Origin of the sequence: Pseudomonas sp. FP215 (genome assembly GCF_030687795.1) — a bacterium.
GTDB classification, from domain to species: Bacteria; Pseudomonadota; Gammaproteobacteria; order Pseudomonadales; family Pseudomonadaceae; genus Aquipseudomonas; species Aquipseudomonas salmasensis.
This window is the reverse complement of the sequence record NZ_CP117447.1, coordinates 2,121,927-2,352,612: the sequence shown is the minus strand read 5'-3', so window position 1 is coordinate 2,352,612 and position 230,686 is coordinate 2,121,927. Positions and strand designations below refer to the sequence as shown.

The 230,686-nt window shown below is 61.3% G+C and carries 194 protein-coding genes, 4 tRNA genes and 2 pseudogenes (2 of these 200 only partly in view); 113 read left to right on the top strand and 87 right to left on the bottom strand.

What is annotated here, in order from left to right:
- A protein-coding gene (locus PSH76_RS10840) for a hypothetical protein (protein WP_305494070.1) crosses the window boundary here: on the bottom strand, positions 1–1,246 show its beginning. The gene continues 2,657 nt to the left of window position 1, outside the view; the window shows 1,246 of its 3,903 coding nt (coding positions 1–1,246); its start codon is at positions 1,244–1,246; its stop codon lies off the left edge, out of view.
- A gap of 400 nt (positions 1,247–1,646) precedes the next feature.
- Positions 1,647–2,378 (bottom strand): TetR/AcrR family transcriptional regulator, encoded by a 732-nt coding sequence (locus tag PSH76_RS10835; RefSeq protein WP_032880606.1) that lies wholly within the window; start codon positions 2,376–2,378, stop codon positions 1,647–1,649.
- 355 nt (positions 2,379–2,733) lie between these two features.
- On the opposite strand from PSH76_RS10835, the gene PSH76_RS10830 reads away from it, so the two are divergent.
- Genes PSH76_RS10830 through PSH76_RS10815 form a run of 4 tightly spaced genes read left to right on the top strand, consistent with a single transcriptional unit; the run spans position 2,734 to position 7,351 of the window.
- Entirely contained in the window at positions 2,734–3,441 is a 708-nt protein-coding gene (locus PSH76_RS10830) for an ABC transporter ATP-binding protein (protein WP_305494069.1), read from the top strand.
- Positions 3,438–4,637 (top strand): ABC transporter permease, encoded by a 1,200-nt coding sequence (locus tag PSH76_RS10825; protein ID WP_032896635.1) that lies wholly within the window; start codon positions 3,438–3,440, stop codon positions 4,635–4,637. The genes PSH76_RS10830 and PSH76_RS10825 overlap by 4 nt, the downstream gene beginning before the upstream one ends.
- A complete protein-coding gene (locus PSH76_RS10820; protein WP_305494068.1) occupies positions 4,630–6,108 on the top strand; it encodes a TolC family protein in 1,479 nt (492 codons plus the stop codon). Before PSH76_RS10825 ends, PSH76_RS10820 begins: the two co-directional genes overlap by 8 nt.
- Positions 6,098–7,351: an efflux RND transporter periplasmic adaptor subunit gene (locus PSH76_RS10815; RefSeq protein WP_305494067.1), complete on the top strand. Its 1,254-nt coding sequence runs from the start codon at positions 6,098–6,100 to the stop codon at positions 7,349–7,351. Before PSH76_RS10820 ends, PSH76_RS10815 begins: the two co-directional genes overlap by 11 nt.
- 103 nt (positions 7,352–7,454) lie before the next feature.
- Here PSH76_RS10815 and PSH76_RS10810 read toward each other — a convergent pair whose 3' ends face one another.
- The gene (locus PSH76_RS10810; protein ID WP_305494066.1) at positions 7,455–8,849 is read right to left on the bottom strand and encodes an FAD/NAD(P)-binding protein; all 1,395 of its coding nucleotides are present in this window, start codon (positions 8,847–8,849) and stop codon (positions 7,455–7,457) included.
- 23 nt (positions 8,850–8,872) lie between these two features.
- Positions 8,873–9,436 (bottom strand): helix-turn-helix domain-containing protein, encoded by a 564-nt coding sequence (locus PSH76_RS10805; protein WP_032896627.1) that lies wholly within the window; start codon positions 9,434–9,436, stop codon positions 8,873–8,875.
- Positions 9,437–9,528: 92 nt separating this feature from the next.
- Between PSH76_RS10805 and PSH76_RS10800 the strand changes: the two genes are divergently transcribed.
- The 8 genes from PSH76_RS10800 (at position 9,529) to PSH76_RS10765 (ending at position 18,603) form a co-directional block, all read left to right on the top strand.
- Positions 9,529–10,458 (top strand): DMT family transporter, encoded by a 930-nt coding sequence (locus PSH76_RS10800; protein WP_305494065.1) that lies wholly within the window; start codon positions 9,529–9,531, stop codon positions 10,456–10,458.
- 709 nt (positions 10,459–11,167) lie between these two features.
- The gene (locus PSH76_RS10795; protein WP_032896622.1) at positions 11,168–14,089 is read left to right on the top strand and encodes a monovalent cation/H+ antiporter subunit A; all 2,922 of its coding nucleotides are present in this window, start codon (positions 11,168–11,170) and stop codon (positions 14,087–14,089) included.
- Positions 14,089–14,433 (top strand): Na+/H+ antiporter subunit C, encoded by a 345-nt coding sequence (locus tag PSH76_RS10790; protein ID WP_003192163.1) that lies wholly within the window; start codon positions 14,089–14,091, stop codon positions 14,431–14,433. Before PSH76_RS10795 ends, PSH76_RS10790 begins: the two co-directional genes overlap by 1 nt.
- Positions 14,430–16,112: a monovalent cation/H+ antiporter subunit D gene (locus PSH76_RS10785; protein WP_032896621.1), complete on the top strand. Its 1,683-nt coding sequence runs from the start codon at positions 14,430–14,432 to the stop codon at positions 16,110–16,112. Before PSH76_RS10790 ends, PSH76_RS10785 begins: the two co-directional genes overlap by 4 nt.
- Positions 16,109–16,597: a Na+/H+ antiporter subunit E gene (locus PSH76_RS10780; protein WP_014718934.1), complete on the top strand. Its 489-nt coding sequence runs from the start codon at positions 16,109–16,111 to the stop codon at positions 16,595–16,597. The genes PSH76_RS10785 and PSH76_RS10780 overlap by 4 nt, the downstream gene beginning before the upstream one ends.
- Complete coding sequence (locus PSH76_RS10775; protein WP_003192168.1) at positions 16,594–16,872, top strand: K+/H+ antiporter subunit F; 279 nt, start codon at positions 16,594–16,596, stop codon at positions 16,870–16,872. Before PSH76_RS10780 ends, PSH76_RS10775 begins: the two co-directional genes overlap by 4 nt.
- Complete coding sequence (locus PSH76_RS10770) at positions 16,869–17,207, top strand: Na+/H+ antiporter subunit G (protein WP_014718935.1); 339 nt, start codon at positions 16,869–16,871, stop codon at positions 17,205–17,207. The genes PSH76_RS10775 and PSH76_RS10770 overlap by 4 nt, the downstream gene beginning before the upstream one ends.
- 1,060 nt (positions 17,208–18,267) lie before the next feature.
- A complete protein-coding gene (locus tag PSH76_RS10765; protein WP_098950966.1) occupies positions 18,268–18,603 on the top strand; it encodes a DUF6124 family protein in 336 nt (111 codons plus the stop codon).
- 218 nt (positions 18,604–18,821) lie between these two features.
- Here PSH76_RS10765 and cysS read toward each other — a convergent pair whose 3' ends face one another.
- Positions 18,822–20,204: a cysteine--tRNA ligase gene (gene cysS, locus PSH76_RS10760; protein ID WP_032896617.1), complete on the bottom strand. Its 1,383-nt coding sequence runs from the start codon at positions 20,202–20,204 to the stop codon at positions 18,822–18,824.
- Between the two features lie 15 nt (positions 20,205–20,219).
- A complete protein-coding gene (locus tag PSH76_RS10755; RefSeq protein ID WP_003192174.1) occupies positions 20,220–21,920 on the bottom strand; it encodes a glutamine--tRNA ligase/YqeY domain fusion protein in 1,701 nt (566 codons plus the stop codon).
- 237 nt (positions 21,921–22,157) lie between these two features.
- On the opposite strand from PSH76_RS10755, the gene PSH76_RS10750 reads away from it, so the two are divergent.
- Both PSH76_RS10750 and lpxH read left to right on the top strand, forming a co-directional pair.
- Entirely contained in the window at positions 22,158–22,664 is a 507-nt protein-coding gene (locus PSH76_RS10750) for a peptidylprolyl isomerase (RefSeq protein ID WP_065877469.1), read from the top strand.
- Positions 22,661–23,410: a UDP-2,3-diacylglucosamine diphosphatase gene (gene lpxH, locus PSH76_RS10745; protein ID WP_034133801.1), complete on the top strand. Its 750-nt coding sequence runs from the start codon at positions 22,661–22,663 to the stop codon at positions 23,408–23,410. The genes PSH76_RS10750 and lpxH overlap by 4 nt, the downstream gene beginning before the upstream one ends.
- A gap of 151 nt (positions 23,411–23,561) precedes the next feature.
- Here the strand turns inward: lpxH and PSH76_RS10740 are convergent, their stop codons facing one another.
- The 7 genes from PSH76_RS10740 to PSH76_RS10710 all read right to left on the bottom strand — a co-directional run bounded on the left by PSH76_RS10740 (position 23,562) and on the right by PSH76_RS10710 (position 34,626).
- Positions 23,562–25,091 (bottom strand): DHA2 family efflux MFS transporter permease subunit, encoded by a 1,530-nt coding sequence (locus PSH76_RS10740; protein WP_003192178.1) that lies wholly within the window; start codon positions 25,089–25,091, stop codon positions 23,562–23,564.
- Positions 25,091–26,290 (bottom strand): HlyD family efflux transporter periplasmic adaptor subunit, encoded by a 1,200-nt coding sequence (locus tag PSH76_RS10735; RefSeq protein ID WP_003192180.1) that lies wholly within the window; start codon positions 26,288–26,290, stop codon positions 25,091–25,093. Before PSH76_RS10735 ends, PSH76_RS10740 begins: the two co-directional genes overlap by 1 nt.
- A 15-nt stretch (positions 26,291–26,305) precedes the next feature.
- On the bottom strand, positions 26,306–27,757 hold the full coding sequence (locus PSH76_RS10730) for an efflux transporter outer membrane subunit (protein WP_305494064.1): 1,452 nt from the start codon (positions 27,755–27,757) through the stop codon (positions 26,306–26,308).
- Positions 27,754–28,227 carry a MarR family winged helix-turn-helix transcriptional regulator gene (locus PSH76_RS10725; RefSeq protein ID WP_014718945.1) on the bottom strand — a complete coding sequence of 158 codons (474 nt, stop codon included), beginning with the start codon at positions 28,225–28,227 and terminating at the stop codon, positions 27,754–27,756. The genes PSH76_RS10730 and PSH76_RS10725 overlap by 4 nt, the downstream gene beginning before the upstream one ends.
- A 276-nt stretch (positions 28,228–28,503) precedes the next feature.
- Complete coding sequence (locus tag PSH76_RS10720; protein WP_305494063.1) at positions 28,504–32,190, bottom strand: translocation/assembly module TamB domain-containing protein; 3,687 nt, start codon at positions 32,188–32,190, stop codon at positions 28,504–28,506.
- Positions 32,190–33,917, bottom strand: a complete 1,728-nt coding sequence (locus PSH76_RS10715; RefSeq protein WP_305494062.1) for an autotransporter assembly complex family protein — start codon at positions 33,915–33,917, stop codon at positions 32,190–32,192. The genes PSH76_RS10720 and PSH76_RS10715 overlap by 1 nt, the downstream gene beginning before the upstream one ends.
- Positions 33,918–33,981: 64 nt before the next feature.
- Positions 33,982–34,626, bottom strand: a complete 645-nt coding sequence (locus PSH76_RS10710) for an N-acetyltransferase (RefSeq protein WP_305494061.1) — start codon at positions 34,624–34,626, stop codon at positions 33,982–33,984.
- 167 nt (positions 34,627–34,793) lie between these two features.
- Between PSH76_RS10710 and xthA the strand changes: the two genes are divergently transcribed.
- Together xthA and PSH76_RS10700 are read left to right on the top strand one after the other, a co-directional pair.
- On the top strand, positions 34,794–35,606 hold the full coding sequence (gene xthA / locus PSH76_RS10705; protein WP_032896590.1) for an exodeoxyribonuclease III: 813 nt from the start codon (positions 34,794–34,796) through the stop codon (positions 35,604–35,606).
- Between the two features lie 532 nt (positions 35,607–36,138).
- Positions 36,139–37,470: a phosphate ABC transporter substrate-binding/OmpA family protein gene (locus tag PSH76_RS10700; protein WP_305494060.1), complete on the top strand. Its 1,332-nt coding sequence runs from the start codon at positions 36,139–36,141 to the stop codon at positions 37,468–37,470.
- Between the two features lie 132 nt (positions 37,471–37,602).
- Here the strand turns inward: PSH76_RS10700 and PSH76_RS10695 are convergent, their stop codons facing one another.
- The gene (locus tag PSH76_RS10695) at positions 37,603–38,832 is read right to left on the bottom strand and encodes an acyl-CoA dehydrogenase (RefSeq protein WP_032896588.1); all 1,230 of its coding nucleotides are present in this window, start codon (positions 38,830–38,832) and stop codon (positions 37,603–37,605) included.
- Between the two features lie 151 nt (positions 38,833–38,983).
- Between PSH76_RS10695 and PSH76_RS10690 the strand changes: the two genes are divergently transcribed.
- Positions 38,984–39,919, top strand: coding sequence for a LysR family transcriptional regulator (locus PSH76_RS10690; protein WP_032896586.1), 936 nt, complete (start codon positions 38,984–38,986; stop codon positions 39,917–39,919).
- 702 nt (positions 39,920–40,621) lie between these two features.
- Here PSH76_RS10690 and PSH76_RS10685 read toward each other — a convergent pair.
- A protein-coding gene (locus PSH76_RS10685; RefSeq protein WP_193791350.1) for an IS3 family transposase occupies positions 40,622–42,174 on the bottom strand; the annotation gives its coding sequence in 2 pieces (ribosomal slippage) (positions 40,622–41,712 and positions 41,712–42,174; 1,554 coding nt in all).
- 277 nt (positions 42,175–42,451) lie between these two features.
- Between PSH76_RS10685 and PSH76_RS10680 the strand changes: the two genes are divergently transcribed.
- The gene (locus tag PSH76_RS10680; RefSeq protein ID WP_032896584.1) at positions 42,452–42,844 is read left to right on the top strand and encodes a MerR family DNA-binding transcriptional regulator; all 393 of its coding nucleotides are present in this window, start codon (positions 42,452–42,454) and stop codon (positions 42,842–42,844) included.
- A gap of 16 nt (positions 42,845–42,860) precedes the next feature.
- Positions 42,861–43,760, top strand: coding sequence for a hydroxymethylglutaryl-CoA lyase (locus tag PSH76_RS10675; protein ID WP_044274655.1), 900 nt, complete (start codon positions 42,861–42,863; stop codon positions 43,758–43,760).
- A 1,034-nt stretch (positions 43,761–44,794) separates the two neighbouring features.
- On the opposite strand, the gene PSH76_RS10670 is transcribed toward PSH76_RS10675, so the two are convergent.
- Positions 44,795–46,426, bottom strand: coding sequence for an AMP-binding protein (locus PSH76_RS10670; RefSeq protein WP_305494059.1), 1,632 nt, complete (start codon positions 46,424–46,426; stop codon positions 44,795–44,797).
- 150 nt (positions 46,427–46,576) lie between these two features.
- Between PSH76_RS10670 and PSH76_RS10665 the strand changes: the two genes are divergently transcribed.
- The 4 genes from PSH76_RS10665 to PSH76_RS10650 all read left to right on the top strand — a co-directional run bounded on the left by PSH76_RS10665 (position 46,577) and on the right by PSH76_RS10650 (position 52,221).
- Positions 46,577–47,740, top strand: coding sequence for an isovaleryl-CoA dehydrogenase (locus PSH76_RS10665; protein ID WP_032896578.1), 1,164 nt, complete (start codon positions 46,577–46,579; stop codon positions 47,738–47,740).
- Between the two features lie 11 nt (positions 47,741–47,751).
- Positions 47,752–49,359 (top strand): carboxyl transferase domain-containing protein, encoded by a 1,608-nt coding sequence (locus PSH76_RS10660; RefSeq protein ID WP_305494058.1) that lies wholly within the window; start codon positions 47,752–47,754, stop codon positions 49,357–49,359.
- 133 nt (positions 49,360–49,492) lie between these two features.
- Positions 49,493–50,299: a gamma-carboxygeranoyl-CoA hydratase gene (locus PSH76_RS10655; protein ID WP_032896576.1), complete on the top strand. Its 807-nt coding sequence runs from the start codon at positions 49,493–49,495 to the stop codon at positions 50,297–50,299.
- Complete coding sequence (locus tag PSH76_RS10650; RefSeq protein WP_305494057.1) at positions 50,296–52,221, top strand: acetyl/propionyl/methylcrotonyl-CoA carboxylase subunit alpha; 1,926 nt, start codon at positions 50,296–50,298, stop codon at positions 52,219–52,221. Before PSH76_RS10655 ends, PSH76_RS10650 begins: the two co-directional genes overlap by 4 nt.
- Here PSH76_RS10650 and PSH76_RS10645 read toward each other — a convergent pair.
- Positions 52,218–52,853: a LexA family transcriptional regulator gene (locus PSH76_RS10645; protein ID WP_278917668.1), complete on the bottom strand. Its 636-nt coding sequence runs from the start codon at positions 52,851–52,853 to the stop codon at positions 52,218–52,220. The genes PSH76_RS10650 and PSH76_RS10645 overlap by 4 nt on opposite strands.
- Before the next feature lie 187 nt (positions 52,854–53,040).
- Between PSH76_RS10645 and PSH76_RS10640 the strand changes: the two genes are divergently transcribed.
- Both PSH76_RS10640 and PSH76_RS10635 read left to right on the top strand, forming a co-directional pair.
- Positions 53,041–53,334, top strand: a complete 294-nt coding sequence (locus PSH76_RS10640; RefSeq protein WP_098950955.1) for a DUF3077 domain-containing protein — start codon at positions 53,041–53,043, stop codon at positions 53,332–53,334.
- Positions 53,335–53,799: 465 nt separating this feature from the next.
- A complete protein-coding gene (locus PSH76_RS10635; protein WP_305494056.1) occupies positions 53,800–54,951 on the top strand; it encodes a M14-type cytosolic carboxypeptidase in 1,152 nt (383 codons plus the stop codon).
- A gap of 56 nt (positions 54,952–55,007) precedes the next feature.
- Here the strand turns inward: PSH76_RS10635 and PSH76_RS10630 are convergent, their stop codons facing one another.
- The 5 genes from PSH76_RS10630 to PSH76_RS10610 form a co-directional block, all read right to left on the bottom strand.
- Entirely contained in the window at positions 55,008–55,547 is a 540-nt protein-coding gene (locus tag PSH76_RS10630) for a cytochrome b (protein WP_278917666.1), read from the bottom strand.
- The gene (locus tag PSH76_RS10625; protein WP_305494055.1) at positions 55,544–56,626 is read right to left on the bottom strand and encodes a catalase family peroxidase; all 1,083 of its coding nucleotides are present in this window, start codon (positions 56,624–56,626) and stop codon (positions 55,544–55,546) included. The genes PSH76_RS10630 and PSH76_RS10625 overlap by 4 nt, the downstream gene beginning before the upstream one ends.
- Before the next feature lie 119 nt (positions 56,627–56,745).
- Positions 56,746–57,510 (bottom strand): enoyl-CoA hydratase-related protein, encoded by a 765-nt coding sequence (locus PSH76_RS10620; RefSeq protein WP_032896566.1) that lies wholly within the window; start codon positions 57,508–57,510, stop codon positions 56,746–56,748.
- 47 nt (positions 57,511–57,557) lie between these two features.
- The gene (locus tag PSH76_RS10615) at positions 57,558–58,844 is read right to left on the bottom strand and encodes a hypothetical protein (RefSeq protein WP_305494054.1); all 1,287 of its coding nucleotides are present in this window, start codon (positions 58,842–58,844) and stop codon (positions 57,558–57,560) included.
- Complete coding sequence (locus tag PSH76_RS10610; RefSeq protein ID WP_305494053.1) at positions 58,837–60,444, bottom strand: amino acid adenylation domain-containing protein; 1,608 nt, start codon at positions 60,442–60,444, stop codon at positions 58,837–58,839. The genes PSH76_RS10615 and PSH76_RS10610 overlap by 8 nt, the downstream gene beginning before the upstream one ends.
- A 196-nt stretch (positions 60,445–60,640) precedes the next feature.
- Here PSH76_RS10610 and PSH76_RS10605 point away from each other — a divergent pair, with 196 nt between their 5' ends.
- Complete coding sequence (locus PSH76_RS10605; protein ID WP_305494052.1) at positions 60,641–61,147, top strand: sigma-70 family RNA polymerase sigma factor; 507 nt, start codon at positions 60,641–60,643, stop codon at positions 61,145–61,147.
- Positions 61,144–61,881: an anti-sigma factor gene (locus tag PSH76_RS10600; RefSeq protein WP_098950951.1), complete on the top strand. Its 738-nt coding sequence runs from the start codon at positions 61,144–61,146 to the stop codon at positions 61,879–61,881. Before PSH76_RS10605 ends, PSH76_RS10600 begins: the two co-directional genes overlap by 4 nt.
- On the opposite strand, the gene PSH76_RS10595 is transcribed toward PSH76_RS10600, so the two are convergent.
- The 7 genes from PSH76_RS10595 to PSH76_RS10565 form a co-directional block, all read right to left on the bottom strand.
- Positions 61,878–62,798, bottom strand: coding sequence for a spore coat U domain-containing protein (locus PSH76_RS10595; protein WP_050499493.1), 921 nt, complete (start codon positions 62,796–62,798; stop codon positions 61,878–61,880). The genes PSH76_RS10600 and PSH76_RS10595 overlap by 4 nt on opposite strands.
- A gap of 77 nt (positions 62,799–62,875) precedes the next feature.
- Positions 62,876–65,224, bottom strand: a complete 2,349-nt coding sequence (locus PSH76_RS10590; RefSeq protein WP_305494452.1) for a fimbria/pilus outer membrane usher protein — start codon at positions 65,222–65,224, stop codon at positions 62,876–62,878.
- A 72-nt stretch (positions 65,225–65,296) separates the two neighbouring features.
- Entirely contained in the window at positions 65,297–66,085 is a 789-nt protein-coding gene (locus tag PSH76_RS10585) for a molecular chaperone (protein ID WP_032896553.1), read from the bottom strand.
- Between the two features lie 26 nt (positions 66,086–66,111).
- Positions 66,112–66,600, bottom strand: a complete 489-nt coding sequence (locus PSH76_RS10580; protein ID WP_032896551.1) for a spore coat U domain-containing protein — start codon at positions 66,598–66,600, stop codon at positions 66,112–66,114.
- A gap of 2 nt (positions 66,601–66,602) precedes the next feature.
- Complete coding sequence (locus PSH76_RS10575) at positions 66,603–67,145, bottom strand: spore coat protein U domain-containing protein (RefSeq protein WP_003192220.1); 543 nt, start codon at positions 67,143–67,145, stop codon at positions 66,603–66,605.
- Between the two features lie 18 nt (positions 67,146–67,163).
- Positions 67,164–67,709 (bottom strand): spore coat protein U domain-containing protein, encoded by a 546-nt coding sequence (locus PSH76_RS10570; RefSeq protein WP_305494051.1) that lies wholly within the window; start codon positions 67,707–67,709, stop codon positions 67,164–67,166.
- The gene (locus PSH76_RS10565) at positions 67,703–68,194 is read right to left on the bottom strand and encodes a spore coat U domain-containing protein (protein WP_305494451.1); all 492 of its coding nucleotides are present in this window, start codon (positions 68,192–68,194) and stop codon (positions 67,703–67,705) included. The genes PSH76_RS10570 and PSH76_RS10565 overlap by 7 nt, the downstream gene beginning before the upstream one ends.
- A 190-nt stretch (positions 68,195–68,384) precedes the next feature.
- On the opposite strand from PSH76_RS10565, the gene zapE reads away from it, so the two are divergent.
- Positions 68,385–69,479, top strand: coding sequence for a cell division protein ZapE (gene zapE, locus PSH76_RS10560; RefSeq protein ID WP_305494050.1), 1,095 nt, complete (start codon positions 68,385–68,387; stop codon positions 69,477–69,479).
- A 37-nt stretch (positions 69,480–69,516) separates the two neighbouring features.
- Positions 69,517–70,806 (top strand): protein kinase, encoded by a 1,290-nt coding sequence (locus tag PSH76_RS10555; RefSeq protein WP_305494049.1) that lies wholly within the window; start codon positions 69,517–69,519, stop codon positions 70,804–70,806.
- Between the two features lie 133 nt (positions 70,807–70,939).
- Here the strand turns inward: PSH76_RS10555 and PSH76_RS10550 are convergent, their stop codons facing one another.
- Both PSH76_RS10550 and PSH76_RS10545 read right to left on the bottom strand, forming a co-directional pair.
- Complete coding sequence (locus tag PSH76_RS10550; RefSeq protein WP_003192227.1) at positions 70,940–71,644, bottom strand: YebC/PmpR family DNA-binding transcriptional regulator; 705 nt, start codon at positions 71,642–71,644, stop codon at positions 70,940–70,942.
- A 109-nt stretch (positions 71,645–71,753) separates the two neighbouring features.
- Positions 71,754–73,079, bottom strand: coding sequence for an MFS transporter (locus PSH76_RS10545; protein WP_032896542.1), 1,326 nt, complete (start codon positions 73,077–73,079; stop codon positions 71,754–71,756).
- A 258-nt stretch (positions 73,080–73,337) separates the two neighbouring features.
- On the opposite strand from PSH76_RS10545, the gene PSH76_RS10540 reads away from it, so the two are divergent.
- Positions 73,338–74,228: a LysR substrate-binding domain-containing protein gene (locus PSH76_RS10540; RefSeq protein ID WP_032896540.1), complete on the top strand. Its 891-nt coding sequence runs from the start codon at positions 73,338–73,340 to the stop codon at positions 74,226–74,228.
- On the opposite strand, the gene PSH76_RS10535 is transcribed toward PSH76_RS10540, so the two are convergent.
- Entirely contained in the window at positions 74,204–75,058 is an 855-nt protein-coding gene (locus PSH76_RS10535) for a LysR substrate-binding domain-containing protein (RefSeq protein ID WP_192002755.1), read from the bottom strand. The genes PSH76_RS10540 and PSH76_RS10535 overlap by 25 nt on opposite strands.
- Positions 75,059–75,170: 112 nt before the next feature.
- Between PSH76_RS10535 and PSH76_RS10530 the strand changes: the two genes are divergently transcribed.
- From PSH76_RS10530 to PSH76_RS10520, 3 genes are all read left to right on the top strand, one after another.
- Positions 75,171–76,295 carry a 2-aminoethylphosphonate--pyruvate transaminase gene (locus PSH76_RS10530; RefSeq protein ID WP_305494048.1) on the top strand — a complete coding sequence of 375 codons (1,125 nt, stop codon included), beginning with the start codon at positions 75,171–75,173 and terminating at the stop codon, positions 76,293–76,295.
- Between the two features lie 101 nt (positions 76,296–76,396).
- Positions 76,397–77,224, top strand: coding sequence for a phosphonoacetaldehyde hydrolase (phnX, locus tag PSH76_RS10525; protein ID WP_032896534.1), 828 nt, complete (start codon positions 76,397–76,399; stop codon positions 77,222–77,224).
- Positions 77,225–77,338: 114 nt separating this feature from the next.
- On the top strand, positions 77,339–77,899 hold the full coding sequence (locus tag PSH76_RS10520) for a cytochrome b (protein WP_032896532.1): 561 nt from the start codon (positions 77,339–77,341) through the stop codon (positions 77,897–77,899).
- 107 nt (positions 77,900–78,006) lie between these two features.
- Here the strand turns inward: PSH76_RS10520 and PSH76_RS10515 are convergent, their stop codons facing one another.
- Both PSH76_RS10515 and PSH76_RS10510 read right to left on the bottom strand, forming a co-directional pair.
- Positions 78,007–78,894: a 1-aminocyclopropane-1-carboxylate deaminase/D-cysteine desulfhydrase gene (locus PSH76_RS10515; protein WP_098950945.1), complete on the bottom strand. Its 888-nt coding sequence runs from the start codon at positions 78,892–78,894 to the stop codon at positions 78,007–78,009.
- Positions 78,895–78,950: 56 nt separating this feature from the next.
- Positions 78,951–80,990 carry an NADPH-dependent 2,4-dienoyl-CoA reductase gene (locus PSH76_RS10510; RefSeq protein ID WP_305494047.1) on the bottom strand — a complete coding sequence of 680 codons (2,040 nt, stop codon included), beginning with the start codon at positions 80,988–80,990 and terminating at the stop codon, positions 78,951–78,953.
- Between the two features lie 211 nt (positions 80,991–81,201).
- Here PSH76_RS10510 and PSH76_RS10505 point away from each other — a divergent pair, with 211 nt between their 5' ends.
- Positions 81,202–82,332 carry a carbon-nitrogen hydrolase family protein gene (locus PSH76_RS10505; RefSeq protein ID WP_278918342.1) on the top strand — a complete coding sequence of 377 codons (1,131 nt, stop codon included), beginning with the start codon at positions 81,202–81,204 and terminating at the stop codon, positions 82,330–82,332.
- Positions 82,333–82,336: 4 nt separating this feature from the next.
- Positions 82,337–83,371, top strand: coding sequence for an AraC family transcriptional regulator (locus tag PSH76_RS10500; RefSeq protein WP_019819480.1), 1,035 nt, complete (start codon positions 82,337–82,339; stop codon positions 83,369–83,371).
- 859 nt (positions 83,372–84,230) lie between these two features.
- On the opposite strand, the gene PSH76_RS10495 is transcribed toward PSH76_RS10500, so the two are convergent.
- Complete coding sequence (locus PSH76_RS10495; protein ID WP_056787966.1) at positions 84,231–85,022, bottom strand: DUF2242 domain-containing protein; 792 nt, start codon at positions 85,020–85,022, stop codon at positions 84,231–84,233.
- Between the two features lie 283 nt (positions 85,023–85,305).
- On the opposite strand from PSH76_RS10495, the gene nhaA reads away from it, so the two are divergent.
- A complete protein-coding gene (nhaA, locus tag PSH76_RS10490) occupies positions 85,306–86,649 on the top strand; it encodes a Na+/H+ antiporter NhaA (RefSeq protein ID WP_305494046.1) in 1,344 nt (447 codons plus the stop codon).
- 81 nt (positions 86,650–86,730) lie between these two features.
- Here the strand turns inward: nhaA and PSH76_RS10485 are convergent, their stop codons facing one another.
- From PSH76_RS10485 to PSH76_RS10435, 11 genes are all read right to left on the bottom strand, one after another.
- Positions 86,731–88,605 carry a SurA N-terminal domain-containing protein gene (locus PSH76_RS10485; protein ID WP_305494045.1) on the bottom strand — a complete coding sequence of 625 codons (1,875 nt, stop codon included), beginning with the start codon at positions 88,603–88,605 and terminating at the stop codon, positions 86,731–86,733.
- 228 nt (positions 88,606–88,833) lie between these two features.
- Positions 88,834–89,106: an HU family DNA-binding protein gene (locus PSH76_RS10480; protein ID WP_003174819.1), complete on the bottom strand. Its 273-nt coding sequence runs from the start codon at positions 89,104–89,106 to the stop codon at positions 88,834–88,836.
- Between the two features lie 148 nt (positions 89,107–89,254).
- The gene (gene lon, locus PSH76_RS10475; RefSeq protein ID WP_305494044.1) at positions 89,255–91,651 is read right to left on the bottom strand and encodes an endopeptidase La; all 2,397 of its coding nucleotides are present in this window, start codon (positions 91,649–91,651) and stop codon (positions 89,255–89,257) included.
- A gap of 188 nt (positions 91,652–91,839) precedes the next feature.
- The gene (clpX, locus tag PSH76_RS10470) at positions 91,840–93,123 is read right to left on the bottom strand and encodes an ATP-dependent Clp protease ATP-binding subunit ClpX (protein WP_003192254.1); all 1,284 of its coding nucleotides are present in this window, start codon (positions 93,121–93,123) and stop codon (positions 91,840–91,842) included.
- Between the two features lie 112 nt (positions 93,124–93,235).
- Positions 93,236–93,871 (bottom strand): ATP-dependent Clp endopeptidase proteolytic subunit ClpP, encoded by a 636-nt coding sequence (gene clpP / locus PSH76_RS10465; RefSeq protein ID WP_003192255.1) that lies wholly within the window; start codon positions 93,869–93,871, stop codon positions 93,236–93,238.
- A gap of 91 nt (positions 93,872–93,962) precedes the next feature.
- Complete coding sequence (gene tig, locus PSH76_RS10460) at positions 93,963–95,273, bottom strand: trigger factor (protein WP_014718988.1); 1,311 nt, start codon at positions 95,271–95,273, stop codon at positions 93,963–93,965.
- Between the two features lie 127 nt (positions 95,274–95,400).
- Entirely contained in the window at positions 95,401–97,104 is a 1,704-nt protein-coding gene (gene ltrA / locus PSH76_RS10455; RefSeq protein ID WP_023093520.1) for a group II intron reverse transcriptase/maturase, read from the bottom strand.
- A gap of 1,425 nt (positions 97,105–98,529) precedes the next feature.
- Positions 98,530–98,605 (bottom strand) — tRNA-His (locus PSH76_RS10450).
- Between the two features lie 77 nt (positions 98,606–98,682).
- Positions 98,683–98,767, bottom strand: a tRNA-Leu gene (locus PSH76_RS10445).
- A gap of 57 nt (positions 98,768–98,824) precedes the next feature.
- Positions 98,825–98,900 (bottom strand) — tRNA-His (locus PSH76_RS10440).
- A 32-nt stretch (positions 98,901–98,932) separates the two neighbouring features.
- A tRNA-Arg gene (locus PSH76_RS10435) sits at positions 98,933–99,009 on the bottom strand.
- A 275-nt stretch (positions 99,010–99,284) separates the two neighbouring features.
- Between PSH76_RS10435 and folD the strand changes: the two genes are divergently transcribed.
- Positions 99,285–100,139, top strand: a complete 855-nt coding sequence (gene folD / locus PSH76_RS10430; protein ID WP_003192259.1) for a bifunctional methylenetetrahydrofolate dehydrogenase/methenyltetrahydrofolate cyclohydrolase FolD — start codon at positions 99,285–99,287, stop codon at positions 100,137–100,139.
- A gap of 207 nt (positions 100,140–100,346) precedes the next feature.
- Positions 100,347–101,270, top strand: a complete 924-nt coding sequence (pbpG, locus tag PSH76_RS10425; protein ID WP_072434112.1) for a D-alanyl-D-alanine endopeptidase — start codon at positions 100,347–100,349, stop codon at positions 101,268–101,270.
- Between the two features lie 112 nt (positions 101,271–101,382).
- Here pbpG and PSH76_RS10420 read toward each other — a convergent pair whose 3' ends face one another.
- Positions 101,383–102,048 (bottom strand): peptidase C39 family protein, encoded by a 666-nt coding sequence (locus tag PSH76_RS10420; RefSeq protein WP_069558224.1) that lies wholly within the window; start codon positions 102,046–102,048, stop codon positions 101,383–101,385.
- Positions 102,049–102,382: 334 nt separating this feature from the next.
- Here PSH76_RS10420 and PSH76_RS10415 point away from each other — a divergent pair, with 334 nt between their 5' ends.
- Complete coding sequence (locus PSH76_RS10415) at positions 102,383–102,544, top strand: hypothetical protein (RefSeq protein ID WP_164692270.1); 162 nt, start codon at positions 102,383–102,385, stop codon at positions 102,542–102,544.
- On the opposite strand, the gene PSH76_RS10410 is transcribed toward PSH76_RS10415, so the two are convergent.
- Positions 102,541–102,951 (bottom strand): hypothetical protein, encoded by a 411-nt coding sequence (locus tag PSH76_RS10410; RefSeq protein WP_003192269.1) that lies wholly within the window; start codon positions 102,949–102,951, stop codon positions 102,541–102,543. The two genes, PSH76_RS10415 and PSH76_RS10410, sit on opposite strands and share 4 nt — an antisense overlap.
- Before the next feature lie 206 nt (positions 102,952–103,157).
- Here PSH76_RS10410 and PSH76_RS10405 point away from each other — a divergent pair, with 206 nt between their 5' ends.
- Genes PSH76_RS10405 through PSH76_RS10395 form a run of 3 tightly spaced genes read left to right on the top strand, consistent with a single transcriptional unit; the run spans position 103,158 to position 108,937 of the window.
- On the top strand, positions 103,158–106,379 hold the full coding sequence (locus PSH76_RS10405; RefSeq protein WP_305494043.1) for an efflux RND transporter permease subunit: 3,222 nt from the start codon (positions 103,158–103,160) through the stop codon (positions 106,377–106,379).
- Entirely contained in the window at positions 106,369–107,538 is a 1,170-nt protein-coding gene (locus PSH76_RS10400; protein ID WP_305494042.1) for an efflux RND transporter periplasmic adaptor subunit, read from the top strand. The genes PSH76_RS10405 and PSH76_RS10400 overlap by 11 nt, the downstream gene beginning before the upstream one ends.
- Complete coding sequence (locus tag PSH76_RS10395) at positions 107,522–108,937, top strand: efflux transporter outer membrane subunit (RefSeq protein WP_305494041.1); 1,416 nt, start codon at positions 107,522–107,524, stop codon at positions 108,935–108,937. Before PSH76_RS10400 ends, PSH76_RS10395 begins: the two co-directional genes overlap by 17 nt.
- Positions 108,938–109,056: 119 nt before the next feature.
- Here the strand turns inward: PSH76_RS10395 and PSH76_RS10390 are convergent, their stop codons facing one another.
- A complete protein-coding gene (locus tag PSH76_RS10390) occupies positions 109,057–110,340 on the bottom strand; it encodes a Zn-dependent hydrolase (RefSeq protein WP_305494040.1) in 1,284 nt (427 codons plus the stop codon).
- Positions 110,341–110,484: 144 nt separating this feature from the next.
- Complete coding sequence (locus PSH76_RS10385; RefSeq protein WP_305494039.1) at positions 110,485–111,972, bottom strand: NCS1 family nucleobase:cation symporter-1; 1,488 nt, start codon at positions 111,970–111,972, stop codon at positions 110,485–110,487.
- A 593-nt stretch (positions 111,973–112,565) separates the two neighbouring features.
- On the opposite strand from PSH76_RS10385, the gene hydA reads away from it, so the two are divergent.
- The 3 genes from hydA (at position 112,566) to preA (ending at position 116,741) form a co-directional block, all read left to right on the top strand.
- Entirely contained in the window at positions 112,566–114,005 is a 1,440-nt protein-coding gene (hydA, locus tag PSH76_RS10380) for a dihydropyrimidinase (protein ID WP_305494038.1), read from the top strand.
- A gap of 94 nt (positions 114,006–114,099) precedes the next feature.
- Positions 114,100–115,467 carry an NAD(P)-dependent oxidoreductase gene (locus tag PSH76_RS10375; RefSeq protein WP_305494450.1) on the top strand — a complete coding sequence of 456 codons (1,368 nt, stop codon included), beginning with the start codon at positions 114,100–114,102 and terminating at the stop codon, positions 115,465–115,467.
- Complete coding sequence (gene preA / locus PSH76_RS10370; protein WP_138763089.1) at positions 115,467–116,741, top strand: NAD-dependent dihydropyrimidine dehydrogenase subunit PreA; 1,275 nt, start codon at positions 115,467–115,469, stop codon at positions 116,739–116,741. Before PSH76_RS10375 ends, preA begins: the two co-directional genes overlap by 1 nt.
- A 145-nt stretch (positions 116,742–116,886) precedes the next feature.
- Here the strand turns inward: preA and PSH76_RS10365 are convergent, their stop codons facing one another.
- Complete coding sequence (locus PSH76_RS10365) at positions 116,887–117,507, bottom strand: TetR/AcrR family transcriptional regulator (RefSeq protein ID WP_014719000.1); 621 nt, start codon at positions 117,505–117,507, stop codon at positions 116,887–116,889.
- A gap of 116 nt (positions 117,508–117,623) precedes the next feature.
- Between PSH76_RS10365 and copC the strand changes: the two genes are divergently transcribed.
- The 9 genes from copC to PSH76_RS10320 all read left to right on the top strand — a co-directional run bounded on the left by copC (position 117,624) and on the right by PSH76_RS10320 (position 126,185).
- The gene (gene copC / locus PSH76_RS10360) at positions 117,624–117,989 is read left to right on the top strand and encodes a copper homeostasis periplasmic binding protein CopC (protein WP_098950933.1); all 366 of its coding nucleotides are present in this window, start codon (positions 117,624–117,626) and stop codon (positions 117,987–117,989) included.
- A gap of 3 nt (positions 117,990–117,992) precedes the next feature.
- Positions 117,993–118,850, top strand: coding sequence for a copper homeostasis membrane protein CopD (gene copD, locus PSH76_RS10355; protein ID WP_305494037.1), 858 nt, complete (start codon positions 117,993–117,995; stop codon positions 118,848–118,850).
- Between the two features lie 275 nt (positions 118,851–119,125).
- Entirely contained in the window at positions 119,126–120,388 is a 1,263-nt protein-coding gene (locus PSH76_RS10350) for an OprD family porin (protein WP_032896494.1), read from the top strand.
- Positions 120,389–120,618: 230 nt separating this feature from the next.
- Complete coding sequence (locus tag PSH76_RS10345; protein WP_032896493.1) at positions 120,619–121,437, top strand: NAD(P)-dependent oxidoreductase; 819 nt, start codon at positions 120,619–120,621, stop codon at positions 121,435–121,437.
- A 26-nt stretch (positions 121,438–121,463) separates the two neighbouring features.
- A complete protein-coding gene (locus tag PSH76_RS10340) occupies positions 121,464–122,339 on the top strand; it encodes an SMP-30/gluconolactonase/LRE family protein (RefSeq protein WP_305494036.1) in 876 nt (291 codons plus the stop codon).
- Between the two features lie 45 nt (positions 122,340–122,384).
- The gene (locus PSH76_RS10335; protein WP_305494035.1) at positions 122,385–123,347 is read left to right on the top strand and encodes a TRAP transporter substrate-binding protein; all 963 of its coding nucleotides are present in this window, start codon (positions 122,385–122,387) and stop codon (positions 123,345–123,347) included.
- A gap of 65 nt (positions 123,348–123,412) precedes the next feature.
- Entirely contained in the window at positions 123,413–123,940 is a 528-nt protein-coding gene (locus tag PSH76_RS10330) for a TRAP transporter small permease (protein ID WP_032896486.1), read from the top strand.
- 1 nt (position 123,941) lies between these two features.
- On the top strand, positions 123,942–125,222 hold the full coding sequence (locus PSH76_RS10325; protein WP_032896484.1) for a TRAP transporter large permease: 1,281 nt from the start codon (positions 123,942–123,944) through the stop codon (positions 125,220–125,222).
- 102 nt (positions 125,223–125,324) lie between these two features.
- Positions 125,325–126,185: an aldose 1-epimerase gene (locus PSH76_RS10320; RefSeq protein ID WP_305494034.1), complete on the top strand. Its 861-nt coding sequence runs from the start codon at positions 125,325–125,327 to the stop codon at positions 126,183–126,185.
- Positions 126,186–126,306: 121 nt separating this feature from the next.
- Here the strand turns inward: PSH76_RS10320 and PSH76_RS10315 are convergent, their stop codons facing one another.
- The 5 genes from PSH76_RS10315 to PSH76_RS10295 all read right to left on the bottom strand — a co-directional run bounded on the left by PSH76_RS10315 (position 126,307) and on the right by PSH76_RS10295 (position 131,755).
- Positions 126,307–127,452, bottom strand: a complete 1,146-nt coding sequence (locus PSH76_RS10315) for an HlyD family secretion protein (protein WP_003192298.1) — start codon at positions 127,450–127,452, stop codon at positions 126,307–126,309.
- The gene (locus PSH76_RS10310; RefSeq protein ID WP_305494033.1) at positions 127,449–129,092 is read right to left on the bottom strand and encodes an MFS transporter; all 1,644 of its coding nucleotides are present in this window, start codon (positions 129,090–129,092) and stop codon (positions 127,449–127,451) included. The genes PSH76_RS10315 and PSH76_RS10310 overlap by 4 nt, the downstream gene beginning before the upstream one ends.
- Positions 129,093–129,316: 224 nt before the next feature.
- On the bottom strand, positions 129,317–130,123 hold the full coding sequence (locus PSH76_RS10305; protein WP_305494032.1) for a sulfite exporter TauE/SafE family protein: 807 nt from the start codon (positions 130,121–130,123) through the stop codon (positions 129,317–129,319).
- Positions 130,124–131,368: an FAD/NAD(P)-binding oxidoreductase gene (locus tag PSH76_RS10300; protein WP_305494031.1), complete on the bottom strand. Its 1,245-nt coding sequence runs from the start codon at positions 131,366–131,368 to the stop codon at positions 130,124–130,126.
- Positions 131,369–131,419: 51 nt separating this feature from the next.
- Positions 131,420–131,755 carry a helix-turn-helix transcriptional regulator gene (locus PSH76_RS10295; protein ID WP_003174875.1) on the bottom strand — a complete coding sequence of 112 codons (336 nt, stop codon included), beginning with the start codon at positions 131,753–131,755 and terminating at the stop codon, positions 131,420–131,422.
- Between the two features lie 107 nt (positions 131,756–131,862).
- Between PSH76_RS10295 and PSH76_RS10290 the strand changes: the two genes are divergently transcribed.
- Positions 131,863–132,726 (top strand): MBL fold metallo-hydrolase, encoded by an 864-nt coding sequence (locus tag PSH76_RS10290; protein ID WP_034134289.1) that lies wholly within the window; start codon positions 131,863–131,865, stop codon positions 132,724–132,726.
- 615 nt (positions 132,727–133,341) lie between these two features.
- On the opposite strand, the gene bkdR is transcribed toward PSH76_RS10290, so the two are convergent.
- Entirely contained in the window at positions 133,342–133,830 is a 489-nt protein-coding gene (gene bkdR, locus PSH76_RS10285; RefSeq protein WP_003174877.1) for a Bkd operon transcriptional regulator BkdR, read from the bottom strand.
- A gap of 195 nt (positions 133,831–134,025) precedes the next feature.
- Here bkdR and PSH76_RS10280 point away from each other — a divergent pair, with 195 nt between their 5' ends.
- The 5 genes from PSH76_RS10280 (at position 134,026) to PSH76_RS10260 (ending at position 140,195) form a co-directional block, all read left to right on the top strand.
- Positions 134,026–135,261, top strand: coding sequence for a 3-methyl-2-oxobutanoate dehydrogenase (2-methylpropanoyl-transferring) subunit alpha (locus PSH76_RS10280; RefSeq protein WP_014719015.1), 1,236 nt, complete (start codon positions 134,026–134,028; stop codon positions 135,259–135,261).
- Between the two features lies 1 nt (position 135,262).
- Entirely contained in the window at positions 135,263–136,321 is a 1,059-nt protein-coding gene (locus PSH76_RS10275) for an alpha-ketoacid dehydrogenase subunit beta (RefSeq protein ID WP_005789444.1), read from the top strand.
- Complete coding sequence (locus PSH76_RS10270; RefSeq protein ID WP_305494030.1) at positions 136,322–137,587, top strand: dihydrolipoamide acetyltransferase family protein; 1,266 nt, start codon at positions 136,322–136,324, stop codon at positions 137,585–137,587.
- A gap of 4 nt (positions 137,588–137,591) precedes the next feature.
- Complete coding sequence (gene lpdA, locus PSH76_RS10265; RefSeq protein ID WP_305494029.1) at positions 137,592–138,971, top strand: dihydrolipoyl dehydrogenase; 1,380 nt, start codon at positions 137,592–137,594, stop codon at positions 138,969–138,971.
- A 204-nt stretch (positions 138,972–139,175) separates the two neighbouring features.
- Complete coding sequence (locus PSH76_RS10260; protein ID WP_003192309.1) at positions 139,176–140,195, top strand: branched-chain amino acid aminotransferase; 1,020 nt, start codon at positions 139,176–139,178, stop codon at positions 140,193–140,195.
- 136 nt (positions 140,196–140,331) lie between these two features.
- Here PSH76_RS10260 and PSH76_RS10255 read toward each other — a convergent pair whose 3' ends face one another.
- Positions 140,332–141,225 carry a GNAT family acetyltransferase gene (locus tag PSH76_RS10255; RefSeq protein WP_305494028.1) on the bottom strand — a complete coding sequence of 298 codons (894 nt, stop codon included), beginning with the start codon at positions 141,223–141,225 and terminating at the stop codon, positions 140,332–140,334.
- Positions 141,226–141,506: 281 nt separating this feature from the next.
- Between PSH76_RS10255 and ctlX the strand changes: the two genes are divergently transcribed.
- From ctlX to PSH76_RS10220, 7 genes are all read left to right on the top strand, one after another.
- Positions 141,507–142,433 (top strand): citrulline utilization hydrolase CtlX, encoded by a 927-nt coding sequence (gene ctlX, locus PSH76_RS10250; protein WP_305494027.1) that lies wholly within the window; start codon positions 141,507–141,509, stop codon positions 142,431–142,433.
- Positions 142,434–142,444: 11 nt separating this feature from the next.
- Positions 142,445–143,491 (top strand): ornithine cyclodeaminase, encoded by a 1,047-nt coding sequence (locus PSH76_RS10245; RefSeq protein ID WP_098950920.1) that lies wholly within the window; start codon positions 142,445–142,447, stop codon positions 143,489–143,491.
- Positions 143,492–143,718: 227 nt separating this feature from the next.
- On the top strand, positions 143,719–144,498 hold the full coding sequence (locus PSH76_RS10240) for an ABC transporter substrate-binding protein (RefSeq protein ID WP_305494026.1): 780 nt from the start codon (positions 143,719–143,721) through the stop codon (positions 144,496–144,498).
- A 142-nt stretch (positions 144,499–144,640) separates the two neighbouring features.
- Positions 144,641–145,342, top strand: a complete 702-nt coding sequence (locus tag PSH76_RS10235) for an ABC transporter permease (RefSeq protein ID WP_305494025.1) — start codon at positions 144,641–144,643, stop codon at positions 145,340–145,342.
- Entirely contained in the window at positions 145,339–146,052 is a 714-nt protein-coding gene (locus tag PSH76_RS10230) for an ABC transporter permease (protein ID WP_153474908.1), read from the top strand. Before PSH76_RS10235 ends, PSH76_RS10230 begins: the two co-directional genes overlap by 4 nt.
- Before the next feature lie 3 nt (positions 146,053–146,055).
- Positions 146,056–146,886, top strand: a complete 831-nt coding sequence (locus PSH76_RS10225) for an ABC transporter ATP-binding protein (protein ID WP_228391100.1) — start codon at positions 146,056–146,058, stop codon at positions 146,884–146,886.
- Between the two features lie 4 nt (positions 146,887–146,890).
- Entirely contained in the window at positions 146,891–147,388 is a 498-nt protein-coding gene (locus PSH76_RS10220) for an Lrp/AsnC family transcriptional regulator (protein ID WP_003192319.1), read from the top strand.
- Between the two features lie 522 nt (positions 147,389–147,910).
- Here the strand turns inward: PSH76_RS10220 and PSH76_RS10215 are convergent.
- From PSH76_RS10215 to PSH76_RS10195, 4 genes are all read right to left on the bottom strand, one after another.
- Positions 147,911–148,792, bottom strand: coding sequence for a TIGR03915 family putative DNA repair protein (locus PSH76_RS10215; RefSeq protein ID WP_305494024.1), 882 nt, complete (start codon positions 148,790–148,792; stop codon positions 147,911–147,913).
- Positions 148,789–150,009 carry a putative DNA modification/repair radical SAM protein gene (locus PSH76_RS10210; protein ID WP_003192321.1) on the bottom strand — a complete coding sequence of 407 codons (1,221 nt, stop codon included), beginning with the start codon at positions 150,007–150,009 and terminating at the stop codon, positions 148,789–148,791. Before PSH76_RS10210 ends, PSH76_RS10215 begins: the two co-directional genes overlap by 4 nt.
- Before the next feature lie 173 nt (positions 150,010–150,182).
- Positions 150,183–151,520, bottom strand: a complete 1,338-nt coding sequence (locus PSH76_RS10200; protein WP_278917557.1) for a lysine N(6)-hydroxylase/L-ornithine N(5)-oxygenase family protein — start codon at positions 151,518–151,520, stop codon at positions 150,183–150,185.
- Between the two features lie 119 nt (positions 151,521–151,639).
- Positions 151,640–152,122, bottom strand: coding sequence for a sigma-70 family RNA polymerase sigma factor (locus PSH76_RS10195; RefSeq protein WP_305494023.1), 483 nt, complete (start codon positions 152,120–152,122; stop codon positions 151,640–151,642).
- 324 nt (positions 152,123–152,446) lie between these two features.
- Between PSH76_RS10195 and PSH76_RS10190 the strand changes: the two genes are divergently transcribed.
- The 15 genes from PSH76_RS10190 (at position 152,447) to PSH76_RS10120 (ending at position 170,321) form a co-directional block, all read left to right on the top strand.
- Complete coding sequence (locus PSH76_RS10190) at positions 152,447–153,616, top strand: efflux RND transporter periplasmic adaptor subunit (RefSeq protein ID WP_047711220.1); 1,170 nt, start codon at positions 152,447–152,449, stop codon at positions 153,614–153,616.
- Positions 153,606–155,588 carry a MacB family efflux pump subunit gene (locus PSH76_RS10185; RefSeq protein WP_192901666.1) on the top strand — a complete coding sequence of 661 codons (1,983 nt, stop codon included), beginning with the start codon at positions 153,606–153,608 and terminating at the stop codon, positions 155,586–155,588. The genes PSH76_RS10190 and PSH76_RS10185 overlap by 11 nt, the downstream gene beginning before the upstream one ends.
- The gene (locus PSH76_RS10180) at positions 155,581–156,993 is read left to right on the top strand and encodes an efflux transporter outer membrane subunit (RefSeq protein WP_305494022.1); all 1,413 of its coding nucleotides are present in this window, start codon (positions 155,581–155,583) and stop codon (positions 156,991–156,993) included. The genes PSH76_RS10185 and PSH76_RS10180 overlap by 8 nt, the downstream gene beginning before the upstream one ends.
- Positions 156,994–157,100: 107 nt before the next feature.
- Positions 157,101–157,856, top strand: coding sequence for an alpha/beta hydrolase (locus tag PSH76_RS10175; protein ID WP_278918082.1), 756 nt, complete (start codon positions 157,101–157,103; stop codon positions 157,854–157,856).
- 108 nt (positions 157,857–157,964) lie between these two features.
- On the top strand, positions 157,965–158,732 hold the full coding sequence (locus PSH76_RS10170) for a FadR/GntR family transcriptional regulator (RefSeq protein ID WP_056787297.1): 768 nt from the start codon (positions 157,965–157,967) through the stop codon (positions 158,730–158,732).
- Between the two features lie 238 nt (positions 158,733–158,970).
- A complete protein-coding gene (locus PSH76_RS10165) occupies positions 158,971–160,173 on the top strand; it encodes an ABC transporter substrate-binding protein (RefSeq protein WP_056787294.1) in 1,203 nt (400 codons plus the stop codon).
- 56 nt (positions 160,174–160,229) lie between these two features.
- Positions 160,230–161,090: a branched-chain amino acid ABC transporter permease gene (locus tag PSH76_RS10160; RefSeq protein ID WP_020301305.1), complete on the top strand. Its 861-nt coding sequence runs from the start codon at positions 160,230–160,232 to the stop codon at positions 161,088–161,090.
- Position 161,091: 1 nt separating this feature from the next.
- Complete coding sequence (locus tag PSH76_RS10155) at positions 161,092–162,102, top strand: branched-chain amino acid ABC transporter permease (RefSeq protein WP_305494021.1); 1,011 nt, start codon at positions 161,092–161,094, stop codon at positions 162,100–162,102.
- Entirely contained in the window at positions 162,099–162,848 is a 750-nt protein-coding gene (locus PSH76_RS10150) for an ABC transporter ATP-binding protein (RefSeq protein WP_305494020.1), read from the top strand. Before PSH76_RS10155 ends, PSH76_RS10150 begins: the two co-directional genes overlap by 4 nt.
- The gene (locus PSH76_RS10145; RefSeq protein WP_003192343.1) at positions 162,848–163,543 is read left to right on the top strand and encodes an ABC transporter ATP-binding protein; all 696 of its coding nucleotides are present in this window, start codon (positions 162,848–162,850) and stop codon (positions 163,541–163,543) included. The genes PSH76_RS10150 and PSH76_RS10145 overlap by 1 nt, the downstream gene beginning before the upstream one ends.
- Positions 163,544–163,556: 13 nt before the next feature.
- Complete coding sequence (locus PSH76_RS10140; RefSeq protein ID WP_305494019.1) at positions 163,557–164,825, top strand: Zn-dependent hydrolase; 1,269 nt, start codon at positions 163,557–163,559, stop codon at positions 164,823–164,825.
- On the top strand, positions 164,822–166,225 hold the full coding sequence (locus PSH76_RS10135) for an amidase (RefSeq protein ID WP_305494018.1): 1,404 nt from the start codon (positions 164,822–164,824) through the stop codon (positions 166,223–166,225). Before PSH76_RS10140 ends, PSH76_RS10135 begins: the two co-directional genes overlap by 4 nt.
- A 662-nt stretch (positions 166,226–166,887) precedes the next feature.
- Positions 166,888–168,333, top strand: a complete 1,446-nt coding sequence (locus PSH76_RS10130; RefSeq protein ID WP_192901665.1) for a Vps62-related protein — start codon at positions 166,888–166,890, stop codon at positions 168,331–168,333.
- 61 nt (positions 168,334–168,394) lie between these two features.
- The gene (locus tag PSH76_RS10125) at positions 168,395–169,258 is read left to right on the top strand and encodes a LysR family transcriptional regulator (RefSeq protein ID WP_305494017.1); all 864 of its coding nucleotides are present in this window, start codon (positions 168,395–168,397) and stop codon (positions 169,256–169,258) included.
- Positions 169,259–169,316: 58 nt separating this feature from the next.
- Entirely contained in the window at positions 169,317–170,321 is a 1,005-nt protein-coding gene (locus PSH76_RS10120) for a LacI family DNA-binding transcriptional regulator (RefSeq protein ID WP_032896428.1), read from the top strand.
- Here PSH76_RS10120 and PSH76_RS10115 read toward each other — a convergent pair.
- From PSH76_RS10115 to PSH76_RS10090, 6 genes are all read right to left on the bottom strand, one after another.
- On the bottom strand, positions 170,318–171,043 hold the full coding sequence (locus PSH76_RS10115) for an SDR family oxidoreductase (RefSeq protein ID WP_305494016.1): 726 nt from the start codon (positions 171,041–171,043) through the stop codon (positions 170,318–170,320). The genes PSH76_RS10120 and PSH76_RS10115 overlap by 4 nt on opposite strands.
- A 139-nt stretch (positions 171,044–171,182) precedes the next feature.
- Positions 171,183–172,715 (bottom strand): FGGY-family carbohydrate kinase, encoded by a 1,533-nt coding sequence (locus PSH76_RS10110; RefSeq protein WP_305494015.1) that lies wholly within the window; start codon positions 172,713–172,715, stop codon positions 171,183–171,185.
- Position 172,716: 1 nt separating this feature from the next.
- On the bottom strand, positions 172,717–173,796 hold the full coding sequence (locus PSH76_RS10105) for an erythritol/L-threitol dehydrogenase (protein WP_003192355.1): 1,080 nt from the start codon (positions 173,794–173,796) through the stop codon (positions 172,717–172,719).
- A 26-nt stretch (positions 173,797–173,822) separates the two neighbouring features.
- Positions 173,823–174,815, bottom strand: a complete 993-nt coding sequence (locus PSH76_RS10100) for an ABC transporter permease (RefSeq protein WP_305494014.1) — start codon at positions 174,813–174,815, stop codon at positions 173,823–173,825.
- Complete coding sequence (locus tag PSH76_RS10095) at positions 174,781–176,289, bottom strand: sugar ABC transporter ATP-binding protein (RefSeq protein WP_305494013.1); 1,509 nt, start codon at positions 176,287–176,289, stop codon at positions 174,781–174,783. Before PSH76_RS10095 ends, PSH76_RS10100 begins: the two co-directional genes overlap by 35 nt.
- 63 nt (positions 176,290–176,352) lie before the next feature.
- A complete protein-coding gene (locus PSH76_RS10090; protein ID WP_305494012.1) occupies positions 176,353–177,276 on the bottom strand; it encodes a substrate-binding domain-containing protein in 924 nt (307 codons plus the stop codon).
- On the opposite strand from PSH76_RS10090, the gene PSH76_RS10085 reads away from it, so the two are divergent.
- Together PSH76_RS10085 and PSH76_RS10080 are read left to right on the top strand one after the other, a co-directional pair.
- Entirely contained in the window at positions 177,275–177,544 is a 270-nt protein-coding gene (locus PSH76_RS10085) for a hypothetical protein (protein WP_305494011.1), read from the top strand. The genes PSH76_RS10090 and PSH76_RS10085 overlap by 2 nt on opposite strands.
- Before the next feature lie 37 nt (positions 177,545–177,581).
- Positions 177,582–178,253, top strand: coding sequence for a sterol desaturase family protein (locus tag PSH76_RS10080; RefSeq protein ID WP_305494010.1), 672 nt, complete (start codon positions 177,582–177,584; stop codon positions 178,251–178,253).
- Between the two features lie 65 nt (positions 178,254–178,318).
- Here the strand turns inward: PSH76_RS10080 and PSH76_RS10075 are convergent, their stop codons facing one another.
- From PSH76_RS10075 to PSH76_RS10060, 4 genes are all read right to left on the bottom strand, one after another.
- Entirely contained in the window at positions 178,319–179,755 is a 1,437-nt protein-coding gene (locus PSH76_RS10075) for a hypothetical protein (RefSeq protein WP_305494009.1), read from the bottom strand.
- A gap of 169 nt (positions 179,756–179,924) precedes the next feature.
- Positions 179,925–180,989: a lipocalin-like domain-containing protein gene (locus PSH76_RS10070; protein ID WP_305494008.1), complete on the bottom strand. Its 1,065-nt coding sequence runs from the start codon at positions 180,987–180,989 to the stop codon at positions 179,925–179,927.
- Positions 180,979–183,441, bottom strand: a complete 2,463-nt coding sequence (locus PSH76_RS10065; protein WP_305494007.1) for an ABC transporter permease — start codon at positions 183,439–183,441, stop codon at positions 180,979–180,981. The genes PSH76_RS10070 and PSH76_RS10065 overlap by 11 nt, the downstream gene beginning before the upstream one ends.
- 1 nt (position 183,442) lies before the next feature.
- The gene (locus PSH76_RS10060) at positions 183,443–184,111 is read right to left on the bottom strand and encodes an ABC transporter ATP-binding protein (protein WP_032896402.1); all 669 of its coding nucleotides are present in this window, start codon (positions 184,109–184,111) and stop codon (positions 183,443–183,445) included.
- A 273-nt stretch (positions 184,112–184,384) separates the two neighbouring features.
- Here PSH76_RS10060 and PSH76_RS10055 point away from each other — a divergent pair, with 273 nt between their 5' ends.
- The 6 genes and pseudogenes from PSH76_RS10055 to PSH76_RS10030 all read left to right on the top strand — a co-directional run.
- A complete protein-coding gene (locus tag PSH76_RS10055; protein WP_305494449.1) occupies positions 184,385–185,065 on the top strand; it encodes a histidine phosphatase family protein in 681 nt (226 codons plus the stop codon).
- Between the two features lie 181 nt (positions 185,066–185,246).
- On the top strand, positions 185,247–186,902 hold the full coding sequence (gene arnT, locus PSH76_RS10050; RefSeq protein WP_305494006.1) for a lipid IV(A) 4-amino-4-deoxy-L-arabinosyltransferase: 1,656 nt from the start codon (positions 185,247–185,249) through the stop codon (positions 186,900–186,902).
- Positions 186,903–186,930: 28 nt separating this feature from the next.
- Positions 186,931–188,448, top strand: a complete 1,518-nt coding sequence (locus tag PSH76_RS10045) for a glycosyltransferase family 39 protein (RefSeq protein ID WP_032896397.1) — start codon at positions 186,931–186,933, stop codon at positions 188,446–188,448.
- 336 nt (positions 188,449–188,784) lie between these two features.
- Entirely contained in the window at positions 188,785–189,063 is a 279-nt protein-coding gene (locus PSH76_RS10040; protein WP_032896395.1) for a hypothetical protein, read from the top strand.
- A gap of 726 nt (positions 189,064–189,789) precedes the next feature.
- Positions 189,790–190,584: a helix-turn-helix transcriptional regulator gene (locus tag PSH76_RS10035; protein WP_032896393.1), complete on the top strand. Its 795-nt coding sequence runs from the start codon at positions 189,790–189,792 to the stop codon at positions 190,582–190,584.
- Positions 190,584–191,054 (top strand): annotated as a pseudogene (locus tag PSH76_RS10030) (TolC family protein); the annotation flags it as partial. The gene PSH76_RS10035 and the pseudogene PSH76_RS10030, both read left to right, overlap by 1 nt.
- Before the next feature lie 20 nt (positions 191,055–191,074).
- Here PSH76_RS10030 and PSH76_RS10020 read toward each other — a convergent pair.
- The 3 genes from PSH76_RS10020 to hpaA all read right to left on the bottom strand — a co-directional run bounded on the left by PSH76_RS10020 (position 191,075) and on the right by hpaA (position 194,167).
- Entirely contained in the window at positions 191,075–191,929 is an 855-nt protein-coding gene (locus PSH76_RS10020; protein WP_305494005.1) for a hypothetical protein, read from the bottom strand.
- Between the two features lie 36 nt (positions 191,930–191,965).
- Entirely contained in the window at positions 191,966–193,096 is a 1,131-nt protein-coding gene (locus PSH76_RS10015; protein WP_305494004.1) for a type III secretion protein, read from the bottom strand.
- Between the two features lie 210 nt (positions 193,097–193,306).
- On the bottom strand, positions 193,307–194,167 hold the full coding sequence (hpaA, locus tag PSH76_RS10010; protein WP_098950896.1) for a 4-hydroxyphenylacetate catabolism regulatory protein HpaA: 861 nt from the start codon (positions 194,165–194,167) through the stop codon (positions 193,307–193,309).
- A 128-nt stretch (positions 194,168–194,295) separates the two neighbouring features.
- Between hpaA and PSH76_RS10005 the strand changes: the two genes are divergently transcribed.
- The 8 genes from PSH76_RS10005 to hpaI all read left to right on the top strand — a co-directional run bounded on the left by PSH76_RS10005 (position 194,296) and on the right by hpaI (position 201,673).
- Positions 194,296–194,961, top strand: a complete 666-nt coding sequence (locus PSH76_RS10005; RefSeq protein ID WP_305494003.1) for a fumarylacetoacetate hydrolase family protein — start codon at positions 194,296–194,298, stop codon at positions 194,959–194,961.
- Complete coding sequence (locus PSH76_RS10000) at positions 194,958–195,728, top strand: fumarylacetoacetate hydrolase family protein (RefSeq protein ID WP_019821191.1); 771 nt, start codon at positions 194,958–194,960, stop codon at positions 195,726–195,728. Before PSH76_RS10005 ends, PSH76_RS10000 begins: the two co-directional genes overlap by 4 nt.
- A 5-nt stretch (positions 195,729–195,733) precedes the next feature.
- Positions 195,734–197,194 (top strand): 5-carboxymethyl-2-hydroxymuconate semialdehyde dehydrogenase, encoded by a 1,461-nt coding sequence (hpaE, locus tag PSH76_RS09995; protein WP_305494002.1) that lies wholly within the window; start codon positions 195,734–195,736, stop codon positions 197,192–197,194.
- A gap of 139 nt (positions 197,195–197,333) precedes the next feature.
- On the top strand, positions 197,334–198,191 hold the full coding sequence (hpaD, locus tag PSH76_RS09990) for a 3,4-dihydroxyphenylacetate 2,3-dioxygenase (RefSeq protein WP_003192392.1): 858 nt from the start codon (positions 197,334–197,336) through the stop codon (positions 198,189–198,191).
- A gap of 15 nt (positions 198,192–198,206) precedes the next feature.
- A complete protein-coding gene (locus PSH76_RS09985) occupies positions 198,207–198,599 on the top strand; it encodes a 5-carboxymethyl-2-hydroxymuconate isomerase (RefSeq protein ID WP_305494001.1) in 393 nt (130 codons plus the stop codon).
- Between the two features lie 137 nt (positions 198,600–198,736).
- A complete protein-coding gene (locus PSH76_RS09980) occupies positions 198,737–200,041 on the top strand; it encodes an MFS transporter (RefSeq protein ID WP_003192395.1) in 1,305 nt (434 codons plus the stop codon).
- An 11-nt stretch (positions 200,042–200,052) separates the two neighbouring features.
- On the top strand, positions 200,053–200,856 hold the full coding sequence (hpaH, locus tag PSH76_RS09975; protein WP_305494000.1) for a 2-oxo-hept-4-ene-1,7-dioate hydratase: 804 nt from the start codon (positions 200,053–200,055) through the stop codon (positions 200,854–200,856).
- A 16-nt stretch (positions 200,857–200,872) separates the two neighbouring features.
- Positions 200,873–201,673, top strand: a complete 801-nt coding sequence (hpaI, locus tag PSH76_RS09970) for a 4-hydroxy-2-oxoheptanedioate aldolase (protein ID WP_305493999.1) — start codon at positions 200,873–200,875, stop codon at positions 201,671–201,673.
- Positions 201,674–201,799: 126 nt separating this feature from the next.
- Here hpaI and hpaR read toward each other — a convergent pair whose 3' ends face one another.
- Positions 201,800–202,222, bottom strand: coding sequence for a homoprotocatechuate degradation operon regulator HpaR (gene hpaR / locus PSH76_RS09965; RefSeq protein WP_032896376.1), 423 nt, complete (start codon positions 202,220–202,222; stop codon positions 201,800–201,802).
- A 207-nt stretch (positions 202,223–202,429) separates the two neighbouring features.
- Here hpaR and PSH76_RS09960 point away from each other — a divergent pair, with 207 nt between their 5' ends.
- The 5 genes from PSH76_RS09960 (at position 202,430) to PSH76_RS09940 (ending at position 206,604) form a co-directional block, all read left to right on the top strand.
- Positions 202,430–203,728: an FAD-binding oxidoreductase gene (locus tag PSH76_RS09960; RefSeq protein ID WP_305493998.1), complete on the top strand. Its 1,299-nt coding sequence runs from the start codon at positions 202,430–202,432 to the stop codon at positions 203,726–203,728.
- 134 nt (positions 203,729–203,862) lie between these two features.
- The gene (locus PSH76_RS09955; RefSeq protein ID WP_056787204.1) at positions 203,863–204,228 is read left to right on the top strand and encodes a cupin domain-containing protein; all 366 of its coding nucleotides are present in this window, start codon (positions 203,863–203,865) and stop codon (positions 204,226–204,228) included.
- A gap of 13 nt (positions 204,229–204,241) precedes the next feature.
- A complete protein-coding gene (locus PSH76_RS09950; RefSeq protein WP_098950892.1) occupies positions 204,242–205,063 on the top strand; it encodes a molybdenum cofactor biosynthesis F family protein in 822 nt (273 codons plus the stop codon).
- Complete coding sequence (locus PSH76_RS09945; RefSeq protein WP_138763300.1) at positions 205,056–205,859, top strand: SDR family NAD(P)-dependent oxidoreductase; 804 nt, start codon at positions 205,056–205,058, stop codon at positions 205,857–205,859. The genes PSH76_RS09950 and PSH76_RS09945 overlap by 8 nt, the downstream gene beginning before the upstream one ends.
- Positions 205,849–206,604, top strand: a complete 756-nt coding sequence (locus PSH76_RS09940) for an SDR family oxidoreductase (RefSeq protein WP_305493997.1) — start codon at positions 205,849–205,851, stop codon at positions 206,602–206,604. The genes PSH76_RS09945 and PSH76_RS09940 overlap by 11 nt, the downstream gene beginning before the upstream one ends.
- Positions 206,605–207,247: 643 nt before the next feature.
- On the opposite strand, the gene feaR is transcribed toward PSH76_RS09940, so the two are convergent.
- The 3 genes from feaR to PSH76_RS09925 all read right to left on the bottom strand — a co-directional run bounded on the left by feaR (position 207,248) and on the right by PSH76_RS09925 (position 210,333).
- On the bottom strand, positions 207,248–208,189 hold the full coding sequence (gene feaR / locus PSH76_RS09935) for a transcriptional regulator FeaR (RefSeq protein ID WP_305493996.1): 942 nt from the start codon (positions 208,187–208,189) through the stop codon (positions 207,248–207,250).
- A 115-nt stretch (positions 208,190–208,304) separates the two neighbouring features.
- The gene (locus PSH76_RS09930) at positions 208,305–208,871 is read right to left on the bottom strand and encodes a DUF3156 family protein (RefSeq protein WP_138763303.1); all 567 of its coding nucleotides are present in this window, start codon (positions 208,869–208,871) and stop codon (positions 208,305–208,307) included.
- Positions 208,834–210,333: an APC family permease gene (locus PSH76_RS09925; RefSeq protein WP_138763304.1), complete on the bottom strand. Its 1,500-nt coding sequence runs from the start codon at positions 210,331–210,333 to the stop codon at positions 208,834–208,836. The genes PSH76_RS09930 and PSH76_RS09925 overlap by 38 nt, the downstream gene beginning before the upstream one ends.
- Positions 210,334–210,550: 217 nt before the next feature.
- On the opposite strand from PSH76_RS09925, the gene PSH76_RS09920 reads away from it, so the two are divergent.
- Positions 210,551–211,873, top strand: a complete 1,323-nt coding sequence (locus PSH76_RS09920) for a hypothetical protein (protein WP_138763305.1) — start codon at positions 210,551–210,553, stop codon at positions 211,871–211,873.
- A 32-nt stretch (positions 211,874–211,905) separates the two neighbouring features.
- Here the strand turns inward: PSH76_RS09920 and PSH76_RS09915 are convergent.
- Positions 211,906–212,379: pseudogene (locus PSH76_RS09915) on the bottom strand (flavin reductase family protein); the annotation flags it as partial.
- Positions 212,380–212,435: 56 nt separating this feature from the next.
- Positions 212,436–213,605: a p-hydroxyphenylacetate 3-hydroxylase oxygenase component gene (locus PSH76_RS09910; protein WP_032901980.1), complete on the bottom strand. Its 1,170-nt coding sequence runs from the start codon at positions 213,603–213,605 to the stop codon at positions 212,436–212,438.
- Positions 213,606–213,841: 236 nt separating this feature from the next.
- Here PSH76_RS09910 and PSH76_RS09905 point away from each other — a divergent pair, with 236 nt between their 5' ends.
- Positions 213,842–215,329, top strand: coding sequence for an aldehyde dehydrogenase family protein (locus tag PSH76_RS09905; RefSeq protein WP_305493995.1), 1,488 nt, complete (start codon positions 213,842–213,844; stop codon positions 215,327–215,329).
- A 111-nt stretch (positions 215,330–215,440) separates the two neighbouring features.
- On the opposite strand, the gene PSH76_RS09900 is transcribed toward PSH76_RS09905, so the two are convergent.
- The gene (locus PSH76_RS09900) at positions 215,441–215,845 is read right to left on the bottom strand and encodes a RidA family protein (protein ID WP_032896352.1); all 405 of its coding nucleotides are present in this window, start codon (positions 215,843–215,845) and stop codon (positions 215,441–215,443) included.
- Positions 215,846–216,419: 574 nt separating this feature from the next.
- Here PSH76_RS09900 and PSH76_RS09895 point away from each other — a divergent pair.
- Positions 216,420–216,695 (top strand): DUF6124 family protein, encoded by a 276-nt coding sequence (locus PSH76_RS09895; RefSeq protein WP_032896349.1) that lies wholly within the window; start codon positions 216,420–216,422, stop codon positions 216,693–216,695.
- A 154-nt stretch (positions 216,696–216,849) separates the two neighbouring features.
- Here the strand turns inward: PSH76_RS09895 and PSH76_RS09885 are convergent, their stop codons facing one another.
- The 4 genes from PSH76_RS09885 to PSH76_RS09870 all read right to left on the bottom strand — a co-directional run bounded on the left by PSH76_RS09885 (position 216,850) and on the right by PSH76_RS09870 (position 220,316).
- On the bottom strand, positions 216,850–217,782 hold the full coding sequence (locus tag PSH76_RS09885) for a pyridoxamine 5'-phosphate oxidase family protein (RefSeq protein WP_098950884.1): 933 nt from the start codon (positions 217,780–217,782) through the stop codon (positions 216,850–216,852).
- An 80-nt stretch (positions 217,783–217,862) separates the two neighbouring features.
- Entirely contained in the window at positions 217,863–218,747 is an 885-nt protein-coding gene (locus PSH76_RS09880; RefSeq protein WP_305493994.1) for a LysR family transcriptional regulator, read from the bottom strand.
- On the bottom strand, positions 218,747–219,667 hold the full coding sequence (locus PSH76_RS09875) for a LysR family transcriptional regulator (RefSeq protein ID WP_305493993.1): 921 nt from the start codon (positions 219,665–219,667) through the stop codon (positions 218,747–218,749). Before PSH76_RS09875 ends, PSH76_RS09880 begins: the two co-directional genes overlap by 1 nt.
- A 16-nt stretch (positions 219,668–219,683) precedes the next feature.
- Entirely contained in the window at positions 219,684–220,316 is a 633-nt protein-coding gene (locus PSH76_RS09870; protein ID WP_098950883.1) for a glutathione S-transferase family protein, read from the bottom strand.
- A 216-nt stretch (positions 220,317–220,532) separates the two neighbouring features.
- Between PSH76_RS09870 and PSH76_RS09865 the strand changes: the two genes are divergently transcribed.
- Positions 220,533–221,609, top strand: coding sequence for an aldo/keto reductase (locus tag PSH76_RS09865; protein ID WP_003192433.1), 1,077 nt, complete (start codon positions 220,533–220,535; stop codon positions 221,607–221,609).
- A gap of 282 nt (positions 221,610–221,891) precedes the next feature.
- On the top strand, positions 221,892–223,097 hold the full coding sequence (locus tag PSH76_RS09860; RefSeq protein ID WP_305493992.1) for a DUF1835 domain-containing protein: 1,206 nt from the start codon (positions 221,892–221,894) through the stop codon (positions 223,095–223,097).
- A gap of 15 nt (positions 223,098–223,112) precedes the next feature.
- Here the strand turns inward: PSH76_RS09860 and PSH76_RS09855 are convergent, their stop codons facing one another.
- Positions 223,113–223,634 (bottom strand): chemotaxis protein CheY, encoded by a 522-nt coding sequence (locus tag PSH76_RS09855; RefSeq protein WP_305493991.1) that lies wholly within the window; start codon positions 223,632–223,634, stop codon positions 223,113–223,115.
- Positions 223,635–223,832: 198 nt separating this feature from the next.
- Here PSH76_RS09855 and PSH76_RS09850 point away from each other — a divergent pair, with 198 nt between their 5' ends.
- The 5 genes from PSH76_RS09850 to PSH76_RS09830 form a co-directional block, all read left to right on the top strand.
- Positions 223,833–224,522, top strand: a complete 690-nt coding sequence (locus PSH76_RS09850) for a molecular chaperone (protein WP_370874650.1) — start codon at positions 223,833–223,835, stop codon at positions 224,520–224,522.
- A gap of 23 nt (positions 224,523–224,545) precedes the next feature.
- Positions 224,546–225,529: a fimbrial protein gene (locus tag PSH76_RS09845; RefSeq protein ID WP_003192439.1), complete on the top strand. Its 984-nt coding sequence runs from the start codon at positions 224,546–224,548 to the stop codon at positions 225,527–225,529.
- Positions 225,530–225,586: 57 nt separating this feature from the next.
- A complete protein-coding gene (locus PSH76_RS09840; RefSeq protein WP_305493989.1) occupies positions 225,587–228,385 on the top strand; it encodes an ATP-binding protein in 2,799 nt (932 codons plus the stop codon).
- Positions 228,372–229,565, top strand: coding sequence for an EAL domain-containing protein (locus PSH76_RS09835; RefSeq protein ID WP_305493988.1), 1,194 nt, complete (start codon positions 228,372–228,374; stop codon positions 229,563–229,565). The genes PSH76_RS09840 and PSH76_RS09835 overlap by 14 nt, the downstream gene beginning before the upstream one ends.
- Before the next feature lie 70 nt (positions 229,566–229,635).
- Positions 229,636–230,686, top strand: partial view of a hybrid sensor histidine kinase/response regulator gene (locus tag PSH76_RS09830; RefSeq protein ID WP_305493987.1) — the start only. It continues 2,123 nt past the right edge of the window; the window shows 1,051 of its 3,174 coding nt (coding positions 1–1,051); it begins with the start codon at positions 229,636–229,638; its stop codon lies off the right edge, out of view.

The following is a 230,686-nucleotide window of genomic DNA, read 5'->3' as shown; positions in this document are numbered from 1 at the left end:
CTCCAGCGACCGCATAGATGGTTGATCTGGATGCCAGCATGCCTCGTTCACGAACATAGGAGATCTTCAAGGTGCTTTGGATCAGAGAACGGATAAACGCGTTGGGAATTGCAATGTCGTTGTAATTCGCCAGTTCAACTTCCAAGCGAAACCCATAGGAAACATTCTCGCCATCCACCGTGTTGCCTTCCACCTTCCAAATAAGGAAATCCCCCCTGATAAAGTTCGGATCATTTCTGCGAATCAGTACTGAACCTGTGGCAGGTTGACCATGTAACTCATCAGCTTCCAAGAGCAGTGTTGCCGCATCCGCCTCGACAATCTCAGGCTCATCCAGCAACGTCAGGTTAAGGTCAACGTCGACAGGAATCGGCTTGCTCCATCGGTGGCAAGGTCCAGACACATCCAAGACCTCGTCGTACAAATAGAACTGCACGACAAAATGGCCGCTGCCCGCTTCATTTAAAAAAGTAGGATCGATAGCGAACGTAAGGTCGGAACCGACTTGATCATTACGCAAAGGGGGTAACTCATAGCGGTGCTCTCCCCAGTAGAACATAACCAGGTCATTGACCCGCATGTTCACCCACTTGTGGATGGTGCATGTCACACCTAGAGCCGCAACCACGGAGTCGACATAGACATCGGAGAGCGTAAACGTCAATCCACGGTGGTAGGAACCGTCGCAATTGCCATCCCCACCGGGCAACGTGTGCAGTATCAGAATACGTTGCGGTACTGAAGTACTTGGTGTTCCCGGGCCGCCCCGGATGACTTCTCCATATACATTATTGACAAAATAGTGCAGCAGGGTCGTTCTGGGAATTACCAGAAAAAAACGTGGATCATCTTTATTGACGGAATTAACTTTACCCTCTTGCATGTGTATCCCGTTCATCCATATATGATATGTATCGCCCTCTTTACAGTTGGACCAACGCTCAAAGACATAGGTCAAACCATCTTTGATATGACGATAACCAATCCCGTAGGCCGCTCCCAGAACCGGAATGACTTGGTTGGGCACAGGGTAGGGGGAGTCGAGATCTTGAACGACTGTGGGTTGTGCCGGGCCTTTAGGCAGCGATGCTTTTTTTTTCGGCGGGGTCTTTTTTTTATTCGCTACAGGAAGGACGGAAACCGACGGCTGTTCTGCGGCCGTCGTTTTATGCGTGCCGGCAGATTTTTTCTTGGGGCTGGGGCTGGCTGCAATGCTATTTTTTTTACTCGCAGGCTTGGTCGGCATCTTTTTTCTCCTGAGCGGGGATCGCTGTGGGAATAAAAGCCCCCTCAACTACAACCCGTCACCTGTGAGAATTGACAGTTCTGACCAGCGGTAATAACCCTGCTCGTTCACATGCATGTAAGCCGTAAAGCAAATTCACACGTCTTCTTACATATTTTTCACGTTTTATTCACAAGCCAAGCCGTAGTGTGAAGCCTCATCCGTTACAAACGTTGCATATCAAGCCCGCCGCCCCAGCGGGCTTTTTTTTGCCTGGGTTTTGGTCAGGAAACGGCCTCACCCTGTAGGAGCGAGCTTGCTCGCGAAGAACATCAACGATAACGCGGGCATTCTGGTTAACCGCGGCGTCATTGCGTTTTTCGCGAGCAAGCTCGCTCCTACAGGGGGTTGGGGATGGGTTTCAGCGTGTGGCCTGTTCGCGAATGGCGCGCTGGGTTTCCAGCACCTTCGCCAACGCCGTTTCAGCCTCGGCACTCTGCTGCGGCACCCGAATCGCTGCCGACACCAGCGTGATCAGCTTGGCCATCACCTCGGCATCCGTGGCCGGGCGGCCCAGGCTCATGGAGTTCATCAGCAGGCGCAGTTCGGTGCCGGCCATGACCCCGGAAATGGCCTTGAGGGCAAATTGCAGGCGCACCCCCAGTTCATTGCGCGGCAAATCCGGCAAGGCCAGGGCGAAGGCTTCAAAGAAACGCTGGAACACCGGCTGATAATGCACCTTGAGGTATTCCTGGATGAACGGCGAGGTGTCGCTGTAGACCCGGCCCAGGAAGCGGATGAACGAGCGCCCTTCCCCGCTGGCCGGGTCGCTGCGCTCCAGCCCCATGGCCGGAGCAAACAGCACGCCCAGAAGCGTGTCGCAATCCAGCGGGCCGTCGGATTCGGCTTCACAGCGCGCCAGCAGTTCCAGGCGCTGCTCGTTGAGCGGCTCCAGGCGTTGCATCAGCAGGGTTTTCATCAGGGAGTCCTTGTCCCCGAAGTGGTAGTTCACCGCCGCCAGGTTGACCTGGGCACGTTCGGTGATCTGCCGTAACAACACGGCGTCATAGCCGTACTTGATGAAGAGAGCCTCTGTCGCATCCAGCAGTCGAGTCTTGGTAACGTTTGGAGCGCTGAGTTTCTTCGCGACCATATGGGTTCCACGGCGGAAATATTGTTTTAAAAAATAATTTGATTTTTTATACCGGGGCCGCCCGTCGAAAGCAAGTAGTGACACTCCGCCATATCTTGCAAAGCCCGTATATTCGGGCTTTTGAGGCAAATCCTAGGTTTTTTAACTGCCCCTCACATCCAGCGAGAAAATCGTTTCAACCGGTAAAACCGCTCTACCTCCATGGCTGGCGAAGCGTCAGGAAGGCAGTTACTATTCAAACAATATTTTAAAAACAAGAAATAAAACCAGTCCGTGGCGCGTACAGGCAGCTTCCGAACTTGTTACAAGGGATTTCCGGGAGCAAGGCGGCACCGTCGAGACTGCAGGCGTAGTCATGATGACACAGACCCCCGCGCAACCCGGCTTGATTTCCCTGCAAGGCATCGGCAAGCGCTATCAGCTCGCCGGGCAAGAATTGAGCATTCTCAATGACGTGTGCCTGTCCATCGCCCGCGGTGACAGCTGCGGCATTCTCGGGGCCTCTGGTTCCGGCAAAAGCACCTTGCTCAACATCCTCGGCCTGCTGGACCTGCCCAACTGCGGCCAGTACCACTTTGCCGGCCACGATATTTTCAACGCCACCCCCGATGAACTGGCGGCGATCCGCAACCAGCAGATCGGCTTCGTGTTCCAGAGCTTCAACCTGCTGCCCCGCCTGAGTGCCCTGGACAACGTCGCGCTGCCCTTGAGTTATCGCGGCGTGTCACGGCATGAATCGGTGGAACACGCCCAGCGCATGCTCGCACAGGTCGGCCTCGCCGAACGCGCCCACCACCGCCCTGCCGACCTCTCCGGCGGCCAGCGCCAGCGCGTGGCCATTGCCCGCGCCCTGGTCGGCAACCCCTCGGTGATTTTGGCCGACGAACCCACCGGCAACCTCGACAGCGCCACTGCCCAGGAGATCATGGACCTGCTGTTGAACCTCAACCGTGAGCAGCAGGTGACGCTGATCATCGTCACCCACGACCCCCACATTGCCGAGCGCCTGGAGCGCAAGATCCTGGTGCGCAACGGCGTGGTGCATGAGGCCGGGCGCCCATGAGCCTGCGGGTCGAGCAGAGCCTCAGCCAGTTGCTGCACGAAGCCTTTATCAGCCTGCGCACCCTGGGCAAGCGTTCGATCCTGGCGCTCCTGGGGATCGTCATCGGCAGCTCCTCCGTGGTGGCGTTGATCAATATCGGCCACAACGCGGCGGTAGATGCGGCGATGATTTTCAAGGACATGGGCACCGACACCCTCATCGCCCAGTTCCCGCCCAAGGGCAGCAGCAACGTGCCGATGCGCACACAGCTGGACCTCGACGCGGTGCGCCACGCAGTGCCAGGCATTGCCCATATCGGCGCGCTCAGCCTGTTCAGCGGGCCCATCGTTTTTCATGGGCGCACTACCAATGCGAGCTTTGTCGGCAGTACTGCGGGGATCCAGGACGCCATGCGCCTGGCGCTGCGTGAGGGGCGCTTCCTGTCACCCTTCGATGCCAACGAAACCTACGGGGTGATCGGCGACCAACTCGCCCAGGCCCTCGGCACGCCGGGCGACCCGCTGCAACTGGGCGACCGTGTGCGTATCAACGATTACCTGTTTCTGGTGGTGGGCATCCTGCACAACCAACCCCGGGCCATGCTGATGCCGGTGCAGGCCAACGAATCGCTGTTTATTCCCGCCGAAGGCATGCGCCGCATCTACGCCACCCCGCAGATCAACAACCTGATCATCCGCGCAACGCCTGGGCAAGACATGGAACGCATCGCCAGGGACACCGTCGCCGCGTTGCAACCCCAGCTCACTGATCATGACGTCGACATCACGGTACCCCAGCAAATGATCGATGGCATGACCCGCCAAAGCCGCACCTTCGCCTACCTGCTGCTGGCCCTCGGCGCGATCTCCCTGGTGGGCGGCGGTGTGGGGGTGATGAACGTGATGCTGATGAACGTCTCGGAACGCCGCCGTGAGATCGGCATCCGCATGGCCCTGGGCGCGCGCCAGCGCGACATCCGCAACCTGTTTTTGCTCGAAGCGGTCACCCTCACCGCCGTGGGTGCGCTGTGCGGCGCGGTGCTGGGCATGACCGCTGCCTGGCTGTATGCGTGGCTGTCGGGCTGGGCCTTTGCCTTGGCAGTGGCTGCCCTGCCCCTGGGCGTTGGCAGTACGTTGCTGGTGGGTTTGTTTTTTGGCATTTACCCGGCGGTGTCGGCCTCACGCTTGCAGCCGGTCGAGGCCCTGCGCGATGAATAAGTACCTGCTACTGCTGATGCTGATCAGCCTGCCGGGCATGGCCGCCGACGTGGTCATCAACCCCCAGGCACCGAGCACCACCCGAAGCGGCTACGAGCGTAGCGTCTCGCTGAATGCCCAGGCCACCACCATGACCCTGGGCGACGCGGTGTACCTGGGCCTGCGCAATAACCCGGCGATCCGCAGCGCCTACCTGCAACGGGTGGCGCAGAAGTTCGACCTGCGCGTGGCCGAAGACGTGTTCAACCCCAAGCTCACCCTCAACAGCTACTACCGCAGCACCCGCGGCTCCCAGGACAACGCGCGCAACGCCAACGTCGCGCCCACCAGCAGCCTGCTGGGTGAATACGGCACACGCTTGAGCATGGCCTGGACACAGCAGTTGAACAACGCCAACCGCGCCGGCCGCTACCGCAGCGACGGCCTGGACCTGGCGATCATCCAACCGCTGATGCGCGGCGCCGGCTGGGATGCCACCACCGCACCGCTGCGCCTGTCGCGCCTGGCCGAGCAGGCCAACCGCCTGAACCTCAAGGCTACCGTGGCGCAGACCATCAGCCAGATCATCGCCACCTACCGCGAGTTGCTGCGCGCCCAGGAACAACTGGTGATCGTGCAGGAAGCCCTCAAGCGCTCCACGACCTTGCTGGAGGTGAACAAGGCGCTGATCAGCGCCGGGCGCATGGCCGAGTTCGAGATCGTGCAGACCGAGGCCGATATCGCCACCCAGCAATTGGGCGTGGAAGAAGCCCGCAACCAACTCGACACCAGCCGCCTGGCGTTGCTGCGCCTGCTGGCCCTGGACCTGTCGACACCGGTGCGCGCCACCGAGGCCCTGGAAGCCAGCCCCATGGAGATCGACAAACGCCAGGCCTTCAACCTCGCGCAAAACCAGCAACCGGAATACCTCGCCGCGCTACTCGGCAGCCAGCAGGCCGACCTAAACCTGGTGATCGCCAAGGATTCCGGGCGCTGGCAGGTGGACCTGGTGGCCGGCGCCAACCAGATACGCGCCGCCACCGATAACGACGACGGCCATAACAATAACCGCACCTGGGACAGTTACGCCGGGGTGCAAGTGCAGATCCCCATTGGCGATATCAGCACGCGCCAGGCCGAAGTGCGCGCGCGGGTAAATGTGGAGGATCAGGAAATCCGCATCACCGACGCCCGCCAGGAACTGGAGCGCAACGTCAACAATGTGGTGCGTGACCTCGGCACCCGCTGGCGCCAATATGAAATATCCAAGCGTGCCGTGGAGTTGTCGCGGCGCAAGATCGAGATCGAGCGGGAAAAACTCAGCGCCGGGCGCTCCACCAACTTCCAGGTGCTGAGCTTCGAGACCGACCTGCGCAACGCCGAAAATGCCCAGCTCAATGCGCTGATCGCTTATTTGAACGCCCAGACCCAGCTCGATCTGACCCTGGGCATGACGCTGGAAAGTTGGGAAATCGCCCTCAATGACTACTAATAAAAAATTGCTGATGGCCGTTGCCTTGATCCTGTTGCTGGCCGGCGCGGCAGTCAGCCTGCTCAGCCAACGCGGCGGCGCCGAGCCAGCGAGCACGGCCGAGCAGTGGCTGGCCGTCAAGCCCGACCCGCTGGTGCACCAGATCGGCCTGGTGGGCAAGATCGAGCCGCAGACCACCGTCACCCTGACGGCACCGTTCGACGGCAATGTGCTGGCTAACCTGGTCGAACAAGGCCAGCGCGTCGAAGCCGGCCAGGTCCTGTTACGCATGGACCCAGCGACGCTTGAAGTGCAACTGCGCGACGCCCTCTCCGCGCAACTCAAGGCCCGGCGCACCGTGCAGGAAATGCAGGACTGGGGCAGCAGCCCCACCGTCAGCCGTGCCCGTCGCAGTTTACGCACCGCGGAAATGACCGCGGGCAACACCCAGCGCAAACTCACCGAGAGCGAAAACCTGTTCAAGCGCGGCATCATCCCGCGCAACGAACTGGATGACCTCAAGCAGCAGACTCAGCAGCAGCAACTGGACCTGGCGGCGGCGCGCAGTGAGCTGCAACAAGCCCTGAATCAAGGCCAGGGCGAATACCGGCAGATCGCAGAGATGGAGCTGACCAATGCCACAGTGAAGTACGAAGCCTTGCAAACACTGCTCGAAGGCAAGGAGGTCAAGGCGCCCTTCTCCGGCATCGTGGTACCGGCCCCCGGCAGCACCAACACGGCTCAAGGTGGCGGCAACAACAACGCGCCGGTGCAGGCCGGCAGCAAGGTCAGCCAGGGCCAGGTGCTGTTCGGCCTGGCCAATATCGAACAGTTGAAAATCGTCGCCAAGGTCTCAGAGATGGATATCAACCAGTTACGTCAGGGCCAGGCCGTAGAAGTGATGGGCGATGGCTTTGACGGCGAGCGGCTGACGGGTTCGGTCAGCGTGGTCAGCGGCTTGGCCATCGCCAGCGACAGCCAGGGCAGCGCGCAGTTTCCGGTGACCTTGTCGATCCCCAAGCTGACACCGCAACAGTTGCAGCGGGTGCGCCTGGGCATGAGTGCGCGCTTGACTATCGTCACCTACAACAATGACCAGGCGATCGTGATTCCCAGCCAGGCGATCCAGGCGGACATGACCGTGGCGTATCGGGCGGCGATGGATAAACCGGTAGAGCGAGTGAAGGTCACCACCGGGCAATCGACGCCGCAGGGGGTTGAGGTGTTTGGGCTGAAATCCGGCTTTGTGAAAATATCAAGATAAAAGCAGATCAAAATGTGGGAGCGGGCTTGCTCGCGAAGGCGGTGTGTCAGTCACTGCATCTGTTACTGCACGACCGCTTTCGCAGGCAAGCCAGCTCTCACATTCAGGGCTTTGTCAGCCTGGCGGCCAGTGCCTTGGCCTGCAGCGCCACATCGGTCACCGCCGTACTTTCCCACCACATCCCCCGCAACGGCGGCCCCATGGCGAACAGTCGCGGGCTGACCTGCCCATGGGCATCCAGCACCGCCCCCGTTGCATCCGCCGCGATCCCCAGCGCCAATGGCCCAGGCTGGACCAACCCGCGCTTGAGCAATTGCTGCGGCAAAGGCCGGGCCACCCGCCGCCAGTCGTATTCGATGCCGCTGGAATTGATCAGCGCAGCGCCCACAACCTGATTGATCATCTCTTCACCCCGGTAGCGCAGCGCAATGGCAACCCCCTCTTGCGACGGCACCAAGCCCTTGAACGACGCCGCATGAATCCGCAGCCGCCCTTCCCCCTGCAAGCGCTCCACCAATTGCGCACTCATTGGCGGCGAACGGTGATGGTGGCTTTCCCACCAGGGACGCACATGCCGCACAAACTGGCGTTTCTGAGCCTCAGTGGCCTGGCTCCACAGGCGTGCTATGTGCACACGCACCGTGTCCAGCGGTGCCTGCCAGTCGATGCCTTGCTCCAGCGCGAGCTGGCACTGGCGTCGCACCTCACGCAGCAATTGTCGGGGGCTGCTCAGGCGGTGGTCAGCGGCGAGGAAGTCGTTCCAGCTCGGCGGTTGCCGGCGTACATGGGGCAACAAGCCGTGGCGCGAAAAAACCTCGACAGGCCCGCGATGCCCGGCCTGTTCCAGGGAGACCACGGCATCGACCATGGTCAGGCCCGAGCCGATGATCAGCACCGTCGATTGGGGGGCCAATTGGGTCATTGCGCGTACATCCCAAGGATCCAGCGCAGCGGCGTTCAAACCTGTGGATTCGGTTTGCGGGGTGCGTGCCGCCGGGAACATGCCGGTGGCCAATACCGCACAGGCGCCGCGCAGTTGCTCGCCAGTATTGAGAGTCAATAACGCTGAGGTTGCATCGACTTGAAGGTCCACCGCTTCGGCGCGGATGTGCTCGACGATCGATGTGGACCGCGCCTTGGCTTGCGCCAAGCGCTGCTGGGCGTACAGGCCAAAAATCCCCCGCGGCGGGAACAGTTCGCTGATGAGCACATGCTGTTGATACGACTCGGGCCATCCCCCGGCGCTGAGGTAGTCGGTGAGCCACTGAGTGAGGTCGTCGGCATTGTCTGGGTCAACGCTCATGCGTGCGGCATTGCCGTTCAGCGTATGGCCCAATTCGACTGCGCTGTAGGCTTCGCCACGCCCCAGTTCAGCGCGAGGTTCGACTATCAGGATGCTCCGCGTGCCCGGTAGGCGCAGCAGTTGCACGGCCAGCATCGTACCGCTCAGGCCGCCACCGATGATCAGTACATCAGCATTGCGGGTTGATTGACTCATGCCGGTTCACCCCTGAGTGTTGTTCAAATCACCACATTTCGAACAAATCGCACCGCCGCGTCCCCAGCATTGCGATAAGCATGGGGCTGGTGGCTGGCGAACATAAAGAACTCTCCTGCTTCGATAACATTTTCCTGATCACCTATCACCAGCGTCAGGCTGCCCTCGAACACAAACAGCTGTTCGCTCCAGCCTTCCAGGTCAGGGTCTGGGCAATAGCGATCACCGGGCTCAAGCCGCCACTCCCATAATTCGACCTCACGCCGTGCCGTGGCCTTGGCCAGCAACACCGCCTTACTGCCGACAATCTCGCCCGCCCATGCCAACTCGTTGATACGGCTATGATCGCGCACATCCGGCGCCTGGATCAGGTCACTGAACGCCACGTCCAACGCTTCGGCGACACGGTCCAGGGTCGACAAGCTGACGTTCTTCTCCCCCGCTTCAATCGCCACCAACATGCGCCGGCTGACACCGGATTTTTCCGAGAGCGCGGTCTGGCTCAAGTCGGCGGCATGGCGCAGGCGACGAACGTTCTGGCTGACGTGCTGCAGGACCGAGGCCCGTTGCGGATTTTCTTTGTGCACTATATTGCTCAATAGGTAGGTGTGCGCAGTATACTGCCCAGCGTGCGGCGCATTGTGCGGTCCGTGCTTTCCCCTTGCAAGACCGAGCCGCCATGACCGCCCCGAACTCCCCTTCGCGTTTCAACCGTTTCAGTAAAGCCGAATGCATCCTGGTGGTGATCACCATGATCTGGGGCGGCACCTTTTTGCTGGTGCAGCACGCCATGGCCGTCAGCGGGCCAATGTTCTTTGTCGGCCTGCGCTTCGCGGCGGCGACGATTGTGGTGGGGCTCTTTTCCTTGCGCACCCTGCGCGACCTGACCCTGTTCGAACTAAAGGCAGGGGTGTTTATCGGTGTGGCAATCATGTTCGGCTATGGTTTGCAGACCATCGGCCTGCAAACCATCTTGAGCAGCCAGTCGGCGTTTATTACCGCCTTGTATGTACCCTTCGTGCCGCTGTTGCAGTGGCTGGTATTGGGCCGTCGCCCCGGGTTGATGCCCAGCATCGGCATCATGCTGGCGTTTGCCGGGTTGATGCTGTTGACCGGCCCGGCGGGGGCTTCGCTGAACTTCAGCCCAGGTGAAATCGCCACGCTGATCGGTGCAGTGGCAATAGCGGCCGAGATCATCCTGATCAGCGCATTTGCCGGCCAGGTGGATATTCGTCGGGTGACCGTGGTGCAACTGGCCACCGCCTCGGTGCTGTCGTTCATGATGGTGGTGCCCATGGGCGAGGCGTTGCCGGGCTTTTCCTGGCTGCTGCTGTTCAGTGCCGTGGGCCTGGGCTTGACCAGTGCGGTGATCCAGGTGGCGATGAACTGGGCCCAGCAAAGTGTGTCGCCAACCCGGGCAACGTTGATTTATGCCGGTGAGCCCGTGTGGGCAGGCGTTGTGGGGCGAATCGCCGGGGAGCGGTTCCCACCGATTGCGATGTTGGGGGCGGTGCTGATTGTGGTGGCGGTGATTGTGAGCGAGTTGAAGACCAAGGGGCAGAAGGCCGTTGAGTTGGCAGAGGCGTTGGAGGAGGAGCGGCAGGGATAGTTTGCGATCAACAGTAACCACGATGCGAAGCGAGCCGCTCTTGCTCTTGATCTGCTTTTGATCTCAGGCGCCCCGTCAAACCACGCTGGCCGGAATTCGACAGGGATTTGGGGGGTAAACCGGCAGGGATGCCGGTTTAGCCGCCCCGCGCCATGGATGGCGCGTGGCGGCGGCCCCCCAAATCACTGGCGGATTACGGGCACACCGAGCCTAAGCGAGGTGCCGAGTGGTGGGGCAAGAGCGTTTTGCTTACTTTTGCGCTGTTCAAAAGTGAGCCGCCGTCAGGGCGGAACCCTAAGTGGCTGTTACCTAAATAACGGATATGTACCCGGTCCAACTGTGTTGACTGTTAGGCCGCCTTCGCGAGCAAGCCCGCTCCCACAGTTTGACCGCGGGGTGCCAGGGAGATGGGTGTCGGCTGTCAGGCCGCCATCGCAGGCAAGCCAGCTCCCACAGTTGGATTGTGGGGTGTCAGGGAGATGGGTGGCGGTTGGCAGGCCGTCACGGGAGCAAGCTCCCTCGCCACAGGTACGGCCTCGCTGCAGATAACGGCGCCCACAGAGGTCAGCATTTCAATTCAAGGGCAGGTCCAAACAGTGCCAAATGGGAAGTTTCAGCCTACCTTGTAGGATCCTGCCACATCTTGGCGTTTGGTGATCGTGAAAGCGGCACGTATGATGCATCCCAAACTCCCGCAGATTAGAAGCCTATGTCCCTGATAGTTCTACTGCTTCTGCCTTTTATCGGCAGCTGTCTGGCGGCCTTGCTGCCGCATAACGCACGTAACACCGAATCCCTGTTGGCCGGCCTTGTGGCACTGGTCGGTACTATTCAAGTCGCCCTGCTCTACCCCCAGATCGCCCACGGTGGCGTGATCCGCGAAGAATTCATGTGGTTGCCCAGCCTTGGGCTGAACTTCGTGTTGCGCATGGATGGGTTCGCCTGGCTGTTCTCGATGCTGGTGCTGGGCATCGGCACGCTGGTGTCCCTGTATGCGCGCTACTACATGTCACCGGACGACCCGGTGCCGCGTTTCTTTGCTTTTTTCTTGGCGTTCATGGGCGCCATGCTGGGCCTGGTGATCTCCGGCAACCTGATCCAGATCGTATTCTTCTGGGAACTGACCAGCCTGTTCTCGTTCCTGCTGATCGGCTATTGGCACCACCGTGCCGATGCGCGCCGTGGTGCGTACATGGCGCTGATGGTCACCGGCGCAGGTGGCTTGTGCCTGTTGGCGGGGGTGATGCTGCTGGGGCATATCGTCGGCAGCTATGACCTGGACCAGGTGCTGGCGGCGGGCGATCAGATTCGCGCGCATTCGCTGTACCCGGTCATGCTCGCCCTGGTGCTGATCGGCGCCTTGAGCAAAAGCGCGCAATTCCCCTTTCATTTCTGGCTGCCCCACGCCATGGCGGCACCGACACCGGTTTCGGCCTACCTGCACTCGGCGACGATGGTGAAGGCCGGCGTGTTCCTGCTGGCCCGCCTGTGGCCATCGCTGTCCGGCAGCGAAGAATGGTTCTGGATCGTCGGCGGTGCCGGCGCCCTCACTCTCCTCCTCGGCGCTTACTGCGCCATGTTTCAAAACGATCTCAAGGGCCTGCTGGCCTATTCCACCATCAGCCACCTCGGGCTGATCACCCTGCTGCTGGGTCTTAACAGCCCACTGGCCGCTGTTGCCGCCGTCTTCCATATTCTCAACCACGCCACCTTCAAGGCTTCGCTGTTCATGGCCGCGGGCATCATCGACCACGAAAGCGGCACGCGGGATATCCGCAAGCTCAGTGGCCTGGTGCGCCTGATCCCGTTTACCGCGACCCTGGCGATGGTCGCCAGTGCGTCCATGGCCGGGGTGCCGTTGCTCAATGGCTTCCTGTCCAAAGAGATGTTCTTTGCCGAAACCGTGTTTATCTCGTCGACCCAATGGGTGGAAATCGCCCTGCCGCTGATCGCGACCATTGCCGGCACATTCAGCGTGGCCTATGCCCTGCGCTTTACCGTCGATGTGTTCTTCGGCCCGCCCGCCACCGACTTGCCGCACACGCCCCACGAGCCGCCGCGCTGGATGCGCGCACCGGTTGAGCTGTTGGTGTTCACCTGCCTGCTGGTGGGGATTTTCCCGGCCCAGGTGGTCGGCTCGATCCTTGCCGCGGCCGCCCTGCCGGTGGTGGGCGGTACCTTGCCCGAATATAGCCTGGCGATCTGGCACGGCTGGAATGCGCCGATGATCATGAGCCTGGTGGCGATGACCGGCGGCGTGGTGCTGTACCTGCTGCTGCGCAAGCAACTCAAGCGTGGCCGCTTCGAATACCCACCGCTGATCGGCTACTTCAACGGCAAGCGCGGTTTCGAGCGCTGCCTGGTGGTGATGATGCGCGGCGTGCGCCGCATCGAGAAACGCATCAGCACCAAGCGCCTGCAAACCCAGTTGTTCCTGTTGGTGCTGCTGGCAGTGATCGGCGCAATGATCCCGATGATCAACAGTGGCCTCAGCTGGGGCGACCGCCCGAAAATCCCGGGATCCATCGTCTTCGTCACCCTGTGGCTGCTGGCGATTGCCTGCGCACTGGGTGCCGCCTGGCAAGCCAAGTACCACCGGCTGGCGGCCCTGACCATGGTCAGCGTGTGCGGCCTGATGACCTGCGTCACCTTCGTATGGTTCTCGGCACCCGACCTGGCCCTCACCCAACTGGTGGTGGAAGTGGTCACCACCGTGCTGATCCTGCTGGGCCTGCGCTGGCTGCCACGGCGGATCGAAGAAGTCTCGCCACTGCCCAGTTCGCTGCGCAAGGCGCGTATCCGCCGCCTGCGTGACTTGCTGCTGTCCACCGCAGTCGGCGGCGGCATGGCGCTGTTGTCCTACGCGATGCTGACCCGCCAGACGCCCAACGATATCTCCTCGTTCTACTTAAGCCGTGCCCTGCCCGAAGGCGGCGGCAGCAATGTGGTGAATGTGATGCTGGTGGACTTCCGGGGCTTCGACACCCTGGGCGAAATCACTGTACTCGGCGCCGTGGCGTTGACGGTTTACGCCCTGCTGCGCCGCTTCCGCCCGTCCAAGGAAAGCATGGAGTTGCCGCCCCAACAGCGCCAACTGGCGCCGGACGTGGCGACCGATCTGGTCAACCCACGCCAGGCCAGCGACACCGCCCTGGGCTTTATGATGGTGCCGGCGGTGCTGGTGCGCCTGCTGCTGCCGATTGCGCTGGTGGTGTCGTTCTACCTGTTCATGCGTGGCCACAATCAACCGGGTGGTGGTTTCGTCGCCGGGCTCGTGATGTCGGTGGCGTTTATCCTGCAATACATGGTCGCCGGTACGCAGTGGGTCGAGGCGCAGATGAGCCTGCGGCCGATGCGCTGGATGGGCTTCGGCCTGCTGTCGGCGACCTTGACCGGGCTGGGTGCGCTGTTCGCCGGTTACCCGTTCCTCACCACACATACCTGGCATTTCAGCCTGCCGCTACTGGGGGACATCCATATCGCCAGTGCGCTGTTCTTTGACGTCGGCGTGTACGCCATGGTCGTGGGCTCGACCCTGTTGATGCTTACCGCCCTCGGCCACCAGTCGGTGCGCGCGCATAAACCGAGCAACCAGCCCAAAGTGGTTGCTGCAACCGAAGGAGCCGCCTGATGGAAGAAGTCATCGCAATAGCCATTGGGGTCCTGGCGGCCTCCGGCGTCTGGTTGATCCTGCGGCCTCGGACGTTCCAGGTGGTCATGGGTTTGTGCCTGCTGTCTTACGGCGTCAACCTGTTCATCTTCAGCATGGGCAGCCTGTTTATCGGCAAGGAGCCGATCATCAAGGACGGCGTGCCCCAAGACCTGCTCAACTACACCGACCCACTGCCCCAGGCCCTGGTGCTCACGGCCATCGTCATCAGCTTCGCCATGACCGCATTGTTCCTGGTGGTGCTGCTGGCATCCCGGGGCCTGACCGGCACTGACCATGTGGACGGCCGGGAGCCCAAGGAATGACGTGGATGAATCAACTGATCGTCGCGCCGATCCTGCTGCCGCTGCTCACCGCCGGGCTGATGCTGATGCTGGGCGAGAAACGCCGCCCGCTCAAAGCCCAGATCAATCTGTGCTCCAGCATCGTCGGCCTGGGCGTTGCCGTGCTGCTGTTGTACTGGACGCAACAGGGCGGCCCCGGCTCCATTGGCGTGTACTTGCCGGGCAACTGGCAGGTGCCGTTCGGCATCGTGCTGGTGGTGGACCAACTGTCGGCGATGATGCTGGTGCTTACCGGGGTGATCGGCGTCAGCGCGCTGCTGTTCGCCATGGCGCGCTGGGACCGTGCGGGCACCAGCTTCCATGCCCTGTTCCAGATCCAACTGATGGGGCTGTATGGCGCCTTCCTCACCGCGGACCTGTTCAACCTGTTCGTGTTCTTCGAGGTGCTGCTGGCGGCCTCTTACGGTTTGATGCTGCACGGTTCCGGCCGCGCGCGGGTGTCGTCGGGGCTGCATTACATTGCGATCAACCTGCTGGCGTCGTCGCTGTTCCTGATTGGCGCGGCGATGATCTACGGCGTCACCGGTACGCTGAATTTCGCCGACCTGGCGTTGAAGATCCCGCTGGTGCCGGAGGCCGATCGCGGCCTGTTGCATGCCGGTGCGGCGATCCTGGCGACGGCGTTCCTGGCCAAGGCCGGCATGTGGCCGCTGAACTTCTGGCTGGCGCCCGCCTACTCCTCGGCCAGCGCGCCGGTGGCGGCGATGTTCGCGATCATGACCAAGGTCGGCGTGTACACCGTGCTGCGCCTGTGGACCCTGCTGTTCTCCGGCCAGGCCGGCGCCTCGGCGCTGTTTGGCGGCGACTGGCTGGTGTACGGCGGCATGGCGACCATCATTTGCGCGGCACTGGCGATGGTGGCGGCGCAGCGCCTGGAGCGCATGGCCAGCCTGAGCATCCTCGTGTCGGCCGGGATCCTGCTGTCGGCGGTCGGGTTTGCCCAGCCGAGTCTGACCGCAGGAGCGTTGTTCTATCTGGTCAGCTCCACCCTGGCACTGAGTGCGCTGTTCCTGCTGGCTGAATTGATCGAACGCTCGCGCTCGGCCAACGACCTGCCACTGGATGAGGAGATCGATGCGCTGCCCAAAGCCATGGAATCCCTGCACCCGCGTCCCGGCGTGAACCTGGACGATGAGCAGAAAGCGGTGATCGGCCAGGTCATCCCCTGGACCATGGCCTTTCTCGGCTTGAGCTTTATCGCCTGTGCGCTGCTGATTATCGGCATGCCGCCGCTGTCCGGGTTTATCGGCAAGCTCAGCCTGTTGAGCGCGCTGATCAATCCACTGGGCCTGGGCAACGCCGTGGATGAGTCAATCCGCCCAGCGGCCTGGGGCCTGGTGGCGCTGCTGATTCTCTCTGGCCTGGCCTCGCTCATCGCTTTCGCCCGCCTCGGCATCCAGCGCTTCTGGACCCCGGAAGAACGCCCATCACCGCTGCTGCGCCGCTACGAATGTGTGCCGATCTTTCTGCTGCTGGGGTTGAGCATCGCGCTGACCTTCAAGGCCGAGGCGCTGATGCGCTACACCCAGGCCACCGCCGACAGCCTGAACAACCCGGAACACTACGTGATGGCAGTGCTCGCGACCCGGCCAGTGCCCAGCCCTGAAGCCAAGGCCGCCGCCCTGGAGGTGCAACCATGAAGCGTCTGTTCCCGGCTCCCTGGTTGTCGTTGGCGTTGTGGGTGTTGTGGCTGGTGCTGAACCTGTCGATCAGCCCCGGCAACCTGCTGCTGGGCGCACTGCTGGGCTTTCTTGCGCCGCTGATGATGGCGCCGTTGCGCCCGCTGCCGATCCGCATCCGCCGCCCTGGGGTGATCATCCGTCTGTTTTTCCGGGTCGGCCTCGACGTGATCATCTCCAACCTTCACGTGGCCTGGGGCGTACTCACCTGCGGCTCACGCCCACCGCGCTCGCGCTTTATCAAGATCCCCCTGGACCTGCGCGACGCCAACGGCCTGGCCGTGCTGGCGATGATCACCAGCGTGACCCCCGGCACCGTGTGGTCGGAACTGGCCCTGGACCGTAGCATCCTGCTGCTGCACGTCTTCGACCTGGATGACGAGGCCTCGTTTATCCAGCAATTCAAGCACGCCTACGAACGGCCCCTGATGGAGATCTTCGAATGAGCGCCCTGCTCGCCAATGCGATCCTGTTCAGCCTGTTCCTGTTCTCCCTGGCCATGGTGCTGACCCTGGTGCGCCTGTTCAAAGGCCCCTCGGCCCAGGACCGGGTACTGGCGCTGGACTACCTGTACATCCTGGCGATGCTGATGATGCTCACCCTGGGTATCCGCTATGCCAGTGACACTTACTTTGAAGCGGCGCTATTGATCGCGCTGTTCGGCTTCGTCGGCTCGTTCGCCCTGGCCAAATTCCTGCTGCGTGGCGAGGTGATTGAATGATGCCGTTATGGGTTGAAATTATCGTGGCGGCGTTGCTGCTGCTCAGCAGCCTGTTTGCCTTGATTGGCGCGATTGGCTTGCTGCGGATGAAAGAATTTTTCCAACGCATGCACCCGCCGGCACTCGCCTCGACGCTGGGGGCGTGGAGCGTGGCGTTGGCGTCGATCATCTACTTTTCAACGCTCAAATCCGGGCCGGTGTTGCACGGCTGGTTGATTCCGATTTTGCTCGCGATCACCGTGCCGGTCACCACACTGCTGTTGGCGCGAACCGCCCTGTTCCGCAAACGCATGGCCGGCGATGACGTCCCCGCCGAAGTCAGCAGCCGCCGCTGATTCATCAGGCGAACGCAGTAAAAATGTGGGAGCTGGCTTGCGATAGCCATAGGTATCTACACAACTTTGGTGCGACGCCGGACCTGTGGCGGGGGAGCTTGCTTCCGTGACGGCCTGACAGCCGGCGCCCATCTACCTGGCACCCCGCGATCAACCTGTGTGCGGGCTTGCTCGCGAAGACGGCCTGACAGCCTACCGGGATTTAGGATCAGACTGAGTACATATCCGTTATGTAGGTAACGGCCACCTAGGGTTCCGCTCTGACAGCGGCTCACTTTTGAAAAGCGCAAAAGTAAGCAAAACGCTCTTGCCCCACCACTCGGCACCTCGCCTAGGCTCGGTGTGCCCGTAATCCGCCAGTGATTTGGGGGGCCGCCGCCACGCGCCATCCATGGCGCGGGGCGGCTAAACCGGCATCCCTGCCGGTTTACCCCCCAAATCCCTGTCGAATTCCGGCCAGCGTGGTTTAACGGGGCGCCTGAGATCAAAAGCAGATCAAGATCAAGAGCGGCTCGCTTCGCATCGTGGTTACCGTTTGCTGTTGCAACCCACAGAGTTGTGTAGATACCTATGGCCATCGCAGGCAAGCCAGCTCCCACATTTGGTTTGGCGCCAGGCAATCGAGCGGATACGCGCCGCCCATTGCGCCAGCTCAGCATCATCGGCCCGCGCCACACAGGGAAGCGACCGCTCGATCAGTAAAACGGTTCTTGGTGGTAACCATTACCTCAGCTGGCACCCGATCCATCCAGGCATTGAGGTCCAGCCAGAAATTTCCGACAGCGTTTTAGGGTTGCCCCTCGGAAGATGCCTGCCTAATCTTCGGGGGTCGCTGCAAATTCAGCGACCGGGTTTCGCAGCTCGGTTAAACTCTAGACGCACAGCGTCCACCTCAAGATAGCGGGCGCTTTTTTATGCCTGATGTTATGGCGGCTGTGCGCGGGATACCTTCGGGTATGCCGGGAGCCTAGAGTCCCGGTCTGCGAACCTGCGTACAGCTGCCACCCCAATATCGTTTCGCAGCGAGGGGTGGTGACTCCAATACTCTAGGAGCTTCGCCATGATTAAAGACAGTCCTAATCCGCCTTCAGATTCAATCACGCTTCACACTGCTGCTCATCGAGCAATCAACCACTATCTGAACCCGTCTGAGAAACCAGAGCCGCCTGCTGAGGGCCATGGCTTGTTTACCGTGCGAGAAGGACTAGACGTCGAGACGCTGCTGGTCAACGCATCTGAGGATCTAGCGTCGGTTCATGCACTGGCAAGCCACTTGGCTTTTGAGATCGACGGCAATCCTCGCAGCGTCGCCCTGGGGATTTGTCGGATGCTGGAGGGGATCCAGTTAATGGTGGATAAAACACTAAGCCTCAAAGACCATCCAACCCACACATAAATCTGAAACCGAAGAGTTCGCAAAGTGGGCACGGTAAAAAATGTGGGAGCTGGCTTGCCTGCGATTGCAGCGGGTCAGCCAACATTTTCGGTAACTGACACTCCGTCATCGCGGGCAAGCCAGCTCCCACAGTGGATCGAATGAAACGTTAAACAGTGTGCAAAAAAACGCCCCGAACCAGTCGGGGCGTTTTTCATTCAGCGTGCAGCTTTCAACGATCAGTCAGCCAACCGCCACGTCGTCCCACCCTTGCCGTCTTCCAACACCACACCCATCGCGGTCAGTTGGTCGCGGATACGGTCGGATTCCGCCCAGTCCTTGTTAGCCCGAGCAGCCAAACGCGCCTGGATCAACGCATCCACTTGCGCGGCATCCACACGCCCTTCAGCGCCCGCTTGCAGGAAGTCATCGGCCTCCATCTGCAACACGCCCAACACGCTGGCCAGCTCTTTCAGGCGCGCCGCCAGGCCCGCCGCTGCGTCGATATCGGTCTCGCGCAAGCGGTTGATCTCGCGCACCATTTCAAACAGTACGGCGCAGGCTTCCGGGGTGCCGAAGTCGTCATTCATCACTTCGGTGAAGCGTGCCACGAAGGCTTCGCCGCCAGCCGGTGCAACCGCGGGCAGGCCTTTCAACGCGTGGTAGAAACGCTCCAGGGCACCCTTGGCGTCCTTGAGGTTGTCTTCGGAGTAGTTGATGGCGCTGCGGTAGTGGCTGGACACCAGCAGGTAGCGCACCACTTCCGGGTGGTACTTCTCCAGCACGTCGCGGATGGTGAAGAAGTTGTTCAAGGACTTGGACATCTTCTCGCCATTGATGCGGATCATGCCGCAGTGCATCCAGGCGTTGGCGTAGGTCTTGCCGGTGGCAGCTTCGCTCTGGGCGATTTCGTTTTCGTGGTGCGGGAACTCCAGGTCGCTGCCGCCGCCATGAATGTCGAAGGTCTCGCCCAGGCAGCAGGTGGACATCACCGAGCATTCGATGTGCCAGCCCGGACGCCCGGCGCCCCAGGGCGACTCCCAGCTCGGCTCGCCCGGCTTGGTGGCTTTCCACAGCACGAAGTCGAGCGGATCCTGCTTGGCTTCGTCAACTTCGATACGCGCGCCGATGCGCAGGTCTTCGATCTTCTTGCGCGACAGCTTGCCGTAGCCCATGAATTTGGCGACGCGGTAGTACACATCGCCATTGCCTGGGGCGTAGGCGTAGCCCTTGTCGATCAAGGTCTGGATCATCGCGTGCATGCCCGGGATGTGGTCAGTAGCACGCGGTTCCATGTCCGGCTTGAGGATGTTGAGGCGCGCCTCGTCCTCGTGCATGGCGGCGATCATGCGCTCGGTCAGCGCGTCAAACGACTCGCCGTTCTCGTTGGCACGGTTGATGATCTTGTCGTCGATGTCGGTGATGTTGCGCACGTACGTCAAGTCATAGCCGCTGAAACGCAACCAGCGGGTCACCAGGTCGAAGGCAACCATGCTGCGGCCGTGGCCGATGTGGCAGTAGTCGTACACGGTCATACCGCACACGTACATGCGCACCTTGTTGCCATCCAGCGGCTTGAAGACTTCTTTGGTCTTGCTGAGCGTGTTGTAAATCGTTAGCACGATGTTTCCCTTAAATCACTGGCCCCACGAATCTCGCAAGGTCACGGTACGGTTGAATACCGGAGCACCAGGTTTCGAGTCCTTGATATCCGCGCAGAAGTAGCCTTCGCGCTCGAACTGGAAACGGTCTTCCGGCTGTGCGTCGCCAAGCGATGGCTCGGCACGACAACCAGTGAGTACTTGCAGAGAGTCAGGGTTGATGTTGTCGAGGAAACTGGCGCTGTCTTCTGCCTTCTCAGGGTTCGGCGAGCGGAACAGACGATCGTACAGGCGCACTTCGCACTCGATGCTGGCAGCGGCCGGTACCCAGTGGACCACGCCCTTGACCTTGCGGCCTTCAGGGTTCTTGCCCAGGGTGTCCGGGTCGTACGAGCAACGCAGCTCGACGATGTTGCCATCGGCGTCCTTGATCGCTTCGTCCGCACGGATCACGTAGCTGCCGCGCAGGCGCACTTCGCCGTTCGGCTCCAGGCGCTTGTAGCCTTTTGGCGGCTCTTCCATGAAGTCGTCACGGTCGATGTAGATTTCGCGGGCGAACGGCAATTTGCGCACGCCCAGCTCTTCTTTCTGCGGGTGACGCGGCAGTTCGAGGTTCTCGACCTGGCCTTCCGGATAGTTGGTGATCACGACCTTCAACGGACGCAGCACGCACATGGCGCGCGGCGCGTTGGCATCCAGGTCCTGGCGGATGCTGAATTCCAGCATGCCGAAATCGACCACACCGTCGGAACGGTTGGTGCCAACCATATCGCAGAAGTTGCGGATCGACGCCGGGGTGTAGCCACGGCGGCGGAAGCCCGACAGCGTGGACATGCGCGGGTCGTCCCAGCCATGCACGTGCTTTTCATCCACCAGTTGCTTGAGCTTGCGCTTGCTGGTGATGGTGTAGTTCAGGTTCAGGCGGCTGAACTCGTACTGACGCGGGTGCGCCGGCACCGGCAGGCTGTCCAGGAACCACTCGTACAGCGGGCGATGGCTCTCGAACTCCAGGGTGCAGATGGAGTGGGTGATGCCTTCGATGGCGTCCGACTGACCGTGGGTAAAGTCGTAGTTGGGGTAGATGCACCACTTGTCACCGGTCTGGTGGTGGTGGGCATGGCGGATGCGGTACATGATCGGGTCGCGCAGGTTCATGTTCGGCGAGGCCATGTCGATCTTGGCGCGCAGCACGCGGGCGCCGTCCGGGAATTCGCCGGCACGCATACGGTTGAACCAGTCCAGGTTCTCCTCCACCGAACGGTCGCGGAACGGGCTGTTCTTGCCCGGCTCGGTCAGGGTGCCACGGTACTCCTTGGCCTGCTCCGGGGTCAGGTCGTCCACATAGGCCTTGCCGGCCTTGATCAGCTCGACAGCCCAGTCGAACAACTGGTCGAAATACTTGGAGGCATAGCGCACTTCACCGGACCATTCAAAGCCCAGCCACTTGATGTCGCTTTCGATGGCGTCGATGTATTCCTGGTCTTCCTTGGCCGGGTTGGTGTCGTCGAAACGCAGGTGCGTGACGCCACCGAACTCCTGGGCCAGGCCGAAGTTCACACAGATCGACTTGGCGTGGCCGATGTGCAGGTAGCCGTTGGGCTCAGGTGGGAAACGGGTGACGATCTGCGTGTGCTTGCCCGAATCCAGGTCCGCCTGGATGATCGGGCGCAGGAAATTGACCGGGACGGCAGGTCCGGCCTTGGTATTCGAGGTAGGGTCGACAGTGGGCTTGCTCATAGGATCCTTGAACAGACAGGTGCGTGGCCAGGTGGGGCCAGATAAAACAAAGGGCTCATAATAGCCGAAGCAGTCAAGACACATACAGAGCGCGGCCAATTAATTGCCCGGGCGGTAAAAAACCACCTCGAAATTCCCGCAGGGCAGGCTAAACTGCGCGCCTTGGCCGTCGTTTAGCCAGACAGGTAAGGTGCCCAGGCGCCCACACCCACGAATTCCCTGAAAAGAGTAGCGAACATGACTCAAGTCAAACTGACCACCAACCACGGTGACATCGTCATCGAGCTGAACGCCGAGAAAGCGCCGATCACCGTCGCCAACTTCATCGAATACGTCAAAGCCGGCCACTACGAAAACACCGTTTTCCACCGTGTCATCGGCAACTTCATGATCCAGGGCGGCGGTTTCGAGCCTGGCATGAAAGAAAAGAAAGACAAGCGTCCAAGCATCCAGAACGAAGCAGACAACGGCCTTTCCAACGACAAGTACACCGTCGCCATGGCCCGTACCATGGAGCCGCATTCGGCCTCCGCGCAGTTCTTCATCAACGTCGCCGACAACGCCTTCCTGAACCACAGCGGCAAGAACGTGCAGGGTTGGGGCTACGCAGTGTTCGGTAAAGTCACCGCAGGCACCGACGTTGTCGACAAGATCAAAGGCGTATCGACCACTTCCAAGGCCGGTCACCAGGACGTTCCAGCCGAAGACGTGATCGTCGAGAAAGCCGAGATCATCGAAGCGTGATATTGCTGATTTCAGACTTGCATCTGGAAGAGGAGCGCCCGGACATCACCCGGGCGTTTCTGGATCTGCTCCACGGCCGCGCCCGTGGCGCCCAGGCGTTGTACATTCTGGGGGACTTCTTCGAAGCCTGGATTGGCGACGATGGCATGACCCCCTTCCAGCGTTCCATCTGCGCGGCTCTACGCGAGCTGAGCGACAGCGGCACCCCGATTTTTATCATGCACGGCAACCGCGATTTCCTGATCGGCAAGGCGTTCTGCAAAGCGGCAGGCGCCACCTTGCTCAAGGACCCGACGGTCGTGCAGTTGTATGGCGAGCCTGTGCTGTTGATGCACGGCGACAGCCTCTGCACCCGCGACCTCGGCTATATGAAGCTGCGGCGCATCCTGCGCAACCCGATTGTGCTGTTTATCCTGCGCCACCTGCCTTTGGGCACCCGCCACAAACTGGCGCGCAAGTTGCGCAGTGAGAGCAGCGCCCAGGTGCGCATGAAGGCCAATGACATTGTCGATGTCACGCCTGAAGAAGTGCCCCGGGTGATGCAGCAGTTTGGCGTGCGCACCCTGGTCCACGGCCATACCCACCGCCCCGCCATCCATAAGTTGCAGATCGGCGACCAGGCGGCCAAGCGCATTGTGCTGGGGGACTGGGACAAGCAAGGCTGGGCGTTGCAGGTGGATGAGCAAGGGTTTCAGCTGGCGGCGTTTGACTTCGTCAACCCGCAGTTGGCGCTGCCTGGCGCCTGATCAAGCACAACACCGGTCAATGTGAACAGAGATCCAACTGTGGGAGCGGGCTTGCTCGCGAATGCTGAGTGTCAGTCGATATGGCTGTGACTGATACACCGCATTCGCGAGCAAGCCCGCTCCCACACTTTTGACTGAGTACACCCTCAAGTCAGTGCCCCGACGCCGCCGGCCCGGCCTTTGCCGTAAACGGCGGTTTGGCCAGCCACACCAGCAACATCAAGCCCATGAACATCCACCCCAGCAACGTGAAGTAATCCACGGTGGACATCATGTACGCCTGGCTGGTGAGAATCTGGTCCAGTTGGGTATAGGCCTTCTGCCCTGCCCCACCCAGCGCCTGCAACGCATCGCGGGTGGTCGAGTCGTAGACGGTCATGTTCTCGCTCATGTAGGCATGGTGCTGGTCGGCCCGGCGGATCCAGATCCAGGTGGTCAGCGAGGCCGCAAAGCTGCCGCCCAAGGTACGCAGGAAGGTCGCCAGCCCAGCGCCGTCAGCAATCTGGTGCGGCGGCAGGTCGGACATCAGGATGCTCAAGGTCGGCATGAAGAACAGCGCCACGCCGATGCCCATGAACAGTTGCACCATGGCGATGTGGGTAAAGTCCACTTCGTTGGTGAAACCGGCGCGCATAAAGCAGCTCAAGCCAATCGCCAGAAACGCCAGGCCCGCTAGCAGGCGCAGGTCGAACTTGTGCGCGTACTTGCCCACGAACGGCGACATCAGCACCGGCAAAATGCCGATGGGCGCCACCGCCAGCCCGGCCCAAGTGGCGGTGTAGCCCATCTGGGTTTGCAGCCACTGCGGCAGGATCAGGTTGATGCCGAAAAAGCCCGCGTAACCGAGGATCAACACAATGGTGCCGATCCGGAAGTTACGGTGCGCGAACAGCCGCAGGTTGACCACCGGGTGCTTGTCGGTCATCTCCCAGATCACGAACACCGCCAGGGCGATCACCGAAATGGCCGCACCAATGATGATGAAGTTGGACTCGAACCAGTCCAGGTCATTGCCCTTGTCGAGGATGATCTGCAAGGCGCCAACCCCGACGATCAGGCTCAGCAGCCCTACGTAGTCCATCGGCTGGTAGCTGGTGACCACCGGGCGTTTTTTCAGCTGCGCACGCACCACCATCACCGCGAAGATCCCGATGGGCACGTTGATGAAAAAGATCCACGGCCAGCTGTAGCTATCGGTGATCCAACCACCGAGGATGGGACCTGCAATCGGCGCTACCACCGTGACCATCGCCAATAACGCCAAGGCCATGCCGCGCTTGGCGGGTGGATAGACCGCAATCAACAGCGTCTGCGTCATCGGGTACAACGGCCCGGCGACCAAGCCTTGCAGTACGCGAAAGCCGATCAACTCAGGCATCGAGGTGGAAATACCGCACAAGAACGACGCCAGCACAAACAGCAGGGTCGCCCACAAAAACAGCTTCACCTCGCCAAAGCGCCGGCTCAACCAACCGGTGAGCGGCAAGGCGATGGCGTTGCTCACCGCAAACGAAGTGATCACCCAGGTGCCCTGCTCCGAACTCACCCCCAGGTTGCCGGAGATAGTCGGCAACGCCACGTTGGCGATGGTGGTGTCGAGCACCTGCATAAAGGTCGCCAGCGACAGGCCAATGGTGGCCATCAACAGGCTGGGTGGCGTGAACGAGGCGTTATTGCTCATCAGCGTTGCGCAGCCTTGGGAGCGGCGACGCTGTTGTCATGGATCAACTGGTTGATCATGGCATCGGCTTCGGCCAATTGGCGGTCATACACGTTGGTGGTGAACGAGGCTTTTTGCGGCGCCTGTTGCGCCAGCACCGGGCCGCTCTGGTCGTGCAGGTCGACGTTGACCACGGTGCTCAAGCCCACGCGCAGCGGGTGCTTGGCCAACTCTTCAGCGTTGATATGGATGCGCACCGGCACCCGCTGCACGATCTTGATCCAGTTGCCGGTGGCGTTCTGTGCAGGCAGCAAGGCGAACGCGCTGCCGGTGCCGGCGCCGAGGCTGTCGACGGTGCCGCTGTACTTCACGTCGCTACCGTAGATGTCCGACTCGATATCCACCGGCTGGCCGATGCGCATATCCCGCAGTTGGGTTTCCTTGAAGTTGGCATCGATCCACAGCTGGTCCAGCGGGATCACCGCCATCAACGCGGTGCCCGGCTGGACGCGCTGGCCCAGTTGCACGGTGCGCTTGGCCACATAGCCGGTGACCGGCGCGATCAAGGTGCTGCGCGCATTGGTCAGGTACGCCTGGCGCAGTTGCGCGGCGGCGGCTTGCACATCGGGGTGGGACGAAATCACCGTGTCATCCACCAGGGCATTGGTGGTTTTCAGTTGTTGCTCAAGGTTGGTCAAGGCGTTCTTGGCGGCGGTCAGGCTGTCGCGAGCGTGAGACAGTTCTTCCTGGGAAATCGCGCCACCCTGGGCCAGGGTCTTACGGCGGTTGTAGTTGTCCTGGGCGGTCTGCACATCGGCTTTCTGCGCATTGACCTGGGCTTTCATACCATCGACGTTGCTGTACAAACCGCGCACTTGGCGTACGGTGCGGGCCAGGTTGGCCTGGGCACTTTGCAGGCCGACGGCGGCGTCGTTGGGGTCGAAGTTGATCAGCACCTGGCCTTCGTGCACCAGGTCGCCATCGTCAGCGCCAATGCTGACCACGGTGCCGGTGACCAGCGGGGTGATCTCCACCACGTTGCCGTTCACATAGGCGTCATCGGTGCTTTCATTGAAGCGCCCGTAGAATTCATACCAGGCCCATACGCCCACCACACTCAGGATGACGATCAGCGCCAGGCCGATCAGCATCACTTTGCGTTTGCGCGGGTTGGTGTCGTTGGGTTGTTCGGTTGCGTTGTTGCTGTCGGCAGTGGCCATGACAAATACCTCAAATTATTCCGTGCGTGTAGCTGGGGTGGTCGCGGCCACGCTGTTGGCGTGATACCCGCCACCCAGGGCCTGCATCAATTGAATCGACAGGTCGATCTGCGCCGCATTCAGGGTGGCCAGCTGACGCTGGGCCTGCAGCAATTGCTGCTCGATGCTGAGCACATCCAGGTAGTTACCGATGCCTGAGCTGTAGCGTTGCACCCCGGTGTCGTAGGACTGCTGCGCGATATCGGCGGCGTGTTGCTGGGCCTGGATCTGCCGCCCGGTGTCGCGCAGTTGCGAGAGGGTGGAGCCGATATCACCCAAGGCTTGCACCAGGGTTTTGTTGTACTGGGCCACGGCCAGGTCGTAGTCGGCGTCGCGGGCATCAAGGTCGGCGCGCAGACGGCCGCCGTCAAAGATCGGCAGCGAGATCGTCGGCGCAATGTTGAAGAAGCGGCTGGCCGAACCGAACATCGCATCGCCCAGCAACGACTCGGCACCTGCGCTCGCGCTCAGGTTGAGGTTGGGGTAGAAGCGGGTCTTGCTGGCATCGATGTTCTTGCTCGCGGCCTCTACGCGCCAGCGTGCGGCGACCAGGTCCGGGCGACGGCCGAGCAGCTCGGCAGGCAACACCGCCGGCACGGCCACGGCGCTGGGTTTGAGCACCGCTGGGCGAGCCAACTCGTCACCGCGGTCCGGGCCTTTACCCAGCAATACCGCGAGGGCGATCTTGGCGCTTTGCAGTTGTTTTTCCGCGTCAATCAGTTGCGACTGAGAACTGGCTTCCAGACTCTCGGTCTGCTGGAACTGGTATTCGCTGTCGATACCGGAACTCAGGCGACGCTTGCTCAGGTCGAGCATCTGGCGGGTGCGCTTGAGGTCATCGACGGCCAGGTCGCGCACGATATGGGCCTGGCCCAGGTCGCTGTAGGCCTTGGCCACGTTGGCGGCCAGGGTCAGGCGCGCAGCCTGCTGATCGACTTCGGCAGCACGGGCCTCGCCCAACGCGGCTTCCCAGGCGGCGCGCTGGCCGCCCCAGAGGTCGAAGTTGTAATTGAAGCTGGCTCCGATGTTGCGCACCGTCGAATAGGCATCGCCCTGCCCGCGTGGGTCCTGGTCCTTGGCCAGGCGCGAACGGCTCACGCCGGCGCTGGCATCCAGGGTCGGCATGCGCGCCGCGTTGGCGGCATAGGCGGCGGCTTCGGCTTGGTGGGCGCGGGCATCGGCGACTTGCATGTCGGGGCTGTTCTGCAGAGCTTCCTGGATCAGGCCGTCAAGCTGTGGGTCGCCCAGGCTTTTCCACCAGTCAGCGGCCGGCCAGGCGGCGCTCGACAGCGTCACGCCGCTGAGGGATTTGCCGGTGTGCAGAGTATTGGCGTCGAGGCGCTGGCCCTGGGTGTCGAGGCCGCTGTAATTGGCGCAACCGGCCAACGTCATCGCCGCCAGCACCAGGCTGAATGCGCGTGTGTTCATGATCGACCTACCCGCTGGATCGTGATGGGGTCACCCGCAGCGATCAGCATTTTCTTCAGGATCCGCTCCAGGGTTTCCAGCTCGCCCGGCTCAAGCACGCCGGCCAACTGGTTGAGGGCCTTGGCGCCAATGTGCGGCAGCATGTCCGCCAGGCGCTGGCCCTCGGCGGTCAGCACCAACTGCACCTGGCGCCGGTCCAGCTCGGAACGCTTGCGGCTGAGCAGGTCTTTTTGCTCCAGCCGGTCGAGCATCCGCGTCATCGAACCGCTGTCCAGGGACAGGTTGCGGCACAGCTCCGCCGGGGTGTCGACGCCGAACTGGGCCATGATGATCAACACCTTGAACTGCGCGGCGGTGATGCCGTGGGGTTCCATATGGGTGTCGATGATGCGGTCCTTGAGAATCGCGGCGCGGCCCAGCAAGAGGCCGAGGTGGCAGTTGTGGAAGTTGTCAGGGGTGAAGTGAGGCATCGAAAGTCACCTTATTACTGCCTAGGCAGTGAATGTGTGACGAGATGTTACTGCTTAGGCAGCGAATGTCAAATGGAATAATTAGGTTGCTTGGTAGTTGAGTAACTTAGAGCCTTGGACAGCAATCAAATCAGCGAGAGTCCAGTTAAGGCTTTTTGTAGGAGCGAGCTTGCTCGCGAAAAAACTCACGGGCACCGCGTGCATTCAGGATGCACGCGTTATCGTTGACGTTTTTCGCGAGCAAGCTCGCTCCTACATTTTTTGATCGGGCAAGGTTTAGAAATCGCGCTTGTAGAAGATATCCAGGGAACTCGCTACGCCCGTGGCCACTTCCAAGTACACCTTCTTGCTCAGCAGGTAGCGCAAGGCAATGGTGTTAGCCGGTTCGAACACCCCTACCCCATAACGCAAGCTGAGCTTCTCGTTGATCTTGCCGCTGGCCACCACGGCGGTGCTGTTACCCGTACCCTGGGTGTCCAGATCAAAATCCTGAATCCCCAGCTTATTGGCGATATCCGTGGTCACCCCGGCGCTGCCCATCAAGCCCAGGCCCAGGGCGGCTTCGGCGAGCATGTTGTTGTCTTCGCCGGTGTTGGTGCGCGAACGGCCCAGTACCAGGTATGACAGCGCATCTTCCTGGGCCATGGTCGGCTCGGAGAAGATCTGCGTGGTGGGCTGTTCGGCGCTGCCGCTCAGGCGTATACCGGCGGTCACGGTGCGGGACGGTTCGACCACCACGCGCACGGCTTCGATGTCCAGGAAGGGTTGGTCCAGCGGCCCGGCAAACAGCAGCCGTGCACGCCGCACGTTGAGGCGCTGACCGTAGGCGCGGTAGCGGCCGTCGTTGAGCCACAGCTCGCCGCGGGTGTCCATGTTGTCGCCGATGTGCACATGGCCCTGGACCTTGGCGGTGAGGCCGAAGCCGGCGAAGTTGAGCTGGTCTTCGCCTACCTCCACGTCGATATCCATGGCCATGGCCATCGGCGGTTTGCCCTCTTCGGTCTGGCTGCCGATGATCACGGTGTCGTCGGAGACCTTGACCGTCGAAGGCGGCAGTTCGCGCACGGTGATGTCGCCACGAGGGATGTGGACTTTGCCGGCAATCGCCAGTTTGTCGTCCTTGAGGCTGATCTTCAGGTCCGGCGCCACTTCCAGCTTGGCGTAGGGTTCCACGGTGACCGGCAGTTGCGAGCCTTTGAGGCTGAGGTCAACCACCAGGGCGCGGCCCCAGTCGATCTGCCCCGTGAGGCTGCCCTGCCCGGCCTTGCCGCTGTGCCAGCCGCCGTTGAGCTGCACGCTTTCGCCGGCGATCTGCGCCTGCAGGTTCAGGCCCTCGAGGCTGATGGGCAACTCCGGCCCGGAGACTTCGCCGCCCACCAGGTTCAGGTTGCCGTTGACCAAAGGCGCAAGCAAGCCGCCGGAGATGCGGCCATTGCCGTTGAGCTTGCCGGTAAGTTTTTCCACCATCGGCACAAAGGGCCGCGCGACGGAGAGGTCCAGGCCGGCGAGGCTGAAGGTGCCAGTGATCGGTTTGTTGTTCGGCAGCGGGTTGATCTGCGCCTGCAACAATAGTTCGCCAAGCTTGCCGCCACGGAAATTCAGCTGAGTGTCGATGCGCTTGGGGTTAAGGGTGGTTTCCAGTTTCAGGGTGTCGTAGGGGAAATCCAGCCACTGGCCTTTGTCGCGCACGCGCAGGGTGCCGCCACTGGCGTCCACCGCGACCACGCCTTTAGGGCCGCTTTGCGGTAGGTCGAGTTGCACATCGGCGTTGAGCCTGCCCTGCCAGGCGAAGTCTTTGGGCAAGAACGCCGCGAGGCTGTCGAGGGGGAATTGCTTGAGGTGGTAGCGCAGCTTCGGCTCGGGCATCAGGCGCTGGTCTTCGCCACACAGGCTGGCGCCGCCGGAGACCCAACAATGTGCGCCAAAGGTCAGCTTGCCATCGGCCAGGCGTTCGATCTTCGCAGGGGCTTGCAGCCGCCAGTCCTGGCCACCGGCTTGCACGTCGCCACTGGCCAGGCGCCCGCGCCAGTTGCCTTTGTCGAGGTTGCCGTCCAGGGCCAGGGCCAGTTTGACCAGCGGGCCGGTCAGGGCCAGTTGGACCTTCTGGTTCTTGATATCGCCCTGGGCGCTGGCGGTGAGGTTGCCAACTTGCGTCTCGCCGCTTTGAATGCCGTTGGCCTTGAGGTCGAGCTTGGCGCGTTGGGCGCTATCGAGGTTGGCGTCCAGGTTGAGGCTTTGCAGGCGGTTGTCGGCAAAGGCCAGTTGCTGGCCCTTGAGGTCGAGCTTGCCTTGAGGGGCTTTCAAGGTGCCGGCCACCTCGACACGCCCGTTGACTTGCCCGCGCAGTTGCGGCCAGAGCTGGGCCAAGCGTGCCAGCTTGATGTCGATCTGCCCGGCCAGGCGCTGTTGCAGGCTGCCGCTGCCGTTGATGCGGTTATCGCCCAGGCGGATGTCCAGGTTGGCGAGGGTCCATTGTTCGCCGGCGCCTTCGGCCTTGGCCGCGAGCACGGCGGTTTGGCCACGCAGGCGGCCCTTGAGGTCCAGGTCGGCGTTGAGCTTGAGCTGTTCATTTTTGAACTCGCCTTTGCTGCGCAGCGGTCCGGCCAGGGTGCCGGGCAACTCGGCGACCCAGTAGGCCGGGTTCAGCGCCGACAGATCCAGCGCGGTGTCCCAGGCAATGCCGTCGGCAAATTGCAGGTTCAGGTGGCCTTCGGCCTTGCCCTGGCCGGCGCTCAGCTTCAGCTCAGGCAGGAAGACTTGCTTGAGGTCGCCACTAAAGGGGGTGACCACATTGAACTTGCCTGCCGGGCCGTCGAGGTCGGCCTTGAGATTGCCCAGGTAGTTGCCGTCCTTATAGGAGACTTCACCGTTGAAGGTGTGCAAGGCCACTTGTGGTTCGTCGATGACCGGATAGAGGCGATGCCAGGGGAAGTCCAGCCAGTCGATCTTGGCGTCAGCACTGAAGCCTTGCTGCCAGTCCAGGTTGGCACTGAGCTTGAGGCTTTGCTTGTCGCCAGCCGTCAGGTCGAGGCTAGCGATCTGCGCGCCCTTGGCGTCAACCTTGCCCTTGAGCAGTAAATCCACCGGGCCTTTTTCGGCCGGGAGCACGGCCTTGCCCAGCAACTGGTAGCCACTGTTCAGGTCGCCTTTGGCACTCAGGTCCAGTTGGTTGAGTTGCAAGGTATCGGGCAGGTCCGCGCTGGGTTTGAAAGATTCGGAGGTGATGTGCAACTGCGCCGGCAGGTGTTCCACCAGGGGTTGCAGCTCGCCAGTGAGCTTGGCCGGCAGGTAGCCACTGCTGTCGGCGTCGAGCTTGAGGGTTTTGAGCAGGTCGCCGTCGAGCTTGAGCGCGACCGTCCAGGGGGCGCCGCCTGGGGCGTAGGGCAAGCTCAGGTTGCCGGTAGCATTCAGCGGCCAGTCGCCGGTAGGTTGCAGCAGGCCCGCGAGGTCCAGCACCAGATCGTCGCGCTGCAGGTGCACCGAGTCGATCTGCAAGCCGGCGGCGGTCCAGTGTGCGGCCAATTGCAGGCCCTTGAGTTCTTCGCTGCCGTTGAACAACAGGCTGCCGATGCGCACATCGCCCAACTGCAGGGCAACCGGCAGCTTCAGGTCGGGCAGTTGAATCGGCCCGCTGTCGCTCTCTTCGGCACTGGGGGCGAATGCCAGGCTGACCTGTTCCACCTCCAGTCGGTTGATGCACAGGGTCATGCGCAGCAGGCAGCCGGGCGACCAGTCAAACGTCGGTGCATTCAGCTCGACGCGGCTGCCATCCTGCTGCCACAGCAGATGATCGGCGCTCCATTGCCCGCCCAGACGCCCCTGGAAATTTTCCACGCTCAAACCTGGCACCTGGCCCAGGGCCCAGCGACTGCCCGCCTGGGTGCAGAGCACCGACCACAGCGCCACTAACAGCAAGGCGAGGATGGCGACCAGCGCCAGCCCCGCTATTTTCAAACCACGCATCACAGCTCAGGCCCCATGGAAAAGTGCAAGCGAACGCCGCCCGGTTCTTCGAGGGCATGGGCCAGGTCGAGGCGAATCGGCCCCACCGGCGACACCCAGCGCACGCCGACGCCCACACCGGTTTTCAGGCTGGGCAAGTCCAGGTTGTTGAACGAGTTGCCCTGGTCGATGAAGGTCGCGATACGCCATTTATCGGTGATGGAATATTGATACTCAGCGCTCAATGCCACCATGTAGCGGCCACCGATACGGTCGCCGCGATCGTTCTCGGGCGACAGCGTCTGGTACTCGTAGCCGCGCACGCTCTGGTCGCCACCGGCAAAGAAGCGCAAGGAAGGCGGCACGGATTTGTAGCCATTGGTGGCACTGCCACCAAACTGCGCACGGCCCAGGAAGCGGTGGTTATCCCACAAAGTGGTCAGGCCCTTGATGGTCGCCGTGCCGTAAAGCAGGTTGGTGTCGGACCCCAAGCCCTCTTTGGCGACCTTGGTGTCGAACATCAGGCGGTAGCCATGGTGCGGGTCGATGCGGTTGTCACTGCGCAGGTAGGAATAACTCACGCCGGGCATCAGCAGGTTACTCAGGCCCGAGTCATTGCCCAGGCGATATTCTTCGCGCTGGTACTTGAGGGAGATCACCCGCGTCCAGCCACTGGGCAGCTTGCTGTGCCATTCGGGGCCGATGGTGAGCAGCTTGCTCAAGGTATCGGTGTTGGCGATCTCTTCATTCTGGTAGCCGCCGGCAAAGCGCAGTTTGTCGGTGAGCGGCGGGTCGAGCGGGATGTCGTACCACAGCCCGACGTTCTGCCGCGGCGCCGACAGTTCGGCTTCCCAGCCATAACTGTGGCCCTGGGGGTTAACCCAATGGCGCGTCCAGTTGGCTTTGCCCCGTGGGCCGACGTCGGTGGAGTAACCCAGGCCCAGGCCCATGGTGCGCGGCTTGCGGGTGTCCAGTTGCACCGCCACCGGGATCACGTCATCGGTGGCGGCGGTGGGGCTGGCATCCACGCGCACGCCTTCAAAAAAGCCGCTGGCTTGCAGGTTCTGGTTGAGTTCGGCGACCAGTTCAGAGTCATAGGGCGTGCCGGGCTTGAACGGCACCATGCGCTGCAACAGCTCTTCATCAAAGGGCGTGTCGCCGGTGAAGCTGACCTTGCCCATGCTGTAGCGCGGGCCGCTGTCATAAATAAGTTCGATGTCGGCCACGCCCGCTTGAGGGTCCACGGCAAGTTTCTGGCTGGTGAAGCGCCCACTGAAAAAGCCGTAGCGCGAGGCCTGGTTCTGGATCAGGCGCTTGGCGTCTTCGTAATGGCCGTGGTTGAGCACGGCGCCGGGCTTGAGGTCGTCGCTGGCGGGCACGCGAAAGGCCTTGAGGTTCGCAGCCGGGCCATCGACTCGCAGGGTCACGTTGCGCAAATGCACCGGTTCGCCGGGGTCGATGGTGAGGGTCAGGCGCGGGTTCTTGCCGCCCTTCACATCGCTGGCGATCTGTGGCTGATAGTAGCCCAGGGCCTGCGCGGCTTTACGCGCCTGCTCCTCGGCGCCACGGCTGAACCGCAGCAAGGCTTCTTCATCACGATCGCCCACCCCGCCGATATAGCCTTCGATGTTGGCTTTCAGCGCGTCGTTTGAGGGTTTGATCCGCACGTCCAGTTCGCTTTGCGCCAAGGCGCCGCAGCTTGTGAACAGCAGAATCAAGCCGCTGGTAAATCTTCCTGGAAACTTCATAGGCGCGGATGCTACACGAGCGAGGGAGGAACTTTGAACCCGGATTAGTCTGAATAATTCTGTTCTAAGCCGTTGCAGGATGTAACGCCTGGGGATTGGGATGGAAAAACACATGCTCGCGCACCGGCCCTACGGCGACTTCGCCGATTTCCTCATAGCCCTGGCGCTTGTAGAAATCCAGATAGCGGGAATTGCCAGTGTCGAGCACCACGCCGGATGAATGCGGGTCGTCGGCACACCAATTGTGTACCGCTTCCAGCAACTGCTCACCATGGTGCTTGCCCTGGAACTGCGGATGAATGCCCAGCAGCGGCAGCACATGCACAGACGCGGTGGGCAGGCACGCCATGACGGCATGATGGTATTCCAGGTAACGCCGCGTACCCCGCACGCCGGTGCTCAGCCACATACGGATTTGCCAGGCCCAGCTTTCGGTGATGCCCAGGCGCCGCTGGGGCGGTGCAATCAAGGCGATACCGATCAGCCGGTCGTTGACGAACAGGCCGATGGCCGGAAGTTTCTGGAAGAAATGCTGCTTGACCAGTTCGCGCACCGTGGCACGTACTCGCTGTTCATAGCCCGGCCGCTCGGCTTCGAAGATGTAGGCGAAGGTCGGCTCATGGCGATACGCCTGGTACAGCAGGGATCGCGCTTCACGGGAGTAGCCGCTATTGAGCAGGCGGATTTCGGCAGTCGAAGTCTCAGGCATACAGTCAATCTCCCTGGGCGCCACTGAAAAAGATGGCGTTCTTATGGGTACGAACCTACACAGCACCAGTCGTTCCCACATTAGCAGCGCATTCACCCTACCGCCACGCTGGCCCCCGTCCGACTTGTCGGCTAGCATCGCCCTTTTGCCAGACTGGACTGCCGACCATGAAAATCGTCTCCTTCAATATCAACGGGCTGCGTGCTCGCCCTCATCAGTTGGCGGCGCTGATTGAAAAGCATCAACCGGACGTGATCGGCCTGCAGGAAACCAAGGTCCACGATGATCAGTTCCCGCTGGCCGAAGTGCAGGCCCTGGGTTATCACGTGTATTACCACGGGCAGAAAGGCCACTACGGCGTGGCGCTGCTTTCGCGCAAAGAAGCGTTGAGCGTGCACAAAGGCTTTGCCAGCGATGAAGAAGACGCCCAGCGCCGGTTTATCTGGGGCACCTTCGCCGATGAAAACGGCCAGCCGGTGACCATCATGAACGGCTACTTCCCCCAGGGCGAAAGCCGCGACCACCCGACCAAGTTCCCGGCCAAGCAGCGCTTCTACGCAGACTTGCAGCACCTGCTGGAAACCCAGTTCAGCAACGACCAGGCTTTGGTGGTGATGGGCGACGTGAACATTTCCCCACAAGACTGCGACATCGGCATCGGCGCCGACAACGCCAAGCGCTGGCTGAAAACCGGCAAGTGCAGCTTCCTGCCGGAAGAACGCGAGTGGATGGAGCGCCTGAAGAGCTGGGGCCTGGTGGACAGCTTCCGCCACCTCAACCCGGACGTGACCGACCGCTTCAGCTGGTTCGATTACCGCAGCCGTGGCTTTGAGGACGAGCCCAAGCGCGGGCTGCGCATCGACGTGATCATGGCCTCCACTGGTTTGGTGCCACGGGTCAAGGATGCCGGGGTGGATTACGATTTGCGCGGGTTGGAGAAACCGTCAGACCATGCGCCGATCTGGCTGGAGCTGAGCTGACCCTACGGCCCAATGTGGGAGCTGGCTTGCCTGCGATTGCCATAGGTATCTACACAGCTCTGTAGCGCTCAACGGTAACCACGATACGAAGCGAGCCGCTCTTGATCTTGATCTGCTTTTGATCTTGATCTCAGGCGCCCCGTTAAACCACGCTGGCCGAACGCAGGCTTGAATTCGTGGGTAACCCGGCAGGACGCCGGGTTAGCCGCCCCGCGCCATGGATGGCGCGTGGCGGCGGCCCACGGATTCAAGCCTGTGTTCGGGCACACCGAGCCCAAGCGAGGTGCCGAGTGGTGGGGCAAGAGCCCTTTGGTTACTTTGGGGCTCTTCCAAAGTGACCCGCCGTCAGGCGGAACCCTAAGCGGCCGTTACCGCAGCAATGGATATATACACCATCCAACCGTGTTGACTGCCAGGCCGCCATCGCAGGCAAGCCAGCTCCCACAGCTTGAACCGTGTTGTGTCGGTCATATGGCTGCAATCCAACTGACTTAATCTTGCGGCACTCCCTTTGGCTTGAGAAGGTGCCGGCATGATGCTGCGCGTTCTGTTCCTGTATTTTGCAATCGCCCTCCCCGCCGTGGCGGCCCCTCTGCCCATTCCCGACCAAGGCCCGGCCCTGCGCATCCAGGGCTCCAACACCATCGGCGCAGCACTCGGCCCGGCGCTGGCCAAGGGTTTGATGGAGCATCAGGGCTTGCAGGACGTACACGCTGAAGCGGGTGCCGGGGCCAATGAACAGCGCGTGGTTGGCAAGACACGCCAAGGCCAGACAGTCACCATCGAGGTGGCGGCCCACGGCTCCAGCACCGGCTTTACGGCGCTGAAAAACAACCGCGCCGACCTCGCCGCAGCCTCCCGCCCGATCAAAGACAGCGAACTGATGGACCTCGCCCCCTTAGGTGACTTGAAAAGCCCAGGCGCTGAGCATGTGATCGCCATCGATGGCCTGGCAATCATCGTCAACCCGCGTAACCCGCTCAGTACCCTGAACACCGAGCAATTGGCGCAGATCTTCAACGGCGAAGTCAGCACCTGGGAGGCACTGGGCGGTACAGGCGGGGCCATTCATTTATATGCACGGGATGATCAATCCGGCACCTTCGACACCTTCCGGGAATTGGTGCTGAGCCGCCGCGGCCAACCGCTCGCGCCGTCGGCCAAGCGCTTTGAATCCAGCGAACAGCTGTCCGATGCGGTGAGCCAGGACCCGCAAGGCATCGGCTTTATCGGCCTGCCCTCTGTGCGCCAGGCCAAGGCGGTGGCGATTGCCGATGGCGACTCGCAACCCATGTTGCCGCTGACCAGCCTGATCGCCACCGAAGATTACCCGCTGTCACGCCGGCTGTTCTTCTACTTGCCGCCCTCTTCCCCCAACCCGTGGGCCAAGGCGTTGGTGGACTTTACCCAAGGCAGCCAGGGCCAGGCGATGGTGGCCGCCAATGGCTTTATCGCCCAGCAGGTGCAAGCGATTGGCGTGGCGCCGCGCCCGTCGATGCCCGACGACTACCAGGCCATCGCCCGTGACGCTCAGCGACTGACAGTGAATTTTCGCTTCGACGAGGGCAGCGCCAGCCTCGACAACAAGGCGCGCCAGGATGTGCAGCGGGTGGTGGCCTATATCAGAAGCCACGGCAAGCTGGATAAACAGGTGACGCTGGTGGGGTTTGGCGACACCAAGAATGACCCACAACGTGCAGCCTTGTTGTCGAAATTGCGGGCGATGGCAGTGCGCCGGGAGCTGGCTAAGAGCGGCGTGGTGCTCAAGGATATTCGCGGGTTTGGCGCGCAGATGCCGGTGGCGGCCAATACGGCGGATGAGGGGCGGATCAAGAATCGGCGGGTGGAGGTGTGGGTGTACTGAGGCTTGAGTGAAGATCGTTCCCACGCTCCGAGTGGGAATGCCGCTCTGGACGCTCCGCGTCCGTTCTTGAAAGGGTGACGCAGAGCGTCACGGGAGGCGTTCCCACGCAGAGCGTGGGAACGATCATCAGTGTTACTGCCCACCGCGCATCAATTCCCGCGGCACATATTTGCCAATCTCAAACTTGCCAATCGCCGCGCGGTGCACTTCGTCCGGGCCGTCGGCCAGGCGCAAGGTACGTTGCATGGCGTACATATAGGCCAGCGGGAAATCGTTGGAAACCCCGGCGCCGCCGTGCATCTGGATCGCGCGATCGATGACCTTCAAGGCCACATTCGGCGCCACCACCTTGATCTGGGCGATTTCGCTTTTCGCCACTTTGTTGCCCACGGTGTCCATCATGTACGCCGCCTTCAAGGTCAACAGGCGAGCCATGTCAATTTCCATGCGTGAGTCGGCGATCTTGTCGATATTGCCGCCCAACCGTGCCAAGGGCTTGCCGAACGCGGTACGGCTGACCGAGCGTTTGCACATCAATTCCAGTGCGCGCTCGGCCATGCCGATCGAACGCATGCAGTGGTGGATACGGCCTGGGCCAAGGCGGCCCTGGGCGATCTCGAAGCCACGGCCTTCGCCCAACAACACGTTTTCATACGGCACACGCACATTATCGAACAGCACTTCGGCATGGCCGTGAGGCGCATCGTCGTAGCCGAATACCGGCAGCGGCCGCAGGATTTTCACGCCTGGGGTATCGACCGGCACCAGGATCATCGAGTGCTGCTGATGGCGTGGAGCATCGGGGTTGCTCAGGCCCATGAAGATCAGGATCTTGCAGCGCGGGTCGCAAGCACCGGACGTCCACCATTTCTTGCCGTTGATCACCCACTCGTCGCCCTGGCGTTCGGCGCGGGCCGCCATGTTGGTGGCGTCCGAGGACGCCACATCCGGTTCGGTCATGGCAAAGGCCGAGCGAATCTCGCCGCGCAGCAGGGGTTCGAGCCAGCGCTGCTTCTGTTCTTCGTTGGCGTAGCGCACCAGCACTTCCATATTGCCGGTGTCCGGGGCGGAGCAGTTGAACGGCTCCGGGCCCAGCAACGAGCGGCCCATGATTTCCGCCAAGGGTGCGTATTCAAGGTTGCTCAGGCCGGCGCCCAGTTCGGATTCCGGCAGGAACAGGTTCCACAAGCCCTCGGCCTTCGCCTTGGCCTTGAGTTCTTCCATGATTGCCGTGGGCTGCCAGCGATCACCTTCGCTGACTTGGCGTTCAAATACCGGTTCGGCCGGGTAGACATAAGCGTCCATGAACGCAGTGACGCGTTCACGCAGTTCCTGAACCTTGGGCGAATAGGCGAAATCCATGAGCAGCTCCCTTCTCTGAGAGGTTGTTTAGGTCATGCATTCGATGCTAGAACAGCGCTGATAATTTACCTAGCCTATTCTCGGCGTGTATTAACATTCATCACCGATATATGATCGGCGCATGGGCACCTCACAATAAGAGCGCAACGAAATGAATCTGAGCAAGGTCGATCTCAACCTCTTCATCGTCTTTGATGCGATCTACACCGAAGCCAACCTGACCCGCGCCGGGCAGATCGTCGGTATCACCCAGCCGGCGGTGTCCAACGCCCTGGCACGGTTGCGCGAGACCTTCAACGACCCGCTGTTCGTGCGCACCGCCCAAGGCATGGTGCCCACGCCCATGGCACAGAACATCATCGGCCCGGTGCGCAATGCGTTGTCGTTGCTGCGCGTGTCGGTGCAGGAAAGCCGCATCTTCAACCCACAGCAGGCGGCCAAGACCTACCGCATCAGCATGACCGACCTGACCGAAGCGGTGATCCTGCCGCTGCTGTTCCAGCGCCTGCGTCGGCTGGCGCCGACGGTGGTGATCGAGAGCTTCCTGTCCAAACGCCGCGAAACCACCAAGGAACTCGCGGCCGGGCGCCTGGATTTTGCCGTGGATGCGCCGCTCAACACCGACCCGCAGGTGCGCCACGTCAAGCTGATGGAAGACCGCTACGTGTGTGCCATGCGCAAGGGCCACCCGATGGCGGGCAAGGACAAATTCACGCTGGATGATTACCTGTCACTGACCCACATTCATATCTCCAGCCGTCGCAACGGTTTGGGTTATGTGGACCTGGCCCTGGGCAAGATGGGCATCCAGCGCAAGATCGCCCTGCGTTCCCAGCATTACCTGATGGCCTCCCAGGTGCTGCAACAGACCGACATGGTGATGACCGTGCCCGAGCGTTTCGCCCGCCGCCATGAACTGCACTGGTTCCATCTGCCGGTCAACAACGTGCCGCCGGTGGAAACCCATTTGTACTGGCACGAGAGCACCGACCAGGACCCGGCGAACCGCTGGATGCGTGAACAGATGATCGAGTTGTGCCAGCAGGTGACGGCCCAGGAAAAGAAGTTGGATAAACAACAGGCTTGAAGTTGAAGGGCTACCCCTGTGAGCGCATAGGTATCTACACAACTTCGGTAGGACGCCGAACCTGTGGCGAGGGAGCTTGCTCCCGTGACGGCCTGATAGCCGACGCTGATCTAACTGACGCACCGTGATCCAAATGTGGGAGCTGGCTTGCCTGCGATGACGGCCTGCCAGCCGACGCCTATCTACCTGACGCGCCGCAGTCCAAATGTGGGAGCTGGCTTGCCTGCGAAGACGGCCTCCCAGCCGACGCCTATCTACCTGACGCGCCGCAGTCCAAATGTGGGAGCTGGCTTGCCTGCGAAGACGGCCTCCCAGCCGACGCCTATCTACCTGACGCGCCGCAGTCCAAATGTGGGAGCTGGCTTGCCTGCGAAGACGGCCTGACAGTCAACACCGTTGGACCGTGTACATATCCATTGCTGCGGTAACGGCCACCTAGGGTTCCGCCCTGACGGCGGCTCACTTTTGAACAGCGCAAAAGTAAGCAAAACGCTCTTGCCCCACCACTCGGCACCTCGCCTAGGCTCGGTGTGCCCGTAATCCGCCAGTGATTTGGGGGGCCGCCGCCACGCGCCATCCATGGCGCGGGGCGGCTAAACCGGCATCCCTGCCGGTTTACCCCCCAAATCCCTGTCGAATTCCGGCCAGCGTGGTTTAACGGGGCCGGCGTTTTTCAAGGTAGTTGTCGCGTCCACCGTCGCGCTACGCGATTTTTATTACCACGGTCAGCTCCCTTTCGGGGTTCAGATACACCGTCCCGATAGGGTTCCAGTTGCGTGTCTCTCCTGACCATCGTTCCGGTCTTTTCTCTCTGGCCTGCCGGTATATCGCATCTCGACGAGCCAAGATTTCTCGGTCTTTTCCTTCATGACGTTGAGCCGGTGTTACGAAGCGGATCCGGCTATGACGGTGCACGGTGTTGTACCAGGTCATAAAATTCCTCACCCAGATACGCGCATCATCCAGGCTGGTAAACCCTGCCTGTGGCCACTGCGGGCAGTATTTCAGTGTCCTGAACAGTGATTCCGAGTACGGGTTGTCGTTGCTAACCCGTGGTCGACCGCGAGACGGCGTGATGCCCAGGTCATACATCTTGGTCAGTAACGTCACCGATTTCATTGGTGCACCATTGTCCGAGTGAAGCACCAGCGGCTGGCGCCAACACTTCTCCTGAGTCACGCTTCGTTGCAGCAACGCTGCCGCCTTTTCCCCGCTCTCGGCTTCATAAACTTCCCAGCCCACGGCTTTTCGGCTGTAGATGTCTTCGATCAGATAGAGATAGTAAAATTTCCCGCGAACCGGGGACGGCAGGTAGGTGATGTCCCATGACCACACCTGATTAGCTGAAGTCGCTGCGTAAGTGGTCGGTGCCTCATGGCGATGCGGTCGCTTGGCTCTGGATCGGTGATGCTGCTGACCTGCCGCATGCAGCACACGATAAAAAGTCGCCTCCGAGGCTACATATCTTCCTTCATCGGCCAATTGCGGCACGATCTGGCTTGGCGGGAGGTGCGCGTAAGCTTTGCTGTTGCACAGCGTCACGATGCCTTGTCGCTCAAGCTCACTGAGCGCGTTGTTCGGTATCGGCCTGAGCGTCGTCGTGCGTCCATCTGCCAAGAGTTCTTGCGGCAAGCTCCAACGTTGCAGCGTCCTCAGTGAAATGCCTACCTCCTGACAAGCAGGCGCCCTGCGGGCGCCCGCCAGAATGGCTTCATTAAGCCAATCAACGAGTAAATACCGTTCTGGCAACAAGGTCAGGTGGCCTCGTCGTCGCTCCCCCAGTAGGCATTGAGCTTTTTTCGTAGTACCAGTAAAGCCGCTGTTTCAGCCAGGGCTGCATCTTTGCGGCGCAACTCACGTTCAAGTTCACGGATACGATTTTTATCATCTCGTGACTGTCCGGAGCTTGCAGTTTTCGCGGTTGACTGTTTCGTGCTGCCGGCAATAAAAGCGTTGCGCCAATCGGTTATTTGCTCGGGAAAAATACCTTTTCGTCGGCAGTACTCACCGATTTCCAGTTCCGATAGCGAACCTGTTTCTATGATGATCGCCAGCTTGGATTCGGCTGACCAATTTTCGGCCGGTTGCTTGGCATCGGACAATTGCGTTCCTCTGGCGGCAGCTTGTTTGCGCCAATAATGGAGAGACATATCGCTACAACCTTCGCGCCGAGCGACCTCCGCCGCCGAGAGGCTCAGGGGCGGAAGCATCATTTTCAGCAGCGCAGCTTTACGTTCTTCTGAATAGAAAGGCATGACCATACTCTTGCCGCCCCCGGAATGCTTTTCAAAAAGCGGGGGACACGACAACTACCCTGACACCGGGGGGGGCGCTTAAGATCAAAAGCAGATCAAGAGCAAGATCAAGAGCGGCTCGCTTCGCATCGTGGTTACCGTGTGCTGCTACAGCCCAAAAGTTGTGTGGATACCTATGTCTGTGGGAGAAGGCTTGCTGCCGATGGCTGCGCAGCGGCCCTTGACGTTTACGTCAACCTGCAATTAGCTTAGCGCCAAGACTTTCTTGAGCACTGCCATGAGTACCACCTACAGCATCTCCGACCTCGCCCGCGAGCTCGACATCACTACCCGCGCCATTCGGTTCTATGAAGAACAAGGCCTGCTGGCCCCGGAGCGTCGGGGCCAGGAGCGCATTTACTCGGGGCGCGACAAGGTCAGCCTCAAGCTGATCCTGCGTGGCAAGCGCATCGGCTTCTCCCTGGCCGAATGCCGCGAGTTGATCGAACTCTACGACCCCACCGGTGGTAACCAGATCCAACTCAACAGCATGCTGGCCAAGATCGCCGAACGCCGTGAACAGTTGGAACAGCAACTGCTGGATATCGAACAGATGAAGCTGGAACTGGACACCGCTGAAGAGCGTTGCACCCAGGCCCTGGCGCAGACCATCAGCCAAGCCGGCCATTGATCAGAAGGTAACTGCCATGTCTCTCCCCTCCCACGTACGCCTGGTTGAAGTCGGCCCGCGCGACGGTTTGCAGAACGAAGCCCAGCCCATCAGCGTGGCGGATAAGGTCCAACTGGTAGATGCCTTGAGCGCCGCCGGTTTGAGCTACATCGAAGTCGGCAGTTTTGTCTCACCCAAATGGGTGCCGCAAATGGCCGGCTCCGCCGAGGTCTTTGCACAGATCCAGCGCAAGCCCGGTGTGACCTATGGCGCGCTGGCGCCGAACCTGCGCGGCTTCGAGGATGCGCTGGCGGCCGGGGTCAAGGAAGTCGCGGTGTTTGCGGCGGCCTCCGAGGCGTTTTCCCAGCGCAATATCAATTGCTCGATCAGCGAAAGCCTGGAGCGCTTCGCACCGATCATGGCCTCGGCCAAGCAGCACGGCGTGAGCGTACGCGGTTACGTGTCCTGTGTGCTGGGTTGCCCCTATGAAGGCGAGATCGCCCCGGAGCAAGTAGCGGCGGTCGCCCGCGAGTTGTATGCCATGGGCTGCTATGAAGTGTCCCTGGGCGACACTATCGGTACCGGCACGGCGGGCGCTACCCGGCGCCTGTTCGAAGTGGTCGGCGCGCATGTGCCACGGGACAAGCTGGCCGGGCATTTCCACGACACCTACGGGCAGGCCATCGCCAACATCTATGCCAGCCTGCTGGAGGGCATCACGGTGTTCGACAGCTCTATCGCCGGCCTGGGCGGCTGCCCTTACGCCAAAGGCGCCAGCGGTAACGTCGCCACCGAGGACGTGCTGTACCTGCTCAACGGCCTGGGTATCGACACGGGTATCGACCTGGAACGCCTGATTGGCGCCGGCCAACAGATCAGCCAGGTGCTGGGACGGCCAACCGGGTCCCGCGTGGCGAAGGTGCGTAACGCCGGGTGAGTAGCACAGCTGTGACAATGTGTTACCGCGCCCCGGCATAACGGGTAACGCGGGAACAAAATCGGCCGCACCGACTGAACGAAAATGCCGACCAAAAAACCAAACCATTGATTTCAAAGGCTTTTAAAAAGTTGGCACGCCTTCTGCTATCTCTATGGCATAACAAGAATAAAAAGCGCCAAACCTAATAAAAATAAGACGAAACGACTCTGACATAACAAAAACAACACGGCAGAGACGCAGCTAACAGATTTTTTTGGAGAAGATGTGCTTCCCAGGGTACGGCATGCCGCAACCCGCAACCGGATAGAGAAAAATAAAACTACTTAAGGTAGCTACCCACTGGTTGGATCGTTTACGAAGAAGCAGGTCAGCGTTCAAAAAAATACGTTTGCTCTTGACCCCGGATGGGGGTCGCCAAAAAAGCGGTACGGGCCACGGCTACCAAAAACAACAACAGGCCGCCCCTCAATAATAAGAAAAGAGCACGCAACGACAAATTAAAGGGGACCTTCGGGTCCCCTTTGTGCTTTCTGGGTTTCACAATTTGGGTGGCACAGCGCAGCTCAGTGTGGGAGCTTGCCATAGGTATCTACACAACTCTGCAGCTCTCAACGGTAACCACGATGCGAAGCGAGCCGCTCTTGATCTGCTTTTGATCTTGATCTCAGGCGCCCCGTCAAACCACGCTGGCCGAACGCAGGCTTGAATTCGTGGGTAACCCGGCAGGACGCCGGGTTAGCCGCCCCGCGCCATGGATGGCGCGTGGCGGCGGCCCACGGATTCAAGCCTGTGTTCGGGCACACCGAGCCTAAGCGAGGTGCCGAGTGGTGGGGCAAGAGCGCTTTGGTTACTTTCGCGCTTTTCGAAAGTGACCCGCTGTCAGAGCGGAACCCTAGGTGGCCGTTACCGCAGGAATGGATATGCACATAATGTGTTGACTGCCAGGCCGCCTTCGCGAGCAAGCCCGCTCCCACCGTTGGATCTCGCGGGGTCAGGTAGACATGCAGAGGTCCCCCAGGGGTCTGAAGTTGTCACCGCGCTTGCAGCTCCTGGATGGAAATCTCACGCATCCGAAATTTCTGAATCTTGCCCGTCACCGTCATCGGAAACTCATCCACGAACTTGAAATGCCTGGGAGTCTTGAAATGGGCGATACGGTCCTTGCACCAACTCAACAACTCCAGCTCGTTGGCCACCTGCCCGGGATGGAACTTAATCCAGGCAACAATCTCTTCGCCGTAACGCTCATCTGGAACACCGATGATCTGCACGTCCGCTACGGCCGGATGGGTAAAGAAAAACTCCTCCAGCTCACGCGGGTAAACGTTCTCGCCCCCGCGAATGATCATGTCTTTGTTACGCCCGGCAATGCACACATAACCCTGATCATCCATGGTCGCCAGATCACCAGTATGCATCCAGCCGGCGTCGTCGATGGCTTCACGGGTGCCCTCAGGGTTGTTCCAGTAACCGAGCATCACACTGTAACCCCGGGTGCACAGCTCACCGATCATGCCGCGCGCCACGGTGTTACCAACCTCGTCGACAATCTTGGTTTCCAGTTGCGGTTGGGTGCGGCCCACGGTGGTGACACGCCGTTCTATATCGTCATCCGCGCCGGTCTGCAGCGACACCGGGCTGGTTTCGGTCATGCCGTAGGCGATCTGCACTTCACCCATGTGCAGCTCATGAATGACCCGACGCATCACCTCGATCGGGCACGTCGCCCCAGCCATGATGCCGGTGCGCAGGCTGGACAGGTCGAACTCGGCCCGGCGAGGGTGATCGAGTAGCGCGATGAACATGGTCGGCACGCCGTATAAGCCGGTGGCTTTTTCGTCGGCGACGGCGCTTAGCGTCAGCAGCGGGTCGAAACCGTCATTGGGGTAGATCATGGTAGTGCCATGGGTGATGCAACCGAGGTTGCCCATGACCATGCCGAAGCAGTGATACAGCGGCACCGGGATCACCAGGCGGTCCCCTGCCGTCAGGCCCAGGCTTTCACCGACCATGTAACCGTTATTGAGGATGTTGTGATGACTGAGGGTGGCGCCCTTGGGGAAGCCGGTGGTGCCGGAGGTGTACTGGATATTCACAGGTTGATCGAAATGCAGGCTGGCCTGGCGGCTGTGCAGTTGCTCGGGCGACACGCCTGCACCAAGGGCCGCCAACTGCGACCAGGGCATAAATCCCGGCGGCGGGCTGGGGTCGAGGCTGATGAGGCCGCGCAGCTCTGGCTTCAGCGCCTGGAGCATGGCGTGGTAATCGGAGCTCTTGAACGAACCGGCGCATACCAGCCATTGGCAGCCGGACTGCTTGAGCACGTAATCCAACTCGCTGCTGCGATACGCCGGGTTGATATTGACCAGGATCACCCCGAGCTTGGCGCTCGCCACCTGGCAGATCAACCACTCGGCACAGTTAGGCGCCCAGATACCCAGGCGGTCGCCGGTTTGCATGCCCAGGGCGAGGAACGCGCGGGCGTGTAGCTCAACCGTCTCGGCCAGCTGTCGCCAGGTGTAGCGCCGCTGCTGGTGGAGCACCACCAAGGCTTCGCCCTGTGGAAACTGCGCGACGGTGTGATCGAATGCCTGGCCAATGGTCATGGCCAGCAAGGTCTTATCCTGGGAGCCACGGCTGTAGCTCGGGTGCGGTTGATCCATAACGACCCCTGTTATCTTTTTTGTAGGTTGACGTATACGTAAACTACGATTGACAGCGCCGTAACGCAAGCTTACGTTAACGTAAAGGTGAGCGCCCTCCTCCCGCGCCCCGCCCACACAACAACAAAGCTCACATTAAGGTGCCTGTCCATGAGTTACCCGTCCCTGAACTTCGCCCTCGGCGAGACCATCGACATGCTGCGCGACCAGGTGCAGTCCTTCGTGGCCAAGGAGATCGCACCGCGCGCGGCCCAGATCGACATCGACAACCTGTTCCCCGCCGACCTGTGGCGCAAGTTCGGCGACATGGGCCTGCTGGGCATCACCGTGCCCGAGGAGTACGGCGGTGCCGGCCTGGGTTACCTGGCCCATGTGGTGAGCATGGAAGAAATCAGCCGCGGCTCGGCTTCGGTGGCGCTGTCCTACGGCGCGCACTCCAACCTGTGCGTCAACCAGATCAACCGCAACGGCAACCATGCACAAAAACTCAAGTACCTGCCCAAGCTGATCAGCGGCGAACACATCGGCGCCCTGGCCATGAGCGAGCCGAATGCCGGTTCTGACGTGGTCTCGATGAAACTGCGCGCCGACAAGCGCGGCGACCATTACGTACTCAATGGCAGCAAGACCTGGATCACCAACGGCCCGGACGCCAATACCTACGTGATCTACGCCAAGACCGACCTGGAAAAAGGCCCCCACGGCATCACCGCCTTCATCGTCGAACGCGACTGGAAAGGCTTCAGCCGCAGCAACAAATTCGACAAGCTGGGCATGCGCGGCTCCAACACCTGCGAGCTGTTTTTTGACGATGTCGAGGTACCCGAAGAAAACATCCTCGGCGTGCTCAATGGCGGCGTGAAAGTGTTGATGAGCGGCCTGGATTACGAACGCGTGGTGCTCTCCGGTGGCCCTACCGGGATCATGCAGGCATGCATGGACTTGATCGTGCCCTACATCCACGACCGCAAGCAGTTCGGCCAGAGCATCGGCGAGTTCCAGCTGATCCAGGGCAAGGTCGCCGACATGTACACCCAACTCAACGCCAGCCGCGCCTACCTCTACGCGGTGGCCCAGGCATGCGAGCGCGGCGAGACCACGCGCAAGGACGCTGCGGGCGTGATCCTTTACAGCGCCGAGCGCGCCACGCAAATGGCCCTGGATGCGATCCAGATTCTGGGCGGCAATGGCTATATCAATGAATTCCCCGCCGGGCGCCTGCTGCGTGACGCCAAGCTCTACGAAATTGGTGCGGGCACCAGTGAGATTCGGCGGATGTTGATCGGTCGCGAACTGTTCAACGAAACCCGCTGAAGGAGCGCATCATGGCCACCCTGCACACCCAGCTCAACCCGCGCTCGGCGGAGTTCGCCGCTAACCGCGCGGCGATGCTTGAACAGGTCGACGCCCTGCACAGCCTGCTCGTCCACGTCCACCAAGGTGGCGGCGCCAAGGCCCAGGAGCGCCACACCTCTCGCGGCAAGCTGTTGCCCCGCGAGCGCATCAACCGTCTGCTCGACCCGGGCTCGCCGTTTCTGGAGCTGAGCCAACTGGCCGCCCACCAGGTGTATGGCGAAGACGTCCCGGCGGCCGGGGTGATTGCCGGCATCGGCCGGGTGGAAGGCGTCGAATGCATGATCGTGGCCAACGATGCCACGGTCAAAGGCGGCTCCTATTACCCGCTGACCGTTAAAAAACACCTGCGCGCCCAGACCATCGCCGAGCAGAACCGCCTGCCGTGTATCTACCTGGTGGACTCCGGCGGCGCCAACCTGCCACGCCAGGACGAGGTGTTCCCTGACCGCGAGCACTTCGGGCGGATCTTCTTCAACCAGGCCAATATGAGCGCCCAGGGCATTCCACAAATCGCCGTGGTGATGGGCTCGTGCACCGCCGGCGGCGCCTACGTGCCGGCCATGGCCGACGAAGCGATCATGGTGCGCCAGCAAGCCACCATCTTCCTTGCCGGCCCGCCGCTGGTGAAGGCCGCCACCGGTGAAGTGGTGAGCGCCGAAGACCTGGGCGGTGCCGATGTGCATTGCAAAATCTCGGGCGTGGCCGACCACTATGCCGACAGCGATGAACACGCCCTGGCCCTGGCGCGGCGCAGCGTGGCCAACCTCAATTGGCGCAAGCAAGGTGAGCTGCTGCAACGCCCACCGGTGGCGCCGTTGTACAGCAGCGACGAGCTGTACGGCGTGATCCCGGCGGATGCCAAGCAACCCTTTGATGTGCGCGAAGTCATCGCACGGCTGGTGGATGGCTCGGTGTTCGATGAATTCAAGGCCTTGTTCGGCACGACCCTGGTGTGCGGCTTTGCACATTTGCATGGCTACCCGATTGCGATCCTGGCCAACAACGGCATCCTGTTCGCCGAAGCCGCGCAAAAAGGCGCGCACTTTATCGAACTGGCCTGCCAACGCGGAATTCCCCTGCTGTTCCTGCAAAACATTACTGGCTTTATGGTCGGCCAGAAGTACGAAGCCGGCGGTATTGCCAAGCATGGCGCCAAGCTGGTGACCGCTGTGGCGTGCGCCAAAGTGCCGAAATTCACTGTGATCATCGGTGGCAGCTTTGGCGCGGGGAACTATGGGATGTGTGGCCGCGCCTACGACCCGCGTTTTTTGTGGATGTGGCCCAACGCACGCATTGGCGTGATGGGGGCCGAACAGGCCGCCGGGGTACTGGTGCAGGTCAAGCGCGAACAGGCTGAGCGCGCCGGCAACGGTTTCAGTGCCGAGGAGGAAGCCGCGATCAAGCAGCCGATCCTCGACCAGTATGAAACCCAAGGCCACCCGTACTACTCCAGTGCGCGCTTGTGGGATGACGGCGTGATCGACCCGCTGCAGACCCGCGACGTGCTGGCCCTGGCCTTGTCCGCCGCACTGAACGCCCCCATCGAGCCGAGCCGCTTTGGCGTGTTCCGCATGTAACCTGTAGGAGCGAGCTTGCTCGCGAAGAACCTCAGGGCAACGCGGTCATTCTGAAGCCCCGCGTTATCGTTGACGATTTTCGCGAGCAAGCTCGCTCCTACAGGAGGCCTCTCATTATCATGGAGCTCCTTGCATGAGCGACTTCAACACCCTCGAACTGATCACCGACCGCCGTGGCTTTGCCACGCTGTGGCTCAGCCGTGAAGCCAAGAACAACGCGTTCAACGCCCAGATGATCCGCGAGCTGATCCTGGCCCTTGACCGCGTACAAGGCGACCCGTCCCTGCGTTTCCTGGTGCTGCGCGGGCGTGGCAAGCACTTCAGCGCCGGTGCCGACCTGGCCTGGATGCAGCAATCGGCCGAGTTGGACTACCACACCAACCTGGACGACGCCCGCGAACTGGCGGAGTTGATGTACAACCTGTCCAAGCTGAAAATCCCCACGCTGGCGGTGGTGCAAGGCGCCGCCTACGGTGGCGCGCTGGGCCTGATCAGTTGCTGTGACATGGCCATTGGCGCCGACGATGCGCAGTTCTGCCTGTCGGAAGTGCGTATCGGCCTGGCACCGGCGGTGATCAGCCCGTTCGTGGTGCAGGCCATCGGCGAACGCGCTGCCCGTCGCTATGCACTGACGGCCGAGCGGTTCGGCGGCCAGCGCGCACGGGAGATCGGCTTGCTGGCGGAAAGTTATCCCGCCGAGAGCCTGGATCAACAGGTGGACCAGTGGGTCGCCAACCTGCTGCAAAATAGCCCGGCGGCCATGCGTGCCAGTAAGGATTTATTGCGTGAAGTGGGCAACGGTGCCCTCACCCCCGCGCTGCGCCGCTATTGCGAAAACGCCATTGCGCGCATTCGGGTGAGTGCCGAGGGCCAGGAAGGTTTGCGCGCGTTTCTGCAAAAGCGTGCGCCAAGTTGGCAAGACCAGGAGCCGCGTTCATGAGCACACTCACCACCATTCTGGTGGCCAACCGTGGCGAGATCGCCTGCCGGGTCATGCGCACCGCCAAGGCCATGGGGTTGACCACCGTGGCTGTGCACAGCGCCATCGACCGCGATGCCCGCCATAGCCGTGAAGCCGATATCCGCGTCGACCTGGGCGGCAGCAAAGCCACCGACAGTTACCTGCAAATCGACAAACTGATTGCAGCCGCCCACGCCAGCGGCGCCCAGGCGATTCACCCTGGCTACGGCTTCCTTTCAGAAAACGCCGGCTTTGCCCGGGCCATCGAGGCGGCAGGCCTGATCTTCCTCGGCCCGCCCGCCTCGGCCATCGACGCCATGGGCAGCAAATCCGCGGCCAAGGCCCTGATGGAAACGGCTGGCGTACCCCTTGTGCCGGGTTATCACGGCGAGGCCCAGGACCTGGAGACCTTCCGCGCCGCCTGTGAACGTATCGGCTACCCGGTGCTGCTCAAGGCCACGGCGGGCGGCGGTGGCAAGGGCATGAAGGTGGTCGAGGATATCAGCCAATTGGCCGAAGCCCTGGCTTCCGCCCAGCGTGAGGCGTTGTCGTCCTTCGGCAACGGGCAGATGCTGGTGGAGAAATACCTGCTCAAGCCGCGGCATGTGGAGATCCAGGTGTTTGCCGACCAGCATGGCCATTGCCTGTACCTCAATGAACGCGACTGCTCGATCCAGCGGCGCCATCAAAAGGTCGTGGAAGAAGCCCCGGCGCCCGGCTTGAGTGTGGAGCAGCGCAAGGCCATGGGCGAAGCAGCCGTGCGCGCCGCCCAGGCCATCGGGTATGTGGGCGCAGGTACCGTGGAGTTTTTGCTGGATGCCCGTGGCGAGTTTTTCTTCATGGAGATGAACACGCGGCTGCAAGTCGAGCACCCGGTGACCGAAGCGATTACCGGCCTCGACCTGGTGGCCTGGCAGATCCGGGTAGCCCAGGGCGAGGCGCTGCCCATCACGCAAGAGCAGGTCGCGTTGAACGGTCATGCGATTGAAGTGCGGCTGTATGCCGAAGACCCGGCCAATGACTTTCTGCCGGCCACCGGGCACCTGGCGCTGTACCGCGAGTGCCGCCCTGGCGCTGGGCGCCGGGTCGACAGCGGCGTCGAGCAAGGCGACAGCGTGTCGCCCTTCTACGACCCGATGCTCGGCAAGTTGATTGCCTGGGGCGAAGACCGCGAACAGGCACGCCTGCGCTTATTGAGCATGCTGGATGAGTTTGCGGTCGGCGGGCTCAAGACCAACCTGGGCTTTTTGCGGCGCATCATCGGGCACCCTGCGTTTGCCGCGGCCGAGTTGGACACCGGGTTTATCCCGCGCTATCAGGATGAGCTGTTGCCGACGCCAGGGGCCTTGAGCGATGAGTTCTGGCAGGCGGCGGGCGCGGCGTTTATGCAGAGCTTGCCGGTGGGTGATGGGCCTTGGGCAAACAATCAGGGCTTTCGTGCGGGCTTGCCTGCCGAGGTGTCGCTGCACCTGAGCTGCAATGGACAGGATCGGCTGGTGACACTGGCCGGCCACTCAGCGCAGTTATGCGGCGAACAGTTGCTGACTGAACACCAGGGCGTGCGCCGTGCCCATCTGGCGGTGCACAATGAAGGCAGCCTGTACCTGCGTTGGGACGGTGAGATGCATGCCGTCAGCCTGTTCGACCCGATTGCGGCGGTCGAGGCTAATCAATCTCATCAGGGCGGCCTCACTGCCCCCATGAACGGCAGCATCGTGCGGGTGCTCGTAGAAGTGGGTCAAACCGTTGAGGCTGGTACTCAACTGGTGGTGCTCGAAGCCATGAAGATGGAGCACAGCATCCGTGCGCCCCACGCCGGGGTGGTCAAGGCGCTGTTCTGCCAGGAAGGTGAAATGGTGGCCGAAGGCAGCGCGTTGGTGGAGCTTGAAACGGCCGACTAGAACTTCGCCGTGGCCTGCACCACCACACCCAGGAGGCGACAGCCCTCGGTAAGCAACACCTTGGGGTAAGTGGGATTGAGCGGCACCAGGTAGTGCTGGCCGCTCTCTTCCTGCAATTGGCGAAAGGTGGCGTGGGGGTTACCTGCCCATTGGGCCACCACCAGTTTGCCGGGCTCGGGCGGTATGGCCGGGTCAACCAGGATCATCATGCCAGCCGCAATGCTCATGCCCGTGGGCGCAGTCATGGCGTCTCCCGTCACCGGCAGCCAGAACGCCTCGCCTCGCGCGTGGTAATCGGTCAATTCGTAGCGCTCGGTTCTATAAGGTGCCCGCTCTTCACGCAGCTCGCAGGCCTGCTTCCAGTCGCTGACCGGGTAGCGGAAATACGGGTTGTAGTGCGCTTGCAGTTCAGGCGCTTGCGTGGCCCGTTCACGAATCTCCAGCGCCACCTCCAAATACCCCAACCCCAGTTCGGCCAGTACGCGGTTCATGTCCGCCAGGCTCGGCACGCGGCGTTTATTGAGCCAATGGCCGATACCGCCCTGGGACATGCCCAGGCGCTGCGCCAGTTCATCCTGTGTGACCTTGCGGTCTTTCATGTTGGCTTTGACCAACGCTATCCAGTTATCCATGGCGCATCACAATACGGCGCCCATTTTTGCGGGCAATAAACAGTTTGTAGTAATCCATAAAACGACAGGAATACGATACGTACTATCATCAAGCCCAAGGATTTCGACACCCACCGGAGTACTGCCGCTTATGACGACCCGCACGCACCCAACGCCCGAAACATCCGAACTGACTGAAGTAAACGACATGTGCACCAGTAGCGCTGCACAGCGCGCATTGGACTATTACTTGAAAGAAAATCGGTCGACGCCGGCCTCGGACGGGGCCATGTTCGCGATCAAACCCGAAGTGAGCCAGGAGGAAGCCCTGATACACGCCTCGGACCTGTTGCGCAGTGCAGCGGCTACCGCCTACGAATCGGCGTGCAGCCATCAGGGCAACCAGCGTGACCTGGCGTTTTCGGTGGTGTATTTGATCGATATGGCGAAGGCGATGGTGGAGCGGTCGTTGCAGGCGCCAGGGGCGGCGGCAAACGCGTAGCAGGCACGAAAGAAAAATATTTCTATCCCAGGGATAAAAACATTTGACTTGCAAATGATAATGATTATTATTGGGCTCAGCTGATCGCGAGATCAGTCGATAGACCAAGAGACCTTAGGTCGGACTCTTGGAATATCTCCTCATCAGGCTAATCACGGTTTTTGACCCGGCTCTTTGGCCGGGTCTTTTTTTTGCCAGTTTCCCTGGCGTGGCTTCAGGCTAATGAAGACTGTGTGTTGCTTGATGGCGCGCATGGTAGCAAAAGACTATCGCTCAAAGAAAGTCGCGCGAGTGCTCTAGCCCCTATCTCTGCGAATTAGCGCTTGAGAATCAATCTCATAGACCCTAAGCTTGCGCAGCGTCACGGATGACGCCCCCTCCCCCTGCAACAATTTTTGCATCCAGGTTTTACCGAACCCCTGTGTAAGATAGCCGCCACATCACTCATATTCAGGCAACCAGACTATGACCGTGGCCTTGACCTCCATCAAGATCAGCACCGACTTCGACAGCGGCAACATCCAGGTCCTGGATGCCAGTGACGCCTATCAGTTGTTGCTGGCAATCAAACCCGACACCCGCAGCGATCACTACCAATGGTTCCACTTCAAGGCCGAAGGCATGCACGTGGGGCACACCCATACCTTTCGCTTGAGCAACGCCGGGCGCTCGTCTTACAAAAATGCCTGGAGCGGTTACAACGCCGTGGCGTCCTACGACCATATCAACTGGTTCCGGGTACCGACGCGCTTTGATGGCGAGATCCTGCACATCACCCTCCAGACCCGGCAAAAGCACGTCTGGTTTGCCTACTTCGAACCCTACAGCCGTGAACGTCATGACTGGTTGATCGAGCAAGCCCTGAAGTACGCCGGGGTCACCCTGCTGGCCACCGGCAAGAGCGCTGAAGGCCGCGATATCCAACTGCTGCGCCGTGGCAAAGGGATCGAAGGCCGGCGCAAGGTGTGGATCATCGCCCAGCAGCACCCCGGCGAACACATGGCCGAATGGTTTATGGAGGGCGTGATTGAGCGCCTGCAAAAGGACGGCGACGACGAACTGAAAAAACTGCTGTCGGTCGCCGACTTGTACCTGGTTCCGAACATGAACCCGGACGGCGCCTTCCATGGCCACCTGCGCACCAACGCCATGGGCCAGGACCTCAACCGCGCCTGGCAAAGCGCCAGCCAGGAACTCAGCCCCGAAGTCCTGTTCGTCCAGCAACAGATGGAAAAATACGGCGTGGATATGTTCCTCGACATCCACGGCGATGAAGAAATCCCCTACGTATTCACCGCCGGCTGCGAAGGCAACCCCGGCTACACGCCGCGCATCGAAGCCCTGGAAAAACACTTCCGCAGCCATTTGAGCCACCTGACCCGAGACTTCCAGACCACCCACGGCTACACCCGCGACCTGCCCGGCCAAGCCAACATGACCCTGGCCTGCAACGCGGTGGGCGAAAAGTACGACTGCCTGTCCCTGACCCTGGAAATGCCCTTCAAGGACAACGACGACGCACCCAACCTGCGAACTGGCTGGTCAGGCGATCGTTCGAAACAGTTGGGCAAGGACGTGTTGAGCAGCGTCGCTGATATCGTCGGACGTTTGCGCTAACCCCTGTGACAAGCTCTTTGTGGCAAGCGAGCAAGCTCGCTCGCCACAAAGAGCGGTCAATCCTTGCTGCCGGTCATGCTTTGCAAGACACCATCGCGGCGGATCAAACCGTGGAACAACGCGGCCGCCAGATGCACCAGCACAGTGAGAAACAGCAGATAGGCCAAATAACCGTGAGCCTTGCGCAACAACGCAAACAACGGCGCATTCGCCTCCACCAGCGCGGGCAGTTGCAGGTTACTGCTGAGCATCACAGGGTCACCGGCCGCTGAAATCATCGCCCACCCCAGCAGCGGCAACACCAGCATCAACGCGTACAACAGCACATGGGAAGCCTTGGCTGCCAGCCTCTGCCACACCGGCAAATCCGCTGGCAACGGCGGCTGGCGCGTCGAAAAACGTACCGCCAGGCGCACGATCACCAGCGCCAGAATCGCAATGCCCAGCGGCTTGTGCAGGTGGATCAGCCACTCATGACGCTCCGACACTGACGCCGCCAAGCCCGCACCGATAAACAGCATGGCGATGATCATCAACGCCATCAGCCAGTGCAGCACGCGCGCCAGGGGCGCAAAAAACCGTGGTTGAGCATTCATGGCTTCGACTCCTGAGGGGCGCTGTGCAACGGGCTGACTTCACCGGCCCGGCGCAGGTACGAACTGGCATACGCGGCCGAACGTGCGGCCAGCAAGGGGTCGTTGGAGGCTTGGATACCACTGGGCAGAATCAGCGGGTCAAAGTTGATATCGCGGCAATCGCCGTCTGCCTGGGGCTGGCTGCTTTGCAGCACAAGGGTGCCAGCGTTGAGCACCTTGTGTGCGCCGCTCCAGGTTTTGCTCGCGTCATCCAATGGGTCGCCTGGGTTGGCCAGGGTCATGTTCAACTGCCAACGCAACGGCCCGGCAGCCAGGCGTCGTACCAAATCCTGCTCCAGAAAGTCACTGCCCGCAGGTGCGGTATCACCCGCCGCGTCCTGGCTCTGGGGCACCACCTCCCAACGCACGGCCTGGCGCGTACCATCGGCAGCCACCAGGTAAAACGCGTTGATGCCGTTATAGGTTTCAGTCGCGTAACTGGCCGATGGTTTGGCGGTCTTGACCCAGGCCAGGAACGGCGCGGTCTCGGGGTGTGCGGCAAAAAACGCCGGCATGCTCGAGGGGTTCGGCTTGCCCGTGGCCGGATCTGGCGCGCCGGCCTTGAGCAACTGGTAGAACGCCTCGGGCGTGCCCACCGGGAACACCGGCATGCTGTTCATCCCTGTACGCCATTGCTGGCCGTTGGCCTGGCTGAATTGCACGGCAAAGCTGCGAATCGGCACACTGCTGTCCGGCGCATAGGGGTTGCCGCTGGGCAAGGCAAAGCGGCCAATGATCGGGGTCTTGGCCTCGCTGAACACCTGCGCACTGGAATACGCACGGGCCTCGGTACTGCTCTGGAAATACCCCGCCACGCACACGCCCTTGGCATGGTTACGGCGAAAGCCCGGATGCACGCCGTTATTGGTTTCCAGGGCATTGACCAAGGTCTTTGGCCGCAGACGTTGTGGGTCGAGCGTGCCATTGACGTAGGCAAATGCCCCTACCACCACCGCCACTACGCCCCCAATACACGCCAGCCTGACCAGCAGGCTGGCGGTACTAAGAGGCGGACGCGGCGGTAAAGAGTGATCAACCATAAAAAACTCCAGGGCCAGTGGCCGCAGGGGAAAAGTGTTATGAGACGAATCTCACGTAGGCTTATTCCCCGTTCACTGTAGTTTTTTTGTACTAGGCGCGCTGGTAGATCCACTCCGTTCTAGCGCTGGTTAAACAATGGCTGTCGTTTGCGAAGAAACGCCTGCATGCCCTCTTGCTGATCAGGCGTGGCGAACAGGCCATGAAACAACCTACGCTCCTGACGCACACCTTCGTGCAAGCCGACCTCCAGGGATTGCTCCACCGCCTGTCGTGCTGCGCGGGTGGCCGTTCGAGAAAAGGAGGCAATTTGTGCCGCCACTGCCAGTACTTCATCCAGTAAGTTCGCGGCCGGGTAAACGCGAGACACCAACCCCGCCTGCTCGGCTTCCTGGGCGGTCATTGGCCGCCCCGTCAATACCAGGTCCATCGTCTTGGCCTTGCCAATCAACCCTGTCAAACGTTGGGTCGCCCCCATCCCCGGAATAACCCCCAGCTTGATTTCTGGTTGGGCAAAAGTGGCGGTATCAGCGGCGAATATCATGTCGCACATCATCGCCAGTTCGCAGCCGCCGCCATACGCATAGCCTGTCACTGCGGCAATCGTGGGGGTGCGTAAACGGGTGAAACCTTCCCAGCCGGCGAAGTAGTCTTCATTGAGCATGTCCAGATAGGATTTGCCGCTCATTTCTTTGATATCGGCCCCTGCCGCAAAAAACTCGCGGGTTCCCGTAATCACCACACACCCGACCCCAAGGTCTTGGTCCACTGCAGCCAAATGGCCGATCAACTCCTTCATCATCGCCGAACTCAGCGCATTCTTGGCTTCAGGGCGGTTGAGCTTGATAAGGACCACGCGGTCATGACGTTCCATTAAAACATTCATAGGCATCTCCAACGATTTGATTGATATCGCTCACACTTCAGGCTGTCTCAGGAATCCCAGATGGCACCCTGGGCGGGTATTCCGCGCGCTTCCAACTCTTGCACCACGCGTTGAGTCAACGCCTGGTTGGCAATACAAATCACCGCTTCGGCACCGCACGCTTGCACCGCGCCATAGGCCAACTGCACCAGGTCAGGCTTACCGCGCTCATCGGTGTCCCAGATCACTGCATGTGGCTGGGCCCGCAGAATCTCCTCCACCAGTTCATCGCCGTAGGTCTTCCTCGGGCTACGCGTGGACCAGATCAATTGAATAGGTACCTTCGCTGCGAGCAAATGCGGCATGACAGGCCCAATCCCGCTGCCTGTGGCGATGTACACCACAGACCTGAACAGGGTTTCTACATTGGCAACGCCGGCGGTGGTAATGCTCTTGACCCATACATAGCGGGGCAAGTCCTCGATAAACTCCCCGGTCCAATCGCCTGCGCGGGAAATGATCAGGCGAAACCCCGCCTCGCCTGGCGCGCAAATATTGGCAAAGGAGTGCCATTCCAACAGCGGGCTGCGGCTGATTGCGCTGGATGAACCGGCGAATGGCGAGGTGTGGCTCAAGCGCGTAATCACGGCATGTGTGGAAGGCCGCGTGTGCTCAACGGCAACCTTGCGCAGCCGCAACCAGGGCAGCAGGATGCTCAGGGTCAGCAGCACCAGCATCCAGAACGAAAGGCTGTGCAACAGGTTCGATGTGGTCGATAACGTTTGCCACCAGAACAACAGCAACGCGCTCCAACCGGCAAACCGATGAACCCGTTCAAACCCGTTGTGAAAGCGGCTTCGAATACGTGGTTGAGCCATAACCACCATGAACAGCAACACGCTGAGCAGCAAAACGCTGACCCCGAGCGAACCTGCCGAAGCACTGTCCGGTTGCTGCAGATACTGCGTGACCTGCACACCGACCAAGCCCGCAAACCATCCCGTGGCCGCCAAGGCTGCGCCGCTGTGCAGCCCGCCGAAGTGGTACACCTTGGCTGCGCTTCGCCGAACACCGAGCGGCCATGTACGCGGTATCCGCGTCGCCAGCCAAAACAGGCCATTGATCAGGTATTGCTGGCGAATCAGGATGGCGATCGACAGGTTAATCAGCACCATGTCTGACAGCGTCTGCACTGCAATGGCTTGCAGGTCCAGAGCCAACAGCACAAACACAGCGTTGCCAATCAAAACCCCTGAAGCCAAGCGGTTGTAATAAGAAAACATCGGCAGTGAAGCCCAGCGTCGCCAAAGCGCTGGCTTGGGCGGCACAACGGTACGGGTCAGCGCATCAATCATGACCAGGCTCCTGGGTCAAAACCGCTTGCGCCGCCACCTGCGACTCTCGGGCCACTTGCAGCAACAGTGCCTTGTCGATCTTGCCCCTGGCGGTCAGGGGAAAATCCTCCACCGCGTAGATGAACTGCGGCACGCAGTAGTAGGCCAGGCGCTGTTGACAGGCCAACCGGCAAGCCTCTATGTCAGCGCTGGCTGGGGAGACAAAGGCCACCAACGTACGATTGTCCAGCTTCAACGTGACCGCGCGCATGCAGTGCGCACCGGCCTCCAAAGCGGCCGACACCGCGTCCAGCTCTACGCGAAAACCGCGAACCTTCACCTGGTCATCCACACGACCTAAATGTTCGAGTCGGCCGTCAGCTACCCAGCGCCCAAGGTCTCGCGTACGAAACATCACCGCATCGCCGCCGCGAAAGGGATCCGGTCGGTACCGGTCCAACGTCAATGCCTTGTTGTTCAGATAGCCCGCCGTTACCCCCGTACCACCGGCCCACATCTCACCCATCTCGCCTATCGCGCAGGCACGCCCCTGGTAATCGAGCACATAGACGGTGTTGTTCGGTGTTGGCCTGCCGATAGTCAATGGTGCGCCTGGTACGTGCAGGTGCAAGGTGTTAACGATGGTGGTTTCGGTGGGCCCGCACCCGTTGTAGAACGTACAGTGTTCGGCCCAACGGTCTGCAAGCGCTTGGGAACAGGCCTCTCCGGCCACCGCAACGTACTTGAGGTCGGGACATTGCAAAGGGTCCAGGGTGGCCAGTATCGATGGCGTTGCGATCAACACGTTGCACTGGGCCGCTGTCTGCGCGATATCTTTGCCGCGAATCAGCAAGGTCGCGCCATGCGCCAGGCAACCGAGTATTTCCCAGGCAGCCATATCAAAACCGATATTGAGAATCTGCCCAACAGTGCGACCCGGCGCCATTCCCATCTGCCCAGGTTGGGTCAACAGAATGTTGCACACGTTGCGATGGCTGACACACACGCCGTTGGGACGCCCAGTGGTTCCGGAAGTGAACAGCACAAAACACAGGCCATCGGGATTGACCTCGGCGGACACGCCATCATTGTTCTCAGCCACCCAAGGGGTTTGCGCAATGAACGTGTCCAGACACAAGCAGCGGGAGGCCGCGTCTGCCGGAATGTGCTCCAGCAAGTTCGACAACGTCAGAATGACCGGACTGGACAACGACTCCAGAACCATACCCAACTGCAGGGTAGGCACGATTCTGGCGTCCTGTGGCACATACGCGGCACCCACCTTCAACACCGCCAGAAGCCCGACCAGCATGGGGATCGAACGTTCGACGAACAACCCCACCGTGTCACCCGGCTTCACACCCTTTGCAAGCAGGTGCACAGCCAAACGGTTGGCTTGTCGGTTGAGCTGTTCATAGCTGATTCGTTGGCCCGCGCACACCGCCGCTGTGGCGTGGGGCGCCAACTTCGCTTGTGCTTCGATGGCGTGGTGTACGTTGGCGTAGGCGGTCAGCGCTGAAGGGCCGCATCCCCATTGCTCAAATAGAACTCGCTGCGCGGCAGGCAAATGAGCCAGCGAGGCGTTGGAAAAAAACTGTTTAACGCTCGGTGAATACGTCATGAGCACCCTCTCTCTGTTGGCCTGCCGGCTGAATACCGACAGATACAAGGGTGGATAGAGGACGCCGCACGAGATTACAGACTCTCAAGCTATGCAGAAGCTTCCCACTCATACCTGGGGAAGTTTCCTTGCACAGGTCATGGAATAACCTACACAGACCGACGTCTACCTCAACACAAGTGAGTAGACTCATCCCATGCATGAACTCGACGAACAGTTACGTGAACTCATCCCCAGGTTGCGGCGTTTTGCCGTGTCCCTGACGCGCAATAGCAGCAGCGCCGATGACCTGGTGCAATCGACCCTGGAGCGCGCCATCGTCGCCTGGGCCGATAAACGTATCGAGGGCGACCTGCGTGCGTGGCTGTTTTCAATCCTCTACCGCCAGTTCCTCGACGCCCACCGCCGCAACCGCCGCTATGCGCGCATGCTCGAATTTTTCACCGGCCGCGATGATGTGCAACCTTCGGTGGAACGCACTGTGCTGGCCCAATCCACCCTGCAAGCCTTCGACCAACTGAACACCGAACAGCGCGCCCTGCTGCTGTGGGTGTCCGTCGAGGGCTTGAGCTACAAGGAAGTGGCCGAGATCCTCAAGGTGCCGATCGGTACCGTGATGTCACGCCTGTCCCGCGCCCGCCAAGCGTTGCGTCAACTCAGCGATGGCGAAATGACCGGCCCTTCCCTGCGGAGACTCAAATGATCAGCCTGCCCCCCAGCGAGCGCGATTTACATGCCTACGTCGATCATCAACTGCTGGACAGCGATCGCCGTGTGCTTGAAACCTGGCTGGCCAGCCACCCCGAAGTGGCGGCCCAGGTACAGGCCTGGCAACAGGATGCACAGTTGCTGCGTGCGTCGTTGAGCGGCGCCCTCCAGCAGCCGTACAACCCGGCATTGGATCCGGCGCTGATTCGCCAGCGCATCAAGAAACAGTCCCGTCGGCACTTGGCCACGGCGGCAGTGCTGCTGATCGCGGTGAGCCTCGGCGGGTTTGGCGGTTGGCACGCCCGCGAAGCCACCCAGCCGCCGCTGTTGCCGATGACCGACGCCATGCAGGCCTACCGCCTGTTTGCCCAGGACGGCATCATGCCCGCCGACTACAAGGCCCAGGACCGCAGCACCATGCAGGCCTGGCTCGACCGCTATTTCAACCAGGCCCATCGCCTGCCCGACCTAAGCCAAGCCGGTTTCAAGCCGGTCAGCGGGCGCCTGCTCACCACCGACCAAGGCGCGGCGGCCATGGTGCTGTACCAGGACGCCCAAGGTCGACGCATCAGCTTCTATATCCGCCCGCCTGGCCCGAACAACGGTTTCCTGCCTCGCGGCAGCCGCAGTGCCGATGGCTTGCAGGCCGACTACTGGTCGGGCGGGGGCTACAACTATGCGATGGTCAGCCCGGTGGATCAGGCCGCCGCGCTGCAGACGCAGTTCTAGAAACCAACATCCAGCACCACATTGTCCAGATAGGTGCCGGCCGGTGGCGTGGGCTGGTCGGTGTAGACCTTGGCGTTGTAGTTGAACACCTGGCTACCGACGCCCAAGCCGTTGCCAGGGTTGACCTCGGCCGTGGAACTGGCCCGCCGCGCCGCGCCGACACTGCCCCAACGCGTGGTGCCGGCGCTTTGGAAAATGTCATAGGCCAGGTAGTTGCTACCGGAAATCATGCGCCGCCGGCCGCCGACACTCACCGGGTTTTGGCCATCGCTCAAGCCCACGGTATAGGCGCTGCCCTTGGTGCAGGCGATGTTGATGGTCTGCCCGGTGACCGCAGTAAACCCACTGACCACCGGCGCGCTGCCAAAGCTGATATTCGGCGCAGTGATCTGGCAGTCGTTGGTCACGGTCATGCTGACGGTCAGGGACGCCGTGCCGCTGCCAGTGTCACGTCCCAGGCAGGCGCCGCCAATGCCGACTCCCGAGCAATAGTTCCAGTTCCACGCGATGCTCAATGTCTCGGTGTACACCCCGGCAGCGACGTTGCTGCCGGTGATGCTGCTCAGGTACAGCGGCACGGTTTTCGCGCCGGGCCCAGTGACCAGGCCAATGCTCTGGGCGATGCCGCCAGCGCCGCCGAAATCGAACTGCGCACCACGGGTGATGGGATAACTGGTGCTGTTGTTGCCGTAAATCGTGTAGCCGATCACATCACCGGTCGGCCCGACCATGCCGCTTTGGGTGGAGGTGATCGTGGCGTAAAAGTGGTCAGTGGGTACCAGCAACGAAATCAATGCCGGGGTGCAACTCAAGCCCGAGTTTGTCGTAGAGCTGGTTTGCGCGGCGGTACGCACCGTCATCGAACTGATCGAGCCAAAACTGGCCGGCACGGTGGACACCACCGAACACGCCGCCATGGCCTGCCCGCAAAGCAACAAACCTACGCCATACAACCCTACGCTGCCCCTCACCTGAACACTCCCTGTTCAATCCCTCATTGGCACACTAATGGCCCGATCAAGGGCACGTCCTGTTGCTGCTCATCAATATCGAAGGTTACCTGGCAAGTGCGGCCCTCTCCCAAAGTGACCTGCAAGGTGTTATGGGCGCTGAGGTTTTCCAGATACACCAGGCCATCCCAGCCGACCACCGCCTGAGTGTTGCTTTGCTCGTGCACTACCAGGCTGCCCAGCGGCAATTCCTGGTGCTGTCGGTCCACCAGGGTGATGCTTGCGGCGAGCACACGGCGCAACGGGAATTCCAGCAGGTAACCACTGCCTCGGCGTACCGACACGCGCTGTTCCACATTGGGGCTCTGCACATTCGCCGGCAGGTTCAACGGGTCGATCTCATATTTACCGCGGTAGTAGGCACTGCTCCACGGCACCAGCAAATGGCCGTTGCGGTCAGTCTGGCCCACCAGTTGGTTTTCGTAACGCACCGGAATCCCGGCGAAACCCTGGGTGCTCACTACCACAAACGCGTCATTGATGCGGTTTGCGGCAAAGGTTTCGCCGCCCATCCATACCAGCGAGCCGCTGGCGTCCGCCCAACGCGTCATGGCCTCGCTGCTGCCGTACACACCAGCCTGCAACTGCACCGACTGCAAGCGCCAGGTCAGGTCGGCCTGCCGATAGCTGGGGGCATCGCCCTGGGCATAGCCGAGGTTGTAGCCCACCCCGCCTTCGCTGGGCACCGCGCGGCTGTAGTTGATGCGCTGGCGACTGGCGCCGTCCTTGCTGCGCTCGGCGCTCAAGGCCAGGCTGCCGTTGAGGTCGAACGGGATGACCAGTTGCGCCTGCATGGCCCAGTTGCTGTCGCCGATTTCGCGGTTGGCTGACAGATAAAAGCTGGTGTTGCGCCACAGCGGTTTGCTCCAGCTCAGGTTGAGCAGGCGCGTGCGCGAGTCGTCCGCGGCCTGCACGTCGAAATAGCCCAGGCCCAGGCTGCCGAAACGTTGAAGGTTGAGGCTCAGGGTCACCTGCTCGCTGCGCTTGCTGAGGCTGGCGTAAGGGGTGTCGACCAGGGTCAGGTCGGCATAGTCGTCGCGGCGCTCCACCCGTTGGTACATAAAGCTGTAGCGCGTGCTGTTGTACTGATAACCGAGGCTCAGTTGCTGGCCCGTGCGGCTGTCGAACTGGCTCTGGCTGAGGGCGGTATTGAGCACGCCGAAGTTGCCCAGGCGCAGGTTACCGCCGAGCCCGCCGAGGGTCAGGTCGCTGGAGGCTTCGGCGTGGCTCTCCAGGGTGAGGTTATCGGAATATCCATAGCGGAACGTGCCACTGGCCACGCCTGGGCCGTAGCCGAAATCCCGCAGGGTGTAGTCACGGCGCAAGGTACCGGCTGCCAGCGAAAAATCCGTCAAGCCTTGTTGCAGCAAGGTGCTGGTGACGTAGAACGGTACCGTGGTCGACACCTGGCGACCCAGGGCATCGGTGGTGACCACCACGGCCTCGCCGGCGCCGTTGATAAACGGGATATTGGTCAGGGTGTAGGGGCCGGGTTGCAGTTGCGCGGTGTCGGATTTGTAGCCGTTGATAAACAGGTCCACCGACGACGGCACCGCCGCCTCACCGGCAAACTGCGGCAAGGGGTACGTGACCAGGTCGGGGCGCACGGCAAAATCGCGCGACAGTTGCACCCCGCCCAGGCGCACCGAGCTACTCCAGGGCAGCGCGCCGCTGATCACGTCGCCGGCCTCGTAGGTGAGCAGGCGATCATCGTCGGAAAAACGCCAGGTGGTGTCGTAACGCCGATAACCATTGTTGAGGGTGCCGCCGCTGACTCCATCGGAGAGTGTCTGGCGCAGTTGCCCGGTGGTGGACAAGGTGCCCCAGGTGTCGAACAGCCGCACTTCGTTCCAGGCCGCGAGGTAACTGCCGCCGTCGTCGGTGTCATTGAAATACACGTCATAGTTGAGCAAGGCGCCAAAGCTGCTCATGGCCTGGGTACGCGGATAGGTATTGCGGTTGCCGATGAACTGTTCCTGCAACCACGAGGGCGGCACATCCAGCAACAGGCGCTGGCCGTTGCTGTCGTAGTCGCTGTGCAGGCCCGGCACTTGGTCCAGAGCTACGCTGCCGACGGGTTCACCCGGCAGTTTCATGCCCACGTCCTGCAACGCACTGGCCGGCACAAACAGCTGGCCGGCGCGCTGCTCGACCGCAATGACGCGGCCGGTGTCCATCTGGTTGACCACCAGTTCCAGAAACAGCTGTGCATCGGCAACTGCCTCCATGCTGCCGGGCGGCGGCGGCAAGTCGCCTGCCATCGCTGCGCCCCACAGCCCGCTTGCTACTGCCACCGACGGCCATAAAACCCGAGCCCAACCACGACTCACCATGGCGTTGTGTCCTTCAATGGACATCTCCATCCTGTTAAAACCCGGGCGCGTGCCCGTTGCGCTACATAACGGCTATCGCTTGGGCGCCAGGCTCTCCAGTTGCGGCGCGCCGTTGACGCGTACCTGCAACGGCTGGTCGGCCGATACGGCGTCCGGCACCGGCCAACGCATGCTCGCGCCCGGCAGCACATAGCCGAGCAAACCGTCCACCAACGGCCGCGTCTGCCCGCCCTGTTTGAATGACGCATCGGTGAGCCGCGCATGCACCGCGCCCTGGTTGCGCACCTCGATGTAGTTGCGCCCTGCCACGTTGACCTTCTGCCAGCTCAACTGCGGCTTGCCCGCGCCCTTGGGGTCGCGCTGGCGGGTAGCGTCGTCCTTGCTCCACAAGCCGGCACCGTAGGCAAACAACGGCACCGAATAGCGCATCTGGAAGCGAATCGCCGCCGCCGTGTTCTTGCCCTCCGGCGGCGTGGGCACCTGCAGCGCCGAGGGGATTTCGTCAATGATGATGCGATAGGCCAGCTCCTGCCCCGGCGGTACTTCCCGGGTGCGGGTCAGGCGCACCAGTTGTTTCTGGCCCGGCTCGATCTTGGCCACCGGCGGGCTGCCGATCACATCGCGCTGGTTCTGGTACTGCTCGTCAAAGCCATTCTGACTCCAGGCAAACACGCGGATCTGCAGGTTGGCGGTTTCGGTGCCACGGTTCTCCAGCCACAGTGCGCTGGCCTGTTGGTCGGCCTCCAGCACCGGGTCGATGGGCCAGATCAGCACCGAACTGGCCGCCTGTCCAAACCCCGCCGTACACAACGCCCCCAAGGCGAAACCCGCGGTCCATAACCGTCGCAAAGCACACCCCATAACACCCCTCCTTAAAACCGTTAGCCCTACCACGTCAGCTGCACCTGCAGCGTGTCGCTGTACGTCCCCCCAGGCTGATTGCCCGGTAAAACCACCCGCCCGTAAATGGGTAGGCTGATGTTGCTCGCATCGCTGTAGGTCACACTCACGCTCTGGCTGATACCCAGGCTCTGGCTGAACGCCGCATCGCGAAACAACTGGTATGCCACTCGCGCGCTGCCACTGTTGAGCTGCAAGTTGCGCCCGGTGCTGCTGTGCAGGCCGCCATCGACGCTCATGCTCAAGGCCACGCCCGGCGTGCATTGCAGGGTTACACCGCCAGTGAGGGCAGCCGTCACCGTGCTGGTGGCCAGGGCCGAATAGCTGCCGTAGGCCAACGTGCCGTAGTTGGAGCCGCCGCCCACGATCAGGCAACCTGGCGTGATGGTCGCGCTCACCTGGAAGCTCTGGTTGACCACCGCCGACAGCGGCAACGGCATCGCCAGGCCGACGGCGAGCAACACCCTGGGCCACATCGTTAGAACGTCAGTTCCACGGCCACCGTGTCGGTGTAGGTGCCCGCTGGCAGCCCCGCTTTGCCCACCGCCCGGCCGTAAAGGTTGACGGTCTGTGCCACGCCGGTACTGGTGGCAAGTGTCACCACGCCGTCAATCGCCAACAGCGCTGAACGCCCACTGTCGGTGTAAAAATCGTAGGGCACGAAGTTACCCACGCCATCGGCCAACGCTCGGGTGCCACCGGGGGAAGCACCATCGTGGGCGCCGGCACGCACCTTGATCGTTGGCGCGGTGCCAGCCGAACACAGGATCGACAACGCGCCGCCGGTACCGGTGCCGCCGAGCAACTGGGCGTCGGCATTGGTAAACAGGCTGTTGGTGGTGCCGAAATTCAAGCTACCAAAATTCAGCCCGGTGGCCGCGCCGGAGCCGTTGACCTGGCAACTGGCGATCAAGGTCAGGCTGGAACTGATCTGCCCGGTCACCGTGGTCGCCGCGTTCAGGCTGGACGCCAGCCCCAGGCCCAGGGCACAGAGGCCGATTCGCGATACAAGTACATGCATGATATCCATCCTCATGGTTTACCAATCCAGAGTCACCGTCAGGGTGTCTGTGTAGATGCCGGCCGGTAGGGCCCTGGTATTCGCCACCACGGAGCCGAATACCGGGATCGGTACCTGGGTGCCCTGGGTCACGACGAAATTGCGTTGCTGGCCGATGCTGTAGGCACTGCGCCCCTGGGGGTCGGCCGAGAGTCGATAGGGAATGGTCTGGCGGCCATTGCTCAGGCGCCGTGTGGTGCCGTCGCCGTTGGCGCCGCCGTCGATGGTCACCGTGAAACTGCTAACCACCGAGGGGTTGCAGGACACCGACAGCGGCGCCTTGTCGCCATCGGAAATCGCCGCGTCCAAGGTCTCGTTCCAGGTCGGCCCTTGGCTGCCAAAGTCCAACAACGCGGTGCCGCCTTCGGGGGTGACCGGCGCGGTTTCCACGCCCTTGCTCACTTCGCAACTGGCGGTGATCACCAACCGTGCGTAGACCTGGCCGTTGACCACCGCCGCCTGCGCGTCATCCGCCAGCAACAGCAGGCCGCCCAGGGCCGTCACGGCCAGGTAGCGGCTTACCATGAGACCGTGACCTTGAGCAGGTCGGAATAACGGCCGACGGCGGGGATGTCCTTGAGCGGTTCGATGCGCCCATACAGCGGCAGGTCTACAGAGCCGGTGTCTGGCACGCGGCCACTGACGGGCACGTCCACCGGCAAGGGGATCAGCCGCGCGGCGTCGGCATAGATTCGATAGGGAATGGGCCGGCTGGAGGGTGCCGGATTGGCGAGATAACGCACTTCGCCGACGCCGCCATGCAGGCCACCGTCAACGCGCACCTGATAAGGCGTGTCGGGGTTACATTCCAGGCGCGGCTGGCGCTGGCTGATCAGGGCCGCACTCAGGGGGCCGGCCGGGTCATCCAGACGCGGGCCGCTGCCGAAATCCAATACGCCAAGTTGCTCGATGCCCGCACTGCGGGTGGTGCCCACCAACTGGCAACCCCGCTGCACGTCGATACGCACCTCTACTTGGAGTTGCGCAGCAAAAGCCGTGTTGCAGAGCATCGTGCCCATGACTGCCAATACCGCCGGTCCCTTCACAGCCCCAATTCCTTATACAGGGGTAACAACTGTGTATGAGGTTAGCCAGTTAACCCGAAAGTGCCAGTTTGCAAGGCTCGGGGTCCTTCGCTATTGGTCAAATGGTTTCGAGCGTCTTACAGTGAGCGACCACCGTAATACAGAGTGTTTATTCTTGGCCGTGCTTGCCCTGCTCCAGCGCCTGCTGGGTAAAAAAACCGACGCCTCGGACGCCTCACTTATTCCGACGTATTTTCAGAAAAAAGCCGAACAACAGGGCTATACCCTCAGTGATGGGCAAATCCGGGCGATTAGCGCCCTGAATCGCGAGGCCCAGCACCTGCTCAACGGCCAGGCCACGCGCAGCCTGTACCTGCACGGCCCGGTGGGGCGCGGCAAAAGCTGGCTGTTGGACGGATTTTTCCAGGCGCTGCCCCTCGCCGAGAAGCAGCGCGTGCATTTCCACACCTTCTTCGCCAGGCTGCACCAGGGCATGTTCCTGCACCGCGGGCATGACGATGCCCTGGGCGTCACGCTGGACGAGCTGCTGGTCGGCTGCCGAGTGCTGTGTTTCGACGAATTCCATGTGCACGATATCGGCGATGCGATGCTCATCAGCCGTTTGTTCAAGGCCCTGTTCCAGCGCGGCGTGCTGGTGCTGGTGACTTCCAACTACCCGCCGGAAGGATTGCTGCCCAACCCGCTGTACCACGAGCGCTTCAAACCGGTGATAGAACTGATCGCCGCGCGCATGGACGTGCTGGAAGTCAGTGCGCCCCAGGACTTTCGCAGCCTGGCCCAGGCCCACGCGCAACAGCGCTTCACGGGCGGCCAGTACGTCTGGCCAGGTACGGCTGGCCAGCGTGAAAGCCTGGGCCTGCCTGCTACAGATTGCCCGGCGCAAACCCTGAAGGTCGGCACTCGGCAGTTAAAGTGCCGAAGCCATCAGGCACGAACCATCGCGTTCACCTTCAACGACCTGTGCGAACAACTCACGGCGGTCATGGACTACCTGTTGTTGTGCCAGGACTTCGACCACTGGATCATCGACGGCCTGCCGCAGCTGGCCGAATGCCCCATCGCCGTGCAACAGCGCTTTATCAACCTGGTGGACGTGCTCTACGACCAGGACAAGCAACTGACGCTGATCGGCCACCAGCCCCTGGATACATGCCTGGAAGGCCAGGCCATCGACCTCGCCCGCACCGCCAGTCGCCTGCGCCAATTGCACACGCTGTGCCCGCAAACCGCGCCCGAGCCGCTATCATGAGCGCCTTTTACGCCCTCTTCCGAGCACCGCGCCCTGCATGAATACCCTCGCCCAACTCAAGGCTGGCCAATTGGCCGGCGCTACGCGCCTGGACCTGGCCTGCGGGCTGACCCAGTTCCCCCAGGAAATTTTCGATCTGGCCGACTCGCTGGAAATCCTCAACCTCACCGGCAACGCCCTGAGCAGCCTGCCCGACGACCTGCACCGCCTGACGCACCTGCGCGTACTGTTCTGTTCGGACAACGCCTTTACCGAACTGCCGCAATGCCTGGGCCAGTGTGCCCAACTGAGCATGATCGGCTTCAAGGCCAACCAGATCAGCCAAGTGCCCGCCGCCGCCCTGCCCCCGCTGTTGCGCTGGCTGATCCTCACCGATAACTGCATCAGCCAGTTGCCCGATGAACTTGGCCAACGCCCGTTGCTGCAAAAGTTGATGTTGGCCGGCAACCAGTTGATCGACCTGCCGCCAAGCCTGGCCCAGTGCCAAAACCTGGAGTTGATCCGCATCGCCTCCAACCGGCTCACCCACCTGCCACAGTGGCTGCTGACCCTGCCAAGCCTGACCTGGCTGGCCTACGCCGGCAACCCGGTGGAAATGGCTGTGCAGGTAAGCAGTGATGAGGCGACGCCGAACATTGCCTGGCAGGAACTGGAAATGGGTGAAGTCCTGGGCGAAGGCGCTTCGGGGATCATTCGCAAGGCGCTTTGGAAACCCCGGGCGTTGCCGGTTGCGGTCAAGCTGTACAAGGGCACCATCACCAGCGACGGTTCACCGCTGCATGAAATGCAAGCCTGCATCGCCGCCGGGCTGCATCCCAACCTGATCAAGGTTGAAGGACGCGTCATCGGCCACCCCGACAACCAGGCCGCGCTGGTGATGGACCTGATCGACCCGAGTTACCGCAACCTCGCGGCCCTGCCGAGCCTGGCGTCCTGCACGCGGGATATCTACGCACCGGCCACCCGTTTCAGCCTGGACGTGGCACTGCGCATGGCACGGGGCATCGCTTCGGTGGCGGCGCACCTGCATCGCCAAGGCATTACCCATGGTGACCTGTATGGCCACAATATTTTGTGGAACGCAGAGGGTGATTGCTTGCTGGGAGACTTTGGCGCGGCGTCCTTCCATGCCACGGCGGACACGCTGCAAACCCGTGCGCTGCAGCGTATTGAAGTGCGCGCGTTCGGGGTGTTGCTGGGGGAATTGTTGGAGCGGGTTGAGGCCCGTGACGAAAGCTTGCAGGCACTGCAACAACGCTGCTGCCAGCCGGATGTGCTGGCGCGGCCGGGCTTCGAAGAGATCGAAGCCTTGCTGCAGGCTATCTAATTGTAGGAGCGAGCTTGCTCACGAAAAACGTCAACGATAACGCGTGCGTCCTGAATAAACGCAGCGCCGGTGAGTTTTTCGCGAGCAAGCTCGCTCCTACAAGGCAATTTGACCGCTTGTACTCAGATAGAAATCAGCCCGCCAGGCCGACAAACATATCCTGCACATCATCATGGTTGTCCAGGCCTTCCAGGAACGCCTCGACTTCAGCCATCTGCTCATCGGTCAAACCACTGACCGGGTTCTTGGAGATATAACCCAGCTTGGCCGACAACACGGTGAAGCCCTGCTCCGGCAAGGCCTTCTGCACGGCATCCAGGTCGGTGGTTTCGGTGATGAACAAGGTGGCGCCTTCTTCACCCTCTTCAAAGTCCTGGGCGCCTGCTTCAATGGCGGCCATTTCCGGATCGGCGTCCGGGGTGTCCGGCGATGCTTCGATCAGGCCCACATGGTTGAAATCCCAAGCCACCGAACCGGAAGCGCCCAGTTGGCCCTTGCGGAACGCCACGCGGATCTCCGCCACGGTGCGGTTGATGTTGTCGGTCACGCACTCAACGATCAGAGGCACCTGGTGCGGCGCGAAACCTTCGTAGGTCACGCGGTGGTATTGCACGGTTTCACCGAGCAGACCGGCGCCCTTCTTGATCGCGCGGTCCAGGGTTTCCTTGGGCATCGAGGCCTTTTTGGCCTGCTCCACCACCAGGCGCAGGTGCGCGTTGGTCGCGGTATCGGCGCCGTTGCGGGCGGCAATGGTGATTTCTTTCACCAGCTTGCCGAAAATCTTGCCCTTGGCATTGGCTGCCGCTTCTTTATGTTTGACTTTCCACTGTGCGCCCATGACTCACTCTCTTATTTCCATCGCGCCCAAACGTCTACTGGCCGGCGCTTTGGGGGCAGAGTTTATAGCGCGAGAACGCTTCGTTCCACCAAAAAACCGGCCAAGACCCTCAGGTGCGCAAGGGTTTAATCACTGCATTGCGGTCCGGCACAAAATCCCCGGCCTGGGCCAGTACGGCGGGCCTGGCATTCCAGTAGGGCATCAGCACCAGCGAAGAAAACAGCGCCGCGCCGGCAAACACGATAAATACCGTGACGGTATCGAAATAGCCTGGCAGCAAACCACCCAGGATCGCGCCCACCGAACCGCAGCCGTTGACAAAGCCCGCTGCGGTAGCGCCGGCCTTGGCGGTGCCAAAGTCGATGGCCGCCGTGCTACTGATCATCGAGTCCGGCCCATACAGCGTCAGGCCCATGACAAACAGCAACGTCATCACCAGCACCACACTGCCGGTGTGCAGCGCGCCCATGAACAACGCCAGGGCAACCGTCAGCGCCAACAGGCTCAGCACGCAGGCGGGCATGCGCCGAGCACCGAACAACTTGTCGGAGGCCAGGCCGATCAACACCGGCCCCAGTAAACCGGCCAGCTCAAACGCGGTGGGCACGATGGCGGCCCCGACCTTGCCCACCGACGGCATCTGCTCGTAGACGATCACCGGGCCCCACAACAGAATCGCATAGCGCGCCGGCTTGAGCAGGAAGTACGCCAGTCCCAGGGTCAATACCGTGCGATTGCGCAGGATCGCGCGCAGGGGTTCGAGTACGCTGACGCGCTGCTCGGCGGCCAACTGCTCGGCACTCAACACCGGCTCGGGTTCGACTGCCGGCAAACCCACATCCTGTGGAGTATTGCGCTGGAACATAAAGAACAGCACGGCCACCACTGCCACCACTGCGGCACTGGAAATAAATGCCGCATGCCAGCTGCCGATCAGCGTATAAGCCCACCAACCGGCAAACGGTGACGCGACCAACCCGCCAAACGCATAACACGAACTCCACAGCCCCAGCACCCGTCCCCGCTGCTGGGCCGGGAAGAAACTGCCGAGGTTCTTGCACAACCCCGACCAGCCAGTGGACTGGGCCAAGCCCTGTATCAACATGCAGGTGACAAAGATCGGCAATGTGGCAAAGGTGCCCATCACCAGCGCCGCAGCCGCAGAAATCAGCAAGCCACCGAGCACCACCACCCGTGGCCCGAAGCGGTCGGCAAGCATGCCCCAGGTGAACTGGCCCACGGCATACGCGGCGAGGTAGAGGCCATCCAGGTTGGCCATCGTCATTTTGTCGAGGGTAAAACTCGGGTCGTCGCCAATCCCCAGCTTTGCCACCGAAAAGGCTTTGCGGGTGAAATAGAAAGCGGCGTACGCCAGCCAGGTAATCGCGAAAATCTGCACGCGCCAACGCTTGATGCTACCCATAGGGATATTCATGGTGGTTCTGACCTCAGGTGTGAGTGTGCCGGCAGAATCGAAAGAAAACGCCTGTTGTTTTTATGGTTGAGCACTGCAATACCGGGCCTTGAATAGCGCGGCATTGGTCAGATGGGTGCGGTGTGCCTGCGCCCATGATCGCCGTGGTTGTAGGACTCAACCTACGGCGACTGAGGAGCATCAAAGCAATGGCTGACTCATAGGTAAAATCGATTTATCGTATTTCAAATATAAGTTCAGCTTTTCAGAGGATGTGCTATGTCGGTTTCCCATGCCCAGCTCAAAGCCTTCCATGCGGTGGCCATTCACGGCAGTTTTACCGGGGCCGCCGAACGCCTGTTCCTGACCCAACCTGCGATTTCCGACCAGGTGCGCAAACTGGAAGAGCGCTTCGGCGTATTGCTGTTTCACCGCAACAAGCGTTCGGTGCGCCTGACCGATCTGGGTGAACGCCTGCTGGCCATTACCCAACGCCTGTTTGTGATCGAGGCCGAAGCCGAAGAATTGCTGCAGGATTCGCGGGCCCTGCTCACCGGAACTCTCACCCTGGCGGTGGATGCGCCCGTGCACGTATTGCCGCAGATTGCGCGCTTCTGCCAACGCTACCCTGGGATCAGCGTGAAAATCGAAACCGGCAATACCGACGAGTCGCTGTCGCGTCTTTACAACTATCAGGCCGACCTGGCGCTGTTGGGGCGCGATGTCGATGATGCGCGCCTGTTGTCAGTGCCGCTGCCCGACGACCAACTGTTGGCTTTTGTCGCACGGGATCATGCCTGGGCCGGGCGCGAATCAATCTGCCTGGCCGACCTGGATGACACCCCGCTGGTACTGCGGGAAACCGGCTCGGTCACCCGCCAGACCCTGGAGCAGGAAATGCGCCAGGCCGGCCTGCGCATTCGCCCGGCCATCCAGGTCGAAGGCCGCGAGGCCGCCCGCGAAGCTGTGGTGGTCGGGATTGGCGTCGGCGTGGTGTCGGCGGCAGAGTTCGGCGCCGACGCGCGGGTGTACGCCATGCCCATCCGCGATTGCACCCAACGCATGAAAGAAACCCTGGTGTGCCTGAAAGAACAGAGTTCACGCCGCGTGGTCGCGACCTTCCTGGAGATCGTACGTGAAAGCCTTCACGCCAACTCGAAAAACGCCTGAATCAAGCGCAACGAGCGGCGGCGCTCCATGCAGCCGAGCATATGCCGGTTCAGCAGGCCATCGCCGAGGATCGGTACTGCCTGTACACGCGGGTCCGGGCTGACCTCCATCGACGACACCACGCCCACGCCCAACTCTGCCGCCACCGCTTCGGTCACGGCTTCACGACTGTCGAGTTCCAACAGCACTTTGGGTTGCACATTCGCCGCCAGGCAGGCGTCATCAAAGGTGCGTCGGGTGATGGAACTGGGCTCGCGCAGCACCATGATCACCTCATGCAACTGCGCCAGCTCAATACCGTCGGGCTGCTTGGCCCATGGGTGCGCGGCCGGCACCAAAGCGCAAATCCGTGACTGATCCAAGGGTTGCAAGTGCAGGCCATTGCGCGGTTCCACCTCGGTGAGCACCGCCACATCGGCATGTTCGGACAGCAGCGCCGCCAGGGTTTCCTGGGCATTGCCCAAACGCAGGTTCACGGTAATGCCGGGGTAGCGCGCGCGCAGGCTGGCGATCATCGGCATGACCAAGTGGGGCCCATCCGCCGCCACTTCCAGGCGCCCGGTGAGCAACTGGCGGTTGGCCTCCAACATGGTTTGCGCCTCGTCGACCAAACCGAAGATCGCCCGGGTGATAGCCGCCAGGCGCGCGCCCTCCTCGGTCAGCTCCACCCGGCGTGCGGTGCGACGCAACAGCGGGATCTGGTAGTGCTCCTCAAGCGCCTTGATATGCCCGGTCACCGCCGGCTGGCTGATAAACAGCCGAGCCGCCGCACGGGTAAAACTGCCCTCACGGGCCACGGCATCGAATGCACGCAGTTGAAACAGGTTCATAGCTATCGGCCTCACTGATAGCTCGCATAACAACAAACAATTTGATTGATAACAAGCCAAACTGCAATTTAGGCGCCGTAGCTTGACCCCCGACACCTTGCGAGGATTTGACATGACCCCTGCCGCGCCGATCCTGTTGACCCCCGGCCCCCTGACCACATCGAACCGTACCCGCCAGGCGATGATGGTGGACTGGGGCTCATGGGACGACCGCTTCAACCAGCTCACCGCCAGTGTGTGCACGCAGTTGCTGGCAATCCTCAACGGCGCCGAAAGCCACCACTGCGTGCCATTGCAAGGCAGCGGCACCTTCGCCGTCGAAGCGGCGATCGGCACCTTGGTCCCCCGTAATGGCAAGGTGCTGGTGTTGATCAACGGCGCCTACGGCAAGCGCCTGGCGAAAATCTGCGAGGTGCTTGGCCGCGAATTCAGCACCTTTGAAACCGCCGAAGACGAGCCCACCACTGCCGCCGATGTGGATCGCCTGTTACACGCCGACAGCGCCATCACCCACGTCGCGCTGATTCATTGCGAAACCAGCACCGGCATTCTCAACCCGTTGGCGCAGATTGCCGAGGTGGTCAAACGCCACGGCAAGCGCCTGATCATCGACGCCATGAGTTCCTTCGGTGCACTGCCGATTGATGCCCGCGAAGTCCCCTTCGATGCGCTGATCGCCGCCTCTGGCAAATGCCTGGAAGGCGTACCGGGGATGGGCTTTGTCTTTGCCGAAAAAGCCGCGCTGGCCGCCGCCCAAGGCAACTGCCATTCCCTGGCGATGGACCTGTTCGACCAGCACAGCTACATGGTCAAGACCGGCCAGTGGCGCTTCACTCCGCCCACCCACGTGGTCGCCGCCCTGCATGAAGCACTGTTGCAATACGCCGAGGAAGGCGGCTTGCCCGCCCGTCACCGGCGCTATGCGAACAACTGCCAGGCATTGCTGGACGGCATGGCCGAACTGGGCCTGCGCAGCTTTCTCCCGGCGGCGATCCAGGCGCCGATCATCGCCACCTTCCACGCCCCCGACGACCCGCGCTACCAGTTCAAAGCGTTCTACGAACGGGTCAAGGCCAAGGGTTTCATTCTGTACCCGGGCAAATTGACCCAGGTGGAAACCTTTCGCGTGGGCTGCATCGGCCATGTCGACGCCGATGGCATGCGCGCAGCGGTCAAGGCCATCGCCGAGGTGCTGCACGAAATGTGTAGGAGCGAGCTTGCTCGCGAAGAGTGTTAACGATAACGCGGGCGTCCTGAGTTAACGCGGTGCCTGGATGTTTTTCGCGAGCAAGCTCGCTCCTACATAGATGAATGTTATTACCCCACAGGATCTGAACCATGAACTATCAAAACCCCAATACTCTCCAGGCCGTTATCCTCGACTGGGCCGGCACCGTGGTCGATTTCGGCTCCTTCGCCCCTACGCAGATTTTTGTCGAGGCCTTTGCCGAGTTCGACGTGCAGGTGTCTATCGAGGAGGCCCGTGGCCCGATGGGTATGGGCAAGTGGGACCATATCCGCACCCTCTGCGACCAGCCACAGGTTGCCGAACGCTACCGCCAGGCGTTCGGCCGCACGCCCACCGACGACGACGTGACCGCCATCTACCAGCGCTTCATGCCGCTACAGATCGAGAAAATCGCCGAACACTCGGCCCTGATCCCCGGCGCCCTCGACACCCTCGCCGCCCTGCGCGGCCAAGGCATCAAGATCGGCTCCTGCTCCGGCTACCCCAAGCAAGTAATGGACAAGGTCGTGGCCCTGGCCGCCACCAATGGCTACGTCGCCGACCATGTCGTGGCCACTGACGAAGTACCCAACGGCCGACCATGGCCGGCCCAGGCGCTGGCCAACGTGATCGCTTTGGGCATCGATGATGTGGCGGCCTGCGTGAAGGTCGACGACACCGTGCCGGGCATTCTCGAAGGCCGACGTGCCGGCATGTGGACCGTGGCCCTGACCTGCTCGGGCAACGCGCTGGGCCTGACCTACGAACAGTTCCGCGCCCTGGACAGCAGCACCCTGGCCAGCGAGCGCCAGCGCATCGAAGCGATGTTCGAAGGGTCGCGCCCGCATTATCTGATCGACACCATTACCGACCTGCCACGGGTCATCAGCGACATCAACCAGCGCTTGGCCCGCGGGGAAATGCCGCAGGCCTACTGACCGAGGTCAAGACAACGGCATTGGCAACAAGCGCAGCGCTCGAAACAGGCATAAAGTTAATGCACTCCATCACTAAAGAATGGAGGTATGCCCTGATGAGTGAGGAACACAGCGATGCCGTGGAAAAATTCCGATACGCGCTACAGCACCATGTCGATTGCGTTGCACTGGTTGATGGTGGTGCTGCTGGCGGTGGTTTACGCCTGCATTGAACTGCGCGGCCAATTCCCTAAAGGCAGCGGTGCGCGCACCTTGATTGTTGAAATGCACTTTATGCTCGGCCTGACCGTGTTTGTGCTGGTATGGCTGCGCCTGTTTGCCCGCAGCCTGGGGGTGGCGCCGAAGATCGTGCCGGCACCGCCGCAATGGCAGAGCCTGCTGGCGAAGCTGATGCACTGGGCGCTGTATGCGTTGATGATCGGCTTGCCGATTGCCGGTTGGTTGATCGTCAGTGCCAAAGGGCATTCGGTGATGTTCTATGGAATGGAATTGCCGCCGCTGATCGCGGAAAACAAGGCGCTGGCCGAGGAAATTGAAGGCTGGCATGTGCTGTTCGCCCAGGTCGGTTACTGGCTGATCGGGCTGCACGCGCTGGCGGGGATCTTTCATCATTACGTGATGCGCGATAACACCGCGCTGCGCATGATGCCAGGTAGGCAAAAACGCATCATCTGATAACCGCTACCCTGTAGGAGCGAGCTTGCTCGCGAAGAACTCCCAGGCAACGCGATCATCCAGAATGCACGCGTTATCGTTCAGGTTCTTCGCGAGCAAGCTCGCTCCTACAGGAAGCCTCGGCGGCCTTGCAGGCCGCCGGTGTGGATGAAGATCAGGCGCGTGCCGGGGGTGAAGCGTCCGGCCTCGATCTGCTGTTTCAACGCCAACAGCGCCTTGCCGGTGTAGAGCGGTTCCAGCGGTAGGCCGCACGCTTGTTCGGTGCGCTCAATGAAGTCCAGCAACAGCGGATCGACCTTGGCAAAGCCACCGCGACAGGCGTCCAGCACGGTATAACCGTCCCGCACGATAGCACTCACGTTCTGCGCCACACCGTGGTCATCCGGCACCGCCATGGCGCCATACACCGTGTGCGCGCCCGCCTCCGCCAGCGCCAGCCCGGCCACCGTCGTGCCGGTACCCGCCGCCAACCACCAGGCGTCGTAATCGCTCCAACCGAGCTTGCCCAACTGTGCCCGCGCCTGCTCGACCAACACGCCACAACCCCGCGCCCCGGCCAGCCCACCGCCGCCTTCGGGTATCGGATGAAAGTCGGGATACTGCTCGCGCCAAGGCAACCAGAAACCCGGTTCATGCCGCGCCCGATAACCGCCATAACCCAGCCAATGCAGCTGCATGCCGAAGGCTTTAAGGTCGAGAACCGTGGGGGTGTCTTGAGGATGGCCGCGCAGCAGGCCGACCGTGGGAAAACCAAAGCGCTTGCCCGCCGCCGCCAGTGCATGCAGATGGTTGGAGTAAGCGCCGCCGAGACTGATCACCCCCGTGGCCCCAGCGTGTCGCGCCTGGGCCAGGTGCTCAGTGAGTTTGAACCACTTGTTGCCGCTGATCAGCGGGTCGATACAGTCCAGGCGCAGCACGGCCAACTCGACCCCGTTCAGCCAGTCCAGCTGCAAGAGTTCAAGGGGCGCGTGAGGAAGCCAGTCGAAAGGGCCCATCGGCAGGTATCGAAATGAAAAAGGGGCGGTAGTCTAACACCGCCCCGCTTGTTGCCTTACAGCTCTGCCGCCAGGCGCGAGCCCTGGTTAATGGCGCGCTTGGCGTCCAGTTCGGCCGCCACATCGGCGCCGCCGATCAGGTGCACGTTCTGGCCGGCAGCCACCAGGCCGTCGTGCAATGCGCGCAGCGGGTCCTGGCCGGCGCAGATGACGATATTGTCCACCGCCAGGACCTGCGGCTCGCCCTCGGCGCCGATGCGGATATGCAAGCCTTCATCGTCGATCTTCAGGTACTCGACACTGTTGAGCATCTGCACCTGCTTGTTCTTCAAGCCGGTGCGGTGGATCCAGCCCGTGGTCTTGCCCAGGCCATCGCCCACCTTGGAAGCCTTGCGTTGCAGCAGGAACACTTCACGGGCCGGCGCATGGCGCTCGGGTTTGATCCCGGCCACGCCACCACGGGCTTGCAGCTGAGTGTCGATGCCCCACTCTTTCCAGAACGCCTCGCGATCCAGGCTGGTGGAGACGCCTTGGTGCACGAGGAATTCAGACACGTCAAAGCCGATGCCTCCGGCGCCAATCACCGCCACGCGCTTGCCCACCGGCTTGCGTTCGAGGATCACGTCCAGGTAACTCAGGACCTTGGCGTTGTCGACACCGGGAATCGCCGGGGTACGCGGTGCGATGCCGGTGGCCAGGATCACCTCGTCATAACCGCCCGCTACCAATTGCGCAACGTCCACACGGGTGTTGAGGCACAGCTCGACGTGGGTGGTCTGCAATTTGCGCTTGAAATAACGCAGGGTCTCGAAGAACTCTTCCTTGCCCGGCACGCGCTTGGCAATATTGAACTGGCCGCCGATCTCGCTGGCGGAGTCGAACAACGTCACCTGATGCCCGCGCTCGGCGGCCACGGTGGCAGCGGCCAGACCCGCGGGGCCGGCGCCGACCACCGCGACCTTTTTGATCTGCTTGACCGGCAGGTAATTGAGTTCGGTTTCGTAGCACGCTCGCGGGTTGACCAGGCAGGTGGTGAGCTTGCCGCCAAAGGTGTGGTCCAGGCAGGCCTGGTTGCAGCCGATGCAGGTATTGATCTCATCGGCACGCCCGGCGGCGGCCTTGTTGACGAACTCGGGGTCGGCGAGAAACGGCCGCGCCATCGAGACCATATCGGCGTCGCCTTCAGCCAGGATCTGCTCGGCGATTTCCGGGGTGTTGATGCGGTTGGTGGTGATCAGCGGAATCTGTACCGAACCGCGCAATTTGGCCGTGACTTTACTGAACGCACCACGGGGCACTTTGGTGGCGATGGTCGGGATACGTGCTTCGTGCCAGCCGATACCGGTGTTGATGATCGTCGCGCCGGCCTGTTCGATGGCCTTGGCCAACTGCACGATTTCTTCCCAGACGCTGCCGCCTTCCACCAGGTCGAGCATCGACAGGCGGAAGATGATAATGAAGTTCGGGCCTACGGCTTCGCGTACACGGCGCACGATTTCCACCGCCAGGCGCATGCGATTTTCAAAGCTGCCGCCCCAACGGTCGGTGCGATGGTTGGTGTGGGCAGCGAGGAACTGGTTAATGAAGTAGCCTTCGGAACCCATGATTTCGACGCCGTCATACTCGGCGACCTGGGCCAGCAGCGAGCAGGTGACAAAATCCTGGATCTGCTTTTCGATGCCCTCTTCATCCAATTCCTTGGGCTTGAACGGGTTGATCGGTGCCTGGATCGCGCTCGGCGCCACCTGCTTGGGGCTGTAGGCGTAACGCCCGGCGTGGAGGATCTGCATGCAGATCTTGCCACCCGCGTCGTGCACGGCCTGGGTGACGATCTTGTGCTTGCGCGCCTCGTCTTCGGTGGTCAGCTTGGCCGCACCGGCATACACGCCGCCTTCATCATTGGGGCCAATACCGCCGGTGACCATCAGGCCCACGCCGCCACGGGCGCGCTCGGCAAAGTAAGCGGCCATGCGCTCGAAACCGCCGGGCTTTTCTTCAAGGCCTGTGTGCATCGAGCCCATCAGGGTACGGTTGCGCAAGGTGGTAAAACCCAGGTCCAACGGGGCCAGCAGGTGCGGGTAGGCAGCAGCGGTCATGGTACAGCTCCACAACGGATCATCACGGGACGTGGCGCACTCGAACGGCGTGCCATCGGTTTATGTCCCACAGACTAAGAGGCGGTGGACCACGGCTCAATGACTGAAACTGACAAGTTATTGATCCAAATGCACAGCGCCCCTTGGCAAGCCGCGCCATGGGCCCTACCCTAGTCGCGAACCCTGCACCTGGTCTGTTGTCTGTTGCCCCATGCGTAAACTTCTAGCGTTCACCGTCATCATGGCCCTGGTTGCCTCCCTCGCCGCGTATCTGGTCTGGACCCAGGAGCGCCCCGTGGCGCATTACCTGTCCGACCTGCGCATCACTCTCGCCGTCAATGAGGGCGAACCGGCCGACCGGGGCAACCTGCTGGGCATCCAGCCGGAGCTGTTCCCTGCCGATTACCAGAGCCTGGAACGCCTGCACCTGAAGCTGTCGGCCTACCTGCAAAACGCTCGGGACCTGGGGCTGATCAATGCCAAGACCGTGGTGGTGCTGCCGGAGCATATCGGCACCTGGCTGATGCTCGGCGGCGAAAAGAATGAGCTGTACCAGGCCGCTCACCTCAAGGACGCCATGAACTGGCTGTCGATCAGCAACCCGCTGCAATTTGCCAAAGCCTGGATCAGCGCCACCGGCGACAACCGTATGGATGATGCCTACCTGCGCATGAAAGCCCCGGCCATGGCCCGCGACTATCAAGTGTTGTTTGGCGGCCTCGCCAAAGAATTTGGCGTGACCCTGGTGGCCGGTTCCATCGCCCTGCCCAACCCGAGCGTGATCCAGGGGCAACTGGAGATCGGCCACGGCGCGCTGTACAACGCCAGCGTGGTGTTTGCTGCAGACGGCCTGCCGCTGGGCCAACCGCAGCGCCAGCTTTACCCGATCTACGATGAGCGGGGCTTTATCGAGCCGGGCGATGAGCATGTCGTCAACGTTGTCGACACCCCCGCCGGGCGCCTGGGTATCCTGGTGGGCAGCGACAGCTGGTACCCGGACAACTACCGCAAGCTCAACGAGCTAGGCGCGCAATTGATCGCGGTGCCGGCCTTTGTCACCGGCCGCGACACCTGGGAGCGTCCGTGGCGTGGCTTCAAGAGCGTATCCACGCCCTCTGAAGTGAGCCTCAAGCCTGAAGAAACCAGCGAGGGCGCAGCCTGGCGTCGCCTGACCCTGATCAGCCAGCCACCCGTCAGCCAAGCTACCGCAGGCATGAGTGTCTTTCTGCGCGGGCAGTTCTGGGACCTGGGCAGCGCCGGCCAGAGCTTTCTCAGCCGCAATGGGCAAGTCTTCGCCGATGGCGACGCCCGTGGTGCGCGCCTGCTGAATATCTGGCTGTAGCGCCTTGAAGCCGGTGCGCCTGGGGGACCTGTCGGTGGGCTTCGTGCACACCCTGGCCGACGCCATCCACAGCCACGGCCTGGACCCGCAACCCCTGCTGCTGCAATACGGCCTAGACCCGGCGCGCTTGGCTGAAGCCGGCGCACGCTTGTCGATCCCGCGCTATATGCGCCTGGGCCACGCGGCCATCCAACTGACCGGCAACCCCGGCCTCGGCTTGCGCATGGGCCAGCTCAGCCGCTTGAGCCAAGCCGGCCTTGCCGGCGTCACCGCCGCCCAAGCGCCCACTGTGCGCGAAGCCGCACGGACGCTCACACGCTTTGAAGCGCTGTACGGTTCCAACTATCGCGGGCAATCAAGCTTTCATGAAGACGCCGAAGGCGCGTGGCTGCGGTTTTATTCCATCAGCCCTTATAACGCCTATAACCGCTTTGTAGTGGACTCGATCATCGCCGGCTGGCTGCAACAACTGTCCGGCCTGGCGCAACAGCCGGTACAGGCCCAGCGGATTGAAATCGAATTCGACGCGCCGGACTACCACGACCACTACAGGGTGCTGGGAGAGGGTGTGGTGCACTTCGGCGCCGAGGTCAATCAACTGCGCCTCAGCCAACCCACCCTGGCGCTTCGCAACCCACAGCATTGCCCAAGCACCTGGCACCTGTTGCTACAGCTGTGTGAAAGGGAGTTAGAGCAACTGACTCGCACCCGCAGCCTGCGCGAGCGCATTACCCGCTTGCTCGGGCCGATGCTCAATGGCGGCCGGGAACCCGACCTGGAAGAAGTGGCGGCACGCTTGAAGCTGCCAACCTGGACATTGCGGCGCAAACTGGCCGAGGAAGGCACGCAGTTTCGCGCGATTCTCAATGACACCCGTCGCGACCTGGCCATGACCTACATTCGCGATACGGAACTGGCGTTCGGCGAGATCGCTTACTTGCTCGGTTTTGCTTCAGCCCAAGCCTTCCAAAGGGCCTTCAGGCGCTGGAACAACCAGACCCCAGGGGAATTTCGCCGCAGTCAGCGCCACTCCGCCTGAAGTCGGTGTTACAGCTCGGTGGCATCGTCGGCTGGGTCCAGTGGGTCTAGCTCGAATGCCTGGTACTCCAGCAGTTCTTCCTGGTAATCGTCCATGGTGGACTCCTTCTTCATGTTGAAAGCGGTTGCAGATTAATGACCTGCGAACCCAGCCTAAAGTGCCGTCATGACGAAAAAATGTCGACGTCGTGACATTCCTGCTCTTCAGGATTAAACGTAACGGCGATCACTGGATTTAAGTTAACCGCAGCCTCGGACAACATGTGGGCTTGCCTGCGATGGCCATAGGTATCTACACAACTTTTGGGCTGTAGCAGCAGACGGTAACCACGATGCGAAGCGAGCCGCTCTTGATCTGCTTTTGATCTTAGGCGCCCCGTTAAACCACGCTGGCCGGAATTCGACAGGGATTTGGGGGGTAAACCGGCAGGGATGCCGGTTTAGCCGCCCCGCGCCATGGATGGCGCGTGGCGGCGACCCCCCAAATCACTGGCGGATTACGGGCACACCGAGCCTAAGCGAGGTGCCGAGTGGTGGGGCAAGAGCGTTTTGCTTACTTTTGCGCTTTTCAAAAGTGAGCCGCCGTCAGGGCGGAACCCTAAGTAGCCGTTACCGCAGGAATGGATATGTCCACAATCCAACTGTGTTGACTGTCAGGCTGCCTTCGCGAGCAAGCCCGCTCCCACAGGTTGATCGCGGGGTGTCAGGGTAGATTTGCATCGGTTGTCAGGCCGTCACGGGAGCAAGCTCCCTCGCCACAGGGTCAGCCTCGTACCGAAGTTGTGTAGATACCTATGCTGCGAAGGCGGCCTGTCAGCCGACGCTTCTCTACCTGACACCCTACACATTCGAGCATTGCGTTATTGCGCAGGCATCGGCAGCGGTGGAATCGCTTCTGTCGGCGCCGGCAAGGCAGGATCAGTCGGCGCCGGCGCCACTGGAGCGGGCTCTGTCACCGGTGCAATCGGTGCAGCCTCAGGTGGCGGCGCAAGCGGCTCTGCAGCGGCGGGCGCTACAGGCACCTCCTTCGGTGCCTCGACTTTCTCGGCTGCCGGCGCGGCCTTGGGCTCGGGCACGCCCAGGTCGGCCTTGGGCTGCTCGGGAATATGCTCGGCCTGCTTTACTTCCTGTGGCAGGAACACGTCCACCAACGCGAAGTATCGCTCGTAGAACTTGGGTGCCGAGACGGTCTCGCTGGCCACTTTCACCATCGAGTCGTCGGTGGAGCCAATCGGCATCGACACCGAGCCCAGCACGCCCACGCCGAGGCTCGCGGAGTTGTTGACCTTCTTCAGCGCATAGCGGTCCTGCAAGGCGTTGGCAAACATCGTCGAGTGATTGCTGCCCTTGCCATCAGCGGCGCACACCACATTGAAACTGATCTGCAGGTGAGTCTCGCCGGTCTGCTGGAAGCTCTTGTTGCCGGCCACCAACTTCGGGTCGCTACTGGTAATGATGTAGCCCTGACTCAGCAGCGCACGGCGCGCAGCTTCACAGGCCGCCACATCGCTGACCGGGTAATCGCGGGAAAACGTACCGGAGTCGTCGAAATTCTCATGTTCATAGATAGCGGTCTTGGGTGACGAGCAGCCCGCAGCGCCCGCCAGCACCAGCGCCAACCCGAGAGTGCGCAAGTGAAATGATGTCGACATTGAAAATCCTGAAGAAAACGGTCCGGACGGTATTGTGCAACAGAACACGACATTGAAGCGCGATTCCTGTCGGTAAAACATCTCAGGCTTAGACAGCAGCGTCAGTAGGAAAAAGCCTGGGGCACATAGGATCGATAAAGATCCGTAATGTGCGCGGTTCTATGACAAGTTTGTTTACAACTTATTCCTCACCTTTCTATCATCGTCCCTGGGTGCGTTGCTGCATAAAGTACGGCGCAGGTTAAAAGCCAAGCATTGGTCGGGCCGCCAATGGAGATTTGTCGTGCCTGATAAACACCCCGCCATCCCTCGCCCCCAGCGTTTGACTGAGGGCGCGCTGTCCGCCCTTGAGCGCTTTTCACATATTGAAGCCGTCAGCGGTATCGTGCTGTTGCTGGCCGCCATCGTTGCGCTGGTGTGGGCCAACAGCCCCGCCGCCGCGACCTACGAGCATTTCTGGAACACGCCCATCACCCTCGGGCTGGGCGACTACAGCGTGTCGCGCTCCCTGCATTTTCTGGTCAATGACGGGCTGATGACCATCTTCTTCCTGGTGGTCGGTGCCGAGATCCGCCAGGAAATCAAAGACGGCGCCCTCGCCAACCTGAAACTGGCCACGCTGCCGTTAGGCGCGGCGTTGGGCGGCGTACTGATGCCGGCACTCATCTACACCCTGCTCAACCACGGCACTGCCGCCGCAAGTGGCTGGGCGGTGCCCACCGCGACCGACATCGCCTTTGCCGTGGGCGTGCTCGCGCTGCTGGGCAAGTCGATCCCCAGTGGCGTGCGTATCCTGCTGCTGGCCTTGGCGATCATCGACGACATCGTGGCGATCCTGATCATCGCGATCTTCTTCACCGCCAGCCTCGACTATATGGGCTTGGTGATTGCCGCAGGCGGGCTGGCCCTGGTGCTGGTGTTCCAACGCATGGGTATCAGCAAGGCGGCGATCTACCTGCTGCCGGGCGCTATTGTGTGGTTTGGCCTGCTCAAGACCGGCGTGCACCCAACGCTCGCCGGGGTAATCCTTGGCTTGATGACCCCGGTCAATTCCAAGCCCACCCGGGAACGCCCGCTGGAAACCATCGAACGTACCTTCAACGAGCTGATGGACCGGTTCTCGCAGCAAGCCGAAGGGGCCCAGCAAGTCGCCGCGCCCCTCAAGCAATTGCGCGAAGCCCAGCGGGAGATACTGCCGCCGGTGCAGCGGGTTCAATCAGCGCTGCACCCCTGGGTAGCCTTCGGCGTGATGCCGCTGTTTGCCTTGGCCAACGCCGGTGTAAGCCTGGACGGCTTCAATCTGGATGACCCGCTGGCCCACGGTGTGTTCATGGGCGTCATCTTCGCCCTGGTGCTCGGCAAGCCTCTGGGCGTGATGCTGGCGAGCCTGGCGCTGGTCAAGCTCAACATCTGCAAGCTGCCGGACGGTGTGACCTGGACGGGCGTTGGCCTGGTCGGCCTGTTGGCGGGGATCGGTTTTACCATGTCGATCTTTATCTCGTCCCTGGCATTCTCCGACCCGGCCCTGCTGTCGGCTGCCAAGCTGAGCGTGTTGGCGGCTTCAACCCTGGCGGCGGTGATCGGGTTGACGTGGGGCAAGCTCAAGTTTGCAGCCAAGAACGCCTAAAGCGCATTCAGCACTCACTTTATCAAAGGCAAAAAAAGACCCCGGCCTTTTCAGGTCGGGGTCTTTTTATTCAGGCCGGCATCAGTACTTCTTGATGTCTGCCTGGGTTTCCAGCTGCTTGCGGTAGGCCGCGAAGTCCTGCTGGCCAATACGGGAAGCGAGGAAGCGGCGGTATTGCGCCTTTTCTTCGTCCGTAGGGGCCGCCGCTTCGTTCACGCCGTTCAAGCGCACGATCATCAGGCTGCCATCGCGCAGGGTCACGGTGGTGAAGGTCGGCTTGTCCTTGGCCGCAGGCTTGGGCATGCGGAACAAGGCTTGCAGCACGGCCGGGTCGATAGACTCCTGACCACGGGTAGCCGCCTCAGTCACCTTCCAGGCCTGGCCGTCAACCGGCTGGTCCAGCGCGGTCTTGCCATCACGCAGGCTGGCGATCAACTCGTCGGCACGGGCTTTGGCGGCAGCGCTCGCGCGCTCCTTGGTCATCTGGGTGCGAATGGCCGCAGCGACGTTCTCCAGCGGCAATTGGGCCGGCTTGAGATGCTCTTTGGCACGCAGCACGATGATGGTTTCCGGGTCCAGCTCGATAGCGCTGCTGTTGGCGCCTTCATCCAGCACTTCCGGGCTGAAGGCTGCAGTGACCACGGCACGGTTGGCCGCAACACCTTCGCCACCTTCACGGCCAAACGGCGCGGAGGTATGGACGGTCAGCTTCAGGTCAGACGCCGGCTGGGCCAGGTCAGAGGCTTCGAATGCCGCATCCTCCAATTGCTTGGTCGCTTCGACAAAACGCTGCTCAACCTGCTGGGCCTTGAGTTCGCGGGTCAGCTTGTCTTTCAGGCTGGCGAACGATGGCACCTCAGGCGCTTCAACGCCCAGCAACTTGATCAAGTGCCAACCGAACGTGGTGCGCACTGGCACCGACACCTGGTCTTGCTTCAAACCGTATAGCGCGGTTTCGAAGTCCGGGTCGTAAACACCAGGGCCGGCAAAACCGAGGTCGCCGCCATTGTTGGCCGAACCTGGATCCTGGGAGAACTCCTTGGCCAGGGCTTCGAACTTCTCACCCTTGGCCAGGCGCGCCTGGATGTCTTCGATCTTGGCCTTGGCTTGCGCCTCGGTGACCTTGTCGTTGACTTCAATCAGGATGTGCGCGGCACGACGCTGTTCAGCGAGGTTGGCGGTTTCCTTCTCGTAGGCAGCCTGCAGCTCATCGTCCTTGACAGTAACCTGGTCGAAGAAGGACGACTTCTTCAATTCCAGATAGTCGATGACCACCTGGTCCGGGGTCATGAACTCTTTGGCGTGCTGGTCGTAGTAGGCCTTGACCTCGTCGTCGGTGAGTTTCACCGCCGCAGGGTCAGCCTTGATGTTGACGGTGGCGAAATCGCGGGTCTGTTTTTCCAGGCGGGCGAATGCCAGCACCTCGGCGTCGGTCACGAAACCACTGCCGGCGATGCCTGCACGAACCTGGCCGATCAGCATTTCCTGGGTCAGCATCTGACGGAATTGCATGCGGCTGTAGCCCAACTGACGGACCACCTGGTCAAAGCGTTCGGCGTTGAACTTGCCGTCTACCTGGAATTCCGGCGTCTGCAGGATCACCTGGTCCAGCGCAGCTTCCGAGAAGCCGAACTTGGAATCAGCAGCGCCTTGCAGCAGCAGCTTACGGTCGATCAGGCCCTTGAGGGCAGCGTCGCGCAGCAGCTTTTCGTCCAGCAGGGAAGCGTCGAAATCCTTGCCCAGCTGTTGCATCAGCTGGCGCCGTTGCATGTCGACACCCTGGCTCAGCTCGGTCTGGGTGATTTCTTCACCGTTGACCTTGGCCACGTCCTGCTTGTTATTACCCGAAGCCTGGAAAATGGCTTCGATACCGGTGAACGCCATCAATGCGACGATGATCCCGATGATGGTCTTGGCAATCCAGCCTTGTGAATTGTCCCTGATATTTTGCAGCATGCGTCCCCCAGAAACGGTTGAACTTCAAAAATTAGGCAACCGTGGAGCGTGGGTAGAGTCCGGATAGAAGAAAGGCGCATCCGAGGATGCGCCTTCTCGTAACTGGCGGAGCGGACGGGGGTTCGAATCTGCACCCCCGGCGTGGCGACCCGATACGTGGGTCAGCTACCGCTCCGCTGCCAGGCCAGACCTGCGTCCGACCCGGGTAAGCAAAGGCTTGAACGAAGCTTAGTTAACAGCTTCTTTCAGGGCTTTACCGGCTTTGAAACCTGGTTTCTTGGCAGCAGCGATTTGCAGTGCTTTGCCGGTCTGTGGGTTACGGCCAGTGCGAGCTGGGCGGTCAGTCACAGAAAAAGTACCGAAGCCTACCAGTACCACGGAGTCGCCGGCCTTCAGAGCGCCAGTGACGGATTCGATTACTGCGTCCAGCGCACGGCCAGCAGCAGCTTTCGGGATATCAGCGGATGCAGCGATAGCATCAATCAGTTCCGACTTGTTCACTCTAAGTCCCCTTATATATCTATTGAGTATGATTCTAAGTTTTTTGGTAAAAAGCAAAACCAGTGCTGAATGGCCTACAGACACTTAAGAGCCGCTTTATAACAAGGGCTCTAAAAAGCTGTCAAGGAAGCCCCCAGGCTCCAACACATTAATGCGTGCTAATTCTTTCCTTGGAATCGGACTCGCGTTTTTCGTCCTTCGCGACAATCTCCGGGGCCACATCCGGCAAGGGCTCCGGCGCGTATTGCAGCGCAATTTGCAGGACCTCGTCAATCCATTTAACCGGTTTAATCTGAAGATCCTGCTTGATGTTGTCAGGAATTTCCTTCAAGTCGCGAACATTCTCTTCAGGAATGATCACGGTCTTGATTCCACCCCGGTGCGCGGCGAGCAATTTCTCTTTGAGACCACCGATCGCCAATACCTGGCCACGCAGGGTGATTTCCCCGGTCATCGCCACATCGGCGCGCACGGGAATGCCGGTCAATGCCGATACCAGGGCCGTGCACATGCCTACGCCAGCGCTAGGGCCGTCTTTGGGAGTCGCCCCTTCCGGCATGTGGATATGGGTGTCGTGCTTCTCGTGGAAGTCCAGCGGGATGCCCAGGCTGCGGGCGCGGCTGCGTACCACGGTCTGCGCGGCGGTAATGGATTCGACCATCACGTCACCCAGGGAGCCGGTCTTGATCAACTGGCCTTTGCCCGGAATCACCGCAGCTTCGATGGTGAGCAATTCGCCACCCACCTGGGTCCACGCCAGGCCAGTCACCTGGCCGACCTGGTCCTGTTGCTCGGCCAAGCCATAGCGGAATTTCTTCACGCCCAGGAAGTGCTCCAGGGAGTCGGCAACCACTTTCACCGAGAAACGTTTTTCCAACGCGTGTTCCTTCACCGCTTTGCGGCAGATCTTCGCGATCTGGCGCTCAAGGCCCCGTACACCGGCCTCGCGGGTGTAGTAACGCACGATGTCGCGGATCGCCTCGACCTCGAATTCGATCTCGCCCTTCTTCAGGCCGTTGGCCGAAATCTGCTTGGGCGCCAGGTACTTGACCGCGATGTTGATCTTCTCGTCTTCGGTGTAACCCGGCAGACGAATCACCTCCATCCGGTCCAGCAAGGCTGGCGGAATGTTCATGGAGTTGGAGGTGCACAGGAACATTACGTCAGACAAGTCGTAGTCGACTTCCAGGTAATGGTCGTTGAAATTATGGTTCTGCTCAGGGTCCAGCACTTCGAGCAACGCCGACGCCGGGTCGCCACGCATGTCGCTGCCCATCTTGTCGATTTCATCGAGCAGGAACAGCGGGTTGCGCACACCCACCTTTGTCATCTTTTGAATCAATCTTCCCGGCATCGAACCGATGTAGGTACGGCGATGACCGCGAATTTCCGCTTCATCACGCACGCCACCCAAGGCCATGCGCACGAATTTGCGGTTGGTCGCGCTGGCGATCGATTCCGCCAGGGAGGTTTTACCCACACCCGGAGGCCCAACCAGGCACAACACCGGACCGCGGATTTTCTTCACGCGTTTTTGTACAGCGAGGTACTCAAGGATGCGCTCCTTGACCTCTTCCAGGCCGTAATGGTCAGCGTCAAGGATCTCTTCAGCACGGGTCAGGTCCAGGCGCACCTTGGTCTGGGCCTTCCACGGGACTTGCACCAACCAGTCGATGTACGAGCGCACCACGGTGGCTTCAGCCGACATCGGCGACATCTGCTTGAGCTTGTTCAGCTCGGCGGTGGCCTTGGTCAGGGCGTCTTTGGGCAGGCCAGCAGCATCGATGCGCTTTTTCAGCTCTTCGATTTCGTTGTGGCCTTCCTCGCCGTCGCCGAGTTCCTTCTGAATGGCCTTCATCTGCTCATTCAGGTAGTACTCGCGCTGGCTACGCTCCATCTGCTTCTTCACGCGGCCACGGATGCGTTTTTCAACCTGCAACAGGTCGATTTCGCCATCCAGCATCGCCAATACGTGTTCGACACGGGCCGACAGGTCGATGATTTCGAGGATGTCTTGCTTCTGCTCGATCTTCAGCGCCATGTGTGCGGCCATGGTGTCGACCAGGCGGCTTGGCTCATCAATGCTGTTGAGGGACGACAGGACTTCAGCCGGGACTTTCTTGCCCAACTGCACATACTGCTCGAACTGCGACAGCAGGCTGCGTACGAACACCTCGGATTCACGCTCCGGGGCTTCGACTTCTTCGATCAGCGCCACTTCCGCGCGCAGGTGGCCGTCCACCTCCATGAAGCGCTCTACGGCACCGCGCTGCTCGCCTTCGACCAACACCTTGACGGTGCCATCGGGCAGCTTGAGCAATTGCAGGACAGTGGCAATGGTGCCGACGCGATACAGGGCGTCTTCGCCCGGATCATCATCAGCAGGATTCTTCTGGGCCAACAGCAGGATTTGCTTGTCGCCCGTCATCGCGGCCTCGAGGGCTTCGATAGACTTCTCGCGCCCCACGAACAGCGGGATAACCATGTGCGGATAGACGACGACATCACGCAACGGCAGGAGAGGCAATTCGATGGTTGTCTTCATGATTTCGCCTCTATGACAGTTCAAAAATAAGCTTGAAACCAAGATGGGGGTTGCATGCAAAAAAAACAAGCTCAATGCCAGCAGTTAAACGCATGAATACACGCGAATTTAACCACCGTCTCGAAAAAACGCCCCAAAAAACAAGGGGCCCCTAGAGGCCCCTTGCTTGTACCGCAACTGCTGAACGCTTACGCGTCGGGTGCAGCCTTGGCAGCCGGCTCACTGTTTTCATAGATATACAGTGGCTTGGACTTGCCTTCGATAACGCTTTCGTCGATCACCACTTTACTCACCTCGGACTGCGAGGGGATTTCGTACATGGTGTCGAGCAACACGCCTTCGAGGATAGAACGCAGGCCACGTGCACCGGTCTTGCGCTCCAGTGCCCGCTTGGCCACCGATTTCAGCGCGTCGGTACGGAACTCCAGGTCTACACCTTCCATCTCGAACAATTTGCCGTATTGCTTGGTCAGGGCGTTTTTCGGCTCGGTGAGGATCTGGATCAAAGCCGCCTCATCCAACTCGTCCAACGTGGCCAGGACCGGCAGACGGCCAACGAATTCCGGGATCAGACCGAACTTGACCAAATCGTCAGGCTCGACTTCACGCAGGGACTCGCCCACCTTCTTGCCTTCTTCCTTGCTACGCACTTCCGCACTGAAACCAATGCCGCCACGGGTGGAACGCTGCTGAATCACCTTCTCGAGACCCGAGAACGCACCGCCACAAATGAACAGGATGTTGCGCGTATCAACCTGAAGGAATTCCTGCTGCGGGTGCTTGCGACCACCTTGCGGCGGTACGGACGCAACCGTGCCTTCGATCAGTTTCAACAGGGCCTGCTGCACGCCTTCACCGGAAACGTCCCGGGTGATCGACGGGTTGTCCGACTTACGCGAGATCTTGTCGATCTCATCGATGTAGACAATACCCATCTGGGCTTTCTCTACGTCGTAGTCGCACTTCTGCAGCAGTTTCTGAATGATGTTCTCGACATCTTCACCCACGTAGCCAGCCTCGGTGAGGGTGGTGGCGTCGGCGATGGTGAACGGAACGTTCAGCAGGCGAGCGAGGGTTTCTGCAAGCAGGGTTTTACCCGAGCCTGTAGGACCGATCAGCAAGATGTTGCTCTTGCCCAGCTCAACCTCGTCACCTTTCTTGTCACGCTGGTTCAGGCGCTTGTAGTGGTTGTACACCGCTACGGCCAGAACCTTTTTTGCACGCTCTTGACCAATGACGTACTGGTCAAGGATGCCGCTGATTTCTTTAGGCGAAGGTAATTTATGCGCACTGCTCTCGGCCTGGGCTTCCTGCACCTCCTCACGGATGATGTCATTGCACAGGTCGACGCATTCGTCGCAGATAAACACCGAGGGGCCGGCAATCAATTTGCGTACTTCATGCTGGCTTTTGCCACAGAAGGAGCAATAGAGCAGCTTGCCGTTGTCCTCGCCGTTGCGGGTGTCAGTCATTCGTTCGATCCAAATCCGATAGGCTTGCAACACAAGATGAAGGCTTATGCGGGCTTTTTCAAGCCCGCCAGTGGTCGGACATGCCGACCAGCCCTATTTTGAGCGGCTTATATTATGCGGGGCGCTTGTCGATCACTGCGTCGATCAACCCGTATTCCTTGGCGGCTTCAGCGCTCATGAAATTGTCACGGTTGGTATCGCGCTCGATTTCTTCCAGGGTGCGCCCGCTGTGCTTGGCCATCAGCGTGTTGAGACGCTCACGAATGAAGAGGATTTCCTTGGCGTGGATTTCGATGTCCGACGCCTGGCCCTGGAAACCGCCCAGTGGCTGGTGAATCATCACGCGCGAGTTCGGCAGGCAGAAACGCTTGCCTTCGGCACCCGCGGTCAGCAGGAAGGCGCCCATGCTGCACGCCTGGCCAATACAGGTGGTCGACACGTTTGGCTTGATGAACTGCATTGTGTCGTAGATCGACATGCCCGCAGTCACCGAACCACCCGGCGAGTTGATGTAGAGATGGATGTCCTTGTCCGGGTTTTCCGCTTCAAGGAACAGCAGCTGCGCACAGATCAGGTTGGCCATGTAGTCCTCTACCGGGCCAACCAGAAAGATCACTCGCTCCTTGAGCAGGCGCGAGTAGATGTCGTAGGCGCGTTCGCCACGAGCGGACTGCTCGACAACCATCGGGACCAGGCCGCCTGCGGCCTGGATATCAGAGTTCTGCTGAATATAGGAATTACGGAACATGCTCTGCAGTTACTCCCAAATAGTCATGTCTTGAAAACGCATAAGCCAGCGCGAGGCTGGCTTATGGTTGAATTTCCAACGAGTTGGACAATCAGTCGGCTTGTGCTGCTTCCGCCGGCTTGACTGCTTCTTCGTAAGAGACCGCTTTATCGGTCACCTTAGCCTTCTGCAGAACAGTATCCACAACTTGTTCTTCCAGCACAACCGAACGTACTTCGTTCATCTGCTGCTCATTCTTGTAGTACCAAGCCACGACCTGCTCAGGCTCCTGGTAGGCCGAAGCCATTTCCTGGATCATTTCGCGAACGCGGTCTTCGTCTGGCTTGAGGTCGAACTGCTTGACCACTTCAGCCACGATCAGGCCCAGCACAACGCGGCGCTTGGCTTGCTCTTCGAACAGCTCGGCCGGCAGCTGGTCAGGCTTGATGTTGCCACCAAACTGCTGAACCGCTTGAACGCGCAGGCGATCCACTTCGTTGGACAGCAGGGCCTTAGGCACTTCGATCGGGTTGGCGGCCAGCAGACCGTCCATGACCTGGTTCTTGACCTTGGACTTGATGGCCTGGCGCAGCTCACGCTCCATGTTCTTGCGAACTTCGGTGCGGAAGCCTTCGATGCCGGTTTCCTTGATGCCGAACTGGGCGAAGAACTCTTCGTTCAGCTCTGGCAGCTTAGGCTCGGAAACGCTGTTGACAGTAACGGTGAACTCGGCGGCTTTGCCAGCCAGGTCCAGGTTCTGGTAGTCAGCAGGGAACGTCAGGTTCAGAACGCGCTCTTCGCCGGCTTTGGCGCCAACCAGGCCGTCTTCGAAACCAGGGATCATGCGGTTGGAACCCAGCACCAGCTGAGTGCCCTTGGCGGAGCCGCCAGCGAAGACTTCGCCGTCAACCTTGCCAACGAAATCGATGTTCAGTTGGTCTTCGTTCTGGGCGGCACGGTCGGCCACTTCGAAACGAGTGTTCTGCTTGCGCAGGATTTCCAGCATGTTGTCCAGGTCCGAATCAGCCACTTCGGCGCTCAGACGCTCGATTTCGATACCGTCGAAACCGGCCACTTCAAATTCCGGGAACACTTCGAATACGGCAACGTATTCCAGGTCCTTGCCCGCTTCCAGGGACTTGGGCTCGATCGAAGGCGAGCCAGCCGGGTTCAGCTTTTGCTCGACAACGGCCTCGTAGAAAGAAGCCTGGATCACGTCACCTACAGCTTCCTGGCGCGCATCGGCACCAAAACGACGCTTGATTTCGCTCATCGGCACTTTGCCTGGACGGAAACCAGCGATCTTGGCCTTTTGGGCAGTCTGCTGCAGACGCTTGTTGACCGCAGTCTCGATACGCTCTGCCGGCACGGTGATGCTCAGGCGGCGCTCGAGAGCAGTAGTATTTTCAACAGAAACTTGCATGGATATTCCTCGTTGCACAGACATTAGCCGGCCATTTCCGACCCCAATGTCGGGTAGAGATGGGCCATTACTGGCCCATCTCCCCCTAAGAACCGTACGTGCGAGTTTCCCCGCATACGGCTCGGGCCTAATCAAAACCCCCGGTAAGGGGAGCCGGTTTGTTCACTGTCAATCCGCGAGCGTGTAGCCGCTGGTGACAAAGGGGGTGCAATAGTACCCGGTTATTTAGGGAGTCTCCACCGCCTTTTGTGCGGTACAGAATGTGGTGATCATGCCACCCCGTCTCCTTCGTAATCGGTAACTTACATATTGGACACAATCCTTTCTGACTCTGGAAAAGGCTCAAGATTTGCTTACGGTACGCCAGCCTTTTGAGCATCTGTTCCATACGCCTTTTCTCACCCATTTCCTCCATAGAAGGATCGAAGGGGTTGTACTCCCCACTCACCTTCTTGTGTCGTTCGATCGGAGTGCTCGCTAGCGAGTACAACTCGATCGTTCGCATCTCTCCCTTGTCATTCATCGTCGCGGTAGCAAACACCCCTTTCCGCCCCTTCATGGGTTTAAAGTATTTCGCTCCGATCCACTGGAGTGTTTTCTTAGGGTGTCGCCGTTTTGCCCAACGCCATAGAGCCAGAAAGATCATGTAATCCATGCGGCTATACGCTTTCTTGGCTACCACAGGCTGGTGATAGAACGCCCAGCCACGCAGTATCGGATTCAGCTGTCGGATCAGATCCTCCTGCCTTACCGTTTTGCTGGTACTGATGACCTCCCTTACCTTGCTATAGAACGCTTTCACGTTTTTCTTGCTTGGCTTGATCAGAAGCTTCCCATCGTACTTGCGGAAATTCCAACCTAGAAAGTCAAAGCCTTCCTTTATATGGACGACACGCGTCTTCTCGAGTGACAACTGCAGCCCCCGCACTGCTAGGAACTGCTCTACCCAAGGTCTGACTTCAGTTTCCAGCACCTCTCGCGAGGTTCCGGTTATCACAAAGTCATCCGCGTAACGCACCACATTGATTTTCAGCTTCTTGGCCTTGGTCACACCCAGATGTTGCTTAAGTTGTGACTCCAGCCCATCCAGCACCAGATTCGCCAAGCTGGGCGAGACAATCCCGCCCTGTGGCGTACCGGCATCCGTTGCCTGTAGCTGGCCTTTATGAATCACGCCAGCTTTCAACCATTTTCGGAGAACCACCTTATCCGTTGGGACGTTGGTGATAAGCCAGTCATGATTGATATGGTCAAAGCAGCCTTTGATGTCCGCCTCCAAAACCCATTGGGCCGAAACCTTCTTGGATAGGCATACGAACAACTGCCCCATTGCATCCGCCGTAGATCGCTCGATCCTAAAGCCGTAGCTGTTTGGATCGCCGGTGGTTTCTGCAATGGGTGCCAGAGCAAGCAAATACAACGCCTGCATTGCCCTGTCCGTCATGGTCGGAATGCCCAGAGGGCGCTCCTTTCCATTTGACTTCGGAATAAACACACGCCGTAAAGGCCGTGGCTTATAACCGTGGCGCCTCAACCCATTTGCCGCCTTCCATTTGGCATCGGGTGTATCCCAGAGCACGCGGTCGACTCCCGCCGTGCGCTTACCCTGGTTTTCAGTGACTCGCCGTACGGCCAAGTATCTGGCCGAGCGTGAGCGGGTCAGCATCCGCTGCAAGGCTTTCACCCTGCGCCAGTTGCCTTCCCGACAAGCCTTCGCAATCCGTATCTGCATCGCCCGGACATTCCGCTGAACACGCCACCAATCGATGTCATGCCATTGTTGCGGAGCGCCGGAAGGCGCAGACACGGCCAATTGGCTATGTTCTAACATGCTGCCTTCCTCTCAAGTTGCCCCAAGCGAAAGACGCACACATCCCCTGACGGGAATGGACGCTCCCGCCAGGGCTGGATTAATAGAAGATCCGTTACAGCTGGATCTCTAGGTTTATTGAGACAGGTTCACTCAGAGTTCATGCGACGAAAGACCACGCAGAAGTCTGCCCGGTTTCCCGTGGAGCAATGTTCCAGCCCCTATCCAGGCCATTACAGCCCGGCTTTCGCTTTCTCTGCGATCCCATACCCGCACAGCCAACGGATCACCTTGCGGTTCACCTGCCCGAAGGCAGCTATACGGGCTTACCACGTTCCCTGCCTGTCACACGACTGGGTTAGAGTCTGCCTATTCGCCGGCGACCTTATGTGACGACGTGTTCCGACCCTTGACCAGAACAACCGGTCGCATCACCTTTTTGGTTAATGCCTATCAGCAGATTAGGCACCGTAATGCTGACGACGTTTATTAGCAGTTCACTTGTGTTACCCATACCAGCCAGCCTAGCGCCTCAACCCGGTACTGCTCCGAGCATCTGCGCTCCGCCTCACGGCGAAGACGCACCCATACGGGGGCTACATTGTTGGAAGAGCTTCACACCCCACCGTTACCAGTGACGCATGTCTTCCTAGGCTATCGTTGGTCGCACAACGAGTCCGCTGCCACTCCAAACAGGCAATGGTTGGACAATGACAGACAGAGCTTTCGCTCATGTCTCCGGTTTGATGTGAACAGGGACTGCCGAGGCAGCATGCTCAAAGAATTGTTACCTCCTGTTTCAAAAGCAGGAGGGAACCCCAGCGGGGATTCTCTCCCGCATGGGTTTAGCCCTGAATAGGGCTGATGTGTAGTAGGCACTCCAATACCGGAAATCCAGTACTGCGGTCGAGCCACCGAGCGCTAATCGACCTTGAGTTTGCCACCGCCGCTGCGGCAAGTCCTTGAAGGCATTGGACTTCTGGGAGGGTTTTGTTTCTTGGGGTTGGGTACCCAAGCTCTCGGCTCTCTTTCGAAAACCCTTCAAGATGACTCTACACCTCGAAGTTTAGGAGACACGCCACGCGTGTCGCACCAAGGGCATGCATTCTAGTGGGTCAAACTCAAGAAGTCACCCTACTGAAAACACAGCGGAAAACAGCCGGCAATTTATCGGTACGAAAGCACTGAAGTACCTCGCCCCGGTGACAAATACAGCCAAATTGCGCCAGGGCTCTGCGCCGCCCCTCTCTATATATAGAAGGAACAACCATTCATCTCCCTGACGGCCCGCCCTGCGAACAGAACAGGCAAGCAGCGCGGCATCATCGAGATACACAAATACGACGACACGCCCTGCCGGGGCAGCCCAGCACCTGCGACCACCCAATCTCAAACCGCCAAAACCAAAAAAGGCGCCAGACTGTTAAATCTGGCGCCTTTCGAATATGGGGTGGACGAAGGGGATCGAACCCTCGACAACGGGAGTCACAATCCCGTGCTCTACCAACTGAGCTACGCCCACCATATTGCGTTAACAAAGAAACCAAACCACTTCTTTGTTGAGCCCTGCCCTGCCTGACGACCGGGAAAAGCTTTAATTGGTGCGGATGAAGAGACTCGAACTCTTACGCCTCGCGGCGCTGGAACCTAAATCCAGTGTGTCTACCAATTCCACCACATCCGCGCTTGAAGCTCTTAAAGCAAAGGCGCCAGACTGTAAAATCTGGCGCCTTTCAGAATATGGGGTGGACGAAGGGGATCGAACCCTCGACAACGGGAGTCACAATCCCGTGCTCTACCAACTGAGCTACGCCCACCATATAGCGCTACTTGTGCCAAAGCTGCCTAATGGCGCACCCGGCAGGACTCGAACCTGCGACCATCCGCTTAGAAGGCGGATGCTCTATCCAGCTGAGCTACGGGCGCCTTATTAATCTGTACTCTTTAACGATTACAAACTAAGTGCTTCCAGCCTTGCAGTACAACTATTCTGCTCGACCTTCTTAACCAGTGCTAGGCTGTGCCCGACAAGTGCGACGAATAGTATAGATGCCCCGGAAACCCGTCAAATCTTTTTTGAAAAAAACTGATTTTATTTAAGGGGTTAGGGCAATTTGCAGACCAAGCGCCTTTGCCCTCGCGCCTTGGCATGCGAGAATGCGCGCACTTTTCTTCCCCCTCTCGATGGTTAATCACGCGTAATGACTGCACAACTTATCGACGGCAAATCAATCGCCGCCAGCCTGCGCCAGCAGATCGCCAAACGAGTCACCGAGCGCAGCCAGCAAGGCCTGCGCACGCCTGGCCTCGCGGTGATCCTGGTCGGCAGCGATCCTGCCTCTCAGGTTTATGTCTCGCACAAGCGTAAAGACTGTGAAGAGGTCGGCTTTATTTCCAAGGCCTACGACTTGCCTTCGGACACCACTCAACAGGCCCTGACCGACCTGATTGACAGCCTCAACGATGACCCGGGCATGGACGGCATCCTCCTGCAATTGCCGCTGCCTGAGCACCTGGACGCCTCCAAGCTGCTGGAACGCATCCGCCCGGACAAAGACGTCGACGGTTTCCACCCTTATAACGTCGGCCGCCTGGCCCAACGCATTCCCCTGCTGCGCCCATGCACACCCAAAGGCATCATGACGCTGCTGGAAAGCACCGGTGTCGATCTCTATGGTCTGGACGCTGTCGTGGTGGGCGCATCGAACATCGTCGGTCGCCCGATGGCCATGGAGCTGCTGCTGGCCGGCTGTACCGTGACCGTCACCCACCGCTTCACCAAGGACCTGGCTGGCCACGTTGGCCGCGCCGACCTGGTGGTGGTCGCTGCTGGCAAGCCGGGGTTGGTCAAAGGTGAATGGATCAAGGAAGGCGCCATCGTCATCGACGTGGGCATCAACCGCCAGGAAGACGGCAAGTTGGTGGGTGACGTGGTGTATGAAACCGCCCTGCCCCGTGCTGGCTGGATCACGCCGGTCCCAGGCGGTGTCGGGCCGATGACCCGGGCGTGCCTGCTGGAAAACACCTTATATGCAGCGGAAACCCTGCACGGTTAATAACCAGGCGTAATGAAAAAGCCCTGCCTTAGCGCAGGGCTTTTTATTGCACGAAAAAAAACCGTTTTTTCTTAGTTTTTAAGCACTTTCGTCTGGTTCTAGAAGAACATTCGACAGTTCTTCATCCATACTCCTAGAATGTAACGCCATTTGTCACAAGATCCGTTCTACAACGGCATTTCCTTACTTTTTAGCGAGTTCATCCGCGTGAAAATTCGTCTTTCTATTGTCAGCCTGTTTTTTGCTTTGGCAGGTACCTTCGCCCACGCCGCCGAAACCACCCTGGCCCCGCGTGACGCCTCTAAGCTGCAGATTGCCTCCGGCAGCGCCATGTTGGTGGATTTGCAGACCAATAAGGTTATCTATTCCAGCAACCCCGACGTGGTGGTACCCATCGCCTCGGTGAGCAAGCTGATGACCGGCCTGATCGTCCTCGAAGCCAAGCAGAATATGGACGAATACATCGACATCAACATCACCGACACGCCCGAGATGAAAGGCGTGTTCTCCCGGGTGAAGATCGGCAGCCAGATGCCGCGCAAGGAAATGCTGCTGATCGCGCTGATGTCCTCGGAAAACCGCGCCGCTGCGAGCCTGGCCCACCATTATCCTGGCGGTTACGCGGCCTTTATTGCGGCGATGAACGCCAAGGCCAAATCCCTGGGCATGACCAGCACCCACTACGTGGAGCCCACCGGCCTGTCGATCCATAACGTCTCGACCGCCCGCGACCTGAGCAAGCTGCTGGCCTATGCGCGCAAATTCCCGATGCTCAGCCAGTTGAGCACCACCAAGGAAAAGACCGTGTCGTTCCGCAAGCCCAACTACACCCTGGGCTTCTCCAACACCGACCACCTGATCAACCGCGCCAACTGGGATATCAAGCTGACCAAGACCGGCTTCACCAACCAGGCCGGCCATTGCCTGGTGCTGGTGACGAGCATGGGCAACCGCCCGGTGTCGCTGGTGATTCTGGATGCCTTTGGCAAGTTCACCCATTTTGCCGATGCCAGCCGTATTCGTAGTTGGGTCGAAACTGGCAAAGGCGGCGCAGTGCCGGATGTGGCGCTGCGTTACAAAGCTGATAAAAACCTCAAGAATCGAGCGACCGCTACGGAAGTACGTCGATAAACAGTGATGTGATTTAGTGTGGGAGCGGGCTTGCTCGCGAATGCGGTGGGTCAGCCTATGCATTCAGCGACTGACACTGCGCCTTCGCGAGCAAGCCCGCATTATTTGAGCTTCACTTCTTCTCTGCCAACACCTTGAGCGCTTGGGCTGCTGCCTGCTCCTGCCCCGCCTGCGCCGTGGCATTGGCCGCATCGCGCCAGCGTTGCGCGTCCACATTGGCGGGCAACTGGCTCGGGCGCTGGGTCAGGATGGCCCAATGGCCCGCGCCCTTCCACGCCGACTCAAAGTCGCTGAAGCTCATGCTCAGGCGGCGCTCATTGCCTGAGCGCAACAGCACCGTACTCTTCTGCTGGTTGAACCCCACCACCACGACATAACGCGCTCCGGACCAATAGCTGGCGTTGATCCGCGCCATCACCGGGTAACCCGCCGCTACCTGGGCCAGCACGGCGGTCAGCTTGGCGTCCAATGGGTACACCATCAGCCCGTACTCGCGCGCCAGCACCTGCATATTGCGCTCAAGGTCGGCCTCGGCACCGGGCAGGCGCAGCGGCTTATCAAGCAAACCCGGTGTCATGACAATGCCTTGTTGCGACAGCATGCTGGCAAGTGCTGTAGGACCGCTCTGATACGCCTCGCTGCGAAAGGTCGGCACGCCATTGAGTTCAACGCGCTCCGGCAAGCCTGGCAGTTTCGACGGTGTGTTGCTGGAACAGGCCGCCAACCCGAGGGCAACGGCCAGTAGCAAGGAAGTTTTAAGGTTCGACCGTAAGCGCAATTTTTTCACTCTCTTGATCAACTGCCAGTAAAGGCCCCGATCATAGCCCAATCGCGCTTTCTCTATCCCGTAGGAGCGAGCTTGCTCGCGAAAAACTTGGGGGCGCCGCGTTTATTCAGGAAGCCCGCGTCATCGTTGACGTTTTTCGCGAGCAAGCTCGCTCCTACATTGGGGGGCGCAAGATATCTATAGCCGACGCGTGCAATAAAGCGGTGACGATAGAGCAAACAAGTTGGACGGACTCGACCATTGGTCAATAGCAGGCAACCGTCAGCTGACTAGACTGTCCATTGAGAAGACTGTGTGTGCCCCAAGTGGGCGAAAGGAGGCCCGAATGAGCCTTGCGACAACGATTTTCCTGTTGATCTGTGGTTGGCTGGCCGTTGCCGCCGCCATGCTGTGGGGGGTCATGCGCGTGACGCGCCGGCATCATCACCCCCACGTCAAACCTGCTGAACCCGCCGAGCCGCGCAAGGCGACGGCGCATCACGCCTAGCCAGGCATGCAATTGAAGTCCTGGGTTGCGGCAATTTCCTTGCCGTGGCCGTCCTCAAGGGACGCGCGCACCGTGGTGCCCAGGCTCGACTCCACCAGGGTGTAGTGCTCACCCGCTTTGAAATGCTTGTACTCGATGCGGCCCTGGCAGTCCTGCTGGTTGTCGTCACCCGGTTCGTCTTCAAATAAGGTCACGTCCAGGCGATGGTCCCCCGGGGTCACTTCAAAATAGCGCCCATCGTCCACGCGCTTGCCATCGACACGCTCGGCCATCAGGTCATTCGGCGCTTCTTCCTGCAAGCCGATCCAGGCTTGGCTGGGGTCCGCCTTGGGGATCGGGCCAGCGCATGCCGACAGTAAGCAGACAAAGCCAAGAACGGGAACTAACAACAGTGGTTTAAGTGACATGACAGGACTCCAAAGGGCATGAATGAAAAGGTCGTATCCGATGGCTGACAAGCTTGATCAGCCGCCCTTCCTGGAACAAATGAATCCCTATGAAAGGATCTTCAGCCATTAACTAAAACTTCCTTCACCTGACTGAAAGGTGCGTGTTAGGTGGGTCGGGCAAGACTGCCGGGGTTTGCAATCCTGCTCTTCTCGGAGACTCACGCATGCTCGGGCTGGTAAAGACCGCACTGCACAAGCCGTACACCTTCATCGTGCTGGCTATATTCATCTGCATCATCGGGCCGATGGCGGCCCTGCGCACGCCCACGGATGTTTTTCCCGATATCGGCATTCCCGTGGTCGCCGTGGTTTGGCAGTACAACGGCCTGTCCCCGGACGCCATGGCCGGCCGGGTGATCTACACCTACGAACGCTCCCTGAGCACCACCGTCAACGACATCGAACATATCGAGTCGCAATCGTTGCCCGGCATGGGCATCGTCAAAATCTTCTTCCAACCTGGCGTGGATATCCGTACCGCCAATGCCCAGGTCACGGCGGTGTCACAAACCGTGCTCAAGCAAATGCCACCGGGCATCACGCCGCCGCTGATCCTCAACTACAGCGCCTCCACGGTGCCGATCCTGCAAATGGCGTTCTCCAGCCCCAGCCTTTCGGAAGCCAGAATTCGCGACCTGGTGCAAAACAATATCCGCCTGCCCTTGAGCGCCCTGCCCGGCCTGGCCATGCCTACACCGATGGGCGGCAAGCAACGGCAGATTACGCTGGACCTCGACCCCCAAGCCCTGGCCGCCAAAGGCTTGTCGGCCCAGGATGTGGGCAATGCCTTGGCGTTGCAGAACCAGATCATCCCGGTGGGCACCGCCAAGCTGGGGCCCAACGAATACACGATCCTGCTCAACAACAGCCCCAAGGCCATCGATGAGCTCAACGACTTGCCGATCAAGACCGTCGACGGTGCGCTGATCACCATCGGCCAAGTGGCCCATGTGCGCGACGGTTCACCGCCGCAAACCAACATCGTTCGGGTCGACGGCCATCGCGCCGTGCTGATGCCGGCGCTGAAAAACGGCAGCATCTCCACCCTGTCGATCATCGACGGTATCCGCCAGATGCTGCCGCGCATCAACGAAACCCTGCCGCCGTCATTGAAAACCTCGCTGCTGGGCGATGCCTCGGTATTTGTCAAACAGTCGGTGGGCAGCGTGGCCCAGGAAGGCATCATTGCCGCATTGCTCACCAGTGCGATGATCCTGCTGTTTCTTGGTAGTTGGCGCTCGACCTTGATCATCGCCGCCTCGATTCCCCTGGCGGTGCTTTCGGCCATCGCGCTGTTGGCCGTCAGTGGGCAAACCCTCAACGTGATGACGTTGGGCGGGCTGGCGTTGGCCGTGGGCATCCTGGTGGATGACGCCACGGTGACCATCGAAAACATCAACTGGCACCTGGAACAAGGCAAGGCGGTGAAGACCGCGATTCTCGACGGCGCCGCGCAAATCGTCGGCCCGGCGTTCGTCTCACTGCTGTGCATCTGCATCGTGTTCGTGCCAATGTTTTTGCTGCAAGGCATCGCCGGTTACCTGTTCCGGCCCATGGCGCTGGCGGTGATCTTCGCCATGGCCAGTTCGTTCATTCTCTCGCGTACCCTGGTACCGACGCTGGCGATGTTTTTGCTCAAACCACATAGGCCCGAGCCAGGCGCGGGGCATCATCCGGAAGATGCATTCATCAACCACCACGAGGGTGAACAGCACCTGAAACCGCGCAATGCGCTGCTGCAATCGGTGCTGAACTTTCAACAGGGATTCGAGCGGCACTTTTCCAATATCCGTGACACCTACCATGGCCTGCTGACGCTGGCACTGGGCGCACGCAAGCGCTTCATTGTCGGGTTCCTGGCGTGCGTATTGGCGTCGTTCCTGCTGTTGCCGAGCCTGGGCCAGGACTTTTTCCCGGCCACCGATGCGGGTGCCTTGGCGCTGCATGTGCGCTTGCCCCTGGGCACACGCATCGAGGAAAGCGCCGCGGCGTTCGACCGCATCGAAGCGCGGATCCGCGAGGTCATCCCCGCCGAAGAACTGGACACCATTGTCGACAATATCGGCATTCCGCTCAGCGGCATCGACATGGCCTACAGCAGCAGCGGCACCATCGGCCCGCAGGATGGCGATATTCAAGTCAGCTTGAAAACGCACCACGCACCCACCGCCGACTATGTGAAAAAACTGCGCGAAGCCCTGCCGCAAAGTTTCCCCGGCAGCCACTTTGCGTTCCTGCCAGCCGACATCAGCAGCCAGATCCTCAACTTCGGCGCCCCCGCCCCGCTGGACGTCAAAATCTCCGGGCGCAGTGACGCAGAAAACCGCGCCTATGCCGTCGAGCTTGAACGGCGCTTGCAGCATGTACCGGGGATTGCCGACCTGCGTATCCAGCAGTCCACCGGCTACCCCTCGCTGCAAGTAAACGTGGACCGTATGCGCGCCAATGGCCTGGGCATCACCGAGCGTGACGTCACCAACAGCATGGTCGCCTCCCTCGCCGGCAGCTCACAAACCGCGCCGACCTTCTGGCTCAACCCGGCCAACGGCGTGTCTTACTCCATCGTCGCCGCCACCCCGCAATACCGTCTCGACAGCCTGCCGTCCCTGGAAGCACTGCCGGTGACCGGTGCCAATGGCCAGGCGCAAATCCTCGGCGGCGTGGCGACCATCTCCCGGGTACAAAGCCCGGCCGTGGTGACCCACTACAACATCGAGCCGACCCTGGACCTGTACGCCAACGTGCAAGGCCGCGACCTCGGCGGCGTCGCCCGCGATGTGCAAAAAGTGCTGGATGACACGGCGTCCATGCGCCCCAAAGGCGCGACCATCAGCCTGCACGGGCAGATCGATGCGCTGCATGAGGCGTTCAGTGGTTTGAGCTTCGGGCTGCTCGGCGCGGTGGTGCTGATCTATCTGCTGATCGTCGTCAACTTCCAGTCGTGGGCCGACCCCTTTGTGATCATCACGGCGTTGCCGGCAGCATTGGCGGGCATCGTGTGGATGCTGTTTCTCAGCGGCACCTCGCTGTCGGTACCGGCACTCACCGGCGCCATCTTGTGCATGGGCGTGGCCACCGCCAACTCGATCCTGGTGGTGAGCTTCTGCCGAGAGCGCCTGGCCGAACATGGTGATGCGTTGAAAGCCGCGCTGGAAGCCGGCTATACGCGCTTTCGCCCGGTGTGCATGACCGCCCTGGCAATGATCATCGGCATGTTGCCCCTGGCGATTTCCGAGGAGCAGAACGCCCCGCTCGGTCGGGCAGTCATCGGCGGCTTGATCTTCGCCACCATCGCCACTTTGTTGTTTGTTCCCGTGGTCTTCAGCCTGGTCCACGGCCGTCATCCTACTCGCGCAACTGCTGGAGAAACGCCCCATGTCGCCTGATCAAAAACCCTCGCGCAAGCGCCTGATGCTCCTGGGTGTCGGTGGCCTGACGTTGGCTGCCCTGTTGGTCGCCAGCGGCCTGCACGCGCGCACGCTGCACGAGCAATCGGTCACTGCCTGGACCGAAGCCGCCGCTGTCCCCCAGGTAATGGTGTTCCAACCCAAGCCAAACGCCGGCGGTGACACCCTGCGCCTGCCCGCCCACCTGGAGGCGTGGAGCCAGGCGGCGATCCATGCGCGGGTCAGCGGCTACTTGAAGAACTGGAAAGTCGACATCGGTGCCCAGGTCAAGGCCGGGCAAATCCTCGCCGAAATCGACAGCCCCGACCTCGACCAACAACTGGCCCAGGCCCATGCGCGTCTGATCCAGCAACAAGCCAATGCACGCCTGGCAGCCACCACGGCGACCCGCTGGCAAAACCTGCTGGCCAGCCATTCGGTATCGCGTCAGGACGCCGATGAGAAAAGCTCCAACGCCGCAGCCGCCAAGGCCAACACCGAAGCCGCCGCAGCAGACTATGCGCGACTGTGCGCCCTGGAAAGCTACAAGACCCTTCGCGCGCCGTTCGCCGGCACCATCACCGCCCGCAACACCGACATCGGCCAGTTGATCAAGGCCGATAACGCCAGCGATCCGGAACTGTTCAACATTGCCGACACCCACCAACTGCGTTTGTATGTGCCGGTGCCGCAAAACTATGCAGCGGTCATCCATACGGGCCTTGAGGCCGAACTGACCGTCCCCGAGCACCCCGGCGAGCACTTCAAGGCGCGCCTGATCGGTGACTCCACCGCCATCGACCGCCGCTCCGGCACCCTGCTCGCCCAGTTCGTCGCCGACAACCCCAACGGCGAACTGCTGCCGGGCGATTACGCCGAAGTCACCCTGCCGATTCCGGCTGACACCCATGGCGTAAGCATCCCGGCCAGCGCCTTGATCTTCCGCGCCCAGGGCACCCAGGTTGCGGTGCTGGACGGGCGCAACCATGTGCACCTGCAAGACATTCATATAGGCCTGGACCTCGGCGAGCGCCTGGTGATTGACCAAGGACTGAAGCCTGCTGACCGTATCATCGACAACCCGCCCGACGCCCTGCGTGAAGGCGACCCGGTGCAACTGGCTGACGCCTCGGGAGGTGCCCATGCGCCCAAGGCTTAAGCCGCTGGCGGCGTTGATACTGCTGGCGTTGCAGGGTTGCTCGATGGCACCCACCTATACAGTGCCGTCGGTTGACCTGCCCGCGAACTACCGTGAACAAACCAGCGATGGCCCCTGGCACAGCGCGCAACCGTCGGACCAACTGGCGCCCCAGTGGTGGCAGCTTTACCACGATTCGCGCCTGAACGCGCTGCAGCAGCAACTGCTCAAGGCCAACCCGAACCTGGCCGCGGCGCTGGCGCACTTCGATGCGTCCCAGGCCTATGCCAGTCAACTGCACGCGGGCCTCTTCCCGCAAATCACCGCCAGCGCGCAACCGCTGCGTCAGCGTCAATCGGATTCACGACCGTTGCGTGGCACTACACAACCGTCGGTGTACAACAGCAATACCGCTGGGTTCTCCCTGGGTTACGACCTCGACCTGTGGGGCAGAATCCGCAACCAGGTCGTTGCGGGCGATGCCCAGGCACAAGCGTCCTTTGATGATCTGGCGGTGGTGCGCTTGAGCCTGCAACAGCAGTTGGCGAGCCTGTATGTGCAGCTCAATGGGCTGGATGCACAGCGCCGAATCCTCAACACGTCGTTGCAGGACTTCAGCAAAGCGCTGCAACTGACCCGCAGCCGTTATGAAGGCCAGATTGCGTCGGAACTGGACCTGACCCGCGCACAAAACCAACTGGCCGAAGCCAAGGCACAGCTGGACGAAGTGCGTGGCCAGCGCAACCTCGCCGAGCATGCCATCGGCGAATTGGTGGGCGTGACCGCCAGTGTTTTTTCACTGCCGCCCAGCTCGCAGTTAATGGCGTTGCCCGGCATTCCAGCACAGTTGCCCAGCCACCTGTTGCAGCGTCGCCCGGACATTGCCGCCGCTGAACGTCGCGTGTTTGCAGCCAACGCGACTATCGGCGTGGCCAAGGCGGCATGGTTTCCGGATTTCAGTTTGACCGGTGTGCTGGGCGGGCAGACCCAAGGCGTCGGCAACCTGCTGTCCGCCGGCAACCGGTATTGGGCGCTGGGGCCACTGATGAACCTGCCGATCTTCGACGGCGGGCGCTTGAGCGCCAATGAGCGCCAGGCCAAGGCCGAGTTCGAGGAGGCTTCGGCACAGTACCGTAGCCACGTATTGAAAGCCGTGCGCGAGGTGGAAGATAACCTCGCGCAACTGCGGGATTTGCAGCAGCAAGCCGAGGACGAGCAAGCGGCGGCAGAGGCAGCGCAACATACCCAGGCCTTGGCGATGAACAGCTATCAGGCCGGGGCGGTGAGTTACCTGGATGTGGTCACCGCCCAAACCGCCGCGTTGCAGGCACAGCGAACGTTGCAGGCGGTGCAGACCCGGCAGTTGCAAGCAAGCGTGGGACTGTTGACCGCACTCGGCGGCGGCTGGCAGCCGGGCTAATACCCACTGATCGTTCCCACGCTCTGCGTGGGAACGCCGCTCAGGACGCTCTGCGTCTGCCCTTAAAATCGTGACGCGGAGCGTCACAGGGTGCATTCCCACGCGGAGCGTGGGAACGATCAGGCCGCGAGTTTGCCGCTGGCGATGGCCGCTGAAGCGGCCAGCATGGCGCGCAACAACACCGCACACCCTGCCGCCAGGTCATCCGGCGCGGCATTTTCGATTTCGTTGTGGCTGATGCCGCCTTCACACGGCACAAAGATCATCCCCGCCGGGCCCAGCTCAGCCACGAAGATCGCGTCGTGCCCTGCCCCGCTGACGATATCCAGGTTCGACAAGCCCAAGCCATTCGCCGCATCGCGCACCGCCTCCACACAGCCTTTGTCAAAGTACAGCGGCGGGAAGTCCGCCGTGGGCTGCAGGTCGAAACTCAAACCATGTTTGGCGCAGGTGTCCTCGATCACCTGGCGCACCTGGGCAATCATCGAGTCCAGCCGTGCCGGTTCCAGGTGACGAAAATCCAGGGTCATGCGCACTTCACCGGGAATCACGTTGCGCGATCCCGGATACGCTTGCAGGCAACCCACCGTGCCGCATGCATGGGGCTGGTGCGCCAACGCCGCCGCGTTCACGGCGGCCACCACCGCCGCCGCACCTACCAAGGCGTCCTTGCGCAAGTGCATGGGTGTAGGGCCTGCGTGGGCTTCAACACCGCGCAGCTTCAGGTCGAACCATTTTTGCCCAAGGGCGCCGAGCACCACGCCGATGGTTTTGTGTTCATCCTCCAGAATCGGCCCTTGTTCGATATGCGCCTCGAAATACGCGCCGACCTTATGCCCGCTGACTGGCCGTGTTCCCGCATAACCAATCGCATTCAGCGCCTCACCCACGCTGACCCCATCCGCATCGACCTTGGCCAGGGTATCGGCCAGGCTGAACTTCTCGGCAAACACTCCTGAGCCCATCATGCACGGCGGGAAACGCGAGCCTTCTTCGTTGGTCCATACCACCACTTCCAGCGGCGCCTCGGTTTCCACATTCAGGTCGTTAAGGGTGCGCAGCACTTCCACACCGGCCAGCACGCCGAAGCAACCGTCGAACTTGCCGCCGGTGGGCTGGGTGTCGATATGGCTGCCGGTCATCACCGGTGGCAGGTCGGGATTGCGGCCGGGGCGACGCGCAAAGATATTGCCGATGCCGTCGATGGTCACGGTGCAACCCGCCGCTTCACACCACTGCACGAAGAGATCGCGAGCCTTGCGGTCGAGGTCGGTAAGGGCTAGGCGACACACTCCGCCTTTGGGGGTGGCGCCGAGTTTGGCCAGGTCCATCAGCGACTGCCACAGGCGGTCGCGGTTGATGTGCTGATGGGTCGATTGAAGAACGTCGAGGGCAGCGTTCATGGGGGTCTCCTCAGGCTGAGTTTCTTATGAATTGACGCGGTCAAGTGTGGGAGCTGGCTTGCCTGCGATGGCGGTGTGTCAGTCGACACGGCTTTAACTGATAATCCGCTATCGCAGGCAAGCCAGCTCCCACCTGGACCGTGTTTACAACGGGGATTTGACGGTGAGTGGAGTGCTAGCGCGCTTGGCATTGAGCCCGTAATACAACACCCCGCCCAACGCCGAGCCGGTAAACCAGCCATAGCTGTAGAACCAGCTGAACGCATCGCTGCCCAACGAAAGCAGCGTCAGCACCACCGGTACGCCAAAGGCGACAAAGCCGTTCCAGTTCCAGGCCGGATATACGTCGTCGCGGTACAGGCCGGCCAGGTCCAGCTGCTGTTTTCGAGTAATGAAGTAGTCCACCACCATGATCCCGGCAATCGGCCCCAGCAGGCTCGAATAACCCAGCAGCCAATTGGAATACACGGTTTCAAGACTCACGTCCGAGACGATCAGCCCGAGTTTTTTCAGTAGTTCATGGGCCATCAGTGCCAGCCCTACCAGGCCGGTGAGGATCACCGCCGTGGTGCGGTTGATCAGCTTGGGCGCGATGTTCTGGAAGTCGTTGGTGGGCGAGACGATGTTCGCAGCGGTGTTGGTGGACAAGGTCGCGACGATGATCAGCGCCATGGCGATGGCCACCCACACCGGGCTCTGGATATGACCGATCAGGCTCACCGGGTCGGAGACGCTGACCCCCACCAGTTTCACCGAGGCGGCGGTCATGACCACGCCGAGGGCGGCGAACAGGAACATGGTCAGCGGCAAGCCGAAGATCTGCCCCAGAATCTGGTCTTTCTGGCTGTTGGCGTAGCGGCTGAAGTCGGGAATATTCAGCGATAACGTGGCCCAGAAACCCACCATCGCCGTAAGCCCCGCCATGAAGTAACCGGTGAGGCTGGCGCCTTCGGGGCGCTTGGGTGGGATCGCCATCAACTCGCTGAGGGACACATTCGGCATCGCCCATACCAACAGCCCAACGCCCACCGCCACCAGCAGCGGCGCCGACAAGGTTTCCAGGCGCTTGATCGACTCGGCGCCGCGCAGCACCACCCACAGGTTCAGGCACCAGAACAGCATGAAACCGATCACCTCGCCGGTACCGCCGAGGGCTTTCCAGCCATCGAAAATCGAGCCCAGAAACAGGTGGATCGCCAGCCCGCCGAACATGGTCTGGATACCAAACCAGCCGCAGGCCACCAGCGCGCGGATCAGGCACGGCACGTTGGAACCAAGGATGCCAAAGGACGAGCGCAGCAGCACCGGAAACGGAATGCCGTACTTGGTGCCGGGAAACGCGTTGAGGGTCAGCGGGATCAACACCACGATATTGGCCAGCAGGATCGCTACCAGCGCCTCCCCCACCGACAGCCCGAAATACGCTGTGAGCACCCCGCCCAGGGTGTAGGTGGGCACGCAGATCGACATACCGACCCATAGCGCCGTGATGTGCCATTTGTTCCAGGTGCGCTCGTGCACTTTGGTAGGTGCCATGTCGTGGTTGTAGCGAGGGCTGTCGAGGACGTCGGGGCCGGCGTCGAGTTCGTACAGGCCGTTGCGCTCGATGACTTGCGATCTGTTCTGTTGCATGGCCGCTCCACGGTTTTTTTAAAATTATTGTTGCTCACCTGCACGCTAGGTTCAGGTGGCCGGAGTACCGCATCAACAACATGACTTCCAGGGTTCCGGCCAACTGCCCGTGCACTCAATAACCGTGCCGACAACCGCCTCTGAACCCGCACCGCTTATATAACGTACTGATGTTTATCAGCTTTCCAATTGAACCTGCGGTACTTGCCGTATGCGTCAGGCTAAACAATACGCAAGTTGCTCGAACCCTCAGGTCTCAATCTGGTGCATCACAATTATTTTTATTTCTCGACGCCGTCAAGCGGCATATCTCAAGCGCCTGATTTGCAATAAGAAATATTGATCAGATCAAGAACCTGTCAAGTGCGTCAAAACAGGGTGAGCGTGCTTCATTTTGGTGAAACCAGTATTTTTCTTATGTATATCAATAAGATAAAAACCATAAAGGCTTGCGAAAAATCTTCTTGCTCATTCGAAAAACTCGGGCTAGTTTCTATTCCTGTCACCGATGACAGGAATTAACCCGTCATCGATACGCAGTATTACAACACTTAGAACTGGCACAAGCCGGTCAAGCCTGTGAGGAACTCGACATGTCGCTGTTGATCCGTGGCGCCACCGTTATTACCCATGATGAAAGTTACCGCGCCGACGTGTTATGCGCAGAGGGTCTAATTCGCGCCATTGGCACGAATCTGGATATTCCCGCAGGCTGCGAAATACTCGATGGCAGTGGCCAATACTTGATGCCGGGGGGCATCGACCCCCATACCCATATGCAACTGCCCTTCATGGGCACCGTGGCCAGTGAAGACTTTTTCAGCGGTACGGCGGCAGGCTTGGCCGGTGGCACCACGTCGATCATCGACTTCGTGATTCCCAACCCGCAGCAATCGCTGATGGAAGCTTTCCACCAGTGGCGCGGCTGGGCCGAAAAGTCTGCCGCCGACTACGGGTTTCATGTCGCGATCACCTGGTGGAGCGAGCAGGTACGCGAGGAAATGGCCGAGTTGGTCAGCCACCACGGCATCAACAGCTTCAAGCATTTCATGGCCTACAAGAACGCGATCATGGCCGCCGACGACACCTTGGTTGCCAGTTTCGAACGCTGCCTGGAACTCGGCGCGGTGCCCACCGTGCATGCCGAAAATGGCGAGCTGGTGTATCACCTGCAACGCAAGCTGATGGCCCAGGGCATCACCGGGCCGGAAGCCCATCCGCTGTCGCGCCCCTCCCAGGTGGAAGGCGAGGCGGCCAGCAGTGCCATCCGGATTGCCGAGACCATCGGCACGCCGCTGTACCTGGTGCATGTGTCGACGAAGGAAGCCCTGGATGAAATCACCTACGCCCGAGGCAAGGGCCAGGCGGTGTACGGCGAAGTGCTCGCCGGCCACCTGTTGCTCGATGACAGTGTGTACCAACACCCCGACTGGCAGACCGCCGCTGGCTATGTGATGAGCCCGCCGTTCCGCCCGCGCGGGCACCAGGAGGCACTGTGGCATGGCCTGCAAGCGGGCAACCTGCACACCACCGCCACCGACCACTGCTGTTTCTGCGCCGAGCAAAAAGCCGCCGGGCGTGATGACTTCAGCAAGATCCCCAACGGTACCGCCGGCATTGAAGACCGTATGGCGCTGCTGTGGCACGAAGGCGTCAATACCGGGCGTTTGTCGATGCAGGAGTTTGTCGCGCTGACCTCCACCAACACCGCAAAAATCTTCAACCTCTACCCACGCAAAGGCGCGATACGCGTAGGCGCCGATGCAGACCTGGTGCTATGGGACCCCGAGGGCACGCGGACCATTTCCGCCAAGACCCACCACCAGCAGGTGGACTTCAACATCTTCGAAGGCAAGACCGTGCGCGGCGTGCCCAGCCACACCATCAGCCAGGGCAAGCTGGTGTGGGCCGATGGTGACCTGCGCGCCGAGCGAGGGGCCGGACGGTATGTAGAGCGGCCGGCGTATCCGTCGGTGTTCGAGCAGTTGAGCAAGCGGGCAGCGCTTTCCAAGCCGGTGGCCGTAAACCGCTGAATCCAAAAAAAAGCGGACGCGGAGCGTCCAGTGAGGCATTCCCACGCAGAGCGTGGGAACGATCGCCCACCTCAATAACCGTGAGGCCAACACCGTGATACAGACCCTGACCCACCTCCCCCATCCCCGCGAAGACGGGGCCACCCTCGCCAGCCAGTTCACCGACCTGGCACCGCCGCTCAACGCGCGCCAGGCCCAGCTGGAAGCCTCGCGCTGCCTGTACTGCTACGACGCACCCTGTGTGAATGCGTGCCCCAGCGAGATCGACATTCCGTCGTTCATCCGCAATATCCACACCGAAAACGTACAAGGCGCCGCGCAAAAAATCCTCTCGGCCAACATCCTCGGTGGCAGTTGCGCACGGGTGTGCCCGACGGAAATCCTCTGCCAGCAAGCCTGCGTACGCAATAACGCCGAAGAATGCGCCCCCGTGTTGATCGGCCTGTTGCAACGCTACGCCATCGACAACGCGCACTTCAGCGAACACCCGTTCCAACGCGCCGCGCCCACCGGCAAGCGCATCGCCGTGGTCGGCGCCGGGCCCGCCGGTTTGGCCTGCGCTCACCGCGCCGCCTTGCACGGCCATGACGTGGTGATATTCGAAGCCCGGGAAAAAGCCGGCGGCCTGAATGAATACGGAATCGCCAAATACAAACTGGTGGACGACTTCGCCCAGAAGGAACTGGATTTTCTCCTGCAGATTGGCGGCATCGAGGTTCGCCACGGCCAGCGCCTGGGCGGCAACCTGACCTTGAGCGAGCTGCACCAGCAATTCGATTCGGTATTCCTCGGCCTGGGTCTTGCTGCCAGCAAACGGCTGGGCCTGCCCTTTGAGGACGCCCCCGGCCTGCTCGCCGCCACCGACTATATCCGCGAACTGCGCCAGGCCGACGACCTCACCCAACTGCCCCTGGCCGACCGTTGCATCGTACTCGGCGCCGGCAACACCGCCATCGACATGGCCGTGCAAATGGCCCGCCTCGGTGCCCGCGATGTCAACCTGGTGTACCGACGTGGCCTGGCCGACATGGGCGCGACCCACCACGAACAGGACATCGCCAAAGCCAATCAAGTCCGGCTGTTGACCTGGGCCCAACCCGACGAGGTGTTACTCGACGACCAAGGCCGCGTGCGCGGCATGCGCTTTGCCCGCACCCGCCTGGAAAACGGTCGCCTGCTGCCGACCGGGGAAACCTTCGAACTGGCCGCCGATGCGATCTTCAAGGCGATCGGGCAAGGCTTCGACAACGACGCCCTGCACGATCCGCTGGCCCAGCAACTGCACCGCGTCGGCGAGCGCATCTTCGTCGATGAGCAACTGCGCACCAACATTCCAGGGGTGTATGCCGGCGGCGACTGCGTCAGCCTCGGCCAGGACCTCACCGTGCAGGCGGTACAACATGGCAAGCGGGCTGCCGAAGCCATGCACGCCCAACTCATGCTGACTGTGGAGGCTGCGTAATGGCCGATCTCTCGATTGTATTCGCCGGTATCAAAGCGCCCAATCCGTTCTGGCTGGCCTCCGCGCCGCCCACCGACAAAGCCTACAACGTGGTGCGCGCCTTCGAGGCCGGCTGGGGTGGCGTCGTGTGGAAAACCCTGGGGGAAGACCCGGCGGCAGTGAATGTGTCATCGCGCTACTCCGCGCACTACGGCGCCAACCGCGAAGTGCTGGGCATCAACAATATCGAACTGATCACCGACCGGTCCCTGGAGATCAACCTACGGGAAATCACCCAGGTGAAAAAGGACTGGCCGGACCGCGCGCTGATCGTCTCGCTGATGGTGCCCTGTGTCGAAGAATCCTGGAAAAATATCCTGCCCTTGGTGGAGGCGACCGGCTGCGACGGCATCGAGCTTAACTTCGGCTGCCCCCACGGCATGCCCGAACGGGGCATGGGCGCCGCCGTCGGCCAAGTACCGGAGTACGTGGAGCAAGTGACACGCTGGTGCAAGACGTATTGCTCACTGCCGGTGATCGTCAAGCTCACGCCGAACATCACCGACATCCGCGTGGCGGCACGGGCGGCCTATCGCGGCGGCGCCGATGCGGTGTCGCTGATCAACACCATCAACTCCATCACCAGCGTAGACCTGGAGCGTCTGGTCGCGCTGCCGGTGGTCGGCACCCAGAGCACCCATGGCGGTTACTGCGGCTCGGCGGTCAAACCGATTGCGTTGAATATGGTCGCCGAAATTGCCCGCGACCCACAGACCCACGGCCTGCCGATCTGCGGCATCGGCGGTATCGGTACCTGGCGGGATGCGGCGGAGTTTGTTGCCCTGGGCTGCGGCGCGGTGCAGGTTTGCACGGCGGCGATGCTGCATGGGTTTCGCATCGTTGAAGAAATGAAGGATGGCTTGTCGCGCTGGATGGACAGCCAGGGCCACGCCAACCTGCAAGCGTTTTCGGGGCGTGCGGTGGGCAATACCACGGACTGGAAGTACCTGGACATCAACTACCAGGTTATCGCCAAGATAGACCAAGAGGCGTGCATTGGCTGTGGGCGTTGCCATATTGCCTGCGAGGACACCTCGCATCAGGCCATTGCCAGCTTGAAGCAGCCTGATGGCACGCATCTGTATGAGGTGATCGACGATGAGTGCGTGGGCTGCAACCTGTGCCAGATCACCTGCCCGGTGGCCGACTGCATCGAGATGGTGCCGATCGATACCGGCAAGCCGTTTTTGAACTGGACGCAGGACCCGCGCAATCCTTACCGGGAGGCGGTGTAACCCTTGCCCCTCGTTCCCACGCTCCGCGTGGGAACGCATCCTGTGACGCTCCGCGTCACACTGGCAAGAGCGGACGCGGAGCGTCCAGGGTGGCATTCCCACGCAGAGCGTGGGAACGATCACGCAGAGCGTGGGAACGATCAGCTCAGGGTTCCAAGCCAATCCCGCGCAGAATCACACCGGTCACGGTCTGAATGGCCTTCTCGAACTGCCTGTCCGACAACGGCTGGTGATCATTCAAAATCTTCACCTGGTGATCGAAGTCGGCATAGTGCTGGGTCGAGGCCCAGATCATGTACAGCAGGCTCGACGGTTCCACCGGCAGGATGCGTTTGTCTTGCACCCATTGGCGAATCTTCGCTTCCTTCATCTTGGCCCAGTCGTACAGGCTTTCATCCAGGGCCTCGCCGAGTGTGGGGGCGCCGTGGATGATTTCATTGGCCCAGACCTTGGAGCCATAGGGACGCGTGCGCGAGCGCTGCATCTTGGCGCGGATGTAGCTGCTGAGCACCACACGGGGGTCGTCGAAGGTTTCAAAGCTCAGGGCGTCCTGCTTCCACAATTCCAGCAGGTCGAACAGCACCGCGCTGTAGAGCTCGCTTTTGGTGGTGAAGTAGTAATGCAGGTTGGAGCGCGGCAGTTGCGCTTCTTCGGCGATGTCGGCCATGGCGGTGCTGCCATAGCCCTTGTTGGCGAAGACCTTCTCCGCCGCCAGCAGGATTTTCTCGACGTTGACCCGACGAATTCCGATCTTGTGATTGCCCATAAGGGCTCCCTGACAACAACACGGCCTAAAGACTACCACCGGCTCTAGATCGGGGCGACAGGCCAAGCCGAAACTTCGTACACTGCCGGCTCCTATCCTCTGATCGGTATTGAACAATGTTGCTCAAGAAGTCCCTGACCGCTGCTGTCCTGTTCACTGCCCTGCTGGGCGCCTCGGCGGCGTTTGCCCACGCCCACCTCAAGAGCGCGGAGCCTGCGGCTGACAGCAATGTCGCCGCGCCGAAAGACCTGCGCCTGACCTTCAGCGAAGGCGTCGAAGCCACCTTCACCAAGGTGTCCCTGAGCAAGGACGGTACCGAAATTGCGATCAAGGGCCTGGAAACCCCGGACGCCGACAAGAAAGTCCTGGTGGTGACACCCGCTGCACCGCTCGCGGCTGGCAATTACAAAGTGGTGTGGAACGCGGTGTCGGTCGACACCCACAAGAGCAGCGGTGAATACAGCTTCAAGGTCGGCCAATAACCCATGGCAACCCTGCTGGTGCTGTGCCGCTTCCTGCATTTCATCGTCGTGCTGTTGATGTTCGGGGCCTGGGTGTTCAGGCCCTGGCTGCTCGGCGCTCATGTGCAACCGACACTGGACCGGCAACTGCTGCGCATCACCCGTGGCCTGGCCGGCTTGGGGCTTGTCACCGGGGTTGCGTGGTTGCTGTTGATCACCGCCAGCATGGCCGGCAGTTGGGACTCGGCGCTGCAACCGGCCACCCTTCAGTTGGTGCTGGGCAAGACCTTTTTTGGCCAGGTATGGGCCTGGCATCTGCTGCTGAACCTGCTGCTGGTGATCGTGCTGATCAAGCCCTGGCCGGCCTTACGCTTACCGCTGCTCGCCCTGCTGCTGGCAACCCTGGCACCCGTAGGTCACGGCGCCATGCTCGATGGGCTGAATGGGCAGTTGCTGATCCTTAACCAGGTGGTGCACCTGCTGTGCGTTGGGGCCTGGCTCGATGGGTTGCTGGTGTTGGTGCTGATCCTCAAGCATGCGCAAGACCATCGCTTGGAGCCGATTTTGCGCCGCTTCAGTGGTGTGGGATATGGCCTGGTCGTCGGCCTGCTGGTAACCGGTTTGATCAACGTGCGCGTGCTCACTGGGCAACTGTGGCCCACGCCGCTGTTCCAAGGGTTTGCCTTGATTTTGCTGATCAAGGTGGGGCTGGTGCTGGGCATGCTCGGGTTGGCTCTGCTGAACCGGTTGCGTATCAAGCGCTGCGAGCAACGCCTGGGCAGTTTGAGAGCCAGCGTGATGATGGAGTGGCTGCTGGGCCTTGCAGCCGTGGCGGCGGTTTCCCTGCTTGGCACCCTGCCGCCGATGGTCATGGCTGGCTGAACCTGCGTTGCAATGCAATCCATGTAGGAGCGAGCTTGCTCGCGAAAAACTCACAGGCGCCGCGTTCATTCAGGAAGAACGCGTTATCGTTGACGTTTTTCGCGAGCAAGCTCGCTCCTACAGGGGGCGACCGTGCCGCTGCGTTGAATCGTTTCACCGAAGTCATCGTATAACTTCTGCTTGACACGCCCTGAAAACCTCGCAAATATCGCGCTCAATGTTGTACGACGACGTATAACAAATAATAAAAACAACAAAACAAAGGGAGCCTCACTGTGAGTCAATCCGCCCGCCATTCCTGCACGCGCCTGGGCCTTCTCGGTCTCGGCAGCCTGGCTGTCACCCTGCCGCTGGGTGCCCATGCCGAAGGCTTTATCGACGACGCCAAGGCCACGCTCAATCTGCGTAATGCCTACTTCAACCGCAACTTCACCAACCCCACCAACCCCCAGGGCAAGGCCGAAGAGTGGACGCAGAATTTTATCCTCGATGCCAAGTCCGGCTTTACTCAGGGCACGGTCGGCTTCGGGATAGACGTGTTGGGCCTGTATTCGCAAAAGCTCGATGGCGGCAAAGGCACCGCCGGCACGCAACTGCTACCGGTACATGACGATGGCCGCCCCGCTGACAATTTCGGGCGCCTGGGTGTCGCGCTGAAAACCAGGCTGTCGAAAACCGAGTTGAAGGTTGGCGAATGGATGCCGGTGCTGCCGATCCTGCGTTCCGATGATGGCCGTTCCCTGCCCCAGACCTTTCGTGGCGGACAAATCACCTCCAATGAGATTGCCGGGCTAACCCTCTATGGCGGTCAGTTTCGCGGTAACAGCCCACGCAACGACGCGAGCATGGAAGACATGTTCATGAACGGCAAAGCTGCGTTCACTTCGGACCGCTTCAACTTCGGCGGCGGCGAATACACCTTCAACGATAAGCGTACCCAGGTCGGCCTGTGGTACGCCGAACTGACTGATATCTACCAGCAGCAGTACCTCAACCTCACCCACAGCCAGCCGGTGGGCGACTGGACCTTGGGGGCCAACCTCGGCTTCTTCAATGGCAAGGAAGACGGCAGCGCCCTGGCCGGCGACCTCGATAACAAAACCCTGTTCGCCCTGCTCTCAGCCAAATACAACGGCCACACCTTCTACGTTGGCCTGCAAAAACTCAGCGGCGACAGCGCCTGGATGCGCATCAACGGCACCAGCGGCGGCACCCTGGCCAACGACAGCTACAACGCCAGCTACGACAACGCCAAGGAAAAGTCCTGGCAGGTGCGCCATGACTTTAACTTTGTGGTGCTCGGCGTTCCGGGGCTGACCCTGATGAACCGCTATATCAGCGGCAGCAACGTACACACCGGGGCGATCACCGACGGCAAAGAGTGGGGGCGGGAGTCGGAACTGGCCTACACCGTGCAGAGCGGTGCGCTGAAGAACCTCAATGTGAAGTGGCGCAACTCGACCATGCGCCGGGACTTCAGCAATAACGAGTTCGATGAGAACCGGATTTTTATCAGCTATCCGATTTCGTTGCTGTAGCTCCAAAGGCAAATCCGATCTCAAAGGTGCCACATATCGATGTGGGAGCTGGCTTGCCTGCGATAGCGGCGGGTCAGTTACCACATTCTTTTCTGACTCACCGCTATCGCAGGCAAGCCAGCTCCCACATTTGATCTCATGCGCCTGGAAGGAAGTTGACAACACCAGGAATCCCTAACACTATTTCCCTATAGTCATACGACAACCTACAACAAAAATCTGGAAGGCCCATGACCACCACCACCCCCGCTCCCTTCAACCGCCTGCTACTCACCGGTGCCGCCGGCGGCCTCGGCAAAGTCCTGCGTGAACGCATGCGTCCTTATGCCAACGTGCTGCGCCTTTCGGATATCGCTGAAATGGCCCCCGCCACCGATGCGCGCGAAGAAGTGCAAACCTGCGACCTGGCCGACAAACACGCCGTGCATCAGTTGGTAGAAGGTGTCGACGCCATCCTGCACTTTGGCGGCGTGTCAGTGGAACGCTCGTTCGAAGAGGTGCTGGGCGCGAACATCAGTGGCATTTTCCATATCTACGAAGCCGCCCGCCGCCACGGGGTCAAGCGGGTGATCTTCGCCAGTTCCAACCACGTGATCGGTTTCTACAAACAGGGTGAACAACTCGACGCCCACTCCCCTCGCCGTCCGGACAGTTACTACGGCCTGTCCAAATCCTACGGCGAAGACATGGCCAGCTTCTACTTCGACCGCTACGGCATCGAGACCGTGAGCATCCGTATCGGCTCCTCGTTCCCGCAACCGCAGAACCGCCGGATGATGCACACCTGGCTGAGCTTCGACGACCTGACTCAACTGCTCGAACGCGCGCTGTACACGCCCAACGTCGGCCACACCGTGGTGTACGGCATGTCGGCCAACCTCGATACCTGGTGGGACAACCGCTACGCCGCGCACCTGGGCTTTGCGCCCAAGGACAGCTCCGAAGTGTTCCGCGCCGAGGTTGAAGCCCAACCGCCCGTGGCCGCCGATGACCCGGCCAAGGTCTACCAGGGCGGCGCGTTCTGCGCGGCGGGGCCGTTCGGTGACTGAGTGCCCAGCAACCCAAGGGAATGACCATGCGTGCTGAATTGATTGTCGACGCCCGTAACGCCGTGGGCGAATGCCCGGTATGGGTAGTGGAAGAAAACGCGCTGTATTGGGTGGATATCCCCAACGGCGGCCTGCAACGCTGGAGCGCCGCCACCGGCCATCTGGCGGCGTGGAAAGCCCCGCAAATGCTCGCCTGTATTGCCCGCACCAACACGGGTAACTGGGTGGCCGGCATGGAAACTGGCTTCTTCCAGCTCACGCCCCACAACGACGGCAGCCTCGACACCACGCCGCTGGCCAGCATCGAGCATTCACGCCCGGACATGCGTTTGAACGACGGCCGCTGCGATCGCCAAGGCCGTTTCTGGGCCGGCAGCATGGTGCTGGACATGGGCTTGAACGCCGCCGAGGGCGTCCTTTATCGCTATGCGTCCGGGGCTGCGCCCCACGCGCAACTGGACGGGTTCATCACCCTCAACGGCCTGGCCTTCAGCCCCGATGGCCGCACGATGTACGCCTCCGATTCGCACCCGAAGGTGCAACAGGTCTGGGCGTTCGACTACGACATCGAGACCGGCACACCGTCCAATCGCCGCGTATTCATTGATATGAATAACTTCCCCGGACGTCCCGACGGTGCGGCCGTGGACGCCGAGGGCGGCTACTGGATCTGCGCCAACGACGCCGGGCTGATTCACCGTTTCACCCCCGACGGTCGCCTGGACCGCTCCCTGAGCGTACCGGTGAAAAAACCCACCATGTGCGCCTTCGGTGGCAGTCGCCTGGACACTTTGTACGTCACGTCTATCCGTGACGATCCGAGTGAACAGTCGCTGTCCGGTGGCGTGTTCGCCCTCAACCCCGGCGTCCAAGGGCTGCCCGAACCCCGCTTCATCGTTTAATCGCTGCGCCTTGAATACAACAATAACAAGACAGGAGTGACTTCCATGGACTTCAAACGCACCTTGCTCGCCGCTGCAATCTTCACCCTCAGCAGCGCCGCCCACGCGCTGGAAATCAAGTTCGCCGACATCCACCCCGCCGGCTACCCCACCGTGGTCGCCGAAGAGAACATGGGCAAGGCCCTGACCAAGGCGAGCAACGGCGAGCTGACCTTCAAGTACTTCCCCGGCGGTGTGCTGGGCTCCGAGAAGGAAGTGGTCGAACAGGCCCAGGTCGGCGCCGTGCAGATGACCCGCGTCAGCCTCGGTATCGTCGGCCCGGTGGTGCCGGACGTGAACGTGTTCAACCTGCCGTTCGTGTTCCGCGATCAGGCGCATATGCGCAAGGTCATCGACGGCGAGATCGGCGACGAGATCCTCGCCAAGATCACCAACTCCGAGTTCGGCCTGGTGGCCCTGGCCTGGATGGATGGCGGCACGCGCAACCTCTACACCAAGAAACCGGTGCGCAAGATCGAAGACCTCAAGGGCATGAAGATCCGCGTGCAAGGCAACCCGATTTTCATCGAAGCCTTCAACGCCATGGGCGCCAACGGCATTGCCATGGACACCGGCGAGATCTTCAGCGCCCTGCAGACCGGGGTCATCGACGGCGCGGAAAACAACCCGCCGACCTTGCTGGAACACAACCATTTCCAGAACGCCAAGTACTACACCCTCACCGAACACCTGATCCTGCCTGAACCTATCGTGATGTCGAAAATCACCTGGAACAAGCTCAATCCCGCCCAACAGGACATGGTCAAGGCCGCCGCCAAAGCCGCCCAGGCCGATGAGCGCGTGCTCTGGGACGCCAAGTCCGCCAGCAGTGAAGAGAAACTCAAGAAGGCCGGCGTGGAGTTCATCACGGTCGATAAAAAGCCCTTCTATGAGGCCACCGCCGAGGTGCGTGCCAAGTACGGCAAGCCATACGCGGACATGATCAAGCGCATCGACGCGGTTCAATAACCTCCCCTGCCCCTGCATAAGGCCCGGCGCGGTCGGTATCGACGCGCCCGGTCACGGTGAACGCCATGAAGACTTTACTGCTGCGCTTCAATGACCGCCTCTACATGACCTGCATCTGGGTCGCCGGCCTGTCGGTATTGGGGGTCGCCTTGATCATTCCCTGGGGTATCTTCACCCGCTACGCCCTCGGCACCGGTTCCAGCTGGCCGGAGCCCACCGCTATCCTGCTGATGCTGGTGTTCACCTTTATCGGCGCCGCTGCCAGTTACCGTGCCGGTGCGCACATGTCGGTGGCGATGATCACTGACCGCTTGCCGCCCGCCCAACGCCGTTTCGTCGGCATCCTCTCGCAACTGCTGATGGGCACCATCTGCGTATTCATGACGATTTGGGGCGCCAAGCTGTGCCTGTCCACCTGGAACCAGTTCATGAGCGCCATCCCGACCCTGCGCGTGGGCATTACCTATATGCCGATCCCGATTGGCGGCGTGCTGACCCTGGTGTTCGTGGTCGAAAAGCTGCTGTTCGGTGACCAGAGCAACCGCAAGGTGGTGCGTTTCGACCTGGTTGAAGAAAACGAAGGGGCCGCCTGATATGGACGCATTGATTCTGTTGGGCAGCTTTGTTGCGTTGATCCTGATCGGCATGCCGGTGGCCTATGCGTTGGGGCTGTCGGCGTTGATTGGCGCGTGGTGGATCGACATTCCGTTCCAGGCCCTGATGATTCAGATTGCCGGTGGGGTGAACAAATTTTCGCTGATGGCGATTCCGTTCTTCGTACTGGCCGGGGCGATCATGGCCGAGGGCGGCATGTCGCGGCGCCTGGTGGCCTTTGCCGGGGTGTTGGTGGGTTTTGTGCGCGGTGGCTTGTCGCTGGTCAATATCATGGCTTCGACGTTTTTCGGCGCGATTTCCGGTTCGTCCGTGGCCGATACCGCCTCGGTCGGCTCGGTGCTGATTCCGGAAATGGAACGCCGTGGTTACCCACGCGAATTCGCCACCGCAGTGACCGTCAGCGGTTCGGTGCAGGCGCTATTGACGCCGCCCAGCCATAACTCGGTGCTGTACTCCCTGGCAGCGGGCGGCACGGTTTCCATCGCCTCACTGTTTATGGCCGGCGTGGTGCCGGGCCTGATGATGAGCGCGTGCCTGATGGTGCTGTGCCTGATCTTTGCGAAAAAGCGCAACTACCCCAAAGGCGAAGTCATCCCCTTGAAGCAGGCGCTGAAAATCGCCGCCGATGCGCTCTGGGGCTTGATGGCCATGGTGATCATCCTGGGCGGCATCCTCTCGGGCATCTTCACCGCCACCGAGTCGGCGGCGATTGCGGTGTTGTGGGCGTTCTTCGTGACCATGTTCATCTACCGCGACTACAAATGGCGCGAACTGCCCAAGTTGATGCATCGCACGGTGCGCACCATTTCCATCGTGATGATCCTGATCGCCTTCGCCGCCAGCTTCGGCTACATCATGACCCTGATGCAGATCCCGGCGAAGATCACCACGCTGTTCCTGACCCTGTCGGACAACCGCTACGTGATCCTGATGTGCATCAACGTCATGCTGTTGTTGCTCGGCACGGTGATGGACATGGCGCCGCTGATTCTGATCCTCACACCTATCCTGATGCCGGTGATCCTGGGCATCGGCGTCGACCCGGTGCACTTCGGCATGATCATGCTGGTGAACCTGGGCATCGGCCTGATTACCCCGCCGGTGGGCGCGGTGCTGTTCGTCGGGGCGGCGGTGGGCAAGACCAGTATCGAGAAAACCGTGAAGGCCCTGCTGCCGTTTTATGCGGTGTTGTTCTTGGTGCTGATTGCAGTGACCTACATCCCGGCGTTGTCGCTGTGGTTGCCCCACTTGGTGCTGTAAACCTTCTTTCAGAAACAAAGGTGAGCAACTGTGGGAGCTGGCTTGCCTGCTCCCACATTTGGATCCTCAGTGTTTGTTTTGACTTCATGAGGCAGGTCAATCGTGATTGAGCTTTCGGATCAATTCACCCATCTGGTGCTCGCCCCGACCATCGGCGGCAGCCTTGTCAACTGGACGGTACGCGCCACCGGGCAACCGCTGTTGCGGCACAGCGATGCACAGGCGATCAATACCGGGCTGCCGGGCAAGCTGGGCTGTTATCCATTAGCGCCCTGGTCCAACCGCATCGCCCACGGTGGGTTTGACAACCCCGGTGGCTGGCTGGCACTGGCAGCTAATAGCCTCACTGATCCTTTACCGATTCACGGCTCGGCCTGGCAGCAGGCATGGCAGGTGGTGAGCCATACCACGCAGGAAGTGGTGCTGGAATTGGAATGCGACACACCCTTCGCCTATCACGCCCGCCAGCGGGTGCGCTTGAACAACGGTGAGTTGAATATCGACTTGTGCGTGACTCACCTGGCCGAGCAACCAGCGTGGCATGGGTTGGGCTTGCATCCCTACTTGCCGCGCCGGCCGGGTACGCGGCTGCAGGCCAGGGCTGGGCAGGTGTGGATGAGTGATGCAGCCAAGCTGCCCACAGGGTTGGCACCAGTTCCCGAGGATTGGGATTTCCGGCAACTGAAGGAACTGCCCCAGGGGCTGGTGGATAACGGCTTTTGCGGCTGGGATGGGCACTGCCTGATCGAACAATCGGAGCTTGGCTATAGCCTTGAATGCCAGGCCAGCGGCGCCGATTACTTCCTGTTGTACTGCCCGCCGGGGTTGGATTTTTTTTGCATCGAGCCGGTGAGCCATCCGGTGAACGCCCATCACCTGCCAGGCAGGCCTGGCCTGAAACTGCTGGAGCAAGGCCAGTCAACCCACCTGGCACTCCACCTGAAATACACTCCAAATGCCTGAACTGTAGGAGCGAGCTTGCTCGCGAAAAACTCACAGGCGCCGCGTTCATTCAGAAAACACGCGTTATCGTTGACGTTCTTCGCGAGCAAGCTCGCTCCTACAGTTGGGACATGCGTCAGTGTCAGGGTGGGCTGTTTTTCAGGCGCCCCGCCGTGTCGATACTCACCACCACCGACAACCCCGGCCGCAAGCGCTCGCTCTCGGCCTGGTCCGGGTCTACGGTGATGCGCACGGGCACCCGCTGGGCGATCTTGACGAAGTTGCCGGTGGCGTTGTCCGCCTGCAACAGGCTGAACTCGGAACCGGTGGCCGGGGAAATATGCTGCACCGTGCCATGGAATTTGCGGTGGTTCAGCGCGTCCACGGTGAAGGTCACTGGCTGGCCGACTTGCACGTTGTCCATCTGGGTTTCTTTCATATTGGCAATCACCCACAACTGCTTGGGCACCAGCGCCATCAGTTGCGCGCCGGAATTGACGTACGCGCCCAGGCGCACGCCGATCTGCCCGAGCTGGCCATCCCGTGGCGCCGTGATGCGGGTATTGGACAGGTCGATGCGCGCCAGTTCCACCGCCGCCTCGGCACTCGCGACGGCAGCCTCCAGGGAGCCACGATTGACGATCACCGTCTGCAGATCCTGGCGGGCGATTTCCAGGCTGGCCTGGGCCTGGGCCACGGCGGCGATGGTCTGGGCATTGGCCGCACGGGTCACGTCCAGTTCGCGCTTGGACACCGAACCATCGCTGATCAGCTCTTCATTGCGGCGCAAGTCCGCAGTGCTCTTGCGTGCCTGGGCCTGGCTGTCGACCAGCGCGGCCTGGCGCAGCTTGATGGTCGCTTCGGCGCTGTTGCGTTGCTGCACCACATTGGCCAACGAGGCCTTTTGCACCGCCAGTTGCGCCAGGGCTTGGTCGAGGCGCTGCTTGTAGATGCGGTCGTCCAGGCGCACCAGCAGATCGCCGGTCTTGACGTACTGGAAGTCCTGCACCGGCACTTCGAATACATAACCGCTGAGCTGCGGGCCGATAATCGTCACCTGCCCCCGCACCAAGGCGTTCTCGGTGGTTTCCACCGCGCTGCTGAACGGCGGCAGTTGCCAGGCGTACAGCACGATCAGCACACCGATGATAGCGATGGCGGCAAAGCCCAGGGACGAGATGATACGCACGCGCAAAGGCCGCAATTGGGTCGGCACCGCGCCAGGTGGCGTGCTGCCTTCCGGCGTGGCGGCAATGGCGGTCGTGGTGGTGGTTGAAGGTTCGGTCATGAAGTCGCGCCGCTGGGTTGAACAGGAGGAGTTGCCTTGGTGGTGCTCATCAGCCACAGGCTGCGGGTGAAGATCCACAGCATGGTCAGGATCGCAATAATCGCGATCAGCATGAAGACATCGTTGTAAGCCATGACGTTCGCCTCACGGGTGGCCGCCGTGGCCAGGCTGCGGATGCCCATGAGGTTGCGCAGTTCCGGGTCGGCGGCGATCTTGCCATAGGCCGCCCCACCACTCTGCACCCGCGCCGCCACAAGCGGGTCGATCAGGGTCAGGTGCTCGACAATCATGCTCGAATGGTACTTCTCGCGCACGATCTGGAAGGTGCCCAGCAACGCCGCGCCGATCAGGCCGCCGAGGTTCTGGCAGATCCCGAACATCACCGAGAAGCTCACCAGGTTGCGCGGGTTGGTCAGCACATTCTTGGTGCCCAGCACCATGGTCGGCCCCAGGAAGAACGTACCGCCGAAGCCTAGCAGGAACTGGCTGATATAGAGGTTCTGTGGACGGGTCAGGTTGCTGGAAAAACTGTCCATCACGGAACCGGTCGCCATCAGCGCCAGGGAGATGATCAACGGCATCAGCAAGTGCGCCGGGTTGATCGTCAGCGCGCTGACCACCAGCCCGGCAATCGCGCCGGCCAACATCACCACGTACAGGGTATGCATCTGCTGGTAGCTCATGTTCAGCATCTGCATGAACCCCACCGCACCGGTAGACTGCTCGGACAGCACCATGCGAATCAGCACCACCGCCAACGCCAGGCGGATCATCACGCCGCTGCCCAGCCAGCGCGTCATCAGCATGGGGTTGCTACGGTTATGCTCGATGGCCAGCCCCGCCATGATCAGCACCAGGGAGCAGGCCGAGGCTACGCCGATCCACGGCGCTTCCAGCCACCAGTCAATGCGCCCCAAAGACAGCACCGCGCAGAGCAAGGCCACGCCGCTGGCGAGGATGGCGAAGGTGAGAAAATCGAGTTTTTCAAAGGTCTTGAAGCGGTCGCCCGGCGGCAGCTTGAGCAGGAACACACAACCCAGGCAGATCAGTGCCAGGCCCAGTTCGAACAAATACAGCCCGCGCCATTCAGCGATTTGCAGCAAGTCTTCGGAAAACAGCCGCGCCAGGGGCAGCGCCAATTGCGCGGTGCCCAGCCCCAACACCAAAGCTTTCAACCGCCACTTGGCCGGGAATGCCTGGATCATGTAGTACAAGCCCAACGAACTCAGCGCCGCGCCCACCATGCCGTGGGCGGCCCGTACCGCAATCGCCGAACTGAGGTCATTGACGAACAAGTGCCCGAAGGTCACCAGCGCGTAGAGCACCAGGAACACCTCGGTAAACGCGCGCAGGCCGAACTGCTGGCGAAACTTCACCAGCAGCAGGTTCATGCACACGTTGGTCATCACATAGGCGGCGGGCAGCCAGGCCATTTCCGCGGTGGTCGCGCCCAGGGCCCCTTGCAGGTATTGCAGGTTGGCGATAACCAGGGCGTTACCCAGGCCGCCGGTAATTGCCACCAACACGCCGACCATCGCGAAGAGCCAGCGCTTACGCGTAGGGTGCAGCGGCGTCGACGGCGAGCCAGGCAGGCTCGGCCGCTCGTGGGGTTTCCAGGTGTGGGGGGTGTATTTATCCATTCGGTGACCTTGGTAAGCCGGGGTGCAAGGCCGGTGAATCCGTTACACAGAGGAACAGTAACCTGAGAGGCGTTCATGTTGCCATCTTGAGGACGCAATTGATCCCCAGGCAGACACAGCTAAATGTGGGAGCGGGCTTGCTCGCGAATGCGGTAGATCAGTTGCTGATGCATTGACTGACACGACGCCTTCGCGAGCAAGCCCGCACTCAATCCATGCCGTTCTTAGAGAGAGGCTTTAAGCAACATACCGACTGCCACCACCACACACAGGCTAGCAAACCCCACTTGCAAGGCCCGAGCGGGGATCACCGAACACAACCGCCGTCCCGCTAACATGCCGACGACACTCGCACCGATAAACACCCAGCCCACCGGCTCGATACTCACCCCCGCATGAAACGCACCGGCCACGCCGATCAGCGACAGCAGGCTGACCACCATCAAGGAAGTGGCGACGATCCCACGCATCTGTACGTCGGTCAGTTGCTTGAACGCCGGTACAATCAGGAAGCCGCCACCCACGCCCAGCAACCCCGACACGGCGCCGGTCACCGCACCCAACGCCGCCAGAGTGGCGCTGCATTTGGCGGTCCAGGCCAGGCGCCCGGTCTGCTGGTTGAGCATGCAATTCTTCTGGCCCCATGACGCCGCGCCATGGTCACTCGGCCCGGCTTCGCGCTTTTCCCGTTGCAGCATGCGCCAGGCCACCAGCACCATCAGCGCGCTGAACAGGCCCATCAGCACCGGTTCCGAGAGTTGGTGGGCGACGAACACGCCCAACGGCGAAAACAGTGCGCCGAGCAACGCGATGAGTAACGCCGCGCGGTAACGCACCAGGCCATGGCGTAAACCATCGATGGCCCCGACCGCTGCCGCCGCACCCACCGCGAGCAGTGACACCGGCGCGGCCTGGGTCATGGTCAAGCCCAGCCCCAGCACCAGCGCCGGCACCCCGAGGATGCCGCCGCCCGCGCCGGTCAGGCCCATGACCAGGCCCATCAATACCCCTAACAGACTGGCGAGCAGCATTCAGTCCACCTTGCTCAGGCGGGTCAGCCACTCGCGGCCCTTGAGCATGCCGTTCCAGTAGAACCACGGCAGCAGTGTGGCCTTGAGGAACCACATCGAACGGCGTGCCTGCGTCGGGTCGAGAGGAAAGGTCGGCAGCAACTTGCCGCCATAGCCAAACTCGGCCAGCACCACCTTGCCCTTCTCCACCGTCAGTGGGCAGGAACCGTAGCCGTCGTACTTGAGCGGCAATGGCGCCTGCTTGCGCAGGGCCAACAGGTTTTCGGCCACCACCACGATTTGCTTGCGCACCGCTGCCGCCGTCTTGGCGTTGCTGGTGCCGCACACATCGCCCAAGCCAAAGATGTGCGGGTAGCGCAGGTGCTGCAGGCTGTGGGGGTTCACTTCGCACCAGCCGGCGGCGTCGGCGAGCAGGCTCTCGCGGATAAAATCCGGGGCGACCTGCGGCGGTACGACGTGGAGCATGTCGAAGGTTTTCTCTTCGACCGTCGCGTTGCCTTCGGTGTCCTTGACTTCAAACCAGGCTTTGCGCGCCGGGCCATCGACTTTCACCAGGTTGGAATTGAACGCCAGGCGCGCGTTGTATTTTTCCACGTACTTCATCAAGGGCGGCACAAAGGTCGGCACACCAAACAACGCAGCACCGGCCAGGTTGAATTCGACGTCGATGTGTTTGAGGTTGCCCTGCTTGAGCCAGTGGTCGCAGGACAAGTACATGGCTTTTTGCGGCGCGCCGGCGCATTTGATCGGCATCGCCGGCTGGGTGAACAACGCCTTGCCGCCCTTGAGCTGCTGCACCAACTGCCAGGTATACGCGGCGTGTTCATAGCTGTAGTTGGAGGTGACACCGTGTTGGCCGAGGGTGTCTTGCAGGCCTTCGATTTTTTCCCAGGCCAGGCGCAGGCCGGGGCAGACGATGAGGTTCTTCCAGGTGACGCGCTGGCCGCTGTCGAGCACCAGGGTGTTTTCATCGGGCAGCACTTCGCTGACGGCGGCCTGCACCCAGCTGACGCCATTGGGTAGCACATCGGCCAGGGGCCGGCGGGTCTTGTGCAGGTCGTAGGCGCCGCCGCCGACGAGAGTCCAGGCCGGCTGGTAGCAGTGGTAGTCGCTAGGTTCGATGAGGGTGATGTTCAGGTGCGGGTCGCGCTTGAGCAGGCTGGCCAGCAGGCCGATGCCTGCCGAGCCGCCGCCGATGACTACGATATCGCCACTGATGGTGGGTCCCCAGTGTTGTTCGGTCATTGTCTACTGCCTTTTTGAGTCAATGCACACAAGGGTCGCTGCCGGATGGCGTCACGCCCAGCTTTTTATGACCGCGCCGCAATACAGCCCGGACAGGGTCTTCATCACTTGAATCACTTCGTGGCTGGCCAGCCCGTAAAAAATGTATTTGCCTTCCCGACGGGTGGCGACCAACCCTTCATCGCGCAAGATGCCCAACTGTTGTGACAGGGTGGGCTGGCGTACGCCGGTCAAGGCTTCCAGCTCGCCGACGTTGCGCTCGCCTTGGGTCAACTGGCACAGGATCAACAAGCGGTCTTCATTGGCCAGGGCCTTGAGCAAGGCACAGGCCTTGGACGCCGACGCACGCAACTGGGCGACCTCGCCCTCACTCAACGTAGATTCCATTTGCCTCGGGTCCTTTATGTCACTTAAGCTCAAAACATTATGTGTAAACGTAAACTGATTGTAACCACTTTTTTCTTCAGCACTTTTTCCTAACAGAGGCGGCCGCCATGCCAGCGTTGATTCAAGCCTTTCTGGATGACGCATCGTCGACCTACACCTACATCGTCTATGAAGCCGATGGCGGCCCTTGCGCCATTGTCGACTCGGTGCTCAATTACGACCCGGCGTCCGGCCGCACCGACACGGCGCAAGCCGACAAGGTGATTGCCTTTGTGCGAGAGCATGGCCTGCACGTGCAGTGGCTGCTGGAAACCCACGCCCATGCTGACCACCTGTCCGCCGCGCCCTACCTGCGTCGCACCTTGGGCGGCAAGATCGCGATCGGCGAATCCATCAGCAAGGTACAGGGGGTGTTCAAGAACCTGTTCAACCTGGAGCCGGAATTTCGCGTGGACGGCTCGCAGTTCGATCACCTGTTTGCGCCGGATGAAATCTTTCACATCGGCAACTTGAAGGCCCAGGCACTGCACGTACCTGGACACACCCCCGCCGACATGGCCTATCTGATCGACGGCCGCTTGATCCTGGTGGGCGACACCCTGTTCATGCCAGACGTCGGCACCGCCCGTTGCGATTTCCCTGGTGGTGACGCACGGCAGTTGTACGCGTCGATGCGCAAGCTGCTGGCGTTCCCTTCAGACACCAAGCTGTACGTATGTCATGACTACCCACCCGAAGGTCGAGAGGCGAAGTGCCAGACCACCGTGGCGGAACAACGGGCGGGCAATATCCATGTGCATGACGGCGTGGATGAAGCGGCGTTTGTAGAGATGCGCACCCAACGCGATGCTGGATTGGGCATGCCAACGTTGTTGCTGCCGGCGATACAGGTGAATGTGCGAGCGGGAAATATGCCGCCGGCAGAAGAGAACGGCGTGACCTACCTGAAAATCCCCCTCAACCAACTCTAGAAGCACAGCGTTGTAGCGATCAACGGTAACCACGATGCGAAGCGAGTTGCTCTTGCTCTGCTTTTGATCTTGATCTTAGGCGCCCCGTCAAACCACGCTGGCCGGAATTCGACAGGGATTTGGGGGGTAAACCGGCAGGGATGCCGGTTTAGCCGCCCCGCGCCATGGATGGCGCGTGGCGGCGGCCCCCCAAATCACTGGCGGATTGCGGGCACACCGAGCCCAAGCGAGGTGCCGAGTGGTGGGGCATGAGCGTTTTGCTTACTTTTGCGCTTTTCAAAAGTGAGCCGCCGTCAGGGCGGAACCCTAGGTGGCCGTTACCGCAGCAATGGATATGTAAACAATCCAACTGTGTTGACTGTTAGGCCGCCTTCGCGAGCAAGCCCGCTCCCACAGTTGGATTGCGGGGGTGTCAGGTAGATAGGTGTCAGCTGGCAGGCCGCCATCGCAGGCAAGCCAGCTCCCACAGTTGGATTGTGGGGTGTCAGGTACATAGGTGTCGGCTGGCAGGCCGTCATCGCAGGCAAGCCAGCTCCCACAGTTGGATCGTGGAGTGTCAGGTAGATTGACGTCGGCTGGCACGCAGACAAGCCCCACATTTTGCCCCGTATTGAATCAGGAACCCAGACTGATGCCGTTGGCTGGCAATGGCAATGCGGTTTTGTAGCGCACCTGCTTCAAGGCAAAGCTGGAGCGAATGTTCGCCACCCCCGGCACCTTGGTCAAAAAATCCATCATGAAACGCTCCAGCGACTGAATCGTAGGCACCAACACGCGGATCAAATAGTCCGGATCACCCGCCATCAGGTAACACTCCATCACCTCCGGCCGGTCCGAAATCGCCCCTTCAAATTGCTGCAGCGCCAGCTCGTTCTGTTTCTCCAGGCTTACATGGATAAACACATTCACGTGCAGTCCCAGCAAATCAGCATCCAGCAGCGTGACCTGCTCACGAATCAGCCCCAGTTCTTCCATCGCCTTGACCCGGTTGAAACACGGCGTGGGCGACAGGTTGACCGAGCGGGCCAGGTCGGCATTGGTGATCCGCGCATTCTCCTGCAAGGCGTTGAGAATGCCGATATCGGTACGGTCCAGTTTGCGCATGAGACAAAATCACCTGTTTATTATGTTTATGCAGTTTTTTTATCCGCAAATGGCCGGCGACGCAATGAAACACAGATAAATATTCTTCTACGCCACGCCTATGATTGTTGTAGGACAAGATTTCTTCTACCCGAAGACTGACTGTCAGCTAGCGCGCCCACTACAAGAAATTCACAAGATAGAGCGTAGAAAGCCATGACCCAGCCGTATGCACCGCTGCGCCTGCACGTTCCCGAACCCTCGGGCCGCCCAGGCTGCAAGACCGACTTCACCTACCTGCGTTTGACCGACGCCGGCCTGGTACGCAAACCCGCCATCGACGTAGAACCGGCCGACACCGCCGACCTGGCCAAGGGCCTGATCCGCGTGCTCGACGACCAAGGCCAGGCCCTGGGCCCGTGGGCCGAGGGTGTCTCCACCGAGATCATGCGCCGCGGCATGCGCGCCATGCTCAAGACGCGCATCTTCGACAACCGCATGGTGGTCGCCCAGCGTCAGAAAAAAATGTCGTTCTACATGCAAAGCCTTGGCGAAGAAGCCATCGGCAGCGCCCAGGCCCTGGCCTTGAATATCGACGACATGTGCTTCCCCACCTATCGCCAGCAAAGCATCCTGATGGCCCGCGAGGTGCCGCTGGTAGACCTGATCTGCCAACTGCTGTCCAACGAGCGTGACCCGCTCAAAGGCCGCCAGTTGCCAATCATGTATTCGGTCAAGGAGGCGGGTTTCTTCACCATTTCCGGCAACCTTGCCACCCAATTCGTCCAGGGCGTGGGCTGGGGCATGGCCTCCGCCATCAAGGGCGATACCAAGATCGCCTCGGCCTGGATCGGTGACGGCGCCACCGCGGAATCGGACTTCCACACCGCCCTCACCTTCGCCCACGTGTACCGCGCGCCGGTGATCCTCAATGTGGTCAACAACCAGTGGGCAATTTCCACCTTCCAGGCCATCGCTGGCGGTGAAGCCACCACCTTCGCCGGACGCGGCGTGGGGTGCGGCATCGCTTCCCTGCGCGTGGACGGCAACGACTTTATCGCCGTGTACGCCGCCTCGGCCTGGGCTGCCGAGCGTGCGCGCCGCAACCTGGGACCCACCCTGATCGAGTGGGTCACCTACCGCGCCGGCCCACACTCCACCTCCGATGACCCGTCCAAATACCGTCCCGCCGACGACTGGAGCCACTTCCCCCTGGGCGACCCGATTGCCCGCCTCAAGCAGCACCTGATCAAGATTGGCCAGTGGTCCGAAGAGGAACACGCGGCGGTCAGTGCCGAGCTTGAAGCCGAAGTGGTCAAGGCGCAGAAGGAAGCCGAACAGTACGGCACCCTGGCCGGTGGCCAGATTCCAAGCGCCGCGACCATGTTCGAGGATGTCTATAAAGAGATGCCGGAGCACTTGAAGCGCCAGCGTCAAGAGCTGGGGGTGTGACATGAACGACCACAACAACAGTATCGAACTGGAAACCGCCATGACCACCACCACCATGACCATGATCCAGGCCCTGCGCTCGGCCATGGATGTGATGCTTGAACGTGACGACAACGTGGTGGTGTTCGGCCAGGACGTCGGCTACTTCGGCGGCGTGTTCCGTTGCACCGAAGGCTTGCAGACCAAGTACGGCAGCTCGCGGGTGTTTGACGCGCCCATCTCGGAAAGCGGCATCGTCGGTGTGGCCGTGGGCATGGGCGCCTATGGTTTGCGCCCGGTGGCCGAAATCCAGTTCGCCGACTACGTCTACCCCGCCACCGACCAGATCATTTCCGAGGCGGCGCGCCTGCGTTATCGCTCGGCCGGCCAATTCACCGCACCACTGACCATGCGCATGCCCTGCGGCGGCGGCATCTATGGCGGCCAGACCCACAGCCAGAGTATCGAAGCGGTGTTCACCCAGGTCTGCGGCCTGCGCACGGTGATGCCGTCCAACCCCTATGACGCCAAGGGCCTGCTGATTGCCTCCATCGAAAACGATGACCCGGTGATCTTCCTCGAACCCAAGCGCCTGTATAACGGCCCGTTCGATGGCCACCACGACCGCCCGGTAACGCCGTGGTCCAAACACCCCCAAGCCCAGGTGCCGGACGGCTACTACACCGTGCCCCTGGACGTGGCCGCCATCGTGCGCCCAGGCTCGGCTGTGACCGTGTTGACCTATGGCACCACCGTGTATGTGTCGCAAGTTGCCGCCGAAGAAACCGGCATCGACGCCGAGGTCATCGACCTGCGCAGCCTGTGGCCGCTGGACCTGGAGACCATCGTCAAGTCGGTGAAAAAGACCGGCCGTTGCGTGGTGGTGCATGAAGCCACGCGCACCTGCGGCTTTGGTGCCGAGTTGGTGTCGCTGGTGCAAGAGCATTGCTTCCACCACCTGGAAGCGCCGATCGAACGCGTCACCGGTTGGGACACCCCCTACCCGCACGCGCAGGAGTGGGCGTATTTCCCAGGGCCGTCCCGAGTGGGCGCGGCGTTGAAACGGGTCATGGAGGTCTGAATGGGCACGCACGTTATCAAGATGCCGGACATTGGCGAAGGCATCGCGGAAGTTGAATTGTCGGTATGGCATGTAAAGGTCGGCGACCTGGTGGTTGAAGACCAGGTGCTGGCGGACGTAATGACCGACAAGGCGATGGTGGATATTCCGTCGCCGGTCCATGGCAAGGTGATTTCTCTGGGCGGTGAGCCGGGTGAGGTCATGGCAGTGGGCAGTATTTTGATCAGCATTGAAGTGGAAGGCGCAGGCAATACCAAGGATGTGCCGGTGGTTGCCGAACCTGCGAAAGCCGCGCCTCCCGTGGCCGGAGCCAAACCGATACAAGCGCCGGTAGAAAGCAAGCCCGCTCCTGTAGTGAAAGCACCGCAAGCCCCCGTGGCCCGCGAAGCCAGCGAACGCCCATTGGCCTCGCCTGCCGTGCGCAAACACGCGTTGGATGCCGGGATTCAACTGCGCCTGGTCCAGGGCACAGGGCCTGCGGGGCGGATTCTGCACGAAGACCTGGAGGCTTACTTGCGCCAGGGCCCGGCAACGGGCGCCAGCGCCGCCAACCCGTATGCCGAGCGTACTGACGAACACCAGATCCCGGTGATCGGCATGCGCCGCAAGATCGCCCAGCGCATGCAGGACGCCACCCGCCGCGCCGCGCATTTCAGCTACGTGGAAGAGATCGACGTCACCGCCCTCGACGAGTTGCGCGTGCACCTCAACGAGAAGCACGGTGCGACACGCGGCAAGCTGACCCTGCTGCCGTTTATCGTGCGGGCCATGGTTGTGGCCTTGCGCGACTTCCCGCAGATCAACGCCCGTTACGACGACGAAGCCCAAGTCATCACGCGCCTCGGCGCCGTGCACGTGGGCGTCGCCACCCAGAGCGACGTGGGCCTGATGGTGCCGGTGGTGCGCCACGCCGAAGCTCGCAGCCTGTGGGGCACTGCCGAAGAAATCGCACGTTTGGCCAATGCCGCACGTACAGGCAAGGCCAGCCGTGAAGAGCTGTCCGGTTCGAGCATCACCCTGACCAGCCTTGGCGCTCTGGGCGGCATCGTCAGCACGCCGGTGCTGAACCTGCCGGAAGTGGCCATCGTCGGCGTCAACCGCATCGTTGAGCGGCCGATGGTGATCAAGGGCCAGATCGTGGTGCGCAAGATGATGAACCTCTCCAGCTCCTTCGATCACCGCGTGGTCGACGGCATGGACGCGGCGCAATTCATCCAGGCCATTCGCGGCCTGCTCGAACAACCCGCCAGCCTGTTCCTGGAGTAAGGGCATGACTCAGACATTGCATACCACGCTGCTGATTATCGGCGGCGGCCCTGGCGGTTATGTGGCGGCGATTCGCGCAGGCCAGTTGGGCATCCCGACCATCCTGGTGGAAGGCCAGGCACTGGGCGGCACCTGCCTGAACATCGGCTGCATTCCCTCCAAGGCGCTGATTCATGTGGCCGAGCAGTTCCAGCAAACCGTGCACCATAGCCAGGGCTCGCAGCTGGGCATTGAAGTGGATGTGCCGACCCTGGACATCCGCAAGAGCGTGGAATGGAAAGACGGCATCGTCGACCGCCTCACCACCGGCGTCGCCGCGCTGCTGAAAAAGCACAAAGTGCAGGTGATCCATGGCTGGGCCAAGGTCATCGACGGCAAGACCGTCGAGGTAGGCGAGCAGCGCATCCAGTGCGAACACCTGCTGTTGGCCACCGGCTCGAAAAGCGTCAACCTGCCGATGCTGCCGATTGGCGGGCCGATCATCTCCTCCACCGAAGCCCTGGCACCGACCCGCGTGCCCAAGCGCCTGATCGTGGTGGGCGGTGGCTATATCGGCCTGGAGCTGGGTATCGCCTACCGCAAGCTCGGTGCCGAGGTCAGTGTGGTCGAGGCCCAAGCGCACATCCTGCCGGCCTACGACGCCGAGCTGACCCTGCCGGTGGCTGAATCCCTGAAGAAACTCGGCGTGAAGCTGTACCTGGAACACAGCGTCACCGGTTTTACCGACGGCAAACTGCAAGTGCGTGCGCCCAACGGCGACACCCTGGCGCTGGACACCGACCAGGTGCTGGTAGCCGTGGGGCGCAAACCCAACACCCAAGGCTGGAACCTCGAAGCGTTGAACCTGGACATGAACGGCGCGGCGATCAAGATCGACAGCCGCTGCCAGACCAGCATGCGCAACGTGTACGCCATCGGTGACCTCAGTGGCGAGCCGATGCTGGCGCACCGGGCCATGGCCCTGGGCGAAATGGTTGCCGAACTGATCAGCGGCAAAACCCGCGAATTCAACCCGGCGGCGATACCCGCGGTGTGCTTTACCGACCCGGAACTGGTGGTGGTCGGCCAGACCCCGGACGAGGCCAAGGCGGCCGGCCTGGACTGCATCGTGTCGAGCTTCCCGTTCGCCGCCAATGGCCGGGCCATGACGCTGGAGTCCAAAGCCGGGTTCGTGCGGGTGGTGGCGCGGCGTGACAATCACCTGATTGTGGGCTGGCAAGCCGTGGGGGCTGGTGTATCCGAGCTGTCGACCGCGTTCGGCCTGAGCCTGGAAATGGGCGCGCGCCTGGAAGACGTGGCCGGCACCATCCATGCCCACCCGACCCTGGGTGAAGCGGTGCAGGAAGCCGCGCTGCGGGCGTTGGGCCACGCGTTGCACCTTTAAAACCGCGGCGCGGCCATCGCAGGCAAGCCAGCTCCCACACTTGGAATGCATTCCAATGTGGGAGCCGGGCTTGCCCGCGATAGCGGTGGATCAGCCAATGCAGATGTTGAATGGTCCACCGCCCTCCTCCCACACCGGCCAAGAATGCAGTATTGTTGCGCCCATCCAGAAAAAAATCCGACTTGACCAGAGATAGAGGGTGTCATGGGTAACGAGAGCATCAATTGGGACAAGCTGGGTTTTGACTACATCAAGACCGACAAGCGGTTTCTCCAGGTCTGGAAAAACGGCGAATGGCAAGCAGGCACCCTGACCGACGACAATGTGCTGCACATCAGCGAGGGCTCCACTGCCCTGCATTATGGCCAGCAATGCTTCGAGGGCCTGAAGGCCTACCGTTGCAAGGACGGTTCGATCAACCTGTTCCGCCCGGACCAGAACGCCGCCCGCATGCAGCGCAGCTGTGGCCGCCTGCTGATGCCACAAGTGCCGACCGACGCGTTCATCGACGCGTGCAAACAAGTGGTCAAGGCCAACGAGCGCTTCATCCCGCCGTACGGCAGTGGCGGCGCGCTGTACCTGCGCCCGTTCGTGATCGGCACCGGTGACAACATCGGCGTGCGTACCGCGCCGGAATTCATCTTCTCGGTGTTCTGCATCCCGGTCGGTGCCTACTTCAAGGGCGGCCTGGTGCCGCACAACTTCCAGATCTCCGGCTACGACCGCGCCGCGCCGCAAGGCACCGGTGCCGCCAAGGTCGGTGGCAACTACGCCGCCAGCCTGATGCCAGGTTCAGAAGCGAAGAAATCCGGCTTCGCCGACGCGATCTACCTGGACCCGATGACCCATTCGAAAATCGAAGAAGTCGGCTCGGCCAACTTCTTCGGGATCACCCACGACAACCAGTTCATCACGCCGAAGTCGCCTTCGGTACTGCCAGGCATCACCCGCCTGTCGCTGATCGAACTGGCCCAGACCCGCCTGGGCCTGGAAGTGGTAGAAGGCGAAGTGTTCATCGACAAGCTGGACCAATTCAAGGAAGCCGGCGCCTGCGGTACCGCTGCCGTGATCTCGCCTATCGGTGGCATCCAGTACAACGGCAAGCTGCACGTGTTCCACAGCGAGACCGAAGTGGGCCCGATCACCCAGAAGCTCTACAAAGAGCTGACCGGTGTACAGACCGGTGACGTGGAAGCGCCAGCGGGTTGGATCGTCAAGGTCTGATAGCCACAAAAGCCAGCTGCACCACAAAACCCTGTGGGAGCTGGCTTGCCTGCGATAGCGATCTGTCAGCCAGCATATTGGCTACAGACACACCGCTATCGCAGGCAAGCCAGCTCCCACACTGGTTTCTGCGCCTTCAAGAGCGTGGCGCAATATTCTCGGCAATCTTCTTACCCATACTGATCCTCGGCTCCACCCCATACCCCAGCGCCTCATAAAACCCCACCACCGCGTCATTGCCGCCGGTGATCTGCAGGTTGATCTTCATGCAACCCAGCGCCGTCAACGCCTGTTCGGCATAGCGCACCAGCGACGATCCCAGGCCATGGCGCCGATAGTCGGCATGTACCGCCACCGAATACAGCCAGCCACGATGGCCGTCATAGCCGGCGAGGATGGTACCGATCACAGCTTTGTTGTCGGTGGCAACAAAGAACAACCCGTCATTGACCGCCAGTTTCTTATCAATCGCCAGGCTCGGCAGGTTATGGGCCGTGTCATAGCCAAACGCCTGCTGCCATAACTCGATCACCTGGGCACGGTGTTGACGGTCGCGATACGGCCCGATGGGGTGGCGGGACAACAGCGCCTTTTCCATCACCAACGTGCGCTCGTTGCCGTGGTACACGTCGCGCACGTTGTGAAAACCCAACTTGGCGTAGAAGGCTTGCGCCGTCAGCGAGGACGGCACGCTCAAGACCGTCACGCCGGCTTCACGGGCGCGCAGTTCGATCTCGATCATCAATAACCGGCCGATGCCCTGCCCTTGCAGCGCTGGGTTGACGAACACCGAGCGCACCACATTGCCATCCAGTGCGGCCGTAGCGACGATCAGTTGAGCCTGAGTTGCCACTAACACCACACGGCGCTTGAGCAGTTCCAGCACGGCGTCGGGTGTAAAGTTACGTGCCACTCGAGCAATCACATCCGCCGGGTAGTCCTGCGCATTGCTGCTGTGCAAGGCGGCCAGGATGACCTGGCTAATGCCCTCGGCATCTGAAGGTTGGGCAAGGCGAACAGCGGTATACATGGTTCCTCCTGGCTGACAGCGATAACAAACACCACAATACCAATGTGGGAGCTGGCTTGCCTGCGATAGCGGTGTGTCAGCCAGATAAATGGGGCTGACACACCGCTATCGCAGGCAAGCCAGCTCCCACCCTTTGATCGCATTTCAAGCCGGCAGCCGATTCGGCTGCGCCACTCCCGTTTTCAGCTTTCTTGGCTGAGCCACCCCGCTGTTTCAGCCGGGATCCTTTCCCCACAACGGACAAAATAGCGGCACAAGATCCCCAACGGACCCGTGCCCCCATGCAAACCACCAACACCGTCCTGATGATCCGCCCGGCGCGCTTTGCCTTCAACCCGGATACCGCGGTCAACAACCGCTTCCAACGCCCGCCGCTGGACCCGCTCAGTGCACAGCACAAAGCGCTGGAGGAGTTCGACGGTTATGTCGACACCCTGCGCCAGCACGGCGTGGAGGTACTGGTGGTGCAGGACACGCCGGCGCCCCACACGCCCGACTCGATCTTCCCTAACAACTGGTGGAGCAGCCATGCCGACGGCAGCCTGGTGCTCTACCCCATGGAGGGCCAGAACCGCCGACTGGAGCGCAACAAGGGCGTGCTGCAAGTCTTGGAGCAACGCTTTGCGATCAACACCACCATCGACCTCAGCCACCTGGAACAACAGAACATCTTCCTGGAAGGCACCGGCAGCATGGTGCTCGACCGCCAGCACCGCATCAGTTACGCCTGCCATTCGGGGCGCACCCACCACGCGGCGCTGCGCCAGTTTGCTGAACGCCTCGACTACCAACTCTGCGTGTTCCACGCCCTGGACCGCCACCAGGCCCCCATCTACCACAGCAACGTGATGATGAGCGTTGGCCGCGACCTCGCGGTGGTGTGCCTGCAAGCCCTGCCCGACGACAGCGAGCGCCTGGCCCTGGAACGCTCCCTGCGTGACACCGGCAAGGACATCCTCAGCCTGGACTTCGACCAGTTGGAAGCCTTCGCCGGCAACATGCTGGAGGTCCACGACCGGGACGGCCAGCCGTTGCTGGTGATGTCCGCCAGTGCCTGGGGCGCCCTGCATCCGGCGCAGCGCCAGCACGTGGAGCGTCATACGCGGCCGGTGGTGGTGAATATCGACAACATCGAACGCATCGGCGGCGGCAGTGCCCGCTGCATGCTGGCCGAAGTGCATCTGCCGGCCCGTCCCTCATTTCAATAAGGAGTCTTGCCATGACCCGTTATATCGACGTCAACGACCTCAGCTACCTGGTTTCGCAAAAAGGCCTGCAAACCTGCATCACCGAGATGGCCGACTACATTCGCGCCGACTACCTGCGTTGGCAGGATTTCGAAAAATGCGCGCGCCTGGCCAACCATTCACCGGATGGCGTGATCGAGCTGATGCCGGTGTCCGATGCCTCGCTTTACGCCTTCAAGTACGTCAATGGCCACCCGAAGAACACCCTGGCCGGCATGCTCACCGTGATGGCGTTCGGTGCCTTGGGCGACGTCGACACCGGCAAACCGGTGCTGCTGGCGGAAATGACCCTCACCACCGCGATCCGCACCGCTGCCACCTCGGCCCTGGTCGCCCGCTACCTGGCCCGCGCCAACAGCCGCAGCATGGCGCTGATCGGCAACGGCTGCCAAAGCGAATTCCAGGCCCTGGCCTTCCACGCCATGCTCGGCATTACTGAAATCCGCCTGTTCGACATCGACCCCCAGGCCACCGCCAAGCTCGCCGCCAACCTCAAGGCGTTCCCGGCGATCAAGGTGATCCTGGCCGCCAGCGTCGCCGAGGCGGTCAAAGGCGCGGACATTGTTACCACTGTGACTGCGGACAAGGCCTACGCCACCATCCTGACTGACGAGATGATCGAGCCGGGCATGCACCTCAATGCCGTGGGCGGTGACTGCCCAGGCAAGACCGAGCTGGACCGCCGCATCGTCGAGCGCGCCCGGGTGATCGTCGAGTACGAACCGCAAAGCCGCATCGAAGGCGAAATCCAGCACATGCCCGAAGATTCGCCGGTCACCGAGCTGTGGCAAGTGATCAATGGCCAACAGCCCGGCCGCGAGAATGACCGCCAAATCACCCTGTTCGACTCGGTGGGTTTTGCCATCGAAGACTACTCGGCCCTGCGCTACGTACTGGACGTGGCCAAGGCGCTGGATGTGGGCAGTGAGCTGGAACTGGTGCCAGACCTGGCCGACCCGAAAGACCTGTTTGCACGCCTGGCCCAGCAACCGGTTGTACAGCACAAAAAGCGCGCCTGAAACCGCTCTGGCCTGCCGCTTTGCGCCCAGGGCAGGCCAGATTTTGATGGGCTTAAAGCCGATTTTGCCGGTGCCGCAGCCGATTCCGCTGCATTGCTTGTTTTAACAGCGCAATTTGCGCTTTGCGCAGGGGGGAAACGACACAAAAAACGCACCATCATGAAGCATTCTCTGCTCCCAGTTATTCACTGCCCCTGACATCAATTACAAAATATAGGGACCGACACATGACTCCTCTGCGATCACTCTTCGCTGCGTTGCTGTTGCCACTGTGCGCCACTGCTGCCCACGCCCAGGACTGGAAAGAAATCCGGTTTGGCGTGTTCCCCGAATACCCGCCCTTCGAATCCGTCGCCGCCGATGGCAGCCTGCAAGGCTTCGATATCGAATTGGGCAACGCTATCTGCGCCAAGCTCGAAGTGAAATGCACCTGGGTGCACAACGAATTCGACGGCATGATCCCGGCCCTGCGTGCGCGCAAGTTCGACGCGATCATGTCCTCCATGGCCGTGACCCCGGCCCGCGAGAAAGTCATCGACTTCACCGACCGCCTGTTCCTCAGCCCCACCTCGGTGATCGCCCGCAAAAACGCCACCTTCGGTGATACCCCCGAGTCGCTGAACGGCAAGCAGGTTGGCGTGCTGCAAGGCTCGTTGCAGGAAGCCTATGCCCGCGCGCACCTGGCCAAACTCGGTGCACAGATCAAGGCGTACCAGTCCCAGGAACAGAACTACGCCGACCTGCAAAACGGCCGCCTCGACGCCACCCTCACGGACAAGCTCGAAGCCCAGCTCAACTTCCTGTCCAAGCCCGAAGGCGCCGACTTCAAGACCGGCCCGGCCTTCAAGGACCCGACCCTGCCCCTGGACATCGCCATGGGCCTGCGCAAGAACGACCAGGCATTGCGTGAGCTGATCAACAAGGGCATCGCCGCCGTCCAGGCCGATGGCACCTACGCCCAGATCCAGAAGAAATACTTTGGCGATCAGGACATCTACAACGAGTAATACCCGCGCTAGCAAAACCCCCTGTAGGAGCGAGCTTGCTCGCGAAAATCGTCAACGATAACGCGTTAAACCAGCATGAACGCGCCGCCCTTGAGTTTTTCGCGAGCAAGCTCGCTCCTACATAAAAAGAGATCTCCTTTCCATGAACGACCTCCTCAACCTGCAAGGCTACGGCCCCATGCTGGCCCAGGGTGCCTGGATGACGCTCAAGCTGGCGCTCCTCGCCCTGGCCCTGAGCCTTACCCTGGGCCTGGTCGCCGCAGGTGCCAAGCTCTCCAGCGCCAAATGGCTGCGTGTGCCGGCCACGCTCTACACCACGTTGATCCGCAGCGTGCCGGACCTGGTGCTGATCCTGCTGATCTTCTACAGCCTGCAACTGTGGCTCAACGACCTGACCGAAGCGTTCGGCTGGAACTACGTTGAAATCGACCCGTTTACCGCCGGGGTGATCACCCTGGGCTTTATCTACGGCGCATATTTCACCGAGAACTTCCGGGGCGCGATCCTCAGTGTGCCGGCCGGCCAACTGGAAGCCGCCACCGCCTACGGCCTGAGCCGCTGGCAGCGCTTTCAGCTGGTGCTGTTCCCGCAACTGATGCGCTTTGCCCTGCCGGGCCTGGGCAATAACTGGCTGGTGCTGCTCAAGTCCACGGCGCTGGTGTCGATCATCGGCCTGTCAGATCTGGTCAAGGCCGCGCAGAACGCCGGCAAGTCCACCAGCGAGCCGCTGTACTTCCTGATCCTCGCCGGCCTGGTGTACCTGGTGATTACCACACTCTCCAACCGCATCTTCAAGCGCCTGGAACGGCGCTATAACCTGGGCATCAAGGGGATGGCGCGATGATCGAACTGTTCCAGCAATACGGCCTGGCCTACCTGTTCAGCGATGGCAGCGGCCTGTCCGGTGTCGCCATGACCTTGTGGCTGTTCATTATCTCGGTGGTGCTGGGCTTTGGCCTGTCGATCCCCCTGGCGCTGGCACGCGTGTCAGAGCACTTCTGGCTGCGCTGGCCGGTGGAGGTCTACACCTACCTGTTCCGTGGCACGCCGCTGTATATCCAACTGCTGATTTGCTACACCGGGCTGTACAGCCTGGAGGTGGTGCAAGACAACGCCCTGCTTAACCAGTTTTTCCGCAATGCACTGAACTGCACGCTGTTGGCGTTTGTGCTCAACACCTGCGCCTACACCGTGGAAATCTTCGCCGGGGCGATCCGCAACATCCCCCATGGCGAGCTCGAAGCGGCACGCGCCTATGGCTTGCACGGCTGGCGGTTGAACCTGTTTGTGATCGTGCCCGCCGCCTTGCGTCGCGCCCTGCCGGCCTACAGCAATGAAATGATCCTGATGCTGCACGCCACGTCCCTGGCGTTCACCGCCACCGTCGCCGACATCCTCAAGGTCGCCCGCGATGCGAATGCCGAGACGTTCCTGACCTTCCAGGCGTTCGGCATCGCCGCCCTGCTCTACATGCTGCTGTCCTTTGCACTGGTGGGCCTGTTCAGGCTGGCCGAACGTCGCTGGATGCGTTTTCTTGTTCCTACCCGAGGCTAACCCATGAATCAGTCCGCGCAGGCCCTGGCCGCTTATCCGCTGGATGTACCCGTCGGCAAAACCGCCACGGCGGCCATCAAGCTGCAAGTCGAAGGTATCCATAAACGCTACGGCGAGCACGAAGTGCTCAAGGGCGTGTCCCTCAATGCCCGCCAGGGCGATGTGATCAGCCTGATCGGCGCCAGCGGCTCGGGCAAAAGCACGATGCTGCGGTGCATCAACTTTCTGGAACAGCCTGACGCCGGGGTGATTACCCTGGACGGCATCAGCATCGAAATGCAACCAGGCCGCGCCGGCACCCGCGCGCCGCACCAGGCGCAACTGCAAAACCTGCGCACGCGCCTGGCCATGGTGTTCCAGCACTTCAACCTGTGGAGCCACATGACTGTGCTGGAAAACATCACCATGGCCCCGCGCCGGGTGCTGAACGTGAGCGCTGCCGAAGCCGAGAAACGTGCGCGGCTGTACCTGGACAAGGTCGGCCTGCCCAGCCGCGTGGCGGACCAATACCCGGCGTTCCTGTCCGGCGGCCAGCAGCAGCGTGTGGCGATTGCGCGGGCACTGGCGATGGAACCGGAGATTATCCTGTTTGATGAACCCACCTCGGCCCTGGACCCGGAGCTTGTAGGAGAAGTGCTAAAAGTCATACAGACGTTGGCCGAGGAAGGTCGTACCATGCTGATGGTCACCCACGAAATGGGCTTTGCCCGCCAGGTGTCCAGCCAAGTGCTGTTCCTGCACCAGGGCCGAGTCGAGGAACACGGCGGCGCCGAGATCCTCGACCATCCCACCAGCGAACGCTTGCAGCAATTTCTTTCCAACCGTTTGAAGTGAACTCATGGATACCAAGGCCAACGGACCCCATTCTTCCCCTACGCTGGATCGCATCGACGAAGCGATCATCGACGTACTCAGGCATCAGGGGCGTATCACCTACGAAAAGCTTTCGTCGCTGGTGCACCTCACCCCCAGGCCCTGTCTGGAACGGGTGCGCAAGCTGGAGCGACGCGGGGTGATCCGTGGGTATGGGGCGATCATCGATGTGCAGATGGTCTCACCGGGGCTGTCGCTGCTGGTGCTGGTGGCCTTGTCCAACCAAAGCGGGCGCTCGGCGCAAAAGGCCTTCGAAGCTTGCGTGAAAGCCTGCCCGCAGGTGTTCGAATGCCAGTTGATCAGCGGGCCGTTCGATTACAGCCTGCGCATGCGTTGCCGCGACATGGAGCATTACCGGGTGCTGACCGAGACCTGGTTGAACAATGATGAGTTGCACATTGATAAGTTGGTGGCGCATCCGGAGTTGGCGGTGGTCAAGAACACTGCGACCGAACTGGCCTGATCCAGTTGGTTTGTGTGGGAGCTGGCTTGCCTGCGATGGCGGCCTCCCAGCCGACACTTCTCTACCTGACACCCCGCAATCAAACTGTGGGAGCGGGCTTGCTCGCGAAGGCGGCCTGGCGGTCAACACAGTTGGACCGGGTACATATCCGTTATTTAGGTAACGGCCACTTAGGGTTCCGCCCTGACGGCGTCTTACTTTTGAAAAGCGCAAAAGTAAGCAAAACGCTCTTGCCCCACCACTCGGCACCTCGCTTTGGCTCGGTGTGCCCGTAATCCGCCAGTGATTTGGGGGGCCGCCGCCACGCGCCATCCATGGCGCGGGGCGGCTAAACCGGCATCCCTGCCGGTTTACCCCCCAAATCCCTGTCGAATTCCGGCCAGCGTGGTTTAACGGGGCGCTTAAGATCAAAAGCAGATCAAGAGCAAGATCAAGAGCGGCTCGCTTCGCATCGTGGTTACCGTCTGCTGCTACAGCCCACCAAGTTGTGTAGATACCCATGCTGCGATAGCGGTGCATCAGTCACCCCACATCTGGCTGCTCGACCGCCATCGCAGGCAAGCCAGCTCCCACATTGACCGGGTTTGCAATTCTTTTGCCTGGCTTGGCCCCCACCAGCTTCGCCTGCCCATCCTTCTGCTTGCCCGTACGCGCTTCGCTGATCAGCCCCGGGATCAACTTGCCCTCCGGCAAGTTCTTCCAGAAGCGGCTGGGCAAATGCCCTTCCATCACTTTGGGATTCAGCCGCGCCGGGTTGAAGATGTGGCTGTAGTAGGTCAGCCACATGGCGCTGTGGGGGTCTTCGACATTCTGTGCCAGTTGCTGCCAGGCCTCGGGGCACTGGCGCTGGTGAATCAGTTGTTCGCCGTCGTAATACACCCCGTCAAGGGGCGTGGCGATCATCCAGCGATGGCGGCCCATGCGCCCGATGAAATGCTCGCTGGCGCTCTTGAGAATGTCATGGGCCGGCTCATGCCAGGCCACGTACTCCGGCAGTTCCGGGCCAGCCTCGGCCGGCAGTGCGATGAAGCGCACAAACGCATGCAAGTGGTGGGCTTCGCGGCTGACTTGCTTGATGCGCCGCTGCAATTCGCTGCCAAGCTTGTCACCCGCGAGCATGGCCGTGCGATCACCCTGGCTGACCCGCCACAGCACTTCATACAACAGGCTCCAGCGTTGATCACCGTGATAACAGGCGGCGGACTCCAGTAATTGCAACAGCGCCTTGGGTATGCGTGCCTGAAACGGCCCCAACCCTGGCGGGATCGGTTCATCGGTGGCGAACAGGTCCGCCGCCTGCATCTGGCCCCAGCTGACCTGGCTAGGGTCGACCTGATGGCTGAGCAACCAGCGTGCCTGTTCGCGCCAGGTGCTGAACAGGTTGTCGCATTCCAGGCTGATCATCCCCATAGCCCCATCTGTTGCGGCTGCGGTCGATCACGCAGTTGTTCACGCAGCAACACACTGGTGCTGTCGGCCTGTTGCGGGTGGTAGTCGCTGGTGATGAAAAACGGCTTGGCCTTGGCCAACACGCAGCGCATGCGCGCCAGGTCTTCGAAGCGGATCTTGCGTTCACGGCGCAGGTCGACCAGGCGCTGGGTGGTGCGCAAGCCGATGCCGGGGATACGTGCGATCAGGGTGGGCTCGGCGCGGTTCAGGTCAAGGGGGAACACCTCGCGATGCTCCAGGGCCCAGGCCAGTTTGGGGTCGATATCCAGTGCCAGGTCACCGGGGCCAGCGAACAGCTCATTGGCGCGGAAACCGTAACTGCGCAGCAGGAAGTCCGCCTGGTACAAGCGGTGCTCGCGCATCAAGGGCGGCGCGGCCAGGGGTACGCTTTTCGGGCTGTTGGGGATGGGGCTGAACGCTGAGTAATACACTCGGCGCAACTTGAAATTACCGTACAACGCCTCGGCACCGTGCAAGATGGTGCTGTCGTCGGTGTCGTCGGCGCCGACAATCATCTGCGTGCTTTGCCCGGCCGGGGCGAAACGTGGCGCGCGGGGTTCGTTGAGCACCGTCTGCTCGCCAGTGTAGATGGTCTGCATGGCCTGCTTGATCGAGCCGATCTGCTTCTCGGGCGCCAGGGTTTGCAGGCTGGCGTCGGTGGGCAGTTCGATATTCACGCTGAGGCGATCGGCATAACGGCCAGCCTCGGCGATCAGGGCCGGGTCGGCATCGGGGATGGTCTTGAGGTGGATATAGCCGCGAAAGTCATGCTCTTCGCGCAGCAGCTTGGCGACCCGCACCAATTGCTCCATGGTGTAGTCCGACGAACGGATGATGCCGGAACTGAGGAACAGCCCGCTGACGCAATTGCGCTTGTAGAAATCCAGGGTCAGGGTGACCACCTCCTCCGGGCTGAAGCGCGCACGGGGCACGTCGCTGGAGCGGCGGTTGACGCAGTATTGGCAGTCGTAGAGGCAGAAGTTGGTGAGCAGCACCTTGAGCAACGACACGCAACGGCCATCGGGCGTGTAACTGTGGCAGATGCCCATGCCATTGGTGGAACCCAGCCCCGCCTTGCCCTCGGAACTGCGCTTGGGCGCGCCACTGCTGGCGCAGGACGCGTCGTACTTGGCGGCGTCGGCGAGGATGCTGAGTTTTTCGATCAACTGCATGGAGGGCTACCGATACTGGTTTTTTGTACAGTACCAATAGCCACACCTTGTCACAAGTGCCGTCTGTAGGAGCGAGCTTGCTCGCGAAGAACGCGAGAGCGCCGCGTTCATTCAGAAGAGGCGCGTTAGCGTTGACGTGCTTCGCGAGCAAGCTCGCTCCTACAGGGGATCGGTCAGCTGGCGGTTGCGAGGAGCAAGTCCTGCACCGATCGGCCCTTGTCGCGGTTCCGATCGTGCTCATACAACGACGCCGCAATCTCATCCGCGCGAATCGGCAGCACCGACAGCAAGGTATCGCTCAAGCCATGACTGGCCTGGCTGAAGCCCTGGATGTAGATGCCCGCCTTGCAGCGCTCGTCGGTGACGATGCGGTAGTCGCGGGCCACTTCGAAGTCGCCCATGTAGGCCTCCAGCGGCGCCAGCAGTTCACGGTGCATCTGGCGCTCGTAGCCGGTGGCGAGGATCACCGCATCGTAATGGTTGACGCTGGTTTCGCCAGTGGCGGTATTGCGCAGGGCCAGTTCGATGCCCAGCGGGCCCGGGGTGGCTTTCTCTACCACGGTGAGGGTACGGAACGCCTGGCGGGCGATGCCGGAGACTTTCTGGCGGTAGAAAATCCCGTAGATGCGCTCGATCAGGTCCAGGTCCACCACCGAGTAGTTGGTGTTCTGGTACTCGGCGACCAAACGCTCACGCTCGGCACCGACTTGCTGGAATACCAGGTCCGTAAAGGCCGGCGAGAACACTTCGTTGACGAACGGGCTGTCGTCGGCAGGCTTGAGCGCCGAGCCGCGCAGGATCATGTCGACCTGCACCGACGGGAAGCTGTCATTGAGGTCGATAAAGGCTTCGGCCGCGCTCTGGCCACCGCCGATCACGGCGATGCGCATCGGCTTGCCGTCTACGCACGGCTGGTTGGCCATGCGCTCCAGGTACTGGGAATGGTGGAACACCCGGCTGTCGCCCTTGAGCGCCTTGAACGCATCGGGGACGCGCGGCGTGCCACCGGCGCTGACCACCACCGAACGAGTGGTGCGCACATGCTGCTCGCCGTGGGCATCGCGGGAGATCACGCGCAACGCCTCGACCTGCTGCTGATGCAGGATCGGCTCGATGGCCAGCACTTCTTCACCGTAGTTGGCCTGGGCCTGGAACTGCCCCGCCACCCAGCGCAGGTAGTCGTTGTACTCCATGCGGCAGGGGTAAAAGGTGCCCAGGTTGATGAAGTCCACCAGGCGGTCGTGGGCCTTGAGGTAGTTGACGAAGGAGTACGGGCTGGTGGGGTTGCGCAGGGTCACCAGGTCCTTGAGGAAGGAAATCTGCAGTTCACTCTGGGTGACCAGGGTATTGCCGTGCCAGCGGTAGTCGGCTTGTTTGTCGAGAAACAGCACGTCCAGCTTGCCCTGGGCCTTTTCACGCTCCTGCAGGGCGATGGCCAGCGCAAGGTTCGAAGGGCCGAAACCGATCCCGATCAGGTCATGAACCGCGGGCGAAGCAATTGCCTGTGTCATTCCAGTGTCCTCTGGATAAGCCCCATGGCGGTGGGGCGGGAATACCTTCATGGCCTGAACAACAGGCCGTGTGTTGATAGGAAACGAGGACAGTGAAATAAAATTTAACTAACTGGCGATCAGTGCGCTTCCCACTCACGCATACGCACCCGGCAGTGCTTCATCGCATTGACGATGTGTTTTTCCACCAGGCTGCGGGAAATGCCCAGGCGTTCGGCGATTTGCAGGTGGGACAGGCCTTCGAGTTTGCGCAACAGGAAACTGTCGCGACAGGCCGCCGGCAACTCGGCCAGGGCGCGCTCGAGCATCTCCAGGCGCTGGCCCTGGTCGTGGCTGGCCTGGGGCGAACAGGCGGCGAAGCGTTCTTCGCTGTCCAGCACCTCCAGGGGCTCGGCCTGGCGCAAGGCGTTGCGCCGATGACCGTCGATCACCAGGTTCAAGGCGGTGCGGTACAGGAAGGCGCGGGGTTGTTCGATCGGGGTGTCGCTTACGCGCTCCAGCACCCGCACATAAGCGTCATGCACCACATCTTCGGCCACCTGACGGTTGCCCAGCTTGGCGTTGAGGAAACACACCAGCTCGCGATAGTAGTTTTCCACCATGACTCCTGACCCCACGGCCTTAATACCAACGACGCCCACCCTGTAGGAGCGAGCTTGCTCGCGAAAAACCCGAGAGCACATCCCCTTACCTGAATGCACCCGCAACCAATGGCGGTGTTGCCATCACCGGTGATGGCAGTTTGAGCGTGTGCAATTTATAGTAATTCTCATCTACTTTTAAAGAACTCTCTCGTCAGCGGTCGAATTTTTTCTCCCACTGAGCTGTAACTACTTATGTAACAGCCTAAATTCCCGGGCATTTTCCTCGTTTACCTGTCAGCTCTGCGCGACTGCGCCCCGAACTTTCCTGGCTGGAAGCTACCGATGAAACGCCCTCGACCTGCCCGACGCGCCCTGCTTGTGGTGGCGTGCCTGATTCCCATCGTTGCGTTTGCCACTTGGCAGGGCCTGACGCCAGGCCGCGACGCCCTGGCCACCGTCACCGTCACCCGCGCCGACATCGAAAACAGCGTCACCGCCCTAGGCACCCTGCAACCGCGACGTTACGTAGACGTCGGCGCCCAGGCCTCCGGGCAGATCCGCAAGATCCACGTCGAGGCCGGCGACCAGGTCCAGGAAGGCCAATTGCTGGTGGAGATCGACCCCGCCACGCAAAAAGCCAAGCTCGACGCCAGCCGCTATGCCATCGAAAACCTGCAGGCCCAGTTGCAGGAGCAGAAAGCCCAGCATCAACTGGCCCGCCAGAAGTACCAGCGCCAGCAGCGCCTGAGTGCCGGCAACGCCACCCGCGAAGAAGACGTGCAGACCGCCAAGGCTGAACTCAACGCGACCCAGGCACGGGTCGAGATGTTCCAGGCACAGATCCGTCAGGCCCAGGCCAGCCTGCGCAGTGACGAGGCCGAGTTGGGCTACACGCGCATCTACGCGCCAATGACCGGCACCGTGGTGGCCGTGGACGCGCGCGTCGGCCAGACTCTCAACGCGCAACAGCAAACCCCGCTGATCCTGCGCATCGCCAAGCTGTCGCCCATGACGGTGTGGGCGGAAGTCTCCGAAGCCGACATCGGCCATGTAAAACCCGGCATGAGCGCGTACTTCACCACCCTGAGCGGTGGCAGCCGGCGCTGGACCAGCACCGTGCGCCAGATCCTGCCGATCCCGCCCAAGCCCTTGAACGAAACCCAGAGCAACGGCAGCCCGAGCAGCACCAGCAAGAGCGGCACTGGCCGAGTGGTGCTGTACACGGTGCTGCTCGACGTAGACAACGCCGACAACGCGCTGATGGCCGAGATGACCACCCAAGTCTTTTTCGTCGCCAGCCAAGTCAAGAATGCCCTCACCGTGCCGGTCGCCGCCTTGCAAGGCACGCCAGGTTCAGAGGCGCAAATCGCCCGAGTGGTGGCCAAGAACGGTGCCATCGAAGACCGCGAAGTGCGCCTGGGCATCAGCGACCGCCTGCGCGTCGAAGTGCTCGGCGGGCTGAACGAGGGCGACCACCTGTTGATCGGCCCGGCTGACAGCCATGGGGGCTGAATTGACCACGCCCCTGATTGAACTCAAAGGCCTGCGCAAATCCTACGGCGGCGGCGACAGCCCACAGGTCGATGTGTTGCGCGGCATCGACCTGTCGATCCATGCCGGCGAGTTCGTCGCCATTGTCGGCGCGTCGGGCTCGGGTAAATCGACGCTGATGAACATTCTCGGCTGCCTCGACCGCCCCACCGAGGGTGACTACCTGTTCGCCGGGGAAAACGTCGCCCACCTGGGCAGCGACGAACTGGCCTGGCTGCGCCGCGAAGCCTTCGGTTTTGTGTTCCAGGGCTACCATTTGATTCCCTCAGGCTCTGCCCAGGAAAATGTCGAGATGCCGGCGATCTATGCCGGCATCAGCGCCGCCGAGCGCCATGCTCGCGCCAGCGCCCTGCTCACCCGCCTGGGCCTGGCCGAGCGCACCGGCAATCGGCCGCACCAACTGTCCGGTGGGCAACAGCAACGGGTGTCCATCGCCCGCGCACTGATGAACGGCGGCCATATCATCCTCGCCGACGAACCCACCGGCGCCCTCGACAGCCACAGCGGGGCCGAGGTCATGGCCTTGCTCGACGAACTGGCGAGCCAGGGCCATGTGGTCATCCTGATTACCCACGACCGTGAAGTGGCGGCGCGAGCCAACCGCATCATCGAGATTCGCGACGGCCAGATCATCAGCGACTCGGCAGACACCCGCGCGGCCACCCCCAGCGTGGCGTCGGGAGCCCTGCACGCCGTAGACCTGCGCCAACGCCTGGCCGACGGCGCCGAGCACAATGGTGCCTGGAAAGCCGAATTGGTGGACGCGGTGCAGGCCGCCTGGCGGGTGATGTGGATCAACCGTTTTCGCACGGCGCTGACGCTGCTGGGCATTATCATCGGCGTCGCGTCGGTGGTGGTAATGCTGGCGGTGGGCGAAGGCAGCAAGCGCCAGGTCATGGCGCAGATGGGCGCGTTCGGTTCCAATATCATCTACCTCAGCGGTTCTTCGCCCAACCCGCGTACGCCGCTGGGGATTGTGTCCCTCAACGACGTCGCCGCCCTGGCGACGCTGCCTCAGGTCAAGCGCATCATGCCGGTCAACGGCACCGACGCGGGTGTGCGCTTCGGCAACGTCGACTACATGGCCTACGTGGGGGGCAACGACACCAACTTCCCGGAGATTTTCAACTGGCCGGTGGTCGAGGGCAGCTATTTCACCGAGGCCGACGAACGCGCCGCCGCCACCGTCGCCGTGATCGGCGCGCGCATCCGCCAAAAGTTGTTCAAGGACGTGGCCAACCCCATCGGCCAGTACATCCTGATCGAGAACGTACCCTTCCAGGTGGTCGGCGTGCTCGCGGAAAAAGGTTCCAGCTCGGGCAACAAGGACAGTGACGACCGTGTCGCCATTCCCTACAGCGCCGCCAGTGTCCGCCTGTTCGGCAGCTACAACCCCGAATACGTGGCGATTGCCACCACCGATGCGCGCAAGGTGCATGAAGCCGAACGCGCCATCGACCAGTTGATGTTGAAGTTGCACAACGGCAAGCGCGACTACGAGCTGACCAACAACGCCGCAATGATCCAGGCCGAAGCGCGTACCCAGAACACCCTGTCGCTGATGCTCGGCTCGATTGCGGCGATTTCGCTGTTAGTGGGCGGCATCGGCGTGATGAATATCATGTTGATGACCGTGCGCGAACGCACCCGTGAAATCGGCATCCGCATGGCCACCGGGGCACGCCAGCGCGACATCCTGCGCCAGTTCCTCACCGAGGCGGTGATGCTCTCGGTGGTCGGTGGCCTGTTCGGTATTGCCCTGGCCTTGCTGGTGGGCGGCGTGTTGGTACTGGCTGAAGTGGCGGTGCAGTTTTCCCTGGTGGCGGTGCTCGGTGCGTTTGGCTGTGCGCTGGTCACCGGTGTCGTATTCGGCTTTATGCCGGCCCGTAAAGCTGCCCGGCTCGATCCGGTTAAGGCGTTGACCAGTGAATAAACGATCTCTCACTCCACGACTGTCAGCGCTCAGTGTGTGCCTGTTGCTCACGGCCTGTGGCGCTAACCCGCCCGCCATCGACAGCGGCATCGCTGCGCCCGCCGCCTGGCACTATGCCGGGCGCGAGGCAAACCAAGCCGCCAATCAACGCTGGTGGACTCAGTTTGGCAGCCCGGCGTTGAACCGCCTGATCGACCAGGCCCGCCGTGACAGCTTCGACGTAGCGGCCGCCATGGCGCGTGTCCGCCAGGCCCAGGCCGCCGCGGTGATCGCCGGTGCACCGTTGTTGCCGGAGCTGAAGTTCAACCTCGGCGCCAGCCGCCAACGGCTGTTGCGCGGCAGCGGCAACTCCGAGCTGGACGCCACCGAGAGCAACAGGACCGTCACCAACTATGACGCCAACCTCACGGCCAGCTACGAAATCGACTTCTGGGGTGGCCGCGCCGCTGCCCGCGACAGCGCCGTGCACAGCCTGCAGGCCAGTGAGTTCGATCAGGCCAACGTGGAGCTGACCCTGCTCAGCAACGTGGCCGACCGCTACGCGCAAACCCTGGCCGCACGCCAGCGCTTGCAGATTGCCGAGCTCAACCTGGCGAATGCGCGCAATGTACTGAACCTGGTGCAGACCCGTTTCGATGCCGGCTCTGCCACGGCCCTGGAACTGGCGCAACAGAAAAGCCTGGTGGCCGGTCAGCAACGGCAACTGCCACTGATCCAGCAATCGGCGGAAGAATCGCAAATCACCCTCGCCGCCTTGCTCGGCCAGCCCGTGCAGGCCCTGGAACTGGGCACAGAACCCTTCCAGGCACTGAGCTGGCCGAGTATCGGGCCCGGCGTGCCCAGCCAGTTATTGAGCCGGCGCCCCGACCTCGCCCAGGCCGAGGCCCAGTTGGCGGCGGCCAGTGCCGACGTCACGGTGGCCCGTGCGGCCATGCTGCCGACGGTGACGTTGGGCGCAACGCTTGGCTCGGGCGCGTCCAAAGCCGAAGAGATCCTGCGCAGCCCCTTCTACACCCTGACCTCGGGCCTGATGGCGCCGATCTTCAACAATGGCCGGCTGAGCGCCGAGCGCGACAAGGCTCGGGCGCGCCAGGATGAACTGCTGCAAACCTATCGCGGGGCTATCATCAACGGCTTTGCCGATGTAGAAAAAGCCCTCAGCAGCATCACCCGCCTGGACCAGCAACGCCAGTGGCAAACCGAGGAGCTGCAACAGGCGCAGACCGCCTTCCAGATTGCCCAAAGCCGCTATGAGGCCGGCGCCGAAGACCTGCTCACGGTACTGGAAACCCAACGCACCCTGTACGACGCCCAGGACCAGAACGTGCTGCTGCGCCTGTCGCGCCTGCAAGCCAGCATCGCCCTGTACAAGGCGTTAGGCGGTGGCTGGAGCACCGGTATCTGATAAACGAAACTCATATTTCATACATGAGTTGTTTCTTCACCTTACATTTTCCACCCCAAGGTCCTTGGTAAAAAAGCCGTTATCACACGGATGCCCGGGACCTCATGATGAAACCCAGCGTTGTTGTAAAAGGTCTGGCCTGCGTTGGCGGCTGGCTGATCACACACCTGGCGCTGGCCGAGCCCTTGATCGCGCCCACCGCGATCGACTGGCTGCTGGACTGCCCCCTCACTGCAACCGCGCGCCTGGACCCGGAAGTGGTTGGCCGCACCCAATGCGGCCTGGTCAGCGTGCCCCGCGACCATGCCGCCCCCCAGCGCGGCCGCATACGCCTGAGCGTGACACGGGTAGGCGCACGGCAGCCGCTCAACCGTGAAGGTGTGGTGTTCATCCAGGCCGGCGACCCCCAACAGGCCAAAGGCGCACCGTTCGTCCTTCACCTGGCCAGTCGCTGGGAGTCGCTTGCCACCCAGGCCTATCGCACCCTGGTCGACCGTTATGACGTAATCGAGTTGAGCACCCGCGACCTGCGCCAAGGCAATGGCGTGGAACAGGCCGCGCAGGATATGGAATTCGTGCGCGGGCAACTGGGCGAGGCGCGCCTCAACTACCTGGGCAACGCCACGGCCACCCGCCTGGGCAGCCGCTATGGCACGTTGTTTCCCGAACGCGTCGGGCGCATGGTGCTGATCAATACCGAGCCTGGCGAACCACTCGCCACCGGTGTGGAACAGCTCTTGCTCAAGGAGTCGCCACGCGCAGGCGCTGACGGCTGTGTGAGCCGCTGGCTGGGGGATTTTTTGGTCTATGGCAAGCAGCCGCCGGCGTCCGCACGCTGCCTGGACTTGGGCGCCTGGGAATAACCTGCGCATTTACGACCCCTATTCACCGAAAACGACCCCTTGCGTTGACGCACCTGCCCAATCGTTATTAAGTGCTATTTATCCGCATTAATACGATAAATCACCGCCATGCTGAGTCGACCGCTACGCCGCAAACGCCAGAAGCTGTCCGATGTGATTGTCGAGTCGGTCAAGCGCTCGATCGTCACCGACGCCTTGAAGCCCGGCGACCGCCTGCCCACCGAACGCGAGCTGATGGAAAGTTTCCAGTGCTCCAAAGGCTCGGCGCGCGAAGCGCTCAAGGCGCTGGAGGTCGAAGGCCTGGTGAGCACACGCACCGGCCCCAGCGGCGGGGCGTACTTGAACCAGGCCGGCACTGAACCGGCCAGCCGCGCCTTGCGCAATTACCTGCACTTCCAGCACCTGGACGGCGAGCAGGTCTACCAACTGCGCAAGGTCATCGAAGTGGAACTGGCGGTGTCGGTGCTCGGGCGTTTGAGCGAAGACGATTACATCGCCCTGCAAGCCAACGTGGATTTTTGCAGCGCCCCCGAAGACAGCGAAGCCGGCCAGCGCGAACAGCGCCTGGCAGAACTGGAGTTCCACAACCTGCTGGCCCAGGCCTGCCCCAACCCGCTGCTGAGCTTCATGGCGCAGTTTCTCAACGACTTGCTGCGCGACCTGGTGGTGCTGAAAAAAGCCTACAAGCCCAAGCGCAAGCAATTCGACGCGGCCAACCTGGACTATCACAAGCAACTGCTGATCGCCTTTCGCGCCGGGGATGAAAGCGCGGTGCGCAGCTTGATGCATGAACACATGTGCGATGCCGAACACCATATGACCGCGCTGGAAGGCCAGGTAAGCCCGCACTTCCTACTGGAGTTCGACCACTCATAAGCACACCAAAAATCCAATCTGGGAACCCGAACAGTGTGGGAGCTGGCTTGCCTGCGATGGCATCGACTCGGCCCTCCCTGTAATACCGAGGCGCCTGCATCGCAGGCAAGCCAGCTCCCACATTTGACCGCGTTCATCTGTTGAGTCGAGTTAACCAATAACAAGCCTGCCCACAGGCCCTTGCTCCACCGTATCGCCCTTGCCGCTCCTGCCAATAACTAAACCAGGGAGTCACCCCATGCAGCGTCGTACGTTATTGAAAGCCAGCCTCACCGCGGCCGCCGCCCTCAGCCTTCCGCTGAGCGTGCGTTCGGCATTCGCCGCCGAGCCTTTTACCTTTTACGGCCTCAAGTCCATGTCTGGCGCCTTTGCCAGCTATGGCAAATTTGCCGACATGGGTTCGCGCCTGGCGGTGCAACAACACGCCCAGTTGCTCGGCCGCCCGCTGAACTACAAGGTCATCGACACCGAAGGCAATGCCGGCAAGGCGGTGCGCAAGGTGCAGGAGGCCATCGCGCAGGACGGCGCACGGTTCTTCCAGGGCTGCACGCTGTCGTCTTCCGCCCTGGCAGTGGCCAAGGAAGTGGACAAGGCCAGCGGTGTGTTCATGACCCCGGTGGGCGCCGATGAAGTCACAGGCAAGGACTGCAACAAGGCGACCTTCCGCTGGTCGGTGCCCACCTACGGCGCGATCCGCGAAACCATGGTGCCGCTGATCAAGCTGCTGCCGGACGCCAAGCGCTGGTACACCATCACCCCGCAATATGTATTCGGCGAAGCCTTGCTCGAAGGCGCCAAAAACGTGCTCAAGGAACATGGCCTGGAACACGTGGGCAACAGCTACCACTCGCTGCAGGAACAGGAATTCTCCGGTTACCTGACCAACGCCATTTCTACCAAACCCGATGTGCTGGTACTGCTCAACTTTGGCAGCCAGTCGTCCAACACCTTGCGCCAGGCCGTGAACTTCGGCATCAAGGAGCGCATGAAGGTCTTGCTGGTGTGGTCTGCCGGCCTGGATCAGTTCCAGGAACTGGGCAGCGATGTGCTCGAGGGCGTGTACCTCGGCGCGCAGTACTGGCACCAGGTCGACACCCCGCTCAACCGCGAACTGGTCAAGCTCACCCAGGCCACCTACGGCATCAACCCCACCTACCCGCTGGCCGCCGATTACATCAGCACCAAAGTCATGCTCGACACCATCATTGCCACCGGCAGCTTCGACGGCCCGACCGTAGCCAAGGCCATGCAGGGCTTGAGCTACGAAGGCCCAACCGGCAAGGAGTCGATCCGCGCCGGCGACCACCAGGTGATCAAGGATTACTACCTGCTGATCGGCAAGGCCAGCGGCGACATGGCCGACAAGGACGACCTGGCCAAAGTGCTCAGCGCTGGCCAGTCGTTCCCTGCGGTCGAGGCGACGGGCTGCACGCTCGGCTGACCGTTTAACTTTGTCGCGCAGGGCCGTGCAAGCGGCCGTCTGCGGAGGGTGCCTGCATGCTTAATCTGTACCTGTTCCAGATCCTCAACGGCCTCGGGTTGGGGATGATCTACTTCCTGATCGCGGTGGGGCTGACGATCATTTTCGGCCTGCTCAACTTCGTCAACTTCGCCCACGGCGCGTTCTTCCTGCTCGGCGCCTACATCTGCTACACCGCGGTGAGCCTTACCGGCAGCTTCTGGCTGGCGCTGCTGATCGCGCCGCTGGTGGTGGCCGCGCTGGCCTGGGTAATCGAGCGCTTGCTGATCCAGCGCATCTACCACTTGCCACACATGTTCCAGATTCTGGTGACCTTGGGCATCGCCCTGATCATCCAGGAAGCCAGCGTGATGATCTGGGGGCCGGTGGGCAAAAGCGTCGCCGTGCCGGAACTGTTGCGCGGCGTGCTGGTGGTGGGGGATTTCGTCTACCCCTACTACCGCCTGTTCCTCATCGTGTTTTCCGGGCTGGTGGGCCTGGGCCTGTGGTTGCTGCTGGAACGCACGCGCTTCGGTGCCCTGGTGCGCGCCGGCAGTGAAAGCACCGAAACCGTGTCGCTGCTGGGCACCAATATTTTCCGCCTGTTCTCCATGACCTTCGCCCTCGGCGTCGCTCTGGCCGGTGTCGCCGGGGTGTTGTTCGCGCCCTTGCGCGGCGCCCAGCCCTTCGTCGGCCCGGAGATTCTGGGCATCGCCTTCGTGGTGGTGGTGATCGGCGGCATGGGCTCGTTCAGCGGTGCGCTGGTCGGCGGTTTACTGGTGGGCGTGGTGCAAAGCCTGATGACCACACTCTGGCCCCAGGGTGCGAGCCTGATGATCTACGGCGCCATGGCCGTGGTGATTCTGGTGCGCCCTTACGGCCTGTTCGGGAGAGCCTGACATGAGCGAGAAAAACCCCCTGCCGTTCGCCAAGACCCAATCCAAAGCCATGTTGCTGTGGGTGCTGGCCGTGCTGATCGGCCTGCCGTTGGTGCTGCCCTCGGCGACCCTGGCCACCGAAATCCTGATCTTTGCCATGGCCGCCCTGGCCTGCAACCTGCTGCTGGGCTACACCGGGCTGCTGTCCTTCGGCCAAGGCATCTTCTTTGGTGCCGGCGCTTATTGTGCGGCGCTGTTGATGATCCACCTGCAACTGGGCCTGTTCACCGCGTTGCTGGGCGCGGCGTTGGCCGGTGGCTTCCTGGCCTTGCTGGTGGGCGCCCTGGCGATTCGGCGCACGGGCATTTACTTCGTGATGCTCACGTTGGCTTTCAGCCAGATGGCTTACTTTGTCGCCTACACCTTGAGCGACTGGACCGGCGGCGACAACGGCCTGCTCAGCGTGCCGCGCCCGGAAATCCGTGTGGGTGACACCGTGCTGCTGTCCCTGGCCGATGCCCGCGCGTTCTACGGTTTTGTCGCGGTGCTGTTCCTGCTGATCTTCATCGGCGCACGCCGGGTGATCGCCTCACCGTTTGGCAGCACGCTGATGGCGATCCGCGAGAATGAAACCCGCGCCTCGGCCATCGGCTACGACACGCGCCACTTCAAGATCCTGGTGTTCGTGCTGTCCGGCGCGGTCACCGGGATTGCCGGGGCGCTGTACGCCATGCTGCTGCACTTTGTGCCGCTGTCGAATATCGACCTGGCGATGTCCGAGAACATCCTGATCATGACCATCGTCGGCGGCACCGGCTCGCTGTTCGGCTCACTGCTGGGCGCCGGCTCCATTGTGCTGTTGGGGGACTTTCTCTCCGACCTGTGGCCGCGCTGGCTGATGCTGCTGGGGGTGATCCTGATCCTGGTGGTGATCTTCATGCGCGGCGGGTTGTGGGGCGGCTTGGCGTCGCTGTTCGAAAAGCTACGCGGCACGCGCAAACCCGTGGTCGTCGCCAAGGAGGACGGGCTATGAGTATCTTGCTGGAAACCACAAACCTTGAGCTGGCCTACGGCGCGTTCCATGCGGTCAATGGCGTCAACCTCAAGGTTGAAGCCGGCACCATCCACACCATCATCGGCCCCAACGGCGCCGGCAAGACCAGCCTGTTCCATTGCCTGACGGGTGAGCGCCAGGCCACCACCGGGGCGATCCATTTCGATGGCATGAACCTGATGCGCAAGCCGGCCCACGGCCGCGTCGGCCTGGGCATGGCGCGCTCGTTCCAGCTCACCAGCCTGTTCCAGAACCTCAGCGTGCGCGAGAACCTGCGCCTGGCCGCCCAAGGCCGCGACGGCGTGCGCGCCTTGAATTTCTGGCGCCGGGTCGACAGCAAGCGCGAGCATCTGGAGATGGCCGACCAAGTGCTGGAGCGCCTGCAACTCACCGCCCGCGCCGACACCCTGGCCGGTGAGTTGTCCCACGGCCAGCAACGGGTGCTGGAGGTGGGCATGTCGATCTGCTCCAAACCCAAACTGTTGATGCTCGACGAGCCCACCTCGGGCATGGGCATCGACGATATCCCGATCATGACCCAACTGATCAGCGACCTTGGCCGCGACCATACGGTGCTGTTGATCGAACACAACATGAGCATCGTCATGTCCATCAGCCAACGCATCACGGTGATGAGCCACGGGCAGATCCTGGTGGAAGGCACGCCGGAATTCGTGCGCGCCGATGAACGTGTGCGCACTGCCTATCTTGGGGAGGCTGCCTGATGCTGATCGTCGAGAATATCCATTCCTACTACGACAAAAGCCATGTGCTGGAGGGTGTGTCGCTGAGCGTCAACCCCGGCGAACTGGTGACCCTGCTGGGCCGTAACGGTGCCGGCAAGACCACCACCCTGCGCAGCATCCTCGGCATCATCTGCCCGCGCCAGGGCCAGATTCATTTCAACGGCCAGGCGCTGGTGGGGCAAAAGATCTTTGAAATTGCGCGCCAGGGCTTGGCGCTGGTGCCGGAAAACCGTGGGATTTTCCGCCTGTTGACGGTGGAGGAAAACCTGCGCATCGCCGCCCGCAAGCACAGTCGCTGGCAACTGGAGGACGTGTACGCCATGTTCCCGCGCCTCAAGGAGCGGCGCAAAAACGCCGGCCATGCGTTGTCCGGCGGCGAACAGCAGATGCTCGCCATCGCCCGTGCCCTGCTGAACGACCCCAAGCTGCTGATCCTCGACGAGCCCACTGAAGGCCTGGCCCCGGTGATCGTCGACGAGCTGGTGAAGATCCTGCGCAAGGTCAAGGACGAGGGCCTGCCGGTATTGCTGGTGGAGCAGAACCTGATGGTCTGCGACAAGCTCGCCGACCGCCATTACGTGCTCGAACAGGGCCGCGTGGTGTACGAAGGCAGCGCCGCTGACTTCCGCGCCGACCCGACGATCAAAAACCGTTACCTGGCCTTGAGTGCCTGAGTGGAGATTCCTGATGAACAGTCTTGCGCAACCGCTCCAGAGCAATGCCCCATTGATCAACCGCGACCGCTTGTGGCAGTCGCTGATGGACCTGGCCCAGCTCGGCGCCACGGCCAAGGGCGGCGTGTGTCGCCTGGCGCTCACCGACCTGGACCGCCAGGCCCGCGACCTGTTCGTGCAGTGGTGCGAAGCCGCCGGGTGCAGCGTCAGTGTGGATGCCATCGGCAATATTTTCGCGCGGCGCCCTGGGCGTAACCCCGCCCTGCCCCCGGTGATGACCGGCAGCCATATCGACACCCAGCCCACAGGCGGCAAGTTCGACGGTTGCTACGGGGTCATGGCCGGGCTGGAAGTGATCCGCACGCTCAATGACTTGCAGATCCAAACCCAGGCGCCCATCGAAGTGGTGGTGTGGACCAACGAAGAAGGCTCACGCTTCCCGCCGTGCATGATGGGCTCCGGGGTATTTGCCGGGAAGTTCGACTTGCAGGACACCCTCGACAAGTGCGACGACCAGGGCCTGTCGGTGGGCGCTGAATTGCAGCGCATCGGCTATGCCGGTGCCCGTGCGGTACTGGGCCACCCAGTGGGGGCGTATTTCGAAGCGCATATCGAGCAAGGCCCGGTGCTGGAAGACCAGGCGATTACCCTGGGCGTGGTGATGGGCTGCCTGGGCCAGAAGTGGTTCGACCTGACCCTCACTGGCGTAGAGGCACATGCGGGCCCTACGCCCATGCACCTGCGCAAGGACGCCCTGGTGGGCGCTGCCGAGGTGGTCAGTGCGGTCAACCGTATCGCCCATCAGCACCAGCCTCACGCCTGTGGCACCGTCGGCTGCCTGAACCTGCACCCTGGCTCGCGTAACGTGATCCCCGGCCAGGTGCACATGACCATAGACCTGCGCCACCTGCACGCCGACAAGCTGCAAGCCATGGTCGATGAAGTGCGCGCAGTGATCGAAGACTCGGCCGCCCGCCACGGCTTGACGTTTGAACTAACGCCCACCGCCGACTTCCCGCCACTGGACTTCCACCCGACCTGCGTCAACGCCGTGCGTGAAGGTGCCAAGGCATTGGGCCTGAGCCATATGGACATCGTCAGCGGCGCCGGGCATGACGCGATCTTCGTCGCCGAACTGGGCCCGGCCGGGATGATCTTTGTGCCGTGCGAAGGCGGCATCAGCCATAACGAAATCGAAAACGCCGCGCCGGATGATCTGGCCGCAGGCTGCGCGGTGTTGTTGCGCGCCATGGTGAACGCGGCCCAGGGGGATCTGGCATGAGTGAGATTGGCCAACTGACGGCGGTGCAGCTATTGCAGCATTTTCGCGACAAAAGCTTGTCCCCCGTGGAGGTTACTGAAGATGCTTTGCTGCGCATCGAGCGCTATAACCCGGTGGTGAATGCCTACTGCCATGTCGACCCGCAAGGCGCGCTGGAGGCTGCGCGAGCGTCGGAACAACGCTGGTTGAAAGGTGAACCTTGCGGCGCGCTGGATGGCGTGCCGGCGTCGATCAAAGACCTGACGCTGACCGTCGGCATGCCCACGCGCAAAGGTTCGCGCACCTCCAATGCCGAAGGCCCGTGGGACGTGGACGCGCCCTTCGCGGCCTTCATGCGCAAGGCCGGCGCGGTGCTGCTGGGCAAAACCACCACCCCGGAATTCGGCTGGAAAGGCGTGACCGACAACCCGCTGTACGGCATCACCCGCAACCCGTGGGACACGCGCACCACCGCCGGCGGTTCCTCCGGAGGCGCCGCTGCGGCAGCGGCGTTGAACCTCGGCGTGCTGCACCAGGGCAGCGACGCCGGCGGCTCGATCCGCATTCCCTGTGCGTTTACCGGCACCTTCGGGATCAAGCCAACCTTCGGCTACGTGCCGCAATGGCCGGCCAGCTCCATGACCATCCTGTCGCACCTGGGACCGATGACGCGCACCGTGGCAGACAGCGTGCTGATGCTGCAAGCCGTGGCGCAGCCGGATGCGCGGGACGGCCTGATCGGCGCGCCGCGAACCACGCCCTGGCTCGTTCCAGGAGCGGACCTGAAGGGATTGCGTGTCGCCTACAGCCCCACGTTCGGCTATGCGAAGGTCGACCCGCAGGTCGCCAAGGTGGTGGATCAGGCTGTGCAGGGCCTGGTGCAACTGGGCGCCCAGGTCGAACAAATCGACCCTGGCTTCAGCGACCCACTGGAGGTGTTCAGCACCCTATGGGCTGCCGGCGCAGCACGCCTGACCGGCACAATGAGCGAGGCGCAAAAGCAACAGCTCGACCCCGGGTTGCTGCGCATTGCACAGCGAGGCGAACGCTTGAGCCTGGATGATTTCAACGCAGCCCTGGAAGCCCGAGCGGCGCTGGTTGCACGGATGGCCGCGTTCCATGAGCATTACGATGTGCTGGTGTCGCCGATGATGCCGATCACCGCATTCGAAGCCGGGCACAACGTACCGCCGGGCTCAGGGATGACTGAGTGGATGCAATGGACGCCGTTCACCTACCCCTTCAACCTCACCCAACAACCAGCGGCGTCAGTGCCGTGCGGGTTGGCAGCGAATGGCCTACCGGTGGGCTTGCATGTGGTGGGTGCGCGGTTTGCCGATGAGCAGGTGTTGAGGGTGTGTCACGCGTATGCCAAAGCATTCCCCACAGAACACTTGCACACACCGAAAAGCCCGACCTGACATACGACTCTACTGTGGCTTGCCTGCGATAGCACAGGTTCAGTCAGCCCATTGGCCTCTGACACACCGCCGTCGCAGCTTCTACACAATTTTGTAGGTTATAGCAGCCAACGGTAACCACGATGCGAAGCGAGCCGCTCTTGCTCTTGATCTGCTTTTGATCTTGATCTCAGGCGCCCCGTTAAACCACGCTGGCCGGAATTCGACAGGGATTTGGGGGGTAAACCGGCAGGGATGCCGGTTTAGCCGCCCCGCGCCATGGATGGCGCGTGGCGGCGGCCCCCCAAATCACTGGCGGATTACGGGCACACCGAGCCTAAGCGAGGTGCCGAGTGGTGGGGCAAGAGCGTTTTGCTTACTTTTGCGCTTTTCAAAAGTGAGCCGCCGTCAGGGCGGAACCTTAAGTGGCCGTTACCGCAGGAATGGATATGTACACAATCCAACTGTGTCGGCTGTCAGGCCGTCTTCGCAGGCAAGCCAGCTCCCACATTTGGATCGCGGCGCGTCAGTTAGATCAGCGTCGGCTGCAGGGCCGTCACGGGAGCAAGCTCCCTCGCCACAGGTCCGGCGTCGCACCAAAGTTGTGTAGATACCTATGGCTATCGCAAGCCAGCTCCCACATTGATCGCATTCCAATCCTGCCTCTTCAACGCGGCGCGGGTGTGGCCGATGAGCAGGTGTTGAAGGTATGCCAAGGCGTTCCCGATGCCGCTTCTGAAAGCACCGAAACACTCGAGCTGACCAGCGTTCAGATAAATGGCCTGGGACAGCTATGTACCGCTCTACCAGGTCGTTTCAGCGATCAAATCTTCAGGGTATTTCAGCGCCTCAACCTTGAAGGAGTTCCCACCGTGGAATCGATCCGATACAAAGACCTGCTTATTAACTTCACCTCTAACTTCACCTATTACGGCAACAACCGTACCGGCGAATCCGGGCACTTCGGTGACGCCGCCTTCACGCTCTATCGCCCCCGAGTCACGCCGGCACTTGCCGAATATTCGATACTCGGCGATGTACTGGAGCCCAACTTTACCGATATCCATGGCCTGAAAGTGGTGCCGATCGTGGCGGATGCACAGGGCTCGACAGGTACAGCGCTCAAACCACCGACCGGCTTTACCTGGGTATGGGAGATACAAAGAGCCGAGCTCACCCTGTCCATCTGGCGCCCGCAGCCACCGCCCGGGTACGTGTGCATGGGCCTGGTCTGCAGCAACTCACTGCGCGCACCGGACATCGGAACGGTCAAATGCATCCGCGCAGACCTGGTCACTGAAGCCAGGATCAATCAGGAGGTCTGGAACGACAGGGGTACACACGCAGGCACGAACTTCTCGGCCTGGAGCATTTCGCCGCCGTCTCCCATGCCAGCAGAAGTGTTTTTCAGCACCGGCACCTTCATCGGTCACGACCACTACCAAGCGCCTTCACCGGTAACGCCCACCTACGCCCTTCGCACTCACCTCTCCATTGAGCCTCCCACCGAGCCATCGCACGCCCCCGTACTGCACAATTATGCGCATCCCACGGCACTCACCTCCGACACTGCGACGTATACAACCTTGCTGCCCTGGTTTGTCATCTCTGACCCTGATTTGACGCAGGATCAACAGTTCCTTCAATCGCCCCAATATAAGTTAGAGACCACCGAAACCTATAAGCTGGTACGCCATGCGTATAACAACACAGGTGACATTCAACGCTACAGTTTGATGTTCCAGTCCAGCACGTCCACCAGCACCACGCAAACCGAGACAGATATCAAGACCGCAGAAGCGTTAGCAGAAGCCACCTTTGCCGGCTACTTCAAGACCAGCGTCAAAGTCGGCTCCAGCATCAGTCAAAGCAATGCCATCACCCAAGGTTGGACCACCACAAAAAGCTCTACCGTCTGGTGCACGTTGGGCGCCTATAAAGCCGTGGCAGTGTACCTGATCAGCTACACCTACCGACTACTGCGTGCAGACAAACAGGAAGTGGGTAAAAGCCTTACCCGTCAACCCAACAATAGTCTGTACTGGACCGAATATCCGCCAGCGCCAAAATCGGTGACCATCAGCACAACGACCGAACCACAGGACCCGGCGTTTTTGCTGCACGAATGAGTGCAAGTCCAGGCGCCGATGACTCTACAATAACCGCCACTTTCCTCGGCGGCTGACATCCATGGACATCGAACTGGCACGCACCTTCCTCGAAATCACCCGCTGCGGCAGCCTGGCCGCAGCGGCCGAGAAACTGCACGTCACCCAGACCGCCATCACCGCCCGGGTGAAGAACCTGGAAAGCCAGCTGGGCTGCACACTGTTCGTGCGCAACCGTGCCGGTGCACGGCTGACCGCCGACGGCGAGGCCTTCGTGGTGTACGCCAACCAGTTGCTGCAAACCTGGGAAGCGGCGCGCCGTGACCTGCCATTGCCAGACGGCTATCGCAACGTGCTGCATATCGGCGGTGAAGTCAGCCTGTGCAACCCGTTGATGCTCGGCTGGGCCAAGGCGTTGCGCGAGCACATACCAGGCCATGCGCTGCGCACCGAAGTGCGTGAAGGCGAGTACCTGCTACGCCAACTGGAGCTGGGTGTGCTCGACGCCGCCTTGGTGTTCCAGCCGCAATACTGGCCGGGCTTGCAGGTGGAACAGGTGCTGGAAGAAAAACTGATTCTGGTGCAACTCGCGAGCAAACCCGAGCCTTACGTGTATATCGACTGGGGCCAGGGTTTTCGCCAGCAGCACGACGCCGCCCTGCCCGACCGCGCGCGTGCTGCGGTGAGTTTCAACCTGGGGCCGCTGGCGTTGCAGTACATTCTGGAAAACGGCGGTGCTGGCTACTTCCGCACACGGGTGGTGCAGAGCTACCTGGACAGCGGCGTGATGCAGCGCGTGCCCAAGGCGCCGGAATTCAGCTTCCCGACCTACCTGGTGTATTCGCGGGCGCGGGATTCGGCGGTGTTGCAACAGGCTTTGGAGCTGCTACGCACAGTGGTGAAAGCCGAAGGCGACTGGTCGCAACGCTGGGACCCGCTGATTTGAATCACTCTACGCCTGCGCACATGCTAGCCTGCTGGTGTTCCCCCTCGCAGCCTTACCGATGAACAAGAAAAAGTCCGTCACCATCAGCGACATTGCCAAACGGGTCGGCATGACCACCATTACGGTGTCCCGGGCCTTGAGCAAACCCGACCTGGTCAAACCCGCCACCCTGGCGCGCATTCTGGAAGTGGCCCGCGAGCTGGACTACGTGCCCAACGCCTTCGCCCGTGGGCTCAAGCGCAGTGAAAGCCTGATCATCGGGGTCATCACCGCTTCGGTGGACAACCCGTTCTACAGCGAGATGATCAAGGCGATTTCCCGCGAGGCCAAACAGCACGGCTACACCATCATGCTGGTGGACACCGATGAGCTGGAGGAACTCGAAAGCAAGGCGGTGGATACCCTGCTGGGGTATCGCGTGGCGGGGATCATCCTCTCGCCGGTCTCCGATGAACCGAGCTACCAACCCGACTACCTGGAGCGCCTGAGCAACGGCAAAACCCCGGTGGTGCTGCTCGATCGCACGATCCACGACAGCCCGTTCAGCCGCGTGGTGCTCGACAACTACCACAGCGGCCTGCAAGCCGCGCACTACCTGTTACGCCAAACGCCCAACCTCAAGCGCCTGCTGGTGCTGACCGGCCCCGAACATTCGCGCATCAGCGTGGAGCGCCTCAAAGGCCTGCGGGAAGTGCTGGCCGAACACCCCGACATTCAGGTCGAGGTTCAGGCGGGCGACTACACGCTGATGCCGGCTTACCTGCATACCCTCGACTACCTGGCCGCACACTCGGCGCCGGACGCGATCATGGGTTTCAACCAGTTGATCACCCTGGGGGCCCTGCGCGCGTTGCGCATGCACAACATCGCCCATGACAGCCTGACCATCTGCGGCATCGACCGCCTGCCCTTCGCCGATATCTTTGGCGTGCCCATCGCCTGCGTGGCCCATGACGCGTCCCTGGCCGGCAGCAGTGCGGTGCGCCTGCTGCTCGACCGCCTGCAAGACCCGCACAAGCCACGGGACAAAGTGGTGATCGCCGGGCAGTTGGAAAACGGCTAGCGGCTGGTGTAGCCGCCGTCTACCGGCAGGCTGACGCCACTGATCATGCTCGCCGCGTCACTGAGCAGGAACAGCACCGGCAGCGCGACTTCCGCCGGTTGCGCAAAACGCCCCAACGGAATCGCGGCCAGTGCCGGGTCGCGCTTGGCCGGGTCGGACCAGGCCATGGCCGCCATCGGCGTCAAGGTCACGGTGGGGTTGACGCTATTGACGCGTATGCCAAAACGGCCCCATTCGGCGCATTGCACACGGGTGATTGCATCCAGTGCAGCCTTGGAGGCGCAATAGCTCAGGTGATCATCCAGCGCCACCAACGATGCCTGGCTGGAGACGTTGACGATGCTGCCGGCAATGTCCGCCTCGATCATCTTCGCCGCGACTCGGCTGGCCACTTGCGCAGCGGCGCGGGCGTTAACGCCCATCACCTGATCGAAGGCGTCGGCGCTGATGGCAGCGGCGGGTTCCAGGCGTGAAATCCCGGCGCAATTGACCAGGCCGTGCAGGGGCGGCAGGTCGTGCAGGGCTTTGTCGAGGGCGATGCTGTCAGCGATGTCCACGCACAAGGTGTGGCAACCCAATGCCGCCAAGGCTTGGGCGTCGCGACCGAGGGCGAAGACTTCGGCGCCGCTGGCGATCAGTTGCTGGGCGATTTCGCGACCAATGCCGCTGCTGGCACCGGTGACGAGGATGCGCTGGTGCGAAAAGTCGAAGGTTGTAGACATAAATAAAGATCTCAAAACCAATGAAGACCCACTGTGGGAGCTGGCTTGCCTGCGATAGCGGAGTGTCAGTCTCCTTATCGGGTGCTGATACACCGCTATCGCAGGCAAGCCAGCTCCCACATTTCTGGATCGTGTTGAATCAGGTGGCTTGCAGGTTGTGCATGACCGGTTTCAGGGCCGGGTACAGCTTCAGGTACTCGGCAAACGCCCGGTCATAGGTCATGACATTCTCCCGCTTGGGCTGTGCCCGCAATTGCAACTGCACCCAGCCGGTGTCCATCTGCCCATCACTCACCAGCCCCACCGTATGCGCCGCCAGCAACGCCGCGCCCAGGGCCGCTTCTACCTCCTGCACGATGGTGTACACAGGGTAGCGTGTGACATCGGCGATGATCTGCATCCACAGGTCCGAATGGCTCGCCCCGCCCACCACAATCAGGCGTGGGTCCAGGGAATGCGCGCCTTGGGTGCCCGCTTCGATATTGTGGCGCAGGGCAAAACTCACGCCCTCCAGCACCGCGCGGTACAGGTGAAAGCGGCTGTGGTACAGGTTGAGCCCGACAAAACTGCCGCTGGCGCGGTCATCCCACAGCGGGCTGCGTTCGCCCATCAGGTAAGGCAAAAACACCACGCCTTCGCTGCCGGCCGGAATCTTCATCGCGCTCTGCTCCAGCAGCGCCAGGCTGTCTTGCCCCGTGGCCTGGGCCTGCTGTTCTTCGGCCTGGCAGAACTGCTCGCGAAACCAGCTGACCGAGGCTCCGGCGGTGATCGCACCGCCGAAGATGTACAGGTCGCGGTGGCCGTTGTAGACATGGGGCATGCTCACCAAACCATGGCGCGCATCCACCTGCTGGTTCAGGTAGCCCCAGCACATGCTGGTGCCGATCATCGCCACATGATTGCCCGGCTGGGTGACACCCGCCGCCAGGGTCGCCATGGCCGCGTCCACGCCCCCAGCGAGGATCGGCGTGCCCGCCTGCAGGCCCAGGCGTGCGGCCCAGTCTGCAAGCAAACCACCCACCACCTCGCCGGAATACAGCAACCGCTCGGGCATCATCGACTGCGCGATACCCAGCGCCTCCAGCATCTCGCCTGACCAGTTGCGCGCCGCCACGTCGTAGACACCGCCGATATTCCCGGCGCTGCTGTGGTCCACCGCCAACTCGCCGGTCAGGCACCAGTTGATGTAGCTGTTGGGCGGCAGCAGGTAACGGGTATTCGCCCACACCTGGGGCTGGTGCTGCTTGAGCCAGAGCATCTTGGTGAAGCCGTAGTAGCTGTCCACCGAGTTGCCGGTGATGGCGAACAAGCGCTCCAGGTCCACATGCTCGCGTACCCAGGCCACCTGCTCGCCGGCGCGGCGGTCCATCCAGATCAGGCACGGGTGCAGCGGCGTCATCTGTGCATCCACGGCAATGCCCGAACCACCGTACAAAGTGCTGATGCACAGCGCCTTGACCTGCGGCGCCGGCACCCCGGCCTTGGCCATGCACTGGGCCACGCAGGTCTCGACGGCATCCAGCCACACCTGCGGCCACTGCTCGGCCCAGCGCACTTTCGGGGTGTCTACCCGGTAGCCGTGGCTGTGCTGGGCGATGATCGTGCCCTGGGCATCCACCAGCAGCGCTTTGGTGCTTTGGGTGCCAATGTCTACACCGATGACGTAGTCCATCTCAGAGCACCGGCTTCAACAGCACCTTGATCGACTTGGTCGAATTGGCCAGTTCAAACGCCTCGGCCCAGTCGTCCAGCGGGAAGTCATGGGTGACGATGCCTTGGGAGGTGACCAGGCCGCGCTCAAACAGGTCGATGGCGATCGGGTAGCAATACGGGCCCAGGTGCGCACCGCGCACGTCGAGTTCCTTGCGGTCGCCAATGATCGACCAGTCCACGCTGGTCTCGGCACCAAACACGCTGAACTCGACAAAGCGCCCGAGCTTGCGGATCAGGTCCAGGCCCTGGGTGACGCCGGCCGGTACGCCGGTGGTTTCGATATAGACGTCGCAGCCGTAATTCTCCGTAAGGCCGTTGATGATCTCGCGGGCGTTGTCACGGGCGGGGTTGATCACCACATCGGCGCCGAATTTCTTCGCCAGCTCCAGGCGCTCGTCGACCATGTCGATCACCACCAGTTTTTTCGGGGTCTTCAGCGCCGCTACCTGAACCATGCACAGGCCCAGGGTGCCCGCGCCGGCAATCACCACCACGTCGTCGAGCTGGATATCGCCACGGTTGACGGTATGGATCGAACAGGCCATTGGCTCCACCAGCGCCGAGTCTTCCAGGGACACCGACTCGGGAATCTTGTGCACGATGGCGGTCTTGGGAATGCGCATGTACTGGGCCATGCCGCCTTCGGCCACTTCGCGCTGGAAGCCGAAGATGTTGTGCACTTCGCACATCCAGTATTTGCCCGATTTGCAGAAGCGGCACTTGCCACACGGCACGATCTGTTCGGCGATGACCTTGTCACCCACCTTGACCTCAAAGTGCTCCTCGGCGCCCTCGCCGGCTTCGACCACGTAGCCGAAAAATTCGTGGCCCGGTACCACCGGCGCCTTGACCCAGGGGTTGTCGCCGCCCCAGAACATCGCCGCGCCCGAGTGGCACTTGCAGTCACTGGCGCAGATGCCGCAGGCGGCGATGCGGATCACCAGTTCATTGGCACGCGCCTGGGGTTTGCCGATGCGCTCCAGGCGGTAGTCTTTCGGGCCGTGGCAGACGACGGCTTGCATGTGAGTGTGCTTGTCCATGGTGTTCGGTCCTGTGTGGTGAGGTATTAACGATGGCGCTGACGGCTGATGAAAATCGCCAGCAAAATGATCCCGCCCTTGATCACGCTCTGCACGTAGGGCGACACGCCAAGCATGTTCAAACCGTTGTTCAAGACGCCCAGCAGCATGGCGCCGAGCAAGGTGCCGATGATCACCCCGCGCCCGCCGGCAATCGACGCGCCGCCCAGTACCACGGCGGCAATCGCATCGAGTTCGAACGACACGCCGGCATTCGGCTGGCCGCTCATCAAGCGCGAGGTGAGCACCAGCCCGGCAATCGCGGCGGTGAAGCCGCTGATGCCATACACCAGCAGCTTGAAGCGCGCCGCACGCACCCCGGACAAGCGCACCGCTTCTTCATTGCCGCCGATGGCGTAGATGTAGCGACCGATACGCGTGTGCTGCAGCAGCACATAGGCCGCCAGGTAAGTGAGCAACATGATCAGGATCGGCACCTGCAGGCCAAACACACTGGCGCGACCGAAGAACGCGAACCACTCCGGCAACCCGGAAATCGGGTAGCCGTCGGTGTACATCAGCCCGAACCCGCGGGCGATACCCATGGTCGCCAGGGTGACGATGATCGGCGGCATGTGCAGGTACGCCACGAACAGCCCGTTGCCGATGCCGAAGGCCACGCCCACCAGCAGCCCGACGCCAATCGCCAGGCCCGGCGGTAACCCGGCGACCATCAGCCCAGCGGTCAAGGTGCCGGACAACGCCATCACCGGCCCCACCGACAAGTCGATGCCGCCAGTGAGAATCACGCAGGTCATGCCCACCGCGATGATTGCGTTGATCGACACCTGGCGGGCAATGTTGGAGAGGTTGCTGGCGGTAAGGAAGGTGTCGCTGGCGAGGATCATCACCAGGGTCACCACCACCAGCCCGACAAAGGGATAAAACGCGGGCGAACGCAGCAGCCGTGCCAGGTTCAGGCGCCACCGGCCGGTGCTGGCGGTGTTAATGGACGTATTCACTTGAGCCCCCTGTTGCATGGCGCATGACCTCTTGAGGATTGACGGCGGACGCTTCCAGTACCTTGACGATCGCGCCCTTGTGGAACACGGCGACGCGGTCGCACATGCCGATGACTTCGGGCAGCTCGGAGGAAATCATGATGATCGCGTAGCCCTGTTCGGTGAGGCTGCGCATCAACGCGTAGATCTGCGCCTTGGCACCGACGTCGATGCCGCGCGTGGGTTCGTCGAACACCAGCACGTCGCAGTGATGGTTGATCCAGCGGGCGATCACGACTTTTTGCTGGTTGCCGCCGCTGAGGTTCACCACAAGGCTTTCACCACTGGGCGCCTTGATCGACAGCTGGCGCATCAGCGCGTCGACGCTGGCGCATTCCTTGGCCTTGTCGATCAGGCCCGAGGCGTTCTGATATTTGGGCAAATTGTTCAGCGAGATATTTTCGCGAATGCTGAAGGCGGTGATCAGCCCTTCGCTCTTACGGCTTTCCGGCAGCAGGCCAATGCCGTGGGCCAGGGCTTGGGCCGGGTCATCGAGGCTGACTTTTTCCCCGCGCAGCCACACGTCTTTGCTCACAGTGGGCAGCGCGCCCATCATGCCCAGGGCCAGCTCGGTGCGGCCCGAACCCACCAGGCCGGCGAAGCCGAGAATCTCGCCCTTGTGCAAATTGAAACGGTTGCGGGGGCCATTGCGCACCAGCTGGATGTCCTTGACCTCCAGCAACAACGGGCCGCGTTCGCTGCTGGGCTTAGGTGGAAAACTGCATTCCAGGCGGCGGCCAACCATCATCTCGACCAGGTGATCGATATCGCTGTCGACCACCTCGGTGACGCCTGCATTGCCGCCGTCGCGCAGTACGCTGATGCGGTCGCAGACCTGGAAAATCTCTTCCAGGTGATGCGAGATAAAAATCACCGCCACGCCCTGGCGCTTGAGTTCGCGCATGATCCCGAACAGCAACTCGGCCTCACTGGGGGTCAGCGTCGCGGTCGGCTCATCGAGCACCAGCAGGCGTGCGTCCAGGGCCAGGGCCTTGGCGATTTCGACAAACTGCTGCTCGGCCACGCTCAGGTGCTTGACCGCGCAGTGCAGGTCGATGCTGACCCCGAGGCGCTCGAACAACGCCTGCGCGGCCTCGGCCATTTCGCGCTTGCGCAGCAGGCCGAAGCGGTTGCTCAGCTCATGGCCGAGGAAGATATTTTCTACCGCCGTGAGGTAGGGAATCAGGCTGAACTCCTGGAACACGATGCCAATCCCGGCGGCAATCGCATCCCGATAAGTCGCAAATTTCCGGGCCTGCCCGTCGATAAGGATCTGCCCTTCGTCCTGATGCTCGACACCGCCCAGAATCTTCATCAGGGTGGATTTGCCCGCGCCATTTTCCCCGAGCAACGCGTGGATTTCGCCGCGCTCCACTTGCAGGTTGATGGCCTTGAGGGCCTGTACCCCCGGGTAACGCTTACAGATGTTTTCCAGCTTCAGAAGACTGCTCATACCGCCGACCTCGCACTCAGAAGGAAGACCTGGGCCCCACGCATTGCGTGGGGCCTGGGGGATTTACCAGCTGAAGTCCTTGGCCTTGGCCTGGTCGATCAGGGTGATGTCCACCGGCACGCTGGCCGGTATCTGGGCGCCCCACTTCTTGGCCAGGGCAATGCCCAGGGCGAGGCGGATCTGGTCGCGGGGGTATTGGGCCGAGGTGGCGATGAAATGGCTGCCGGGTTTCTGGATCGCCTTGATCGCTTCCGGCGCGCCGTCGACGCTGACCAGCTTCACGTCCATGCCGCTGGCTTCGATGGCCGAGAGTGCGCCGAGGGAGCCATTGTCATTCACGCTGAAAATGCCCTTGAGGGTGGGCTGGGCCTGCAACATGTTTTCGGTGACGGTCAGGGCCTGGTCACGCTCCTGTTTGCCGTTCTGGATGCTGACAATCTTGATATCCGGGTGCTTGGCCACGGCCTCTTTGCAGCCGCGCACACGTTCGAGGATCGGCACCACGGCGATGCCGTCGAGGATGGCGATATTGCCTTTGTCACCGATGGTTTTAGCCAGGTATTCACAGGCCTGGAAACCGGCGTCGAAGTTCTTCGAGCCGACGAACGAATCCAACGGGCCATCTGCCTGGGCATCCACCGCCACCACTACGACGCCGGCAGCATGGGCCGACTTGACGGCCGATTGCACGCCGACCGAATCAGTAGGGTTGATCAGCAGGATGTCGATGCCCTTTTGCAGCATGTCTTCGACATCACTGACCTGCTTGGACACGTCGTGGCGGGCGTCGGTGATGATCAGCTTGGCACCGATGGTCGCGCCGGCCTCTTCCAGGGCGTTTTTCATGGTGACGAAATAAGGGTTGTTGATTTCCTGGAACGAGGCGCCGATGCGGATGGGCTTGGCAGCGTCGGCGAACGCGGGGCTCGCGCTGCCCAGGGTGATGCTGGCAGCCAGTAAACACAGGGTTTTGGGGAGCATTTTCATGGCGTGGGTCTCTGTTTTGTTTTTATTTTTAGAGCAAATGTTATCGTTAACATTTTGTCAGAAACTAACAAGTAAATCAGACCTGTGCAAGCCTCCACTGGTCGGTCTCGGGCAAAAACGTAGGAGCGAGCTTGCTCGCGAAAAACTCACAGGCGCCGCGTTTATTCAGGAAGCCCGCGTTATCGTTGACATTTTTCGCGAGCAAGCTCGCTCCTACAGGGGGCAAGAGTTGCCAGTAAAAACTCGCACATCCGCCCATGGCAACTAAGCTCAGCCTCAAATAAAAACACAGCGAGCAGCCAGCCATGCCCCATCCCACCGAGACCTTTCGCGCCCGTTACCGCGCAAGCGTCAACCCGCGTTACAACCCCTGGCTGCACGCCGCATTCGTGCTTGTCTACGGCATCGCCTGCATCACGCTGGCCTGGTCGTCCACCGCCGATATCACCGCCCTGCAGTGGCTGACCGTGCCCCTGACCCTACTGTTCTTCAACCTGTGCATCTACCTCGTGCACCGCCACCTGGGCCATCACAAACATGCATTCGCCCGGCTGTTCTACGCACGCCACACTGGCGATCACCATAGTTTCTTCACCCCTGATCACATGACCTACGACAGCCCCCGCGATTGGCGCGTCATTCTGTTTCCGGCTTGGCTGATCGTGCTGCACAGCCTGGCCATCACCCTCCCCGCCTGGTGGCTGCTCAGCCAACTGAGCCCCAACGTTGCCGGCCTGTTTGCAGGCTGCATGATCCTTGGCTACCTGCTCTACGAAGTGTTCCATGCCTGCGAACACCTGCCTGCCGAACACCCGGTGGCGCGCCTGCCATGGATTCGCCAGATGCATCGCCTGCACGCCTTGCACCACCGTCGTGAGCTGATGCAGGGGCGCAATTTCAATATCGTGCTGCCGTTGATGGACTATCTGTTTGGCACCTTGTATTGGGAGCCGCGTCCTCACGACCGTCAGAAATGATCAGGAAAACGAAATAAAAAAAGGGGCAGCCCTGGAGGCTGCCCCTTCTACTTCACATCACCCTGTCAGTGGATGATGTCCTGGGTGCAGATATGCCCCAGGCTGACGTATTGCACATTCTCACCGCCGACGCCCACGCCAGGGAACTCAGCCAGCTCAATGCGCCAGCCCCCCTCGTTGTAGGTGGTTCTCCACTTGTACGGCACACCCGTGCTGCTGTCGTTGATCACCGTTGTGTAATCACCAAAGCAAGTACCGATATTAGCCGTGGCCTCGGATACACCCGCGCTGTTGGTGGTTGCTTTGTAGTCAACCCAACGGTAGTTCAGGTCGACGAAGTGGTTATCGACGCGCAATACCGGCGTGACCCCCAGCAGCGGGGCACCGGTGGAGTCCGACCACTGCGTCGACCAGTTCAACACCCGAGCGGTTTGCGTGGCCAGCCACACTTCCGTCACCCGCACGATGTTGTCACCTTTGACACTGCTGGTGTTCAAGCGCGGTGTGGAACCCAGGCTCAGTTGGTAATACTTGCTCGGGTCCTGTGCCACCGCCGGGTTGGCCCGCACACGCACCTTCACCGTGGTGCCCGGCGCGACGCTCGGGTAGGTCGAGGTAGAACCGGCCGGCACGGTGACCCAGTTGGCGCCATCAAAACGGTCGAAGATCCACTGGTTTCGGCTGCCGTTCTCGTCGCCCGCCAGGTACATGCTCACGCTTTGGCCACGTACCGCCGCGAAGTCGAAGTAATCGACATCGTTGGCGCTGTCGAGATTGCCGCTGACCTTGTTCATCGAATCGGGCAATACGAACGCGGTTTGCGCGCTGTCGTTGGGCTCGAACGCGTCGATGTTGCTTTCCACCGCCACGCCGAAACTGAACTGCGCGTTATTGGCAGCCTTAGCCACCATGTACCAGTAGTAGTCGCCGGCCGGCAGCACACCGTTGAGGTATTCATCGGCATTGCCTGCAGCATCCGACGTACCCACCACACTCAGGTTGCCCTGGCCGTCATCCTGAAACAGGGTCAGGGACATATCCGCGCCTGCGCTCTGGTTGACCAGTTGCACCTGCACTCGCGCGTTCTGCAGCAGGTTGAAGTGGTAGGCAAACTCGTTACCAGCCTGCACCGCATCGACGGTGTAAAGCGTATTGATATCCAAGGTTGGAAACAGCGGTTCAAACGCCGCGATAGCCGCACCTTTCAATGCGCCTTGCGCCGGCTTTTTCAACTCACTCACCACGCTGTCGAACGGCTCGGCCTTGAGGGCTTTGGTCACCGCTTTGGATTGACCGGATTTGGCCACCAGCAGTTTTTTCTTGAGTTCGGCCGAAACCTTCGAGGCGTCCAGCTTGCCGCCGGACTTGAGCGCTTTGTTCACGGCCTGCTTGACCGCTTCGGCACTGAGTTTCGCAGGCGCTTGATCAGCCAGGGCAAAGGCCGAAACAAAGCAGCAGGCCATCATGGCCGCGCCTAGCATAAAGGCTTTTTTCGATTTCATTTTTTTATCCATCCATAGTTAAAAAATTGAAGCTCAGGTAACCGGTGACATCCGGTCACCTGGGATGGAATTTAAGACAAAAACTGTATGCATGTACAGTGTTTTTTGAAAAATCAGTAAGAGTGTTTCTCGTCCAGTCGTAGGGCAAAACTAACTTAGCTGTAGCACCCTAATACCCCGTCATCTCCAAATACCCCACCCCACCCTCAAACCGCACCGGCCCTTCCCAATACGGAATACCCAGGTCCATCCACGCCTTCGGGTTGACGGCCTCGGTGGTGATATCCAGCTGTTTGCCGGGAATTTTCAGCGACCAGCGTGTGGGAATGTTGCGCCCGTCGATGGTCGTGGTGGTCAGCGGTGTGAGTTGGATATCGCTGTTGTGCAAGGTCTCGGTGTGGCCCTGGGCGTCGATCCAGGTGCCGGTGAGGTAACCGTCGCTGTCTTTCTCCCGCACGCGAAACAGCATCAATTGCGCGCCGCGGTCCAGGTGCAGGGAGAACCAATCCCAGCCGTTCTGGCTGGCGGCCAGGGGTTGGCTGCTCCATTCGCGGTCGAGCCAGGCCGGGCCGCTGACTTGGTAGGTGTGGCCGTCGAGGCTGACGCTGCCACTGGCGGTGAAAAACGGTTGGCTGTAGTAGTACGACGCCTGGCCCTGGTCGGATTTGCGACTGTAACCGCCATCGCCTTGCAGTACCAATGGACGGCTGGAGGTGAGGTGCAGGTCGTAGGCAAATTGCGCGCCGCTGGCCTTGAGTTGCATGTCGGCCAGGGGGCTGGAAGCGCCGGGGCGGGTGGCGAAGGTCCAGTCGTCGATCCAGGCGTTGAACGGCAGCGCCTGGGCCCCGGCCTGGCCGACGCCACCTCGGGCCAGGCGTTCGGCGGCGTAGTGGCGGGTGGCCGAGGTGACGGCGGCGTGGCCGAGCCACACGGTTGAATCGCGCCAGCCCGGTTCAACAGGGCCGGCCTTCAACGCATTGCGAAATAGCGTCCATTGCACGCCGAAGACATTGCCTTGGGCATCCTTGAGGTTGGCGGTGACGTACCACCATTCGATACGAAAGCCGTCATGGGGCCCGTGATCCTCGGGGAAGCTGAAGACTTTGCCGGTTACCACCTGGGCAAAGTCCGCCGCATCGCTGCCCAGCCCGGCGAAACTGTCCTCGGGTGCGGGCGCCTGGTCGCACCCGCTCAGCAGTAACCAGGCGATGCACACCAGTGCCTTAATCTTCATGGGCGAACGTCCTCAACAAATCCGCCGGGCGGCTGCGGTACAACTGCCATAACGGCCAGGCCGACGCGAGCAAGGTGGCGAGCATCGCCAGCCCCAGCAATTGCGCAAGCTGGCCGGGGAATACCTGCAGCGGCAGGCGCCAGCCGAAGGCCTGCACGTTGATCACCGCATCCAGGCACCACGCCAGCAACAGCCCGAGCGGCAACGCCAGGATCAACGTGAGTACCGCCAGCAGCCAGGTCTGGCTGAGGTTGAGCAGCATCAATTGTCGGCGCGTCACGCCCAGCGCCCACAACGGCGCGAGTTGGCCGAGGCGGCTTTGGCTCTGGGTCAGCAGGCTGATGAACAACGCCACGCCGGCGACGCCAAGGGTCAGGCTGTTCAACGCGGCGGTGGCGGCGAAGGTGCGTTCGAAGACCTGGCTGGACCAACCCTTGAGTTGCTGTTGATCGACGATGCGGCTGTCTTCCAGGGCGAATTCACGCTGCACTTCACGGATCAGCGGCGGCACGTCGGCGGGCGCCACCCGCAGGTTGAAGCGTGCCGGTGAGAGCGTCGGCCAATGCGCCAACAGGTGCTGGGCATTGACCAGCAGATGGCCCTTGGGGTTGCCGTAGTCGGCGTAGATGCCGACGATCTTCGGCGCCCAGGTGCCCTGTGGAGTGGGGATGGAAACCGTGTCGCCCAGTTGCACCTTCAGGCGTCGCGCCAGTTGTTCGCTGAGCATCAGGCTGTCGTCTTGCAGCAAGCGATCCCAAGGCGCGTCCGCCGCCTCCAGCAGCGGCCAGTGTTGACGATAAGTGGGGTTGTCGACCACACCGAACACCTCCGCAGGCCAGCCTTGCAGTTGCACCGATACCTGCCAGGCGGGCAATACGGCCTGCACCAGGGGCTGGCGGGTCAACCATGCTTTGAGTTGCTCGGCCTGCTGCGGATTTTGCGGGTTGAGGTACAGCTCGGCGGTGAGACGCTGCTCCAGCCAATGGGTGAAGGTCTGGCGAAAGCCCGAGGTCATGGAACCGGCACCGATATTCGCCGCCAGGGCCAACAGCAACGCCATCAGCGCCAGGCTCAAGGCCGGCAGTTGTTGGCGGCAATCGGCCAGAAACCACTGGCCCAGCACCGAGCGGCTACGCCCCAGCACTGCTTTCAATAACCCGTTGAGCAGCACCGGTAACGCCAACGCCGCACCCAACAGCAAGGTCGCCATCAGCACAAACCCGGCAGCCAGGCTATCGCCCAGCCACAGTGCCAGCAACGCGATCAGCAAGGCGGCGGATGCCACCCAGCCCTGGCGCCGCAGCCAGCGCCCATGGGCTTGATGCCAGGCCTGGGCGTTGGCCAGCGCCAGTAACGGCAAACGCGCCGCGCGCCACAGGCTGCTGGCCCCGGCAAGCAACGCGCCCAGCAGGCTCACGCCCAGGCCGGCCAGCCACCACCAGGGGCTCAAGTTCAATTGACCGGCGACTTCGGCGCCGTACAGGCCGCGCAAACTGGCGGCGACATCCGGCAGCAACAGGCTGGCCAGCAAGTAACCGCTGGCGATACCGAACACACCGCTCAACAGCGCCAAACACCCCAATTCAACACCCAGGCTCAGGATCAGCATGCGTGCACTGACCCCACAGGCGCGCAAGGTTCGCAGCAGGCTGCGGCGCTGCTCCAGCGCCAAGCCGATGGCCGCATGCACGATAAACAGCCCCACCACAAAGGATAAAAAGCCCACCGCATCCAGGTTCAGGTGAAAGCTTTCGGTGAGACGTGACAGGTTATTGTCTTCGCCCTGCTTGAGTTGCAACGCAGCGGGTGGCGTGGGATGGCGGGCGGCGAAAGTGTTGTCCACCAGTAAGCGCGACAGGCGCCCAGGCATGTTGAGCAGAGGTTGGGCAAAACTGATATCGGTCAGCAGCAGACCGGGCGCCATATCGGCCTGTACCTGCAACGGTGGCAGGCGCTGCCCGGTGGACGTCAGCGGCTGCTCGCCCGCCTGCAACCCCAGCGCCTCTAACGTTTGCGCAGCGACCCAGGTACGCCCCGGCGGCTCGAAAAACGCCAGCATCTGCGCCTGGCTCAAGCGCTGCCCCGCTACGCTGCCGCTGCCGGGCAACGACACCGGCTCGATGCCCATCAATTGCAGGCGCTGTTGCTCACGCCCCTGGAGCACCACTCGCCCCTGCACCACCGGGGAGACCGGCCAACCGGCGCGGCGCAGCTCGGCAAACAGTGCTTGGGGGAAACTGGCGGCGTCCGGCGCAACCAGGCTGGCTTGGGGTTCGCCACCGATCAGTTGGCTGGCGCGTGCGTAGCTGTCCCGCGCCTGGCTGTTGAGGGCCTGTACGCCGGTGAGAAGCGCGGTGGCCAGCCACAAGCCGGTGAGCACGCTGAAAAATTGCACCGGATGGCGCCGCCAGTGGCTCAGCAATGCGCGCAGCGTCCAGTAAAACAGCGCCATCTCAGCGAGCGTCCATCGGCACGACACGGCCACGGTGCAGCACCACTTGCCGGTCAAGCCGTGCGGCCAGGCGTGGGCTATGGGTGACCATCAGCAGGCTGGTGGGGCTGTCTCGCAGCAGGTCCAACAGCAGTTGCAGCACTTCATCGCTGGTGGCTTCGTCGAGGTTGCCGGTGGGCTCGTCGGCCAGTAACAAACCCGGCCGCGAGGCCAGCGCCCGCCCCACAGCAACCCGTTGCTGCTGGCCACCGGAGAGTTGTTCGGGGTAACGCCGCAGCAAATCGCCCAGCCCCAGGCGCTCCACCAATTGCGCTTGCCAGTGCGGATCAAAACGCCCCGCCAGCCGCGCCTGGAACGCCAGGTTGTCTTCCACGCGCAAGCTGCCGATCAGGTTGAACTGTTGGAAGACCAAGCCGATTTGCGTACGGCGCCAATGGGCCAGTTGCCCTTCGTTGAGTTGGTCGAGGCGCTGCTCGCCGATGCGGATGCTGCCGCCGTCCACTCGATCCAGCCCGGCCACCAGGTGCAGCAAGGTGCTTTTGCCGCTGCCCGATTCACCCATCAGCGCCAGGCTGCTGCGCTCGCCCAGGTGCAGGTCGACGCCGGCCAGGACGGCCAGCGGGCCTTGCGGGGTCGCGTAGTTTTTTACAACACCTTGCACCTGCAACATAAGAACGCTCATCTGAAGGAACCGCAATGAGAATAACGGCTGACGCTCCTGCCCACGCAAATTTTTCACATGGATTTCACCGCCTGCCCATCCACCGTACTTTAAAGTGCCCGCCAACTCGTGGTAACCGACAACTTCTTAGTTAATTCAGTGACACTCTCACCATGCAAGTGTTCAGCAAAAAGACAGCAGTGCTGTGACAGTCTCCTGCCTCACTAAGGGCAACTGCCCCGTCATGCAACCTTTTTATAAACACAATAAACAATGCCGAGGGTGAACCGCGTGGCAGACATGATCCTGGCCAACCGCCAACCTAAAAGGTCTAGGTTAAAACGCCTGAGAAAATACCGCCTGCACCTGCTTGGCATCTGCGTTACCGCCTTGTTGTTCGTGGGCTTTTTATTCTGGCCCAGCTCGCCGCTGGACCTGGGCGTGGGCAATCGCCTGCTGACCTCCGGGGTGCTCACCAGCTGGCGCGAGGGCGAACTGGTGGTGCTGGTGCGCCATGAAGAGCGCTGCGACCGCTCGGCCAACCCCTGCTTCGGCCCCGCCGATGGCCTGACCATCAACGGCACTCAACGCGCCGTCGAACTGGGCAAAGCCTTTGACTCACTGGGCATGGCCCTGACCGACGTGCTCAGCAGCCCGACCACGCGAACCGCCCAGACGTCACTGTTCATGTTCGGCAAGACCGAGCTGTCCCCCGGCCCGCTGGCCATCTGCGGCGACGCCATGGGCGATGAAATCCTCGGCCACAAACAACCGGGACGCAACCTGATGCTGATCACCCACAGCGCCTGCATGAACGACTTCCAGACCAGCCTGGGCTTCCCCCATGCGGCCGCCGCCGAGTACGGCAGCGCACTGTTCGTCAAGGTGCTGCCCAACGGCACCTTCAAGGCCATGGGCACCATGAATAGCGAAGAGTGGAGCGCCGCACTCAAACAACTTTAATTACACTTGTTTACATATTAAGCCACAACGTGTTCAGCAAAACGACAGCCCTGTTCTGGCATGTTTAGTCGCGCCTGTTAGTTATGTTTTCCTACAACTACTTAGTGACCCTTACGATGCTTCACCCTATTAAGTTAATACCGCCATTGCCCGTACTTGAACGTTATGGAGCGATGTGCGCATGCCCCGCGTAAACCCTTTGGCCTGGCTATTGCTGGGCGTTGCCGTGTTCATCTTGTTGCCCCTGGGCTTTCACGGTTTATGGACGCCAGACGAAACCCGCTACGCCCAGGTCAGCCAGGAAATGCTGATGAGCGGCAACTGGGTGGCGCCGCACTTCATGGGCGTGCGTTATTTCGAGAAGCCCGCCGCCGGCTATTGGCTCATCGCCCTCGGCCAGGCGGTGTTCGGTGAAAACCTCTTCGGTGTGCGCATCGCCTCAGTGCTGAGTACGTGCCTGAGTGTAGTGCTGGCCTACCTGCTCGCCCGGCGCGTGTGGAACGACCCGCGCAAGAGCTTTGCCTGCGCCCTGCTCTACCTGAGTTTTGGCCTGGTAGCCGGGCAAGCCGGGTATGCCAACCTCGACCCGCAATTCACGCTGTGGGTGAACCTGAGCCTGGTGGCGTTGTGGTTTGCCCTGGACTGCCGCACGCCACGGGAACGCCTGGGTGCCTGGGCAGTGTTGGGCGTGGCCTGCGCCATGGGGTTCATGACCAAGGGCTTCCTGGCCTGGCTGCTGCCGGTCTTGATCGCCGTGCCCTACCTCATCTGGCAGCGTCGCGTCGGTGAGTTGATGCGCTACGGGCCGTTGGCGGTGCTGGTTGCCGTGCTGGTATGCCTGCCATGGGCCCTGGCGATCCACCTGCGCGAACCGGATTACTGGCATTTCTTTTTCTGGCATGAGCACATCCGCCGCTTTGCCGCCGACGATGCACAGCATGCACGGCCGGTGTGGTTCTTCCTGCCGATCATGGTGGTGGCGTGCCTGCCGTGGGCTGCCTTGTTACCTGGCACCCTGCTCAAGACCTGGCAGGAAAGGCGCCAGCCGGCGATTGCCTTTCTCGCCCTGTGGCTGCTGCTGCCCCTGGGCTTTTTCAGCCTGAGCAAAGGCAAGTTGCCGACCTACATCATGCCGTGCCTGTTGCCCCTGGCGCTGTTGATGGGCCACGGCTTGATCGACCTGATCAAGCAAGGCAAGCCGCGCCCGCTGGTCATCAACGGCGCGCTCAATTTCGTGCTTGGCATGACGGCCATGGTGGCGCTGATTTACCTGCAAATCACCCGCCCGCTGTACGCCAATAGCCACGCAGAGATGTTCAACCTGTCGCTGACGTTTATCGTGCTGCTGGGCTGGATCCTCGCCAACTTGCTGCAAGCGGTGCGCCCGCTGACGTTATGGGCGATGCCCGCCCTCGGCATTGGCTTGCTGGTGGCACTGCTACCGGCGGGCATGCCGGCCCTGATCGAAGATAACGAAATGCCCGACCAATTCGTGCAGGAGCATCTGGACGAACTGCAACCTACCCGTGCTTTGCTGAGCAATGACCTGGGGCTGGCATCGGCCTTGACCTGGCGCCTGCGCCGGCCCGACGTGGCGTTTTATAACACCCAGGGCGAGCTGCGCTACGGCTTGAACTACCAAGACGCGGCACAGCGCAAAGTCACGCTGGACAGCGTCCAGGCCTGGCTGGCCGAGGCACGCCAGCAGGGTTCGGTCGGCGTGCTGATGCAGGTCAAGAGCACCAGCGAACACCGCGAAGAAGGGCAATTACCCCCCGGTGGAAAACGTTATCGCAAGGGCGACCTGGTGCTGACGATTTACCCCCAACACCCTTGAATGCAGCGCCTGCCACAGGGAACATCCCATGAGTTTCTGGAAAACCGAACGCGGCGCCCTGGCTTTACTGCTGGGCGTCTCGGCCTTGCTGCTTTTGCTGGGACTGGGCAGCCGCGACCTGTGGGGGCCGGAAACGCGCTGGGCGAATATCGCCTTGCAGATGCTGCAAAGCGGTGACTATTTCGACCCGTACCTCAAAGGCACGCCGTATTACGACAAGCCCCTGCCCTCCTACTGGCTGATCACCGGGTTTTCCCACCTGCTGGGCGGCCTCGGCCCGTGGTCGCTGCGCCTGTCATCGGTGATTGCCGCGTGGTTGAGCATCTGGCTGGTGTACCTGATCGGTGAACGCCTGTTTCGCAAAGGCACCGGGCTGATCGCCGGGTGGATGCTCGCCACCACCTTCTACTTCCTGTTCTGGGCCCGCGTGGCCACCGCCGATGTACTCACCGTGTGCGGCGTGCTGGCCGCGGTGTGGTGGTATTGGCGCGGGCCGGATGACACACGGCTGGGGCGCTACACGGTGTTTTTCCTGTTGCTGGCCGCCACCTCGCTGTTCAAGGGTTTGATCGGTGTGGTGCTGCCAGGCCTGGTGCTGTTGCCACACCTGCTCAGCGAACACCGCTACAAACGCCACCTCAACCTGCGCCTGGTGCTGGCCCTGCTCATCGCAGGCATCGTGTACGCGATCCCCTTTGTGCTGTCCCATCGCTACGGCGCCCCCACTTATGGAGAGAGCGGCCTGGAGCTGGTGTTCCGCGAAAACGTGGTGCGCTTCTTCGACCCCTTCGACCATATGGGGCCGATCTACACCTACCTGATCTACCTGCCGGCCTACACCCTGCCCTGGGCACCCTGCTGGTTACTCGGCCTGTGGCTGGCCGTGCGCAACTGGCGCAGGGCGCCGCCCAACGTACGCTGGCTGGTGTGGGGCCTGGGCCTGTTGTTTGTATTCTTCACCGCCAGCGGCAGCCGCCGCAGCTACTACGTGTTGCCGCTGGTGCCCTTTGCCCAACTGCTCGGCGCCTGGTGGCTGAGTGAGCGCCTGCACAAAAAACCTTCGAGCTGGCCACGCTGGCAAACAGGCTTTGGCCTCAGCGCCGGCCTGCTCTTGCTGGTGCTGGGCGTGATCTACCCCTGGACCAACGGCAACGGCGGTGTCACCCGCTTCGCCACCGACCTGCAAGCCCAGGCAGAAAAAAGCGCGCCCTGGAACCAATGGCAACTGGTGCTGGTGGAGGTCGACAACAAACTGCCCATGTACCTGCAAAACCACGGCACGCCCTTCTACTACGTCAGCGAAACCCAGGACTTCCCGCGCCAGGGCAACAGCGCCGCGTTCATGGCCTGGCTGGAAAAAACCAGCGGCCAGGGCTTTGATCCGCAACGCACGATCATCGTCGCGCAGTATTCCAAGGACGAGCCGACACCGTTGGCGTTTCTGGGGGTGGATCATCAGGTGGTGACGACCCAGCCGGATAATGGGGAGCGGTTGTTCAAGGCGCGTGAGGGTGGGAGTGTGGCGTTTGTTCCGGGGATACGCTGAGGCACTGTGTTTGCTGGCCTTTTGTCATGGTTTGTAAAGGGCCAGCAAGCCGTGTCCCTTTAAATTGCAGGACGTTTCCGAGACAATCCCCGCCGCCTTGTGCCGGTTGGAATCGGTGGCTAGTCTGCGGTCTGTCACTGCTCATCAGTGATCGGGTTTAGTCGCTCGTATCTTCCAACACGGCATGGTCTCCATGAGTTTTATGGTGGCTGTGCGTAGGGCACCTTCGGGTGCGCCGGATGTTTCGTGTTGGGCCGGTCGACTAACCTGCGTACAGCCGCCACCCTCGTTTAGTCGCGACGGGTGTCGTCTCCTAATCCAACGCGGAGCTACACCATGAATAAAGTCCTACCCGATCCACCCCTCGATCCTGCAAAAGACCGTGCCGCCTTTAACCGCGCCATCGACCATTACCTGCCAAGCCAGGGTTTCCACAACGTCAACGACGACCTGAGTTTTGAAGATGCTTTGCTCTACACCGCCAGCTTGCTCGACAGCGCTTCGGCAACGGCGCTCGATTGTGGCGAGCTGCTGGATAACCCAGGGCGGGCGAAGATTCTGGCGGTGTGGCATTTGTTGGAGATTGCCAAGACGACGGTAGATCGCTCTCTGTAGGAGCGAGCTTGCTCGCGAAAGACTCACAGGCGCTGCGTTTATTCAGGAGGCGCGCGTTATCGTTGAGGTTTTTCGCGAGCAAGCTCGCTCCTACAGTGGTATTGATGCAAATACCTTGGTAGTTCAGGCGAACCGAGTCGATGCCATCGCAGCATAGGTATCTACACAACTTTGTGGGCTGTAACAACGGACGGTAACCACGATGCGAAGCGAGCCGCTCTTGATCTGCTTTTGATCTTAGGCCCCCCCCAAATCACTGGCGGATTACGGGCACATCGAGCCTAAGCGAGGTGCCGAGTGGTGGCATGAGCGTTTTGCTTACTTTTGTCTGACACCCGAAACCCGGACATTCAAATGGACGGATAGGCCTGGGCTGAAGGTTCATGACTGAAACGATTAAAGCGTTGTAGGAGATTGGCTACATCGGATCCATCCCGAGCCTCTGGGCAACCTCTTTATTTTATAAATTCCTCATTTATATCAATAAGTTAACCAAGGATAAAAATAACTTACGCCTGTACGTAGCCGACTTTTATCATGAGAAACGTCGGTTTAATGGCGCAGTTTTTATGGCAGCTTGTGTCCCTCGTTTCCGCTACATACGTAGGACAAATCCCTGTGGCTAAATAAAATCTCGAACGCCGAGTTACGTTCAAGCAGTACGGAGCGCCCTGCACAGGCTCTGGGCAACCGTTGACGGTTTTCGACATCAAGGATGAGATGGCTATGAGTCTGACCCCAAGTATTGGCGGCACCTGCGGCCCGCATTTTTACGCCGAAATGGGCGAGTTGATTTCAAACAGCGGCGACGAACATTTCGCCGCCACGATGTTGCAGTTGGTGGGCAAGTGGGTACCGATTCACTTGGTGGACCTCAGCGAATGGACCCTGGATGAACTGCGCGACCGCGTGCTGGACATCAAGTTACTGGGCAGCGCCGGGGTGAAGAAGGATTTGTCTGTGCCCCAGACCCTGCATGCGCTGAACGACCACCCGTTGTTGCGGCAGATGCTGCACATGCAAGACCCGCTGCTGATCCAGATGAACGCCAAGGCCAACAGCGCGCACCCGCGCGGCACCTCGCACCAGTGCAACCTGGTATCACGCCAAGGCAATCGACGCTGTGTGATTTCGTTCTACCGCCCGCCGACCCAGCAGGGGTTTTCCCTGGCTGAGCTGTCGTTTCTCAAGTGCCTGTCGGACACGCTGTTGCCGTTGATGGAGCGGCACGCCCAGTGTCTGCGCCAGGCGCCACACCCCGAGACTGAGCCGGCCCATACCCTGCTGGAACAATCGCAGTTGCAGCGTGAGTTCTACAAGCGCTTGTCTTTGAGCGACATCACCCTTTCGGCGCGGGAACAGGAGGTGTGCCTTGGCCTGCTGACTGGCGGCACCGTGCCGCAAATCGCACAGAAACTCAGTGTCAAAAACAGCTCGATCGAGACCTACCTCAAGCGCGCCGCCGCCAAGCTGGGCGTGAGCGGCCGGCATGGCCTGGCCAAATGGATGGTGGGCGCCTGATGAACAAACAGACGCTGTGCACCCTCGGCATGGCCTGGATGCTCGGCGGTTGCTCGCTGATCCCCGAGTACCAGCGGCCAGCGGCACCGACGCCGGCGCAGTTCCCCCAAGGCGGCGTCTACCGCCTGGTGCAGGCTGGCAACTTGGCGCAGAACCGGGACTGGCAGCAGCTGTTCCACGACCCGACGCTGCAACAGCTGATTAATGATGCGCTGCTCAACAACCGCGACCTGCGGGTAGCAGCCCTGAATGTCCAGGCGTTCCAGGCGCAGTACCGTATCCAGCGCGCAGATTTGTTCCCAGCGATCACCTCCAACTATTCCGCCACCTTGGGGCTGAGCGCCTAGGAACTGGATTTGTTCGGCCGCGTGCGCAGCCTCAGCAAACAGGCACTGATCGTGGACCGGCTGGCGCAGTTGGTCGCCGAGGTGAATCTGTATACGGCGCTGGGTGGTGCGTGGAGTGAGTGGCCGAGCCTGGCGGCTGCGCGTTAAAGCAACTTCAGCCCAACCGCGGCGTAACGGTTCGCGTCGCGGTTATCCAGCGGCTGTTTGTGCCCATAACTGTCCACGAAGCCGCCCACAGCGGCCATCGAATGAAACCCGCTGTTGACCGTGCCGATGGCGCCGTTGAGGAAGTCCTGGAGGGTTGCGGGCGCCACGAAGTCTTTCAAGCCCAGGCGACGCAACGCCTGCCCCGGATACTCGCCATCATTGAGGCTGCGTATGGCGGCGGCAAAACTCTTGTTGGCCTCCCCGTCGTTATTTTCGAGGTAGGCGCGTTTGGCACTGACGGCATATAGGAAATGCGCATTGACCAGAACATCGTTGGGCCGGTCGGTGCCGAAGTTGGCGCCGGCCTTGGCCTGCTTCAGTTCGTCATGGGTGATGTGCAGCTTGAACCCATCGCGCATGACAATGCGATAGCCGCTATCGGTGTCTTCAATGGTTTTGTAAATACCATAAGGGTTATGGCCGAACCTCATCATCGCGGCTTTAATCGCGGATATCGTCACGCAATTACCTTCGGCCAATTGGTAAAAGTCTTTGAAAATATCACCGGGCTTGATGCCCGTATTTGCAGGCGTACCTTTCAAGAACTCGTCACGTCTGATGGTGCGGTTATCGGGCACCTGCGCAGGCACAGTTGTTGAATCGACGTCGGGCTTTAACCGCGCAGATAACAGCGCCAACAAGCGCTCCAATTCGCCGACCAGGCGACTGAGTTGTTCAGAAGTTCCAGTTGGGGCAGATGCGTTGGCGGAGGGCAAAACATGTGGAGAAATGACGGCATCGTTTGCCCTGGCATGACCAAAAGCAGCAGTGTTAACAGAAGACACTAACATGTTGAATAACCCCTATTATTCACTAAACACTTTAAATCACCCGCGAAGCGTGACCACCTTCAATGACGGTGAAACCGGCGTGTTATATAACTGCCCCTCCATCACGCCCTCAATAATCACGCCGTTCTTGTTTCTTGCGCCCTTGTCCAACGGCACGCCGACCTGCGTGCCCAATACACTGGCATCGATGACCTGCAAATGTTCTTTAAGCCCCAGACAGGACAGCGCCGTATCACCGTCGATGCCGCCTCCGGCCCACGACAGCACACCGGGATAAGTGCGATGGGCGTGGTACGCACTGTCTTTGCCGTACAGGCTCATGAAGGGGTCCGTTGCGCTGTCGCGCTCAAGCTCCAGGTATTGACGCTTGCTCATCACAGCAAACAGAAATTGCGCATCCTTGACCATGCCCTCATCGCCGCCACTGAACTTTGCCGCCTTGGCCGCCAGTTCAAGTTCTTCAACGGTGATTGTCAGCTTGAAGCCGTCTCGCATCCTCACGTCATAGTGGTCACCATGTTTGGCGACGTACTTGAAAATCCCGGCCGGGCTTTGCCCGAACGTGGCCATGGCAACCTTGATCGCGGCTATGTGCTCCTCTCGGCCCCGGGTGCCCAAGTAAGGGAAGTTCTCATACGTGGCACGCAATCCATTGCGCAGATCGTCAGGCTTTTGACCTTTGGGTTTTTCAGACATAAACGCAGTGATTGGCTCATGGTTTTTATCTGAGAACATCTCAATAAGTTCGGTATCAAACGCGTTGCGGGTACTGGCCAGGTTCGACCGGTTCATGAACGGTGCCAATTGTTCTCTCCACTCACGTCTGATGGTTGGAACGGTGTCCGGTGCAGGCACGGTATTAACCAGCAGCCTGTGCGGTGAACTCACAAGTGAGGTTGGGTAAGCCGTAACGGGTGGCTGTGGTTTCGGCGCCTCATCCTCCCTGCTCATCCAGGTTTTAAGTGACACGACTAATGTACCCAACAGCTTCAACAGCTCCCCCAGCTCTGCGTCCCGATTTGAGTTAACACGTGGGCCAATCGGAGAATGTGCCGGTAATTTACCAAAGTGATTGGGTCGATCTGTCACTGCCTGATCAAGGGTTTTATCCGGCGATGTAAACGTTGAGTGCGCGGGCGAATAAGCAGGCTGAGTGTGCGTGAGCATGGTAGGGCGTCTCATTTGATCGAAGGAGGATAATCGCGAACTGTCTAGCACTACTTGCCCACTGCCACTACCGAACCCGGCACTGAACAAGTCCTCTTGCGTGGCCAGCCGGGGGGAAAGGTTCCGGCTCGACAGGTAACACCATCCTTCTCGTTCAACGGACCACTATCAGCCAATTCCTCAACGTTGCATTTTTTGTCCGATCCCTTATCAGCGCATCCCCGCCTGCCGTACCCGATACTCCCCCGGCGTCATCTGCGCATACCGCAAGAAAAACCGGCTGAAATACGCCGGGTCCTTGAACCCCAGTTGGTAGCAGATTTCATTTGCCGAACTGCCGGTAAACAACAGCAGGCGCTTGGCCTCCTGCATCAGCCGCTCAAGGATCAGGCGCTTGGAGGGCAGGTCGGCAATGCGCCGGCACACTTCATTGAGCCGCGCCTGGGTCACGCCAATACTTTCGGCATAACGCGCCAACGGCCAATGTTCCAGGTAGTGGGCTTCGATCAGCTCATTGAAACGATGGAAGATGCGCAGGTCTTCATGGGCTGTGGGGCGTGCCGGCTGGGCGTGGGCGCACAGGCGCAGCAGGCGGATCATGATCAGCCTTGTGAGGCTGTCGAGGGCGGCGGCGCGCCCTGCCCGTTCAGCGTTGATCTCACTGCACAGCGCCTCGAAGAGTTGCTCCAGCCCCTCGGCATCCCCGGTCAAGGCCACGCAGGCCGCACCGGAGGCAAGGCTGGGATCGGCGTCGATCAAACTCCATACCAGCTGCTGGCGCACCGTCAACACATGCCCATCGGCATCCGCTTCGGTGACAAAAGCGTGAGCCACCGTAGGCGGCGTGAGAAAAAACATCGGCCCGGATTCAACGTACTGGCGGTCATCCAGATACACCCGCACCGCGCCACTCTTGACGTAATGCACCTGGAAAAACCGGTCATGGCGATGCACCGCCATGTTGCGCCCGAAAAAACCCGCCAGGTTGCCGAGCTTGTCGTAATGCACCTCGGCATCGCTGTAGCGCTGGTCGTAGACCTGCCCGATGTTGATGTTGGGGATCGGCTTCACGGGGCTCTCTTCTTGTTGTTGTGAGGCCAGCGCAGTGTGCCACGCTTGACGGTAGTTAACATATTAATTATAACGTTAACAACTTAACGAACTGCCTACGCAGCCGTCGTCACCGCCAGGAGAAACGCATGAGCCGTACCCTGCATGATGTTGCCAGCGGCACCCTGTTCGGCGTTGCGCTGAACTACCAGGGCCTGCTGGACCAGCATCTCGCCGCCTTCCAACAGGCGCCCTACCAGAAGCCGCCGACCAAGCCGGTGTTGTTTATCAAGACGCCCAACACCCGCAATGCCCATGGCGGCGTCGTGCTGCAGCCTGCGGGCGAGCGCCTGCAACCGGGCCCGGCGTTGGGCGTGGTGATCGGCCAGCGCGCCAGCCGTGTCAGCCTGGAGAACGCCATGGCCCATGTGGCCGGGTATGTGGTGGTGAATGAATTCAGCCTGCCGGAAGACAGCTACTACCGCCCCGCCGTCAAAGCCAAATGCCGCGATGGGTTTTGCGCCCTGGGCCCGCAGGTGATTGCGCGGGATCAAGTCGCCAACCCCAACCAACTGAGCCTCAAGCTGTTCGTCAATGGCGAGCTGCGACAAGAAAGCTCCACCGCTGACTGGGTACGGGACATCCCGCACTTGATCGCCGAGATCAGCGAGTTCATGACCCTGTACCCCGGCGACGTGCTGATCACCGGCACCCCGGACGGCCGCGTGGATGTACAGCCAGGCGATCAGGTCGAGGTCGACATCACCGGCATTGGCCGCCTGAGCAACACCATTGCAGCAGAGGCATCAGCATGAAACGCGCACGTATCCGTTTTGAAGGTGCAACCCACAACGTGCTGGTGCAAGCCGACTGCAGCGTACGCCTGGAGGATGGGCGGTTGCTGGCCGAAGACCAGGTGCAATGGCTGCCACCCGCCACCGGCAACATGTTCGCCCTGGGTTTGAACTACGCCGACCACGCCGCCGAACTGGCCTTTACACCACCGACCGAACCGCTGGCTTTTATAAAATCGGTGGGCACCTACACCGGCCACCGCCAGGTCACCTGGCGCCCAGACAACGTCGCCTACATGCACTACGAGTGCGAGCTGGTGGCGGTGATCGGCAAGACCGCGCGCAACGTCAAGCGCGCCGACGCCCTGGACTACCTGGCCGGTTACACGGTGTGCAACGACTATGCGATCCGCGACTACCTCGAGAATTACTACCGCCCCAACCTTCGCGTGAAAAACCGCGACGCCACCACCCCGGTCGGCCCATGGATCGTCGACGTGGCCGATGTGCCCGACCCAGGCAACCTTAAGCTGCGCACCTGGATCAACGGCGAACTGCGCCAGGAAGGCAGCACGAAAGACATGATTTTCGATATCCCCTACCTCATCGAATACCTGTCCAGCTTCATGACTCTGCAACCGGGCGACATGATCGCCACCGGCACGCCCGAGGGCCTGGCCGATGTGGTGCCGGGGGATGAAGTGGTGGTGGAAGTCGAAGGCGTGGGCCGCCTGGTCAACCGTATTGTCAGTGAGACGGAGTTTTTCTCCGCGCGCAAAGAGGCTTGAGCACCATGATCAAACACTGGATCAACGGCCGGGAGGTCGAAAGCAAAGACACCTTTATCAACTACAACCCGGCCACCGGCGAGGCCATCGGCGAAGTGGCCAGCGGCGGCGCCGAAGAAGTCGCGCAAGCCGTGGCGGCGGCCAAGGCGGCGTTTCCCAAGTGGGCCAATACGCCAGCCAAGGAGCGCGCACGCTTGATGCGCAAACTGGGCGAGTTGATCGAACAGAACGTGCCCCACCTGGCCGAGCTGGAAACCCTGGACACCGGCCTGCCGATCCACCAGACCAAGAACGTGTTGATCCCGCGTGCCTCGCACAACTTCGATTTCTTCGCGGAAGTCTGCACGCGCATGGACGGCCACACCTACCCGGTGGACGACCAGATGCTCAACTACACCCTGTACCAGCCGGTAGGCGTGTGCGCGCTTGTGTCGCCGTGGAACGTGCCGTTCATGACCGCCACCTGGAAGACCGCGCCGTGCCTGGCGCTGGGCAATACGGCGGTGTTGAAGATGTCGGAGCTGTCGCCGCTGACCGCCAATGAACTGGGACGCCTGGCGGTGGAAGCCGGAATCCCCAACGGCGTGCTCAATGTGATCCAGGGCTACGGCGCCACCGCTGGCGATGCACTGGTGCGCCACCCCGACGTGCGGGCGATTTCCTTTACCGGCGGCACCGCCACCGGCAAGAAAATCATGCAGACCGCCGGCCTGAAAAAGTACTCCATGGAACTGGGCGGCAAGTCGCCGGTGCTGATTTTCGAAGACGCCGACCTGGAACGCGCGCTCGACGCTGCGTTGTTCACGATCTTTTCCCTCAACGGCGAGCGTTGCACCGCTGGCAGTCGGATCTTTATCCAGGAAAGCGTCTACCCGCAGTTTGTCGCCGAGTTCGCGGCGCGGGCCAAGCGCCTGATCGTGGGCGACCCTCAGGATCCCAAGACCCAGGTCGGCTCGATGATCACCCAGGCCCATTACGACAAGGTCACCGGCTATATCAAGATCGGCCTGGAGGAAGGCGCCACGCTGCTGGCCGGTGGCCTGGAGCGCCCGGCGAACTTGCCTGCGCACTTGAGCCGCGGCCAGTTTATCCAGCCGACGGTGTTTGCCGACGTGAACAACGGGATGCGCATCGCCCAGGAAGAAATCTTCGGGCCGGTGGTGTGCCTGATTCCGTTCAAGGATGAAGCCGAGGCCCTGCAACTGGCCAACGACACCGAATACGGGCTGGCCTCCTACATCTGGACCCAGGACATCGGCAAGGCCCACCGCCTGGCGCGCGGTATCGAAGCGGGCATGGTATTTATCAACAGCCAGAACGTGCGGGATTTGCGCCAGCCGTTCGGCGGGGTCAAAGGCTCGGGCACCGGGCGTGAAGGTGGCCAGTACAGCTTTGAAGTGTTTGCTGAGATCAAGAACGTGTGTATTTCCATGGGCAGTCATCATATTCCGCGCTGGGGCGTCTGAAGCCCGCATTGCCTGTAGGAGCGAGCTTGCTCGCGAAGCACCCACAGGCACCGCTGGCTAATTGAAGCGCTGCGTTATCGTTGACGTTGTTCGCGAGCGAGCTCGCTCCTACAAAAGAATAATATTCAGGAGAGTCATCATGGGCGAAGTGGTTCTGGCAGCGAAGATCTGCCACGTACCGTCGATGTACCTGTCGGAACTGCCCGGCAAGCATCACGGCTGTCGCGAAGCGGCGATTGCCGGGCACAAGGAAATCGGCCGGCGTGCCCGCGAACTGGGGGCCGACACTGCGGTGGTGTTCGACGTGCACTGGCTGGTCAACAGCGGTTATCACGTCAATTGCGGTGAACAGTTCCAGGGCACCTACACCAGCAACGAGCTGCCGCACTTCATCAAGAACATGGACTACGCCTACCCCGGCTGCCCCGAACTGGGCGAGCTGATCGCCGCCGAAGCCAACCTGGCCGGCGTGCGCAGCATGGCCCATAACATCCCGAGCCTGGAGCTGGAATACGGCACCCTGGTGCCCATGCGCTACATGCACATGGGCGTACCCGACGCAGAGAAATTCAAGGTGATTTCCATCGCCGCCTGGTGCGCCTGGCATCGCCTGGAGGACAGCTTCGCCTTCGGCGCCGCCGTGCGCCGGGCGATCGAAAAGAGCGACCGCAAGGTGCTGGTGCTCGCTTCCGGCTCGCTGTCCCATCGGTTCTCGGACGACCGCGAGGCTGAGGCGAATATCCACAACTGGACCCGCGAATTCGACAAGCAGGTGGACCTGCATGTCGTGGAAATGTGGAAGCAAGGTCGCTTCAAAGAGTTCTGCGCCATGCTGCCCGACTACGCCGAACACTGTTTTGGCGAAGGCAAGATGCACGACACCGCCATGCTCCTGGGCCTGCTGGGTGGGCCGGACTATGCCAAGCCGGCTGAGATCATCACGCCGCCGTTCGGCAGTTCGGGCACCGGCCAGATCAACGCGATTTTCCCGCTTTAACCCTGGGAGAGCCCCATGCCGCACTTTATCGCTGAGTACACCGACAACCTCGAACAGCAGGCCGATTTGCCCGGCCTGTTTGAAAAAGTCCACCGCGTGCTGGGCGACAGCGGCGTGTTTCCGTTGGGCGGCATTCGCAGTCGAGGCGTGCGCCTGGACACTTGGCGCATGGCCGACGGCAAGCACGACTATGCCTTTGTGCACATGACCCTCAAGGTTGGCCACGGCCGCGACCTGGCAACCCGCGAGGCCGTCGCCCAAGCAGTGTTCGCGGTGATTACCGAGCACTTCGCCGATCTGCAAGCGCAGCGGCTGTTGGCGCTGTCGTTCGAGATGATCGAGCTGCACCCGCAGCTCAACTTCAAGCAGAACAATGTGCACGCGTTCCTGAACAACCCGGCAAGCTGAAACGGCCCCGCCTCTCCCCTGTAGGAGCGAGCTTGCTCGCGAAAAACCTCCAGGCCCCGCGGATCCAAGCGCGCTGCGTTTTCGTTAACGTTTTTCGCGAGCAAGCTCGCTCCTACAACAACAAAAAGAACACCACCATGAGCACAGCCCATTCCACTGCAAGCCTGCAGCTTGCCGAGCACGACCGCACCCATCGTTTGGTGACTTGGCGCCTGATGCCCTTGTTGCTGGTGTGTTACCTGTTCGCCCATCTGGACCGCATCAACATCGGCTTTGCCAAGATGCAGATGAGCAGCGACCTGCACTTCAGCGACACCGTGTATGGCTTCGGCGCCGGCCTGTTCTTCATCGCCTACGCGCTGTTCGGCGTGCCCAGCAACATCGCCCTGGACCGCGTCGGGCCACGGCGCTGGATCGCCTGCCTGATGGTGGTGTGGGGCCTGCTCTCCACCGGCATGCTGTGGGTGGAGAGCGCGCGCGGGTTCTACGTGCTGCGCTTTTTGCTGGGGGTGGCCGAGGCCGGGTTTTTCCCGGGGATCCTGGTATTCCTCAACCGTTGGTACCCGGCACGCCGTCGCGCCCAGGTCACCGCCTTGTTTGCCATTGCGGTGCCCATGGCCGGGGTGTTGGGCGGGCCGATTTCCGGGGCGATCCTGGAGAACTTCCACGACGTCGGCAGCCTGCGCGGCTGGCAGTGGATGTTCCTGATCGAAGGTGCGCCCGTGGTGCTGCTGGGACTGGTGGTGCTCAAGTGGCTGCCGGACAGTTTCGAGTCGGTACACTGGCTGACTGCCGAGCAAAAACAGCAACTGCGCACCCAATTGAGCAACGAGGAACAGCGCAAGACCATCACCTCGTTCGGCGGCATCCTGCGAGACCCGCAGGTGTGGCTGCTGGTGGCCGTGTACTTTGCGGTGATGCTGGCGGTCAACACCCTGGCGTTCTGGATGCCCACCCTGATCCACGGCGCCGGCATCGGCCGTGACAGCCAGGTCGGCTTGCTCAGCGCCGTGCCGTACCTGGCCGGCTGTTTCTTCATGCTCGGCTGCGGGCGTTCGTCCGACCGTCACCGCGAGCGCCGCTGGCACCTGTGCGTGCCGTTGCTGATGGCGGCGCTCGGTATCGCCGTGGCGGGCCTGGCGCCCGGCAATGCGCTGCTGGTGATGAGCGGGCTGGTGGTTGCCGGCATGGGCGCCAGTGCCGCGCTGCCGATGTTCTGGCAACTGCCGCCGGCGTTTCTCTCCCACACCACCCAGGCGGCGGGCATCGCCATGATCAGCTCGTTCGGCAGCATCGCGGCGTTCCTCGCGCCGTACCTGATCGGCTGGATGCGCGACGCCACCCAGAGCGCCAGCCTGGCCCTGTACGTACTTGCCCTGTTTATCGCCCTGGGTGGCTTGCTGGTGCTGCGCACCCAGGCCGCCATCGTCAACCCACACTAGAGACCGTTGCCATGCTCGACTCCCAGCAAATCCTCGCGGCCGCCGCAAACCTGGACCGTGCCGAACGCAGCCGCGAACAGGTACGCCAGTTTTCCCTCGACTACCCCGGCATGACGATCGAGGATGCCTACGCCATCCAGCGTGAATGGGTCGCGCAAAAGATCAAGGCCGGGCGCACGCTCAAGGGCCACAAGATCGGCCTGACCTCACGGGCCATGCAGGTGTCGTCGAATATCACCGAACCCGATTACGGCGCCTTGCTCGACGACATGTTTTTCGAAGAAGGCAGCGACATCCCCTTCGAGCGTTTCATCGTGCCCCGGGTGGAAGTGGAACTGGCCTTCATCCTCGGCAAGCCGCTCAAGGGCCCCAACTGCACGGTGTTCGATGTACTCGACGCCACTGAATGGGTGATCCCGGCGCTGGAAATCATCGACGCCCGCATCCAGCAGGTCGACCCCCACACCAACGCGACCCGCAAGGTGTTCGACACCATCTCCGACAACGCCGCCAATGCCGGTGTGGTGCTCGGCGGCCGCGCCGTGCGCCCCACCGAGATCGACCTGCGCAAGGTGCCGGCGGTGCTGTATCGCAATGGCGTGATCGAGGAGTCCGGGGTGTCGGCGGCGGTGCTCAACCACCCGGCCAAAGGCGTGGCGTGGCTGGCCAACAAGCTGGCACCCTATGACGTCACCCTGATGCCCGGCCAGGTGATTCTCGGCGGCTCGTTTACCCGCCCGGTCGCGGCCCGCCCTGGCGATACCTTCCACGTCGACTACGACCTGCTCGGCTCGATTGCCTGCCGCTTCGTCTGAACCCAGGAGTGCTGTCATGGACATGCCTGTCAACCGCTTCAAGCAACGCCTGCACCACGGCGAGGTACAGATCGGCCTGTGGCTCGGTCTTGCCAACGCCTACTGCGCGGAACTGGCCGCCAACGCCGGTTTCGACTGGCTGCTGATCGACGGCGAACATGCGCCCAATCAACTGGGAGACATGCTCGCGCAATTACAGGCCATCGCGCCCTACCCCAGCCAGGCGTTGATTCGCCCGGTGATCGGCGACACGGCGCTGATCAAGCAGCTGCTGGATATCGGCGCGCAGACGCTGTTGGTGCCGATGGTGGAAAGCGCCGAACAGGCCCGGGAACTGGTGCGCGCCCTGCGCTACCCACCCCAGGGTATTCGCGGGGTCGGCAGCGCCCTGGCCCGCGCCTCGCGCTGGAACAGCATCGCTGATTACCTCGACCAGGCCGATGCGCAGATGTGCCTGCTGGTGCAGATTGAGAACGCCGAGGGCCTGGCCAATCTGGACGCTATTGCCGCCGTCGAAGGTGTGGACGGGGTGTTTATCGGCCCGGCAGATTTGAGCGCGTCCATGGGCCACCGTGGCAATCAGGGGCATCCCGAGGTACAAACCGCGATAGAGGACGCCATCGTGCGTATCGTCAAGGCGGGTAAGGCGGCAGGGATTCTCAGTGCGGATGAAAATCTCGCACGGCGCTATATCGCGTTGGGCGCAACGTTCGTGGCGGTGGGGGTGGACACCACGGTGTTGATGCGGGGGCTGCAAAGCCTGGCCGGGAAGTTCAAAGATATTCCACAGGCCACCACCACTGGCGCAGTGTATTGAGATCCCCTGTGGGAGCGGGCTTGCTCGCGAATGCGGTATATCCGTCAATGAATCTGCTGACTGACACTCCGCATTCGCGAGCAAGCCCGCTCCCACATTTTGATCTGTGGTGATTCAGCTGTTGGTTTATCGCTTGATGTTCTTCAAGTCATCCAGCAACCCTAACAGCATCTGGAATTTCTCTTCACCAAACTGATCCTGCAAACGCTGGTAGTTGGCCTCCATGCACTGGCTCATGGACTCGAAACTCGCCTTGCCCTTGTCCGCCAGGGTAATCAGCACGCGGCGCTGGTCCTGTTCGGCCTTGCGCCGGTGCACCATGCCAGCCGCTTCCATGCGCACCAACACGCCGGTCATGCTCGGCTTAAGGATGCAGGCCAGTTCCGCCAGTTGGTAGATCTCCAACTCACCATGCTGTTCAAGGATGCGGATGATGCGCCATTGCTGTTCGGTCAGGCCGTGTTCATTCAGGGAAGGACGGAAAAAACTCATCGCGGCCTCGCGCGCTTGCAGCAAGGCCAGGGTCAGGGATTGTCGAGGTGTGGACATAGGGCTCAGGGTCACGAAGTATTTAGTTAATAGTTTAACGAAACTCTAACATTCCCGGCCGGCGAGCGCGCTATAACTTATAGGTGCCCTCGCCCGTGGCGCGCTGAATCAAAAAACCGGGCACGCAGGATCAAGACTTCCAGCCCGCCAAGGGCCCTAATGGAGGCATCCGCTTTAGCGCCTTCCTTCACATTTTCAGGCTGCGCCATGATCAACATCGAAACCCCCACGTACTACACCGCCACCAAGAAATACAACCTCAGCTTCCCCACCCTGGAACAGGATATCGACGCAGACGTCGTGGTCATCGGCGGCGGCTTTTCCGGGATCAACACGGCCCTTGAGCTGGCGGAAAAAGGCATCACCAACATTGTGGTGCTCGAAGCGCGCTACCTGGGCTTTGGCGGCACGGGCCGCAACGGCGGGCAGATCATGGCGGGCATCGGCCATGACCTGGAGAAGATCAAGAAGGACGTGGGCGAAGACGGCCTGCGCCAGGTGTTCGAGATCAGCGACCTGGGCGCCGACATCATCAAGAACCGCATCGCCAAGTACAACATCGACGCCGACTTTTGCCACGGCTACGGCTACATGGGCTTCAACGCCCGCCAGGAAAAAACCCTGCGTGCCTGGGAGAAGGACTTCAAGTCGATCAACAGCCAGCACGAAATCCGCTTTCTCGGCGGCTCCGACGTGCAGCAGATCATCGGCTCCACCGCCTACACCAGCGCCCTGCTGCACATGGGCGGCGGGCATGTGCATTCACTGAACCTGCTGCTGGGCGAAGCCACCGCGCTGGTCAGCCATGGTGTGAAGATCTTCGAAAACAGCCCGGCCCTGGAAGTCAGCTATGGCGAGCGCATCACCGTGCGCACCGGTCGCGGTTCGGTACGCGCCAGCAAGTTGTTGTGGGCCTGTGACAGCTTCCTCAACAAGCTGGAGCCGGAACTGCACCGCTCGACCATCAACACCTACGCGTTCCAGATGATGACCGAGCCGTTGTCCGAGGAGTTGATCCAGCGTATCAGCCCGATCCGTGGGGCCTACAGCGATATCCGCCCGGTGATCGACTACTACCGCGTGACCAATGAAAACCGCCTGCTGTTCGGCGCCGCCACGCCGTTGGTGGAGCACATTCCCGGCGATCTGAAAGCCTGGAACCGCCAGCTGATGCTGAAGATTTTCCCCTACCTCAAGGACGTGAAAATCGACCTGGCCTGGGGCGGCCCGATGGCGTGCAGCCCGAACCTGTTCCCGCAGGTGGGCACCTTGCCGGGGCGCAGCAATGCGTTTTTCGTGCAGGGCTATTCCGGCTTTGGCGTCACCCCCAGCCACGTCATCTGCAAGGTGCTGGCCGAAGGCATGAGCGAGGGCTCGGCGCGCTATGACCTGGTCAGCTCGATCCCCCGCCCCACCATCATCGGCAAGGACGCGATTCGCCCCCTGCTGCTGACGGCGGGCAAATCCTGGCACCAACTTTCCGGTTACTGGAACGGTCGCCGCTAACCCCTGTAGGAGCGGGCTTGCCCGCGAAAAACGTCAACGATAACGCGGGCATATTGGTGAATCGCGGTGTCAGGACGTTCTTCGCGAGCAAGCTCGCTCCTACAAAAATCTCGTATTTATCAGGAGCATCTGCCATGACCCTTACCGCTATCAAACACAACGTCCAGCTGTCGGAACTCGACGCCTGGGGCACCGTGGCCGACCTCGGCTCGCAAATCCTCGAAGGCGAAGTACGCGCCTTCGGCAAGATGACCTTCGGCGCGCCCACCGATGCGGTCAGCAGTGCGTACTTCGGCACCACCCAGGGCAAGTTCCGCATGGTTTACCCGTTTGCCGAACAGGCCACGATAGTCACCGGCGAAGTGGTACTCACCGATGAATCCACCGGCCAGTCCACCCGCTACAAGGCCGGTGACAGCTGGTTCGTGACCAAGGGCACGCCTGTGCTGTGGGAAGTGGTCAGCGAGAGTTTCGTCAAACACTACTTCGCCGTCGTGTAAGGGAGGCGTTGCCATGTCGAATTCATCTGACTGGATCACCGTAGGCGCCCTGGCTGAGGGGTTTGCGCCTGAAGCGTTCATTCTGCCGAACCTGGCCGACCTGGCCGGCCAGACCTTCACCCTGCACTTTGCCAATGGCTGGCAGATCGAACACCGCTTCGAACAGGAGCGCCTGGCCTGGCACGCCGCCGATGGCCACTCCAGCGGCAGCGCCGCCTACCGCGCCAGCTCGATTCGCCCAGGCCTGTACCTGGTGGACTTTATCAAGCACGAGGCCGGGCAAAGCTGGTCGATCAGCCTGGTGCTGGACACACCAACTGCCTCCTTTACCGCCGTGATTGGCCGTATGCCAGAACCGGCAGAGACCCACGAAGGCCTGTACCACCGTGCCCTGGCCGGCAAACCGCTGACCTCGGTACAGGTCGACTTCCTCCACGGCAGCCTCGACCGGCCGTGGCAGGACGGCCTCTGCCTGCACGCCCCCACCGACGAGTTGGTCGGCCTGCGCAACCAGTATCGCTACAGCCCCAGCGAGGTCTACGAACACATCTACCTCAACCCGCGGTTCTACGCCTGGCAATGCCTTGAGGGCGTGGAGAAAGGCCTGTGCGACACCGACCGCTGCCATTACTACAAGATCGCCGAACAGCTGTACCTGTTCGTCTGGCAAGAGAAGATCGTGCCGACCCTCGGCCTGGTGCTGATCGACCTGCAACAGCACCGCAGCGACGGCAAGATCTTCGGCTATGCCGGGGCGTCTTTCGACGCGCTGTCGAACTTCCCGATCAGTTCCTATTGCCAGGTGCTCAACCACACGGAGTACCCCCGTGACTGAGCCGCGCACGGTGGTGATCACCGGGGCCGGCACCGGCATCGGCGCCGCCTGCGCACGGTTGTACGCACAGGAAGGCGCACGGCTGGTGCTGATCGGTCGGCGTCGCGAGCCGCTGGAACAGGTGGCGCAGGACACCGGCGGGCTGATCCTGGTGGGCGATGCCGCCTGCCCGGACACCTGGGACGGTTTCATCCAACAAATCCGCACCCACTTCGGGCGCCTCGATGTGCTGCTGGCCTGTGCCGGTGGCCATGGCCTGGGCAGCGCGACCCAGACCAGCCCAGCCACCTGGGAAGGCGCGCTGCGCAGCAACCTCGACAGTGCGTTCTACAGCGCTCGCGCCTGCCTGCCGCTGTTGCAGGAAAGCGCCGGGAACATGGTGCTGATTGGCTCCATCGCCTCATTGGCAGCAGGCCCTGAGGTGTGTGGCTACACCACCGCCAAGCATGCGCTGCTCGGGCTCAATCGCTCGCTGGCCCGTGACTATGGGCCCCATGGCGTGCGGGTGAACGCGGTGTGCCCAGGCTGGGTGCACACGCCGATGGCCGACGCCGAGATGCAGCCGTTGATGGAGGCGTACGGCGAGACCTTGCAGCAGGCCTATGCGCGTGTGTGTGCCGATGTACCGCTGCGGCGCGCCGCCCGTGCCGACGAGATCGCCAAGGTGTGCCGCTTCCTGGCCAGCGACGACGCCTCGATCATTACCGGGGCCACCTTGGTGGCGGACGGTGGCTCCAGCATCGTCGACGTGCCGACGCTGGCGTTTACGCGCCTGGAGCCTGCCCATGACGAATGACCTGGATTTCAGCGGCCAGCTCGTGCTGGTCACCGGCGGCGCCCAGGGCATTGGCCTGGGCATCGTCCAGGCCTTTGCCCAACGTGGTGCGCGGGTGGTGATTGCCGACCGTCTGCTTGAACAGGCTGAAGCCGTGGCTGCCGAATTGCGCGCGCAGGGCTATCAAGTGGAAGCCGTTGGCGTTGACCTGGCGGATGCCGAAGCGGTGTTTGCTTGCGTCCAAGGCTTGGCGCAACTGGATGTGCTGGTGCACAACGCCGGGTACTTTCCGCTGACCGCCTTTGCCGACATCACCCCAGCGATCCTGGAGCGTACTTTGGCGGTGAACCTGTCGGCGCTGTTCTGGCTGACCCAGGCGGCGTTGCCGAGGTTTCGCGCCCAAGGCCGGGGCTGCGTGCTGGTGACGTCTTCGGTTACCGGCAACCGTGTCGGTTATCCGGGGCTGAGCCACTATGCGGCGTCCAAGGCCGGGGCGAATGGGTTTATCCGCAATGCGGCGCTGGAGCTGGCGCCGTTGAATGTGCGGGTCAACGGCGTGGAGCCCGGCATGATCGCCACCCCGGCGATGGATAACCTGGGCGATGCGGCCGTGAATGACAGCATCGCCCGCCGTGTGCCGCTGGGACGCCCGGGCGCAGCGGCGGATATTGCCGGGGCGATGGTGTTTCTGGCTTCCGACCTGGCGGGCTATATCACCGGGCAGACGCTGGTGGTGGATGGTGGGTCTACCCTACCCGAAACCTGAAACCCGAACTAACTGTGGGGCTTGTCACAATGCCAGTCAGTTAAGCGCAATCCCCTGTGGGAGCTGGCTTTCCTGCGATGGCGGTGAGTCAGTCAACTAATCTGTAACTGCTACACCGCCATCGCAGCATAGGTATCTACACAACTCTGTAGCGCTCAACGCTAACCACGATGCGAAGCGAGCCGCTCTTGATCTTGCTCTTGATCTGCTTGTGATCTTGATCTTAAGCGCCCCATCAAACCACGCTGGCCGGAATTCGACAGGGATTTGGGGGGTAAACCGGCAGGGATGCCGGTTTAGCCGCCCCGCGCCATGGATGGCGCGTGGCGGCGGCCCCCCAAATCACTGGCGGATTACGGGCACACCGAGCCTAAGCGAGGTGCCGAGTGGTGGGCAAGAGCGTTTTGCTTACTTTTGCGCTTTTCAAAAGTGAGCCGCCGTCAGGGCGGAACCCTAAGCGGCCGTTACCGCAGCAATGGATATGTACCCAATCCAACTGTGTTGACTGCCAGACCGCCTTCGCGAGCAAGCCCGCTCCCACAGTTGGATTGTGGGGTGTCAGGTAGAAAAGTGTCGGCTGACAGGCCGTCTTCGCAGGCAAGCCAGCTCCAACATTAGATCTCATGCACATTGAAGAACCTGTTTACACCCCCACCGCCTGCAACCGGCTCGAACGAAAATCCTTGGGCGACACCTCGAACTGCTTCTTGAACGAGCGGCTGAAATGCGCCGAGTCGGTAAAGCCCCATTTGTAGGCAATCGAAGTAATCGACTCACTGCGCAGAAACGGGTTGGTCAAGTCATCCGCACTGCGCTTGAGCCGCGCGCGCTGGATATAGCGGCAGACGCTGTCGTCCTGTTCTTCAAACAAACGGTACAGGTGTCGCACCGAAATATTCAGGCGGTTGGCCAGGCCAATCGGGCTCAGGCCCGGCTGGCTCAGCGACTCATCAATAACCTTTTGCACATAACTGCGCAGGTTATTGCCCTGCAACGCGGCCACACCTTCGCGGCACTCATCGCCCTGCTCCAACGCCGAACCCAGCAGCGACACGAACGCCGCTTGCAGCGCTTCCACTTGCGTGGCGTCTTCGTCGATATCGTCCTTGCACAGTTGGTCCATCAGCACATGCAGCATGCGCCCACAGGCCTTGGTCGAGGAGACCTTGCCGAAGGCCCGTGCCTGACCGCCCAGGTGCTTGCACACCGCCGTGCGCGACAGGGACAGCGAGGCGTGTTCGATCAGGCCAAAGGGGGTGATTTCGATGGAGCCCACCGAGTCCATCAACAGCAATTCGCCGGGGGCCAGTTGCACGGTCTGGTCGTTCTGGGTGATTTGCGAATAGCCGCTGCGCTGGCTGACCAGGAAACATTCCTGGTCGTTGTCATGGTCGGCGTGGTGCGTCGGGCGCTTGATCAGCCCGGCATTGGTGCGCAGGATGGCCAGGCCACGCGACAGGTTGTGGATCTCGCCGATAAACAGCGAACGGTTGAAAGCCAGTTCGGTATCGAAGTGGCCGCACGCGGCGCGCAGTTCGCGGTTCCAGCTGTCGAGCCCGTCGGGTGCATGCTGTGGGATGCTCATGGGGTGTCTCCGCAGTGGCGTTATTCTTGTTGTTCTGGTGCAATAGTTAACATGTTATCTATATGCACGCAACAACAAACCTGTTTGCCCTTTGCAGAAGCACTAATGGTGCCAATCAGAGACCCGACAGTACCCGCCGCAACCCGGCCAGGGTTGCCAAGAGGTACCCGCGTTGCTCGGCGCTCACCGCAATGTAGCGCCGAAACGCCGGCATGCGGTTGACCACCTCGCTGCCACCCATATGCTCCAGGCGCACGCACCATTGCTGGTCGTGCAGCTCGATGCGCAGGCGCTTGAAATCCAGCGGCATCAACGCCTGGAACAACACGCTGTCAGCCTGTAAACGCGCCTGCAATTCACGGCCCAGTGCCTGGTTGCCAGCGCGGCGCCGCACATGAATGCCACTGCGACGGATCGCGCCGCCATGGTGCACCTCAAAGCGAGCGGTGCCACCCGCTGCAGCAGGAACGCGCAGGACACATTCGGTCAGCACCAGGTGCATCAACAGCTGCGACTCGGTGCGCTCGACAATCTCGAAGGCCACACCATCCACTTCAAGGGTGGCCAGGCCCAGATCACGCCGCAGATGCGCCAGGGTCACCCCCGGCCGGTACCCGCTGGGTGCGCGGTCGGCACGAAACAGCTCAAACAGTTTTTGCCGCAAGGTCGCTATAACTGGCATGGGCGTGCCCCGGTTCATGATTGAATTCCCTGGCCAACACCTCTTCCACGCAGGCGGGCTTGAAGGGGTTGACCTTCTGCACCACCAGGGTCCAGAACAGCGCGTAGGTGGCCGTCACACCGAGCATCACGCCAAACGGCACGTAGATGTCCGCCGGGTTCATGCCGGGCGGGGTGATAAACCACATGCCCAACAGGATGCCGATGCTGGAGACGATCTGCGGCAGCGGGAACCACGGCGAGCGATAGGCCCGAGGCAAGTCCGGACGCCGAATGCGCAGGATCACCACCGACAGCGTCACCAACAGGTAGGCAAAACTCCAGGCGCACACCGCCGCCAGCACCAGGTGCATGATGTTGTCAGTGTTGCCGCCCAGGTACAGCGCGTGCAGGCACGGAATCAACATGGCCACCAGGATGCACAACAGCGGCGTCTTGAAACGCGGGTGCAGGTAGGTGAACAGCTTGGGCAAGGCGCCATCCACCGCCATGCCGTAGAGAATGCGCGGCACGCCGGCCATCAAGGTATTGATGGTCGCAGCGCCAGCGAACAGAAAGCCGATGCCCAGCCACAACGGGCCGATCTGCCCCATCACCTGTTCGGCGAACCGGGGGATGGCCATGGGCGTGTCCAGCAAGTGCACACCGGAAGCCGCATCGAGCACCACGTTTTCCACCTGGCGCTTCATCGCCGCGCCATAGATGAACATGCACGTGGCCACGCCCATCAGCCCGAGCATCATCGCCCGTGGCATCACCTTGGCCGATTGGCGCAGGTCCGGCGCCAGCGGGGTGACGAACTCGCAGCCCACGAACATGAACATCGCCATGCCCACCAGCGACAGGACGGTGACCAGGTCGGTGCCCACCAGCGACTCACCGAACCAGCCATCCAACTGCACCGCCGGCGCGGCGATCAGGCCCAGTACACCAAACACCATCAGGGTGGTCCACATGCCGAAGGTCAGGATGATCTCCGCGCGGCCAAATGCGCTGACGCCAAAGGCATTCAGCACGCCGAACACCAGTACGAAACCGACGCCCAGCAGCCATGAGCCGCCGGCCGACTCTGCTAGAGTATTGAGGTGTTCGAAGTTCACCAAGGCCATGACCCCGGCGAGGATGGTTTCGGCCGTGCCGGCGAACACATGCACGATCAGATAGGCCGACAAGGTCCCGGTGATCGCAAAGAACCGGCCCATACCGCAGTTGATGTAGTCGTACACCGAACCGGTGGTGGGCAGTATCGAGGCAGCCTCGGCAAAGGTGGTGGCCTGGGCCAGCATCATCACCACGGCGATCAGCATCGCCAGGGCAAACGCGCTGCCACCGATGCCAAAACCCATGGTGGCGGTGAGAATTACCGGGCTGGCCATGATCAGGCCGATGGTGCTGGCCAACGCAGTGGGAAAACCTACCGTGCCCCGGTTGAGGTGTGCGGTGAGTCGGTCGTTGATCGACATGGAGGGGTCCTCGAAGCGGTTTTTTTTAATGTGTCGGCACTCTGCGCCCCACTCCCGTTGATCGTCTTGCCCCTGTCTGCCGCCGGTTTTGTTGCTGCCTGCCAGGGCGTGTGGCCTGGCGGCCAGAGTCAATTGCCTGGCACGCAGGGAAAAGACTTGGCCTCATACCGCTCGCCCTAATGCGCCCTCACTCTTAACCAAGATGGGGGCAATAACAATGGAGCACACACTGAAAAACCGCCGCCTGCGCCAGGCGGTCTGCCTGGGCGTGGCACTGCTGGTGGGCCAGGCGCAGGCCATCGAGTTATATGCCGACGCCGACACCCAGGTCACCGGCAACTTCCTCGCCGTGTACGGTATGTTCAACAGCCCGAAGAACTACGATGGGCGCAGCGGCGGCTCCACCTGGCGCGAGGCGTTCATCAAGTACGGCTTGAGCGTCGAACAAAGCCTGGGCCACCTGGGCGGCGTGTATGGCACGGCCAACCTGGTGAGTTCCGGTACCTGGGGCGATGGCGATGCGGCAGGGCTCACCAACGGCACCGAGCGCACCACCAAGTTTGACGAGGCCTTTGCGGGCTGGCGGTCTGGCGAGTTGTTACCGGCGCTGGGCAAGGATGGCCTGGACCTGTCGTTCGGTCGCCAGATCATCATGCTCGGCGACGGTTTTATCCTTAACGACGACGGCCCCAACCTGGGCAATGGCGTGGGCGACGGCGAGTTCAATCGCGGCGGCGCCTACTACATCGCCGCGCGCCATGCCTTCGATAAAACGGCGGTGATTCGCCTGGGCGGCAAGGACGGTGTGCACGGCAGCCTGATGTGGATCAAGTCCGACAACCGCGCCCAGGCCCTCACCGAAATGGCCGCCGGCACCCTGGAATACACTGCCGCGCCGGGCACCCTGGGGCTGACCTACATTCACGGCATCGACGTGGATGAGCGCTTCGCCACCGACCTGCAGCGCCAGCGCAAAGGCATGAACCTCTACAGCCTGCGCGGCGCCGGCAGTGCCGGTATCGACAACGCGCACTTCGCCTTCGAACTGGCGCGCCAAAGCCGTCGCGACGGCCAGGAAAATGCCGGCTACGCCGAAGCCGGCTACACCTTTGCCAACCTGCCGTGGTCACCGGACCTGACCTATCGTTATGCACGCTATTCAAAGAACTGGGACGGCATGTTCTCAGGCTTCAACCGTGGCTACGGCACCTGGGTGCAGGGCGAAGTGGCGGGCAACTATTCCGGCCCCTTCAACAGCAATACCGCCGTGCAGCACGTGGCGCTCAAGGTCAAGCCCTTGGAGAACGTCACCCTTGGGGCGCTGTTCTTCGACTACAACACCGTGAGTACCCGTGACCAGCCCAATCTGGATGGCCGCGAATTGGACCTGTATGCCGAATGGGCCGTCAACGAGCACCTGATCATCACGCCGCTGCTCGGCCTGTACAAACCGAATAAATCAGCCGACAACGGCGGCAACCAGGTCGGCGGCAACGGCACCAATGTCTACAGCCAACTGGTGGTCGCCGTGCCGTTCTAAACCGCCTCGGGCGCGCAAGGAGGCAGCGCCCGGACCTCGGCATACGCGCCCTGATGATAGAGCAGCGGCGCACGGCCAAAGTCATCAAAGGCCACCACCTTGCCGATCATGATCCAATGGTCGCCGCCGTCCACCTGCTGGTATTTCTCACAATGAAAACGCGCCGAGCAATCGGCGAACACCGGCGAGCCACCCTCCCCCGGCTCGTATTCGATCAGGGCGAAGCGGTCTTCACGGGGGCGCGCGAAATTGTTGGATAGATGCACCTGGTCCGCCGCCAACACATTCACGGCAAAGTGGCTGGCCTCCTCGAACACCGCATGGCTGTTGGAGCGTTTGTCGATGCTCCACAGCACCAGCGGCGGGTCAAGGGACACCGAGTTGAAACTGTTGGCCGTCACGCCCACCTTGCGCCCGGAAGCGGTGGCGGCGGTGACCACGGTCACGCCAGTGGCAAAGTTGCCCAAGGCGCGACGAAAGGCTCGTGGGTCGAATACGTCAGACATGCAAGACTCCTGGGTGGCCTCTATGGGCCGCCCTGATTGTTGTAGGGAAAACGCGGCTACACCATGCTCGGGTCGGGTTCCAGGCCCATCAGCTCACGGCCGAGGATCTGCGCGCACACGTCATAGTCGGTGTAGGCATGGGCGCCGGTCATGTGGGCATCGCGGAACAGGCGCTGCATTTCGTTGTGTTCGAACCAGGCATTGCCACCGGCGGCGGCGAACAGGCGGTCTACCGCTTCGATGCACATCTTGGTGGCGTAGGCCTGGTTGGTGCGCCAGAACGCCAGGGTTTCTCGCGCGGGGTAGCGGTGGGCAGCGCTGTGTTCGGCGTGGTCTTGCCAGGTTTTCTCCAAAAACGCCCGAGCGGCGGCCACCTGGTGGGTGGACTCGGCCAAGCGCATCAGCGCCGGGGTCGCTGCGCCAACGGCAGCACCGGTGTAGGCGCGCACACGGTTTTTGGTTTTTTCGCGGAACACCTCCAGCATGCGCTCGGCCACGCCGAGGCTGACGGTGGAAAAGCCACTGGCGAAATACGGCCGATACGGCGCGTAGAAAATCTGACTGTCTGGGTACAGACCAAAGCCTGCGGACTTGCCTTCCATCATGTCCTTGGCCTTCTGGATACGGTGCTCGGGCACCCAGGCGTTGTCGATGATCAGGGTCTTGGTGCCGCTGCCTTTCATGCCGGCTGCAAACCAGTCATCGCGGATCTGATAGTCACTGCGCGGCAGCACGGCAAAGCAGTAGTCCTGGGTGCCTTCGGCATTCTGGCGACGGCAGCCAACAATCGCCCATTCGCCATGGTCACAGCCGCTGCTCCAGCCCATCTCGCCACTGAAGTACACGCCGCCCTCGCCCTCGGTCACCCGGCCGAACGGCGCAATACTGCTGCTGGCCGTGGCATCCGGGTTGGCGCCCCAGATCTCCTCCTGCAACTGCGCCGAGAACAGCGCCAGTTGATGGCTGTGGGTGCACAACAAACTCATGGCCCAGGCGGTGCTGGCGCAACTGCCGGCGAGCAAGGCGATGCAATCGGCGAATTCGGGCAGCGACAGTTCCAGGCCGCCGAATGCCTTGGGCTGGAAGGCGCGGTGCAGGCCGATGCTTTTGAGCAGCGCGATATTCTCATCCGGCACTTGGCGCAGCTGTTCGGCACGGCTGGCGTTGGCGGCAATGGCAGGCAGAAGAGGCTTGAGGTCTTCGAGGAGCGGGTTTGGCTTTTTCATGGACGGCCCTGCTTATTATTGGAAGTCCGGCAGGCGCTCCAAATCGTGGAACGGCGCGGGATGCAGGGCCAGTATCGACCGGCTTGCGCCGGCACAACATGCACGTTCGGCAGGCAAGGTTGTACTTTTCACAGGCACGGCAGGCACAGGCATAAAACCTGGCAGGCACAGTCAAGCCGCGTACCTGCGCGTTGGTTAACCTCGAGTTTTCTTTTGTGAACTGCCAGGAACCTGCCATGAGCGATATCCCGCTGCTGCCTCACGTCGAAGCCTTTTTGCGTCGCCGTCATGGGCTATTCATCGACGGCGCCAGTGTGCGCAGCCACGCCGATGCACGCCTGAGCGTGACCAACCCCGCCACCGGCCAGGTGATCGCCGATGTGGCCGACGCAGACCTGGCGGATATCGACGCTGCGGTCGCTTGCGCCAACCGGGGTTTCCAGTTGTGGTCGCAGACCGCACCGGCCATTCGTGGCAACGTGCTGCTGAAACTGGCCGACCTGCTGGAGCACCACCGCGAAGAACTGGCGCAGATCGAAACCTGCCAGTCGGGCAAGATCATCCAGATTTCCCGCGCCTTTGAGGTCGACCAGGCCGCGCATTTCCTGCGTTACTACGCAGGTTGGGCCACCAAGCTCAGCGGCCAGACGCTCACGCCGTCGCTGCCTTCGTTCAATGGCGAGCGCTACACCGCCTTCACTTTGCGCGAACCGGTGGGCGTGGTGGTAGGCATTGTGCCGTGGAATTTCTCGACCATGATCGCCATCTGGAAGCTCGCCTCGGCGCTGGTAACCGGCTGCAGCATCATCATCAAGCCCAGCGAATTCACGCCGCTGACCCTGCTGCGCATCGCCGAACTGGCCATCGACGCCGGGTTGCCGGCGGGCGTACTCAACGTGCTGACCGGCGGCGGCCATGTCGGCAAGGGGCTGGTGGAACACCCCGGCACCCACAAGGTGTCGTTCACCGGCTCAGTGCCCACCGGTATTGCGGTGGGCCGCAGTGCCATGGGCGCCGGGCTGACCCGCGCGACCCTGGAACTGGGCGGCAAGAACGCCGCCGGTTTCCTGCGCGACATGGATGTAGACAAAGCGGTGGATGGCATCATCGAAGCGGGCTTCTTGCATTCTGGGCAAATCTGCGCGGCGGCCGAGCGTTTCTTCGTGCACCGCTCGCAGATCGACGCCGTGCTGGAAAAACTCAAGGCACGTCTCAGCCGCCTGACCATCGGCTCGCCCCTGGACGAACACACCGAATTCGGCCCAGTGACCCACCAGCAACACCAACACAAACTGCTCGGCTACTTCAACCAGGCCCGCGCCGAAAACAACACGATCATCCACGGCGGCCACCTCATCGACCGCCCCGGCTGCTACGTCGAACCCACCGTAATCCTCGCCAACCACCTGCACGACACCCTGCTCAACGAAGAGACCTTCGGCCCCATCGCCACCTTCCTGCCCTACGACGATGAAGACGAACTGCTGGCGATGATGAACCACGGGCCCTACGGCTTGAGCGCCAGCCTGTGGACCAATGACCTGGGCAAGGCCCTGCGCATGATCCCGGCCGTCAAGGCTGGCACCGTGTGGGTGAACATGCACACCTTGCTCGACCCGGCAGTGCCGTTTGGTGGCAGCCGGTCTTCGGGGCTGGGGCGGGAGTTTGGCAGTGCGTTTATTGAGGATTACACCGAGCTTAAGTCGGTGATGATTCGGTATTGAATAGCTGTAGGAGCGAGCTTGCTCGCGAAAAACGTCAACGATAACGCGTGCATCCTGAATAAAGACGGCGGCTATGGTTTTTTCGCGAGCAAGCTCGCTCCTACAAAAACCCTAACTGAACGGAACCACCGCCTCCGCCTCAATCTCAATCAACCACTGCGGCAACGATAACCCGCTGACGATAATCCACGAAGACGGTGGCGGGTTGTGCGCGAAGCGCTGGCGCAGAGCCTCGGCAATCGGCTCCTGCTGCTCTCGGGCAGATTCGACAATATACAAGCGCAGCATGATCACATGAGACAGATCACCGCCCACCGCGGCTAGCACCTTTTCGACATTGTCCAACGCCGTGGCCGTTTGTTCGGCAACCCCTGGGCCCACCGTACGCTCTTGAGCATCCACGCCCACCTGCCCCGACAGCATGATTCGCCGGCCCTCTGGCACTTCCATGGCCTGGCTGAAACCGTATTGCAGGGAGTTGAATACCGTCGTGGGATTAATAACCTTTCGTTGCATGACCAATCCTTGTTGTCAGTAGGAAAACAAGGCTAACCCAAAGAAACCGCTCAGGATGATGGTTCAACATCCAGCAACATGTTCGTGGGTCAAGCGCTGAACCTTGAGTGCCCGGTGGCCTGATGAAAACGCGCAAACCCACCAGGCAATCACATCCCCCCTGTAGGAGCGAGCTTGCTCGCGAAAACCCCACAGGCGCCGCGCTTACTCAGGAAGCGCGCGTTATCGTTGACGTTTTTCGCGAGCAAGCTCGCTCCTACATGGGTTATTCAGCGTACCCGCAATGGCGCGGTTGTCGGACCGCTCTTACACAACTTTCGGGTTGCGTCCGATGAACCTCGCCGCTAACCTTCGCGGGTCGCTGCAAAATCAGCGAATGGGTGTGGTAGCCCAGTTCTTTCATAGACCCCAAAAACGCTCAAGGGCGTTTTTTTATGCGGGCTGCTTTGTGGCGGCTGTGCATGGGAGGCTTCGGCCTGCCGGGTTTCTATGACCGGTCTACCACCCCGTGTACAGTCGCCTCCTTACTTCGTGTGGTAGCGAAATGGAGGTGCTCATTCATAGGAGCTTCGCCATGAAAAAAGTCACACCCAATCCCCCACCATCCCCCTCGGATGACAACCCGCAACTATCCCCCGATGTCATCTTCACCGTCCGCCCCGGACTCAGCACTGAAGCCGCCTTGAGCAATGCCAGCGAAATGCTGGAGTCCGCGACCGTCTGCGCCTACGACTGTGCCGAACAGCTTGACGGTCACGCCCGCAAGCAGGTGCTGGCGGTGGTGCAGATGATCGAGATTGCGCAGTTGCTGGTAGATCAAGCGCTGAACCGTGAGTGCCCGGTGGCCTGATGAAAACGCACAAACCCAACAGGCAATGACATTCCCTGTAGGAGCGAGCTTGCTCGCGAAAAATCCACAGGCGCCGCGCTTACTCAGGAAGCCCGCGTTATTGTTGACGTTTTTCGCGAGCAAGCTCGCTCCTACAGGGCATTATCGTGCCAGGCTACCAGGTGCCCATCGCCAGGCTGTGCGGTGAAAACTCAGCGAACTGCCAACGCAAGGCCAACGCTGCAGGGCGGCGGACCACATGTTCCACCGTCACCGTCCACAAGCGCTGCGCGCCTTCGAACTCAGCCACTTGTGGCCCACTGAGGATCAACGAAGTACGCCCGGCCACTTGCAGCACGTCGCCGGTCTCAAAATCAACAAACAACAACCCCGCCACCGGGTTGGCGTGCAGGTTGCCGAGGGTGTTGAAGAACAGGTTGCCGGCGAAATCCGGGATGGTCAGCACGTTGCCTTGCACCCGCACAAATCCCGTATTGCCGCCTCGATGGGAGACGTCCACCGAGCGTTCGCCGTGCAGGTCGACGTAGCTGGCGACGAAGAAGGTGTCGGCGTGGCGGATCAGTGCTTGAGCCGCGTCATCCAGGCGGTTGCTGCGCTCGGCCAGGTTGCCGGGTTTGCGCGCAATGCCGGCGACGGGGCGCAGTTGGATGTACTTGGGGCAGTTGCCGAAGGTGTGTACCACCTCGACCGCGAAGCCCTCATCCTCAAGCGTTCCGATGCGACCATTCATGCGGTTGCGGCGGCGGGTGTTGAGGTCGATGCCCAGCAGGCCAATGGCCGAGCCATCCGTTATTCCAGCCCAGGCGGGATCAGTTTTGGAAGGCAGGCTGTCGATCTGCAGCGTGTGCGGATCTGGTGAGTGCGCGAAGCCTGGTGCGCCCTCCAGCATCGTCGCCCAGGGGATGCCCTGTTCGTCCACCACACCCGCGATCAGGTACGGCAGTAGCGGGTAAAAATCGCGGTGCTGCTCAGGCAAATGATCACGAATGACCTTGGGCCCGATCATGGCCATGCGTTCAGAAACGCCGGCACTTTCCTGCATGTGCCGTTCGCCGACATGCCAAGGGGTTGCTTCAATCGAGTGCATGGCGCTCACCTCCGGTTAGAGACTGCAGATGCTGCGCCCACGTCGCGATGGAGAGAATGCCCACCCTGGGCAATCCACTATTACGCCAACTGAAACGCCGGATGCTCGCGCAACGCGCTGACGCAGTAGTCAACAAAACTGCGCACGCGCATCGACGCATGGCGGCCTTCGCGGTAGACCACATGCACCGGCTGCGGCGGCAACTCGAAGGCAGGCAACAGGCGCTGCAACTGGCCGCTCGCCAGGTGTTCGTGCAGCGGGTAACTCAAGGTTCGAATCACGCCCGCCCCCTGCACCGCCGCATTGATCGCGCCTTGGACAGTGGCGCAACTCAGCCGGGCGCGAGCCTTGAGGGTGTAATGCAGGAAATCCCAGTGCACCGGGTCGGCGCTGGCAATCAGATGATGCTGCTTGAGTTCAGCCGGATGCCGGGGTTCGCCCCGGGTCGCCAGGTAAGCGGGGCTGGCGCAAAGGACAGTGCCCACCTGCCCGACCTGCCGCGCAATCAGCGACGAGCTGGGCAATTCGCCGACCAGCACCGCCACGTCCAGCCCTTCTACGTGCAGGTTCGGGTAATAGTCGTGGTAATGCGCGATCACACGCACCGCCGGGTAGCGATCCGCATAGCCGGCCAACAGCGGCGCCATGACATAGCGGCTGAACAGTAACGGCAGGAATATCCGCAGGTCGCCCTGGGCCTGCACATGCAAACCGTTGGCCGAAGCCTCGGCCGCGTCCACCGCTGCCAGCAGGCGCACGCAGTCGGCAAGGTAAGCCTGGCCTGCGTCGCTCAAGCTGACGCCGCGGGTGCTGCGTTGCAGCAACACCACGCGCAGGCGTGCCTCAAGGCGTGCAACCGCTCTTACCAGCGTGGGACCTGAAACCTGTGCATGGCGTGCCGCCGACGCCAGGCTGGGTTGCCCGGCCAGCGCGGTAAACAGCTGCATATCGCGAAAACGCTCCATCAGGCGCGCCGCTTGGTCGCCGCGTTCAGGGCCGGGTCCTGCCCGAGGCGCTGGCTGAGGAAATCCACAAACGTATTGACCTTGGCCGGCACGCGGCCGTTTTGCTGGAACACCACGTGGATCGGCAGCGGCGCCGGTTCGAAATCCTCCAGCACCAGCTCCAGCTCACCCGCCGCCACCGCTGCCGCGACTTGATAAGACAGTACCCGCGTCATCCCCCAGCCCAGGCGGGCCAGGTTGATCGCGGCATTGTTGGCGGTGACCACCAGGCGTGGATCGATCGGTACCTTCAGCGGCTGGCCGGCGTCGATAAATGTCCACTCACTGACCAGTTGGCTGGACGATGACGTGACGAGCTTGGCCTCACGCAACTGCTCGGGGCGCTGGGGCCGCCCGTGTTGGTCAAGATAAGCCGGCGATGCGCACACCACCCGGCGTACTTCGCCGACCTTGATCGCTTGCTGTCCGGATTGGTGCAGGTGGCCGATACGCACCGCTACATCCACACCTTCGTCGGTCATATTGACCACCCTGTCGACCAGCAAGGCGTTGATACTCACCAACGGAAAACGGTCCAGATAATCCCCTAGAACCGGCGCCACATACAGCTCGCCAAACAGTACCGGTGCGGTCACCGTCAACTGACCGCCCGGAATGGAGTAACTGCCCGCCGCCGCTTCCTCGGCCTCATCCAGCTCGGCAAGGATGCGTCGGCAATCTTGCAGGTAACGCTGGCCGGCTTCGGTCAAGTGCAGGCTGCGGGTGGTGCGCGCCAGCAACTGAGTGCCGATGCGTTGTTCCATGGCGGCAATGGCCCGAGTCACGCTGGGCGGCGAGGTGTTCAGGCGGCGCGCGGCAGCCGCGAAGCCCTCCTCCTCGGCCACGGCCAGGAACACCTGCATTTCATGAAATCGGTCCATCGGCGCCCCTCAGTTGTTATTGCGATTGCAGCCCCACCGCCGTGCGCGGCATGCCAACGAAACCCGGCAGTGCTTCGATGCTGGCCAGCCAGGCGCGTACCTTAGGGTAGTCGGCCAGGGACACATTGCCTTCCGGCGCATGGGCCACGTAGGTGTAGAAGGCGATATCGGCAATGCTGGGCTGCTCACTGGCGAGGAAACGGCTGTGGTTCAGTTGCTGCTCCATCACGCTCAGCAAGGCATGGGCACGATTGATTGCGCTGACAGTGTCCACCTCGGCGCCAAACACCGTGGCCAAGCGCGCCGTGGCAGGCCCGGCATGCAGTGGGCCGGCGGCGGCCGAGAGCCAGCGTTGTACTCGCGCGTGGCCAGTCGGGTCGCTCGGCAGCCATTGGCCGTTGCCATAGGTGCTGGCCAGGTAAAGCAGGATGGCATTGGAGTCGGCCAGTACCGTGCCGCCGTCATCAATCACCGGCACCTGGCCGAAGCTGTTCAGGCGGGTGAGAAACTCAGGCGTTTTATGCGCACCTTGCTTGAGATCCACCAGGATAAATTCGCTCGTCAGCCCCAGCAGGGACAGCATCAGCTCGACCCGGTGGGAGTGGCCGGACAGGGGAAAACCATAGAGTTTGATCGCAGGCTGGGTCATGACAGGCTCCAAATGAGTGGGTATCGACGCCAGGGATGTTCTACCGCTGTCTTATTTGGCGGAATGACCAGGATTCACAATCCAGCATTTCATCCAGCGAAACAATACATCGTTGGCGTGGCAGCCAAGCCGGGCGCGAGCGTTTCATAAAAAAATTCAAACTATCGCCCTCCCCATCGTTCACACCTTCACGTGCAACGTTAAGTAGGAGGCAACATGCAGTACCGACAACTGGGTCATTCCGGCCTGCTGGTATCGGAAATCATCCTGGGCACCGTGCCCTTTGGCGGTCGCGCAGAATTTGAAAAATGCGGTGCGGTGGACGTGCCCCTGGCCAAGCGCATGTTCGATATGGCGTTCGACGCCGGGGTGAACATGGTCGACACCGCCGATCTCTATTCCCACGGCCTGGCCGAAGAAGTGGTGGGCAAGGCGCTGGGCGGCAAGCGCAACGACATTCTGCTGGCCACCAAGGGCCGCAGCCCGGTGGACGACAACCCCAACAACTCCGGCTCATCGCGCTACCACTTGATCCGCGCGTGCGAAGCCAGCCTCAAGCGCCTGGGCACCGACCACATCGACTTGTACCAACTGCACAACTGGGACGGTATGACGCCGATCGAAGAGACCCTGGAAGCCCTGCGCCTGTTGGTGGGTTCGGGCAAGATCCGCTACTTCGGCACCAGCAACTTCACCGCCTGGCAAATGATGAAAACCCTGGGCAAGGCTGAACTGCACGGCATGCTCAAGCCAATTACCCAACAGATCTACTACACCCCGGAATCCCGAGAGGCCGAGTACGAGTTGCTGCCGTTGGCCCTGGACCAGCAGATCGGCACGCTGGTGTGGGGGCCGATGGGCGAAGGCCTGCTGACCGGCACGACCCGACGCGGGCACAAGCCGCCGGCCAATACCCGCCAGGGCAGCGGTTGGCCGGAACCCTATGTCCACGATCAGGAACGTGCGCTGGACATTATCGAGACCCTCGCCGCCGTCGGTGATGAACACGGCGTCTCGGTCGCCCGCACCTGCCTGGCCTGGCTCAAGGATCGCCCCGGGATCACCTCGCTGATTGTCGGCGCCCGTACCGAAGCACACCTGCGCGACAACCTGGCGGCCACTGAACTGAAACTCACCGAAGCGCAGTCGGCGCGCATCGAAGCTGTCACTCGCCGTCAGCCGTTGTACCCCTACTGGCACCGCTTCACCGCCGGGATTGATCGTTTTGACCCCGCAGAGCAACCGTTCCTGGCCGAGCATCAAAAAACCCTGGATGCCCGCCAGGACAAATAACCCCCCCCTTGGAGCAGGCTTTTCTGTAGGAGCGAGCTTGCTCGCGAAAAAACCACAGGCACCGCGTTTATTCAGGAAGCACGCGTTATCGTTGACGTTTTTCGCGAGCAAGCTCGCTCCTACATTTTTGGGGTTGCCACCCGATGGCAATGCTGCCTATATTTCCGCCTGGCGCTCTCTACGCCACCTTCCGCGGAAAGGGCTGCGCCCAAGACATCCCAGCTCCACCCATTTCTACGACTCCCAACCTTGAAGCGGAAAAGGTTTGTGCAAGGAGCTCGTATGTCGCAACGCCCTTTAGCCTCCACTACCAATGGCCGCCTCAACCTTGAGCAGCAGCGCAAGCGCGCCAAGGAACTGTTGTCGCAGCTGAAAAGCCTAGACCCCAGCGCAACCTTGTCCCAGGCTCAATGGCAGGTAGCCAAACAGCTGGGCTTCGCCAGTTGGCCCAAGCTCAAGGCCCACGTCGACGCCCTCGACTTTGCCGCCCGCCACCCTGGTTTCGATGCCAGCGATGAATCCCGCACCACCCATTGGCGGTGTGGTAATGATATTGCCCACAGCCTGCAACTGGCCGGGTTCAAGGGACAGTTCCGGATGCTCACTGACCCGCTGTGCATGGGGCCAGTGCGTGAACTACCCAGCGAAGCGTTCCAAGCGATGCGCAGTACCTTTATCAGTCAGGCCTTTGCCATTGACTCCACTGAAGTTGCGCATCGCATCAACGATGAATACAACCAACTACAAGCCTTGAACAACGCCGATCCCAGTGTGCTGTGGTGCGAGGCGGACGCCTACGATCAATTGTTCCTGGTCCGCGCCCTGGCTGGCCTTGAGCAGGCGCCGCGCAAGCTGGAGCTGATTGAGGCAGACCGAATTCCCGGAGTCGAGCGATTTATCGGCATAGGCCAATTGGCCCCCGATGTGCTGGCCTGGCTCTGGCCGCAGCGGCGCTTGATCGACGACGACGCAGTGCAGTTGGCCAAACGGGTCTGGTCGGCTTACTGCGACAGCTCACCGCTCAACCTCGCGGAACTGGCCCATGGCAATCACCCTGCCCTGCCTTTTCTGGCACCGGCGTTACGGCGCCAGCTACAGGAGTTGCCGGGTATCGAGGACGGTTTGTCACTGACTGAACGTTTGTCCCTGAGGTATATCGCTGAGGCCGGGCCTGTGCCTTTCGGTCGGGTGTTTGCCGAGTTGATGGCCAAGCGCGAGCCACTGCCTTTCCTGGGCGATATGATGTTTCACGCGCTGCTGCGCCCATTGATTGATGGGACGGCGCCGCTGCTGATCGAGGCCGAAACGGACGTGGAGTGGCCGCGCCGCGTATTGGCGTTGACGCCACTGGCGCATCAGGTACTGGACGGCAATGCCTGCTGGCTGGAGCACGCCAGCCATGAGCGCTGGGTCGGTGGTGTGTGCCTGCGGCCACGGCAACCTCATTGGGCACTGGGCCTTGATGATCTGCCCGTCTGGCGTGACTGATGCTGCGCGATACGATCAGCGCTTGGGAAACAACCCCACGGCACATGCCACCACAGTCGGGTCGCCCTGGTAGACCGCCCGCGGGCTCATCGAAGGCTGGGGCGCTCGGCCGTCCACGGCGCGCAGCATGGGCCACTCAGCGGTCGGAGAACTGTGTGCCGGATCGACAATTTCCATGCAGCGACGCAGAGAGGTGAAGTCTGGCGACTGTGACAACGACAGGTGCAGGGTCTGGCTGACCGAGACCGACACTACCGAGCGCTGCGCACATTGCCCGTCATAGATCAGCGTGTGGCGGATCAACGGGTTGTCATGGCAGTACTTGAGCAGGTTGACCTGCCGCGAGTGCACCAGCGCAGTGTTGATGATCAGCAGGTCAAACGCCACAACGCCCGAGCGTGTCAGTGCCTGCAACTCGTCGAACGAACTCAACGGGGCGATGCGGTAATAGCCCAGCTGGTTGAGCATTTTCTCGATCTTGATCCGTTGCAAAAGCTCTGCATCGGCAATCAGAAGGCGTAACGCTTTATTGGACATAGGGTAAACCTGACAGTTGGGCATCCGCGTCGATCATTCAACGCTGAGCAAAGTAACCGTCAGGGGTGAACCCTGACTTTAAGGCGATTCTGAAACGGCAATCCGGGGCACACCGTACTTTTAAGAATCGCCTCAAAGCCTTCGCGCCACTCGCTACCTACCATGGGCTGCGTTCCCTTACCCGACCATGGAATTACCGTGTTCATGTTTCTACTCAGAATGGTGCTGCTGGCCTGCGGGTTGCTGGTGCTTGCGCCCCCGCCTGCCGATGCGGCGCTGAAGATCGAAGGCACCCGCCTGATCTATTTCGGCCAGGACAAGGCCGCCGGTATCAGCGTGGTCAACCAGGCCTCGCGGGAAGTGGTGGTGCAAACCTGGATCACCGGCGAGGACGAATCAGCCGACCGCACCGTGCCCTTTGCCGCCACCGAGCCATTGGTACAACTGGGCGCCGGGGAGCATCACAAGCTGCGCATCCTGTATGCCGGTGAGGGCTTGCCCAGCGATCGGGAATCGCTGTTCTGGCTCAATATCATGGAGATCCCGCTCAAGCCTGAAGACCCCAACAGCGTGCAGTTCGCGATCCGCCAGCGGCTCAAGCTGTTCTATCGGCCCCCCGCACTCCAGGGCGGCTCGGCCGAGGCGGTGCAGCAATTGGTATGGAGCAGCGACGGGCGCACGGTGACGGTCAACAACCCCAGCGCCTTCCACCTGTCGCTGGTCAACCTGCGAATCGACAGCCAGACGCTCAGCGATTACCTGCTGCTCAAGCCCCATGAACGCAAAACCCTGACCGCGCTCGACGCTGTGCCCAAGGGCGCCATTCTCAACTTCACCGAAATCACCGATATCGGTTTGCAAGCCCGTCATAGCACGGCGCTCAACTGATAAATCACGGGGTATTTATACCAATGTCACTGACCAAACGCTGTTTACCCCTACTGATATGGGCCTGCGCGGTCCTGCCCGCCACCAGCCACGCACTGGCCTGCCGCGAGGACGGCACCAACTCGATCATCACCCAGGAAGCGCTGGGCACGGCGCTGGCAGTCGCCGCCGACGCACCCAACGGCACCATCATTTGGGAATCCGGCCCGCGCTCGACCAATGTCATCTGCAAGGACGACTACCTCCACGGCCGTGAGGAAGTGTATTTCTATGTCAACCCGGCCAGCGTGAGTATCGGCACCGGGATCCGCGTGGGCATTCGCTATAACAACCAACCGATTACCCAAAGCACCGGTAAGGTCGGTACCGGTTTCTTCTCCGACCGAGGCTGCAATTTGTCCAACTGCGTGGGCTGGGACAAGGCGCGCTTCACCCTCAATTTCAGCGTGTTCATCGAGAAGTACGACCCCACGCCACCGAGCGGCCAGGCCAGCACCCTGACCTCTTACCGCGTGTTCCAACTGGACGGCGTGCGCGGGCTCAACTCACGACCCAACAGCAACTTCAATTATGTGGTCACTGGCATGAACGATATCCGCTTCGTGCCTTGCACTCCCGAACTGACCATCAGCCCCAGCGTGGTCAACTTCCCCACACCTTCGCGCAAAGCCTCGATCGGTGAAGTCGCCAGCAGCGCGAACTTCAGCCTGAACCTGCGCAAGGGCTGCGACACGCCCTATACCGTCAGCGCACGCTTCGCCACCACGCCGGGCGGCGGCAGTGTGAACAATGGCCTGCTGGTGCCGGACAACAACAGCTCAGTCGGCATCTCGCTGTCTCGCGCCGAGAGCCAGCAGCAACTGCCCTTCAATAACTGGTTCACGCTGCAGGAGCTGATGGGCCTGGGCCAGAGCCACGATGAATTCCGCGCCGACCTCAAGTGGCGCACCCTACCGATTCCCGGAGCGTTCGACGCTGCCGTAGTGGTGGATATGTACTACAAGTAGGTGATTTTTAAGGATCGTCTTATGCCACCGGCAGAGGCCCAGACGTAAAGTCTTCCGATGCGATTGAAAAGTTATCTGCTCCAGATCAACCCCGTCCTCTCCCGACCCGAAGCAGCCAGAAGGCTGCTTCGTATTTTTGCGAGCGTGCTGCTGGTAGGCATCCTCAGCGGGGTCTATACCTTTTTGCTGTCGACCTTCAACAACGACATCTCCCAGCGCCGCGGCTACATGAGCAGCGCCATTGCCGAAGCCCATACCTTTTTCACCAACCGCCAAGCCCTGCTCGAAAGCCTGAGCCTGTCGGCAGTGCGCAAGCAGTCCAGGGTCTATCCGTCCTCGGCCGAAGAACAACACCTGGAATTGGGCGACACATCGGGCAACCAGTGGAGCATCTGGCTGACCGCACGCATGCGCGACTACCTCAAGGCCACACAGCTGAACCTACTCTATGTAAACGCCGGCCCCAACCCGCAAGTGATGCGCCTTTACGACGCCACCGCGCAGGTATTGCCGATTTCCAAATGTATGCTCAACCGCCTCAAGGCTCTGCAGCACACCGACCCGGCCACGCTTAACGAACTTTGGCTGAGCGACAGGACTGAACAGCACTCGCACCTGTATATCTTCATCCGCCTGGACGAGCGTGATCGCGGCTCCGGCTGGCTCGGCCTGGAGATGGATAGCCGTGAAGTCTCATCGACACTCAGCGACCAGAGCGCCGGTGAGTTCATGATGCTCAATTCCCAGGGCATGCTGGTGTTCACCAACAGCACCGATACACAGTTGAGCCAGCAACACCTGAGGCCCGGCGAAGACAGTTTTTTCGGTTTTGTCGGCAGCGGCTGGCTGCCCGACCACCTGGTGATTCGCAAACACCTGAAGTCCTCTGAATGGCAGTTGATGTACTCCATCGACCTGCGTGCGGTGGTCACCGGCCTGTGGAAACAGCTGCTCGGTTCGCTGCTGTTCTGCCTGTTCAGCCTGACACTGATCTGGCTGGTGATGCGCCGCGTCGATCAGCGTTTCATCATTCCGTCGATCCATCGCATCCAGGCGTTGATCGAAAGCGAAGCCTTCGGCCGCGATGTGATCCAGACCGCGCCAGTGGCCCTTTGCGTGCTGCGCCGCACCGACGGCCGGGTGGTACTGGAAAACACCCTGGCCCAGCAATGGCTGGGTAACGGGCCGGAGCGCGAGGCGCTGCGCGCCGGCTGGATCGAACAAGCCTTTGCCAACGGACCTTCCGAGCGCAGTGACTACTTTGAAACCATCGACGGCCGTCACCTGTACCTGAGCAGTGCACCGACCCGCTACAAAGGCGAAGACGTGCTGTTTTGCGCCTTCAGTGACATCAGTGCGCGCAAGCAGGTCGAGGCGGCGCTGGAAGAGGCGCGGCAATCGGCGGACGCAGCCAACGCGGCAAAAACCCTGTTCCTGGCGACCATGAGCCATGAAATCCGTACACCGCTGTATGGCGTGCTCGGCACCCTGGAACTGCTGGCGCGCACGCAACTGGATGCACAACAAAAGGACTACCTGCAGGCGATCGAAGGCTCATCGTCGACCTTGCTGCAACTGATCTGCGATGTGCTGGACGTATCGAAGATCGAGGCCGGGCAGTTGGCACTGGAGATGGGCGAGTTCTCGCCGCTGGACCTTGTGCATGAAATCATCCAGGGCTACGCCGCAGCCGCCCACGCCAAGGGCCTGCAGCTGTATGCCTGCTTCGATCCCAAGCTGCCGGAACGCCTGATCGGCGACGTAACGCGCATCCGCCAGATTCTCAATAACCTGCTCAATAACGCGGTGAAATTTACCGACTATGGGCGCGTGGTAATGCGGGTCAAAGTGCTGGGCCGCGACGGGGAACGCTCCAGTCTGTTGTGGCAAGTCTCGGACACCGGCAAAGGTATCGCCCAGGAAGACCAGGCGATGATCTTCGAGCCGTTTTACCAGAGTGAAGGCAATACCAATGTGGTCGCCGGCACCGGCCTGGGCCTGCCTATCTGCCAGCGCCTGACGGAGTTGATGAACGGCAATATCCGCATGGTCAGCGAACTCGGCCTGGGCAGCAGTTTCAGCCTGATCCTACCGTTGGAAGAAGCATCTGTTCCACCGATGACACCGTTGCTGGCTGAGACCATTTACGTGGCCTCGCCGATCCCGGAACTGGCAAACGCGATCGCCGGCTGGTTGCGCCGCTGGGGCGCAAGGGCCCAGGCCGGCTTGCCGACGCTGGCGGACACGCATCTGCTGTTGCAAGTGCACCCCGGCAGCGTCGACCCGTTGCTGGTGCCCGAGTGGCCCGGGCCGGTGATTCACGTGAGCAGCAACGCCTGCCCCGGCGTAGAAGCCGACGCCGGCGCCTGGCACGTCAACCTCAACCACCTGGGGGCTATTCATCAGGCCGTGAGCCAGGCGCAAGGGCTATGGGTGGCCCGTGCCGATGAGCAAACGCACCGGCGGGATCTGAACAAACTCAACCTGCACCTGCTGGTGGCCGAGGACAACATCATCAACCAGCTGATTTTGCGTGATCAACTGGAAGAACTCGGCTGCACCGTGGAGCTGGCGGCCGACGGTCAGCAAGCGTTGCAGCTCCACACCGCCGGCAACTTCGACGTGGTGTTGACGGATGTGAACATGCCCCATATCAACGGCTATGAACTGGCGCGTGAACTGCGGCGCCAGGGCTGCACGTTGCCGATTATCGGGGCCACCGCCAACGCCATGCGCGGCGAGGCCGACCTGTGCCTGGCCGCCGGCATGAACCATTGCCTGGTCAAACCCTTTGCGTTGCGGGCTCTATTCAACTCCCTGGCGCCTTATGCACGGATCACCCATGAAGCCCCTTAGTATTCTGATTGTCGAGGACCATCCCCTGCAGCATATCTACCTGCAGAACTTGCTCAGCGAGTTGGGAGACTTCCTGCTCGAAACCGCCGAGGATGGCAAAGAAGCGCTGGAGCGCCTGCGCCAGCGGGACTTCGACCTGGTACTGACCGACCTGCTGATGCCCGGCATGGACGGCGTGCAGTTTATCCAGTGCCTGGCCAGCCTGCGCTGCAAGCCGGCGCTGGCAATCATGAGTGCGGCGTCGAGGCGCATGCTGATGGCGGCCAGCCTGGTGGCGAAAAACCTCGATGTGGAAGTGCTTGGCCTGATTTCCAAGCCCGTGAACGCCGAAGCCTTACGCACCCTGGTCAACCAACTCAGGAACAGGGTGCGCACGCCTACCCCCGAACTGCCCGAGCACATGGACATCGACCGTCACACGCTGGTGCAGGCCATGAGCAGCGGCCAGTTCCAGGCCTGGTTCCAGCCGAAAAAATCCCTGGCCAACGGCCGTATCGTCGCCGCCGAAGCCCTGGTGCGCTGGATGCACCCCGAACAAGGCGTGATGCTGCCTGCCGCGTTCCTGCCGGCAATCAAGGCGTTCGAACTGGAGGAGCGGCTGTTGTGGCTGGTGCTCAAGCAAACGATCCACGCCCAAGAACACTGGCGCCAGCGCGGCTATGAAATTCCGGTGTCGATCAACCTGCCGACCCACTTGCTCAACAGCCATGACCTGGCCGACCGTTTGCTGGAGTTCGTGCTGCACCACGATGGTATCCCGGGAATGATCTGCTTCGAGTTGATGGAATGTTCGGTGCCGCAGGACATCAGCAATTTCTACGCCGGCGCCTGCCGATTGCGGATCAAGGGGTTCGGTTTGTCCCAGGATGATTTCGGCAAGGGCTACAGCTCCTACCTCAATCTGGTGTCCACGCCATTTACCGAACTGAAGATCGACCAGGCACTGGTGCAGGGCAGCCACGACAACGAAGGCATCGCCCAGGCATTGGCGAGCATTATCGCGCTGGGCCGCAAGTTGGGTCTGACGGTGGTTGCCGAGGGCGTGGAGACCCCGCAGCAATTGGCGCTGCTGCGCAAAATCGACTGCAATCAGGTGCAGGGTTTCCTGATCTCTCACGCAGTGTCTTCGGACCAATTTCAGCAACTACTGAACAATGATGGCCCCGCGACATCTCACTAGCTGGCGGCCACGATCATAAGGAGTAAGCTCCATCCAGTGCCGATTTATCCTGCGCCTGCGGAAACCCCTGATGAAGCACAATAACGCGATTCTCGAAGCCTTTACCCGCAGCTCATTGCGTCTGAACAAAGGCTTGATGGTGTTGATGGGAGTCGCGTTGCTGCTGATGCTGACCAATTACTGGTCTCTGCACCGAGGCGTCGAAGTGCGCTACAGCGCAATGCGCTTTCACTTTGCGCGGCTGATGGAAAACCTCGCAGAACAGCAAACCTACCTCAAGAGCCTGACACACCCCGGCATCCAGGCCGAACTGCTGCGCGCCACCCACGTGCAGGTCAGCCTCAAAAGCCGCATGGTCGACAACCGCCGCACACTGTACGAAGGCCAGAAGTATTCGTTTTCGGTGCCATTCAGCGTCAAGTTCGATGAACAGCAGATCAGCACCGCCGCCAGGCCGCCGATTTTTGCCCTGGGTGCGCACTTGACCAGCTACTACAGCGCCTTCTGGTCCTCGTCGCCGTACGAGGCGCCGCAAACCTTTGTGCTCAATCGCCAGGCCGACTACGCCATCACCATTCCGTCCGTGGGCTATCAGCACCGGGAAAACCCCGAGGATACCGACAACCCGGTGGCCCGGGTCAACGCCGTGCAGCAAATCCTTGCACAGGCGCCGCAGCCACTGGAGCAGAATCGGGTGTATTGGCAGGCCGGCCCCGAACCCGAGCATTTACTGGCCTACATCGGCCTGCCACTCGACGCCCAGGGCCAGGCTGTGATCGGCACCCTGCTCGACGTGTCGCAGGTCGACGATGTACAGCGCGCGCTGAATCACTCGGCGTTTGATCGCTTTACCCTGATTGGCCCTGACGGCAACCGGTTGATTGGGCCAACCAACCAAGCGCAGCTCAGCGATGGTGTGCATTTCACGGCCGACGGCTTTGAATTCAAGGTCACCGAGGCCGGCGACCAGCCCTGGAGCGCGGTCTATGGCCTGAACTACTCGCACTTCTTTCACTCCGCATTGTGGCCGTTGAGCACCATGGCGTTGCTGCTGTTCAGCCTGATTACACTGGGTTGGGCTGGCAGCCGATGGTATCGACGCCAGGTGATCACCCCAGCAC

Bases quoted from the DNA above. Each gene is read 5' to 3' on its own strand.
- PSH76_RS10135 (WP_305494018.1), top strand. From the start codon at position 164,822: ATGAGTGAGATTGGCCAACTGACGGCGGTGCAGCTATTGCAGCATTTT.
- PSH76_RS10645 (WP_278917668.1), bottom strand. From the start codon at position 52,853: ATGGATAACTGGATAGCGTTGGTCAAAGCCAACATGAAAGACCGCAAG.
- PSH76_RS10410 (WP_003192269.1), bottom strand. From the start codon at position 102,951: ATGTCACTTAAACCACTGTTGTTAGTTCCCGTTCTTGGCTTTGTCTGC.
- PSH76_RS10310 (WP_305494033.1), bottom strand. From the start codon at position 129,092: ATGGATAAATACACCCCCCACACCTGGAAACCCCACGAGCGGCCGAGC.
- PSH76_RS10405 (WP_305494043.1), top strand. From the start codon at position 103,158: ATGCTCGGGCTGGTAAAGACCGCACTGCACAAGCCGTACACCTTCATC.
- PSH76_RS09910 (WP_032901980.1), bottom strand. From the start codon at position 213,605: ATGAAAAAGCCAAACCCGCTCCTCGAAGACCTCAAGCCTCTTCTGCCT.
- PSH76_RS10400 (WP_305494042.1), top strand. From the start codon at position 106,369: ATGTCGCCTGATCAAAAACCCTCGCGCAAGCGCCTGATGCTCCTGGGT.
- PSH76_RS10660 (WP_305494058.1), top strand. From the start codon at position 47,752: ATGGCCACCCTGCACACCCAGCTCAACCCGCGCTCGGCGGAGTTCGCC.
- PSH76_RS10820 (WP_305494068.1), top strand. From the start codon at position 4,630: ATGAATAAGTACCTGCTACTGCTGATGCTGATCAGCCTGCCGGGCATG.
- PSH76_RS10780 (WP_014718934.1), top strand. From the start codon at position 16,109: ATGAAGCGTCTGTTCCCGGCTCCCTGGTTGTCGTTGGCGTTGTGGGTG.
- lon (WP_305494044.1), bottom strand. From the start codon at position 91,651: ATGAAGACAACCATCGAATTGCCTCTCCTGCCGTTGCGTGATGTCGTC.
- PSH76_RS10195 (WP_305494023.1), bottom strand. From the start codon at position 152,122: ATGGTGGAAAACTACTATCGCGAGCTGGTGTGTTTCCTCAACGCCAAG.
- PSH76_RS09940 (WP_305493997.1), top strand. From the start codon at position 205,849: ATGACGAATGACCTGGATTTCAGCGGCCAGCTCGTGCTGGTCACCGGC.
- PSH76_RS10810 (WP_305494066.1), bottom strand. From the start codon at position 8,849: ATGAGTCAATCAACCCGCAATGCTGATGTACTGATCATCGGTGGCGGC.
- PSH76_RS10640 (WP_098950955.1), top strand. From the start codon at position 53,041: ATGTGCACCAGTAGCGCTGCACAGCGCGCATTGGACTATTACTTGAAA.
- PSH76_RS10040 (WP_032896395.1), top strand. From the start codon at position 188,785: ATGAATAAAGTCCTACCCGATCCACCCCTCGATCCTGCAAAAGACCGT.
- PSH76_RS10610 (WP_305494053.1), bottom strand. From the start codon at position 60,444: ATGACGTATTCACCGAGCGTTAAACAGTTTTTTTCCAACGCCTCGCTG.
- PSH76_RS10060 (WP_032896402.1), bottom strand. From the start codon at position 184,111: ATGTTGCAGGTGCAAGGTGTTGTAAAAAACTACGCGACCCCGCAAGGC.
- PSH76_RS10175 (WP_278918082.1), top strand. From the start codon at position 157,101: ATGAAACCCAGCGTTGTTGTAAAAGGTCTGGCCTGCGTTGGCGGCTGG.
- PSH76_RS09860 (WP_305493992.1), top strand. From the start codon at position 221,892: ATGTCGCAACGCCCTTTAGCCTCCACTACCAATGGCCGCCTCAACCTT.
- PSH76_RS10505 (WP_278918342.1), top strand. From the start codon at position 81,202: ATGCGTAAACTTCTAGCGTTCACCGTCATCATGGCCCTGGTTGCCTCC.
- PSH76_RS10800 (WP_305494065.1), top strand. From the start codon at position 9,529: ATGACCGCCCCGAACTCCCCTTCGCGTTTCAACCGTTTCAGTAAAGCC.
- PSH76_RS10390 (WP_305494040.1), bottom strand. From the start codon at position 110,340: ATGAACGCTGCCCTCGACGTTCTTCAATCGACCCATCAGCACATCAAC.
- PSH76_RS09960 (WP_305493998.1), top strand. From the start codon at position 202,430: ATGATCAACATCGAAACCCCCACGTACTACACCGCCACCAAGAAATAC.
- folD (WP_003192259.1), top strand. From the start codon at position 99,285: ATGACTGCACAACTTATCGACGGCAAATCAATCGCCGCCAGCCTGCGC.
- PSH76_RS10125 (WP_305494017.1), top strand. From the start codon at position 168,395: ATGGACATCGAACTGGCACGCACCTTCCTCGAAATCACCCGCTGCGGC.
- PSH76_RS09925 (WP_138763304.1), bottom strand. From the start codon at position 210,333: ATGTCGATCAACGACCGACTCACCGCACACCTCAACCGGGGCACGGTA.
- PSH76_RS10115 (WP_305494016.1), bottom strand. From the start codon at position 171,043: ATGTCTACAACCTTCGACTTTTCGCACCAGCGCATCCTCGTCACCGGT.
- PSH76_RS10235 (WP_305494025.1), top strand. From the start codon at position 144,641: ATGAACGACCTCCTCAACCTGCAAGGCTACGGCCCCATGCTGGCCCAG.
- hpaH (WP_305494000.1), top strand. From the start codon at position 200,053: ATGCTCGACTCCCAGCAAATCCTCGCGGCCGCCGCAAACCTGGACCGT.
- PSH76_RS10715 (WP_305494062.1), bottom strand. From the start codon at position 33,917: ATGAAGTTTCCAGGAAGATTTACCAGCGGCTTGATTCTGCTGTTCACA.
- PSH76_RS10385 (WP_305494039.1), bottom strand. From the start codon at position 111,972: ATGCAACAGAACAGATCGCAAGTCATCGAGCGCAACGGCCTGTACGAA.
- preA (WP_138763089.1), top strand. From the start codon at position 115,467: ATGGCCGATCTCTCGATTGTATTCGCCGGTATCAAAGCGCCCAATCCG.
- PSH76_RS10735 (WP_003192180.1), bottom strand. From the start codon at position 26,290: ATGGCCACTGCCGACAGCAACAACGCAACCGAACAACCCAACGACACC.
- PSH76_RS10690 (WP_032896586.1), top strand. From the start codon at position 38,984: ATGAATCTGAGCAAGGTCGATCTCAACCTCTTCATCGTCTTTGATGCG.
- PSH76_RS10725 (WP_014718945.1), bottom strand. From the start codon at position 28,227: ATGCCTCACTTCACCCCTGACAACTTCCACAACTGCCACCTCGGCCTC.
- PSH76_RS09870 (WP_098950883.1), bottom strand. From the start codon at position 220,316: ATGACCCAGCCTGCGATCAAACTCTATGGTTTTCCCCTGTCCGGCCAC.
- PSH76_RS10815 (WP_305494067.1), top strand. From the start codon at position 6,098: ATGACTACTAATAAAAAATTGCTGATGGCCGTTGCCTTGATCCTGTTG.
- PSH76_RS10145 (WP_003192343.1), top strand. From the start codon at position 162,848: ATGCTGATCGTCGAGAATATCCATTCCTACTACGACAAAAGCCATGTG.
- PSH76_RS10045 (WP_032896397.1), top strand. From the start codon at position 186,931: ATGAGTTTCTGGAAAACCGAACGCGGCGCCCTGGCTTTACTGCTGGGC.
- PSH76_RS09880 (WP_305493994.1), bottom strand. From the start codon at position 218,747: ATGGAGCGTTTTCGCGATATGCAGCTGTTTACCGCGCTGGCCGGGCAA.
- PSH76_RS10305 (WP_305494032.1), bottom strand. From the start codon at position 130,123: ATGCTGCTCGCCAGTCTGTTAGGGGTATTGATGGGCCTGGTCATGGGC.
- PSH76_RS10545 (WP_032896542.1), bottom strand. From the start codon at position 73,079: ATGAATATCCCTATGGGTAGCATCAAGCGTTGGCGCGTGCAGATTTTC.
- PSH76_RS10565 (WP_305494451.1), bottom strand. From the start codon at position 68,194: ATGCTCTGCAACACGGCTTTTGCTGCGCAACTCCAAGTAGAGGTGCGT.
- PSH76_RS10005 (WP_305494003.1), top strand. From the start codon at position 194,296: ATGAGCCGTACCCTGCATGATGTTGCCAGCGGCACCCTGTTCGGCGTT.
- PSH76_RS10485 (WP_305494045.1), bottom strand. From the start codon at position 88,605: ATGCTGCAAAATATCAGGGACAATTCACAAGGCTGGATTGCCAAGACC.
- PSH76_RS09845 (WP_003192439.1), top strand. From the start codon at position 224,546: ATGTCACTGACCAAACGCTGTTTACCCCTACTGATATGGGCCTGCGCG.
- PSH76_RS10530 (WP_305494048.1), top strand. From the start codon at position 75,171: ATGACCCCTGCCGCGCCGATCCTGTTGACCCCCGGCCCCCTGACCACA.
- PSH76_RS10090 (WP_305494012.1), bottom strand. From the start codon at position 177,276: ATGAAAATGCTCCCCAAAACCCTGTGTTTACTGGCTGCCAGCATCACC.
- PSH76_RS10035 (WP_032896393.1), top strand. From the start codon at position 189,790: ATGAGTCTGACCCCAAGTATTGGCGGCACCTGCGGCCCGCATTTTTAC.
- PSH76_RS10600 (WP_098950951.1), top strand. From the start codon at position 61,144: ATGATCAGCCTGCCCCCCAGCGAGCGCGATTTACATGCCTACGTCGAT.
- hydA (WP_305494038.1), top strand. From the start codon at position 112,566: ATGTCGCTGTTGATCCGTGGCGCCACCGTTATTACCCATGATGAAAGT.
- PSH76_RS09835 (WP_305493988.1), top strand. From the start codon at position 228,372: ATGAAGCCCCTTAGTATTCTGATTGTCGAGGACCATCCCCTGCAGCAT.
- PSH76_RS10150 (WP_305494020.1), top strand. From the start codon at position 162,099: ATGAGTATCTTGCTGGAAACCACAAACCTTGAGCTGGCCTACGGCGCG.
- PSH76_RS10365 (WP_014719000.1), bottom strand. From the start codon at position 117,507: ATGGGCAATCACAAGATCGGAATTCGTCGGGTCAACGTCGAGAAAATC.
- PSH76_RS10750 (WP_065877469.1), top strand. From the start codon at position 22,158: ATGACTCAAGTCAAACTGACCACCAACCACGGTGACATCGTCATCGAG.
- PSH76_RS10535 (WP_192002755.1), bottom strand. From the start codon at position 75,058: ATGAACCTGTTTCAACTGCGTGCATTCGATGCCGTGGCCCGTGAGGGC.
- PSH76_RS10110 (WP_305494015.1), bottom strand. From the start codon at position 172,715: ATGGACTACGTCATCGGTGTAGACATTGGCACCCAAAGCACCAAAGCG.
- copC (WP_098950933.1), top strand. From the start codon at position 117,624: ATGTTGCTCAAGAAGTCCCTGACCGCTGCTGTCCTGTTCACTGCCCTG.
- PSH76_RS10185 (WP_192901666.1), top strand. From the start codon at position 153,606: ATGGGGGCTGAATTGACCACGCCCCTGATTGAACTCAAAGGCCTGCGC.
- PSH76_RS10255 (WP_305494028.1), bottom strand. From the start codon at position 141,225: ATGTATACCGCTGTTCGCCTTGCCCAACCTTCAGATGCCGAGGGCATT.
- PSH76_RS10220 (WP_003192319.1), top strand. From the start codon at position 146,891: ATGGATACCAAGGCCAACGGACCCCATTCTTCCCCTACGCTGGATCGC.
- PSH76_RS10785 (WP_032896621.1), top strand. From the start codon at position 14,430: ATGACGTGGATGAATCAACTGATCGTCGCGCCGATCCTGCTGCCGCTG.
- ctlX (WP_305494027.1), top strand. From the start codon at position 141,507: ATGCAAACCACCAACACCGTCCTGATGATCCGCCCGGCGCGCTTTGCC.
- PSH76_RS10275 (WP_005789444.1), top strand. From the start codon at position 135,263: ATGAACGACCACAACAACAGTATCGAACTGGAAACCGCCATGACCACC.
- PSH76_RS10325 (WP_032896484.1), top strand. From the start codon at position 123,942: ATGGACGCATTGATTCTGTTGGGCAGCTTTGTTGCGTTGATCCTGATC.
- PSH76_RS10665 (WP_032896578.1), top strand. From the start codon at position 46,577: ATGAGTTACCCGTCCCTGAACTTCGCCCTCGGCGAGACCATCGACATG.
- PSH76_RS09875 (WP_305493993.1), bottom strand. From the start codon at position 219,667: ATGGACCGATTTCATGAAATGCAGGTGTTCCTGGCCGTGGCCGAGGAG.
- PSH76_RS10825 (WP_032896635.1), top strand. From the start codon at position 3,438: ATGAGCCTGCGGGTCGAGCAGAGCCTCAGCCAGTTGCTGCACGAAGCC.
- PSH76_RS10330 (WP_032896486.1), top strand. From the start codon at position 123,413: ATGAAGACTTTACTGCTGCGCTTCAATGACCGCCTCTACATGACCTGC.
- PSH76_RS10650 (WP_305494057.1), top strand. From the start codon at position 50,296: ATGAGCACACTCACCACCATTCTGGTGGCCAACCGTGGCGAGATCGCC.
- arnT (WP_305494006.1), top strand. From the start codon at position 185,247: ATGCCCCGCGTAAACCCTTTGGCCTGGCTATTGCTGGGCGTTGCCGTG.
- PSH76_RS10290 (WP_034134289.1), top strand. From the start codon at position 131,863: ATGCCAGCGTTGATTCAAGCCTTTCTGGATGACGCATCGTCGACCTAC.
- PSH76_RS10230 (WP_153474908.1), top strand. From the start codon at position 145,339: ATGATCGAACTGTTCCAGCAATACGGCCTGGCCTACCTGTTCAGCGAT.
- PSH76_RS10155 (WP_305494021.1), top strand. From the start codon at position 161,092: ATGAGCGAGAAAAACCCCCTGCCGTTCGCCAAGACCCAATCCAAAGCC.
- PSH76_RS10340 (WP_305494036.1), top strand. From the start codon at position 121,464: ATGCGTGCTGAATTGATTGTCGACGCCCGTAACGCCGTGGGCGAATGC.
- PSH76_RS10000 (WP_019821191.1), top strand. From the start codon at position 194,958: ATGAAACGCGCACGTATCCGTTTTGAAGGTGCAACCCACAACGTGCTG.
- PSH76_RS10495 (WP_056787966.1), bottom strand. From the start codon at position 85,022: ATGTCGACATCATTTCACTTGCGCACTCTCGGGTTGGCGCTGGTGCTG.
- PSH76_RS10100 (WP_305494014.1), bottom strand. From the start codon at position 174,815: ATGCAACAGGGGGCTCAAGTGAATACGTCCATTAACACCGCCAGCACC.
- phnX (WP_032896534.1), top strand. From the start codon at position 76,397: ATGAACTATCAAAACCCCAATACTCTCCAGGCCGTTATCCTCGACTGG.
- PSH76_RS10070 (WP_305494008.1), bottom strand. From the start codon at position 180,989: ATGAAGATTAAGGCACTGGTGTGCATCGCCTGGTTACTGCTGAGCGGG.
- PSH76_RS10710 (WP_305494061.1), bottom strand. From the start codon at position 34,626: ATGCCTGAGACTTCGACTGCCGAAATCCGCCTGCTCAATAGCGGCTAC.
- feaR (WP_305493996.1), bottom strand. From the start codon at position 208,189: ATGAGCATCCCACAGCATGCACCCGACGGGCTCGACAGCTGGAACCGC.
- PSH76_RS10775 (WP_003192168.1), top strand. From the start codon at position 16,594: ATGAGCGCCCTGCTCGCCAATGCGATCCTGTTCAGCCTGTTCCTGTTC.
- PSH76_RS10105 (WP_003192355.1), bottom strand. From the start codon at position 173,796: ATGGACAAGCACACTCACATGCAAGCCGTCGTCTGCCACGGCCCGAAA.
- PSH76_RS10835 (WP_032880606.1), bottom strand. From the start codon at position 2,378: ATGGTCGCGAAGAAACTCAGCGCTCCAAACGTTACCAAGACTCGACTG.
- PSH76_RS10630 (WP_278917666.1), bottom strand. From the start codon at position 55,547: ATGAATGCTCAACCACGGTTTTTTGCGCCCCTGGCGCGCGTGCTGCAC.
- PSH76_RS09840 (WP_305493989.1), top strand. From the start codon at position 225,587: ATGCGATTGAAAAGTTATCTGCTCCAGATCAACCCCGTCCTCTCCCGA.
- hpaD (WP_003192392.1), top strand. From the start codon at position 197,334: ATGGGCGAAGTGGTTCTGGCAGCGAAGATCTGCCACGTACCGTCGATG.
- PSH76_RS10065 (WP_305494007.1), bottom strand. From the start codon at position 183,441: ATGGCGCTGTTTTACTGGACGCTGCGCGCATTGCTGAGCCACTGGCGG.
- PSH76_RS10790 (WP_003192163.1), top strand. From the start codon at position 14,089: ATGGAAGAAGTCATCGCAATAGCCATTGGGGTCCTGGCGGCCTCCGGC.
- PSH76_RS09895 (WP_032896349.1), top strand. From the start codon at position 216,420: ATGAAAAAAGTCACACCCAATCCCCCACCATCCCCCTCGGATGACAAC.
- PSH76_RS10520 (WP_032896532.1), top strand. From the start codon at position 77,339: ATGCCGTGGAAAAATTCCGATACGCGCTACAGCACCATGTCGATTGCG.
- PSH76_RS10295 (WP_003174875.1), bottom strand. From the start codon at position 131,755: ATGGAATCTACGTTGAGTGAGGGCGAGGTCGCCCAGTTGCGTGCGTCG.
- PSH76_RS10260 (WP_003192309.1), top strand. From the start codon at position 139,176: ATGGGTAACGAGAGCATCAATTGGGACAAGCTGGGTTTTGACTACATC.
- PSH76_RS10085 (WP_305494011.1), top strand. From the start codon at position 177,275: ATGGCGTGGGTCTCTGTTTTGTTTTTATTTTTAGAGCAAATGTTATCG.
- PSH76_RS10700 (WP_305494060.1), top strand. From the start codon at position 36,139: ATGATGCTGCGCGTTCTGTTCCTGTATTTTGCAATCGCCCTCCCCGCC.
- PSH76_RS10395 (WP_305494041.1), top strand. From the start codon at position 107,522: ATGCGCCCAAGGCTTAAGCCGCTGGCGGCGTTGATACTGCTGGCGTTG.
- PSH76_RS10240 (WP_305494026.1), top strand. From the start codon at position 143,719: ATGACTCCTCTGCGATCACTCTTCGCTGCGTTGCTGTTGCCACTGTGC.
- PSH76_RS10675 (WP_044274655.1), top strand. From the start codon at position 42,861: ATGTCTCTCCCCTCCCACGTACGCCTGGTTGAAGTCGGCCCGCGCGAC.
- PSH76_RS10245 (WP_098950920.1), top strand. From the start codon at position 142,445: ATGACCCGTTATATCGACGTCAACGACCTCAGCTACCTGGTTTCGCAA.
- PSH76_RS10345 (WP_032896493.1), top strand. From the start codon at position 120,619: ATGACCACCACCACCCCCGCTCCCTTCAACCGCCTGCTACTCACCGGT.
- PSH76_RS10160 (WP_020301305.1), top strand. From the start codon at position 160,230: ATGCTTAATCTGTACCTGTTCCAGATCCTCAACGGCCTCGGGTTGGGG.
- tig (WP_014718988.1), bottom strand. From the start codon at position 95,273: ATGCAAGTTTCTGTTGAAAATACTACTGCTCTCGAGCGCCGCCTGAGC.
- PSH76_RS10140 (WP_305494019.1), top strand. From the start codon at position 163,557: ATGAACAGTCTTGCGCAACCGCTCCAGAGCAATGCCCCATTGATCAAC.
- PSH76_RS10680 (WP_032896584.1), top strand. From the start codon at position 42,452: ATGAGTACCACCTACAGCATCTCCGACCTCGCCCGCGAGCTCGACATC.
- PSH76_RS09885 (WP_098950884.1), bottom strand. From the start codon at position 217,782: ATGCACTCGATTGAAGCAACCCCTTGGCATGTCGGCGAACGGCACATG.
- PSH76_RS10585 (WP_032896553.1), bottom strand. From the start codon at position 66,085: ATGGGGTGTGCTTTGCGACGGTTATGGACCGCGGGTTTCGCCTTGGGG.
- PSH76_RS10270 (WP_305494030.1), top strand. From the start codon at position 136,322: ATGGGCACGCACGTTATCAAGATGCCGGACATTGGCGAAGGCATCGCG.
- PSH76_RS10510 (WP_305494047.1), bottom strand. From the start codon at position 80,990: ATGACCGCTGCTGCCTACCCGCACCTGCTGGCCCCGTTGGACCTGGGT.
- PSH76_RS10210 (WP_003192321.1), bottom strand. From the start codon at position 150,009: ATGCAGTTGATCGAAAAACTCAGCATCCTCGCCGACGCCGCCAAGTAC.
- PSH76_RS10595 (WP_050499493.1), bottom strand. From the start codon at position 62,798: ATGGCGGCGTGTTCGGTGGTGTCCACCGTGCCGGCCAGTTTTGGCTCG.
- PSH76_RS10415 (WP_164692270.1), top strand. From the start codon at position 102,383: ATGAGCCTTGCGACAACGATTTTCCTGTTGATCTGTGGTTGGCTGGCC.
- PSH76_RS09985 (WP_305494001.1), top strand. From the start codon at position 198,207: ATGCCGCACTTTATCGCTGAGTACACCGACAACCTCGAACAGCAGGCC.
- PSH76_RS10765 (WP_098950966.1), top strand. From the start codon at position 18,268: ATGATTAAAGACAGTCCTAATCCGCCTTCAGATTCAATCACGCTTCAC.
- PSH76_RS10080 (WP_305494010.1), top strand. From the start codon at position 177,582: ATGCCCCATCCCACCGAGACCTTTCGCGCCCGTTACCGCGCAAGCGTC.
- PSH76_RS10165 (WP_056787294.1), top strand. From the start codon at position 158,971: ATGCAGCGTCGTACGTTATTGAAAGCCAGCCTCACCGCGGCCGCCGCC.
- PSH76_RS10540 (WP_032896540.1), top strand. From the start codon at position 73,338: ATGTCGGTTTCCCATGCCCAGCTCAAAGCCTTCCATGCGGTGGCCATT.
- PSH76_RS10190 (WP_047711220.1), top strand. From the start codon at position 152,447: ATGAAACGCCCTCGACCTGCCCGACGCGCCCTGCTTGTGGTGGCGTGC.
- PSH76_RS10755 (WP_003192174.1), bottom strand. From the start codon at position 21,920: ATGAGCAAGCCCACTGTCGACCCTACCTCGAATACCAAGGCCGGACCT.
- hpaR (WP_032896376.1), bottom strand. From the start codon at position 202,222: ATGTCCACACCTCGACAATCCCTGACCCTGGCCTTGCTGCAAGCGCGC.
- PSH76_RS10300 (WP_305494031.1), bottom strand. From the start codon at position 131,368: ATGACCGAACAACACTGGGGACCCACCATCAGTGGCGATATCGTAGTC.
- PSH76_RS10550 (WP_003192227.1), bottom strand. From the start codon at position 71,644: ATGGGCGCACAGTGGAAAGTCAAACATAAAGAAGCGGCAGCCAATGCC.
- PSH76_RS10570 (WP_305494051.1), bottom strand. From the start codon at position 67,709: ATGGTAAGCCGCTACCTGGCCGTGACGGCCCTGGGCGGCCTGCTGTTG.
- PSH76_RS10830 (WP_305494069.1), top strand. From the start codon at position 2,734: ATGATGACACAGACCCCCGCGCAACCCGGCTTGATTTCCCTGCAAGGC.
- PSH76_RS10620 (WP_032896566.1), bottom strand. From the start codon at position 57,510: ATGAATGTTTTAATGGAACGTCATGACCGCGTGGTCCTTATCAAGCTC.
- PSH76_RS10605 (WP_305494052.1), top strand. From the start codon at position 60,641: ATGCATGAACTCGACGAACAGTTACGTGAACTCATCCCCAGGTTGCGG.
- PSH76_RS09920 (WP_138763305.1), top strand. From the start codon at position 210,551: ATGGAGCACACACTGAAAAACCGCCGCCTGCGCCAGGCGGTCTGCCTG.
- ltrA (WP_023093520.1), bottom strand. From the start codon at position 97,104: ATGTTAGAACATAGCCAATTGGCCGTGTCTGCGCCTTCCGGCGCTCCG.
- PSH76_RS10315 (WP_003192298.1), bottom strand. From the start codon at position 127,452: ATGACCGAACCTTCAACCACCACCACGACCGCCATTGCCGCCACGCCG.
- hpaI (WP_305493999.1), top strand. From the start codon at position 200,873: ATGGACATGCCTGTCAACCGCTTCAAGCAACGCCTGCACCACGGCGAG.
- PSH76_RS10335 (WP_305494035.1), top strand. From the start codon at position 122,385: ATGGACTTCAAACGCACCTTGCTCGCCGCTGCAATCTTCACCCTCAGC.
- bkdR (WP_003174877.1), bottom strand. From the start codon at position 133,830: ATGCGCAAACTGGACCGTACCGATATCGGCATTCTCAACGCCTTGCAG.
- PSH76_RS10515 (WP_098950945.1), bottom strand. From the start codon at position 78,894: ATGGGCCCTTTCGACTGGCTTCCTCACGCGCCCCTTGAACTCTTGCAG.
- copD (WP_305494037.1), top strand. From the start codon at position 117,993: ATGGCAACCCTGCTGGTGCTGTGCCGCTTCCTGCATTTCATCGTCGTG.
- PSH76_RS10120 (WP_032896428.1), top strand. From the start codon at position 169,317: ATGAACAAGAAAAAGTCCGTCACCATCAGCGACATTGCCAAACGGGTC.
- PSH76_RS10225 (WP_228391100.1), top strand. From the start codon at position 146,056: ATGAATCAGTCCGCGCAGGCCCTGGCCGCTTATCCGCTGGATGTACCC.
- PSH76_RS09980 (WP_003192395.1), top strand. From the start codon at position 198,737: ATGAGCACAGCCCATTCCACTGCAAGCCTGCAGCTTGCCGAGCACGAC.
- clpX (WP_003192254.1), bottom strand. From the start codon at position 93,123: ATGACTGACACCCGCAACGGCGAGGACAACGGCAAGCTGCTCTATTGC.
- PSH76_RS10095 (WP_305494013.1), bottom strand. From the start codon at position 176,289: ATGAGCAGTCTTCTGAAGCTGGAAAACATCTGTAAGCGTTACCCGGGG.
- PSH76_RS09855 (WP_305493991.1), bottom strand. From the start codon at position 223,634: ATGTCCAATAAAGCGTTACGCCTTCTGATTGCCGATGCAGAGCTTTTG.
- PSH76_RS10670 (WP_305494059.1), bottom strand. From the start codon at position 46,426: ATGGATCAACCGCACCCGAGCTACAGCCGTGGCTCCCAGGATAAGACC.
- PSH76_RS10635 (WP_305494056.1), top strand. From the start codon at position 53,800: ATGACCGTGGCCTTGACCTCCATCAAGATCAGCACCGACTTCGACAGC.
- PSH76_RS10020 (WP_305494005.1), bottom strand. From the start codon at position 191,929: ATGTTAGTGTCTTCTGTTAACACTGCTGCTTTTGGTCATGCCAGGGCA.
- PSH76_RS10575 (WP_003192220.1), bottom strand. From the start codon at position 67,145: ATGCATGTACTTGTATCGCGAATCGGCCTCTGTGCCCTGGGCCTGGGG.
- PSH76_RS10075 (WP_305494009.1), bottom strand. From the start codon at position 179,755: ATGAAATCGAAAAAAGCCTTTATGCTAGGCGCGGCCATGATGGCCTGC.
- PSH76_RS10770 (WP_014718935.1), top strand. From the start codon at position 16,869: ATGATGCCGTTATGGGTTGAAATTATCGTGGCGGCGTTGCTGCTGCTC.
- PSH76_RS10590 (WP_305494452.1), bottom strand. From the start codon at position 65,224: ATGGTGAGTCGTGGTTGGGCTCGGGTTTTATGGCCGTCGGTGGCAGTA.
- xthA (WP_032896590.1), top strand. From the start codon at position 34,794: ATGAAAATCGTCTCCTTCAATATCAACGGGCTGCGTGCTCGCCCTCAT.
- PSH76_RS09930 (WP_138763303.1), bottom strand. From the start codon at position 208,871: ATGCCAGTTATAGCGACCTTGCGGCAAAAACTGTTTGAGCTGTTTCGT.
- PSH76_RS10625 (WP_305494055.1), bottom strand. From the start codon at position 56,626: ATGGTTGATCACTCTTTACCGCCGCGTCCGCCTCTTAGTACCGCCAGC.
- PSH76_RS09955 (WP_056787204.1), top strand. From the start codon at position 203,863: ATGACCCTTACCGCTATCAAACACAACGTCCAGCTGTCGGAACTCGAC.
- PSH76_RS09865 (WP_003192433.1), top strand. From the start codon at position 220,533: ATGCAGTACCGACAACTGGGTCATTCCGGCCTGCTGGTATCGGAAATC.
- PSH76_RS10555 (WP_305494049.1), top strand. From the start codon at position 69,517: ATGAATACCCTCGCCCAACTCAAGGCTGGCCAATTGGCCGGCGCTACG.
- PSH76_RS10720 (WP_305494063.1), bottom strand. From the start codon at position 32,190: ATGCGTGGTTTGAAAATAGCGGGGCTGGCGCTGGTCGCCATCCTCGCC.
- PSH76_RS10280 (WP_014719015.1), top strand. From the start codon at position 134,026: ATGACCCAGCCGTATGCACCGCTGCGCCTGCACGTTCCCGAACCCTCG.
- PSH76_RS10655 (WP_032896576.1), top strand. From the start codon at position 49,493: ATGAGCGACTTCAACACCCTCGAACTGATCACCGACCGCCGTGGCTTT.
- hpaE (WP_305494002.1), top strand. From the start codon at position 195,734: ATGATCAAACACTGGATCAACGGCCGGGAGGTCGAAAGCAAAGACACC.
- PSH76_RS10580 (WP_032896551.1), bottom strand. From the start codon at position 66,600: ATGTGGCCCAGGGTGTTGCTCGCCGTCGGCCTGGCGATGCCGTTGCCG.
- PSH76_RS10215 (WP_305494024.1), bottom strand. From the start codon at position 148,792: ATGATCAGCCTGGAATGCGACAACCTGTTCAGCACCTGGCGCGAACAG.
- PSH76_RS10615 (WP_305494054.1), bottom strand. From the start codon at position 58,844: ATGATTGATGCGCTGACCCGTACCGTTGTGCCGCCCAAGCCAGCGCTT.
- PSH76_RS10795 (WP_032896622.1), top strand. From the start codon at position 11,168: ATGTCCCTGATAGTTCTACTGCTTCTGCCTTTTATCGGCAGCTGTCTG.
- lpdA (WP_305494029.1), top strand. From the start codon at position 137,592: ATGACTCAGACATTGCATACCACGCTGCTGATTATCGGCGGCGGCCCT.
- PSH76_RS10740 (WP_003192178.1), bottom strand. From the start codon at position 25,091: ATGAGCAATAACGCCTCGTTCACGCCACCCAGCCTGTTGATGGCCACC.
- PSH76_RS10730 (WP_305494064.1), bottom strand. From the start codon at position 27,757: ATGAACACACGCGCATTCAGCCTGGTGCTGGCGGCGATGACGTTGGCC.
- PSH76_RS09950 (WP_098950892.1), top strand. From the start codon at position 204,242: ATGTCGAATTCATCTGACTGGATCACCGTAGGCGCCCTGGCTGAGGGG.
- PSH76_RS10170 (WP_056787297.1), top strand. From the start codon at position 157,965: ATGCTGAGTCGACCGCTACGCCGCAAACGCCAGAAGCTGTCCGATGTG.
- PSH76_RS10200 (WP_278917557.1), bottom strand. From the start codon at position 151,520: ATGACACAGGCAATTGCTTCGCCCGCGGTTCATGACCTGATCGGGATC.
- clpP (WP_003192255.1), bottom strand. From the start codon at position 93,871: ATGTTCCGTAATTCCTATATTCAGCAGAACTCTGATATCCAGGCCGCA.
- PSH76_RS10015 (WP_305494004.1), bottom strand. From the start codon at position 193,096: ATGCTCACGCACACTCAGCCTGCTTATTCGCCCGCGCACTCAACGTTT.
- PSH76_RS09900 (WP_032896352.1), bottom strand. From the start codon at position 215,845: ATGCAACGAAAGGTTATTAATCCCACGACGGTATTCAACTCCCTGCAA.
- PSH76_RS09905 (WP_305493995.1), top strand. From the start codon at position 213,842: ATGAGCGATATCCCGCTGCTGCCTCACGTCGAAGCCTTTTTGCGTCGC.
- PSH76_RS10695 (WP_032896588.1), bottom strand. From the start codon at position 38,832: ATGGATTTCGCCTATTCGCCCAAGGTTCAGGAACTGCGTGAACGCGTC.